The sequence below is a fragment of the Pseudomonas sp. BJa3 genome, from assembly GCF_026343815.1.
Classification (GTDB): Bacteria; Pseudomonadota; Gammaproteobacteria; order Pseudomonadales; family Pseudomonadaceae; genus Aquipseudomonas; species Aquipseudomonas soli.
The window spans coordinates 1-230686 of record NZ_JAOXMC010000002.1 but is presented as its reverse complement, the minus strand read 5'-3'; the positions used below and the strand labels follow the sequence as shown (position 1 = coordinate 230686).

The following is a 230686-nucleotide window of genomic DNA, read 5'->3' as shown; positions in this document are numbered from 1 at the left end:
GCTGATCAACCCCGACGAGCTGCACACCGGCGCCACCGCCCACGAGGCCGGCTGGCGCTACCGTGGTTTCTACCCCGAGCATGAACGGGTCACCGGCGTGCTCGACGAACTGGAGCTGGGCCGCCATGGCCTGCCCCGGTTCAAGGACAGCGTGATCCAGGACCCGGCCCTGGCCGCCACGTTCAGCCACCTGCACCGGCTTTCGGAGTCCTGCGCCAGCGCCCTGGAGCAACAGACCGCCTGGCGCCAGGCGGTGCTGGCCCTGGTACAGCGCCATGGCCATTGCGCCGAACCCGTCGCCCCCGGCAACGAACCGCTGGCCGTGGCCCGCGCCCGCGAGCTGCTGGAGAGCCAGCTGGCCGATCCGCCGTCGCTGGAAGCCTTGGCGGCCGCGGTGAACCTTTCGCCATTCCACTTCGCCCGGGTATTCCGCCAGGCCACCGGCCTGCCGCCCCATGCCTGGCTCAAGCAGCGCCGCCTGGCCCGCGCCCGGGAACTGCTCAAATACGGTCAATCAGTCCTCGAAGTCGCCTTTACCCTGGGTTTTGCCGACCAGAGCCACCTGAGCCGGCAGTTCAAGCAGGCCTATGGCGTGCCGCCGGGCGCCTATCGCCAGGCCTGTCTCAACCTGGCGTAGCGGCACGACTCCAGGCGCCCGGCGTCAGCCCGGTCATGCCGCGGAAAAACGCGATGAAGGCGCTGTCGCTGGCGAAGCCCAGCTCATCGGCGATCTCGCCCAGCGGCACGTTCAGCGCCAGGCGCTCGACCGCCCTCAGCAATCGCCACTGCTGGCGCCATTGCTGGTAACTCATCCCGGTGTCGCGACGCATCAGGCGGCCAATGGTCTTTTCACTGGCCCCGGCTTGCCGCGCCAACTCGCCCAGTGCTGGCGGCAAGCGATCGAGGCCGTCCACCAGGCGCGCCAGGCGTCGGTCGCGCGGCAGCGGCAGCAGCATTGGCTGGCGCTGCGCGCTCTGCAGTTCGGCACGACACAAGCCCAGCAGATGATGATTGGCCCCATGCCGCCAATCGCTGTCGAAGGGTGCCTGGGCAATCCGCTCGAGCAGCTCGCGCAGCAATGGATTGACGTCGAGGATGGTCACCTGCTCCGGTAGCCCCTGCGCCGCCGTCGCATCCAGGTACACCGAGCGGTAATCCACCGTCTCGCGCATCCGCGCACGATGCGCCAGGCCGCCCGGTATCCACGCCGCGCGGCTCGGCGGCAACAGGCACAGCAGCCCCGGCGAGTCGATACGCACGCAGCCCTGGCGGGTGAACAGCACCTGGCCTCGGACATGCCAGTGGTTGCCGGAATCATGGTCGCCCAAGGCCGAGCAGATGCCGATCACCGGTGCTGGGTGGGCGTCCGGGTCAAAGGCGCTATCGGGTGCGAGCCATGCCATTGCAGCTTGTCCTGTTTCATTGATTTCCTGGCTTGATCACGATAATGGATCATAGCTTGCCAACCCTACCATGGGCCTCCGATCAACTGCAGAGGACAAGCCCATGCAAAATCGTTATTGGCTGGCTTTCGCCACTGCCATGCTCATGTTCCCGCAAATAGCCGAAACCCTGTACAGCCCGGCTCTGGTATCGCTGGCCGAAGGCTTCGCGGTTTCCGCTGCGCACGCCTCGTTGACCCTGTCGTTGTACTTCGTCGCCTTCGCGGTCGGCGTGCTGTTCTGGGGGCGGTTGTGCGATATCAAGGGCCGGCGGCCGACCATGCTCGCGGGCCTTGCGCTGTATACCCTGGCAGCACTGGCGGCACTGCTGGCCAGCGATTTCAGCCAGTTGCTGGCGGCGCGGATGGTCGCCGCCTTCGCCGCCGCAGTCGGTTCGGTGGTCACCCAGACTGCACTGCGCGACCGCTACAACGGCGCGGAACTGGCCCGGGTGTTCTCGCTGATCGGCGCATGCCTGGCCATCAGCCCCGCACTGGGCATGCTCGGTGGCGGCTGGCTGGACCAGGCGTTCGGCTATCGCGGCGTGCTGGCCGCGCAATTGATCCTGGCATCGGCACTGCTGGCCTGGGGCTGGCAGGCGATGCCCGAGACCCAGGCCGCCGCGCCCGCGCTGACACCGTTGCGCCAGGTGCTGATGCGCCTGCTGGCGGACCGCCGGGTGCTGCTGGCCAGCGCGCTGGTGGCCTTGTTCAACATTGCCGTGTTCGCTTGGTACAGCCTGGCGCCGTTCGTCTTCGAACGCCTGGGACAGGCACAGTGGATGGGCTATTCGGGCGTGGGCCTGGCCCTCGGCTCGCTGGCTGGCGCCAGGCTCAATGCCCTGCTGCTGGGGCGCGCAGTCGCGGCCGCCACCCTGATGAAGGGTGCCGCGCTGCTGCTCGTGGTCGGCGCCCTGGGCATGACGGCAATCGGTGAATCACCGTGGATCGTCGCGCCAATTGCCTTGGTGATGATCGCGTTTGCCATGGCCATCCCCTTGCTGCTCGGCTCGGCACTGGTGGCCTACGCCGATTGCCGGGGTACGGCGGCAGCCTTGTTCGGCCTGCTGTATTACCTGCAGATCGGCGCGGGGCTGCTGCTGGTCGGCATGCTGCAGATGCTGGCGCCAGGGTTGCTGCTGATCGCGCTCGCCATCTGCGCGCTGAGCCTGGGCTATTTGCGCTATCTGCGCGGCTGACACCGTCGGCTGCAGCCGCTGCTACACTCACAAGGCTGAACGGAGGAACCCGCCATGTCCGAACGAGAAATCACCACGCTCCTGTCGCTGATGAGCCAGCGTCAGGCCTGCCTGAGCAGCGCCTGCAAGGAGATCGCCGACTGGATCGACCGCCAGGGCGACGTGCCCGCCGCCGGCAAGATCCGCGCCAGCCTCAAGGCACTCGAGGCCGAAGACGCCCAGGTGCGCAAGACGCTGACCTCGCTGAACATCGAACGGCCGCTGCCACGTTTTCGCAGCTGACCGCTGAAAACCATCGCGGGGGAGCAGGCTCGTCGGAGCGCCGCATCGCCCGCGATGGGTGCTGCATCAGTGGTTCATGTGCATATGGTCGTGGCCAGCGCCGGCCTCGGCGTTGAGCGCACGCACCGGAGCCTGCACCTGTAGGGTTTCCTTCGCGCCCTTGGCATCCTCGATGGTCAGGGTCAGCGGTACCTGCTCACCCTCCTTCACCTGCTGGTTCAGGCCCATCAGCATCACGTGGAAGCCGTTCGGGTCCAGCTTCACCGCCTTGCCAGCCGGCAACTCGACCGCCTTCACTTCACGCATGCCCATCACGTCGCCGTTCATGGTCATCTCGTGCACCTGCACGGTCTTGGCCACGGGCGAGGCGACGCTGACCAGCTTGCTGTCGCTGCTGGCGGTCAGGGTCATGAAGGCCCCGGTGGCGTGCTGGTGCGGCACGCTGGCGCGTACCCAGGCGTCGCTCACGGTGGTCTGGGCCAGGGCCGGCAGGGCCAGGCTCATCAGTGCCAGGGCGGCCAGGCCGCGCTTGATCGGTTGCATCGACATTCAGCAGATCTCCATCAGAGTGACCAGGTCTTCGGCGCATTCCTGGGCGTTCAGGGAATGGCCCAGGCTCAGGCGCAGGGTGCCACGGGTATCGTAGACGTAGCTGGTGGACGAGTGAGAGATGGTGTAGGTATCGCCGGCCGGGACCTTCTCGTAGAACACCTTGAACTCACGGGCCACCGCGTCGATTTCCTCGGGGGTGCCGGTCAGGGCGACGATCGACGGGTCGAAGGCCTTGACGTAGGCATCGAGCACCTCGGGGGTATCGCGTTCCGGGTCCAGGGTGATGAACACCGGCTGGAACAGGTCGCGGTCGCGGCCACGCAGGATCTTGCGGATCTGCGCCACCCGCGCCATGGCGGTCGGGCAGACGGCCGGGCACTGAGTGAACCCGAAGAAGATCATCGGCATCGAGCCGTAGAAGCTCGACAAGGTACGCTCGTTGCCTTGCGGGTCCTTGAGCTTGAACTTGCGACCGAGGATCTCGTTGCTCATGTTCTTGCCGTACTTGAAGTCCAGGCCACGGGCCGGGCTGCAGCCCGCCAGCAGGCCAAGCCCCAGTACGCCCATCCCGGCGACAACCGCGCGCCGGGTCAACAGATCATTCATGGAACCATCCTTTACAGGGAAGGTGCCGACCCCTGGGATGGGCCGGCCAGAAAACCGGGGCATTCTGTCACGCCCCCCCCGTACCATCCACCCGACATCCGGCTGATCGGGCTGCAGCCCTTTGTTTACGGGGCGCGACCGGTTGTCGCAGGGGTTGAATCCGTAACACTTTGTTGCTAGGGATCAATGCACAAAGCCTGAAAAGCATCGCGGGGCAAGCCCGCTCCCACAACCTGTGGAAGCGGGCTTGCCCCGCGATGGCGTCACCACTGCGATCAGTAGTACGCGTTTTCCTTCTGGCTGTGGTCGGTCACGTCACGCACGCCCTTGAGCTCGGGAATACGCTCGAGCAAGGTGCGCTCGATGCCTTCCTTGAGGGTCACGTCGGCCTGGCCGCAGCCCTGGCAACCACCGCCGAACTGCAGCACGGCGATGCCGTCGTCGACCACGTCCACCAGGCTCACGGCGCCGCCGTGGCTGGCCAGGCCCGGGTTGATCTCGGTCTGCAGGTAATAGTTGATCCGCTCGTTGATCGGGCTGTCTTCGTTGACCATCGGCACCTTGGCGTTCGGCGCCTTGATGGTCAGCTGGCCACCCATGCGGTCGGTGGCGTAGTCGACCAGCGCGTCCTCCAGGAACGGCACGCTGACCGCATCGAGGTAGGCGGTGAAGCTCTTCAGGCCCACCGGCTGGTCGTCGGGCTTCTCTTCGCCCGGCTTGCAGTACGCAATGCAGGTCTCGGCGTAGGTTGTGCCCGGCTGGGTAATGAAAATACGGATGCCGATGCCAGGCGTGTTCTGCTTGGAGAGCAGATCGGCCAGGTAATCATGGGCGGCGTCGGTAATGGTTATAGCGCTCATGGAAGTTCCTCACAGACTTGCCGGCAGTGTACGCCAACCCGGCGTGCGAACAAAGTCCTAGTATTTGACTCGGGAAAGCGCCAGCGCCGGTTCCTGCGCCGTTCGCGCCGTGAACACGGCCTTGAGCCGCCAGTACAGGCCGCGCTCCAGCCATTGGTAGCTGAGCCACGACATTAGTCCGATTGACGGCACGCACAGGGCAAATACCAGGTAAGGGTTCAGGCGCAGCCCCTCACTGATGAATAGACCGGCGTACAGCACCAGCACATGCACCAGATACACCGAGTAGGAACAGTCCCCCAGGGCCTTGAGAACCTGATTGCCCTTGAAGTAGCGCTCCAGGGCGATGAACGCCAGCACCACCAGGGCGCTCGGCAGGCCCCAGTGCAGCAGGCGCTGCGAAGCGTCGAGGTGATAGAGCGCCAACCCCGCCAGACCGAGCAATCCCAACGGCAACCACAGCCCTTCGCGGATCAACCCGCGTCGATACAGCACACCCAGGCCGATGCCCAACAGGAACTCGTAGACGATATCGTTGTTGTAGAAGCGGCTCAGCACACCCAGGCGCCCCAGCACTTCGCTCGCCAGCAGCAATGCTGCCGTCACCAGCAACAGGTGATGACGCTGGCGCACCAGGAAGGCCAGGCCGAACAGCAGGTAGAAGAACATCTCGAAGTTCAGCGTCCAGCCGACGTTGAGCGTTGGATACAGCCCATAGCCACCGGGGTTTTCCGCCGGGATGAACAACAGCGACAGCAGCAGGTGCTGCCATTCGAACACCTGGTGCGGCATCCAGCGGCTGGCCGCCAACATCAGCACGGCCATCAGCAGGGTGTAGAACCAATACGCGGGCACGATGCGCAAGGCACGGTTGAGCAGGAACTGTCCTGGGGCGATGGCCTTGTCGCGGGTCGACAGGTAGATCACCAGGCCACTGATGACAAAGAAGATGTCCACCCCCACCGCGCCGCGATCAGCGAGCAGTTGGCCGATGGGGCCGGTGGCGTGGAAGTCAAAGAAGATCTGCCGGAAGTGGTGGCAGACCACCAGCCAGGCGGCGAATGCCCGTAGAGCCTGAAGCGAATACAGCATGAAATACCCTGTGATCGGCGGTGCATTGAGGCCCGGCGAGCCGGCTCCCACAGGGTTCGCGCACTTCTGTGGGAGCCGGCTTGCCGGCGATGGGCTGCAGCGCAGCCCAGGGCCTACCTACCGATTCCGACCACAGGATGCCGGGAAAGTCCCGGCCAACCGATCAGAGGTTCTCGTAGCGGTTCATGTCCAGCACCCCGGCCTCCACCGGCTGGGTCTCCTTGATGTAGCTGTTCAGGTCATGGAAGTAGCGCCAGAACTCAGGATGGCTGCGGCGCACACCCCAGCGCATGACGATGCGCTCGAACTTGTCGGTGTCGTCACGCGCCGCCTCCATGTCCTCGACGAACTCCGGCACATCGGCCGTCGGGATGTTGAAGATGAAGTTGGGGTAGCTGCTGAGCACGCCCGGATACAAGGTCAAGGTGTCGAGCCCCGGCTGGTAGCGATAGGCCTCGCCAAGCAGGAACGCCACGTTGCTGTGCGCGCGGTTGCGCAGCAGGCTGTAGACCTGGCGCTGGCCGCCCTGCCCTTCGATGCGCAGCATGCTCGCCTCGGGCAGTTGGCCGATCACCTTGAGCCCCGCCGCCGGGCGCGACACCAGGCGGCTCAGCGATTGCTCGGCGTCACGAAACTCCGCAGACAGCCCGGGCCGCGAGCAATAGGCGCCCTGGCAGCGGTTGATCGGGTCCGGCGCGGCGTTCAGGCTGCCGGTGCGTTGCAGCAGCTTGAGGCCGAAGTCGCGCTTGGGGTCGTGCTTGTCCAGTTTCAGCGCGCTCGGAGTGCTGGTGTCGATGTCCTCGTAGTCCATCCACATCTTCACCTTGCCGCTGTTCTGGTACCAGTCGCCGAGGATCTCGCCGCGCTTGCCGGCCGGCATCAGGCGCAGGAAGTTGATCTCGGCGCCGTTGCGGATCAGGTCGAAGTACAGCCGCGTCTGCAACTGGTGCGAAACATTGCCAAACACGTCGAAGTTCACCGCCAGCTGGTAGTAGGTGCGCTCGAACAGCGGATAATCGAACAGCCACATGGTCAGCGGCACGTCACCGATCAGGCCCTTGGTCACCGAGGCGCTGTCGAAGTGGCGGAAGATGCTCAAAAGTGCGTTGTCGTTGCCCGCCCACAGCGTCGACCAGCTGGGCGCCGGCTGTTCGGCATAGGCCTCACGGCGCAGGGCTTCGTACTCGTTGCGCTTGTCACGGTAGGCGTGCCACAGGCTCAGCACGCTGCCCACGTCGTCGATCTGCCCCGGCATGGCCAGCAGCGGCGTGGCCTCGCCCCGGTACTGGGCGTCGGTGATGTACAGGTCGTGGGCCGGCTCCTGGAACAGCGCCCAGAAGTTGTCGCGGATCACGTCGGTGGCGATCTGCCCGCGGCACACCGGGCCACGGATGAAGGTACGGACGAAGTACTCGGCGTTGTCCAGCATGAACTGGTAGCGGGCCACCGCCGGGATCGCCTCGAAGGTCTCGAACGGGTTGGACCGGTGCCGCGGCCCATAGCCCGGCAGTGCGCTGGCGTGCCAGTCGCCGCTGTAGAACAGCTGCTTGACCCGCTTGAGCTTCTGCGGCCCCATCGGGTAGGTGATGTGGGTCTTGTGCACGATCACGCCCTGCACCGGGATCAACCGATAGTAGAAGTCGGTGCCCGGCGGGTCGTTGGGGCGGCGGGTGGCGATCAGGTCCACCGGCTGGCCGCTCGGGGTGCGCGAGCGCACCCACTGGAAGAAGTGACCCTGCTCGCCACCGACGAAATAGATGTGCGCCAGGAACAGGTGCTCGTACAGCCAACGGCCTACCAGCGCCTCGGTGGAGCCGGGGCGATTGAGCAGTTCTTCCCAGTCGGCGATCTGCTTCGCCTCTGCCGCGCTGGGCTGGATCGGGGTCTTTTCCACCGGTGCGCCAGCAGCCAGCCAGCGCTGCAGGGTCTGGTACTGCTGGTCGGTCAGCCCGGTGACCGCCAGCGGCATGCCCTCCTTGGGATGGGCGCCGGCATAGGCGTCGAATTCGTGGGGCAACGGGCACATGTTGTTGCGGTTGAGCCCCAGCACGATCTCTTCGGGCAGTTTGGCGTTGGGCGTGAGCGGGGTCTTGTGACCCAGTTCGAGCATGCGCGCCATCAGCGCCGCCTGGCTGCCCTGCTTGTCCAGCACCGAATAGAAGCCCTGCTTGCGCCAGCCCGCTTCGTCGCGGGCGTCGTAGAACAGCCGCGTGGTGGGCACCGCCTGGCTGCGCTCGCCCTGGTAGACCGGCACCTTCGAGGCTCCGCGCTCGGCGCCCTCGGCGCTGCCCAGGTTGAGCTGGCAGGCAGCGTCGTTACAGGCGTGGCAGGCCACGCACTTCTCGGTGAAGATCGGTTGGATATCCCGGGTGTATGAGATCGTCGGGCTCGATTGGGGGGCCTGCCCGAACGCCGCGCCACTGATGAGCAAGGCGAAGGCGCTGGCAAGTATGCGATGCAGCATGTGCCGAATGTCCTGGTTCTTGAAAGCCATCACGATGTGCCTGGCGGGTCCTGAGGTGTTGGAGGGTCGCACTAACATGAGGGAAATTCATGCGAATGGGCGATGCGCCTAAAATCCGTGCAGCTTTGTTATTATTCGGCACCTTCTGTTATTTGCCCGACCAGGTAGTCCTATGTCCGACCGCAGCGCTCGTTTACAAGCACTCCAGAACGCACTCAAAGAGCGCATCCTGATCCTCGACGGCGGCATGGGTACTATGATCCAGAGTTACCGCCTCGAGGAACACGACTATCGTGGCACGCGCTTTGCCGATTGGCCAAGCGATGTCAAAGGCAACAACGATCTTTTGCTGCTCAGCCGCCCCGATGTGATCGCCGCGATCGAGAAAGCCTACCTGGACGCCGGCGCCGATATCCTCGAGACCAACACGTTCAACGCCACGCAGATATCCCAGGCCGACTACGGCATGGAAGCGCTGGTTTACGAGCTCAACGTCGAGGGCGCGCGTATCGCCCGCCAGGTGGCCGACGCCAAGACCCTGGAAACCCCGGACAAGCCACGCTTCGTCGCCGGCGTGCTCGGCCCTACCAGCCGCACCTGTTCGATCTCCCCGGACGTCAACGACCCCGGCTACCGCAACGTCACCTTCGACGAGTTGGTGGAGAACTACACCGAGGCCACCCGCGGCCTGATCGAGGGCGGCGCCGACCTGATCCTGATCGAGACCATCTTCGACACCCTCAACGCCAAGGCGGCGATCTTCGCCGTGCAGCAAGTGTTCGAGGAAGACCAGGTGGAACTGCCGATCATGATCTCCGGCACCATCACCGACGCCTCCGGGCGCACCCTGTCGGGCCAGACCACCGAAGCGTTCTGGAACTCGGTTCGCCACGCCAACCCGATTTCCGTGGGCCTGAACTGCGCCCTCGGTGCCAAGGACCTGCGTCCGTACCTGGAAGAACTCTCGACCAAGGCCGACACCCACGTGTCCGCCCACCCCAACGCCGGCCTGCCCAACGCCTTCGGCGAATACGACGAGACCCCGGCCGAGATGGCTGCGGTTGTCGAGGAGTTTGCCGCCAGCGGTTTCCTCAACATTATCGGCGGCTGCTGCGGCACCACCCCGCCGCACATCCAGGCCATCGCCGAGGCCGTAGCCAAGTACAAGCCACGGACGATCCCGGACATCCCCAAGGCCTGCCGCCTGTCGGGCCTTGAGCCGTTCACCATCGATCGCCAGTCGCTGTTCGTCAACGTCGGCGAGCGCACCAACATCACCGGCTCCGCCAAGTTCGCCCGGCTGATCCGCGAGGAAAACTACACCGAGGCGCTGGAAGTCGCCCTGCAGCAGGTCGAAGCCGGCGCCCAGGTGATCGACATCAACATGGACGAAGGGATGCTCGACTCCCAGGCCGCCATGGTCCGCTTCCTCAACCTGATCGCCGGCGAGCCGGATATCTCCCGGGTGCCGATCATGATCGACTCCTCCAAGTGGGAGGTGATCGAGGCGGGCCTGAAGTGCATCCAGGGCAAGGGTATCGTCAACTCGATTTCGATGAAGGAAGGCGTCGAGCAGTTCAAGCACCACGCCCGCCTGTGCAAGCGCTACGGCGCCGCCGTGGTGGTGATGGCCTTCGACGAGGTCGGCCAGGCCGACACCGCCGCGCGCAAGCGCGAGATCTGCCAGCGCAGCTACGACATCCTGGTCAACGAAGTCGGCTTCCCGCCGGAAGACATCATCTTCGACCCGAACATCTTCGCCGTCGCCACCGGCATCGAGGAGCACAACAACTACGCCGTCGACTTCATCGAGGCCTGCGCCTACATCCGCGACCACCTGCCCTATGCCCTGACTTCGGGCGGCGTGTCCAACGTGTCGTTCTCGTTCCGCGGCAACAACCCGGTGCGCGAGGCCATCCACTCGGTGTTCCTCTACCACGCGATCAAGAACGGCCTGACCATGGGTATCGTCAACGCCGGCCAGCTGGAGATCTACGACGAGATCCCCGCCGCCCTGCGCGAAAAGGTCGAGGACGTGGTGCTCAACCGCACCGCGCATGGCACCGACGCCCTGCTGGCCATCGCCGATGACTACAAGGGCGGCGGCGCCACCAAGGAAGTCGAGAACGAAGAATGGCGCTCTATGCCGGTCGACAAGCGCCTGGAGCATGCGCTGGTCAAGGGCATCACCGCCTATATCGTCGAAGATACCGAAGAGTGCCGCCAGCAATCGGCGCGCCCCATCGAGGTCATCGAAGGCCCGCTGATGAGCGGCATGAACGTGGTCGGCGACCTGTTCGGCGCCGGCAAGATGTTCCTGCCCCAGGTGGTGAAGTCCGCCCGCGTGATGAAACAGGCCGTGGCCCACCTGATCCCGTTCATCGAAGCCGAGAAAGGCGACAAACCCGAAGCCAAGGGCAAGATCCTCATGGCCACGGTCAAAGGCGACGTGCACGACATCGGCAAGAACATCGTCGGCGTGGTGCTCGGTTGCAACGGCTATGACATCGTCGACATGGGCGTGATGGTCCCGGCCGAGAAGATCCTGCAGACCGCCCGCGAGCAGAAGTGCGACATCATCGGCCTGTCCGGGCTGATCACCCCGTCGTTGGACGAGATGGTCCATGTTGCCCGCGAAATGCAGCGCCAGGACTTCCACCTGCCGCTGATGATCGGCGGCGCGACCACCTCCAAGGCGCACACGGCGGTGAAGATCGAACCCAAGTACTCCAACGATGCGGTGATCTACGTCACCGACGCCTCGCGCGCGGTGGGCGTGGCCACGCAACTGCTGTCCAAGGAACTCAAGAGCGGTTTCGTCGAGAAGACCCGCCAGGAATACGTCGAGGTGCGCGAGCGCACCGCCAACCGCAGCGCCCGCACCGAGCGCCTGAGCTACGCCCAGGCCATCGCCGCCAAACCGCAGTACGATTGGGCCACCTACCAGGCCGCGGTGCCCAGCTTCACAGGCGTCAAGGTGCTGGAGAACATCGACCTGCGCACCCTGGCCGAGTACATCGACTGGACGCCGTTCTTCATCTCCTGGGACCTGGCCGGCAAGTTCCCGCGCATCCTCACCGACGAAGTGGTCGGCGAGGCCGCCACGGCGCTGTACAAGGACGCCCGCGAGATGCTCGACAAGCTGATCGACGAGCAACTGATCAGCGCCCGCGCGGTGTTCGGCTTCTGGCCGGCCAACCAGGTGGCCGATGACGATATCGAGGTGTACGGCGACGCCGGCGAGACCCTGGCCACCCTGCACCACCTGCGCCAGCAGACCATCAAGCCCGACGGCAAGCCGAACTGGTCGCTGGCCGACTTCGTCGCGCCCAAGGCCAGCGGCGTGACCGACTATGTCGGCGGCTTCATCACCACCGCCGGCATCGGCGCCGAGGAAGTGGCCAAGGCCTACCAGGACAAGGGCGACGACTACAGCTCGATCATGGTCAAGGCCCTGGCCGACCGCCTGGCCGAGGCCTGCGCCGAGTGGCTGCACGAGCAGGTGCGCAAGGAGCACTGGGGCTATGCCAAGGACGAACACCTGGACAACGAGGCGCTGATCAAGGAGCAGTACAGTGGTATCCGCCCGGCGCCTGGCTACCCGGCGTGCCCGGACCACACCGAGAAGGAAACCCTGTTCCGCCTGCTCGACGGCAGCGCGATTGGCGAGACCGGCCCCAGCGGCGTGTTCCTCACCGAGCACTTCGCCATGTTCCCGGCGGCGGCAGTCAGCGGCTGGTACTTCGCCCACCCGCAGGCGCAGTACTTCGCCGTGGGCAAGGTCGACAAGGACCAGATCGAACAGTACAGCGCGCGCAAGGGCCAGGACATTGCCGTGACCGAGCGCTGGCTGGCGCCGAACCTCGGCTACGACGCCTGACCCCTCCGGGGCTGCCTTGCCGGCGATGGGCCGCAGGGCGGCCCCGAGTTCCCCCGACACATGCACAAGGACCCCAGCATGTCTCCCCGAATCCTGGTGATCGGCGCCTACGGCAACTTCGGCCGTATCATCTGCCGCCACCTGAACCAGATGCCCGCCGTGCAACTGGTGATCGCCGGCCGCAATGCCGACAGCCTCTCGCAACTGGCTGCACAGTTGAACGGCAGCGAAAGCTGGTGCGGCGATGCGATGGCCCCCGGCTTTGCCGATGCCCTGCGCGCGCTGCGCATCGACTGGGTGATCCACACCGGCGGCCCGTTCCAGGGCCAGCCCTACCGCGTGGCCGAGGCCTGCATCGAGGCCGGTGCGCACTACTGCGACCTGTCCGACTGCCGGCTGTTCGTCAATGGCATCGCCCAACTGAACGATCGTGCCCGCCAAGCCCAGGTCACCCTGCTCAGTGGCTGCAGTTCGGTGCCGAGCCTGTCGTCCGCGATTCTCGACGAGCAGCGCCATCACTTCAGCCGTATCGACCGCATCGAGCACGGCATTTCTTCCTCGGCGAAGATGCCCGGCCTGTCTACCATCGAAGGCGTGCTGGCCTATGCCGGCAGGCCGATCCGCCAGTGGCGCGACGGCCGCCCGTGCAACGTGGACGGCTGGCTCGGCCTGCAGCTGCGCCATCTGCCCGGGCTCGGCTGGCGCCTGCTGAACGACGTCGACGTGCCGGACATGGACATCTTCGCCACACGCTACGGCGCCCGTGACCTGGCGTTCAAGGCCGGCTCCGGGCTGATGCTCGGCGGCCTGGCCAATGCCGCGCTGGCGTTGCTGGTCAAGTACGGCCTGGTGCGCGACCCGCTACCCTGGGCGCGACGCCTGCATCGGCTGGGCAGCCGTTTCGAACGCTGGGGCGATGGCAAGAGCGCGATGTACCTCGACGTTCGCGGCCTGGACCTGCAAGGCCAGCCACTGCGCCTGCAGGCCCAGGTCAGCGCCAGCGACGACAAGGGCCCGGAGATCCCCAGCTGCGCGGCAGTGGCGCTGATGGCCAGGGTCGTCGAAGGCTACCAGCCTGAACCGGGCGCCCGCCCCTGCGTCGGCGAGATCAGCGTCGAACGGTACCTGGCGGCCATCGGTGAGCCGGACAAGGTGCGCTACAGCGTCAGTTTCCAGCACGGACGAGGCTGAGATGAGCTACCTGCTGCTCAAGTACCTGCACATCATCGCCGCAGTGTTTCTCTTCGGCTTCGGCATGGGCTCGTACCTGTACCTGATCGCCGCCAACCGCAGCGGCGACCCGCGGGTGATCGCCGCGGTGGCGCGGATGGTGGTGCGCTTCGACGCCTGGATTACCACCCCGGCGGGCGTGCTGCAGCTGCTGACCGGCTACGCCATGGTCAGCATGACCGGCATGCCCTGGTCCGCCGACTGGCTGCGCGCCGCGCTGCTGATCTTCTTTGCGGTCGGCGCCTTGTGGCTGCCAGTGCTGCTGTTGCAGGCGCGCATGCAGCGCCTCGCCGCCCAGGCAGCCGGCAACGGCACGGCGCTGGGCGAGGACTACCAGCAGATGTACCGTCCGTGGCTGTGGATGGGGGTGGCGGGGTTCACCGGGATGTTCCTGATCGTGCTGGTGATGGTCACCAAGCAGGCGCCATGGCAGTGGCTTTGATACACAAAAAATTTTCTACCTCCAAGCAAAAATCTAGTAGAAGTTTTTCCCGAAATCCCCGCAAGTTGGCAAAATTGGAAAACATTCATATCACCATTTCCCTAGCATGAGTCCATGGATGCCGACAGGCGGCGTCCACCCACGGACCCGCCCACGATCATGCCCCGCACCCCGCTCTACTTCGATTACGCCGCCACCACACCGGTCGATGACCAGGTCATCGCCGCCATGCTCACCTGCCTGGGCCGTGAGGCGAACTTCGGTAACCCCGCCTCAAGCGGCCATTTCCACGGCCAGGCGGCCCGCGAAGCCGTCGAGCATGCCCGCCAGCAGGTGGCCGAGCAGGTTGGCGCGCAGCCCGACGAGCTGGTCTGGACCTCCGGCGCAACCGAATCCAACAACCTCGCGCTCAAGGGCATCGCCCAGGGCTGCGCGCAGCCGGGGCATGTGATCACCAGCCAGATCGAGCACAAGGCCATCCTCGACACCGCCGCCGAGCTGGAGCGCCTGGGCTGGGCAGTGACCCGCCTGGCCCCGGATGCTCGAGGGTTGATCCAGCCCGAAGCGGTCCAGGCCGCGCTGCGTCCGGACACACGCCTGGTGTCGCTGATGGCGGTGAACAACGAACTGGGCACGGTGACCGACTTTGCCGCCATCGGTGCAACCGTCCGCGAGCACGGTGCGCTTCTGCACGTGGACGCGGCGCAGGCAGTGGGCAAGGTTCGGATCGACCTGGCGCAGCACGCGGTCGACCTGATGTCGTTCTCGGCGCACAAGGTCTACGGCCCCAAGGGCATCGGTGCCCTCTACGTCGGCCCTCGCGCCCGCCCGGCGATGCGTGCGCAGATGCACGGCGGCGGCCATGAGCGCGGCTTGCGCTCTGGCACCCTGGCCACCCACCAGATCGTCGGCATGGGCAGTGCCTTCGCCCTGGCCGGCCAGCCCGGCGCGGCGGAGTACCAGCGCCTGGAGCAACTCGCCCGGCGCTTGCGCGACGGCCTGCTGGCAATGCCCGGGGTCACGCTCAACGGCTGCGCGGAGCATCGCATTCCCCATACCCTCAACCTGTGCATCGATGCCAAGGGTTTCAACAGCCTGGCCCTGGCGGGCGAGCTGGCGCTGTCGAGCACTTCGGCGTGCAACTCGGCGAGCAATGCGGCGTCCCACGTGCTGCTGGCCCTCGGCCTCGACGAGCGCCAGGCGCGCAACAGCGTGCGCCTGAGCGTCGGGCGCTACACCCGCGAAGAGGACGTGGACACGGCGCTGGCGGTGTTTGGCCGGGTGATTGGCGCGGCGGCAGTGGCCCTCTGGTAGGGCGCGCCGCAGGCCGGATTGGCGCCGCTAGCGCGCCGCTGCCGCTTGCTCCGCAATAATCCACAGGCATCCCTCTGACCAATTGCGGATCAGGCACCCGCCCCTGGCGGACGCACATTCGTTCTTGTCCCTCAGGTTCTCCACGTTGGCCCGTTGAGGCGGTGGCATCCAGCGTGATGGCGCCGTCTGTACCATACGCCTTGACGACAACGGAACAGCACAGTGCAAGGAGGGTCGACTGATACGGACAGGCACGTGCCACGGACCGCTCCCGGGCGATGGCCAAGGCCCGCCTGGAACGTCCGAGGTGACTGAGTAGTGTTTCTAGCCGATAGTGCGAATTATTACCAATGAACCGCACTTTATTGCCAACCAGCGGTCTATCCCCTCTTTTGCCGCCTGCAATGGTTTACCCAGGCTTGGTTTTTCACACCGCACAGGGCCGGGCCAAATGCCTTGCGCTTGTGTAGGATGGGCAGCGCAGATCCAGACGCTGCCAGTTACAGGGAGATCCACATGCGCGTCCCATCCGTTGCCTGCCTCGGCCTGACGCTGGGCCTGCTTGCCGCGACCGGCACACCGGCGTATGCCGGCGAAGAGGCGCAACTGATCGATACGATCAACGTCTACCGCAGCCAGGCCCAGCGCTGTGGCGGCGAGGCCTCGCTGGAGCTGCCGCCGCTCAACAGCGACACGCGCCTGGCCCTTTCGCCGGAGGGCACCCGCGACCTGCAGCAAGCCATGACCCGCGCGGCATACCCGATGGTCAACGTGCAAGCCATCAGTCTATCCGGCCCACGGGATGCCAAGGCGGCGATGAAAGCCATCGAGGAGAGCTTCTGCCAGGTGGTACTCGACCCGCAGTTCGTCGATATCGGGGTCAGCCAGGAGGGCCGCGACTGGCGCATCGTCCTGGCCCGCCCGCTGCTCAGCGGGCGCCTGGGCGACTGGCAGGCCGAAGGGCAGAAGCTGTTGCAGGAGATCAACGCCGCACGCAACCTGCCGCGCCAGTGCGGCGGCCAGCCCTACCCCGCCGCCCCCGCGCTTGCCTGGAACGCAACCCTGGCCGGCGTGGCCGCCAACCACACCCGGGCCATGGCCAACCAGAACTTCTTCGACCATATCGACCGCGACGGCCGCACCCCGGGCGACCGCGCGGAACTGGCCGGCTACCTGTACCGGCAGATCGGCGAGAACATCGCTGCTGGGCGCGATACCGCGCGCAAGGTGGTCGACGGCTGGCTGGCCAGCCCCGGGCACTGCGCCACGCTGATGAACGCGGACTTCAGCGAACTGGGGGCGGCATATGCGGTGGACCCGAAGAGCGACGCTGGGATCTACTGGACGGGATTGTTCGGTACGCCACAGTAAACCCACATCCCGAAGCCCACTCCCACACCACTGTGATCTGCGGGTCAGACCGTGGGAGCGGGCTTGCCCCGCGATGAGTCCAGTTCGGACTTGCGCAACACCAGTGCCGTACAACCGAAGCGCCGCCGCACCCACCTGCCCAGGTAACTGGCATCGCCCATGCCCACTTCATCGGCGATCTGCGCCAGGCTGTGGCTGGAGTTGAGCAACCGCCAGCGCGCCTGCTGCAGGCGCAGCTCCTGCCACCAGGCCTTGGCGCTCATGCCATGGCAGGCCTGGAACTGGCGGTCGAGCTGGCGCCGGCTGATCCCCAGCTCCGCCGCCAGCGCCTCCACCGGCAGCCGCGCCGCCAGGTGATGGCGCATCAGCGCCGTGGCCCGTTGCACCTGGCGCCGCTCCCCGGCGCCGGCCTCCAGCGAGCGCAAGGCATGGCGACTGTCGCGGCTTTCATCCACCAGCATGTCGGCCAGGCCCTTGAGCGCCCGGGCACGGCCGCTGGCGCGGGCGATCAGCTCCACCGCCAGGTCGATGGCCGCCGTGCCGCCAGCGCAGGTGATACGGCTGCCGTCGAAGCAATACAACTGCCCGGTCAGCAGTCGCACACGGGGAAACGCCACGCGAAACTCCGCCTCATGACGCCAGTGCACCACCACCTGATGACCGTCCAACAGGCCACAGGCCGCCAGCAGGAAGGCCGCGTTGTCGACGCAGACCAGCTTCACCCCCGCCTTGGCCGCCTGTTTCAGCAAGGCCCGGTAGCGCGGCGCCAAGGCTGCCGTGGCGCTGGCATTGCGCCCGCCGAACAGCACCAGATGGTCGTAGGCGCTCCAATCGACCTGCGCAGGCGTCGCCTCCACCTGCACCATGGCCCCGCTACTGCAAGGCACAGGCGCCAGGTCGAGGCCGATCACGGTCCAGCGGCAGTAGCGCTGGCGGCTGTAGTCCTCGTCGTCGGCGGAAAAGCGCAGCTTGTCGAGGAAGGCGCCGAAGGGCAGCAAGGCGAATTCCGGCAGCGGCAGGATCAGCAGGCGCAGGTCGGGTGCCATGGCAATGTCCGAATGTGACCATCAGTTGTCCGAATACTACCCTGGATTCGCGCAACCCTGTCCTACACTGGCGCCCTCACTACCGACAAGGCACACCCATGGCACTCGACACCTGGCTCATCTACCTGCTCGCCAGCATCGGCTTGTCACTGACCCCAGGCCCCAACAGCCTGTTGGCCCTGACCCATGGCGCGCTGTACGGCGCCCGGCGCACGCTGTTCACCATCTGCGGCGGGGTGTTCGGTTTCAGCGCCCTGATCGCCCTGACCATGTTCGGCCTGAGCGCCCTGCTGCAGGCCTCGGCCTCGGTGCTGACGGTGCTCAAGTGGGTGGGCGGGGCCTATCTGGTCTGGCTGGGGATCCAGCTGTGGCGCACCCCGGCGCTGCACCTCGAGTTGCCCCGCAGCAGTACCGCGCTGGGCAATGCCGGGCTGTTCCGCCAGGGCTGCCTGTCGGCGCTGGCCAACCCCAAGGTGCTGTTGTTCTATGGCGCGTTCCTGCCGCAATTCATCGACCCGCAGCGCGGCCTGCTGCTGCAGTTCGTAGTGATGACGGCGACCTTCGCCAGTGTCGAGTGCCTGGTGGAGTACCTGCTGGCGCGCCTGGCATTTCGCATCCGGCCATGGCTTGCCAAGGGTGGCCGGGGGTTCAACCGCGCTTGTGGCGGCCTGTTTGCGCTGATCGGCGTGGCCCTGCCGCTGGGACGATAAACCCCCCGGATCAGCGCCGGGAAACGATCAGGAACACCACCAGCGCCACCGCCGGCAATCCCGCCCCCAACAGCGCCACCCCCTGCCAGCCGAACTGCGCATACACCCCGCTGGCCAGCGCCGAGCCCACGGCGCCGCCGAGGAAGATGCTGGTCATGTACAGGGCATTCAAGCGGCCACGGCTGGCCGGATCCAGCGCGTACACCTCGCGCTGGCCGATGACCAGGTTCATCTGCACGGCAAAATCCAGCAGCACCCCGGTCAGCCCCAGGCCGATCACGCTCATGCCCGTGCTACTCAGGCCGCCGAGCATTGCCAGCGGCGCCAGGCTCATCGCCAGCAACGAAGCGCGCCGTCCATGTCCGGCATCGGCCAGCCGCCCGGCCAACGGCGCCGCCACCGCGCCCACCGCCCCGACCAGAGCGAACAGCGCGATCTGGCTCTGCGACAGGTCATGTTCAGCGGCCAGCGCCAGCGGCACCGCCGTCCAGTACAGGCTGAACGCCGCGAACATCAGCGCCTGGTACAACGCCCGCTGGCGCAACACCGGATAACGGCGCAACAGCACCAGCAATGAGGCCATCAACCCGGCATAGCTGGCCTTGTGCTCGGGGACTCGGCGCGGCAGGGTCGACGCCAGCAGCAGGATGATCGCCAGCATCAACCCGGCGGCACCGACGAACACAGCACGCCAGCCGAAATGATCCGCCACCAGGCTTGCCAGTGGACGCGCCAGGAGGATCCCCAGCAGCAACCCACCCATGATGTTGCCGACCACCCTGCCACGCTCGCGCTCCGGCGCCAGATGCGCCGCCAGCGGTATCAGCATCTGCACCGCCACCGAACTGAAGCCGATCAGCAGTGCGTACAGCAGGAACACCTCGCCCTGCCCATGGCCGCTGGTGCCGGCCAGCAACAGGCTACCGGCGGCCAGCACCGCCGTGGCGACCATCAGCCGGCGGTTCTCCAGCAGGTCGGCCAGCGGCACCAGGAACAACAGGCCCAGGGCGTAGCCGATCTGGGTCAGGGACACGATCAGGCCGGCCCGCTCGGTGGACAGGCCAACATCCGGGGCGATCAGGCCGACGATGGGTTGGGCGTAGTAGATGTTGGCGACGATGGCGCCGCAGCAGAAGGCCAGCAACGTCACCAGCGCCCGGCTCAGGCATGGGACCGCTGGCTGGGCAACGGCGAGGGAGGGATTCATTCGAGGGTACCTCGGCTTGCGAAAGGATGTGCGCGAAGGGTGACGGACATTCGCCCCGGCGAGAATCCATCGCCCGCGCAACAGGCCTTTGCGCGGCACGCAACGCCTCAGTCCGCCAGCAGCCCCTCACAGAAGGCAACGAACGCCATCACCCGTCGCGAACCACGGTGATTGGGCAAGTACAAGGCGTTGATGCTGGCGCTGGCATTGCCCGGACTCACCGTCCAGTCGGCGAACAGCCGTTGCAGGCGTCCGGCCTCGACATCCTCACGCACCAGCCAGTCGGCCAGCAGCGCCACCCCGCTGCCAGCGATCGCGGCCTCGCGCAGCAGGTCGGCATTGGCGCTGCGCAGCGGGCCGCTGGTGTCCAGTTCCAGGCATTGCTCGCCCTGGGTCAGGCGCCAGGGCCGCGCCGACTGGCCGTAACGAAAACGCAGGCAGGCGTGATCGGCCAGTTGTCGCGGTTCACCGAGCGGCGGGTGCTGGCGCAGGTACGCGGGGCTTGCCACCAGCCAACGCTCGAAGCGGCCCAGCGGCCGGCACACCAGTTCATCGCCGGGCGCCGGTTCGCCCAGGCGAATGGTCAGGTCGTAGCGCCCGTCGAGCAGGTCGTCGAAGCGGTCGCTGAGGTCGATGTCCAGCTCCAGGGCCGGGTGACGGGCGAGAAACGTCCCCAGGTGCGGAGCAATCACCCGCCGGCCGAACTCCACCGGCAGACACAGGCGCAGCACCCCCACCGGCTCCTCGCCACGGTCGGCGACGCTGGCGTCGGCTTCGGCCAACGCCTCGAGGATCTCGCGGGCGCGCTGGTAGTAGCTGGCGCCGGCCTCGGTCAGGCTGACCTGACGGGTGGAGCGGTTGAGCAGGCTGGCCCCGAGCGCCTGTTCGAGGGCATCGACCTGGCGGGTCACCGAAGACGTCGCCACCCCCAGTCGGCGCGCGGTGGCGGAAAAGCCCCCGGTCTCGGCGGTGGCCATGAACACCTTGATCGCCAGCAGCTTGTCCATCGTGGTTTTCCGTGGGGCAAAAGCCAAAACCTTCCTACAATTGCCCCTCTGCAATCAACCTCTCGCGAGCCGTCCCATGCCAGACAACCTGTTTACCGCCCTGCCGCCGCTGGCCCCCGAGGCCGATGAGCAGTTCACCGAGCTGCTGCGCCGCCCGGGCCTGCGCATCGAACGCATCGTCTCCAGCGGCCAGGCCAGCCCTGAGGGGTTCTGGTACGACCAGGCCGAAGGCGAATGGGTGCTGGTGCTCAGCGGCAGCGCCGGGCTGCGCCTGGAGCACGAGGCGCACACCCGCGTGCTGCGCGCAGGCGACCACCTGGACATCCCGCCCCGCTGCCGCCACCGCGTGGAGTGGACCGAGCCCGGCGTGGCCACGGTGTGGCTGGCGGTGTTCTATCAGGGCTGAACCAGCGCCGCGGTGAGCGGCCTGGCCTGCAGGCGATAGAAACGCCACGGCAGCAGCACCGCCGACACGGCCAGGCCACAGGCGAAGCCCACCCACACACCCACCGGGCCCAGCGCGGAATGGAAGGCCAGCCAGTAGCTCATCGGCAGCGCCAGCAACCAGTAGCTGACCAAGGTCACACCCACCGGCCAGCGGTAGTCCTGCAGGCCACGCAAGGCGCCCAGCGCGGTGGATTGCAGGCCGTCGGCCACCTGCATCGCCGCCACCACCACGAACATCGGCACGGCGATGGCGATTACCTGCGGGTCGTCGCTCATGGCTTCGGCGATGCGCCGCCCGAACAGCGCCAGCAGCACGGTGGCCACCAGCATCCAGGCGGTGACGCTGGCGAAGGTGGCGCTGCCGATGGCGCGGATGCGCGCCGTCTCGCCGCGGCCCTGGGCCTGGCTGATGCGAATGCTCACCGCCGCGGCCATGCCTAGCGGCAGCATGTACAGCAGCGCCCCGATCGACTGCACCACCTGGTTGGCGGCCAGTGCGGCATTGCCCAGCCAGCCGAGCATCCACGCCGCGATCACCACCGCGCCGGCCTCGGCCAGATAGCCCAGCCCCAGTGGCCAGCCCTCGCCAAGCAGCGTGCGCCAGGACAAGTGCGGCCCGTGCGGCGCCTGGCGGTAACGTGCCAATGACGGCGCCAGGTGCCAATAGGCAAAGGCCAGCAGCACCGCCAGCGACTCGGCGATCACCCCGGCGATGCCCGCACCCAGCAACCCCAGCGCCGGCAAGCCGAAATGCCCGTGGATCAGGCCATAGCTCAGCGGCAGGTTGAACAGCACCGCGCTCATCACCAGCAGTACGGCCACCCACGGCCGGCCGATGGCCTCCAGCACGTCCTTGAACACCACCGCCAGGCAGTACGGAATCAGGAACACCGCCATGGCCTGCCAGTACGGCGTCAGCAGGGCCACGTCCGGCAGTGGCACGCCCAGCCATTGCACCAGCGGCAACGTGACCAGCATGGCCAGGCAACCGAGGATGCCGACCAGCAACCCATAGCCGAGGCCGCCACGCAGCGTGCGCGCCACTTCGCCCGGATCATCGGCGCCGAAGGCGTGGCCGACGCGCACGCTGAGGGTGGCGAGCATGCCGTACAGCCCGGCATGGAAAATCAGCCCGGCACTGCTGGTCAGCGCGACACAGGCCAGCACCAGCGTGCCCAGCGAAGCCAGCAGCACGGTGTCGGTCAGGCTGATCAGCTCGGCCGCCGACAGGCCCAGCACCAGCGGCAGCGCCAGGCGCAGCAGGCCTGGCAGCTCGCCCAGCCAGGCAGTGGGTTTACGCGAAACGAGGGCAGACACGGTGACAATCTCCAATTGACATACGCCGCGTATGCTAATGCCATTTATTGACATACGCAACGTATGCTAATTTGCGCGCATCGCCTCTTGTCATCGGAGCCTCAATGCCCACCCCTCGCCGCAGCCGCGCCGCCATGAGCGCGGACACCACCGAACGGCTGATCGCCGTTGCCCGCCGCCAGTTCGCCGAAAAAGGCTTTGCCGCCGTGGTGATGGACGAACTGTGCGCTGAAGCCGACCTCACCCGAGGCGCCCTGCACCACCACTTCGGCGGCAAGGCCGGGCTGTTCACCGCGGTGGTGCAGCACCTGCTCGACGAGATCAACCAGGCCATCGATGCCCGCTACGCCACCCACGCCGATCCGTGGGAGGGCTATATCGACACCTGCCTGTACTACTACGACCTGCTGCATGAACCAGCGCTGCGGCGCATCCTGTTGCAGGATGCGCCCGGCGTGCTCGGCCCGCGCCTGCGCGAGATGGAAGAGGCCAGCTACATCGGCCCCATGGCCCAGGGCCTGGTCGAGCTGCAGCAGGCCGGCAGGTTGCGCGCCTTCGATGCCGTGGCCATGGCCCACCTGCTCAACGGCGCCATGGGCGACAGCGGTATCTGGGTGATCGCCCAGGACGATCCGCAGGCGGCCGCCGAGCGCGTGAAAGGGGCGTTGCGCTGCCTGATGGAAGGGTTGCAGGCCTGAGTTCATTTTGGCGCGTGGCTGCGAGGGAGCGGCTGATGAATCGGCTGCTCGACCTGCGACAATCGGTCCCGATTTAAAATGTACTAACTTGTTAATTAGCTTGCTAAGGGATTAAACTGCCGGTATTCCACCTGCGAGATCCCTGGCATGAAAGACTCACCCCGCGCCACTGGCGCCTCAACCTTCATCCTGGTCGGCCTGGGCGTTGTCATCGCCCTGCTCGGCCTGCTCCTGGCCGCCGGCGGCGTCAAGCTGGCCGGCCTGGGCGGTTCCTGGTACTTCCTGACCGGCGGCCTGGCCATGGCCCTCGCCGGCCTGCTCATCGCCCGAGGCAAGCCCGCCGGCGCCTGGCTGTACGCCCTGTTCCTCGCCGGCACCGCGATCTGGGCCGTGGCCGACAGCGGCCTGGTGTTCTGGCCGCTGTTCTCGCGCCTGTTCATGTTCGCCGCCATCGGCCTGGTGGTCGCGCTGGTTTACCCGCAACTGGTGCGCCGCCAGGCGCGTGGCGCCTATGGCATCGCCGGCGTGCTGGCCGTGGCCCTGGCCATCGCCGCCGGCAACATGTTCGTTGCCCACCCCAGTGTCGCCCCCACCGGCAACGGCCCGGGCCTGACCCCGGTCGAGCCTGGCCAGCAGCAGAAGGACTGGGCCCACTACGGCAACACCGAAGGCGGCAGCCGTTTCGCTGCCCTGGACCAGATCAACCGTGGCAACGTCGACAAGCTCAAGGTCGCCTGGACCTACCACACCGGCGATGTCGCCCAGAGCGACGGCAATGGCGCCGAAGACCAGTTCACCCCGCTGCAGGTCGGCGACAAGGTGTTCATCTGCACCCCGCACAACAACCTGATCGCGCTGGACGCCGACACCGGCAAGCAGCTGTGGAAGAACGCCATCAACGCCCAGTCCAAGGTCTGGCAGCGCTGCCGTGGCATGGCTTACTTCGACGCCACCGCGCCGATCGCCCAACCGAGCCAGCCGAACAGTTCACCGATCACCCTGGCCAGCGTGCCGGCCGGCGCCAACTGCCAGCGCCGCCTGCTGACCAACACCATCGATGGCCGCCTGATCGCCGTCGACGCCGACACCGGCGCGTTCTGCCAGGGCTTCGGCGACAACGGCCAGGTCGACCTCAAGGCCGGCCTGGGCGATGTGCCGGATTCCTACTACCAGCTGTCCTCGGCACCGCTGATGGCCGGTACCACCGTGGTGGTCGGCGGGCGCGTGGCCGACAACGTGCAAACCGACATGCCCGGCGGCGTCATCCGTGGCTTCGACGTGATCAGCGGGGCCCAGCGCTGGGCCTTCGACCCTGGTAACCCGGAAGATCGCGCCGCCCCCCAGGGCGATGGCACCTACGTGCGCAGCACTCCCAACAGCTGGGCGCCGATGTCGTACGATCCGGCGATGAACACCGTGTTCCTGCCGATGGGCTCCTCGTCCACCGATATCTACGGCGTGGAGCGCAACAAGCTCGACCACACCTACGGCGCCTCGGTGCTGGCCCTGGACGCCACCACCGGCAACCAGAAGTGGGTCTACCAGACCGTGCACAACGACCTCTGGGACTTCGACCTGCCGATGCAGCCGAGCCTGATCGACTTCACCAAGGATGACGGCAGCAGCGTGCCGGCCGTGGTGATCGGTACCAAGGCCGGGCAGATCTACGTGCTCGACCGCGCCACCGGCAAGCCACTCACACAAGTCGATGAAGTGCCGGTCAAGCCAAGCAACATCCCCAATGAGCCGTACTCGCCAACCCAGCCGAAGTCGGTGGGCATGCCACAGATCGGCGCGCAGACCCTGACCGAGTCGGACATGTGGGGCGCCACGCCCTATGACCAGTTGCTGTGCCGCATCGACTTCAAGAAGATGCGCTACGACGGCCTCTACACCGCGCCCGGCACCGACCTGTCGCTGAGCTTCCCGGGCTCGCTGGGCGGGATGAACTGGGGCAGCATTTCCACAGACCCGGTACATGGTTTCATCTTCGTCAACGACATGCGCCTGGGCCTGTGGATCCAGATGATCCCGTCGCAGAACAAGGGTGATGCCGCCGCCGGTGGCGAAGCGCTGAACACCGGCATGGGCGCGGTGCCGCTCAAGGGCACACCGTATGCGGTGAACAAGAACCGCTTCCTGTCGGTGGCCGGAATCCCGTGCCAGGCGCCGCCGTTCGGCACCCTGACCGCCATCGACATGAAGACCCGCCAGGTGGCCTGGCAGGTGCCGGTCGGCACCGTCGAGGACACCGGCCCCCTGGGCATCCGCATGCACCTGCCGATCAAGATCGGCCTGCCAACCCTCGGCGGCACCCTGTCCACCCAGGGCGGCCTGGTGTTCATCGCCGGCACCCAGGACTTCTACCTGCGCGCCTACGACAGCAGCAACGGCAGCGAGATCTGGAAAGCCCGTTTGCCGGTCGGCAGCCAGGGCGGCCCGATGACCTATGTGTCGCCCAGGACCGGCAAGCAGTACGTGGTGATCACCGCCGGCGGTGCGCGCCAGTCGACCGACCGCGGTGACTATGTGATGGCGTACGCACTGCCATAAATCGCGTCGCCTGTATCGCCGGCAAGCCGGCTCCCACAGGGTCCGCGCACTCACTGTGGGAGCCGGCTTGCCGGCGATGAGGCCCTTTCAGACCACCCGAGACCTTGCAATGTCATCCGTTTCACGCCTCACCCCCACCCTGCTTCTGGCCCTTGCCAGCACCCCTGCATTCGCCGCCGACAACACCCTGACCGGTGACTGGGGCGGCCTGCGCCAGCAACTCGCGGCAGACGGCATCACCTTCACCGGCGACTACAGCGGCGAGACCGCCTACAACGCCCACGGCGGCCTGCACCGTTCGGCCCGCTACTCGCAGAATCTCAAACTGGGCGCGCAGTTCGACCTGTCGAAACTGTATGGCCTGGACAACGGTGGCAAGGTCCAGCTGACCATCAACGACCGCCGCGGCAACAGCGCCTCGGAGGACCTGGTGGGCAACCGCCTGCCGATCCAGGAAAACTACGGCGGCCTCTACACCCGCCTCACCGAACTGAGCTATGAGCGTAACCTGTCGCCTGCGCTGAACCTCAAGCTCGGCTACATGGCCATGGGCAACGACCTCGGCGGGCTGGACAGCGGCATCCTGTGCAACTTCATGAACGCCGGCTTCTGCGGCCACCCGCTGAACATGTCCGGCGGCAGCGGCTGGACCAACTATCCCAACGCACACCTGGGTGCGCGGCTCAAGTACGACCTGGCGCCAGACTGGCAACTGCGCGTGGCGGCGTTCAACGTCGACCCCGAGAGCAACGGCAATTCCAGCCGTGCCTGGCACCTGGGGCCCAAGCACAGCACCGGCACCGTGCTCCCGCTGGAACTGGTGTACAAGCTGCGTGGCCAGCTGCCGGGCGAGTACAAGGTCGGTTACTACTACGACAGCTCGAACGTGCAACGCATCGGCAGCAGCGAGGAAGTCGCCGGTCGCGGTGGCCATTACCTGCTGGTCGACCAGGCCGTGTGGAACGACCCGGCATTGCCGGGGCGCAGCCTGCACGCCTTCGGCCAGTACTCGGCCTCGAGCAAGGCCGCCTCGCCATTCACCAAGTGGTACGGTGCCGGCGTGGTGCTGTACCAGCCGTTCGCGGGCCGGCCTCGGGATACCGTGGCGCTGGGTTACGGGCGCGCAGTGCCGAACCCGCGCAGCCGCGACGTGCTCGAGGCCGCCGCATTCAATGCCGGCCAGCCATTCCCCGACATCGACAGCGCCGAACAACTGATCGAGCTGAGCTACGGCTACCAGGCCACGCCGTGGCTGAACCTGCGCCCGGACGTGCAGTACATCGTCGAGCCGGGGGCGTTTTCCGGGAAGGACATCGACAACGCCCTGGTAGTCGGCTTGCAGGTCAAGGCGACGTTCTGAGCACCGGGGCCGCCCTGCGGCCCTTTCGCCGGCAAGCCCAGCTTTTTCCTCTGCACCAACCACATATTTACTAATTTCCCCGCTGCGTACCCTGTCCCAGTATCTGGCGCAACTACAACAACAAAGAGCGGGGAACTGTCATGAGTGCAAGTGCGTCCGTGCCTGCCAGCGTGCAGCACGATCAAGCCGGCTTTCGCCGGGTCCTGGGGCTGGGATCGCTGCTGGCGGTGGCGGTCGGCCTGGTGGTGTCGCAAGGGGTGATGGTGATGATGCTGCAGGGGGTCGGTGCCGCCGGCCTCGGCTTCATCGTGCCCCTGGGGCTGGCCTACCTGCTGGCCCTGAGCTATGCGTTCTCGTTCTCGGAGCTGGCCCTGCTGGTGCCGCGCGCCGGCAGCCTGTCGAGCTACACCGAGGTGGCGCTGGGGCACTTCCCGGCCATCCTCGCGACCTTCTCCGGCTACGTGGTGGTGGCCATGTTCGCGCTGTCGGCCGAGTTGCTGCTGCTCGACCTGATCGTCGGCAAGGTCTACCCCGGGGTGTTCCCGCAGTATTCGGTGGCCTTCGGCGTACTTGCCCTGTTTACCGGCCTCAACCTCATGGGCATCGACATCTTCGCCAAGCTGCAGAGCGCCATGGCCGTGGTCATGGTCATCGTGCTGCTGATCCTCGGCGTTGCCGCGATCAGCGAAGGGCATGCCGAGGGTGTCACCGCCACCCTGCTGCAGGGCGACTGGAACCCCATGGGCGCCGGGGTGCTGGCCCTGACCGCAATGGCCGTGTGGGGTTTCGTCGGCGCCGAGTTCGTCTGCTCGCTGGTGGAAGAAACCCGCAAGCCCGAGCGCAACATCCCGCGTTCGATGATCATCGGCCTGACCGTTATCTTCGCCACCATCGGCCTGTACGGTCTGGGCGCGCTGTTCCTGGTACCGCGCGAGGCGCTGGGCAGCGATGCCCTGCCCCATTACCTGTTCGCCACCACGGTGTTCGGCAAGACCGGCGAAGTGTTCCTGGTGATCGCCGCGGTCACCGCCACCTGCAGCACCCTCAACACCTCGCTGGCGGCCATCCCGCGCATGCTCTACGGCATGGCCTGCAATGGCCAGGCGTTCCCCCAGTTCAAGCAGCTCAGCCCGCGCGCCCGCACACCGTGGGTCGCGGTGCTGTTCGTGGCGGCGATCACCGGCCTGCCGATCCTGCTGATGGGCCAGGACGCGGCGGCGATCAACCTGTTGCTGCTGGCCGCCGCGCTGGCCTGGCTGCTGGCCTACATCATCGTGCACCTGGACGTGATCGCCCTGCGCCATCGCTACCCGCACCTGGCGCGACCGTTCCGCACACCGTTCTATCCGTTGCCGCAGCTGTTCGGCATCGGCGGCATGCTGTACGCGATCTGGAACGCATCGCCCAGTCCCGAGATGAACCTGAAGATCTACGGCACCGCCGGGCTGGTGCTGGCGTTGGTTTCACTGATCGCAATCGTGTGGATCAAAGCGGTGATGAAGAAGCCATTATTCAGGCCCGAGCCCTTGCGGCACTGACCGACCATCAAGCCGATGCGCCGCGCTTGGCCCGGTAACTGCCCGGGCTCTGTCCGGTCCACTTCTTGAATGCCCGGTGAAACGCGCTGGGTTCCTGGAAGCCGGTGTGCTCGGCGACCTCGGCGATGCTCAGGTGGCCTTCGCGCAGCAGCTCGAAGGCCATTGCCCGGCGCACCTCGTCCTTGATCTGCTGATAGGAACGCCCTTCGCGCTCCAGCTGGCGGCGAAAGCTGCTGGCGCTGAGCTTCTGCCGTGCGGCCATGGCGTCGAGCGTGGGCCACTGCCCGTAATGCAGGGCGCGCAAATGTCGATAGACCTCCGCCACCCGGCCATTCTGGTTACGAAAGCGGATCACCAGCCCCTGCGGCGCGCTGCGCAGGAAGCCCTTCAGCGCCGCCAGGTCCTGCACCACCGGCAGGCGCAGCCAGGCGCTGTCGAACTCCACCTCGGTGCGCCCGCTGCCCAGGCGCAGGTCCGGTCCCCAGAGCAGCGCGTCATCCTCCTGCGCCGGGCGCGCCAGGGCCAGCTCGGTGCGGTCGATGGCGATGCGCCGGCCGGCCAGCCAGCACAGCAGGCCGATCACCAGCACCAGGTAGGTTTCCTCGGCGTAGACCCGGGTCAGCGGATCGGCGATGGTCGATTGCACGCTGATCACGGTGCGCGCGCCACGCACCGTGACATGGCCGTTCAAATCGCGCAGGAACAGGGCAAAACTGCCCAGGCACTGGCGCAGCGCCTTGCCCAGGGTCGGCTCCTGGATCAACCCGCGGCAGATCAGGGCGAAGCTGCCCAGGGGCATGCCGTGGCTGTCGAGCTGGAAGAACTCATCGTGCAGCTCATCGATCAGCGCCAGCCACAGCTGGGCGAAGGCCTTGGCCGGCACCCGCGCCAATGGCTCGGCCAGCACCTGCGGGTCGATGCCCACCGCCCGCAGATGGGCGTCGCGCGCCTGGGGCCGGTCGCGCAGGGCGTGGACCATGGCATTGAGGAAGTACACCGCGACCGTGTCGCTATCGCGCATGGCAGAAGTCCGCTGTCTATGCTGAGTGGCAAAAAATGCCAGGTTGTCTGAACAGATCCGGCATAGGCCGCCCGCAGGCCTTTGCCTAGACTCGATCCACCCCCGCAGGGTGTGGGCGCCATTCTCGCAGAGCCTCCCGCGCCCCGCCACGCCTTCGCAAACGGAGCCCCCATGAGCAGCACAGAAATCTTCGTCGTCAGTGCGGTACGTTCGGCCATCGGCAGCTTCGGCGGTTCGCTCAAGGACCTGCCGCTGGCCGACCTCGCCACTCAGGTCACCCGCGCCGCCATCGAGCGCTCGGGCGTCGCCGCCGAGCAGATCGGCCATGTGGTGATGGGCAACGTGATCCCCACCGAACCACGCGATGCCTACCTGGGCCGGGTCGCGGCGATGAACGCCGGCATCCCCAAGGAAACCCCGGCGTTCAGCGTCAACCGCCTGTGTGGCTCGGGCCTGCAGGCCATCGTCTCGGCTGCCCAGGGCCTGCTGCTGGGTGACAGCGACATCGCCCTGGCCGCCGGCGCCGAAGCCATGAGCCGCGGTCCCTACCTGCTGCCGCAAGCGCGCTGGGGCGCACGCATGGGCGACCTGCAAGGCATCGACTACATGGTCGGCATCCTCCAGGACCCGTTCGAGCACTTCCACATGGGCATCACCGCCGAGAATGTCGCGGCGGCCCATGGCATCAGCCGCGAGATGCAGGATGAAGTGGCCCTGACCAGCCAGCATCGCGCTGCCCGCGCCATCGCCGAAGGCCGCTTCAACGGCCAGATCGTGCCGATCGAGATCAAGACCCGCAAAGGCAGCGTGCAATTCGCCGTGGACGAGAACGTGCGCGCCGATGCCAGCGCCGAACAACTGGCGGGCATGAAGCCGGTGTTCAAGAAGGACGGCACGGTCACCGCCGGCAACGCCAGCAGCATCAACGACGGCGCCGCCGGCCTGGTCCTGGCCACCGGCGACGCCGTGCGACGCCAGGGCCTCAAGCCGCTGGCGCGGATCGTCGCCTACGCCCACGCCGGCGTGGAGCCGGCGCTGATGGGCCTGGGCCCGATCCCGGCGACGCAGAAAGTGCTGGAGAAAGCCGGCCTGAAGGTCAGCGACCTGGACGTGATCGAGTCCAACGAAGCCTTCGCCTCGCAGGCATGCGCCGTGGCCCGCGCCCTGGGCTTCGACCCGGAAAAGGTCAACCCCAACGGCTCGGGCATTTCCCTCGGCCACCCGGTCGGTGCCACCGGCGCGATCATCGCCACCAAGGCCATCCATGAACTGCACCGCGTCCAGGGCCGCTACGCCCTGGCCACCATGTGCATCGGTGGCGGTCAAGGCATCGCCATCGTCTTCGAACGCGTTTGACAGGAGTCAGCAGCATGAACATCGAACAGATCGCCGTGATCGGCGCCGGCACCATGGGCAACGGCATCGCCCAAGTGTGCGCGCTGGCTGGCTACCAGGTCCTGCTGGTGGACGTTTCCGACGCCGCGCTGGAGCGTGGCGTGGCGACCCTGGGCAAGAACCTCGAGCGCCAGGTCGGCAAGGGCACCATCGACGCTGACAAGGCCGCCGCGGCCAAGGCGCGCATCCGCACCAGCACCGACTACGCCCAGCTGGCCAGCGCGCAACTGGTGATCGAGGCTGCCACCGAGAACCTCGCCCTCAAGCAGCGCATCCTGCAGCAGGTGGCGGCCAACGTCAGCGCCGAGTGCCTGATCGCCACCAACACCTCGTCGCTGTCGGTGACCCAGCTGGCCGCGAGCATCGAGCAGCCGCAGCGCTTCATCGGCGTGCACTTCTTCAACCCGGTGCCGATGATGGCGCTGGTCGAGATCATCCGTGGCCTGCAGACCAGCGACGCGACCTATGCCCAGGCATTGCTGGTGACAGAGCGACTCGGCAAGACCCCGATCACCGCCGGCAACCGCCCGGGCTTCGTGGTCAACCGCATCCTGGTGCCGATGATCAACGAAGCGATCTTCGTGTTCCAGGAAGGCCTGGCCAGCGCCGAGGACATCGACACCGGCATGCGCCTGGGCTGCAACCAGCCGATCGGCCCGCTGGCGCTGGCCGATCTGGTGGGCCTGGACACGCTGCTGGCGATCATGGAGGCCTTCCACGAAGGCTTCAACGACAGCAAGTACCGCCCCGCGCCGCTGCTCAAGGAAATGGTTGCCGCCGGCTACCTGGGGCGCAAGAGCGGCCGCGGCTTCTTCACCTACTAGAGGAACCGCGCCATGGCCCCGGTCACTGCGGCGCTGCGCTGCGCCAATTTCGAGGAGCGGCGCGACCGGGCCATGGCCCTGTTCGCCGAAAAAGGCTTCGGCCAGGTCAGCATGCGTGAGCTGGCGGCGCACGTGGGCTTGACCGCAGGTTCGCTGTACCACCACTTCCCCAGCAAGCAGGACCTTTTGTACGACCTTATCGAGGAGTTGTACGAGGAGCTGCAGGCGACCCTCGACCAAGGCCGCCGGGCGCGGACCCAGGGCAAGCCGGTGCTGGCCTGCCTGATCGCCGCGCATTGGCAGTTGCATGGCGAGCGGCCGTTGCAGTTTCGCCTGGCCGAGCGGGATTTCTGCTGCCTGAGCGAGGACCAGCAGGCACGCCTTGCGGGTTTGCGCGAACGCTACGAAACCGGGCTGCTGCGCCTGATTGCGCCGCAGGCGCGGCTGGCCGGGGAAACCCTGGCGGCCACCGGGCATGTGCTGGCGACGCTGCTTAACCAGTTGCCCGGAATGTTACGCGGCAAGGGCTTGGGTGAAGCCGAGGGGGTTGGGTTGATGGAGGGTCTGGTGGTGGGCGCCATGGAAAGGACGCTTGGGTAGTGTTGTGATCACCCGGTCGACCGCCGTCAAGCCGTCTACAGACTGACCCCCAGCGCCTGGCGTAGCTGCTCGCCACGGGTATCGTCCACCGCGCTGACCAGGGCAAAGTTGTAATCGCCATGGGACCAGTAGCGAGCCTCCAGCTGGCCATCGGTGCGCTGGCCGGTAGGCATACGCTCGAAATGCTCGCCGGGAGAACGCAGGAACAGGCTGATGCGCTGTCCCTGGCGATCCTCGAACACCAGCAACGCCGCTGGCCCCGCCTCGTTGCTCAACAGTCGCGCCCCCACTGGCTGGAAGCCATAGCCCGCCAGGTCCGGCAGGCGGCCGACGCGGTTGAAGTGAGTGCCCAGCCAGGCCTGCAGGCGTGCCGGGTCGCGAGCCTCGATGTCCAGCGTGCTGGCCTCGGCGAACAGCCTGTGGGCCTGCACCGCGTCGGCCATGGGCAGCATGCCGGCGAACAGCGTTACCTGGCGCGCCTGCCAGCCGCCAATCCCGCCCAGGCCTAGCGCCAGCATCAGCACCGCCGCTGCTGCCAGGCGACGCTGCCGGCGCTGGCGCAGGCGGCGACGCAGCGGCGCCAGGTCAAGGTGCGGATCGCTCGGCCGCTCGCCAAAGCCGGCCAGGGCCGCCCGCAGGCGCCGAGCATCGGCACGCCAGGCCTCGATGCGCACGGCCTCCTGCGGATTGGCGGCCAGCCAGGCCTCCACCTCGGCCCGGCGCGCCGGCTCCAGGCGCTCGTCGACATAGGCGTGCAACTCGTGCTCGGTGGGGATCAGGCGTGTCATTTGAGTCTCCGCAGGGCCGGGGGCGCAGGGTTGCCCTCGGTCAGTTCACGCAGGGCGGCACGGGCACGCGACAGGCGCGACATCACGGTGCCGATGGGGATGCCAAGCGTCTCGGCCGCCTCCTTGTAGCTCAAGCCCTCGACACTGACCAGCAACAGCAATGCCCGCTGCTCGGGCGACAAGCGGGCGAAGGCCTGCAGGTCGGCCTGGGCCAGCACGATGCTCTCGATCTCGCCGCCCGCCGGTTCCTCGGCCTGGCCCCGGCCGAACCAGGCCAGCCAGCGCGCGTGCAAGCGCTCGCGGCGCTTGCCGTCGAGGAACAGCCGGTAAAGGATGGTGAACAGCCAAGGCCGCAGGCTGTCGGCATCACGCTGCTGGCCGCGACGGCTCAGGGCGCGCTCGACCGTGGCCTGGACCAGGTCGTCGGCGGTACCGGGCTCGCGGGTCAGCCACAGGGCGAAGCGGCGCAGGCGCTGCAGCAGCTCACGCCATTGTTGGTCGTCCAGGTCGTGCATGTCGGGTTCCGGGGCCCTGCGGGCTGTCAGTGTACAAGGCAGACGCGCGGGCACGGAATCTATTCCCCCGCCGGGAATAAATCGTTTGCCCCTGCGTCGTACCGGTTCATTCCACCTGACCGGACCGTTCCCATGACTACTCCCTTGCACGGCCCCGCCAAGGCCCTGCGCCTGGCCGCCATCGCTGCCACGCTGGCCGCCCTGGGCGCAGGCTTCGCCTACGCCGCCGGCTGGATCGGCGCGCCAAGGCTGACCCCACAGCGCATCATCGACACCTTCGAAGCCCAGGCCGGCCACCACGCCGGCTACCGGAAGAACCATGCCAAGGGCCTGTGTGTCAGCGGTTACTTCCAGGCCAGCGGCCAGGCCACCTCGCTGTCCAGCGCCCGGGTGTTCAGCCAGCAGAAGGTGCCGGTGATCGGCCGCTTCGCCATCGGCGGCGCCAATCCGTTCGCGCCGGACACCGCCATACCAGTGCGCAGCCTGGCGCTGCAGTTGACCAGCGACGACGGCCAGGTCTGGCGCACCGGCATGAACAACCCGCCGGTGCTGGCCGTAAGCACGGTCGAAGGCTTCTATGAACAGGTCCTGGCCGGCGCCCCGGACCCGGCCACCGGCAAACCCGACCCGGCCAGGCTGCAAGCCTTCTTCGCCGCCCACCCGGAGAGTGCGGCGTTTCGCCAGTGGGCGGCCAGCTACAAGCCCAGCGACAGTTTCGCCAACACCGCCTACAACAGCATCAACGCCTTCCGCCTGATCGATGCCAACGGCCAGGCACATCCGGTGCGCTGGGCACTGGAGCCGCAGGCGCCCTACGCCGCCTTGCCCGCCCAGGTCGACGACAAGCAGTTCCTGCAGCACGACCTGCAGCAACGCCTGGCCCAGGGCCCGCTGCGCTGGACCCTGCGCCTGACCCTGGCCGAGCCCGGCGACCCGGTGGATGACCCTGCCCGGCCCTGGCCCGCCGAACGCCGCAGCCTTGATGCCGGCACCCTGGTCGTGGAGCAGGTCGACGGCCCCGAGCAAGGCGCCTGCCGCGACCTGAACTTCGACCCGCTGATCCTGCCCCACGGCATCGAACCCTCCGCCGACCCGATCCTCGCCGCCCGCTCGGCCGCCTATTCAGTGTCGTTCAACCGCCGCAGCCACGAGTCGCTGACCGAAGGAGCCCGCCCATGAGCGCCACAGCCTTTCACCCCCTGGCCCGGCTGCTGCACTGGCTGATGGCCGTGCTGATCCTGGCCATGCTGTTCATCGGCGTGAGCATGGTCGCCGACCTGTCGCCCCGCCACCCTTGGCTGGTCGAGCTGCACAAGGCCACCGGCCTGGCCCTGCTGGTGCTGGTGATCCTGCGCATTGTCCTGCGCCTGAGCCTGGCGCACCCGCCACTGCCTCGCGACCTGCCCGCCCTGCAGCGCCTGGCCGCCGGCGCCTCGCACCTGCTGCTGTATGGGCTGATGCTGGCCATGCCGCTGCTCGGCTGGGCGATGCTATCGGCAGGCGGCTACCCCCGCCCACTGCAATTGCCCGCCATCGCCCCCCACGACCTGCAGCTCTACGCCGTGCTGCGTCAGGCCCATGGCTGGGCCGGCTACCTGCTGTTCGCCACGGTGCTGGTGCATTTGGGCGCAGCCTTGGTGCATGGGCTGGTGCGTCGCGACGGCGTCTTGCGTAGCATGTGGCCAGGCCCGTTGCGTCGCGGTGAGTGAGCACCGCCAGGGCTCGACAAATGTAAATAATAATTACTAACATCGACGCTCATTTCGTCGAACTGCCCTGGACTGCCTTATGAACGTTGCAAAGGACCCTGCCACGCTTGCTCCGGTTAGCAGCCCGCCCAGCACCCTGGACCTGCGCCCGCTGATGCTGGCCAACATGGCCTGCACCATGTCGATGATGGCTTTCGTCGCCCTGATCGGCCCGATCGCCCGCTTGCTGGGCATGGCCACCTGGCAGGCTGGCGCGGCGGTGACCGTGGCCGGCGTGGTCTGGGTGCTGCTGGCCCGGCCCTGGGGGCGCCTGGCCGATCGGCTTGGCCGGCGCCGGGTACTGCTGCTGGGCAGCGGCGGCTTCACCCTGGCCTATTGGGTGCTGTGTCTGTTCATCGACGGCGCGTTGCGCTGGCTGCCGGGCGCGACCCTGGCCTTCTTCGGCCTGATGCTGGCGCGGGGCATGATCGGCGCCTTCTATGCCGCGCTGCCGGTGGGCGGCAACGCGCTGATCGCCGATCACGTCGAGCCGCAGCGCCGGGCGCGGGCCATGGCCTCGCTGGGTGCGGCCAACGCGGTCGGCCTGGTGCTGGGCCCGGCCCTGGCCGCGCTGCTGTCGCGCTACAGCCTGAGCATGCCGTTCTATGTGCTGTCGCTGCTGCCGGCCACGGCGTTCGTCGTGCTGCTGTTCAAGCTCAAGCCACAGCCGTTGGCCCAGCCCCATGCGCCCAACCCGGTGCGACTGTCCGACCCGCGCCTGCGCAGGCCTTTGCTGGTGGCCTTCAGCGCCATGCTGAGCATCACCGTGTCGCAGATCGCCGTCGGTTTCTTCGCCCTCGACCGCCTGCAGCTCGAGGCCGGCGCTGCCGCCCAGGCCGCGGGCATCGCCCTGACCAGCGTGGGCGTGGCGCTGATGCTGGCCCAGGTGTTCCTGCGCCAGTTGGAATGGCCACCTCTGAAGATGATCAAGGTCGGCGCCTGCGTATCCGGGCTCGGTTTCGCCGCCGCGGCCCTGGCCACCAGCGCGCCGTGGCTGTGGGGCGCATTCTTCGTCGCCGCGTTCGGCATGGGCTTCGTGTTCCCGGCCTTCTCGGCCCTGGCGGCCAATGCCATGCACGCCAGCGAACAGGGTGCGACGGCCGGCTCGATCGGCGCCGCCCAAGGCATGGGTGCGGTAATCGGACCGCTGGCCGGTGCCCTGGTCTATGCCCTCGATCCGCGCCTGCCGTTCCTGGCCGTGGGCGCCCTGCTGCTGCTGGTCGGGCTGTGGCCGGCAGCGTCTGACCAGCGCCACTGATGCGCACAGCGCGCAAGCGTGCAGAGTGTGTTTTAATGCCTCGCCCATTATTTTTGACACCTCTGCAAACAAGGCGGCTATGGACACGGGGACACGACTCAAACTGGTGCGTGAACGCAACAACCTCTCCCAACGGGAGCTGGCCCGCCGCAGCGGCCTGACCAACTCGACCATCTCGCAGATCGAGCAGAACCGGGTCAGCCCTTCGGTCAGCTCCCTGAAGAAACTGCTCGAAGGGATCCCCATGTCCCTGGCCGAGTTCTTCAGTTTCGACGAGCCGGTGCGCGAGGAGCGCTATGTGTTCCGTGGCGGCGAACAGCCCGACCTGGGCCGCAACGGCCTGCGCATGCTACTGGTCGGCGCCAGCGTCGAAGGTCGGCAGATGCGCATGCTGCGTGAGCTGTACGCACCGGGCGCCGACTCCGGCGAGCCGATCGTGCATGCCGAAGGCGAGGAATGCGGCCTGGTCACCCGTGGCACCCTGGAACTGTGGGTCGATGGCCAGGTGAGCATTCTCAATGCCGGCGACGGCTACTACATCCCCACCACCCTGCCCCACAGCTTCAAGAACATCGGCCCCGACGAGGCCGAGATCATCAGCGCCAACACCCCGGCGAACTTCTGACCCGAGCATGACCATCGTCGCCAGCCGCGAGGCGTACCAGTGCCTGCGTGATGCCGCCCTTGGCGTCCGCCCGCTGGTGACGGTCGCCCGCCTGGCCGGTGACCAAGTTGAGGTGCTGGTCGAAGGATGGCGCCTGACCCTGGTACTGGATAGCGAGGGGCTGACCCACTGCAGCCACTGCCAGTGCCCGGATGGGCGGCTGGGCTCGCTGGACGACTGGCACCGCTACGGCACCAATCCGGTCGATCACCTGAGCCTTTGGGAACGCACGCAGATAGAGCGACTGCTTTCAGTCATGCCTGCCTGACCAAGGCCTGCTCGACGAAATCCAGGCGGTCCTGGCCGAAGAACATCTGCCCGTCGACAAAGCACGTCGGCGCACCGAACAAACCGCGCTCGACCGCCTCCTCGGTGGCTTTGCGCAAGGCGTCCTTGACCTCGGGCCGGGCGGCCAGTTCATGGAACATCTCGGCCTCGAAGCCGCCGGCGGCCAGGGTTTCATCCAGTACCGCGGGATCTGCCAGATTGCGCCCGTGCACGAACAGCCCTTCGAACAATACCTTCAACAGCGCCTCGAAACGCTCTTCGGCAAACAACTGGACGCCGATCAGCCCGCGCATCAGGTTCAGGGTGTTGACCGGGAACCCCGGCGGCAGGGTCAGCGGCACGCCATAGCGATCGGCATAGCGCTTGAGGTCGATGCGCATATAGCGCCCCTTGGCCGGCACCAATACCGGCGAGGCATTGCCGGTGGCCTGGAACACCCCACCCAATAGAATCGGCTTGTACACCAACCGCGCCCCATGGCGCGCGCACAGCGCGGGTAGCTGGGTGAAAGCCAGGTAGGTGGCCGGGCTGCCCAGGTCCAGGAAGAACTCGACGGTCTTGCTCATGATTCAATCCTTGTATGAGGGTGGGATTTACCAGCGCTCCATCCACGGGCGCAGGTCCAGCTCAAAGGTCCAGGCATCACGCGGTTGCGCATGCAGGAACCAGTAACTGTCGGCGATGTGCGCAGGATCGAGGATGCCGTCCTGGTCCTTGAGCGCGTAGCGTTCAGGGAAGCTGTCGCGGATGAAGGCGGTGTCGATGGCACCATCGACCACCACGTGGCCGACATGGATGTTCCGTGTACCCAGTTCCCGCGCCATGCTCTGGGCCAGGGCGCGCAGGCCATGCTTGGCGCCGGCGAAGGCGGCGAAACCGGCCGCGCCACGGGTGCCAGCGGTGGCACCGGTGAAGAGGATGGTGCCGCGCTCTCGGGTGACCATGCGCCGGGCGACCGCCTGGGCAGTGAGAAAGCCGGCGAAGCAGGCCATTTCCCAGATCTTGAAGTACTTGCGCGGGGTTTCCTCGAGGATGCTGCACGGCACATTGGCACCGATGTTGAAGACGAACGCCTCGATCGGGCCGATATCGCGCTCGATGGTCTCCACCAGCTCGGCGACTTCCTCTTCCTTGCGCGCATCCGAGCCAAAGCCATGGGCCTGGCCGCCCTCGGCGCGAATTTCGGCGAGCAGCGGCTGCAGCTTCTGTGCCTCGCGCCGGGTCACGCAGGCGATGTAGCCCTCGCGGGCGAAACGCTTGGCAATCTCGCCGCCGGTGGCATCACCCGCCCCGATCACCAGCACGACTTTTTGTTGTTCTGCCATGGACCGCTCAATTGATGAATGATCGTTTAGTAAACGAACGCTATGCTACGATCAGCTCATCGTCAAGCCCACACCACGAGGTTGCGCGCATGCGCTATGCCACCGACCACAAGCAACAGACCCGTGAAAAACTGCTCTCCAGCAGCGGCGCCCTGGCCAAGCGCGGCGGTTTCGCCGCCACTGGCGTGGCCGGGCTGATGAAGGCCATCGGCCTGACCGGCGGCGCCTTCTACAACCACTTCCCGTCCAAGGATGACCTGTTCAGCGAGATCGTCCGCCGTGAACTGGCCAACAGCCCGCTGGCGCGCCTGGTCGAACGTGGCACCGACCGTGCGCGGCTCAAGCGCCTGCTCGACCAGTACCTGAGCCTGGCGCACCTGCACAATGCCGAAGGCGGCTGCCCGTTGCCGCCACTGGGGGTGGAGATCGCCCGCGCCGAACGGCCGGTGCGCGAACAGGCCGAACACTGGCTGCTGGAGTTGCACCAGGCCTGGAGCGAAACCCTGGATGACCCCGACCTGGCATGGGCCTTGCTCAGCCAGTGTGTCGGCGCGCTGGTGGTGGGGCGCATGCTGGCCAGCGAACCGGTGCAGGCACAGGTGCTGGACGCCAGCCGCAAGCTGGTCGAGCAGGTCTTCGATGAGGTTCGCTAGCACGCTGCTGGGGTTGCTGATGACCCTGCCCGCCTTCGCCCAGGACAGCTGTCCGGTCGGGCAGTACCAGGTCTGCCTTGTGGTGTGCTTCTGCGCGCCCATCGACCCCAACCAAGGAGGCCAGGTGCTGCAGGATGTCGAGCGCATGGCCACCGGCAGCCTGGTGTTCGCCCTGCGCCAGGCCCGCGAGGAAGCCACCGCCAATGGCACGCAGCCGATTCCCCTGCATATCCGCGCACAGCTCGAACCCTGGTACGACTTCGCCGTGCTCGACGCGGCACGTTACCGGGTCGGCAACGAACAGCAGATCAGCGCCGCCAACGCTCTACTGCAGAACCCGGACGTCAACGCCGTGACCCTGATCGACACGGTCATCTTCCGCCGCCCCGCCGATGCCGAGGACAACGTGGCGTTGTGGGCCCATGAGCTCAAGCACGTGCAGCAGTATCAGGAGCTGGGCGTCGAGGGCTTCGCCCAGCAATACACCCGTGACTACCAGGCGCTGGAGGGCCCCGCCTACGAGATCGAGGCCAAGGTGGCCAAGGCATTGCGTGAAAAAGCCGCTGGCGGGCCGCGCTGACTGCGCAATCCTGATGGGTGCCCATGCGTCATGATTGATGATGGCACCCGACATATCATTGCCCGTGATAATAACCTTCGCTCCATTTGATTCGTGCGTCACGCGCAAGACACTCAAACTCCGCCCACTACTAATATCTCGGCGGAGTTCTCCATGGATCACTCACTCAAACCCCTGCGCTTCCCCCTCGCTGCCCTGGCAGTGGTGGTGCTCAGCGCTTGCGGTCGCACCCCCGACGCCGTGCAGGCTCCCGCCGCGCCCAAAGTTAGCGTAGCCAAGGTGATCGAACAGCCGATCAACGAATGGGACGAGTTCACCGGCCGCCTCGAAGCACCGGAAACCGTCGAGGTACGCCCACGGGTGTCCGGCCAGGTCGACCTGGTGGCCTTCACCGAAGGCGCCCAGGTGAAGAAAGGCGACCTGCTGTTCCAGATCGACCCACGCCCGTTCCAGGCTGAAGTCCGCCGCCTCGAAGCCCAGCTGCAACAAGCCAAGGCTACCGCCATCCGCAGCGCCAACGAAGCCCGCCGTGGCGAGCGCCTGCGTGACAGCAACGCGATCTCCGCGGAACTGGCCGAGTCGCGCACCAGCGCTGCCGCCGAAGCCCGCGCCGGGGTCGACGCAATCCAGGCCCAGCTCGACCTGGCCCGCCTGAACCTGAGCTTCACCCGCGTCACCGCGCCGATCAGCGGCCGGGTCAGCCGCGCCCAGTTCACCGCCGGCAACATCGTCACGGCCGACGTCACCCCGCTGACCAGCGTGGTCTCCACCGACAAGGTCTACGCCTACTTCGATGCCGACGAGCGCGTGTACCTCAAGTACAGCCAGCTGGCCCGCGACGGCCAGCGCGGCCAGAGCACCCCGGTGTACCTGGGCCTGACCAACGAGACCGGCAACCCACACCTGGGCCAGATGAACTTCGTCGACAACCAGGTCAACCCGCGCACCGGCACCATCCGTGGCCGCGCCGTGTTCGACAACCGTGACGGCCAGTTCACCCCCGGCCTGTACGCGCGCCTGAAGCTGGTCGGCAGCGCCCAGTACGACGCCGTGCTGATCAACGACGAAGCGGTCGGCACCGACCTGGGCAAGAAGTTCGTGCTGGTCATGGACAAGGACAACAAGGCCGCCTACCGCGCCGTGGAACTGGGGCCCAAGCTCGAAGGCCTGCGTATTGTGCGCAGCGGCCTGGGCAAGGACGACCGCATCGTGGTCAAGGGCCTGCAGCGCGTGCGCCCTGGCTCGCCGGTCACCCCGGAGGAAACGCCGATGGCCAGTGAGCAGACCCTCGCCGCCCTCGCCCAGCAGCGTCAGGCCCTGGAAGCCAGCAACCCGGCACCGAAGGTTGCCGGCGCCAATGTCAAAGTCGCCAGCGCCCAAGCGCCGCGCGGTTAAGGGACAACACCGATGAACTTTTCGAAATTCTTCATTACCCGGCCGATCTTCGCCGCGGTACTGTCGCTGGTGCTGCTGATCGCGGGTTCGATCTCGCTGTTCCAGCTGCCGATCAGCGAATACCCCGAAGTGGTACCGCCCACCGTGGTGGTGCGCGCCAACTTCCCCGGCGCCAACCCCAAGGTGATCGGCGAGACCGTCGCCGCGCCGCTTGAGCAAGCCATCACCGGTGTCGAGAACATGCTGTACATGTCCTCGCAGTCCACCGCCGACGGCAAGCTGACCCTGACCATCACCTTCGCCCTGGGCACCGACCTGGACAACGCCCAGGTGCAGGTGCAGAACCGCGTCACCCGCACCCAGCCCAAGCTGCCGGAAGAAGTGACCCGTATCGGCATCACCGTCGACAAGGCCTCGCCCGACCTGACCATGGTCGTGCACCTGACCTCGCCGGACAACCGCTACGACATGCTCTACCTGTCCAACTACGCCATCCTCAACATCAAGGATGAGCTGGCGCGCCTGGGCGGCGTGGGCGACGTGCAGCTGTTCGGCATGGGCGACTACTCGCTGCGCGTGTGGCTCGACCCGAACAAGACCGCCTCGCGCAACCTGACTGCCAGCGACGTGGTGGCCGCCATTCGCGAGCAGAACCGCCAGGTCGCCGCCGGCCAGCTCGGCGCCCCGCCCGCCCCCGGTTCGACCAGCTTCCAGCTGTCGATCAACACCCAGGGCCGCCTGGTCAACGAGGAAGAGTTCGAGAACATCATCATCCGTGCTGGCGCCAACGGCGAGATCACCCGCCTGAAGGACATCGCCCGGGTCGAACTCGGCTCCAGCCAGTACGCCCTGCGCTCGCTGCTGAACAACCAGCCGGCGGTGGCCATCCCGATCTTCCAGCGCCCGGGCTCCAACGCCATCGAGATCTCCGACGAAGTGCGGGCGAAGATGGCCGAGCTGAAGAAGGACTTCCCCGAAGGCATGGACTACAGCATCGTCTATGACCCGACCGTGTTCGTCCGTGGTTCCATCGAGGCGGTGGTGCACACCCTGTTCGAAGCGCTGGTCCTGGTAGTGCTGGTCGTCATCCTGTTCCTGCAGACCTGGCGCGCCTCGATCATCCCGCTGCTGGCCGTGCCGGTGTCGCTGATCGGTACCTTTGCGGTGATGCACCTGTTTGGTTTCTCGCTCAACGCGCTATCGCTGTTCGGCCTGGTGCTGGCCATCGGTATCGTGGTGGACGACGCCATCGTCGTGGTGGAGAACGTCGAACGCAACATCGGACTGGGCCTGAAACCGCTCGAGGCCACGCAGAAGGCCATGAGCGAAGTGACCGGGCCGATCATCGCCACGGCACTGGTGCTGTGCGCCGTGTTCGTGCCGGCGGCGTTCATCTCGGGCCTTACCGGTCAGTTCTACAAACAGTTCGCCCTGACCATCGCCATCTCCACCGTGATCTCGGCGTTCAACTCGCTGACCCTGTCGCCGGCCCTGGCCGCCGTGCTGCTCAAGGACCACCACGCGCCCAAGGACCGTTTCTCGCGGTTCCTGGAAAAACTGCTGGGCAGCTGGCTGTTCGCCCCGTTCAACCGCTTCTTCGACCGCGCCAGCCATGGCTACGTCGGCGGCGTGCGCCGGGTCATCCGTTCCAGCGGAATTGCACTGTTCGTGTATGCCGGCCTGATGGGCCTGACCTACCTGGGCTTCTCGTCCACCCCGACCGGCTTCGTGCCGTCCCAGGACAAGCAGTACCTGGTGGCCTTCGCCCAATTGCCTGACGCCGCCAGCCTCGACCGCACCGAGGCGGTGATCAAGAAGATGAGCGAGATCGCCCTCAAGCAGCCAGGCGTGGCCGACTCGGTGGCCTTCCCGGGCCTGTCGATCAACGGTTTCACCAACAGCCCGAACAGCGGCATCGTGTTCACCCCGCTCAAGCCGTTCGACGAGCGCAAGGACCCGAGCCAGTCGGCGGCAGCCATCGCCGCCGCGCTGAACGCCCAGTTCGCCGATATCCAGGACGCCTACATCGCGATCTTCCCGCCTCCGCCGGTACAAGGCCTGGGCACCATCGGCGGCTTCCGCCTGCAGATCGAGGACCGCGGCAACCTGGGCTACGAAGCGCTGTACAAGGAAACCCAGAACATCATCGCCAAGAGCCACAACGTGCCGGAACTGGCGGGCCTGTTCACCAGCTACCAGGTCAACGTGCCGCAGGTCGATGCCGCCATCGACCGGGAAAAGGCCAAGACCCATGGCGTGGCGATCAACGACATCTTCGACACCCTGCAGGTCTACCTGGGCTCGCTGTACACCAACGACTTCAACCGCTTTGGCCGTACCTACCAGGTCAACGTCCAGGCCGAGCAGCAGTTCCGCCTCGACGCCGAACAGATCGGCCAGTTGAAGGTGCGCAACAACCTGGGCGAGATGATCCCGCTGGCGACCTTCCTCAAGGTCAGCGACACCTCGGGGCCTGACCGCGTGATGCACTACAACGGCTTCATCACCGCCGAGATCAACGGTGCCGCAGCCCCCGGCTACAGCTCCGGTCAGGCCGAGGCTGCGATCGAGAAGCTGCTCAAGGAGGAACTGCCCAACGGCATGACCTTCGAGTGGACCGACCTGACCTACCAGCAGATCCTCTCGGGCAACACCGCACTGTTCGTGTTCCCACTGTGCGTGCTGCTGGCCTTCCTGGTGCTGGCCGCCCAGTACGAAAGCTGGAGCCTGCCGCTGGCGGTGATCCTGATCGTGCCGATGACCCTGCTGTCGGCCATCACCGGGGTGATCATCTCCGGTGGCGACAACAACATCTTCACCCAGATCGGCCTGATCGTACTGGTGGGCCTGGCGTGCAAGAACGCGATCCTGATCGTCGAGTTCGCCAAGGATGAACAGGCCAAGGGCCTCGATCCGCTGGCTGCGGTACTGGAAGCCTGCCGCCTGCGTCTGCGGCCGATCCTGATGACCTCGATCGCCTTCATCATGGGTGTGGTGCCGCTGGTGTTCTCCTCCGGCGCCGGTGCCGAGATGCGTCACGCCATGGGTGTGGCGGTGTTCTCGGGGATGATCGGGGTGACCGTATTCGGCCTGTTCCTGACCCCGGTGTTCTTCTTCCTGATCCGCCGTTTCGTCGAGCGTCGCCAGGCCCGCAAGGCCGAGCACGCCGTGGCACTGGAGAACCATGCATGAAGTTGCTCAAACCCCTGACCCCGAGCCTGCTGGCACTGGCCCTGGCGGCCTGCGCGGTGGGCCCGGACTACCAGGCCCCGCTGACCGAACCGGCCAAGCTGGACGCCGGCCTTGAAGCCAAAGCCTATGACCGCAGCCGCTTCGAGAGCGTGTGGTGGAAACAGTTCGACGACCCGGTGCTGAACCAGCTGGTGCAGGCATCGCTGGACGGCAACCGCGACCTGCGCGTGGCCTTCGCCCGCCTGAAAGCGGCGCGGTCGATTCGCGAGGACGTGTCCAACGACCAGATCCCCGTGGTCACCAGCCGCGCCAGCAGCGACCTGGGCAAGGGCCAGGTCCCTGGCCAGACCGAGCGCCGGGTCAACAGCGAACGCTATGACCTGGGCCTGGACATGGCCTGGGAGCTTGACCTGTTCGGCCGCATCCAGCGCCAGATCGAGGCCAGCGAAGCCCAGGAAGCGGCGGCCGAGGCCGACCTGCAGCAACTGCAGGTCAGCCTGATCGCCGAGCTGGTCGACGCCTACGGTCAATTGCGCGGCGCGCAACTGCGCGAGCAGATCGCCGTGGCCAACCTGAAGACCCAGCAGCAGTCGCGGGACATCACCGTGACCCTGCGCGACACCGGGGTCGGCAACGAGCTCGACGTGGTGCGCGCTGACGCCCGCCTGGCGGGTGTCGAAGCCACCGTGCCGCAATTGCAGGCCGAACAGGTGCGGGCGAAGAACCGCATCGCCACCCTGCTCGGCCAGCGCCCGGACGCGATGGCCGTGGACCTGTCGCCCAAGGCCCTGCCGGCCATCGCCAAGGCCTTGCCGGTGGGCGACCCCGGCGAGCTGCTGCGCCGCCGCCCCGACATCCGCAGCGCCGAGCGCCAGCTGGCTGCGGCCACGGCCAACGTCGGCGTGGCCACCGCCGACCTGTTCCCGCGGGTCAGCCTCAGTGGTTTCCTCGGCTTCACCGCCGCCCGCGGTTCGCAGATCGGCTCCTCGGCGGCCAATGCCTGGGCGCTGGGCCCCAGCATCACCTGGGCGGCGTTCGACCTGGGCAGCGTGCGCGCCCGCCTGCGCGGCGCCAAGGCCGATGCCGAAGGGGCGCTGGCCAATTACGAACAGCAAGTGCTGCTGGCCCTGGAGGAGTCCTCCAACGCCTTCAGCGACTACGGCAAGCGCCAGCAGCGCCTGCTGGCGCTGATGCGCCAGAGCGACGCCAGCCGCAAGGCGGCGGACCTGGCCTCGGTGCGCTACCGCGAAGGCACGGTGGACTACCTGGTGCTGCTCGACGCCGAGCGCGAGCGCCTGAGCGCCGAAGACGCCCAGGCCCAGGGCGAGGTCGAGCTGTACAGCGGCATCGTCGCGATCTACAAGGCGCTTGGCGGCGGCTGGCAACCCGATGTGGTGGCCAGCTCGCGCTGACCGTCCCCTGATGTGAAGACTCCTTTGGTTGGTTCCTCCCCCAACCGTTTGCCCCGAAGACCTTGGTCTTCGGGGCTTTTTTATGCGCCGCTGGCGGGGCACGCGCCCTGCGAGACATGCTCCCTGGCCCGGGCAATCGCCGCCTGTATCGCCCCTCGCGCCTGGGGGCTGTTCTTCCAACAACTGCTGCCCAGCAGCCCGGCGGCCTCGCTGACGATCTGCAAGGCATCGGCTTCGGCCAGCCGTGCCAACGAGCCATACCCCAGTTGCTCAAGGCGCTGCACCACGGTCGGGCCCACGCCCTTGACCGCCAGCAGCACCGCCCGCTCATCCGCACTGAACGCCATCTTCACCTCCCTGTAACGTCGTGGCTTTGCAAACGCGGCGAATGATGGCATATATCGAAGCCCGCCTGCCCCCCCCAGGAGACTCCCCATGCTCGGCGTGACCGACTACGGCGCTTTCGTGATCGCGTTCCTCATCCTCCTGGCGATCCCCGGGCCCGGCAACTTCGCCCTGATCACCGCCACCGGCAAGGGCGGCATCAAGGGCGGGCTGGCCGCCACCTTCGGGGTGATCCTCGGCGACCAGGTGCTGATGTGGCTGGCGGTGGCCGGCGTGGCCACCTTGCTGGCCACCTACCCCACCGCCTTCCACGTGGTGCAGTGGGCCGGTGCCGCCTACCTGGCCTGGCTCGGCCTGCGCATGGTGCTGAGCAAGCCCGGCGGCGCCCCGCGCGAGAGCCGCATGGCCAGCGGCCGCTACCTGCGCCAGACCATGATGATCACCCTGCTCAACCCCAAGGCGATCATGTTCTACATGGCGTTCTTCCCGTTGTTCATCGACCCGGTGCGCCACCAGGGCTTGGTCACCTTCGCCTTCATGGCGCTGACCGTGGCCGGGCTTACCTTGCTCTACGGCCTGATCGCGGTGTTCCTTACCCACCGACTGGCCGAGCGCATGCGCGCCAGCCCGCGCATCGCCAACCTCCTCGAACGCCTGGCCGGCGCCTGCCTGGTCGGCTTCGGCATCAAGCTGGCGGCGATGCGCTGAGGCTCAGGCGTCGCGCAGCAGGTCGTGGGCGTCGAGCAGGCGAAAAGCCACTTGCGGGTTGCGCTCGAGCCCCCGGCGAATCGCCGCGGGGATGGCTTGGCGCGTCTTGCGGCACAGGCCCAACTGCGCCTCCAGTTCGATGACGATACCGCGCATGGTGCGTACTTCGTTGAAGCCTGGGGCGATGTGCACGCGGATGCCGAGCTGCTCGTAGAGGCGTGACTGCAGGCGCTTTAGGTCTTCAAGATCCCTGAGGTTCTCCAGGCGCTCGACCAGGCGCTTTTCCTCCTCGCGGGTGAGTAGCAGGATGCGCCGCTCGGGGCCGTCGGCCAGGCGTTCGCGGCCGCAGTCGCAGGCGCCCGGCGGGCATGGGTGACGTTGGGGGAGCGGGTTGGTCATGGCTGCAAGGATAGCCGCTGCATTTTCCTTGTGCCGCCTGGTCCGACTTCATCGCCGGCAAGCGGCCGATCGTTGCTGTTGCGCAAGCTCAGCCTCCCGCCAGCAGACTGCGGTCGAACATGAACGTCCCCGCCCCCTGCGGGGTATGCCGGTACAGCTGCTGCGGCCGCCCGAGCCTGGGCTGGACCTTCTCGCCGGTGTCCTGCACCCAGCCTTCGCTCTTCATGCGTTCAAGGCGTTTGCGCAGCGAGGTGTTGTTGACCACCTGCCCCAGGCACGCCTGCACCGCTGCCAGGGCGTCCAGCACGGTGAACCGCTCGGGCGCCAGGTACAACGGCAGATTGGTGTACACGGCCTTGGCCGCCAACCGCTCACAGGAGCGCTCGACCAGCAGGCCATGGTCGAACGGCAGCAACAGCTCACGCGACAGAACGCGTTGAAGGTCAAAGAAGGCAACCTGCGCGTTTTCTACCACGACCGCCGGGTCGAGCAGCGCCAGGTAGTAGGTGCTCAAGGTCCAGCCCCGAGGGTCGCGAACGCCATTGCCTTCAGTGCCTACCTGTTCCAGATGGCGGGGGACCACCTTGGCCTTTTCCGCCAGGACACGGGCGGCGGCGGCATCCAGACTGTTGTCCGAGGTGCTGCCATTGACGATCACACCTGGCAGGGCCCATTGCCCTTCGTAGGGCTCGCGTCCACGCCGGTGCAACAACACCTCCAGACGAAGGCTGTGCGGCGACAGGCGCAGGGCGATGATATCCACGCTGGCCAGGACTTGTGCTGTGCTCACGGTACGATTCCTTCTGGTAACCCGCTTATATTCCACCAGGGCTATTAAATCTATCAAGGGCTAATTCCGATTTGGGAATAGCCTTGACACACATAATGCACCAGGTGAATTATATGACCATCTCAGCCGAGGACCTCTGCCCATGATCATCGCCAGCTTCGACGTCGACGCGCAAAACGGCTTTACCGCCAACGCTCCCCAGGAGTTGCCGGTGCCCGGCGGCCACCTGATCGCGCCTGCGCTCAACACCATGGCCCAGCGCGCCATGCTGCGCCTGGGCAGCAAGGACGCCCACCCGGCAAACGCCGCCTGGGTAGTCGCCGAAGCCGCCCAGATGCTGCAACCCCTGGCTCTGGCCAACGCCGACCTGACCTGGGTCAGCCACTGCGTCCCCGGCACGTCCGGCTTCGAACTGCTCCCCGGCCTGCCCGCCCCCATCGACTACGACTACTTCGTCTGGAAAGGCGTCGAACCCGACCTGCACCCCTACGGCGCCTGCTACCACGACCTGGCGGAACGCCGCTCCACCGGTGTCATCGAGTTCCTCAAGGTGCAACAGGTACAGGCGATCATCGTTGGCGGCCTGGCGCTGGACTACTGCGTGCGCACCACCGCCCTGCAACTGCGCCGCGCCGGTTTCGAGGTGTTGTTGTACCTGCCGGCCTGCCGCGCACTGAGCGCTGAGGGCGCACAGGCTGCCCGCACTGCCATGGCCAATGCCGGCATCCACTTGTGCGGCGACGAACAGGCCCTCGACGACCAGCTCACCGCCCTCAAGGAGGCTCGCCCATGAGCGACAGCGTTTTCGGCCCACGGATCATCCAGAACCTGCTGGACACCGACTTCTACAAAATCACCATGATGCAGGCGGTGCTGCACAACTACCCCAACGCCGAGGTGGAATGGGAGTTCCGCTGCCGCAACAACGAGGACCTGGCGCCCTACCTCGCCGAGATCCGCTACCAAGTCGAGCAGTTGGCCGATGTGTCGATCACCCACGACCAGTTGGCCTACCTGGAAAAGATTCCGTTCATCAAGCCGGACTTCATTCGCTTCCTCAGCCTGTTCCGCTTCAACCTGCGTTATGTGCAGGTGGGCCTGGACGACGCCGGGCAGCTGGCGATCCGCCTGCGCGGCCCCTGGTTGCACGTGATCCTGTTCGAGATCCCGCTGCTGGCGATCATCAGTGAAGTACGCAACCGCTATCGCTACCGCGAGGTGGTGATCGAACAGGTCGGCGAGCGCCTCTACCAGAAGCTCGACTGGCTCAAGGCCGAAGCCAGCGGTGACGAGCTGGCCGGCCTGCAGTTGGCCGACTTCGGCACCCGCCGACGTTTCTCCTACCGGGTGCAGGAAGAGGTGGTGCACATCCTCAAGCGCGATTTCCCCGGGCGCTTCGTCGGCACCAGCAACGTGCACCTGGCCCGCGAGTACCAGGTCAAGCCCATCGGCACCATGGCCCACGAATGGTTCATGGCCCACCAGCAGCTCGGCCCGCGCCTGGTGGACAGCCAAGCCGCCGCCCTCGAGTGCTGGGTGCGCGAGTACCGCGGCCAGCTGGGCATCGCCCTGACCGACTGCATCGGCATGGACGCGTTCATGAAGGACTTCGACCTGTACTTCGCCAAACTCTTCGATGGCCTGCGCCATGACTCGGGCGAACCGCTGGCCTGGGCCGAGAAAGCCATCGCCCACTATGAGCGGCTGGGCATCGACCCACAGGGCAAGACCCTGATTTTCTCCGACGGGCTGGACTTCGAGAAGATGCTCACGCTCTACCGCGCCCTGCACGGGCGGATCAACGTCAGCTTCGGTATCGGCACCAACCTGACCTGCGACATCCCCGGCGTCACGCCGATGAACATCGTGATCAAGATGACCGCCTGCAACGGCGCGCCAGTGGCGAAGATTTCCGACAGCCCGGGCAAGACCCAGTGCCGGGACGAGAACTTCGTGGCGTACCTGCGGCATGTGTTCAACGTCCAATAACCCCGGGGCTGCCATGCAGCCCTTTCGCCGTCAAGCCGGCTCCCACAGGCTAGGCACTGCAGTCCAAGGTTTTTCACCAAGGCCCTCGTTGCCACGCACATTTGCTTGTATGGTGTTGTCAAAGAAGGATGTTTTACCCGCACAGGAAAGACCAGATGCCCCAACGCAATGTCATCAACGCCTCCGTCAGCCCCAAGGGCAGCCTGGAGACGCTGTCGCAACGTGAAGTCCAGCAACTGAGCGAAGTCGGTACCGGCAGCCTCTACACCCTGTTCCGCCAGTGCGCCCTGGCCATCCTCAACACCGGCGCCCATGTCGATAATGCCAAGACCATCCTCGAGGCCTACAAGGACTTCGAGGTACGTATCCACCAGCAGGACCGCGGCGTGCGCCTGGAACTGCTCAACGCCCCGGCCGACGCCTTCGTCGATGGCGAGATGATCGCCAGTACCCGCGAGATGTTGTTCAGCGCCCTGCGCGACATCGTCTACACCGAGAGCGAACTGGCCAGCCAGCGCATCGACCTGGAAAGCTCGCAAGGCATCACCGACTACGTCTTCCACCTGCTGCGCAACGCCCGCACCCTGCGCCCCGGTGTCGAGCCGAAGATAGTGGTGTGCTGGGGCGGTCACTCGATCAGCACCGAGGAATACCAGTACACCAAGAAGGTTGGCCACGAGCTGGGCCTGCGCAAGCTGGATGTCTGCACCGGCTGCGGCCCGGGCGTGATGAAAGGGCCGATGAAGGGCGCCACCATCGCCCATGCCAAGCAGCGCATGCACGGCAGCCGCTACCTGGGGCTGACCGAGCCGGGCATCATCGCCGCCGAGGCGCCCAACCCGATCGTCAACGAGCTGGTGATCCTGCCGGACATCGAGAAGCGTCTGGAAGCCTTCGTGCGTGTCGGCCACGGCATCATCATCTTCCCCGGCGGCGCCGGTACCGCCGAGGAGTTCCTCTACCTGCTCGGCATCCTCATGCACCCGGACAACCAGGGCCTGCCGTTCCCGGTGGTGCTCACCGGGCCGCGCAGCGCCGAGCCGTTCCTGCTGCAGTTGCATGCCTTCGTCGGCGCCACTCTCGGCGAGGCGGCGCAGCGCCACTACCAGATCATCATCGACGACCCGGCCGAAGTGGCGCGGCAGATGGTCGAGGGGCTCAAGGCAGTCAAGCAGTTCCGCCGCGAGCGCAACGACGCCTTCCACTTCAACTGGCTGCTGAAGATCGACGAAGGCTTCCAGCGCCCGTTCGACCCGACCCACGAGAACATGGCCAACCTGGCCCTGCGCCGCGACCTGCCGCCACACGAGCTGGCGGCCAACCTGCGCCGGGCGTTCTCGGGCGTCGTTGCCGGCAACGTCAAGGACAAGGGCATCCGCCTGATCGAGGAGCACGGGCCTTACCAGATCCGCGGCGATGCAGCGATCCTCGACCCGCTCGGGCGCCTGCTGCAGGCGTTCGTGGACCAGCACCGCATGAAGTTGCCCGGCGGGGCGGCGTATGTGCCGTGCTATGAAGTAGTGGCCTGAGGGCACTGGGGGCCGCTTTGCGGCCCTTTCGCCGGGGAATTGGCGCCCATGGCAGCCAATAATTCCTGATTTTTCGCAATATTTTGCAGATATTTCCTGCGCCAGGTGGTGAACCTGCCCACAAAAAAACGGTCTTTCGCTGACGGTCAATCCACCCGACCGGATCGCCGGCCCAGTCATCGGGCCTTCATTCGTCCTGTTTCAGCGAAGACCAGCATGCCAGACATCCAGCCCGCTTCCCCTGCCCTCACCGCCCTGCGCGGTGGCCTGATCGCCGCCCTGATCGCCCTCGCCGCCCCGGCCCACGCCGAAGAGCCGGCCACTGATGCGCGTTGGGTCAGTGACAGCCTGAACACTTACGTACGCAGCGGCCCTACCGATGGCCATCGCATCGTCGGCACGCTCAAGTCCGGGCAGAAGGTCACTTTGGTCACCAGCCAGGGCAACTACAGCCAGGTACGCGGGCAGAGCGGCGACCTGGTATGGATCCTCACCAGCGACCTGCAGGCGGTGCCCGGCCAGAGCGAGCGCCTGCCGCAGCTCGACGCCCAGGTGGCCGAACTGTCCGGCCAGCTCAAGACCATCGACGACAGCTGGAAAAACCGCGTGCAGGGCATGCAGGAGACCCTCGATTCGCGCAAGGCGCTGATCGACGAGCTGGAAACCCGTAACAAGGCACTCAACGAGCAGCTCGAGCAGAGCCAGTCGAGCCTGCGCGACACCCAGGCGCGCCTGGGGGACGAGAACAAGCAGGTGATGATGCGCTACATGGTGTATGGCGGCAGCATCGCCGGCGCCGGGCTGCTGGCGGGGCTGATCCTGCCGGCGCTGACCCGTGGGCGCAAACGCAACGATCGCTGGTTCTGACCAGCATGGCCGCTACATTTTCAAGAAAATGCTGAAACTGTTCCCGTGATTGCGATGTTTTTGCGATAAATCTTGCAGGCTAAGGTTGCCCTACCTACCACTCAGGGACCCTGATGCCATGAAAGCCATCGTTTTCACCCAACACGGCCTGCCACTGACCGATCCGGCCTCGCTCTACGACAGCGACCTGCCCGCGCCTGTACCCGGCCCACGCGATCTGCTGGTGGAAGTCCGCGCCATAGCAGTCAACCCGGTCGACACCAAGGTCCGCGCCGGCAGCGGCAGCACCGATCAACCCAAGGTGCTGGGCTGGGACGCGGTCGGCGTGGTGCGCGCCATCGGTGAACAGGTGACGCTGTTCCAGCCCGGCGACGAGGTCTTCTATGCCGGTGCCATCAACCGCCCTGGCAGCTACAGCGAACTGCACCTGGTCGATGAGCGCATCGTCGGCCACAAGCCGCGCAGCCTGGACAATGCCAGCGCCGCCGCCCTGCCGCTGACCTCGATCACCGCCTGGGAGTTGCTGTTCGACCGCCTGGGCGTGCGCGAAGGCGGCGGCGAAGGGCAAAGCCTGCTGATCGTCGGCGCCAGCGGTGGCGTGGGTTCGATCCTCACCCAGCTGGCGCGCCAACTCACCAACCTCACCGTGATCGGCACCGCCTCGCGCCCTGAAACCCAGGCCTGGGTACGCCAACTCGGCGCCCACCAGGTGATCGATCACAACCAGCCGCTGGCACCCCAGCTGGAGGCTGTGGGCATAGGCCAGGTGGACCTGGTGATCAGCCTGACCCACACCGACCGCCACTTCGCGCAGTTGGTCGAGGTGCTGCGCCCACAAGGCCGCCTGGCACTGATCGACGACCCGGCCAGCCTCGACGTGGTGCCGCTCAAGCGCAAGTCGCTGTCGTTGCACTGGGAGCTGATGTTCACCCGTTCGCTGTACCAGACCGCCGACATGATCAAGCAGCACGAACTGCTGGAGCGAATTGCCGGGCTGGTCGATGAAGGCGTGATCAAGACCACGCTGGGCGAGCATTTCGGTGCGATCAACGCGGCCAACCTGCGCCGCGCCCACGAGTTGATCGAAAGCGGCAAGGCAAAGGGCAAGGTTGTACTGGAAGGTTTCTAGATTTCCGAGGGGCCAGGCAGCGGCGCTACGCCGCTCCTGCAGATTACTCAGCTAACCCAACTCGGCAAACTTCTCCCCCAGGTAGCTCCGCAACCGCTGGATCGCCGGCGACACCGCCTGACGGTGCACGCACACCAGTTGCAGCGGCGCCGCCTGGCCGCATTCCGATGGGAACAGCTCCACCAGCCGCCCGGCCCGCACATCGGCCAGCACATCCAGCCGCGACTTGTAGACGATCCCCAGCCCCGCCACCGCCCAGCGGCGGACCACATCTGCATCGTCACTGGTGCGGTCGCCCGAAACGCTCACCGTCCTGACCCCGTCCGGCAGGTGAAACCCCCAACGCTCGTGGGTCTGTTCGCCCATCACATAGCGCAGGCAGTTGTGCCCGGCCAGTTCCTCCGGCGTGCGCGGCGCGCCATGGCGGGCGATGTAGCTCGGCGCGGCGCATAGCGTGCGGCGGTTGTCCGGGGCCAAGGGCAGCGCCACCAGGCCCGAATCGGCCAACTGGCCGTAGCGGATACTGGCATCCAGGCGATCCCCCACCATGTCCGCCACCTGGTCGCTCAGGCGCAGTTGCAGGCTGATGCCCGGGTGCTGCAACTGGAACTCGTCGAGCCAGGGCAGCAGCACATTGCGCCCCAGGTCCGAGGGCATCGACAGGCGCAGCACCCCACCGATCTCTTCGCGCCCTTGCTCCAGGGCCATTTCGCCCTCCACCAGTGCCTCGAGCACCTGGCGCGCATGGGGCAGGTAGCGTTGGCCTTCATCCGACAGGCGCAGGCGTCGGGTCGAACGCACCAGCAGGCGGAACCCCAGGCTGCGTTCCAGGCGCTGCACGGCGCCGCTGGCCAGGGCCGGCGAGATGTCCAGTTGGCGCGCCGCCGCGGAGAAACTGCCGGTTGCCACGGTACTGACGAACACCTGCAGGTCGTCCATGCGCACGAGTTTCTTCATGCCGGCACCTCGCTGTCCAGGCGCCGCGCATCGCGGCGAATGGCCTGCGGCGGGATGCCGAAGCCGCGCAGGAACGCCTCGCGCAGATGCCGACGATCGCGAAAACCGGTCTCGCGAGCTACCACATCAAGGCTGTGGCGGCTCTGTTCGATCAGCAGCCGCGCCGCCTCCAGGCGCAGGCGCTCGATGGCCTTGGCCGGCGATTCACCGGTCTCGGCGCTGAACACGCGACTGAACTGACGCGGGCTCAGGTGTGCCACCTCGGCCAGCGTTTCGACGGTCAGGGGCTGCCCGAGGTGCCCGCGCACATGCTCCAGCGCCGCCTGGATACGGTCCGAGCGTGGCGCCATGGCCAACAGCTGTGAATGTTGCGATTGCCCGCCCGAACGGCGCTGGTGCATCACCAGGCGATGAGCCACGCCCCGGGCGATCTCGGCGCCCAGGTCCTGCTCGACCATGCCCAGGGCCATGTCGATGCACGCGGTCATGCCGGCCGAGGTCCACAGGTTGCCATCGGCGATGAAGATGCGGTCTTCCTCCAGCTGGATGCGCGGGAACATCTCGCGGAACTCACGGGCAAAGGCCCAGTGGGTGGTGGCGCGGCGCCCGTCGAGCAGGCCGGCCTGCGCCAGTATGAAAGCCCCGGTGCAGATACCCGCCGTGCGCCGGGCCTGGCCGCCGAGTCGCCGCACCAGCGCAACCGACTCGGGTGCAGGCGGTAAGTCGACCGGCGACAAGGTGCCCGCCACCAGCCAGGTATCGGCATGGCTAGGCGACCCTACCGCCTGGGTGTCGAGCACCAGGCCCAGCGACGAACGCAGCGGGCCGCCTGCGACACTGAAGTTGCCCAAGGCGTAGACCGGCCGCCCGGCCAGCAGGTTGGCGAACTCGAACACCGACTGCGAGGCCAGCGCCATCACCTGGAAACCTTCGCACAACAGATAACCGACCCGATGCATGGGTACACTCCGGAGCATGTCTCGAATACGTACTATATGCGTCATTTGCGCCAACGGCAAAGCCTAGCATCATGGCCTCACCCCAACCCACGGAGTCACAACCATGAGCTCGAAAGGCACCGCACTCATCACTGGCGCATCCACCGGCATCGGTGCTGTGTACGCCGAACAGCTGGCCCGCCGTGGCCACGACCTGATCCTGGTGGCGCGCAACCGCGAACGTCTCAACGCGCAGGCTGAGCGCCTCACCACCCTGACCGGCCGCAGCGTCGAGGTACTGCCGGCGGACCTGGCCGATGCCCGGGACCTGGCATCCATCGAAGCGCGCCTGCGCGAGGATGCCAGCATCGACCTGCTGGTCAACAATGCCGGAGTCGGCACCCACACCCCGCTGCTGGACAGCGACGTGGAGCAGATGAGCCGGATGATCGCCCTCAACGTCACTGCCCTCACCCGCCTGACCTACGCGGCGGTACCCGGTTTCATCACCCGCGGGCGCGGCGCGGTGATCAACATCTCGTCGGTGGTGAGCCTGGCGCCCGAACTGCTGAATGGCGTGTATGGCGCGAGCAAGGCCTATGTCACCGCCTTCAGCCAGTCGCTGCACAAGGAACTGGCCGGCAGCGGCGTGCAGGTCCAGGCCGTGCTGCCCGGCGCCACCGCCACGGACTTCTGGGCCATCGGCGGGCTGCCGGTGGAAAACCTCGACCCAGCTATCGTGATGACGGCGCAGGATCTGGTCGAGGCGGCGCTGCAGGACTTCGATGCGCAGCGGTTGATCTCGATCCCGTCACTGCATGAGTTCGAGCGCTATGAAGCCTTTGAAGGTGCCCGCCTGGGCTTGGCCGGGCAGTTGTCAAACCAGCGTCTGGCGCATCGTTACGGTCTGTAGACACCACGGCTCGGGCGGCCATTCATCGGGTAGGGTCTACGCTGAAGGGTTCATGACAACGAGACCCTGCCCATGCATCTGCGACTTTGCACTCTGGCCCTCGCCCTTACCTGCGCCACCGCCCAGGCCGCCGAGCCCACACCCCAGGACCTGCTCCAGCAGGCCCAGGCCGAACAGCCGCACTACCTGGAAACCCTCAAGTCCCTGGTTTCGGTAGACACCGGCACCGGTACCGAGGCGGGCCTGAAACAGGTCGGTGCCGAGCTGGTGAAACGCCTCGAGGCCCTCGGCGCCAAGGTCACCACCCAACCAGCCACGCCGTCGGTGGGCGACAACATCGTCGGCACATTCAAGGGCACCGGCGACAAGGACTTCCTGCTGATGGTCCACTACGACACGGTGTTCGGCCCCGGTACCGTGGCCAAGCGCCCGTTCCGCATCGAAGGCGAGCGCGCCTATGGCCCTGGCGTGGCCGATGCCAAGGGCGGCGTGGCGATGATCCTGCATGCGCTGAAGCTGCTGCAGGACCAGCAGTACAAGGGCTATCGTACCCTCACCGTGCTGTTCAACCCGGATGAGGAAATGGGCTCGGCAGGCTCCAGGCAGCTAATCGCCGAGCTGGCGCGCCAGCATGACTTCGTCTTTTCCTACGAGCCGCCGGACAAGGACGCGGTGACCGTCGCCACCAACGGCATCAACCGCCTGAAACTCACGGTGAACGGCCGCGCCTCCCACGCCGGCTCCGCGCCGGAGGCCGGGCGCAACGCGCTGATCGAACTGGCGCACCAGTTGCTGCAATTGAATACCCTCGGCGACAAGGACAAGGGCACCACCGTCAACTGGACCCTGGCCAAGGCCGGAGAGAAGGCCAACATCATCCCTGCCCTGGCCAGCGCCGAGGCCGACATGCGTTATTCCGACCTGAGCGAGACCGAGCGGGTACAGGAGGATGCCTTGCGGATCATCAAGAAGCAGTTGGTCGCCGATACCCAGGTCGAGCTGGTCATGGAAAAAGGCCGTCCGCCTCTGGCGAAGAACGACGCCTCCACGCAGCTTGCACAAACTGCGCGGCAGCTCTACAGCAAGATCGACCGGCAACTGCAGCCGATCGCCATGCGCTTCGGCACCGACGCCGGCTACGCCTACTTGCCCGACAGCGACAAGCCCGCAGTGCTGGAGACCCTGGGTGTGGTCGGCGCCGGCCTGCATGGCGACGACGAGTACATGGAGATCGCCAGCGTGGCGCCACGCCTGTACCTGACGGTGGCAATGATCAGGCAACTGGCGCAATAGGCCACTGCGCAGGAGCGCCCATGAACATCCTCTACGACGAACGTGTCGACGGCCCGTTGCCAAGCGTGGACAAGCCGGCGCTGCTGGCCGCCCTGCGCGAGGCCCTGCCCGACCTGGACATCCTGCACCGCAGCGAAGACCTCAAGCCCTATGAATGCGACGGCCTCTCGGCCTACCGCACACTGCCCCTGCTGGTGGCACTGCCCGAGCGGCTGGAGCAGGTGCAGGCGCTGCTGCGGCTCTGCCACCAGCGCGGCGTGCCGGTGGTCGCGCGCGGTGCCGGCACCGGCCTGTCGGGCGGCGCGTTGCCGCTGAGCCAGGGCATCCTGCTGGTGATGGCGCGCTTCAACCGCATCCTCGAAGTCAACCCGCAGGGCCGCTTCGCCAGGGTCCAGCCTGGCGTGCGCAACCTGGCGATTTCCCAGGCGGCGGCGCCCCACGGTTTGTACTACGCGCCGGATCCCTCCTCGCAGATCGCCTGCTCGATTGGCGGCAATGTCGCCGAGAACGCCGGCGGCGTGCACTGCCTTAAGTACGGGCTGACCGTGCACAACCTGCTGAAAGTGGAGATCCTCACCGTCGAGGGCGAGCGCCTGACCCTCGGCAGCGATGCCCTGGACAGCCCCGGCTTCGACCTGCTGGCACTGTTCACCGGCTCCGAGGGCATGCTCGGCATCGTCACCGAGGTCACCGTCAAGCTGCTGCCCAGGCCACAGGTAGCGCGGGTGCTGCTGGCCAGCTTCGCCAACGTCGAGCACGCCGGGCGCGCGGTGGCCGATATCATCGCCGCCGGGATCATCCCGGCAGGCCTCGAGATGATGGACAACCTGGCGATCCGCGCCGCCGAGGCCTTCATCCACGCCGGCTACCCGGTGGACGCGGCGGCGATCCTGCTGTGCGAACTGGACGGGGTCGAGGCCGATGTGCACGACGACTGCGTCCGCGTCGATGCCGTGCTGCGCCAGGCCGGTGCCCGCGAGGTGCGCCTGGCCTGCGACGAAGCCGAACGCGTGCGCTTCTGGGCCGGGCGCAAGAACGCCTTCCCGGCGGTGGGGCGCATTTCGCCGGACTACTACTGCATGGACGGCACCATCCCGCGGCGCGAGCTGCCGCGAGTGCTCGCTGGCATCAGCCAACTGTCCGAGACATACGGCCTGCGGGTCGCCAACGTTTTCCATGCCGGCGACGGCAACATGCACCCGCTGATCCTGTTCGACGCCAACCTGCCCGGCGAGCTGGAACGCGCCGAAGCCCTCGGTGGCCGGATCCTCGAGTTGTGCGTGGCGGTGGGCGGCAGCATCACCGGCGAGCACGGCGTGGGCCGGGAGAAGATCAACCAGATGTGCGCCCAGTTCAACAGCGACGAGATCACCCTGTTCCACGCGGTCAAGGCCGCCTTCGACCCACGGGGCCTGCTCAACCCGGGCAAGAACATTCCCACCCTGCAGCGCTGCGCCGAGTTCGGCGCGCTGCATGTACACCATGGGCAGTTGCCCTTCCCCGACCTGGAGCGCTTCTGATGGGCACCGATCTCAGCCAGCAGTTGCTGGAGCAGGTCAGCCAGGCGTTGCGCCAGGGCACCGCGCTGCGCATCCAGGGCGGCAACAGCAAGGCCATGCTCGGCCGCCCGGTGGCCGGCGAGCTTGTCGACACCCGTGGGCACCGCGGTATCGTCAGCTACGACCCCACCGAACTGGTGCTCACCGCCCGTGCCGGCACGCCGCTGCGGGAGATCGAGGCGACGCTGCGCGAGGCCGGGCAGATGCTGCCTTGCGAGCCGCCGCACCTGGGGCCCGAGGCGACGCTGGGCGGCATGGTCGCCGCCGGGCTTTCGGGGCCGCGCCGGCCCTGGGCAGGCGCGGTGCGCGACTATGTCCTGGGCACACGACTGATCACCGGCCACGGCAAGCACCTGCGCTTTGGCGGCGAGGTAATGAAGAATGTCGCCGGCTACGACGTATCGCGGCTGATGACGGGCAGCTTCGGCTGCCTTGGCCTGCTCACCGAGGTTTCCTTGAAGGTGCTGCCCAGGCCGCGCCAGTGCCTGGGCCTGCGCCTGGAAATGGATGCCCGCCAGGCACTGGCCAGGTTGGCCGAATGGGGCCAGCAGCCATTGCCGATCAGCGCCGCCAGCCACGACGGCGAGGCGCTGCACCTGCGCCTGGAGGGCGGCGAAGGCTCGGTGCGCTCGGCCCGCGAGCGCTTGGGCGGCGAGGTCGTCGACCCGCGCTACTGGAGCGACCTGCGCGAGCAACGACTGGCGTTCTTCAGTGCGCCGGCCACGCTGTGGCGCCTGTCCCTGCCCATCACCTGCGGCGTGCTCGAGCTGCCCGGGCAGCAACTGATCGACTGGGGCGGCGCCCAGCGCTGGCTCAGGTCCGAGGCGCCGGCGGCCACCCTGCGCGCCCTGGTGGCCGAGGCCGGCGGCCATGCCACCGCCTACGCGCCCGGCGACGACAGCAGTGCGCCACTGGACCCGATGACGCTGCGCTACCACCAGGCGCTGAAGCGCCAACTCGACCCCCAGGGCATCTTCAACCCTGGTCGCCTGTATGCACACTTGTGAGGCCACGGCATGCAAACCCGACTGAGTGACTCCGCCCGCCACCTGGCCCGCGCCGACGAGGCCGAGCGCATCCTGCGGTCTTGCGTGCACTGCGGCTTTTGCACCGCCACCTGCCCCACCTACCAGCTGCTCGGCGACGAGCTGGACGGCCCACGTGGGCGCATCTACCTGATCAAGCAGGTGCTCGAAGGCGAACCGGTCAGCGCCAGCACCCAGACGCATCTGGACCGTTGCCTGAGCTGTCGCAATTGCGAGACCAGCTGCCCCTCCGGCGTGCAGTACCACAACCTGCTCGACATCGGCCGCGCCGTGGTCGACCGCCAGGTGCCGCGGCCTTTGGCCCAGCGCCTGCTGCGCAGTGGCTTGCGTGCGGTAGTGCCGAGGCCGGCGCTGTTCAGGGCCCTGCTGCACAGCGGCCTTGCCCTGCGCCCCCTGCTCCCGGTCAACCTCAAGGCCAAGCTGCCGCCGCAGATCGCCGCCGCCGGCCAGCGCCCGTCAGCAAGGCACGCTCGCCGCGTGTTGCTGCTTGAAGGTTGCGTGCAGCAGGCGCTCTCACCCAATACCAACGCCGCCACCGCCCGCCTGCTCGACCGCCTCGGCATCAGTGTCGAACCGATAGCCGAGGCCGGTTGCTGCGGCGCCGTGGACTATCACCTGGATGTCCAGGCACGCGGCCTGGAGCGTGCCCGACACAACATCGACGCCTGGTGGCCGGCCATCGAGGCCGGCGCCGAGGCCATCGTGCAGACCGCCAGCGGCTGCGGCGCATTCGTGCGTGACTATGGCCACCTGCTCGAAGGCGACCCGCGCTACGCCGCCAAGGCCGCCAGGGTCAGCGCGCTGTCCCGGGACCTGGTACAGGTGCTGCAGGCCGAGCCGCTGGAACACCTGGGGTTGTGCGCCGAGCAGCGCCTGGCCTTCCACTGCCCCTGCACCCTGCAGCACGCCCTCAAGCTCGGCGGTGCGGTGGAAGGCCTGCTGACGCGCCTGGGCTTTCACCTCACCCCGGTGCCCGATGGCCACCTGTGCTGCGGCTCGGCCGGCACCTACTCGCTGACCCAGCCGACGCTGGCGCGGCAATTGCGCGATGAGCGTATCAATGCCCTGGAGAGCGGCAGCCCACAGGTCATTGCCACGGCCAACATCGGTTGCCAGGTGCACCTTGCAAGTGCCGGGCGAACGCCGGTGCGGCACTGGGTCGAGATCGTCGAGGCGGCGCTCGATGCCACGCGCACTGCGACGCTGTAGCCTGTCTGACCGGGCATCCAAGACCGTGGCAACAGGTGCTGGAGCTGACGCGGATCAAGGCGATGTTCAACCTCCTGCCTGTATTTTCGGAACCCTCCTACCGAAAGCAAGGACGCTTCTTGATTGTTGCCACATCCGCGGCGAAACATCATCCGACCTGGAGACGTTACGGCCGCCCCGGCGCGGCCAACCCCATCCAGACGAGGCCATGCCATGCCCACACACGACCGCCCTACCCGCGAACTGCGCCATACCCTGCGCCAGTTGCTGGCCCATGAAGTCAGCAACCCCGATGACAACCCACACCTGTCCGGTGTGCGCTTCTTCTGCGCCACCGACGAGCACACCCGCCAACTGATCGAGCGCGTCGAGCTGCTCGCCAGCGAGGCCTTCTTCGACGCCAAGGGCCGCGCCATCCCCGCCCGCATGCGCGAGGCCACGGTGGATGGCGTATGCATCAAGCAGAAACGCAAGGCCTGCGACGACGAAACGGTGATCCGCATCGCGCTGCCCGCAAAAGGCTACATCACCATCAGTACCGCCCGCCTGTGAACACCCGCTGCCTGCAGGCGCGGGCCTGGCTCGCGCCTGCGGCCCTTGCGGCTTTGCCGATAAACCCCGAAGCTTCTACATCCCTGCGCTTCGGACCCTTCCCACGATGGAACTGCACATCCGCCTCGAAGGCCGCAAAGGCCTTGCCGAGCAGCTCTACCGGCAACTGCGCGCCGGCATCGACAGCGGCCACCTCGCCGCCGGCACGCAACTGCCGCCCACCCGCCTGCTGGCCGAACAGCTGGGGGTCTCGCGCAAGACCGTGGCCGAAGCCTATTCACGCCTGACCTACGACAACCTGCTTAGCGGCGTGGTTGGCCGCGGCACCTTCATCAGCCCACGCCACACCTTGCGCCAGGGCGACAGCGAGCACATCCCGCTGGCCGCCGCCGACACGCTCGAACGCTGGCGCCAGCGCGCCACGGTACTGGCCCAGCGGGCGCTGGACGCGCCTTCGCGCTATGACTTCATCGGCGGAGCCTCGAGCAAGTCGCAGTTTCCCTACGATCAATGGCGCAGTTGCATGAACTACGCCCTGCGCCGTAGCCAGCGGCACCCCGAGCGGCAGTTTTCCGCCCAGGGCCTGCCCGAACTGCGCGAAGCCATCACCCATCACATCGCCTTCACCCGCGGCATCCAGTGCGCGCCCAGCGATGTGCTGGTGTGCAACGGCGCCCAGCAGGCGCTGGACCTTATCGCCCGGGTGCTGGTCGAGCCCGGCTGCAAGGTGGCCATGGAAGACCCGGGCTACCCGCCGGCCCGGCAGTTGTTCCAGGCCTTGGGCGCGCGCATGCAGTCAGTGCCCGTGGACGACCAGGGATTGTGCGTGGAGCAGATCGAGGATGGCACCCGGCTGATCTACGTGACCCCCTCGCACCAGTTCCCGCTGGGCATGCCCATGGCCGCGCCACGGCGCGAGGCGCTGCTGGCGCGGGCCGCCGAACTTGGCGCGCTGATCATCGAGGATGACTACGACTGCGAGTTCCGCTACCAGGGGCCTGCCGCCGAGGCCCTGCAACGCATGGACCGGCATGGCCTGGTGGCCTATGTCGGGACGTTCTCCAAGACCCTGCTGCCCGAACTGCGCCTGGGCTACGCGGTGCTGCCGCCCGCCGTGCTGCAGGCCGCCTGCGTGGCCAAGCACCTGAGCGACTGGCACAGCCCGACCCTGCAGCAATGGGCGCTGGCGCGGTTCCTCGCCGAAGGCCACCTGAACAAGCACATCCGCCGTTGCCACGAGGTCTACAGCGCACGCCGCGAGCGGATCCTGGCGCGGCTTGACGGCGACCTGGCGCCGTGGTTCGACGCGGTGCCGGCCAGCGCGGGCTTTCACCTGAGCGCGCTGGCCAAGCCGGGGGTGGATGTCGAATTGCTGATCAGCCTGGCGCGCAAGGTGGAGGTGGGCCTCTATTCCCTGGCGCCGTTCTTCAGCGAGGCCCCGGTGCGGCCGGGGCTGCTGCTGGGCTTCGGCGCCATCGAGCTGCTGGATATCGACCCGGCGCTGGACCGCGTCGCCGACACCCTGCAGCGCCTCAGTTGACCAGCGCTTCAGCGGGCTGCCGGCAACGGGCAATCGCCCTGGCGTAGCCCTTCGGCGCGAAGCACGCAGTCACCAGCAACATCGCCAGCACGGTGCAGGCCAGCAACGTCCAGGAGGCCTGGAAGTCGCCGCTGACATCGCGCAGCCAGCCGGTGATGTACGGCACGATGCCGGTGACGATGAAGCCCACGCCCTGGACGAATGCCGCCAGGCTGCCGGCTTCGCCGGGGCAGCGCAGGTGCTCCAAGGTCAGCGTCAGACTGAGGCTGAAACAGGCCCCCAGGCCCAGGCCGATCATCGCCACCCACAGGCCCATGGCGCTGGCCGGCGCCAGCAGCAGGCCGAGGAAGCCACCGAGCTGGATCAGCAAGGCCAGCCACAGGCCGGGCCGGCGATCGACCAGGCGCCGCAGCAGCAATGGCAAGCCCAGGGCACCGCAGACCTGGAAGATGGTCATCAGGCCAACCAGCTCGCCGCCCCCCTGCGCCGTGCCGCCGTGCTCCAGGTGATAGGCCGGCAGCCACGCCACCATGCTGGTATAGCCGCCATTGATCAGCCCGAAGTACAACGCCAGCAGCCAGGCCCGGCGGTTGCCGAACCAGTGCCCGCCACTGCCGGCGGCCTGGCTGGGCGTATGTTGGCGCGGACGCAGCAGTACCCAGGCAGCCATTGCCAGCAGCGCCGGCAGCGCCCAGAGGCCCAGGCCGAACTGCCAATCGCCGAAGTGTGCGGCAATCCCAGGGCCGAGCACCGCAGCCAAACCACCACCGCTCATCAATGCCGCCGAATACAGCCCCATGCTCGCCGCCAGGCGGTTGGGGAACCAGCGATTGACCAGCCCCGGCATCATGCCCTGCACCACGGCAACGCCCAAGCCGGCGACCACGGCGCTGGCGATCAACGCCCAGGCGCTGTCCAGCTGCAGGCGCCACAGGCAAGCCAGGGTAATAGCCGCAAGCCCCGCTAGCATGCCGCCATGCTCGCTCAGCCAGCGTCGCAGCCAAGGTTGCAACAACGGGATCAGGCCCATGCACAGCACCGGCAACGCGGTCAGCAACGCCGCCTGCTGGTAACCCAGGCCGGTGCCCTGGCGCATGGGTTCGAGCAAAGGGCCGATGCTGGTGAGGATCGGTCGTAGGTTCAGGGCCAGCAGCACCACCAGCAACAGGTTCAGCGCGCCCCTCATCCTTGGCTGGCCTGCTGCCATTCACGGTACAGGCCACTCTCACCCGCGGGCTTCAGCGGGCGCAGGGGCAGGCTCTGCTGCTGCGGCGGGCGGGCCATCTGCGCATACACCGCGGCGGTGGACAGGCCATAGGGCTCGCCTTCGTCATTGTCGTAGGCGAACCAGGCACGCTCGATGCCACACAGGTGCATGGCTGCCAGGCACATCGGGCACGGGTGGCCGCTGGCATAGATCTCGGCGCCCTCCAGGCGTGGCCGGCCAAGGACCTGGGCAGCCTGACGGATGGCCTGCATCTCGGCGTGGCTGGTCGGGTCCTGGGTGCTGTGGATCTCGTTGACGGCGCGGGCGATCACCTGCCCCTGGTAGACCAGCACGGCGCCGAACGGGCGGCCGCCGGCCTGGATATTGCCGCGGGCCAGCTCGAGGGCCTCGCGCATGTAGCGATCTGCGGACATGAAACGGTTCTCCGGTATTGACCCGGCCATTATCCCGGCTGCGATGCGCCGACAGAAATGAAGAGATTGGATGCCTGTCAGTGGCCATCCAAATGCGCGATTGGCCTCCTGGCAAAGCGCGGGATTGGCTATTCGGCACGACACGGCCGGGCGCTAAGGTAGTGCCACTTGCCACCTGTACATCTTTGGAGCCTCACCATGCATGACCGTATCGAATGGGCCAAGCACTCGCCGGAAGCCTACAAGGCCATGATCGGCCTCGAACAGGCGCTGGTCGCCTCGGGCCTGGAACACTCGCTGCTGGAGCTGATCCGCCTGCGCGCCTCGCAGGTCAATGGCTGCGCCTACTGCGTCAACATGCACGCCAACGATGCGCGCAAGGCCGGTGAAACCGAGGCGCGCCTGCAGACCCTGAGCGTCTGGCGCGAGACCCGCTACTTCACCCCACGCGAACGTGCCGCCCTGGCCTGGGTCGAGAGCCTGACCCGCCTCCCGGAACGCGGCGCGCCGCAAGACGAGTACCAGGCATTGCTCGAGCACTTCAGCGCCAAGGAAATCGCCAACCTGACCTTGGCCATCGCCACCATCAATGCCTGGAACCGCTTCGGCGTGGGCTTCGCGATGGTGCCGGCGTAACAGTCAACTGGGTCCCCGCCCCGGCTGGGGGCGGGTGTGCATCGAGATCCATCATGCCTGCGCCAGGTACTCGACCAGGCGCCGCAGCATCGCGTCACAGCCATGCAACTGCTCGACGCTGACGAACTCATCGGGCTTGTGCCCCTGCTCCATGCTGCCCGGCCCGCAAACCACGGTGGGAATCCCCGCCTGGTCGAACAACCCGCCCTCGGTGCCGAACGCCACTGTGCCGAAGTCATCCGAGCCACTGAGCCGCGCCACCAGTTGCGCGGCCTCGCTGGCGGCAGGCGTGGCCAGCCCCGGGTAAGCGCTCAACGGCCGCAAGCGAATCGCGCTGGCCGCATTGACGGCGCGCATACGCGGCAACAGCTCGGCCTCGGCATAGGACTGCAGCTGGTCTGCCACCACCTGGGCCTCGAAGCCCGGCAAGGCGCGGACTTCGAAATCGAATTCGCATTCCTCGGGGACGATGTTCAACGCCCTCCCGCCCTTGATCACCCCGGTCTGCACCGTGGAGAACGGTGGGTCGAAGCGCCCGTCGTGATGCTCGGGATGCGCCAGCTCATCACCGATCTCGCCCAATTTGCCGATCAACCGCGCCGCGTACTCGATGGCGTTGACGCCATAGGGGGCATAGGCCGAATGGCAGGCGGCACCGTGCACCTCGCAGCGCATGGCCAGCTTGCCCTTGTGGCCGAGCACCGGCTTGAGCTCGGTGGGCTCGCCGATCAGACACAGGCGCGGTTTGTGCGGGCGCCGCGCCAACGCCGCCAACATCGAACGCACGCCCAGGCAGCCGACTTCCTCATCGTAGGAGAACGCCAGGTGCACCGGCATCTTCAGGGGTTGGGCGAGAAACGCGGGTACCGCCGCCAGCACCGAGGCGATGAAGCCCTTCATGTCGGCCGTGCCGCGGCCATACAGGCGCCCGTCGCGCTCGCTCAGGCGAAACGGCTCGACGCTCCAGGCCTGGCCGTCGACCGGCACCACGTCAGTGTGGCCGGACAGCACCACGCCGCCTCGGTCAAGTGGGCCTATCGTGGCGAACAGGTTGGCCTTGGTGCCTTCGTCGTTGTGGAACAGCTCGCTGTGAACGCCAAACCCGGCTAGATAATCGCGAATGAAGGCGATCAGCTCCAGGTTGGAATCACGGCTCACTGTGGCGAAGCCGACCAGCCGCTCCAACAGCGCACGGCTGCTGGCCTCACTCATCGCCGGGCACTCCGTAGCTGGGCGCGGCGGTCGGGTTCAGGGCGCGGGTCACATAGTCCTGCATCTGCGGGCGATAGGCTTGCCACAGGGTGTCCAGTTCAGCGATCGGGTCCTGCTCGGTCCAGTCCACCCGCAGGTCGACCAACGGCCAGGTCAGCTCGCCGGCAATCTTCAGCGCCGCCGAATGCACCGGCCCCGCCTCGCCCCCGGCCGCCATCGCCGCGTGCATGGCCGCCAGCAGGCGGTCGGCCAGATGGCCGCCGGCCTGCTCGAATGCCGTAACCATCGCCGCGATCACCGCCTGCGACGACAGCAGGTTGCCGGCCGCCGCGCATTGCTCACCGGCCACCGCGTTGTGCGTGCCCAGCGCTTCCTTGCCGGTGAACAGCGCCACCTGCCCGTGGCTGTCGATCACCGTGACCTGGCGGTACTCGCTCCACCCATTGGCACTCAGCACCCGCTCCAGCGCCGCGGCAGGCGGCAGCTGGCCTTGTTCCAGGGCATCGAGGATCTGCGGGCCGAGGGCCGGCAGGGTGATGTTCTGCGTGGCCACGGCACCGACCCCGGCGCGCACCCACGGGCAACGGGCGCCGACGGCGATGCTCGATGAACTGATGGCGATGCCGACCTGGCCGGTTTCCTGGCAGCGGCCGATGATGGAGAAGGTCATGGTGCAGCTCCTGTGGTGAGTTACCGGCATTCTCGGCGGGCCAAGGCAGCGGCGAAACCAACATTTTCCTCGGCACAGGGCAGGAAAAAACTATGGCGGCTCGGCGCGCGGCGGTGCCCATCCACCCTTCGCCAATTTATCGGCAAGCCCCAGCTAAATACTATTTTCGCGATTGCCCCCCCATCCCTAGTCTGGCCCCAGGCAAAGGCGGTCCCCACCGACCTGAACAAGAACGCCGCTGAAGAAGGGCTGGGACATGACACTGAACAACATCGAAATCGACACCCTCGTAGTCGGCGCCGGCCAGGCCGGCGTGGCCATGAGCGAACACCTGAGCAAGCTCGGCGTGCCGCACCTGGTGCTGGAGCGCAAGCGCATCGCCGAGGCCTGGCGCACCGGCCGCTGGGATTCGCTGGTGGCCAACGGGCCGGCCTGGCACGACCGCTTCCCGGGCCTGGAATTCGACCTCGACGCCGACGCCTTCGCCGGCAAGGACCAGGTCGCCGACTACTTCGAGCAGTACGTGCGCAAGTACAACCTGCCAGTGCGCACCGGTGTCGAGGTCAGGCAGGTGGTACGCAACGCCGACCGCCCGGGCTTCACCATCGAAACCAACCAGGGCGTGATCCGCGCCAACCGCGTGGTGGCCGCCACCGGCCCGTTCCAGCGCCCGGTGATCCCGGCCATCGCGCCAAAGGACGACGGCCTGCACCAGATCCACTCCGCCGCCTACTACAACCCCGAGCAACTGCCTGAAGGCGCGGTGCTGGTGGTGGGCGCCGGCTCCTCCGGCGTGCAGATCGCCGAGGAGCTGATGCGCGCCGGGCGCCAGGTGTACCTGTCGGTGGGCGCCCACGACCGCCCGCCACGCAGCTACCGCAACCGTGACTTCTGCTGGTGGCTCGGCGTGCTCGGCGAATGGGATGCCGAGATCGCCAAGCCTGGCCGCGAGCACGTGACCATCGCCGTGTCCGGTGCCCGTGGCGGCCATACCGTGGACTTCCGCGCCCTCGCCCACCAGGGCATGACCCTGGTCGGCCTGACCCAGTCGTTCGAGGGCGGCGTGGCGCGCTTCCAGGACAACCTGGCCGAGAACATCAACCGTGGCGACGAGAACTACCTGGCCCTGCTGGACGCCGCCGACGCCTATGTCGAACGCAACGGCCTGGACCTGCCACCAGAGCCTGAAGCGCGCAAGCGCCTGCCCGACCCGGCCTGCGTCAGCAACCCGCTGCGCGAGCTGGACCTGGCCCAGGCCAACGTCACCACCATCATCTGGGCCACCGGCTACGGTGTGGATTTCAGCTGGCTGCAGGTGGACGCCTTCGACGCCAACGGCAAGCCGCAACACCAGCGTGGCGTGTCGAAAGAACCAGGCGTGTACTTCCTCGGCCTGCCTTGGTTGTCACGCCGCGGCTCGTCGTTCATCTGGGGCGTGTGGCACGACGCCAAGCACGTCGCCGGTCACATCGCCACCCAGCGCACCTACCTGGCCTACCGCGACCGCGAACAGCGCACGGCGGATGAGCAGCAACCCTCGATCAGCAACGTCAGCACCTTCGGAGCCCACTGATGCCTACTCACACTCGCATCCGCATGTTCAACACCAAGGCCACCTACCCCAACCAGACCCTGGACAACGACCTGTGCCAGGCGGTGCGCGCCGGCAACACCATCTACGTGCGCGGGCAGGTCGGCACCGATTTCGAAGGCCGCCTGGTCGGCCTGGGCGACCCGCAGGCGCAGGCCGAACAGGCGATGAAGAACGTCAAGCAGTTGCTTGAGGAGGCAGGCTCGGACCTGTCGCATATCGTCAAGACTACCACCTACATCACCGACCCGCGCTTCCGCGAGCCGGTGTACAAGGAAGTGGGTAAGTGGCTCAAGGGCGTGTTCCCGATTTCCACCGGGTTGGTGGTGGCAGGGTTGGCGCAAGCCGAGTGGCTGATGGAGATCGATGTGATCGCGGTGGTGCCGGATCAGCTGTGACGCGCTAAAAAAATCGCGGAGCAAGCCCGTTCCCACTTCTGTGGGAGCGGGCTTGCTCCGCGATGCGTTTTCAGCGATTGGCGCCGAGTTCGGCCCCGCCCATTTGCCCAAACCGCCCGGCCTGGAAATCATCGAACGATTCGGCGATCTCGGCCTGGCTGTTCATCACGAACGGGCCATACCCGACGACGGGCTCGTCGATCGGCTCGCCGCTGAGCAGCAGCACGCTGACGTCCTCCAGTGCCTCGAGGCGCACACCGTCGCCGTCGCGCTCCAGTAATACCAGGCTGGCCGCACCGGCTTCGCGCTCATCGTTGACCCGCAGCGTACCACGCAGCACCACCAGCGCGGCATTGCGCCCGGCGGCCACCGGCAGTTGCAGCGTGGCCCCCGCCTTCAGGCGCAGGTCCCAGACGTCCATCTCGGTAAAGGTGCGGGCCGGCCCCTGCTGGTCAAGGTAACGCCCGGCGATCACCCGCAGGCTGCCCGCCTCGCCTTCCAGCGTCACCACCGGAATGTCACTGGCCAACAGCGTCTGGTAGCCGGCGGCGGCGCGCTTGTCCCTGGCCGGCAGGTTGACCCACAGTTGCACCATCTCCAGCGTGCCACCGCTACGGGCAAAGGCCGGAGAATGGAACTCCTCGTGGATGATGCCGCCCGCAGCGGTCATCCATTGCACGTCGCCCGGGCCGATCAGACCGCCCGCGCCGGTGGAGTCGCGGTGCTCCAGTTCGCCCTGGTAGACGATGGTGACGGTCTCGAAACCGCGGTGCGGGTGCTGGCCGACGCCACGCCGGGCAGTGGTCGGGGCGAAGTCATGCGGGCCGGCATAATCCAGCAGCAGGAACGGGCTGATATGCCGCGCCAGATGGTCGTAGGTGAACAGGCTGCGCACCGGGAAGCCGTCGCCCACCCAGTGGGCGTTGGGGCTGCGGTGGATACCCTGGATCTTTTTCATGAGAAGCCTCCTGTTGATGGGTTACACCTTACAGATGAGGCCAATACGGCGGTAGATAGCTGAAATGGCATGGATCGTTCCATCAGTGGAACAACCAAACGCATCGCGGGGCAAGCCCGCTGCCACGCCTGAACGAAGCAGGCAGTGGCAGCGGGCTTGCCCCGCGATGCGTATCAGGATCGATCAGGCGATCGCCGCGTCCACCAGCACTTGGGCTTCGGCCACCAGGCGCTTGAGGTGCGCCTCGTCGATGAAGCTTTCGGCGTAGATCTTGTAGATATCCTCGGTACCGGACGGCCGCGCTGCGAACCAGCCGTTCTCGGTCGTCACCTTCAGGCCGCCGATGGCCTGGTTGTTACCCGGCGCATGGCTGAGGATCTGCAGGATCGGCTCGCCGGCAAGTTCGGTGGACTTGACCTGCTCCGGCGCCAGCTTGCTCAGCAGCGCCTTCTGCCGTGCGTCGGCCTTGGCCTCGACGCGGGTGGCGTACGGCTTGCCCAGCTTGGCGGTCAGGTCGGCGTAGATCTGGCTCGGGTTGCGCCCGGTGCGGGCGGTCATCTCGGCCGCCAGCAGCGCCGGAATCAGGCCGTCCTTGTCGGTGGCCCAGACCGAGCCGTCCTTGCGCAGGAAGGAGGCGCCCGCGCTCTCTTCACCACCGAAGCCCAGCGAACCGTCGAACAGGCCTTGGGCGAAGAACTTGAAGCCCACCGGCACTTCATACAGCTCACGGCCCAGGCCCGCGGTGACGCGGTCGATCAGGCAGCTGGAAACCACGGTCTTGCCCACGGCGGCATCACTGCGCCATTGCGGGCGGTTGCGGTACAGGTAGTCGATGGCCACGGCCAGGTAGTTGTTCGGCTGCAGCAGGCCGTCGGCGGTGACGATGCCGTGGCGATCGTGGTCCGGGTCGCAGGCGAAGGCCACGTCGAACCGCTCGCGCAGGCCGATCAGGCCCTGCATGGCGTAAGGCGAGGACGGGTCCATGCGGATCTGCCCGTCCCAGTCGACGGTCATGAAGCGGAAGGTCGGATCGACCTCGGTATTCACCACTTCCAGGTTCAGCTGGTAGTGCTCGGCGATGGCCGACCAGTAGCGCACGCCGGCGCCACCCAATGGGTCGACGCCCAGGCGCAGGTTGGCGCTGCGGATCACGTCGAAGTCGATGACGTTTTCCAGGTCGGCGACATAGCTGCTCACGTAGTCGTGACGCTGGGTGGTCGGCGCGGCCAGCGCCTGCTGGTAGTCCATGCGCTTGACGCCAGCCAGGTTCGCCGCCAGCAGCTCGTTGGCCTTGGCCTCGATCCACTTGGTCACGTCGCTGTCGGCCGGGCCGCCGTTGGGCGGGTTGTACTTGAAGCCGCCGCTCTGCGGTGGGTTGTGCGACGGGGTGATGACGATGCCGTCGGCCAGGCCCTGCTGGCGGCCACGGTTATAGCAGAGGATGGCATGGGACACCGCCGGGGTCGGGGTGTACTCGTCGTCCTTGCTCAACATCACCTGCACGCCATTGGCGGCCAGCACTTCCAGGGCGCTGGCGGCGGCCGGGGCGGACAACGCGTGGGTGTCGGCACCAATGAACAACGGGCCGTCGATGCCTTTCTCCTGGCGATACAGGCAGATGGCCTGGGTGATCGCCAGCACGTGGTATTCGTTGAAGCTCAGTTCGAACGAAGTGCCGCGGTGGCCCGAGGTGCCGAAGGCCACGCGCTGGGCCGCCACCGCGGCGTCGGGACGGCCGGTGTAGTAAGCGGTCAACAGGCGGGGGATATCGACCAGCACGCTGGCCGGAGCCGGCTTGCCTGCCAAAGGACTGAGCGTCATGCGGAACCTCGAAATCAACGAATGTTGGTGTTTGAACGCGCAGTGTACTGGGAGTTTCAGCGCCAGGCGATGGCGGCGTTCACGCCAGTTGCCACCAGCCGGGGAACATCTGTCGCACCCGCGGTTCGGCAAAACGCTCGTCGATCAGCACCAGCACGCCGCGGTCGTGGTCGCCGCGGATCACCCGGCCTGCGGCCTGGATCACCTTGCGCACCCCAGGATAGAGATACGCATAGTCGAAACCGGCGCCGAACTGCCGACCCAGGCGCTGTTTGAACTGCTCGTTGACCGGATTGACCTGTGGCAGGCCAAGGGTGGCGACGAAGGCGCCAATCAGGCGAGTGCCCGGCAGGTCGACACCCTCGCCGAAGGCGCCGCCGAGCACGGCGAAGCCCACCCCCTGCCCGTGCTCCACGAACCGTGCCAGGAAGGCTTCGCGGCTGGCCTCGTCCATGCCGGGAGACTGTCGCCAGATGGGTAGCGCCGGGTAGCGTTCGGCCAGTAACCGCGCCACCTGCTCGAGGTACTCGAAGCTACTGAAGAAGGCCAGGTAGTTGCCCGGCTGGCCGGCAAACTGAGCGGCGATCAGTTCGACGATCGGCGCCAGTGACGCCTGGCGCTGCTGGTAGCGGGTGGACACCTCGCTGACGATGCGCACCTGCAACTGCTCGGCGCGAAACGGCGCGGCGACCTCCAGCCAGGCAGTGTCGGTCGGCATGCCCAGCAGGTCGCTGTAGAAGTGCCGGGGATTGAGCGTGGCGGAAAACAGCGTGACGCTACGCGCCGCGCTCATGCGCGGGCCCAGCAGCCGGGCAGGCACCACGTTGCGCAGGCACAACGTGGCCAGGCGCCGCCCACGGGGGCCGTTGCGCGGGCTGATATCGAACAGGAAGTGCTCGTCGAACAACTCGGCGATACGGCTGAACTGCAAGGCCTGGAAGTAGAACTCCAGCACCTTGGGCTCGACCTCGGCGGGCGCCTGGTTCATGCGTTCCTGGATCAGCCCGATGCATTGCTGCAGGGCACGCAGGAAGGCGTCGGGCAGCTGCTCGCTGGCCTGGTACGGCGCAACCTGCGCCTTGTACAGCGCGTTCCATTGCCGATTCAGGCGGTCCAGGGCACTGCCTAGGCCGGCCGGCTTGCCTTGGCGCAGCGCCAGCAACTGGCCCTGGTCGAGGCTGGCGCTGTACATCTGCCGTCCGCGCTCGACCAGGTTGTGCGCCTCGTCCACCAGCACCGCCGTGCGCCACTGGTTGGCCTGGGCCAGGCCGAACAGCAATGCATGGGCGTCGAAGTAGTAGTTGTAGTCGGCCACCAGCAGGTCGACCCAGCGCGCCATCTCCTGCCCCAGGTAATAGGGGCAGACCTGGTGCGCCAGGGCCACCTCGCGCAGGCTGGCGCGGTCAAGCAACGGCACCTGCGCGGCAGCTTCACGGGCGCCGGGCAGGCGGTCGTAGAAGCCCCGCGCCAAGGGGCAGGACTCGCCATGGCAGGCGTTTTGCGGGTACTCGCAGGCCTTGTCGCGGGCGATCAGCTCGAGGCTGCGCAGGGCGGGTTGTGGCGACGCTTGGATGATCTGGCGCAGCGCATCGAGGGCCAGGGCCCGGCCTGGTGTTTTCGCCGTGAGGAAGTAGAGCTTGTCCAACTGCTGCGGCACCACGGCCTTGAGCAGCGGAAACAGGGTACCGAGGGTCTTGCCGATGCCAGTACTCGCCTGGGCCATCAGGCAACGGCCGGTGCTCACCGCCTTGTAAAGGGTCTCGGCCAGTTGCCGCTGGCCTTGACGGAGCGCAGGGTAAGGAAAGCTCAGGGCCTGCAGGCCCCGGTCACGTTCGGCCAGGCGTAGTTCCTGCGCCTGCGCCCAAGCCAGGAAGCACTGGCACTGGTTCTCGAAAAAGCGCCTTAGGTCGTCGGCGCCATAATGCTCATTGATCACGGTCTGGCCATCGCTGTCGACGTCCAGATAGACCAGCGCCACGTCGATCGCCGGCAACTGCCGCGCCTGGCACAGCAGCCAGGCGTAGACCTTGGCCTGGGCCCAGTGCAGTTGGCGGTGATTGTCGGGCTGGCGGGCAAGGTCGCCGCGGTGGGTCTTGATCTCTTCCAACCGGTTGCGTGCAGGGTCATAGCCATCGGCCCGCCCGCGAACCCGCAGGCCTTGGTACTGGCCCTCCAGCGCCACTTCCGACTCATAGTCGGCGCCGCGCTTGGCCACTACTCGGCGGTGGCCGGCAATCCCTTCCTGGGCACTGGGCGACGGCGTGAAGCGCAGGTCGAGGTCGCCAACCTTGGCGCTGAATTCGCACAAGGCGCGCACGGCCACGGTGTAGCTCATGCCGGCGTGGCCTGCCAACGTACATGGCAGACCGCCACCGGCAGCCCGTGGACGTGGCAGAACTCGAGCCAGCGTAGTTGATTGTCCTGCAGGCGGTCGCCCGGGCCCTTGACCTCGACCATGCGATAGCCGCCCTGCCCCGGCCAGAACTGGATGAGGTCGGGCATGCCAGCACGGTTGGCGCGAATGTCCTGCAGCAAACGCAGGAAGCAGGCTTTCAAATGTTCGGGCGGCAAGTGCTCGAGCGCCTGTTCGAGCAGTTGCTCGTCGAGCATCTGCCAGAATACGAACGGCGACTGCAGGCCTTGCTTGGCCGCATGGCAGTCGCGGATGGCCTGACGGTAGCTACCGTCGTCCAGGCGCCCGAGACAGGTGTCGAACAACGCGCCGCGACGCTGCTGAAAATCGCTGTCGTGCAGGTCCTGCGGCCCGGCCTGGAATGGGTTGAAGAAAGCGCCGGGTATCGGTGCGAAAATCGCCTCCCAGCACAATAGGCCAAACAGGCTGTTGAACAGCGTGTTCTCGACGTAATGGGCGGCCCCGCCCTGCTGCTCCAGATGCAGGCGTACGGCCTCTTCCACCCCCACTGCCGCCATCGCGGCGGGCAAATCAAGCTCGATGAGCGTAACCGAGCTCGTGCGTCGACGCGGTTGTGGGGGGCCGCCGAGTTTGCGCGCCAGGCGTGGCAGCATGCGCTCCAGCGCCTGGCGCTCCAATGCGTTGGCAGGCGCCAGGGCCATGTCCTGAGCCAGCGCGAACGCTGACTGCCACTGTGCGCTGCGTTCGTACACCCGTACCCGGCGAATGCGCGCCTCAGGGTGGGTGCAATCAGAATAGATGTGCAAGGCAAGCTCCCAGTCGCCCAGGCGCTCGCAGTGCTGGCCAAGATTGAAGAGCAGACGCGACCGACGGCGGGCGAGCCAGGCGTTGCTGACATCCAGACCCGCGATAGCCGCGAGCAGTTCGGCGGGCGCTGCACCCTGCTCGAGGCGCTCGGCGCACTGGTGTAGCGCCATGGCCAGGTCGACTTCGGCACGCTGGCGCAATGCCCGCGAATCATCGCTGAACGCCACCTGTTCGTAACGGAACACGCCCAGGTCGGCCAGCACGAAATCGGACCAGCTCTGGTAAAGGTTGCCAAAGAACAACAGCCGCAGCCGGTCGCATAATGGCTGCCGGCTCCAGTGCAGGATCAGGGTCGGGAAATCGGCGCACCACTGTGCCAGGGGCCTGGGCACCAGTTCGAGTGCCTGCAACTGTTCCAGCAATTCGGCCTTGCTGGCCCGTGGGCGGGGAATTTTTCCGGCGAAAAGCCCGGCCAGCTCATCCTTGCGCAGCAAAGCCCACAATTGCTCGACGGCCAACGGTGCGTCGGTCGCTACCCAGCCCAAAGCCAGCAGCGGCACCAGGGCCACGTCGACATCGCCGATCTCGGCGTAGTCGAGTTTGTCCCGGCGAAACCACTCGCCCTTGCGCATGACCATGCGTACCAGCAAGGCCTGGGTCGGCACCGGCAACTCACCGAACATCTGGATGAAACCGTGCTCGTCGTGGTCCAACAGGTCGGCGTAGCGTTGCCCAACCCAGCTCAGGACCTGGCGGAAGTTATACAGGTAATACAAGGGATCATCGACGGAATGGGCGATCACGGCGCAGGTCAGATACGGGGAACACGCACTGGTTATACATACAGATCGCCTGCTGGGGCAAGCGCGCTGGATCAACGGTCACGCGCTGCTCAACGGACTGGTCGGCAGCGGCCGTAGCCACAGGTCGCGCCGCCCCAGCACGCGGAACAGGCGCAGTGCCTGGCTGCCGAGCGTGCCGGCGTACAGTGCCCGTAACTGAGCAAGCTGCAGGCCACTGGTGTCCACCAGCCACTGGCTGACCGGCTCCGGGCAAGGCCGGCCCTGCAGGGCACGGTGCAGATAGGGCAACGCCACGCGCATGCCAGGATGGCAGCGCAGCACGAAGGCTTCGAGGTTGTGCCCCTGCGCATCGAACGGGGTGAACAATTGGCAGACCAACTGCGCTTCATTGACGCCATAGGCCGCATGCAGCCGCGCTTGCGCCTCGTCACGCAATGCCCGCCCCTGGGGCCAGGCCATCGACGGCTGGCGCAAGCGCTGGTAGAACGCTTGCGCGCCCTCGCGGTAGCTACGCTGCTCCAGATACTGCGCCTTCAGGCCATGCAGGTGAGCCAGCGGCAAGGCATCGAACAATCCGGCAGGCCCCTGGGCCTGCCAGGGCTGCGCCTCCTCGCGCCCAAGCATGTGGTCAAGCTGATCGCTGTCATCGAGATGGCCCAGCAGATCCTCCACCGTCATCAGACGCGTATCGCCCCAGGGTTTATCGTGCATGGGCGCTGTCGGCGGCTGCCACGGGTCGGAAAGCACCTGGTGCAGTTGTTCAATGCCGGCTGCCAGGACGCTGTGGGGTGTCACGGTGTGCGCGACCTCCCCGCAATGGCGCAGGCAACGCCGCCCCCAGGCCAGCAAGCGGTGGCGCTGGGCAAGCGGCGCGGCGCTGACCAGGAGTTGCTCGCCGTCTTGCCCACCCAGCAGTTGCCCAAGGCTGCCTCCCAGATCCAGATACCCCCTGGCCCCGAGCAACGCCGCTGGCTGCCCGCCGGCTAGGTGTCCGAACAGCAGCCAAGCGTTACCTGCGGCGGCCAATTGTTCGGCCGAGCAGGCCTGCCGGGCACCAAACAGGCCAAGCCGCCCGCCATCGGCGCGTAATAACTCCACCCGCGGATCGTCGTACAGGAACAGTGCGCTGAAGCAACGGTCATGAAGGGCAAGGGCTGTGTCGTCGAGGGTTGGCAGGCGAGCCGCCAGCACCCGTAGGCGAAAGGTGTCGGCATGGCGAATCGCGATGCTCAGTTGCGCGGCACGTAGGCAAGCCAGCAGATGCGCACTGCGCCGGTCCACGCCGTGCAGGGCCAGTACTCGTACGTTGCCGATGCACTCCTGGCCACCGGCGATTACCAGAAGACGCTGGACCAGCAACTGCACCGAGGCGCGCTGGGCCTGGCTCATGTGCTCCAGCAGGCGCTGCAGGACTTGCTGGTAGATATAGTGCATGGCTTGGTTGTGGGTTTCGGTCATGCTATCGCTCCATCTCCCTGACGGCTTCGAATTGAAGTCCGATTCTGGCAGATGAATAACTGACCGGGATTGAAGGAAACTTCCCAAAACCAGGTAAGACAATTAGCTAAGTTCGGCGGTGAAGACACGACCCAAAGCCCGCCCCCGCTAGGCGGGCGTCATGCCATCGCGGTAGACGCGGGCTTGCCCGGCGCAGAAGTTGCCAGCGTCAACCCTGCCCGCCCATGTCCAGCACCACCCGTCCACCACATGGGCAGGCGTCCATATGCCTATGCGCCTCGACCACCTGCTCGAACGGATACACCTTGATGATCTGCGGCGTCAGCAACTGGTCGGCGGTGAACTGGTTGATATCGCGCAAGGCCCGCTGCAGGGCCACCTGGTCCTGGGCGATGCCCAGTTCCGGCTTGCCGGTGAAGTTGCCGATGCAGTGCACATGGAACTGAATGTTCTTCTGGAACGCCGCGCAGGCCGGGAACGGCGTCTGGTTGCCGCCTTGCAGGCCATACAGCACCAGGTTGCCGCGCGGCGCCAGGACATCACCGAGCAACGACATCTGCGGCCCGCCCAGGCCGTCAAGGACCATGTCCACGCCACGGCCATCGGTGTACTTGCCGATCTGCATCAGCAGGTCCTGCTCCTCGGTGACGATCACCTTGTCCGCGCCCAGGCCCAGCAGGTATTCACGCTGCTCGGGTTCCTTGGTGGCAGCGAACACCTTCAACCCCAGGGCCTTGCCCAGCTGCACGAAGGCCGGCCCGGCGCAGTGGCTGGCGTCGGTGACCAGCGCGGTCTGCCCGGCCTTGGCCCGGGCCAGGTCGACATAGGCGAAGTAGGCAATCAGCAGCGGGGTGTAGTGCACGCTGGCCTCGATCGGGGTCAGCACGTCAGGGTAACGGGTGATGGCGCTGCGCGGCAGCACGATCACGTCACCGTAGACCGGATGGTCGTTGGGGCTGGTGGCCGGGAAGCTGGCGACCCGGTCGCCCACCGCGATATCGTCCACGCCCTCGCCGACCGCGGTGACCACGCCGGCCATCTCATGGCCGATACCCGCCGGCAGCCGCGCCTGGGACGGCGCCAGATTCTGCCGCCAGAGCACGTCGTACCAGCTGATGCCGATCGCCTCGACGCGGATCTGCACCTCGCCGGTGGCCGGGGACGGCTCGGCCTGCTCCTCGCAACGGAGCACATCGGCCTGGCCGAACTTGTGGAAACGGATCATGCGGGACATCGCATACCTCGCCTTTGTGAATCTCGTATTACCACGGACTTTATCCGGGCTTTCACGGTTGGACCATCAGTGGCTGTTAATAGTCGACATGCCTGTCATTGATTGGGCCCCTGACAAATCTGTGCATTGGCACCCGGAAATCGGTGCAGGGTACCAGCCTTTGGCCTTAAGATTCACCCCTGCCCCACTTCAGGCGAGCCGCATCGAATGAATCGTAACGACTTGCGTCGCGTAGACCTCAACCTGCTGATTGTGTTCGAAACGCTGATGCACGAACGCAGCGTGACCCGCGCCGCCGAGAAACTGTTCCTCGGCCAGCCGGCGATCAGCGCCGCGCTGTCGCGCCTGCGCAACCTGTTCGACGACCCACTGTTCGTACGTACCGGACGCAGCATGGAGCCGTCGGCGCGCGCCCACGAAATCTTCGCCCTGCTGTCGCCGGCGCTGGACTCGATCTCCACCGCCGTCAGCCGCGCCGCCGAGTTCGACCCGGCCACCAGCAACGCAGTGTTCCGCATCGGCCTGTCGGATGACGCCGAATTCGCCCTGCTGCCCCAGTTGCTCAAGCGCATCCGCGCCGAGGCGCCCGGCATCGTGCTGGTGGTGCGCCGGGTCAACTACCTGCTGATGCCCACCCTGCTGGCCTCCGGCGAAATCTCGGTGGGCGTGAGCTACACCAGCGACCTGCCGGCCAACGCCAAGCGCAAGGTACTGCGCCGCAGCATGCCCAAGCTGCTGCGCGCCGACAGCATGCCCGGCAACATCACCCTGGACGACTTCTGCGCCCGGCCCCATGCACTGGTGTCGTTCGCCGGCGACCTGTCCGGGTTCATCGACGAGGCGCTGGAGGAGATCGGCCGCAAGCGCCACGTGGTGCTGGCCGTGCCGCAGTTCAACGGCTTGGGGAGCTTGCTGGCGGGGACCGATATCGTTGCCACGGTGCCGGACTACACCGCCGATGCCCTCACGGCAGCGGGCGGCCTGCGGGCCGAGGACCTGCCGCTGGAGGTGCGCAGCTTCGAGCTGCACATGGCCTGGCGCGGGGCGCAGGATAATGATCCGGCGGAGCGGTGGTTGAGGTCGCGGATACAGATGTTCTTCGGGGATCCGGACAGCCTCTAGGGATCTTGGAGCAATCAACCACCAACCGAAATTGACCGCGCAAAGATAATCCCTTACCGGGAAGAGCCCAAAGCATAAGCTGCGCGACTGGGTGAGCGATCGCACGTCAAAATCCGAACAGTCAACCAACACCCGGCAATGACCGACTTCTGGGCTCATGTATGGACCGGACACATGGTAGACACGTGTGCGGAGACATGGTTGACACTTCCGGCAAGCAATCTGCCGGTTTGCACCCGAGCGCTGCTGGACTGTTTGTCTCTACCAATAGCCGGCAAGGCTTGACTCTACCGTTAAGGGCAGACTTTACCCTTGGCACTCCATTATCTGGAGTTCGTCATGAAGAGCAAACGCATGCTTGTGATCCTCGGCCACCCTTCGAACGACAGCTTTTGCGGCGCAGTGACCGAACGTTACGTCGAAGCTGCCACGCAAGCAGGCCATCAGGTGCGTCTGCTGCGTCTGGGCACCCTGGATTTCGATCCGGTCTTGCACGCTGGCTATAACGAGATCCAGTTGCTCGAGCCCGATCTGCTCAACGCACAGAACGACATTAGCTGGGCCGAACACCTCACATTGGTGTACCCGATCTGGTGGGGCGGCATTCCGGCGTTGCTCAAGGGCTTCTTCGACCGCGTGTTTCTGCCCGGTTTTGCCTTCAAGTACCGCAAGGGCTCGCCCTTCCCGGACAAACTGCTCAAGGGCCGCACGGCTCACCTTTTGGTGACCATGGACACGCCGCCATGGTACTACCGCTGGGTGTATCGCATGCCGGGCTTGCAGCAAATGCGCAAGACCACCCTGGAGTTCTGCGGCATAAAACCCCTGAAAACCCTGACCTTCGGTCCGGTATTGGGCTCCACACCGGAACAGCGTGAAGCCTGGCTCAAACAAGTCCAGGCGATCGCCAGCCGCTGATCGGCCACGGTTGGGCCGTGCCCCTGCGCTGTCCAGCCGAGTCTCCCTGCTATGATCCCATGTCCAACCCGGCTTCATGCCCCCCGACGCTTATGCAAAGATGTCGCGCGCTTGTACCAGCGCGCGACATCCTTTCGCTTCTGATGCGCCCAAAAAAGGGATTTTCATGTACATCGGCAAAGCCGCCCAGCTGTCGGGCACCACCGTCAAAAGCATTCGACATTACGAAGAAATCGGCCTGTTGCCACCCCCGCAACGCAAAGGCAAATACCGCATCTACAGCCAGCAAAGCGTCGAGCTGCTGACCTTCATCAAATGCGCTCAGCAACTCGGTTTCAAACTCAAGGAAATGCAGGCCATCCTGCAGGATCATCGCGACCAGGAGCTGCCCTGGGATCTGGCCATACACGCCATCGATAACAAAAAACAGGAAGTGATGGGACAGATCCAGGCCTTGCAACAAGCGCATGACGGCTTGGTCGAGTTTGAGCTGAGTCTCAAGGATGCGCTGATGCAATGCCCGCTCAAGCGGCCTTGATGTGCAATGGAGATCTCATTGTGCTGCCCACGACTTACCGTTGATCAACCAACCCCACCTGCCCCGCATCGTCAACATGGGGAATCAGCGCACTGGCCTCCAGGTCGCGCATCAGTTCAGTCAGCATCTGCCGCTGGTTCTCGGTGATCGGCGGCGGCACATACCAGGCGCCCACGCTCATGCCCTCACGCTTATAGCTGAAGGTGCGCAGCAGCTCGCCGTCCTTGTAGACCTTGCCGGTCAGGTTGTGCACGTAGCTGTAGGGCACCGGGAAGGTCAGCAGCGTCAGGGCGTTGAGCGCGACCAGAAAACCAGCCCCTTCGCCTGGTGGTTGGCTGATGACCAGGGCGTAACCCTTGCGCGGCAGTCCGTGATCGACGAAAGAGAACGCGCCGGACGACCTGACTGCGCTGGTCAGCTCGTCACGCTCCTGGACGTCGAAGCGGGTGTAGCCATCGGGCAGCACCAACAGGCTCATCGGCACATAGGGCTTTTGCGCGTGATAACCCAGCGGTTTCATCGACGGGTTGCAGCCGCCGAGCAATGCCAGCCCGGCCGCCATCAGCGCCGCCTTGACCAGGTTGTTCATCGCTGCGCCTCCAGCGGCTTGCTGGCCTGGTTGGCGGCCTGCATGTCACGGGCGAAAGCACGGGCGACCCGACGGATGTTTTCCTCGCGCTCAGGAATACCGAGGTCGAGCAGCCAGGCGTACTTGGCCATGTAGTTTTCATAGTGGTAACGCTTGAGCACCTTGCCATCACGCATCACGGTGAAGTCGGCCTTGGTGTCCAGGTCACTCTGCAAGGGCAACAGGAACAGAGTGGCGGCACTGAGGAACAGCAACGGTGCAGGCGCAACCTTGCGCTGGGCATCCAGCTTGACCATCACCTGGGTCTGCCCTTCACCAGCGGCACCGTTCTCGACCTTGCTGAACACGCCGCTCTCGCGCAGGTAATTGCGCAGCTCGGTGCCGTGCTCGAGCGAATCGACCATTACCGCGATCGGCGGCAGGTAATCCTGGCCTGCCTCGATGCGCGGATCGGGCAAGGTCTGGGTACCTGCGCAGCCGGCCAGCAGCAGGCTGGCGCTGAGGAACAGAATCTTTTTCATTGCGGGTTTTCCTGGGTACGGGTCACTTCGCCGGCTGGGCGGCTTGGGGCAGTGGCATGACGAAGGGGAATGCCGGCGCCATGTTCAAGTTCAGGGCCTGCAGGGGCGGCAACCCGGGGGTGTAGCGCCGGGCGATCACTTCATCGCGCGGCTGTTGGTCGCCATGGAAGAACATGCACGCGGAAAGCCCGAGGCAACGCGAACGGAATTCGCCGATGTAGTACGCCTTGCCTGCTTCCAGGTGCATGGGCACAAGAAACTGTTCCCGTGCCTGGATGGAGCTGTAGCCACCGTTGTAGCCGTTCCAGAAGAACTGGAAGTCATAGAACTCGTAGTCGCCGGGCTTGAGGGGCATGACGAACACGCTGGCCTCGCCGGGCAGCGCCTGCTTGTCGGGGCCACGCACCTCTTCGATGTCCTTCGGGGTGTGGGCCACTTCGGCGAACCCCCACCATGCCGCCGCGCCGTCCTGCGCGCCACGTTTGCGCAGGAGGATGCGTTGGTTGGTGTAGGCACTATCGCGGCCAAGGGGGCCGATGCTGCCTACCAGGTACGTTACTGGACCACCAGCGGCCGGTTGCAGGGCCTCGCTGACCAGGGCGGGGGATTTGGCGGCGCAGCCGGTAAGCAGGGCAAGCGGTAACAGACGTGCGAACGCACGGAGCAATTCAGACATGAAAAATCCTTGGGGCGGGTCTCGGTCCATCGGCCGCTGCAATCAGCGAGCAAGCACCTCAGCTGCGGGGGCGCAATGATAAAGCGCGGCAACGGATCAGGCGAGCAGGAATACGGCCTTTTGCCATCACCCTTGCGCAGGCGCTATTGCCCTCCCTCAATCCGAGCAAAGACAACGCATTGAGCTGAACGCCCCATTGGTCAGGCGATCATGGTGGATCGCCTTCAGGGGGCTATCGTTGCTTGTCTGGGCGACCACGACCGACGAGGGCGGTGCCATGAATACCAGTGATCTACTCGAACAGCTGCTGCGGGCCGGACAAGCTTCGCAGACGCAACAAGGGAGCGGCGGCAGGTCATCGCAAGACAGCCGGGGTGGCTTGGGTGGATTGCTTGGCGGCCTGCTTGGCGGTGGCGGTTCGACGGCTGGGGGCGGCCTTGGTGGTTTGCTGGGCGGTCTGTTGGGCGGCGCTGGCAGCAACACTGGCGGCTCTACCCAGGGGCGTTCCGCAGGCGGTGTCAATTACGCGGCCCTGGCGTCGCTGGGGATGATGGCATTCAAGGCCTATCAGAGCTGGCAGCGCAGCCAGGCGGCAGCCCCGCAGCAGGCGGTCCGCACGGTGGATCAACTGTCAGGCCCCGAGGCCGAGGATCACAGCCATGCCATCCTGCGCGCGCTGATTGCGGCGGCCAAGGCCGATGGGCGCATCGACCCGCAGGAAGAACAGTTGATCTACGCCGAAATCAAACGCCAGACCAGCGACCCGCAACTGCAGCAATGGCTGGATGAAGAAGTCGGCAAGCCACTCGATGCTGCCGAGGTGGCGAAGTCGGCGCGGGACCCGGCCATGGCCGCGGAAATGTACCTGGCCAGCGTGATGCTGGTGGATGACCAGCAGGAAGCTGAGCGGGCCTACCTGGATGAGCTGGCCGGCGCACTGCAACTCGATCCGGCATTGCAGGTGCATCTGGAGCAACAGGCCAAGGGCGTCGCCTGACCGGCCGTAGGTGTCCGTGAAACATACCTTACCGCCAGGTCCATAGGGTTTATGCTGGTCGGCCTGAGTCATGCCCTCATGAGAAGCCTTTGCGGCTATTTTCAAAACTGCAGAGGTAACACTGGGCACAGGTCCGTTAACACCTACTGTGCCTTCTCTGACCCAAGTAGAGGAACGCCATGGTTAATGAAACAACCGATAATCGCCCTGTCTACCGAGCAGCCTGCCATTGTGGGACGGTGCAATTCTCCTTGCGCTTGACCGACGGCACGCGCACAGCGCGTAGGTGTAACTGCTCTCTCTGCCGTATGCGGGGTGCCGTGGCAGTATCAGCCAACCTGGGCGACATCACGGTTACCCAAGGAAAAGAGGCGCTCACGCTTTATCAATTCAACACCCGCGAAGCAAAACACTACTTCTGCTCGAAGTGTGGCATCTACACCTTCCACCAGCGGCGTTCTGCGCCTGATCAGTATGGAATCAATGTGGCCTGTATCGAGGGTATGAGCCCATTTGACTTCCCAGAGGTGCCTGTCAGTGAAGGTCGGATTCATCCCAAAGACCGTGTAGTCGCAGGCGCCGAAGTTGCAGGATGGATCCGATACGAAAGCACCGCAGAGTGACTGCGCAGCTTGCCTGGAGACAGCGCTGAGAGGGCAGCTGGCGCTCGCTGCAAGCAGTGCGTCTATCGTGCAACCGGCTAATTCAAGCGCATGAGTCATGACGTCTAGAGAAAGCCAATTCGAAGTTGAGACTGACAAACTTCTGGCTGTGCGCAAAGTGTCGCTAGCGCTCAGATACATCCGACAGTTTTCCCCATGGCAGCCCTGCGTGAAGAGCAGCCACGGTCGCAATCGGTCCCTCGAACAAGATGAAGCATTGCACGGCGAGCGCCATGGCATGGGCATGGTCCATGCCTATTGCCTGAGGGGTTGCCTCAATGAATCAAGTTGCCTTTGACGTAGCGCACTGTCCTCTCCAAAGCTCGCGCCATGTCGGGATGTGCCATCTGATACTTCAGTTCCAATTGCCTGCTAAGCCGCATATCAAAGCGTTGAGTCTGAATAAAGTTCAATGACTCGGCGCTGATCGCGAATCGGGCCGCCAGGCCGGGAATTGTCAAAAGCCATCTCAACAACCCTATCGCTACATGGCGACGGGGTGCCTTGATATTCAGCGTTTTGGCGATCTGCCCTAGCATCCCCTGCAAATTCGGTGTGTGTTCATAGAGCGCCAGGACCTGCTGGTTGGCCATCGAGGGGTCGAATGCCGCGCAAGTTATCATTGTCACCAGGTAATTGACGCTGACTAATGGCAACCAGTGCCTCGTGGAGCCGGGTACAGCTTTGAACCGCCCTTGTGCCAGATTTCGAATGAGTTCGGCCAAGGGTTGTCCTTCGACAATGTGGCCACTCTCGCTGTGGCCACACACCGTAGCAGGGTGAACGATTGTGTAATCCGCGCCCGTTTCCTGCATGTAACGAATGACCGCAAAATGGGCCTCGAGCTTGCTGCCTTCGTAGCCACCTGCACGGCCGTAGACGGCAGGCCAGTTCGTGTTCTCAGGGCACTCATTGTCAACCCCGATACTGGCAAGGTGGTCAAGGTTTTGCAGCATGAAGCCACCCACCATCAGCAAGCGAATGCGCTGGCTCGCCGCAAGCCTGGCGACTCTCAGCGCCCCTTGCACATTGACTTCGCGGGCGCGCTCCATTGTCAGCCCCCAGGAAAACTGCGCTGCTAGGTGGAAGGCCACAGAGGCCGACGACACGCGCTGCTTGTCTGCCTCGCTGAGCCCAAGCCCCTCTCTGCTGATATCGCCCTCAACGGCATGGACACAGGCAGGATTACCACCCAGTCGGCCTACCTGCTCCCGCAGACGCTCGAGGTTTGCAGGGGTGCGCATAAGCACCCAGACCTTGTGCCCTGTCGAAGTAAGACGGGCCAGTAAATGTTGGCCTACAAACCCACTACCGCCTGTGACGAAACACTCCACGCTCATGCCTGAATCCTTGTTTGGATGATGGGCGCAGGCTAAGGTGTAGAGCCTGCTCTACAGTCAAGGAATTTTTACTGTGAACATTGGAGAGTTGGAGCGCCGGAGTGGAATTGGCCGCCATGCACTGCGCTATTACGAACAACTCGGGCTTATCGTGGCCCATCGACAAGCCAACAACTATCGCAGCTACAGCGATCAGGCCGTTGTTGACCTGGCCTTCATTCAGAACGCCCAGGGCGTGGGCTTTTCGCTCGCCGAGATTGGCGACATTCTTGCTGCCAAGCGGGGTAATACGATCAATTGCGCGCAAGGCGCGGCCTTGGTCGCCAGCAAGATGGCCGAAATTCAGTCGAAGATCACCACCTTGCAAGCCACGTATGTTTTTCTGGAAGCAGAGCGTGTGAAGCTTGAGGCCAGCGCCATTGCGCTCGGGCAGACCATCGCTCATCTTCCTGGACATGGGCATGCCGCAACGCAATAGTTCCCGGCTTAACTGTTCAGCGTGGCCCCACACCCTGGCGTGCCTGCTCGGCGATGACTGCCGATGGACTGTCATGGGTCGATACCAGCCGCTGCTCACCGTCCTCGCGACTGACGGCTTTGGTCCCCGAGCAATCCATCACGCACCCGATCTGGGCCTGAGCCCGGGTCAGGGAAGATCGTCCGGGGCAATGTTGTACAGTCGAAGCGCCTGCGCCATGACCTTGCTGAAAACCGGTGCCGATACTAGCCCGCCGAAATAGCCGTGCCTGGACGGGTTATCGATCATCACGACCACCACAAATTTCGGCGCGGCGGCAGGTGCGAACCCGGCGAACATCGCCCTGTACGCCTTGTGCTGGTAGCCATTATGAATGGCGCTGGGCCGCCTGGCGGTACCGCTCTTGCCGCCCACGTGGTACCCCGGCACCTTGGCCCGATAAATGCCCCTGGGGGCTTCGACCACCTGTACCAGCATGTGCTTCAGCGCATTGGCCACCGATGCAGGCATCGCCTGACTTGCCTGCGCAGGTTCGCTGACACGTAACAGCGAGACAGGCACACTTCTGCCGCCATTGACCAGGGTCGCGTAGGCCTTGGCCAGCTGCACGGCAGTGACGGAAACTCCGTAGCCGTAGGAAATCGCCGCGGTTTCGGCGTCCCGCCACTGGTGTCGGGTGGGCAGCACGCCCGAACGTTCCCCAGGGAATGCCGTACCGGTCGTTTGCCCCAGGCCGACACGCTGCAGCAGGCCATGAATCTTCTCGCCGCCAATATCGAACGCCACTTGGCTGATCGCAACGTTGCTGGAACGTACCAGGATCCCTGTCATGTCCAGTCGCTCGCCTGCGGTGCGAGAGGCATCACGGATGGTGAACCTGCCAACCTTCAGGCTACCGGTTTTCACCAGCACCGTGTCGGACGGTTCCCAGCGCCCGCTTTCCAGTGCAGCGGCAACCGAGAACGGTTTCATCGTCGAGGCAGGCTCGAACACGTCCACCAGCGCCCGGTTTCTCATCGCTGATGAGCTGGCCTGTGAACGGTTGTTGGGGTTGTAGGTGGGATAGTTCACCAGCGCCAGCAGCTCCCCGGTCTCGACATCAAGGATCACGACACTTCCCGCGTCGGCACCATTGTCGGTCACGGCCTGCGCCAACTCGCGGCTCGCCATGTGCTGCAAGCGTATGTCCAAGGACAGCGCCAGGTCCTGCCCCTGTTTTGCAGGCCGGCTCACCCCCAGGTCCTGAATCACCTGCCCCTTGCGGTCCTTGACCACATGCTGCCTGCCGCTCACCCCACGCAGCGCCTGGTCGTAGGCCAGTTCCATGCCTTCGCTGCCGTTGTTGTCGATATCGGTAACGCCGACGACCTGCGCGGCGATGGCACCTGCAGGATAGAAGCGTCGCGACTCCTCCTGGCTGTAAATGCCCTTGATGTGCTGTTGCTGGACGACTTGCAACACCTGCCCGGCCAGTTCCGGGGGCAGTCGCCTGCGCAGGTAGAAAAACGCCTTGTGTCGGTTTTGCGCAAAGCGCTTTTCGAGCGTCGCAAGCGGCATCTCCAACGCCTGGGCAAGCGCCGGCCATTTGGTCTTTTCGGCGGACAGTTCACGCATGTCAGCCCAGAGGGTAACCACTGGGGTGCTGACAGCCAGAGGGTGTCCGGCCCGGTCCGTGATCATCCCTCGGGGCGCTGGATGGGTCAGATAACGCAGGCTCCGCGCATCACCCTGTTGACGGAGGAAGGCATTATCAACAATTTGTAGTTCGACAATGCGCCAGCACAGGGTAAACGCAAGGATAAGTACAAGGCCGACCACGAGCCTGAACCGCCATGGATAACTGGACAGCGCTCTAGCAGGGGCACGCATGAAGATACTCACTCACAGCCATTGATCAGGGCACCAGCCAGGCGGGCGGTTCCAAACCGACCCTTTCCAGCAGTTGCACGTTGACACTCCCGGTCAACGGCAACCCATGGTCTAATTGCAGCAAGTAGATGGCCTCTTGCGTTTCGCTGCCAAACAAACCATCGATATCGCCTTGATAATAATTTTTCTCCTGCAGCGCGACTTGAAGCTGAGTAATCAATTGCTTGCCAAGCGGTGTCACTACACTGCCGTGCGGCTCATCTTGTGGCGGGATCGACGCGGCATGCAATGTCCTGACCGCTGCAACCAGCAGTAGACCTGCAACAACTTTGCTTCCGTTCATACGTATACAATATACCGACTCAGCCAGATAACGGCCCAAGCACTTGTTAACTATTTGTCGAGGATTCTCCGCACCTTTATACTATTAATCAATCAACTATCAAGATATCTGATATGACTAGCATTGATATCGAAAGTGTCGACCTGAACCTGCTCAGGGTTTTTGTCGCGCTGATCGAAGAAGGCGGCGCCAGCCGGGCGGCCATACGCCTGGGCGTCACGCAGCCTGCGGTGAGTGCCGCACTTGGCCGCCTGCGTGAGATCTACGCCGACCCGTTGTTCGAGCGCACCGGCCGTGGCCTGCGCCCGACCATGCGCGCCAACGAGCTGGCACCGCTCATTGGCGAGGCCCTCAATTGTTGCCGGCAAGCCCTTGCCCTTTCGGGCGGTGGGCAAGACATCAAGGGGAGGACGATTACCCTCGGTTTGTCCGATGACAGTGAAATCGCTCTTGGCCAAAGCCTGGTATCGCAGATCGACGAGCACCTGCATGGCGTGCGGGTCATTTTTCGGCAGACACACAGTGGCCTGGTCCAGGACATGCTGATGCGTCACCAGATAGACATCGCCGTTTCGGCCGGCGGGCTGTCGTCGCCGCTGATCGTCCGTCAGCCCCTTGGCCGGGGCAATTACCTGGGCATTGCCGATGCCAACAACACGCCACCGACCACCGTAGAAGACTATGCCCTGCGGCCCCACCTGCTGGTCTCGTCGGCAGGTTACGTCGGCATCGTCGACGAAGGCTTGAACGCCGTCGGCTACAAACGCCGTATCCACGCCTCTACCTCGCATTTTGCCGCGGTGCCGTTTCTGCTGATGGGCTCGAAACTGATCACCACGGTGCCTACCCATGCGGCACGAGCCATGGAAAGGGTCAGCACACTGCAAACGTTCCATTGTCCGGTGCCCATGCCCTCCTACGACCTGGAAATCGGCACGCGAGTGGGCAGCAAGCACGACAGCGCGCTGCAAACGGTCAAGGCGATGATCATAGAACTGGTGGATAAAACCTTTTACCTGACCTGAGTCCACCCCCACCCGTTTTTATCCCCACTCGTTCGGATTAAGTCATTGGATCGCCTTTATGTGATATCGACCTGATTGATATCAGATAGCCTGATTGACGCATTGATGAATACTCAACGCCCGTTAGAATAAAAAATCCAAGAGCGTAAAACCTGCAAAAAGCGGTATGTATTTCCAGATGACACACCCCACCGAACTACAGGACAGGGAAGCCAGCCACAGGATTGTAAAAACAAGAATTATCGCCAGCGCCATACTGGTCCTGTCCCTGACCACCGCTCTGGTGTGTCGATTGTACTTCCTGCAAGTCACTCAACATGATCTACACGTTGCGGTAGCGGAAAAGAACCGCGTGCATGTCCGACCAATCGCTGCAACTCGAGGCGTTATCTACGACCGTAACAAGGTCGTACTGGCCGACAACTTACCTATCTTCAACCTGACTATCACCCGCGAACGAGCGGGCGATACCAAGGCCGTCATCAGCCAGTTGTACCAGGTGCTTGGCTTGACCGCTGCAGAACGCGACAAGATAGACCGGGTCATGCTCCGCAGGGGCAGAGCCTTCGAGCCCGTTGCCTTGATGACGGACCTCACCGAACAGCAGATCGCACGGGTGGCAGTGAATCAATTTCGACTACCGGGAATAGAGGTTCACGCACAGTTTTCACGGGTCTACCCGCTAGCCGAACACTTCGCCCATTCGGTGGGTTATGTCGGGCGCATCAATGAAAAAGAATACCGGCAACTCGATCACGCGAAGTACCTGAGCACGGAACAGATCGGAAAAACCGGCATCGAGCGCTTTTATGAAGACGCCCTGCATGGCCAGATGGGTTTCGAAGAAGTAGAAACCAATGCCCAAGGCAAGGTGATTCGCGTACTGGGTCGTCACAACCCGACCCCAGGCCAGGACATCGTGCTGACGATCGATGCGTCACTGCAAGATGCTGCCGAGCGGGCCCTGGGAGACAGGCGTGGCGCGGTGGTCGCACTGGACCCGGCAACGGGCGAAGTCCTTGCCATGGTCAGCCGGCCCAGCTTCGACCCCAACCCTTTCGTCAAGGGCATCACGGCCCGGGATTACTCGGCATTGCGCGATTCAGCCGACATGCCGCTGTTCAACCGTGTGCTACGTGGCCTCTATCCTCCGGCCTCAACCATCAAACCGATGGTGGTGGTTGCAGGGCTGGACAGTGGCGTCATCACCCCATACCAGCGGGTATTCGACCGTGGCTATTACGAGCTACCCAATTACCGGCACAAGTACCGTAACTGGAATCGGTCAGGCGACGGGTGGGTCGATATGTACGACGCGATCATGCGCTCCAATGACACCTACTTCTACGATCTGGCCCATAGGCTGGGTATCGAGCGGTTACACAGCTACCTCACCGCGTTCGGCCTGGGGCAGCGGGTCTCGATCGACCTGTTCGAGGAAGCGCCTGGGCTGATGCCCTCCCCGGCCTGGAAACGCGCCACCCGCCGCCAGCAGTGGTACCCCGGCGAAACACTGATCGCGGGTATCGGCCAGGGCTATGTGCAAATGACGCCCCTGCAAATGGCGCAGGCCACCAGCCTCATTGCCAGCAGAGGCATCTGGCATCGGCCGCACCTGGCGCTGTCGATTGACGGGCAAAAGACGGCCGACCCACTGCCGCGGCCAAACATCATCCTCAAGGATCCGGACACCTGGCGCGAGGTGGCAAAGGGCATGGAGATGGTCATGCACAACCCACGCGGTGCAGGGCGCCGGGCAGCCCAGGGCGCGCCATACCGGATAGCCGGCAAGAGCGGCACGGCACAGGTCATCGCGATCAGGCAGGGCGAACGCTACAACCGCAACAAAACCCGTGAACGCCACCGCGACAACGCACTGTTTGTCGGTTTTGCCCCCGCGCAACGCCCGGCCATCGTGGTCGCCGTGATGATCGAGAACGGTGAAGCCGGGGCGCGGGTCGCGGGGCCGGTGGTCAGGAAGGTCATGGACGCCTGGCTACTGGATGCACACGGGCAACTGAAGCCGGAATTCGACGTCCCGAATGCCCGGCAGAGCGCCTCGATTATCGAGCCGCCAACTACCGATACGCGCATTGGAGTTCTCTGAGTCGCTCATCGGTATCGAAATCCAACCAAAGGAGCGACGAATGCGGCTTATAAAAGCCCTGGGCTGGTGTGCCTTGTCACTTGCCAGTGTGCTGGTGCTTGGTGCAAGCGGCACTTATCTGTACCTCAACCCACAACTGCCCGATGTAGAAACCCTCAGGGCCGTGCAACTGCAAGAGCCTCTGCAGGTATTCAGCGCAGAAGGAAAGCTGATCGCCGAATTTGGTGAAGTACGCCGTATCCCCCTACCTTCCGCACTTATCCCCGGAGACTTCCTGGCCGCTTTCATGGCTGCGGAGGATGCCGACTTCTACCATCACCGTGGTGTCGACCCCACAGGCCTGCTGCGTGCGGCCATGGAGTTGATCAGGAATGGCCACGTCCGCTCCGGTGGCAGCACGATCACCATGCAGGTGGCCAAGAACTTCTTCTTGAGCAAAGAGAAGACGTTCTCACGCAAACTGACCGAAATACTGCTGGCCTTGCGCATTGAACGCACATTGACCAAGGACGAAATCTTCAACCTGTACGTCAACAAGATATACCTGGGCAAACGGGCCTATGGCATCGCAGCCGCCGCGCAGGTCTATTATGGGAAGCCGGTATCCCAACTGACCCTGGCGCAGACCGCAATGATCGCAGGCTTGCCCAAGGCGCCTTCACGGTTCAACCCTATCAATAACCCGGCAAGGGCCAAACAACGCCGCGACTGGATTCTGGGGCGGATGCACGCACTGGGAAGCATCGATCAGGCCCGCTACCGCGCCGCGTTGGAGGCTCCCGTGACCGCGCGATATCACGCGCCAGAACCTGAGGTCAGTGCCCCCTATATCGCCGAAATGGTCAGGGCCCAGATGGTCAGTCGCTTTGGGGATGACGCCTACACACAAGGCTTTCGCGTGGTGACGACCGTCTCCGGCACACTGCAGGAGGCTGCCAACGCTGCGATACGGAGCGGTTTGAAGACCTATGACAAGCGCCATGGCTATCGCGGCCCCGAAGGCCATCTCACGGGCAGCCTGAGTCCGGCATGGCTGGAAAGGTTGAAAGAATACCCGGTACTGGGCGGCCTGGAAGCCATGGCGGTGACGAAGGTCTTCGCCAACCGCATCACCGTGGTCGATCAGACTGGCCAGCAACACGACGTCGCCTGGCAGACGATGGAGTGGGCCCGCCCCTTCATCAACCACAGTGCACTCGGGCGCCAACCGGCACGGCCTGCAGATATCGTCACCCCAGGCGATGTGGTCCGCGTGGAGCTGGCAGGCTCCCAGCCTCTCGCTTTCAGCCAGGTGCCCGACGTTCAAGGAGCCCTGGTGTCGGTAGCGCCGGACAATGGAGCGATCAAGGCCCTTGTGGGTGGCTTCGATTTTAACCAGAGCGTTTTCAACCGCGTGGTTCAGGCCAAACGGCAACCGGGCTCAAGCTTCAAGCCCTTCATATACTGTGCGGCGCTCGACAACGGCTATACGCCGGCGAGCATCGTAAACGACGCGCCTATTGTGCTGGGCAACGACTACTCGGGGCCGACATGGCGTCCACAGAATGAAAACCGCACATTCCTCGGCCCCATCCGCCTGCGCGAAGCGCTGTATCGTTCTAGAAACATGATCTCGATACGCCTGCTGCAAGCCATGGGCATCGATCCGACCATCGACTACATTTCACGCTTTGGTTTCGACGTCAACGACATGCCGCGCAACCTTTCCCTTGCCCTGGGCACAGCGTCCGTTACTCCCATGGCGGTGGTCGGCGGCTGGAGCGTGCTCGCCAACGGCGGCTACAAGGTCACGCCTTTTCTCATCGACCGAATCGAGAACCGCTCAGGCCGAGTTGTCTTCAAGGCAGCCCCGCGTTCCGCGCCCAGCGCCCGCAACCCTGCACCCGAAGCGGTGGCTGAACAGGTCGTGGATAGCCGTACGACCTACCTGCTCACCAGCATGCTCCAGGATGTCATCAAACGGGGCACCGGTCGCGCCGCTTCCGCCCTGCATCGCCCCGATATCGCGGGCAAGACGGGGACCACCAATGAAGCCAAGGACTCCTGGTTCACGGGCTACAACGGCAACTACGTGACGAGCGTCTGGGCGGGTTTCGATAAACCGCAAAGCCTGGGCCGGAGGGAATGGGGGGTGACCATCGCACTGCCTATCTGGATGGACTACATGCAGGTGGCACTTGCCGGGACAGAACCTTACTCGCAGCCTGCGCCTGATGGTGTTGTAACCCGGCTGATCAACACGGCAGACGGGACGGCGACATCGGCACGCGGGCCGCAGACGGAAATGGAAGTGTTCAAGGCCGAGAGCGCGCCGGCGATGGGCACCCCGCAGGGTAATGTCCCATCGCTAAACGCCACGCAGCAAACCCTGCAGGACCTGTTCTGATACAGGTAGAAGAGGTCCAGCCGGAAGGTGTTGGCGCGGGGCCGGTGAAACACCATACGAGGGCCGCTAACGGCCCCTATCAAAAGGCTTCCAGGGTCGTACGCGGCCATTGGCCCCCTTCGCTTACGCCCCAAGCGGGCTATCCCCCAACGGTGAGCCCTTGGCCAGTAGCGGATATTCCACGCATCGCCTCAGATAGAGCGCTGGTTCACACGGGCAGAGAGTTGTTCGGCGTTTTCCTTGCGTTCCGAATAGCGATCCACCAAGAACGCCTGGCGGTCGCGCAACAGAACGGTGAACTTCACCAGTTCCTCCATGACGTCCACCACGCGATCGTAGTACGGCGAGGGTTTCATCCGCCCGACGTCATCAAACTCAAGGTAGGCTTTGGGCAGCGAAGACTGGTTGGGAATGGTGAACATGCGCATCCAGCGGCCAAGCACACGCAACTGGTTGACCACGTTGAATGACTGCGAACCGCCACACACCTGCATGACCGCCAGGGTCTTGCCTTGAGTGGGGCGAACCGCACCCAGTGCCAGAGGAATCCAGTCGATCTGCGCCTTGAATACGGCTGACATTGCACCGTGGCGCTCTGGCGAGCACCAGACCTGACCTTCCGACCACTGCACCAGATCACGCAGTTCCTGCACCTTGGGGTGCTCGACAGGCACATCGTCAGGTAACGGCAGGCCCGAAGGATTGAAGACCTTGGTCTCGGCACCGAAGTGCTCCAGCAGGCGTGCAGCTTCCTCCACCAGCAGGCGACTGAAGGAACGTTCGCGGGTCGATCCATACAGCAACAGGATACGTGGTTTGTGCTCGCTGGAGCGGGTTGCCGCTGGCGCTGGATCGAACAGCGAGAGATCGAGATTAGGCAGTTGCTCGGACATGTTTCCTCCTGCTCAAAGCGTAGCGATGCGATCCAGCTCATTCTTGAGCTGCTCACGGTCGAGATTTTCGAATGGCAGCGCGAAGAAGGCCTCGCAGCGAGACTGGATTCGGGCCAGCGTGGCGCGGAATGCAGCGTCGACCGACGCTTCGTCAGCCACGACAGCGGACGGATCCTCCAGCCCCCAGTGCGTCTTCAGCGCAGGGCCGAAATACACCGGGCAGGCTTCGCCGGCGGCGTTGTCGCAAACGGTGATGACGATGTCAGGAGGGCAATGCTCGAACGCGTCATTGCCCTTGCTGCTCAGCCCCTCGATCGGGATACCGGCATGCTGCAATGTGGTCAGGCTGCGCGGCAACACTTGGCCCTTTGGGAAACTGCCGGAACTGACGGCTTCAAATCCATGAGGGGCCAGGTGATTGAACACGGCCTCGGAAAGGATGCTGCGGCAGCTGTTGGCCGTGCACATGAATAGGACTCGCATGAGGGCTCCTGCGCTTGGTGGCGGGTTTCAGAGGCTGAGGCGCAATGCCAGAGCCGAAAGGGTGATCAGTAGAACTGGCAGCGTCAGCAGGATGCCGACTTTGAAGTAGTAACCCCAGGTAATGCGCATGCCTTTGCGCTCCAGCACGTGCAGCCAGAGCAGCGTGGCGAGGCTGCCGATGGGGGTAATTTTCGGGCCGAGGTCGCAGCCGATGATGTTGGCGTAGATCATCGCCTCGCGTACCAGCCCTTGCGCCTCGCTGGCCTGGATCGACAAAGCGCCGATCAGCACGCTGGGCATGTTGTTCATGACCGAGGACAGCAATGCAGCGATCAGCCCGGTGCCGATGGCGGCACTCCACAGCCCTTGCTGCGCAAGGCGGTCGAACAGGTGGGTGAGCATGTCGGTAAGGCCGGCGTTCTTCAGCCCGTATACCACCAGGTACATACCGAGGGAAAAGATCACCACCTGCCAGGGTGCCTCGCGCAGCACACGACGGGTCGAGATGCGGTGGCCACGGGCGGCGACGGCAAACAGGATCGCTGCACAAGTTGCTGCTACCGCACTGATCGGGATACCCAGTGGTTCCAGGGCGAACAAGCCGATCAGTAACACCAGCAGCACCCAGCCACCCACCTTGAAGGTTGCGCGGTCATGGATTGCCTCGTTTGGCATCTTCAGGGCCGCGACCTCGTACTGTCTCGGAATATCTCGGCGGAAGAACAGGAACAGCACCAGCAGGGTTGCCGACACGCTGGCGAAATTCACTGGCACCATCACCGAAGCGTATTCGCTGAAGCCCAACCTGAAGTAGTCGGCCGAGACGATGTTCACCAGGTTGGAGACCACCAACGGCAGGCTCGCGGTGTCGGCGATAAATCCGGCGGCCATGACGAAGGCCAGTGTCGCGGCGGGCGAGAAGCGCAGCGCGAGCAGCATCGACATGACGATAGGTGTGAGGATCAGTGCCGCACCATCGTTGGCGAACAGCGCCGACATGGCGGCGCCGAGCAGCACACAGAAGGCGAACAGGCGGTAGCCGCTGCCGTTTGCCCAGCGCGCCACGTGCAGCGCGGCCCACTCGAAGAACCCGGCCTCATCCAGCAGCAGGCTGATGATGATGACGGCGATGAAGGTGACGGTGGCGTTCCAGACGATGGCCCACACAGTCGGGATGTCGTGCAGCGAAACGGCGCCTGCCGCCAGGGCGATGAGGGCACCGAGCGCTGCGCTCCAGCCAACGCCAAGCCCCTTCGGCTGCCAGATGACCAGGATGAGGGTGAAAACGAAGACTGCAATCGCTACCAGCATGATGACCTCGTACAGTGATGATCAGCAGCAGGCAGCGTCACGAACGGGGCGACCGTCCATGTTCTGCAGGCGCAGGGTGTTCTCTGCCAACCATTGCGTGTTGGCCTGCAGTGTCGCCTGCAAGATCTCGTGTACCCAGGCAGGCAGATCCGGGTTGAGGCGGTAATACACCCATTGCCCTTGGCGGCGGTCCAGCAGCATGCCACTGCTGCGCAGCTGCGCCAGGTGGCGACTGATCTTCGGCTGGCTGTCGTTCAATGCGCACATCAGCTCGCAAACGCATAGCTCACCAAGGCTGGCGATCAGCAGGCTGGCGCGAGCACGGGTTTCGTCAGACAGGCTCTTGAACACATCGGGCGGGGTTATCATGGCTGCACCAATACATATGGAAATGCGAATATACGGATTTCCATATGTATAGTGCAAGCGCGTTCAGGCGTGCCAGGGGTGGTCAGTATTCGCGGTACAACAATCGATCAGGCTGATGATTACTATCGAGCGCCCCGCCTGTCTGCTCGGCAAAACCGTCTCTTATAATCGCCAGCCATTTTTCCCGCTCCCCGGTCCGCCCCAGGCGGCATCCCCCATGGAATCCAACACCATGTCCAGCGTCACTCCGCCGTCTCACGGCCGTCCCGAACACAGTCAACAAAGCGTCAGCCAACAGTGGCTGGCGATTCTCTCGGTCGCTGTGGGCGCCTTCGCCCTGGTCACCAGTGAGTTTCTCCCAGTGGGCGTACTCAACGATGTCGCCAGCGACCTGGGCATCAGCGCCGGCCAGGCCGGCCTGATGGTCACCCTGCCCGGCATCATGGCCGCCCTCGCCGCGCCCTTGCTGTCGGTGGGCATCGGCGCCCTGGACCGTCGCTACCTGCTGATCGGCCTGACGCTGATCATGATCCTCGCCAACGCCGTCGTGGCCTACGCCAGCGACTTCAGCCTGCTGCTGTTCGGCCGCGTACTGCTGGGCATCAGCATTGGCGGTTTCTGGGCCACCGCCATTGCCCTCAGTGGCCGCCTGGCACCCAAGGGCGTGGGCGTGGCCCAGGCCACCTCGATCATCATGGTCGGCGTGACCCTGGCCACCGTGCTGGGCGTGCCGGTCGGCACCTGGCTAAGCGGCCTGATGGGCTGGCGCATGACCTTCCTCGCCACCGCGCTGGTAGGTGTGCCGGTGCTGCTGGCGCAAGTCTTCCTGCTGCCGCGGCTCACCCCAGACAAAGCCATTCGCATCAGCGACCTGCCGGCGCTGTTCGTCAATCCACAGGCGCGGGTCGGGTTGATCGCGGTATTGCTGATCGGCCTGGCGCATTTTGCCGCCTATACCTATGTCGCACCGTTCTTCAAGCAGAGCGCCGGCTTCGATGGGCCGACCATTGGTTCGCTGCTGTTGCTGTATGGCGTGGCCGGGGTGATCGGCAACATCTTCGCCGGTTTCGCTGCCAACCGCAGTGTGCGTCACACCCTGTTGCTGGTCGCCCTGATGATCGGCATCAGCACCGCCCTGTTTCCCTACTTCGCCACCGGCTTGACCGGCGCCGCGATGCTGATCGCGCTGTGGGGCTTCGCCTTTGGCGCCTTCCCGGCCTGCGCCAGTATCTGGATGTTCGTGGTGGCGCCCAAGGATGTCGAACGCGGCATGCCGCTGTTCGTCGCCATGTTCCAGGTGATCATCGCGGTAGGCTCGTTCTTCGGCGGGCGCATTGTCGATCAGCTCGGTACCGCGGTGCTGCTGAGCCTGGCCACGGCCCTGGTGGGCTGCGGTTTTGTCGCGGTACTGGTGCTCGGGCGCAATGTCTCCAATCGGATGGCGGCGCAGCCTTGCTGACCGAACGCGGTAGATGACACCGGGCAGCAGCTGGCCTCAGGGGGGCACAAGCGGCAAGGCGAAAACCTCGATGTACGGTATGGTTGCACGATCGCTACGGCGTTGCCGATCAACGCCGCGCCCTTCTGGAGACCAGCATGCTGCGTGTTTTTGAACGATGGCTCGACCCCTTCCCGCCTGATGAGATTCCACCGCCACCGCTAGGCCTGCTGCGCTTCTTGTGGGCCTGCACGCGGGGGGCGCGCGGATACATCCTGGCCCTCGCGCTGTTCAGCGCCGGCGTGTCGATCTATGAAGCCTGGCTGTTTTCCTTCCTTGGCCAGGTGGTCGACCTGCTTCCCGCCTGGCAGGCAGGCGGCGCAAGCGAACAGGAAAGCCGCGTGCTCTGGAGCATCGGTATTGTCCTGCTGAGCAGTATCGTGCTGGTGGCCCTGCGCACCCTGATGCAACACCAGGTGCTGGCGATCAACCTGCCGCTGCGCCTGCGCTGGGATTTCCATCGGCTGATGCTGCGCCAGAGCCTGTCGTTCTTCTCCGACGAGTTTTCCGGCCGGGTCACCACCAAGGTGATGCAGACCGCGCTGGCCGTGCGCGAGGTGTTGTTCACCCTGATCGAGGTCCTGCCCGGCATCGGCGTGTACTTCATCGCCATCATCGCCCTGGCCGGCGGTTTCGCCCTGCAGCTGATGCTGCCGTTCCTGGCCTGGGGCACCCTGTTCGGGCTGGCCATGCTGTACTTCGTGCCGCGCCTGGGCAAGGTCGGCCAGGAGCAGGCCCATGCGCGGTCATCGATGACCGGGCGCATCTCCGATGCCTACACCAACATCACCACGGTGAAACTGTTCTCCCATTCCAAACGCGAAGCGCACTTTGCGCGGGCGGCGATGGAGGACTTCAAGCTCACCGGCTTTCGCCAGATGCGCCTGGTCAGTCAGTTCGAGATCGTCAACCAGGCGCTGGTGGTCGGCTTGATCCTGGGCGCTGGCGGCTATGCCCTGTGGCTCTGGCACCAGGGCCAGGTTGGCGCGGGCGCCGTGGCGGCGGTCACGGCCATGGCCCTGCGGATCAACGGCATGTCGCACTGGATCATGTGGCAGATGACCTCCCTGTTCGAAAACATCGGCACCGTGCAGGACGGCATGGCCACCCTGACCCGCGGCCCCAAGGTACAGGATGCGCCCGACGCCGGCACGCTGGTGACCCGCGGTGGCGCGGTGACCTTCGACAAGGTGAGCTTCAACTACAACGGCGAACGCCAGGTGCTCGATGACCTGAGCCTGCACATCCGCCCCGGCGAAAAGGTCGGCCTGGTGGGCCGCTCCGGCGCCGGCAAGTCCACCTTGATCAACCTGTTGCTACGGTTCTACGACGTCAACAGCGGCGAGATCCGCATCGACGGGCAGAACATCGCCCACGTCACCCAGGACAGCCTGCGCAGCGCCATCGGCATGGTCACCCAGGACACGTCGTTGCTGCACCGCTCCATCCGCGACAATATCGCCTATGGCCGCCCCGAAGCGACCGAAGCGCAGATCCGCAGCGCCGCGGCCAATGCCCAGGCCGATGGTTTCATCAGCCAGCTGAGTGATCGGCAAGGCCACAGCGGTTACGACACCCTGGTGGGCGAGCGTGGCATCAAGCTGTCCGGTGGCCAGCGCCAGCGCATTGCCATTGCCCGGGTGATGCTCAAGAACGCGCCGATCCTGCTGCTCGACGAAGCCACCAGCGCCCTGGACTCGGAGGTCGAAGTCGCGATCCAGGAAAGCCTCGACGACATGATGCAGGGCAAGACCGTCATCGCCATCGCCCATCGCTTGTCCACGATCGCCGCCATGGACCGGCTCATCGTCATGGATGAGGGGCGCATCATCGAGCAAGGCAGCCATGCTGAGCTGCTCGACAGGAACGGAACCTATGCACGGCTGTGGCGACATCAGAGCGGTGGGTTCCTGGGTGAGGACCAGGGGCTGGCGGAGACTGTGGAGTAGCACTCGAAGGAAAAGCACCTGCTGCGGTCTCCACTGCTCACATCACGGCAAACAGATCGAGGCAATTTAAATAACGATCGTTGCGTATTTTAAATTCGCTTGCTAGGCTCACGTTCACCTGCGCTCAACTCACCAGGAGAACGGTCATGCAAGACACACTGAGCAAGGCTTATCACGAAGACGGAGCGGTGTTGATCAAGGGGCTTCTGAACCCGGAGCAGTTGTCGCGTTGCCGCGAAGCCTACGACTGGGCCGTGCTCAACCATGGCCCGCATGCCACCCGCATGTTCGCCGGGACGATCCAGCAATCCCACGTCGACAACGCCAACCCGTTGGCCAAGGAGCGCCTTGAGGCGCTCGTGGCGGAGCTGCCACTGGGGTCATTGTTCGCAAATCTCTGGGGCTCGCGGAATGTCTGGTACTTCGCCGAGGAGGTTTTCCTCAAGGCCGGGGGCCAGGGCGCCCGCACGCTATGGCATCAGGACACCTCCTACCTGCCCTGGGCCGGCCACCACTGGGGCAACGCCTGGATCAGCTTCGATGCCGTACCCAAGCGCAACGCCCTGGAAATCATCCGTGGCTCCCATCGTGGGCCGCGCTATGACGGCACGACCTTCACCAACCCGGATGACCCGACCCAGCCACTGCACGGCAATGGCGCCCTGCCCCGCCTGCCGGATATCGAGGCGTTACGCCGGGAAGACCCGCAGGCCTACGACATCCTGTCCTGGGCCACGGAGCCTGGCGATGTGGTGCTGCTGCATCCGGGCTCCTTGCATGGCGGCGCCCCCGTGGACGAGGACTTCCCAAGCCGACGGACATTCGTGTTCCGTTTCTTCGGCGACGACGCCACCTTCAGCCCACTCCCGGCACACAGCGATGCCGGTTACCCCCCGCAAGGCGTGCTGTTCAGCACAGAGCTCGAACACCTGGTCGCGGGCGCCCCGTTCCGCCACCCCACCTTCCGCCAAGTGGTCTGACAGGAGTTCCTCGATGAATGCGAAACCGCTCAAGCGTCAGGCCATCAATCCAGCTGCGACCCAGGCTTACTACGACAATTTCCACTTTTCCCAGGCCACCCGCGTGGGTGACCTGATCTGGGTCTCGGGGCAAGTGGGCGTCGACGCGGCCATGCAACCTGCGCAGGGTATCGTCGAGCAGTCTCACCTGGCCTTCCAGTCGCTGAAGCTGGTCCTCGAGACAGCCGGTGCGAGCCTGGCGGACGTGGTCGAGCTGACGACCTTTCATACCCACCTGCAAGCCGACATGGCAGCGTTTGCCCAGGTGAAGGATGTGTACTTTCCGGCGCGCTATCCGTCATGGACGGCAGTGGGTATCAGCCAGCTGGCACTGGAGCCGCTGAGGGTCGAGATTCGCGCAGTGGCAGTCGCGGGGTGCGGCGACGCCTGAGCGGGGCGTGCGCAGGTTGGAACGCTGCGCCGGGGCGGGATGTTTTATTCACGCAAGTTCTCTATGCTGGGGCCTTTGCACCCGCATCGACACCCGTGACCGCCCCTTTAACCGACCTCGACAGTTCTGAGCGCCCATGCCTGAGACCAAAGCCCGCCCCACAGCCGCCCCTTCACGCGCAGACAGCAGCGCGCCGGAAACCGTTGCCCGTCGCGGCAGGCCTGTCGGTGACCGCGACGCAAAGCGTGCGGAACTGCTGGAGGCCGCGATCACGGTGATCGCGCAGGATGGCTATGCCGGGGCCTCGATGCGCAAGGTTGCCAAACAGGCCGGCTGTACCACGGGCGCGGTGACCTACTACTTCGCCAACAAGGAAGACATGATCGGCGAGGTCGCACAGAGCCTGTTCGACCAGGTCGACCTGCTGCTGGCCACCAACCAGGCCTCCCTCGACATCGCCTCACTGCTTCGACAATGGCTGCAATGGGTCAACTTCGACGAATCGACCATGTGGCTCTCGTGGCTGCAATTGCTCGCCCACGCCCGCCATGAACCGGTGTTCGCCGACATCATCAGGCAGCGCTACGCGAAGTTCCGCCAGGTGTTCACCGTGGTGATCGAACAAGGGCAGGCCCAGGGCAAGATCCGCGACGATATTCCGGCTGATGTGCTGGCCGACCAGATCAGCACCATCTGCGACGGCTGGCTGATGATGATGCCCATCGAGCCGGAGCGGTTCAGTGCCAAGCGTGGCCAGGCGCTGCTCGACGCGCTGATCCTGCTCATCTCCCCGCCCAAGGTCGCGAAAGCCACGGGCAAGAGCCGGGCCAAAGCCCAGTAACCCAGCGTGTTCTGGCAACAGACTGCCTGACGACAGCTTCGCAGCGCTCGATCTCAAGAGCGCTGCCCGCTCCCCGCGAACTTCCTTCCAGCGACTCCAGCCAACCTGACCAAGCGCCGTTCAGGGGGTATTCCCTTTGCCGAAAGAGCGCAGTAGTATTTTACATAACTAAGGTTATCTAAATACAAGAACAGGTTGGCCGAGGTGCAGATGGATCAGGAAAACACAGAACTGCCATTGTCGGCGCGGCAGCGGCGCTTGCTCGTGCAAGCACTTGCCAGCGCCACCTTGATCGGCGGTGCCACCCTCAGCGGACGGGCCATGGCGCAAGCCTTGCGAGCAGAACCCGAGCAGGTGCTGGACGTGGTGATCATTGGTGCCGGGCTGGCCGGGCTGACTGCGGCCCGTGACCTGCAACGCGCCGGGTGCATGTCCTTCGCCGTGCTGGAAGCGCGGGACCGCGTGGGCGGACGCACCTACAACCACCCGCTTGGCAATGGTGTGATCTCCGAAGCCGGCGGGGAATGGATCGGGCCAGGCCAGACCGCGATCTTCGACCTGGCACGCGAGCTCGATGTCGAAACCTTCCCCACCTACTACCAAGGGCGCAATGTCTACCTGGTCGGTGAAGCCCGCTACGAGGAAGACTTGAGCAGCGGCCAGGGCGCCCATCACCCGGCGACCGAAAAGCTCAACCAGCTGTCGCGCCGGGTACCTGGCAAAGAACCCTGGACCGCAGCGGACGCCGAGGCACTCGACAAGCTGTCGGTGGGCCAATGGCTGGCGAGTCAGGGTATCGACAACACCAGCCGGCTGACCTTCGACACTTCCATCGGCCTGACCACCGGCACGCCACCCTCCAGCCTGTCCCTGCTGCACTACCTCTCCCTCATCAACTCCGCCGACTGCAGCATGGCAAAGCTCGAGGGTTTCAAGGGCGGCGCCCAGGAGACCCGCTTCATAGGCGGCTCACAGGTGCTGTGCACACGCATGGCGCAGGCGCTGGGCGATCGGGTGAAACTGTCCAGCCCGGTGCGCCGGATCGTCGGCTGGGACCAGGACATCGTCGAGATCCACACCGACCAGGGGCTCATCCGCGCACGCCAGGTCATCGCCGCCCTGCATCCGGCGCTGTGCAACCAGATCGTCTTCGACCCGCCACTGCCCGATGGCCGTGCCCAGTTGCAACGCCTGTGGCCGTCCTCGGCGCCCATGCGCAAGACCGTGCATGTCTATGCGCGCCCCTTCTGGCGGGACAAAGGCCTCAACGGCCAAGTCATCCAGGCCGACGGGCCGCTGATTCTGTCCTGCGACAACTCACCGCCAGACGGCAGCGTCGGCATCTTGATGGGCTTCGTGCGCAGCGCGCAGCTCAGCGATGACCCTGGGCAGGCCGCACGCACTCTCGCGAGCATCTACGCCAAGGCCCTGGGCGAGGAAGCTCTCGACGTCACGCAGTTCCACGATCACGACTGGGCCAAGGTCGACCCCTGGACCTTGACCTGCGTCGGCTCCATTCCCCCCGGCTTCCTGACCCGCTGGGGGCGCTATCTCAAGCCTGCTGTCGGGCGCTTGATCTGGTCGGGCACCGAGACCGCGGACTTGTGGGCCAGCAGCATGGACGGCGCGGTACGCGCCGGTCACCGCGCGGCGCTCGAAGCCCTGCAGGCACTTGCCGGCACCCGGAGGCACGCATGAAAAGGCGCACCCTGCTGCTGGGCAGTGCAATGCTTGTCGCAGGCTTGCTTGGGGTCACGGCCTTCCAGGGCCCGGAGCTGCTCGCAGGCTACAGGTTCATGAACGCCCTCGATCAGCATTACGCCAGCTATGAGGCCAATGGCGGCGCCTGGCCGCAACCCCAGGATGCCTGCTCGCTTTGCCATGGCGCTCGCGGGCAACCGCATAACAGCCTCTACCCGGCACTCGCTGGGCAGCCGGCTGCGTATATCCAGGCGCAGCTTCAGGCGTTTGCCCAGGGCACGCGACACAGCGCGCAGATGCAGCCGCTGGCGGCCGCCCTGAGCGATGAACGGATCAAGGCCTTGGCCGAATACTTCGCCCGTCAGGTTCCGCGGGTGACCGACGCACCGGCCTCCGATGACGCCATGCGTGCCCGCGGCCACGCCAGTGCCACTACGCGGGGCTGCACCGCATGCCATGGCGAGACGCTGTCCGGCAGCCCGGTGGCGCCGCGTCTGGCCGGCCAAGGCCAGGCCTACCTGCTGGAGCAGCTCATGGCGTTCAAGCAAGGCCAGCGCAGCGATCCCAGCGGCGCCATGAACGCTACCGCCGCCGTCCTTTCCGAGGAAGAACTCGAGGCCCTGGCGCACTACATCGCAGGGCTCGCACCGAGCGTTCGCTGACTAGAGAGATGCCTGTTTTCAACCGGGCGGCGATCGTGAATCACTATCCGTAAGGAGTTGTGCCGCAGCGACCGGCGGACCTGAGCGGGGTTGATTCGACACTAAACATAACAGCTGTTGCGTAAATTTATTCCTCGTTCTACAGTCCGCCATAACAACAAGTACAAGCCTGGGCCGCCAGGCCCGGAGACCTCATGAACCATCAACATTTCGACACCTTGATCATCGGCGCTGGCCTGTCAGGCATTGGTACCGCCTGCCAGCTGGCGCAGGAGTTCCCTGAGCGCAGCATGGCGATCCTCGAGCGGCGCGCCTGCATGGGCGGCACCTGGGACCTGTTCCGTTACCCAGGCATCCGTTCCGATTCGGACATGCTCAGCTACGGCTACAAGTTCCGCTTGTGGCGAAGCCCCAAGGTGCTCGCCGACGGCGCCTCGATCCGGCGGTACATCCAGGACACGGCCAGGCAGCATGGCCTGGACAAGAAGATCCATTACGGCGTGAAGATCACCGGCGCCAACTGGTGCAGCCAGCAACGCCTGTGGCAGGTCAGCGCCGTGCATGAGGCCAGCGCAACGGTGCGGCAATACAGCTGCAAGTTCCTGCTGTGCTGCACCGGCTACTACAACCACGGCGCAGGTTTCCTGCCGAGTTTTCCCGGCGAGGAGGCGTTCAAAGGTGTGCGGGTCCACCCGCAGCACTGGCCTGAGGACCTGGACTACACCGGCAAGCACGTCGTGGTGATCGGCAGCGGTGCCACCGCGGCCACGCTGATACCGGCCATGGCCGACAAAACCGGGCATATCACCATGCTGCAGCGCTCCCCGTCGTATATCTACTCGCTGCCTTCCACCGACACATTGACGGCCACGCTCTCGCGCATCATGCCCGCCCGCTGGGCCTATGGCCTGGCCCGCAAGCGCAATATCGTGCTGTATCGGGCGGCCTATATCGCCTGCCGGCAATGGCCGCGGCTGATGCGCAAGATCATCCTTTCGCACGTCCGTCGCCAGGTCGGCCCCGACGCCGACATGCGCCACTTCACCCCCCACTACATGCCGTGGGACGAGCGCCTGTGCGCGGTGCCCGATGGCGACCTGTTCAAAGCCATCCGTAGTGGCCGCGCCTCGATCGAAACCGATCACATCGAGCGCTTCAGCGAAAGCGGCATTGTGCTCAAGTCCGGCAAGCACTTGCCGGCCGACATCATCATCACGGCGACCGGGCTCAGGCTCCAGGTATTGGGCGGGATGATCGTGTCGGTGGACGGCACCCCCTATCCGATCGGCGAGCAGATGACCTACAAGGGCGTGCTCCTGGAAAACCTGCCGAACATGGCCTGGATATTCGGCTACACCAACGTTTCCTGGACCCTCAAGGTCGGCCTGGCGGCCAAATACCTGTGCCGGCTTTTCCACTACATGGACGAGCACGACTTCGATGTCGTGACTCCCCGCGACGATGCCGGCAACGCATTGGACGACGGGATCATGAACTCGATGAAGTCCGGCTACATCCAGCGCGACCAGCAGTTTCTCCCGCGCCAGGGCAAGGCCTACCCGTGGTTCGTCTTCATGCACTACGGCCGCGACAAGAAGATGCTGCTCAAGGATCCCGTCGAAGATCCGCGCCTGGCCTTCCTCCAGAGCACACGGGAAATCCCTGCCCCACGACCTTCCCGCGTCACCGGTTGACCACACCCCGTTCCCGTCCACCTGGCTACGACCAGCGTGGCCGGGGCATGACAACAAGAAAGGTAGAACCCGATGCAAGGCCAAATGATGACGCTGCCGCTGACCACCCCTTCGCTGCTCGAACATGCCGAGCGCTATCACGGCGACACGGAAATAGTCTCCTGCACCCTTGAAGGTCCCGTTCATCGCTATACCTATGCCGACGCGCACCGACGGGCCAGGCAGGCCGCCCACGCGCTGTTACGCCTCGGCACCGGGCCCGGCAGTCGCGTGGGCACCCTGGCCTGGAATGGCTACCGGCATTTCGAGCTTTACTACGCAATATCGGGCACCGGCGCGATCACCCATACCATCAACCCCCGGCTGTTCCCCGAACAGGTGGCCTGGATCATCAATGACGCCAAGGACGAGGTCGTGTGCTTCGACCTTGGGTTCGCTGCGCTGGTCGAGGCCATCGCAGCGGATTGCCCGGGCGTCAGGCACTGGGTGGCTATGACCGACCTTGCGCACATGCCAGCCATGCAGATCGCCAACCTGCTGTGCTACGAACAGCTCCTGGAGGCGGAGTCGGCGGACTTCGCCTGGCCCGTGCTGGATGAGCATACGGCGGCGGCGCTGTGCTACACCTCGGGAACCACCGGCAACCCCAAAGGGGTGCTCTATTCACATCGCGCCACTTTGCTGCATGCACTGGCCAGCGCCCTTCCGGACGCGCTGGCATTGTCTGCCTGCGAGGTCGTCGCCCCGGTGGTCCCCATGTTCCACGTCAACGCCTGGGGCTTGCCCTATTCCGCACCACTGGTGGGCGCCAAGCTGGTGTTTCCAGGCGCCTGCCTGGACGGCGAGAGCCTGTTCGCACTCTTCGAGCGCGAGCGCGTCACTTTCTCCGCTGGCGTGCCCACCGTGTGGCTGAGCCTGCAGCAGCATATGCGCCAATACGGGAGCCGCCTTCCCCGCTTGCGCCGCATGATCGTCGGTGGCGCCGCCTGCCCACCGGCGATGATGCGCAGTTACCAAGAGGAGTTCGGCATCTGCCTGCAACACGCCTGGGGCATGACCGAGCTGTCGCCGATGGGCACGGTGAACACGCCCAAGGCCTCGCACCTCGACCTGGAAGACGAAGCTCGCTTCGCCATCGGCGTAAAGCAGGGGCGACCGCCTTTCGGCACGGACCTGAAAATCGTGGACGAGCATGGCAACGAGCTGCTGCGTGACGGCAAGACCACAGGCGCCTTGCTGGTACGTGGCCACTGGGTGATCGAGCGGTACTTCGGCATCGAGGCCAGCCCGTTGGTCGATGGCTGGTTCCCCACCGGGGATGTCGCCACCCTCGACCCTGACGGCTTCATGCAGATCACCGACCGCGCCAAGGATGTGATCAAGTCCGGTGGCGAGTGGATCAGCTCGATCGACCTGGAAAACATCGCCATGGCCCACCCTGCGGTCGCCGAAGCCGCCGTGCTGGGTATCGCCCACCCGAAGTGGGACGAGCGCCCATTGCTGGTTGTGGTGCTCAAACCCGGCCAGGCCGTGAGCCGGGAAGCGTTGCTGGCCCATTACGCCGGCAAGGTCGCGCGGTTCTGTTACCCCGACGATGTGGTGTTCATCGAGGCATTGCCGCACACCGCAACCGGCAAGGTCAGCAAGGTGCTGCTGCGCGAACAGTTGCACGATTACCACTGGCCTACCCCCAGCCAGCACGAGGTGGTGTCATGAACGCGCAGCTTCATACCCGCGAAATCGACCCAGCCGAGGGCCGCTGGAAGAACCGCCTGCTCAACCTGGCCTTGCGCCTGCTGGTGAAGTCCAGCCATGGCCTGCGCATCGACATCGGCAAGCTGCGCCGGCAGTTCGAACGGCTCGATGGCCAGGCGCCCAAGACATTCCCGACCGATGTACACCGCGCCGACGTGAACTGCAATGGCGTCGCCGCCCAATGGCTGACGCCGGCCCATTGCCGGCCTGAACGGGTATTGCTGTACATCCATGGCGGCGCCTTCGTTGCCTACACCCCGCAGGTCTACGCCGCGATGGTCGCGAGCTGGTGCCGGCCACTGAAGACCCGGGCACTGATGCTGGACTACCGCCTGGCCCCCGAGCACCCATTCCCAACCGCGCTTCACGAAGCGCTCGACGCCTACCGCTGGTTGCAGGGACAGGGCTTCAAGGCCAGCGACATCGTCGTCGCCGGCGACTCCGCCGGTGGCAACCTGGCGCTTGCGCTGCTGCAACGGCTACGGGACGAAGACACTCCGCTGCCGAGCTGCGCCGTGCTGCTCTCGCCGTTTCTCGACTTCACCCTCAGCGGCGCGAGTGCCTTGGACAATGCGCGCCATGATCCGATCTTCACCCCGGCCTTCGCCATCGGCATTCGCGGCTTCTATGCCCCGGCCGAATCCCACGGGCAGCCGGCAGTATCGCCGCTGTTCGGCCGCTTCGATGGCCTGCCGCCTCTGCTGTTCCAGGTAGGCAGCACCGAGATGTTGCTGGATGACTCGGTGCGCGCCGCCGCCAAGGCCTCGGCGGCCGGCGTGCCGGTTCACCTGGAGATCTGGAAGCGCCTGCCCCATGTGTTCCAGATGATCGCCGCCCTGCCTCAGGCCCAGGCGGCGCAACGCAACATTACCCGTTTCGTCAACCAGTACACCGCCTGGGACGGCTAGCCCGCCCGCTCGCCTCCTCTACCTTGCCACCCACTCGAGAACAACAAGATGGAATTCGACTACCTGATCGTAGGCGCAGGCTCCGCCGGCTGCGTCCTTGCCAATCGCCTGAGCGCCGACCCCGGCGTCACCGTGGGCCTGATCGAAGCGGGCCCGGAAGACCGCTCGCCGCTGATCCACACCCCCGTCGGCATGGCCGCGATCCTGCCGACACGGCATGTCAACTGGGCGTTCAAGACCACTGCGCAGCGAGGCCTGGGCGGTCGCCATGGCTACCAGCCTCGCGGCAAGGTGCTGGGCGGCAGCAGCTCGATCAATGGCATGATCTACATCCGCGGCCATCACGACGATTACAACGACTGGCACGCGCTGGGTAACGAAGGCTGGTCGTTCGACGATGTGCTGCCCTACTTTCGCAAGAGCGAGATGCACCATGGCGGTGACAACGACTACCACGGCGGCGAAGGCGAGCTTTACGTCGGCCCCGCGCATCGCCATGTCGTCACCGAAGCCTTCGTCGAGTCGGCCCTGCGTGCAGGACACGTTTTCAACGAAGACTTCAACGGTGCCCGGCAAGAGGGTGTCGGCTATTACGACGTGACCATCCGCGATGGCCGGCGCTGGAGCACGGCCACCGCATTCCTGAAACCGGTGCGCCAGCGCCGTAACCTCACGGTGCTGACCAACACCCATGTCGAAAGCATCGTGATCCAGGGCGAGCGCGCCACTGGCGTGCAGGCGCTGATCAAGGGAAGTCGGGTACACCTGAAGGCGCGCAAGGAAGTGCTGCTGGCCGCAGGGTCCTTCGGCAGCCCGCATCTGCTGATGCTCTCGGGCATCGGCCCGCGAGCCGAGCTCGAACCCCAGGGTATCGCCGTCAGGCATGAGCTGCCGGGGGTGGGCCAGAACCTGCGCGATCATCCCGATGTGGTGCTGTGCTACAAGAGCAGCGATACCTCGCTGCTTGGCGTGTCCCTGGCGGGCAGCCTGAAGATGGGCAAGGCGACCTATGAGTACCTGCGCCACCGTCGCGGCCCTTTGTCCAGCAACTGCGCCGAAGCCGGTGCATTCCTGAAGACCGACGCGACCCTCGCTCGACCGGATATCCAGCTGCACTCGGTGATCGGCACGGTCGATGACCACAACCGCAAGCTGCACTGGGGCCACGGCTTCAGCTGTCACGTCTGCGTGTTGCGCCCCAAGAGCATCGGCAGCGTGGGCCTGGCTTCACCGGACTCGCGTGTCGCCCCGCGCATCGACCCGAACCTGCTGGACCACGACGACGACGTCGAGACCCTGCTCAAGGGGTACCGCATGACCCGCGAGATCATCGCCCAGACACCGATGGCCAGCTTCGGCCTGCGCGACTTCTACAGCGCCGGCCTGCACAGCGATGAACAGCTGGTCGAGATCCTGCGCAAACGCACCGACACCATCTACCACCCGGTCGGTACCTGCAAGATGGGCCAGGACGACATGGCCGTGGTCGACAGCCAGCTGCGGGTTCACGGCATCGATGGCCTGCGTGTGATCGACGCCTCGATCATGCCAACGCTGGTCGGCGGCAACACCAATGCCGCCGCGATCATGATCGGCGAGCGCGGCGCCGAGTGGGTCGCCCAGGGCTGATATCGTTCAGGCCCCACGTCGCCACCGCCCAACGAGCAATCCGGCGGTGGCGTCCTGCGTGAAAGCTCCACCAGCCTACCCCTGAGGCAGCACCCTGGAAAAAAAAGGCGCCCCGAAGGGCGCCAAAAAGGGCATGACGAGCATGGGAGCAGCGTCAACGCGGAGCGACTTCGTCATGCCCGCCCAGCACACCGAGCCTCAGCGCAGCATCAGACGCAGCAGCGCCTGGGTGAGGCGACCGTAAGGCGGTTTGAGCAGGAAGCTGCCGTTGCGTTTGGCTTGATAGAAGATCGGCCGCATCTTGCTGAATGTCTGGAAACCCTCTTCGGCGTGATAGTGGCCCAGCCCCGAGTGGCCGACGCCACCGAATGGCAGGTTCTCCTGGAGCACGTGCAGCATCACGCTGTTGACCGAGACGCCGCCGGAGATCGTCTGCCTCAACAGCGTCTCGACACGCCCCTGGTCCTCATCGAACAGGTACAAGGCCAGCGGCCGTTCGTGGGCGTTGATGTAGTCCACCGCCTCTTCCAGCCGGCGATAACCGAGCACCGGCAGCACCGGCCCGAAGATCTCCTCCTGCATGATGAGCATGTCGTCGCGCACGTCGAACACCAGGTGCGGCGCCAGCTTGCCGACCCGGCGGGCGCCTTCGGCGTCGGCCAGGGCGACGACCCGCGCGCCCTTGTCGCGGGCATCGGCCAGCAGGGCTTCGACCCGTGCCATCTGGCGCGGGTTGATCATGCAGGTGTAGTCGGGGTTGTCGGCCAGCGGTACCGGGTAATGACGGCTGACCGCCGCACTCGCATGCTCGATGAACGCCTCTTCGCTGCCGGCTGGCAGGAACAGATAGTCCGGGGCGACGCAGGTCTGCCCGGCATTGAGGCACTTGCCCCAGAGGATGGTGTCGGCTGCTTTGCGCAAGGGGTAATCGGGGGCCACCAGTGTCGGGGACTTGCCACCGAGTTCGAGGGTCACGGGGGTGAGGTTCTCGCTGCAGTTGCGCATGACCTGCCGGCCTACCGCGGGCGAGCCGGTGAAGATCAGATGATCGAACGGCAAACGCGAGAAGCCGTCGTTGATACCGGGACCTGGCTGGATGACCGCCACCAGGTCCTCGGCAAAGCGCCTGCCCAGCAGCTCGGCCAGCAGCCGCCCGAAGTGGCTCGAATCGCTGGCGACCTTGATCATGGCGCGGTTGCCGGCGGCCAGGGCGCCGCACAGCGGCCCCAAGGTCAGGTAGAGGGGGTAGTTCCAGGGCGCGGCAATGCCGATCACGCCGAGCGGCTGGGCGAGCACGGCCGCACGCCCGGGCTGGAACCAGAGACCGACTCCGCGCTGGCGCGGTTTCATCCAGCGTTTCAGGCTTTTGATCGCATGATTGATTTCGCTGACCAGGCCAAAGACGTCCAGCAGTTTGGTCTCGTGCACGGAGCGGTGGCCGAAGTCGCTGGAAATGGCCGCCGCGATCGCATCTGCGTGCTCCAGTACCAGCGCCTTGAGCGCTTGAAGGTTGGCTCGACGTGATAGGTACGAGGGATAACGTGCTTCGGCAAACGCCTGGCGCTGGAGGGCAAATACCTCGCGCATGCGTTCGACCGCCGGCGCGACTTGTTCAATGGACATGGGATGTACTCCGGGGTGGATTGCAAGGCTGCGCAGAGCCCGCGAACGGCTGCATCAGCGCGCGCAGCCCTTGGCGCGCTCCAGGGCGAAGAAGGCGTAGTACAGCTGGATCAGCATGTACGACCAGGTGACCAGGGCGATGGACAGGAAGATCGCCTTGGTATCGTCGCCTGGGATCGGGTAGAAGTCGTAGATGCACGCCACGATCAATCCCGATATCGCCGCGACGGTCACGCCCAGCGCATGCAGGCGCTCACCCGCGCGGGCAAGCCTGGCGATGAAATACGCCAGGTAAGCCGAATAGGCGAACCACATGACGACATAGAAGTAAGGCAATGGCTTGGCCATGAAGTCGCTCTTGATCATGACCAGCGTGCTGGCGAAGGTGATCGCGAAGATCACCGCGTCCTTGAGCTTCGAAGGCTTGTAGTTGTGGGTCACCGCCATCAGGCCGAGCACCGTGACGATGGGGATGCCGAAGCCTCGGGAGAACGCATCGCAGAAGAACGAGATGCCATAGGAGATCTGCGATTGGGTCAGCAGGAAGATCAACAGGTTGCTGCCGGAAAACGCGACGATCAACCACTCCAGCCCCAGTAGGAAATTGCCCTTGCGCAGAAACTTGATGCCGTAGATACCCCCGGACGCGATCAAAAGCACACAGGTGAGCAAGGCGAAAACATCTTTGGTTTCCATAGCGAAATTCTCTTGTTATAGAAATCGGAACGTCATTTCGGCGCAGTGGCGAGCGAGGCGAGGTAATGGGCGAGCGCCTTGCGATCCGCTGGTGACAAGGTTGCGCTGATCGCCTGCATCGAACCGCTCGGATCGGTCCGCCGCCCCTCGGCAAAGGCATCCAGTTGTGCCAGGAGGTAGTCGGCGCCCTGCCCCGCCAAGCGGGGGAATGGCCCCTGCCCGAGCAGATGCTCGCCATGGCAGGCCATGCAAGCGCCCGCCGCCGCCAGCTTGCCGCCTTGCGCGCGCAGGGCCGGGTCGGGGTCGAACCCATGGTTGTCGAGCGCCGGCTGACGCGCGTAGTAATCGCTCAGTTCGACGATCTGTTTTTCAGTCAGGCTCATGGCCAGCGGCTGCATGTTCGGGTTCATGCGCTGGCCACTGGCAAAGGTGTGCAGCTGTGTCTTCAAGTAGTCCGCGGGTTGTCCCGCCAGGCTCGGATAACGTTGGTGCAGGGAGCTGCCTTGTTTGCCATGGCACGCCAGGCAGGCATCCGCCGTCTGTGGCCAGGGCCCCTCCGCCTCGTAGGCCTGGGTGGTGGTGTCGAGATAGTCCTGCAGCCGGTACAGCCCAAGCAGGTCGCGGCCGAACAGCGCCAGCAGTACCACCAGCACTACACCGGTAACCAACAACAGTTTCTTTTTCATGACCGCCCCTCAAGCCTGACGCAGCGAAGCGAGCGCCTGCAGCGCGCCCTGATGACCCGAACGCACCGCGCCATCCATGTAGCCCGCCCAGATTTCGGCGGTTTCGGTCCCCGACCAGATCAGGTTGCCGCATGCCGGACGCAAGGACTCCCCATGCTGGCTCCAGAAGCCGGGTGGGATTGCCGATACGCAGGTGATGCTCCAGGGGTCGGCCTGCCCCCAGTCATGGTCGTGATAGCCGATTGGGTTCAGCGCTTCGTCACCCAGGGATCGTGCGTAGATTTGCGCCAGCACACGCTGAGCCGCGGCAGGTTCGGACGGCACCATGGCGTTGACGATAAAAGCGTTGATTACGCCGATTTCGCCATTGGGCGGCGAGTTGTCCCACGCCCACAGCACCTGCCCCTTCACCTCTACGGTGTGGCCATTGAGCCCCTTGTCGCGCCAGAACGGCCGCTTGTAGACCATGGCGGTCTTGCGTGCCGGGCTGTGGGCGGGCCAGGCACGTTGCAGCGCGGCCCGGCCTTCGGGCAGTGCGGGCTGGAAGCGTACCTGGTTGCACAGCGCAGGATGGATCGCCACGATGACCCGGCGTGCGCGGACCTCGCCCTGGTCGGTGACCAGCCTCACCACCTCGCGGTCCCAGTCGGCGATCTCGCGCACCGGGCAGGCCAGGCGTAGCTTGTCACCCAGCGCCTCGGCCATGCGTGTGCACAACAGCTGCGAGCCGCCGACGAAACGTGTGCCCTGCGCACTGTCCTTGATCGAGTCGAGCTTCATGTAGTCGCAACTCGCCGAGTTGATCATCGACAGGAAATGCAACAACCCCATCCTGGCCGGTGGCACGCCACCGGTGAGGGTCAGACTGGTGTCCCACCCCGATCGATCTTCAGGCTTGATGCCTTGCCGGGCCAGCCACTCGCCCACCGAGAGTTTGTCCAGCTCCGCAACCCTTGACGAAGTCCAGGGGGCGCCAGAGGGCACGACCTTGGACAGTTCGCTGAGCTTGGCGCCGATGCGCTCGTCCGTGCCGAAGGTGCCGTGCAGGTCAACCTCGAGCCGCCCTTCCCCGCCAAGCACTACGGTCTTGCCCTGGTAGTAGGTCGGGAAAGTATCTATCTGGAGCTCACGCGCCAGGTCGGCCACCGCAGTTTGCCCAGGCCCGATCCACTGGCCGCCGGCTTCGGAGATCTGGCCCCCGCCCAGGTCATGGTTCAGCACCCGGCCGCCGACACGATTGCGTGCCTCCAGCACCACGAATGACTGGCAGCCTGCGTTGTGCAGGTCGCGTGCGGCGGTCAGCCCTGCCATGCCGGCACCGATGATCGCGACGTCGAGCACGCCATCATCGCTGTCGCGAACGCGGGCCGTGCCTTCGGCGGCGCTTGCCGGCAACGCGTGCAGGCCCAGGCCACCGACGGCCGCCGTGGCGCCGGCGAACTTCAGCAATTGCCGACGCTTGAGATCGAATGAATTGGAGGGGGGCTTTTCAGCCATTTCGCATACCTCGCACGGTTGTAGTTTGAGCACGCGCCTTCGGGCAGCGCGTGGTACGGCTGGCGAACCTGCGGGTCACGCGCCAAGCGCAAGGCGCAGCGAGCGTCGGCGCAACTGCACGCCGAACAGCATCATCCAGAACGGGAAGATCAGCACCACGATGACCAGCAGGACATTGGTCAGGGCATCGAGCTGCGGGAAAAACCCCGCGATGAAGTACAGGCCGAAGCACCAGCCGACGATCTTCAGCGGCAACAGGATCGAAGCCCCCCATCCGGCATGCTTCAACTGGCTGCCGACCACCAGCCCCCAGAACAGCACGACCGGCCCCTCGCACCACCACAGCCCGCGTTGGCTGCCCACCGCAATGCTGGTCCAGGTGACTTCGGCGGCGGCCTGCACCGCCGGTGAGCCGCTCTGGTGAAGAGCCGCGAGGGTATTGAGCACCGACAGTTGCAAGCCGGCGCCCACCACGCCCAGGACCACGTACGTGGCAATGGCCAGGGCGGCCACGTCACCCAATGCGCCGGCCTGGTCACGGAACGCCCGCCAGAGGTAGCCGCCGATCACCAGCAACGGCAGGTAGAAACCCAGCAGGTCGGCGAACATCGACAGCCTGAAGTACTGCCGCAGCTGCTCCGGCAAACTCAGCATTTGCGCGCCATCCAGGGTCACCGTCATGTCGCCGTGCGTCACCATCAGCATGAAGCCGACGTTCAGGTAGGCAAACAGACCGCCCAGGATCGCAGCCCAGGCCGTCACTCGGACGGCCTCGTTGGAATTGCTGTTCATGCGTGCTCCAAGGTTGCGAGCGCGGGCCGGCCTCAGGCGGGCTGGCCTGCGCAGTAGAGAAAGTTACTGGGCCTGGAAGGCCCGGGCTTTGCGGTTCAGTTGGCGGTCGAGCACGTTCACACCCGCCAGAGCGGCCTGCATGGCGCACCACTGCAGCGGTTCGGGCAGGGTCGAAGGTGTCTTGTGGCGTAGCGCCGCCAGCAGCGGGTGCTCGATACCGCCGATGCGTTCGGCCAATAGGTGGCCAATTAGCGACTGGGTACCGACGCCATGGCCGGAACAACCGGCGCTATAGAGAATGTTGTCGCGGGCACCTGTGGCGCCGACCACGGGTAAGGCGTCGTAGGCCAGGCTGATATAACCGCTCCAGCAAGCATGGATGGGGGTGCCACGAAGCGTTGGGAAACGTTCGCCCAAAGCCTGCTGCAAGGCTTTGTAGGCGGACACATCCGGCTGGTTGGGCGTGGCCGAGCCGTAGGCATAGCCAAGTTGCTTGGTGGTGACCAACAAGGTGTCACGCGCCGTCAGGCGATGACTCTCCATAGTCCAGTGCGGGGTGACGATCCCTTCTCTGCCCTGCCATCCCAGGGTCTGTAGCTGCGCCTTGGACAACGGCGCGGTCTCGATCGCCGAAACCCGCAGCGGCACCACCTTGTCGCGTAGCAGCCCCAACTGCGGCGTGTAGGCATTGGTGGCCAAAACCATGAATGGCGCGCTGGCACTGCCGCGTTCGCTGCGGCAGATGACGGTTGCGCCTTCCTGATAGGACAACAGCCGGGTCTGCTCGAACAGTCGCACCCCGGCCCGCAGGGCGGCGCGGCGCAGCCCCATGACGTACTTGCCGGGATCGAGCGTGCCGCCGTGCTGCGTGCAGCCGAACAGGAACGCTGGCGGGATCCCGCGGGCGCGCATTTCATCGGGTTCGACGAAGCGCGTGACAGAGCCCAACTGCTGCCCCAGTGCCATGCCATGGCGCAGCTTCTTCTCCTGGGACGGGTGCACCGCGGCGCGGATGATGCCGGAGGGGTTGTAGTCGCAGTCGATGGCCAGTTCACCCAGGCGCCGTTCCACGTAGCTGACACCTTCATCGTAGAACGCGACTATTTTCCGCGCCTGCTCCACGCCCACCCGTTTGTGGAACAGCTCGAACTCCACGCCCATGCTGCCGGCCAGGTATCCAGCGTTGCGGCCACTGGCGCCGAAGCCTGCAAAATCCTGTTCCAGGACCACCACGCTGGCACCCAGCGCAGTCAGCTCCAGTGCCGTGGACAGGCCGGCGAAACCGGCGCCGATGATGACCACATCGGCACTGACATCGCCCTCCAGCGCTGGCTGCAGATCGTCCGGGCGCTCGACCCAGCCGCCCAGCAGGCGGAACCGCTGTGAACCGGGGTTGGGCTGCGATGTATCGCTGAAAGTATTCATGCACGCTCTCCAGGCAGCGGTAAAACCGCTGTGCGGCAGGCGCTCGAGAAGCGGCTGGCACACATGACGATCCTCCTGCGGCTTGTTGTTGTGTTTTTTCGACTCTACTGCGCTGATTGATTTAACGCAACTAGTGTTATGTATTTTAATAAAGAGCATCCTTGCCCAGGATCGCCAGGGGTGTGCACAGGTTCAGGACGATGCGCTTGTGCCGCTTGATGCCACAGGCGGCACACACTTCAGGGCAAAGCTTTCCCCGGTCCACGCCGGGAAAACAGCAACGGCCCATCCTCGCCACCGGCCAGCGCGGCGGTCAGCGACACGCCGTCCTTGCGGCGTGACAGCGTGAACGTGCGCCCAACATCCTCGCTGCGCGCCTGCAGGCCATCCAGCCCCACCGCGACCACTTGCTGGCCGTCCACCACGATCGAGGTGATCGAACTGCGACTGTCCAGCGCAATGCGCTGCCACGACGCGCCGTCAGGCGTCCCGCGCAACAAGGTGCCACGCTGCCCACCCACCAGCAGCCCGCCATCGGGCAACACAGCGCCCGTCCAGAGCGTGCCGTCGTAGCCGGTGTCCAGGTATCGCCAGGTCTGCCCTCGGTCGTCGGAGCGCAACAGCTGCCCGCGTTCGGCCGTGGCATAGAGCCTGTGATGACGATCATCGACGAACAGGCTCATCAGGTTGAGGTCCGCGCGGCCGGCGCCCGCAGGTGCCGGCAAGTTGCGCTCGGTCCAGGTCGCCCCGCCATCGTCGGTGGTCAGCACCAGCGACCACAGCCCCACCGCCACGCCCCGCAGGTTGTCGAAGAAATGCACGGCGAACAGCGGCCTGTCCTGGTCAGGGGTCAGGCGCTGGAGCTGCCAATGCTCGCCGCCATCGTCGCTGGCAAGAATCGCCCCCCAATGGCCCACCGCCCAGCCATGCCTGGCATCGGCGAAACTGACGCCGGTCAGGCTGCTGGAGACCGGTACGGAGCGGGCCTGGTGATAGTTGCGCCCGCTGTCATCGGAGAGCAGCACGACGCCGTGATCGCCCACCGCGACCACCCGCTTCTGCGCCCAGGCCGCCCCCAGCAACATGGCCTGGGTAGCGTGCGCGACAGGTGCCGCCGGCACCGCTTCGAGGGCGCTTGCCAAACAGGAGGCGGTCGCCAGGGTGACGCCCAACAGTGTTTTCAGGTATCCCATACCGCTCTCCTCAATGCGCCAGCGCGCCGATCCTGCGCACCGGGCGCTTGCGTGGGAAGATCCGTTCCAGCCAGACCGCGAACGCCGGCAATACGGTCATGGCCATCACCATGTTGACCATGAACATGAAGGCCAGCAGCTTGCCCATGTCCGCCTGGAACTTGAGCGCGGAAAACGCCCAGGTGGCCACGCCGACCGCCAGGGTGATTGCAGTGAAGATGGTCGCCATGCCCACCTCGCGCAGCGACAGCGCCACCGCGACCCCCACCGGCTGGCCATCGGCCTGGTGCAGCTGGATGCGGTTGTAGATGTAGAAGGCGTAATCCACCCCGATACCTACCGCGAGCACCATCACCGGCAGCGTGGCGATGGTCAGGCCTATCTGCAGCGTCTTCATGAACCAGTAGCCAATGAAGGTGCCGATGGTCAACGGCAAGCAGCACACCAGCACGGCGCGCCAGTCGCGATACACCACCAGCACCAGCAAGGCGATGGCGGCATAGACATACAGCAGCATCGGCGTCTCACTCTTCTCCACCTCCTCGTTGATGGCGGCGATCACCCCGGCATTGCCGGCAGCCAGGCGTACGGCAACGCCGGGCAACGGCTGCTCGGCGCGAAACGTCTTGGCCGCCTCGATCACCCGGCCGATGGTGGTGGCCTTGTGGTCCGCCAGGTACAGGTGCACCGCGGTCATGCTGCAATCGTTGCGCATCAGGCCTGGGCTGCGTGCCACTTCAGCGGCCAACGACGAATAGTTCATCGCATCGATCGGCACCGCGCTCATCTTCGGGTTGCCCTCGTTGTAGCCTTCGTTGAACTGACGCATGGCCGAGGAGAACGACGCCACCGACAGCACCCCCGGCACCCCTTCCATCGCCCACGCGAAGCGGTCCTGGTATTGCCCAAGCTCGACGTCCTCGCAGGCGTTGCCACCTGCCTCACCCAGCCGCCCGGGCTGCACTTCGAAGACCACGCTGAGCCAGTCGAGGCCGATGTCGTAGTGGCTGGCGATGGCCAGCGCATCGCGGTTGAAGCGCGCGTCTTCGCGCAGCTCCGGTGCCCCGGCCTGCAGCGAACCAACCACGCGGTCGTGGCTCTGCCAGACGGCCGTGGCGAACACCAGCAAGGCCACCAGCATGACCCAGCGCGCATTGCGCCATTCGGCCAGCGCGGCCAGCCACGCCAGGCGTGCGGCGCGACGCTCGCGGGCGGACTCCTCGCGGGCCGCGTAACGGCCATCGACCTTCAGCATCGAGGCCACCAGCGGCAACATGACCAGGTTGGTGACGATCTTGAAGGCCACACCGAGCGCCGCGGTGATCGCCAGCTCGCGCACCATGGGGATGGGGATCAGCAACAAGGTGATGAACGACACGAAGGCCGTCACCAACGCCAAGGTGCCCGGCACCAGCAACCCGCGGAAGCTCGAGCGCGCCGCCACCGCGACCGTGCTGCCGGCGGCGATCTCGCGGACGATGTAGTTGATCTGCTGCACCCCGTGGGAGACACCGATGGCGAACACCAGGAACGGCACCAAAACCGCCAGTGGGTCTAGTCCGTAGCCCAACAGGCGCAAGCTGCCAAACTGCCAGACCAGCGATGTCAGCGAACAGCCCAGCGCCAGCAAGGTGAAGCGCAGCGAATGGCAGTACCAGTACACCGCCATCGCAGTCAGCAACAGGGCCAGCAGGCAGAACTCCAGCACCGCCGCCGCGCCATCGGCGATATCGCCAATCTGCTTGGCGAAGCCGATGATCTGCACCTCGAACTGCGCATCCTCGAACCGTTGGCGGATCTGCTCCTCCAGCACCCGGTTATAGGCCACGTAATCCAGGCGCTCGCCCTTGGCGTCACGCTCGTTGAGTTCGGCGGTAATCATCGCGCTGCGCTGGTCACGGGAAACCAGGGTACCGATGAAGCCGCCCTGGGCGGTCGAGTCGGCGATCCGGGCGATGGTGGCGCTGTCCAACCGCTCGGGCGTCACCGTCCCGGGTACCAGCGGGTCGGCCCGAAACCCCTCCTCGGTGATCTCGTTGACGAACGCGTTGGGCGTCCACAGCGAGCGCACGCTGCTGCGAGAGATGCCTGGCAGGAACGTCACCGCCTGGGTCACATCGTACAGACGACGCAGGCCCGCCTCGCTCCAGATACTGCCTTCGCGGGCCCTGACCACCAGGGTCAGACGGTTCGCACCGAGCAAGTCGCCACGATACTGCCTGAAGGTTTCCACGTACTCGTGGCCGATCGGCAGCTGTTTCTCGAACCCGGCATCCATGCGCAAATGCACCGCGAACCAGGCCATCACCGTGGTGAACAAGGCCAGGATAAGCAGCACCACACGCCGGTGCCCGAACAGACCGGCCTCGATGCGCGGCAGGACGCCGCGCAGCGATTGCTTCGATACATCGATAGACATGTTCACGGCAGGCCTCACAGAGTGCGCGACAGAACCACGCCGACATAGTCGCGGTCACGCAGCAGTTGGTCGTAGGCCGTGTCGCCCCCCATGAACTTGGCATAGTTGAACGACAGCTGCCAGCTGGCGGGGTTGCGCACGAAGTTGAGGTACAGGTTCAGGCTGCTGGCGTCTTCGGTGAAGGTTGCCGCCAGGTTGGGCGTGCGCCCGCCCAGCGAGCGCGCATAGAAGATGCCCGGGGTCACCTGCCAACCGGGCAGCAGGGTGCCGTCGTAGGTCAGGCTGAAGTCCAGGTTGATCCCCGAAGAAGTCTTGTCGCCGTGGGCCTTGGGTGTGCTGGTCGGGTCTAGCTGCCAGGTGTTGGCCCCGGCGGCGATCACCTCGCCGTCGTAGCTGTCGTGCAGCCCCGGGTACTTGATGACCACCAGCTCGGTCAGCAGGGTGCCGGTGCTTGCCCCTGTCAGGTCCAGCAGCCGCGGCGAGTTGGAGGGCGTCATGCTGTACAGCCCGGTGAGGTGCCACTGGAACTTCTTCTCGTCCTTCCAGCACTTGCCCCCGTTGTTCGCGCACAGGTCGAGCACCGGGTTCAGGGCAACGGCATCCTTCGGTCGGTAGGACAGCTCGGTGCCCACCGCCCAGTCGCCGAGCGGCAGGTTGGCACTGATGCCATACATCATCCGGTCTTCGGGATAGACCCAGTTCTGCGACACGGCGAAGGTGTCCGGATCAAGCAACCGAGTGGTCAGCGAAGGCAGCTTGTCGTGGTAGCGCATCACGTACACGCCCACGTTGAGGTCGCTGTCCTGCGGCTGCCAGCGCAGCGAAAGCCCCCACTGGCCGCTGTCGCGGGCGTTCTTGTCGTCGAAACCGTACGACTTCATGCCCTTGCCGAGCGCGGTGGTGTACGACCAGTAGCTGCCCACCGGCGGCAGTTCGCTCTTGTTCCAGGCGAACTGGTAATAGGCCTCGACGTTGATCCCGGCCCCCAGCCCAGAGGCGACGCTGAGCATCGGCGCCGGCAGCACGGCTTCCTTGAGCTGCACGCCCGGGCGCGACAAGGCCTGCACATCGTAGGCGTTGGTATTGTTGATACCACCCTGCACGAACAGGCTTTCGCCCCAGTTGATCACCTGGTTGCCCAGCCGGGCGCGTACGCGCTGATCGCCCACGTCGAAGCCCTTGCTCACCCACAGGTCGAGCAGGCGCGCCTTGAACTCGAGGTCATCACGTGCCGAACGGGTCAGGCCGTCGCTACCCACGTCCGCCGGTGTGTTGAAGGACAGCGCACCCGTCGTGTCGCTGGCGGCGAAGTCGCGAATCCAGCTGCCCCGGGCCATGAAGGTGAAATCCTCGGGCATCTTGAGCAGCAGCTCGTGAGTGCCCTTCAGGTAGTGGGTGAACAGGTCGCCCTTGTCGTAGTTGAGATCGCCCTGGTCGCCGATACCTGAAGTCTGGGCCAAGCACCCCGCAGGAGGGTGATGGCCCGTCGCCCCCTGATTGATCAGGTTGCAACCCCGGGACTCGGTGCGTACGCCCATGCCATAGGAAATCGTCGAGTCGAAAGCCCCCCTGACGGATTCGGTTTCAAAGGTGAACCCCATTGCCAAGGGGGTCATGCACGCAATAGCAAGGCCTGAAACTTTTGTGATTGTTTTTTTCATGACGGCGCTCTAGAGGTGAAGGTTCAACGTTCGCTGATGGCCCGCAGGTTGTCGGAGGTGTAGAAATCGCGCTTCAGGCGCGGGTTACCGGCATCCTCGGTGAGCCAGCGATGATCCTTGTTGCCAACGCCGATGGAGGTCATGTCGTAGAGATAGCGGCCATCGACCAGGTTGTACTGGGCCTGGGCCTCCATGTCGCAGGTGCCGGTCTCGTAGACCGGGATGGTGTAGCCCTCGCGAACCTTCCAGATCTGCCCCTGTTTGTCGTAGTCGACCGCCATCAGGCCGTTCCAGCTGTCCTCGTCGATGTAGAACACCCGCTTGGGCGCCTGGTGACGCATGCCTTGGCGCACGTTGGCCTCCACCACCCAGACCCGGTGCAGCTCGTAGCGGCGTGCCTGGGGCGCGATGGCGCTCTGCTGCGCGACATCCTCGATGCGCGCCGAACCGTCATAGGCACCGAACGCGTTGTACGGCACCAGCAGCTCCTGCTTGCCGACCAGCTTCCAGTCGAAGCGATCCATGGGGCCGAAGAAGATGTTCGACTCGTCGATGGTGTACTGGTTGTCCAGGCCGATCTGCGGTGCATCGTAGGAGTACGACGGCATGCGCCGTACCCGTCGCTGCCCGGGGAAGTAGTAGAAGGTGCTGGCCTGCTCCCCGGCCTTGGTGGTGACCACCCCCGCCTGGCCCGCCAGGGCGGCCGGCTCGTAGTAGTTGAAGTAGGTGGCCACTTCCAGGCGGTCGAACGAGGAGAACAGCGCACTGCCCTTCTGCCCCCAAGGGGTATACATGAACCAGTCGGTGGAAGTGCGCAGCCAGCTTCCGCCCGCCTCGCGCGGCGACAATCCGGAGACCGTCTTGGACATGTCGAAGCCGACCCCGCGGTAGCGCATCTTCATGTTCCACATGACCTCGGCCCCCGTCGTGGGCAGAGGGAACGGAATGCCGGGAACATGGGCCTCTTGCAACGCCAGGCCTTCGCGGTCGAGAGTGGCGAAGCCGACGTTCTTGCGCGTGTTGTCGACCACGAAGTCCGGCGCGCCGCAGCTGCGCCGCGTCGGGTAGACGTCCATGCGATAACCCGGGATCTTCTTGAACAGCTCGAGCTGGCCGGGCGACAGTTGCTGGGCATGTTGCGCCACATTGCCGGCGTCGATGCTGAACAACGGCTTGTCGTCCTTGAACTTCCAGTGCTGGCCGCGTACCTGGCCATAGCTCCATCCCGAGTCCTGTTTGCCGGGGACCACCCAGGCCGGGATCGAGCCGTCTGCGTTGGCCGCCACCTCGCCGCCCAGGGGGGTCAGCTTGCCGCCCAACTGCCCGGCGTCAGTCCCGGCAGCCTGGGCCGAGCCGAAGACGGCCAGGGCCGCGAGCGCCACCACCAACGGCCGGGCTACTGCGCAGCAGGCATGGCCGCCATAAAGGTGCTGAATCACGTCTTTCATTGGAAGGTCCTCATAGGCTTTGAGCTGCCGCCGGTCATTCCTGATGCCAGGAGTGGAGACGACAGGGTCAGTTCGACACCCCGGGCGCGTACCCGGGCAGAAAGCCTTGAGCAAACCACATGCCAATTTCGTAACAAGTGTTTTCTACATATTTATCATTTAGTTATCATTTTTATAACGATTGATATGTGATACTTGAAAACTCATCAGTGCACGTTGTTGGGACTACGTCTGCACCAAAAGCGTGAATTTACGAAACATGTGTTACCTAAATATGTTGTCGCTCCGGACAGGCAATAAGGTGAGTGGTGGGGTTTGGCGCACCTATCAAAACGAGTCCCCTGCGCTCTGGTCTCCGACAAGCTCACTTCCCAGCCAATCGATGAACGCTTGCACTGGCGGACGCTCGTGCTTTTGGCTCACCTACCCGCACGCCACCCACGACAGGCACGGGCCGCTGCGCCTGGCGGCAAAGGTCCACGCCTGGCGTGAAGCGATACCGGGTGACGGTTTCCGCCCGCACATGACCAATGAATGGATCGACCTGGACGACGACCCACACTTTCCCCAAACGCCCCTGCAGGGTGGTTACGTGCTGCGCACAGGGCGCCATGGGCTGGTCGAACTGCTGGAGGAATGGCGCGAGGCCGGGGTGAACCACGCCGCGCTGGGACTGCAGATGGCCAGGCGTCCAGCACAGGAGATCATCCAGGAGCTGGCCGAGGAGGTGTTGCCATTGTTTCCGACGCTGCCTGGGCCGCAGCCTCATTCACAAAGCTGGTAGCGCCAGGCAGCCGCAGAGACTGTCCATCGCGGTATGTCGGGTAGCCCCAGCCATGTGCGCCACCCGACCTGCCCGACGTGGATCAGAATGCGTAGACCAACGTCGCCGTGGCACTGCGCGGGGTGCCGTACCACCCGCGCCCACCGATCGCGGAGTAGTACTTCTCATCCAGCACGTTGTTGAGGTTCAAGGCGACGCTGGTCTGCGGCGTGAACGCGTACTGCGCCATCAGGTCGACCACACTGTAGGCGCCTTGGTTGAACGTCTCCTGGTTCGGGCCGGCGTTCTTCTTGTACTCCATCCCCTGCCAGCGCACACCGCCGCCAATCTTCAACTGTGGCAAGGACTGCAGTTGGTAACTGGTGAACAGCTTGAAGGTATCGCGCGGCACCTCAGTGAGCAGACGCTTGCCATCGGAATCTTCGGCCTGGGCATAGGTGTAGCTGGCGGAAACCTGCCAGTCAGGCAGGATCTGCCCCGCCATTTCCATCTCGAAACCACGGGTCTTGGTGCCGGATTCGGCGCGGTAGGCCTGGTCGCCGTTCGGTGCCAGCTTGTCGCCATCAGCCACGGCCAGGTTGTCCTGCTGCACCTCGAAGACACTGAAGGCGGTGTTCAGGCGCTTGTCCCAGAACTCGCTCTTGATACCCAACTCGTAGTTCACACCTTCCAGCGGCTCGATGTAGCCGCCACTGGCATCCTGTCTGCTCTGCGGCTTGAAGATCGCGGTATAGCTGGCGTAGGCCGACCAGTTCTCGGCGAAGTCGTAGACCAGCCCCACGTAGGGCGTGACAACCCCGGTTTCGCTGCGCGAGGTGCGCGTGGTCGCGCCGCTTGACAGGGTGGTCCCGGTTTCGTCGCGTTTCCAATCGATCACCCGCGCGCCGGTGATCAGCGACAAGTCATCGGCCAGGCTCCAACGCACCGACGCCACCAGGCCGTCCTGGGTTTCGTCCAGCGCATCTTGCGAATACTTGTTGTGGATGGCGTCCGGAATCGCCAGCGAACCGTCCCAGGTATGAATGTTGTCGATCGGCTGGCTCGTCCATAGCTGGTAACCGGGATTACGGTAGTAGGCCCGGTAGTGGCTGGCGCCGAGGTACGCTTGATGCTCGCGAGAAAGCAGCTCGAACGGGCCGCTGGCGGACAGGTCGAACGACGTCTGCCGGGGCTCACCCGCCCAACGCCCGGTCCAGGTGCTGATACCGCTGCCATCGGGCTTGACGCTACCGGCGGCGGCAGTGGCGAAGGTGTCGTCATAGCTGCGGCGACTGTGCTCGGCATTCAGTTTCAACTGCCAGCCGTTGTCCAGCTGGTGTTCCAGCGTGGTGAACAGCGTTTTCGTGCGGCGCTTGTGGTAGCTCCAGTCCGAAGCCGAGTTGAACGATCGCGACGGTTTGAAGTGACTGCCATCGGAATTGAACATCGGGAAGCCGTGGTTGCCTGCGCCGTCGTTGTCCATCTCCTGGTACTCGGCGCCCACGGTCAACATCGTGTTGTCGGTGACGTCCCACTCCACCACGCCGTAGGCTACCTGGCGCTCCAGCGACTGCCGGTCGACATGGCTCTGGCTGTCGGTGGTCGAGGCGACGAGACGCCCGCGCACGTGGCCGCTCTCCGACAGTTTGCCGGACAGGTCCAGCTCGGTACGGTAGCTGTCCCAGGAGCCCGCCTTGAGGGTCAGCTTGCGCTGCGTCTCGAGGGTCGGCTTCTTGCGCACCAGGTTGATGGTGGCACCGGGATCGCCAGTCCCCGACATCAGGCCGGTCGCTCCGCGCACCACCTCGACCCGGTCGTACGACACCATGTCGGCCAGGTCGTCGCGAAAACCGAAGGTATCGGGGCGGTTGACGCCATCGACCTGGATGCTGCCGACCTGGAAGCCGCGCACATAGATATGGTTGGCGTCGCTGCCGGCCGGCCCCATGCTGTCGACGACCACGCCCGGCGTCTGCTCGAGCACCTGGGTGACGTCCGTCAGGTTCTGGTCCTCGATCTGCTGACGGGTGACCACGCTGACCGACTGCGGCGTCTCGCGTGCCGACAGGCGCAGGCCGGTCGCGGTGCTGGCAGAACCTGTGGTGTAGCTGCCGGTGCCTTCGCTGGTGCTGCCCAGGCCCAAGGCATCGACGCTGGTAGCGCCAAGCTCGACGGCGCCGTCGTTCTGCACCTTGCTCAGCACATAGCGCTTGTCGCCCACCTGCTGCACGCGCAGCCCCGATCCCTGCAGCAACGCGGAGAAACCTTGCTCCAGCTCGAAGCTGCCGTGCAGCCCCGAGGAATGCAGCCCGCTGGTTTCGTCATTGCTGAAGCTGATGGTCACGCCGCTGGCGGCGGCGAACTGGCTGATCGCGGAAGCCAGGCTGCCGGCCGGGATATCGTAGCGCTGCGTGGCGGCCCAGGCGGTCGAGGTCGCCAGCGCGGCGCCGCAAAGGCTCAGTGCGAGGGTCGCCTGGCGAATACTGCAGGCTAGCGAGGTACGGCGTGCGGACATGAAAAAGGGTTCCTGTTTCGGGTTGGCTTGGGCACGCTTGATGCGCGCGCCCTCAAGAGCCGAAGCAGCGAAGGAAATCTGCTACCCCAAATGCGAAAAATTCTCGAATGTTTGAGAGCGGATGAGATTTCACCCACGGTTCCCGGCTCGGGCCTCCACGATCGTGGGCCCCCTACCCCTTGCCGATTGGCTCCATGCGCACCCAGTAGCGCGTCATGCGCCGTGCGCGAACCGGCAACGCGTCTTCCAGGCTGGCCAGGGCGACGTCGGTGTCGTCCAGGTTGAATGCGCCAGACAGGCGCAAGCCCGCGACCTCACCGGCGCAGCCGAGATAACCGGGGCGGTAGCGCGCCAGCTCGTGGACCACCTCGTCCAGGCGCCAGTCGACACTGACCAGCATGCCCTCGGCCCAGGCCTGGCCGCCGGGGGCCAAGGGTTGCAGGGGGCCGATGTGGTCGGCGGCAAAACTCAGGCTGTACCCACTGTCGATACGCACCACCTGCGACGCCCGGCTGGGCCGCACCTCCACGGCATGGGCGGCCACCGCCACATGGCTCACGTCGTTGTCCTGACGCACGCTGAAGCGGGTACCCAGGGCCAGGATGTCGCCTGCCACGGTGCGCACGCTGAGTGGCCGCGCATCCTTGGCGGTTTCCACCAGGATCTCGCCGCGCTGCAGCTGGATCAGGCGCTGGCCCGCGTCGTAGCGAACATCGACACGGCTGTCGGTGTTGAGGTCCAGGCGCGTGCCATCGGCCAGGGTCAGTCGGCGGCGCTCGCCGATCCGTGTCGCATAGTCGGCACTCCAGGGCGAAGCCCGGTACCCCTGCCAACCAACGGCCCCGACGCCGAGCAACAGCGCCAGTGCCTTCACGGCATGGCGCCGGTCGCGCCGGGCGATTTCCAGAGTCTGTGCGGCACCGCGGGGGGCGCTGCCCAGGCGGCCTTGCAGTTGCTCCAGGCGCGCCCAGGCTGCGGCGTGGCGAGGGTCGGCCGTGCACCAGGCTTGCCATGCGGCGCGGGTGGCGTCATCGACATTGCTGTCATGCAGGCGCACGTACCAGTCCACCGCCGCGCTGAGAATGGCCTTCATGCGTCCTCGACCAGCAGGCAATGCATCAGCGCGCGGGCCAGGTGCTTGCGCACGGTGCTCACCGAAACACCCAGGCGTTCGCCAGTCTTCTCGTAGCTCAGGCCATCCAGTTGCACGGCAAGAAACACAGCCCGCGTGCGCGGGCCCAGCCCATCGAGCATACGGTCGATGGCCATCAGGGTATCGAGGATCGCGGCGTGGGTTTCGGCCGAGGGCGCATAACGCTCCGGCTGCTGCGCCAAGGCTTCAAGGTAGGCGCTTTCAAGGCTGCGGCGGCGGTACAGGTCGATGGTCAGCCCGCGCGCGATGGTCGCCAGGTAGTGCCGCGGCTCCTTGAGGGTGCCGGCGGTGCGCGCCAACAGCACCCGGATGAAGGTGTCCTGGGCCAGATCCGCGGCATCGGCGGAGTTGTTCAGACGCTGGCGCAACCAGCCGTGCAGCCAGCCGCTGTGCTCACGGTATAGTGTTTCCAGGCCGGTGTGCGCAGTGCCATCGGGAACAACGGTGGACATCACGCCTCCCTAAAAAAGATTACCAGGTGCAAATAAGAACTTGTCTCAAGTGTACTCAGTGAGGAAGGGATTGGGAATGCTGGCATGTGAAAGGGTTCGCAGGGATTGAGGTCCGGCAGAAAAACTCCTCATGAAGCCAAACTCACGACGCCAATGCTGCCCCTGGCAGCGGAGCGTTCTAATCTCAGGCTAGGCATGGGTTCGTGGCTGCCCTGTCAGTGCAAGCTTTGCCAGGCGCGCAGCACTGCATAACCGCGCCAGGGTCGCCAGCCCTGCGCGGCTTGCGTTGCCGCCTGTGCGCTGCTCACACCCAGGGCTTTTTGCAGCGCAACATCGCCCGCCGGGAAGGCATCGGGCCAGCGCAACGCACGCAAGGCGATGTATTGCGCGGTCCAGTCGCCGATCCCCGGCAGTGCGCGCAAGCGGGCACAGGTGGCCGCGATGTCCACACCCGGGCTCAGGACCAGGCCACCCTCCAGCACCGCCTCGGCCAGTGCCTTGAGCGCCGCCTGGCGTTGGCGCGTGATGCCCAGCCGGCCCAGTTCATCCCCGCTGGAAGCAATCAGCGCGGCGGGCGTGGGGAACAGACGGTCCATGCCAGCCAGCGGCGTTGTGATGGGTTGCCCGAAAGCCGCGGCCAGGCGTGCGCCCAATGTGCGCGCAGCGGCCACGGTGATCTGTTGGCCCAGCACGGCGCGCACGGCCAGCTCGAAACCGTCAACCGTTCCCGGAACGCGCAGGCCCGCGCCCGAAGGAAACGCACTGTGCAGCACGGCGTCGATGGCGAGCGGGTCGGCATCCAGGTCGAGCGCGGCGCGCACGCGGTTGATCACCGTGGGCACGACGCCCGTCAGGGAATCGCTGATCCTTACTCGCACCTGGGTGCCCGCCTCGTCAAAGGCCACGCTCAACCAGCCGCAATGTTCCTGACCGTCCTGCATGAGATGCAGCGTACGGGTGTATATCCCCTCCTCCACACGCTCCACGCCGGGTATCGCCCGCAGGCGCAGAAAGCCGAGCATTGCGGCAGTGTCATAGGGCGGACGCCAGCCCAGGGCAACACAGCCGTTCGAGCGCGCATCGTGCGCTTTCAGTGCCAGGTAACAGGCGTCGTTTTCGGTAGTGTCGTTGATATTGGCCATGGGTGACATGGTAGCCCCTGTGGATAGCAGTGACTCGCCATTTTCGTACCGGCGCCCTAGTGTGGTGTTTTGCAAATACGACCAATAAATCGCGAGCGATTTTTGCGCTCAGGCAAGGCGTCGCGACCAGTCGTAGCCCAGCTACGGCGAGGAGCGACAACACCGCATGAGCGCAAAAAGCGCCGCGAGTTATGGTCGTTATTTGTGAAACACCACACTAGCGACCAGGCACAAAAAATCCGATGCCTTGCGGCATCGGATCTTCATGCGGTGATCAAGCCGACAGGCCTCGACTGTCGGGCATCAGGCACGTCTGCCGGATGCTAGCTCGATCAGGCGTCGGTGGACGCCGTGGCCTTGTTGCCACTGTTGATCAGCGGCCCGTAGCGCCGGCTGAACTCCTGGTTGTAAGGCACGTGGTTCTTGTTGACCCCGCTGTCCCAGTTGACCGACCAGGTCATCAGGCCCTTGATCGACACGCCCTTGGCGTAGAGACGCTTGAACGCGTTGGTCACTGCCGTCGGGTTGATCACATAGCCGGTGGCGGCGGCGTCGACGTTGGCCGGCAGGCCGATGACGAACTTGTCGGCCGGGATCCGGGTGAAGCCGCGGGTGCCACTGACCAGGCTCTCGGTCAGGTAGAACAGGAAGTCCTCCTTCATGGCATCGTTGTTCTGCGCGATCCAGGCGCCGTTGCCATTATTGGCCTCCTGCACCCAGAGTCCGTCGCCCCCCTGGTTGTAGAACTGCGGGGCGATGAAGTCGTAGTACCCCTCCAGTGCCTTGAGGTAGTCGACGTAGCGCCCCGCGCTGGTCAGGTAGGGGAACTCCGGTGCCATGCTGATGATGAAATGCTTGCCCTCGGCGGCGTAGTGATCCTTCACCAGTTTCAGAGCGGCAGGCAGGACCGTCTTGTTGGCGGCGAAATCGATCGCGCTCTGTTCAAGGTCGATGTCCAGCCCGTCGAAACCGTAGGTCTCCACCAAGCGGATGATTTCATTGGCCAGCGGCTGTTCATGGCCCGGGTTCAAGGCGATATGCGCATCGGCGCCGCCCAGGGACATCAGCACCGCCCTGCCCTGGCTGTTGAGCACGCCAACCTGGCGCCGGAACTCGGCATCGGACAGGTTGTAAGGCTTGAAGGTCGGTATGCCGCTGCCCTTCATGAAGGCCACCGCCACCACGTTGTAGTCGCGCGGCACCTCCTCCAGGCTCATGTTGGCGAACTGCCCGCGTTGGTAACCATCCGCCGGGCCGGCCGGCCAGTTGTGCCAGTAGCCCATGAGGATCTTCTTGCCCGCCAGGCTGGGAATCCGCGATGCAGCGTCATCCTGCGCTGCCTTGAGTTGGGTAAAGTCAATCGTTGCCATGTTCTAATCCTTCAGAACGTGTGTAGATCCCGCGGACTTACTGGAAGTCGACGTCGAATGCCTGGTAGAAGGCGTTGCCGGTATTGGCGACGATCCACATCAGCACGATCACGTGACGGCCCTTTTTGTTGGCCGGCAGCTTCACTTCGTGATCGACCTTGGCCTTCAACTCGCCGGCGTGGCTGTAGTACGGCACCTGCGGGTAGAAGTCCTCGGCGAACGGCTTGTCTTCCAGTTGCGCACGGGTGATGCGTTGTTTCGGGTCCCAGCCGTCCTTGGTGATCAGCCAGCGATAGCCGCGGGTGGTATGCGGCGCGGTGTAGCGCCAGGTCACCTTGAACACTTGCCCGGCGTCGACATTGATCAGCGGCCAGGTGAAGGCGCGGTTGAGCTTCTTGCCCATCTCCTCGTCGGTGAAGTTGACGCAGTCACGGGCGTCGGTCTTGCCACCGCTGAGGATGTAGCCATCGGCGGGCGGGGCGACGCTCGGGTTGTCCGACTGGAACGGCGCCGGGAACGGACCGGCGGCCAGGGCCGGGAAGTTCTTGCCGCCTTCCATTTCATCGACCTGCCAGCCACTCAGCACGCCGAGGTCGATGGCGACCGCGCCACGCGAGGCTGGGGAGGTGACACGACCGTGACGAAGCGGGTTCTGGTTTTCTGGTTGGTTCATCGTTGTAACTCCATGTGGTTTGTGAACTCTCCCTTTCCGAAGGAGAGGCCTTCAAACTAACGGAGCTGGATTTATTGTCCACGCAGCCATTTTGGGCCCTGGCGTACCCGAAGCATGGAATCTCCAATAAATACTGGATGAATATACAGTTCACCCTAAAAGGTACTACCTACCTTGAAGGAAAACACCTACACACCAGCGCGACATTTGGCCAGTGTCCGCGCCTCCGGGCCAATGAAGCACTGCCCAGACCAACACCACGACATGGGTGCCGGCGATGGCGCGAACGCGCAGGTAGTCGCCAGTAGCGGGTACTCGCCTGGGTGCGCTCCGTGCAGGAAAGCTACTTGAAGGGTGCACGAACCTTGATCTGCTGGTTGTCTGGAGTGCCGCCGGCTGGGCACGGCGTCGGCCCGAGCTGCTTGTCCAGGCAGACCCAGAGCTCTTTCAAACGGTTGCCCGAACCCACCGATACCCGCAGGCTCTGCGCAGGCAGCGCCGGGTTATGGGCCAGGAACGCCTGCTTGATGTCGCTCACCTTGGCGTCCACCAATTGGTTGGGGCCCGCTTCGCTGCCGAGCATTTCCTGCAGGGAGGGCCGCTGCAGCGAGTCGTAGACCCGCTGGATATCGGCAAAGTAGCGCTCCGGCGACGACCAGCCGCAGGTACCGTGGGCCTGCCATTTTTTCTGCATCAGGTCCGGCCCGGGCATCATGCACAGGTGCTGCCTGACCAAGGGTGCCGGTAGCGAACCGACTGTCTGGCAGTTGCGCGGATGGTCCTGGTTGGACCTGGCGTAGCCATTCTGCGGCCACAGGCCGTGCACCACCCATTCGAAACGATTGCCCGAGAAGCACTGGAAGGCATGCTTTTCGCGTTGCGCCTTGGGCTTGTTGCGCTGCGCTTCACAGTGCTCCGGCGACCAGGACAGCACCAGGGCCAGGTAATCGGTGGGCAGGTCCTTGTTGACGTAGTCCACCGGGCGGGCCGGCGCAGGCTCGACGCTGTCGGGCAACGCGCAGATTTGCTCGGCGAAGGTAGGCGAGGCGGCGGCTGCCAGGCAGCCAAAGAGCAGCGCTTTCAGGCAGGTTGCAGATTGTGGCGTCCATTGCATGATGACCTCCTTGTCGGGTGCGACAGGCTCCGTGCCTGTCGCTCGGTTAAACCCGTCAGCTGATGGTGTAGCGCGAATATGACGATTCGTCAGTGGCGGTTTGCTGTATCGTTCGCCCTGCGGCAGCACCCAGCGTCAATGAAGTGGAATAACATGAACCGTCGTAAAAAGATCAACCAGCTGTTGAAAGCCCACGCCAAGAAGGCCAGTGCCAAGTTGGCGCCGAAAAACAGGAACCCCTACATTTCCAAGGCCGACCGGTTGAAACTGGCGGCCGAGGCCGGCCAGCCCGAAGCAGACTCGGTGAGCGACGTCGCGCCGGCACAGCCCTGAACCTTCTGCATGAGCGAGCAATGCGATGGACCTCAAGTTCAGCCACGTGGATGTACTGGTCGCCGATCTGGACGCCGCCTGTAGCTATTACGCACAAGTGCTGGGCGCCGACATTTCCCGCCCGCTGGTCTGGGAACGCGGCGGCCTGCACGTCCACTATGCGATCGCCCGGGTCGGCCAGGAGCGTTTCATGCTGGTCCAGCCGCTGGCGGGCAACCTCAAGGACCTGCTCGATACCCACGGCGAAGGGATGATCTACCGCCACTGCTACTCCACGCCGGACATCGAGCAAGCCTATGACCAACTGACGGCCAATGGCATCCAGCCCGAGGACGAGAACGGCAAGCCACTGGCTCGCGAGCACCTGCAGTCGCCTGCCGGAGCCCGCATCATCTGGTTGCCCAAGCGTTTCGGGCATTTCTCGATCGAGATCATCGAGGCACAGGCCCTCGAAGCCTTCATCGCAGACGCGTTCAGCCCTTTGGCCGTTGCAGGCTGACTGCGGCGCCCGTCACTCGCCTGGCCCGGCAAACGCCCGCACCAACTGGTCGATCACCGCGCGCACCCGCGCCGTGTGGCGCAGGTCCTGGTGGGTGACCATCCACACCTCGTAGGGCTGGCTGCGCGTACGCTGGGGCCAGACTCGCCGCAAGCCGTCACGCTGCCCCAGCTCCACCGGGATCTCCCCCAGGCCCAGGCCTTCGGCGATGCCGCGGCGCAGCATCATGCTGGCGTTGGCCGCCATCACCACCCGCCCTTCGCCCATGGGCACGTCCACCAGGGTCGGTTCGGCACGGTCGCGCCAATACGGCTCATACACCACCAGGTCGTGGCCGGCAAAGCTGCCCTCTTCCGGCACGCCCCGGCGCGCCAGGTAATCCGCCGAGGCGAACAGGCCCATCTGCCAGCTGGCCAGCTTGCGCAGCACCAGGTCGGGGCTGTCCGGGCGCTGATTGCGGATGGCGATGTCGGTTTCGCGTTGCGACAGGTTGACGATCTCCGAGCTGCCGCTGAGCACCACGCGCACCTCGGGATGGGTCTCGTGCACCTGCCGCAGTGCCGGGATGACGAATTCCAGGGCCAGGGAGTCGGTAGTGGCGATGCGCACTTCGCCGGCCTCCTCGTTATCCGCGCCTCGGGTTCGGCGGGCCAGTTCCAGGGCCGCCTGTTCCATCTTCTGCGCCATTTCCACGGCCACTTCACCGATGGCGGTCAACTGGTAGCCGGCCGGCGTGCGCAGGAACAGGGTCGAGCCCAGGTCCGCCTCCAGCGCCGCCACTCGCCGGCCCACCGTGGCCTGGTCGACCCGCAGCACGCGGGCGGCGCGGCGCAGGGTCTGTTCGCGGCTCAAGGCCAGCAGCATGCGCGCATCATCCCAGTTCATTGGTCTACTCCTGATTCAGCGCAGCCACTGCCGGCTGAAGAAAATCTGCAAAGGTGCGTCGCAAAATCGCCGCGCGACCGGGCAACCCGGCTTGCATACCCTGTGATGCAACGGGCCGACACGGCCTTTCTTCAGAATGACAGAGGTCTTCATGCGTCACATCATCCCCAGCCAAATGAGCGCCATCGACATCACCCGGCCAGGCGGCCCCGAGGTCCTGCAGGTTGCCAGCCATGCCACGCCCCAGCCAGGCCCGCGCGAGGTGCTGGTGCAGGTGCATGCCGCCGGCGTCAACGGCCCCGACCTGCTGCAGCGCAAGGGCCTGTACGATCCACCCGCCGGCGCGCCGGCCATCCCGGGCCTGGAGATCGCCGGCAAGGTGGTGGCCATCGGCGAGCAGGTCCGTCACTTTGCCCTCGGCGATGCCGTGATCGCGCTGGTTCAGGGCGGTGGTTATGCCGAGTACGCCGTGGCCGACGAACGCACCACCGCGCACCTGCCGGAAAGCCTGTCGATGGTCGAGGGCGCGGCGCTGCCGGAAACCTTCATGACCGTGTGGGTCAACCTGTTCCAGCGCGGCGGCTTCAAGGCCGGTGAAAGCGTGCTGATCCATGGCGGCGCGTCGGGCATCGGCACTACCGCGACGCAGCTGGCCCGGGCCTTCGGCGCGGCGAAGATCTTCACCACGGTCAATGGCGCCGGGCAACAGGCCGCAAGCCTCGAACTTGGCGCCGACGTGGCCATCGACTACACCCGCGAGGACTTCGTCGAGCAAGTCATGGCGCACACCGACGGCAAGGGCGTGGATGTGATCGTCGACATCATCGCCGGCGACTACGTGGCGCGGAACTTCAGGGCCGCCGCCATGGACGGGCGCATAGTGCAGATCGGCGTGGTCAAGGGCCCGGCCACCGAGGTCGACCTGTTCTCACTGCTGACCAAGCGCCTGACCCATATCGGCTCGACCCTGCGCGCGCGCAGCGCCGACGACAAGGCGGCGATTCTCGGCGAGTTGCAAGCCAAGGCCTGGCCCCATGTACGCAGCGGCGCGGTCAAGCCGCTGATCCACGCCACCTTCCCACTGGCCGCGGCCAGCCAGGCCCATGAACTGATGGAGTCGGGCCGGCATATCGGCAAGGTGGTGCTGAACGTCGCGCACAAGGGCTGAGTCAGTCGAGCGCACCGCTGCCCAGGGCGATCCTGATCGCCTGGGCGGTGGTGCTCACCCCCAGGCGCCGGCGGGCGGCGCGCAGGTGGTTTTCCACCGTGCGCAGTGATAGTCCGAGGGTGGCGGCGATATCGGCCTGGCGCTGCCCGGCGGCGGTCCAGGCCAGGACCTGGCGCTCACGCTCGGACAAACGCCCCTGGCCGCTGGGCGCTTCCAGCAGCCGCCGAGCGCCCGCGAACGCGGCCTGGGCCAGCAGCGTCAGGGCCAGGCGTGCGGCAGGTGTCGCCACGACCTGCGCACCACCGATACTCATGGCGCCCTCCAGGCCTGCGGGACCGAACACCGGCACCTGCAAGCCGTGGATACCCGGCCCGCTCGGCGTCCGCACCACGCGATAACGCTCGTTGCCATCGTCCAGCCGCTTGCTCCAGAAGAACGGCTCGCGTGCCGCCAGCAGGTGACGGGTCACCGGACAGTGGCGCACGTAGGTCTGGGCGTCGACCGCCTGGCCATCGCCGAACCAGTCACCCTCCACCCAATGGATACGCTCGACCACCTCGTCCCGCGCAGCGCTGGCGCTGAACAGCACGAAGCGGTCATAGCCCAGCGGCCGGGCGACATCGCGCACGGCCGACTGGATATCCGCGAGGTCAGTGGCCTGCGCGATCCGCTGGACGGCTTGCACCACCTGGTCGAACGGCAGGTCCCTCATCCGCCGTTGACTGCCTTGAGCAGCGCCGAGGCGGCCAGCTTGCCCAGGGCATTGCCGGCCAATGGACTGTCGCCGGTGAGCAGCTTGCGGTCCTGGTGGACGGCACCGGAGATACCCTCGTTGATGATCTCGACGCCCTGGCCCTGCAGGCGTTCGCCGAACTTCCAGGTCAGGTGGCCGGGCATGTAGCCGATGTCCGGGGTCTTGGCATCCAGATCGTCAGGGAAGGCGCAGATCTTGTAGCCGTCGTAGAGCTTGCCGCCGGCCAGCAGCGCCGCCGGTCCGTGGCACAGGGTGATGACGAACTTGTCGTGGTCCGCAGCCCATTTCAGCACTCGCCCGACTTCCTCGCTTTCCGGCAGGCCGATCAGCGCGCCGTGGCCGCCCGGGATGAACACACCGATATAGTCCGAGTCCTCACCCAGGGCCTGTTCCAGCACATCGGCGAGCTTGCGCGGCTGCTTGAACGCTGGCTTGTAGCGGTCGAACAGGCCCAACACCTCGGTGTCCTCGCCGGGCATGGCCCAGTATTCGAACTTGACCGGGTTGCCCGACAAGGTCGCGACGTCGAAGGCGAAACCGGCCTTGTCCAGGTGGTACATCGGCAGCAGGGTTTCCACCGGGTGGTTGCCGGTGGAGAACAGCGTGCCGTTGTCGGTGAGCAGGTAGCGCTCGTCGGCGCCGATCAGCAGGACCTTCCAGCGTCCGCCGCGGTAGGCGTCGGGATAGTCGGCGCCGCTGAGGTCGGACTTGCGCGAAGTGAACTGGCTGAGGGAATACGGCGAAGGGAAGAAGGCGTTGTCCTCGGCCGGGTCGGGGGTTGGGCGTTTGTCGTCGTTGGGGCTGGTCATGGTAGTGCTCCTGTGGCCTGGGGTAGGTAACCGGATCCATGCTAGGAGGCCGCCGGATGAGCGGCAATGAGGGTTTTCCCTCAATGGTGGCGTCGGTGACGCAGCGGCCCCCGGGCAGTCTAGCCGAGCGCCGAGGGCGTATCGACGTCGCGCAGCACACCGCTGTCCTGCAATTCCAGGAGCAAAACGCTGCTCGCATGCCGCCGCAGCACCGAGCGCGCCCCTTCATCACCAGCCAACAGCGTCAGCTCGGCCCAGTAATCCCGGCCGAACACCACCGGGTGGCCGTTCTGCCCCTGATGACGCGGCACCACGATGACCGAGGGCGCCGCCGAGGCGAGCAGACGACGGAAGGTCTCCGCCGCGATCCACGGCATGTCCCCGAGCAGGATCGCCACTGCCTGCCCCTCGCTGTCACCCAGCGACGCCGCGCCGGCCGCCAGGCTATGACCCATGCCCAGGCCCGCCTCGGGGCTGTGGACGACCCGGCAGGCTGGCGGCAGCCCAAGATCCTCGGCCCGCTCGCCTGCGCGCAGCACCACGCGCACCTCGTCGAACACCGCCAGGGCGCGCTCGACGCTGTGCTGCAGCAGGCTGCGCCCATCGGCCAGCAGGGCCTGGCGCTTGTCCGCGCCGAAGCGCGCGCCCTGCCCGGCCGCGAGCACCAGGGCGACGACCTTCACAAGGCCTCGCGGGCGATGCCGCTGCGGGTCCGCAAGATATCGGCGAGTACCGCCAGGGCGATCTCCGCCGGCGTCTTGCTGCCCAGGTTCAGGCCGATCGGCGCATGAATGCGCGCCATGTCGGCATCATCCAGCTCACCGATACGGCGCAGGCGCTCACGACGCTTGGCCGAGGTGGCCTGTGAACCCATCACCCCGATGTAGAACGCTTCGGTACGCACTGCTTCGAGCATGGCCAGGTCGTCGATCTTGGGGTCGTGGGTGAGCGCCACCACCGCGGTGTCGCGATGGCAGCCGCCGTTGGCGATGAACAGCGAAGGCAGTTCACGACGGATTTCTATCCCGTCCAGCGCCACGTTGTCCATCACCTCGTCGCGAGGGTCGCACAGCACCACCTCGAAGCCCAGGCCCTTGCCGAATTCGGCGCAGAAATGCGCGACGCTCGAATACCCCGCCAGCAACAGGCGCTGGGCGGCGCCGATGCGCAGGCGCACGCAGTGCTCGCCACGCTCCACCCGTGGCCCCTGGCCGAGGTCATCGCTCAGCCGCCGTTCACCGCTGCGCAGGTCGACCTCGCGCAACAGCCGCCGACGACCGAGCAAGGCGCTCTCCAGCTCGGCAAGATGCGCCTGGGTGGCGCAGTCGCCGGGCAGGTTCTCCACCAGCACGTCGAGAATGCCGCCGCACGGCAAGCGAATGTTGCCGCGGGTGTCGCTGCCGTCGCCATAGCGCACCACGGCAACCGCCGTGGCGAATTCGCCGGCGGCGACCCGCTCGAGGAAGTCATCCTCGACGCAGCCGCCCGACAGCGATCCCACCCAGTGCCCGCCCTCGCTTACCGCCAGCAGCGAGCCCGGCGCGCGCGGCGCCGAGCCATAGGTGCACAGCACGCTGCACAACCATACGCGCAGGCCGTCGCGCGACCATTGCGCCGCCTGGCGCACCACCTGCAGGTCGAGATGCTGCACGGGTCAATCCGCCTTCAGCTGGGCCAGCTGCTGGGTGGTCAGGTCGCCCGGCAGGCCGCCCCAGGCTTCGCGCAGGTAGTTGACCATGTCGGTCAACTGCTGGTCGTCGAGCTTGTCGGCAAAGCCCGGCATCGGCTGCATGCGCTCGAAGCCGGTGAACTGCTGTTCGCGGATGCCGTCGACGATGGCCTTGACCAGGTTGCGCGAGTCGGCCTGGCGCAACACGGTGTTGCCCTGCATGGCCACGGCAATGTGCGGCTTGCCCTCGCCATCGCCGCCGTGGCAGCCGGCGCAGACATTGAGGTACTGCTGGCGGCCACGCTTGGCGCTCTCGCCCAGGGTTTCATGGGCCACCGCCTGCACCACCTTGGCCGCCGGCGGCTGGTCGCCCAGCAGGTAGGTGGCCATGGCCGACAGGTCGCTGTCTTCAAGGTGCTGGGTGCTGTGGTGCACCACCGGGTACATCTCGTTGAACATGCTGCCCTGGGCACTGATACCGTGCTTGAGGAAGGTCGCCAGGTCGGCCTGGTTCCAGCCGCGGTCGGCCAGGTCCTGGGCCAGCAGGCTCGGCGCCAGGTAGCCCAGCAGCAGGCCGCCGGTCAGGCGCTTGTCCTGCTGCAGCGCGCCGATGGGATTGCGCGGAGTGTGGCACTCGCCGCAATGGCCGAGCACTTCGACCATGTACTGGCCGCGCTTCCATGCCTCGCTGTTGCCCTTGCCTTCCTCCAGCTGCACGCTCTTGCCGTACAGCAGGTTCCAGCCCATCAGGCCGGTGCGCACGTTGAACGGGAAGCTCAGGCTGGTTTCCGGCGCCGGCCGGTTGATTGGCGCCACGCTCATCAGGTAGGCGTGGATCGCATCGGAGTCCTCGCGCTTGATCAGGTGGTACGAGGTGTAGGGCATGGCCGGGTAGAGGTTGGCGCCGTCCTTGCTCTTGCCCTCGGTGAGTGCGGCGAAGAACTCGTCGCTGCTGTAGTTGCCGATGCCGTGCTGCTTGTCCGGGGTGATGTTGGTGCCGTAGATGGTGCCGAACGGCGAATGGATCGGCAGACCGCCGGCGTAGGGCGCGCCGCCTTCGGCGGTGTGGCAGGCCATGCAGTCGGCGGCGCGGGCGAGGTATTCGCCGCGCTTGATCAATGCCTCGTCGGCCGCCTGGACATTGCAGGCGACCAGCGCGCCAATGGCCAGGGCCAGGCTGCTCAGAACTCGCGTCATGCTCAACCCTCCTTGACCAGGCCGAGGTCGCCCAGCACGTCGCGGGTCGCCTCGTAGTAGCGCACATAGCCGGTGCAGCGGCACACATGGTGGCCGAGGCTGGCTTCGATGGCCTGCTCCAGCTCGCTCTTTTTCAGCGGCTTGCGCTGGGCCTTCTCCACCAGCACCGTGGCGGCGTTGACGAAGCCCGGGGCGCAGTAGCTGCACTGGAAGGCGAAGCGGTCGACGAACTTCTGCTGGATCGGGTTCAACTCGGTGGGGTTGCCCGCTTCGTCGCGCTTGGCGTGGCCTTCGATGGTGCGCACTTGCTTGCCCTCGAAATAGTGCGCGCCGGTGATGCAGGTGCGCACTTCCTCGCTGGTGCCGTCGGGGTTGTCGACGATCACCACGCAGGCATGGCAGATGCCCTGCCCACAGCCCAGGCGCGAGCCGGTGAGGTTCTGGTACTCGTGCAGGTAGTCGATCATCGCCAGGTCATCAGGGACCACCTCGGTGACGACAGATTGACCGTTGAGGGTCAGTTGCAGCTTGCGGTCAGCCATTGAGGGCCTCCTTGACGCGGGCGGGGGTGATGGGCAGGTCGCGGACACGCTTGCCGATGGCATGGGCCACGGCGTTGCCGATGGCGCCGACCACCGGGATCATCACCACCTCGGCGATGCCCTTGGACGGGTCGGTCGGCGACAGCGGCGGCAGGATCTCGGACGTCTGTTTCCACACCGCCACATGCCGGGCCATCGGCAGGCGGTAACGGTTGAAGTTCCAGTCGCCCTCGCCCGGGCCACCCTCGTACAGCGGCATCTCCTCCAGCAGCGCATGGCCGATGCCCATGGCGATACCGCCCTCGAGCTGGCCCTTGACCAGCTCGGGCACCAGCACCCGGCCGCACTCGACCCAGCTGTGGTGGTTGAGCACGCTGACCTCGCCGCTGCCCTTGTTCACCTTGACCTCGACGATGGTCGCCACCGGGCTGTAGTAGGTGACCATGGCGTTGTTCAGCTGGGTGGCCGGGTACTCGACGTTCTGCCGGTCGAGCAGGTGGAAGCCGGCGCTGTTCATCTGCGCCTTCTTCGCGTTCAGCGCACCGTCGCCGTACTTCACCGCCAGGGCATCGAGCGGCAGGCGCTCGCGCACGCCGTCGATGACGAAGTCGGCCTCGGCCCAGCTCCAGCGGTTGAAGCCATGTACGCTGACGCCGGTAATCAGGCCCATCTCGTGGGCCTTCTTGGCAAGCTCCGCGAACGGGATCGGCTCCAGGCCATTGCCGGTCAGCGCGCCGTTGACCCACACCGCGTTCTCGCGGCGCACCACCAACGGATTGGCCTGGCCGCCGAACGGGCCCTGGCTCCACAAGGCCATGGCCGCCGGCCACAGGCCGTGGTTGAACAGCACTCGGGCCGCCTCGCGGGTGGCGTGGCTGAAGTAGAACGCCGAGTTGGTCGCCGACGACGGCGAAGCCAGCTTGGCGACCCAGCGCGGGTTGCGCAGCGCGGCGTTCTGCTCGGCCTGGCTGATCAGGTAGGGGTTGCCGCTGGTGCTCAGTTGCAGCTCAGGCCATTCGGTCTGGGCGGTCTGCACGTGATCGGCGACGCGGCCGAGGAAGTCGCTGACCACCAGGGCCTGGGAGGTCGACATGCCGGTGCCCAGCTCGGTGCCGATATGGCGCAGAGTAATCTGGCCATCGGCAGTGAACTCGACCGCCGCCATCGGCGCTTCGGCGCCGGTGCCGAAGTCCTTCTGGGTGATGGCGAAGCCCACGCCGTACCAGTTGTCGTGGTCCTTGGCGTCTTCGGCCTGCTTGCGCGCATGGCGGTTCTTCCACCAGTCGTGTTCCGCGGCCTTGTCGAGGATCTCGTGCAGGCGCAGGGCACCGGCGGGTACCGCGCCCTGGGTGTTCTTCATGCCCGACTTGAGCGCGTTCTTGCGGCGCAGCTCGATGGCATCCACGCCCAGGCGATCGGCAATCTCGTCGACCATCATCTCGGTGGCGGCCATGCTCTGCAGAGTGCCGTAGCCGCGCATGGAGCCGGCCTCGACGCCGCGCGAGTGGTAGGCGGTGACCGACAGGTCGTTCTGCGGCATGTAGTAGATCGACTGCGCGGCGGTAGCGCCCACCGAGGCCACTGACGGGCTGTAGTTGATGCGCCCGCCGCCGTCGACGGTCATGTCGGCGCGGAAGATCTTGAAGCTCATGTCCTTCTTGTCGACGGCCAGCTGGTAGCGGATGTCGAACGGGTGGCGCTTGATGCCGCTCTGGAACTGCTCGTAGCGGTCGTTGGCCAGGCGGATCGGCACGCCCGCGCCGTACAGGGCGGCGACGGCGGCGTAGAACACGAAGATGTTGTTGTCCTTGGAGCCGTAGCCGACGGTGTAGCCCGGGTGGATGTTCAGGTGCTTCAGGCCGAAACGCGATGGCTTGATCATGTGCACGCATTCCTGCGCCACTTCGAACGGACACTGGGTGGCGACGACGAAATGCAGGGTGCCGGTGGCCGGGTCGAACCAGCCGTTGCCGTTGTCCGGCTCGAGGGCTGCGGGCTCGATCGACGGGGTCTTGTAACGCTCGTCGAACAGCAGCCAGTCTTCCGGCGGCTGCTTGAGCTGCTCGTCGATGCGCTGGGCGTAGAACATCCCCTGCTCGGTGAGGGTGCCATGCTGCTTGGGCTCGGCGGTCCATACCGGCTTGCGCGCCAGGATGGTGGGGAACAGCATGGTGTTCTTCAGGCTCGAGTATTCGTCCTCGTCGAACGGCGTCTTGCCGGCCACGCGCACGAAACGGAAGCTGCCGTAAGGATCGCGCTGGTACAGCGGGGCCTGGGCGCCGTAGCGGATCGCCTGGTCGTTGAACTGCAGCTTGAGCTTGGCCTTGCGGAAGCGCTCGAAGTCGTTCCAGATCAGGATCGCCACCGGGTGGCCGATGAACATCGGTACCTGGCCGGGCGGCAGCAAGGGGTCTGGCGAGTGGGCCTCGGGCCAGGCGATGCCGTCCTTCTTCAGGTCATCGGCGCTGACGACGCGGTCCGGCTGCAGCTCGGCGCCCAGCAGCGACAGGTCGTAGCCCGCGTAGATACGGTCGGCCTTGGTCGCCTTGAGCAGCATGGCGTGGCCTTGCTGCTGTGGCCAGCCAGGCATGTCCTTGGCACGGATGTCGCGGGCGAACACCTTGTTGCCGCAGACCTTGGACAGCGCGTCGTTTCGCAAACGCACCTTGCCGTCGTGGTTCATCCACTTCTGCGGCGAGGTGGTGACCTTGCTCTCCATCAGGGCGGCGAACGCCTGGCTGCCGAGCGGCGCCATGGTCACGCCGACACCGGCGATCAGCCCGCCTTGCAGGAACGAACGCCGGGAAATATCACGGTTGGACATGGTTGATCCTCTGGGCAGCTCTTGGGTTGCCCATGCTTTTTCTGGTGCTTGAGAAACTGAAAGGGCGCGCACGATCACAAAATCTGACCATGAAGTCAAGTTAACGATCGTAGGGTACCCTGCAAGTCAAGCAGACAACTTGTCGCGGGGCGCCGCGAAGGTTTAATCGGGCAAGCGATAGCGCTCGGCGAAGTACTGGCGGAAGAACTCCACCGCCACCCGCACCTTGGCCGAACCTGCCAACGGCGCGGTATAAACCGCCCAGATATCCGCCGCCTGCTGGTAATCGGGCAGCACTTGCACCAGGCGCCCGTCGGCAATGCTGTCATGCACGTCCCACCAGGAGCGCAACAGGATCCCCTGCCCGTCCAGGCACCATTGGTGCGCCACCTCGCCGTGGTTGCTGGAAAGCCCGCCGGTGACGCGCACGCTTTCCTCGCCCTGGGGGCCTTCCAGGTGCCACAGGCCGAACGGGTGGTCGCGCTCCTTGATCACCAGGCAGTCATGGCTGGCCAGGTCGGCCAGCACCCGCGGCGTGCCATGCGCGGCCAGGTAGCCAGGGGCGGCGCACAGCACCCGACGGTTGCGTGCCAGGGGCTTGGCGATCAGGTGCGGGGCGATGACGTTGCCCACGCGGATGTCCAGGTCCACCCCTTCGGCGATCAGGTCCACCAGGCGGTCATGCACATCCAGGCGGATGTCCAGCCCAGGGTAGCGCGCCGCCAGCTCCGACAGCGCCGGCGCCACGAAGCGCCGCCCCAGCCCAAGGCTGCTGGCGATGCGCAGCTGCCCCGCCGGCTCGCGCTGGCCGGCGTTGAGGTCGTCGTCCATGCGCCGCAGGGTCTCGAAGATCTGCTGCGCCCACTGGTACACGCGCTCGCCCTCCTCGCTCACAGTGACCCGCCGGGTGGTGCGGTGCAGCAGGCGCACGCCGAGGCTTTCCTCCAGCAGGCGAATACGCTTGCTGATGAACGCCGCCGACATGCCGCGCTCGTCCGCCACTGCGGCGAAGCTGGCGCGGCGGGCCACCTGCAGGAAGATGTCGAGGTCATCCAGGTTCGGCAGATTATTCACGTTTCGTGTACCAAGAATTGATGGATTGCCGGATTATCTCCGAAGCACAGCCTTATAGCATGGCGTGCATCTTCCCTGGACACGAGATGCGCCCCATGACCAAGACCTTCAAGATCGCCGCCATCCCTGGTGACGGCATCGGCAACGAAGTCCTCCCCGAAGGCCTGCGCGTGGTCGAGGCCGCCGCCCGCAAGCACGGCCTGGACCTGCAGTTCGAGTTCTTCGAATGGGCCAGCTGCGACTACTACCTGGCCCACGGCAAGATGATGCCCGACGACTGGTTCGACCAGCTCAAGGGCTTCGACGCCCTGTACTTCGGCGCCGTCGGCTGGCCCGACAAGGTCCCGGACCACATCTCGCTGTGGGGCTCCCTGCTCAAGTTCCGCCGCGACTTCGACCAGTACGTGAACATCCGCCCGGTGCGCCTGTTCCCCGGCGTGCCCTGCCCGCTGGCGAACAAGCAGCCCGGCGACATCGACTTCGTGGTGATCCGCGAGAACACCGAGGGCGAATATTCCTCCCTGGGCGGGCGCATGTTCGAAGGCACCGACAACGAGTTCGTGCTGCAGGAATCGGTGTTCACCCGCCGCGGCGTCGACCGCATCCTCAAGTACGCCTTCGACGTGGCGCAGACCCGCGAGCGCAAGCACGTGACCTCGGCGACCAAGTCCAACGGCATGGCCGTGAGCATGCCCTACTGGGACGAGCGCACCGCCGCCATGGCCGCCCACTATCCCGAGATCAGCTGGGACAAGCAGCACATCGACATCCTCTGCGCCCGTTTCGTGCTGCAGCCGGAGCGTTTCGACGTGGTGGTGGCCTCCAACCTGTTCGGTGACATCCTCTCCGACCTTGGCCCGGCGTGCGCCGGCACCATCGGCATCGCGCCGTCGGCCAACCTCAACCCCGAACGCAAGTTCCCCTCGCTGTTCGAGCCGGTGCATGGCTCGGCGCCGGACATCTACGGCAAGAACATCGCCAACCCGATCGCGATGATCTGGTCCGGCGCGCTGATGCTCGAGTTCCTCGGCCAGGAAAACAACGATGCTCGCTACCAGGCGGCCCACGACGACATCCTCAAGGCCATCGAGACGGTGATCGCCAACGGCGACACCACCCGTGACATGGGCGGCAGCCGCTCGACCCAGGAAGTGGGCAAGGCCATTGCCGAGCTGCTCGGCGCCTGATTCGGCATCAGGTTATCGCGGGGCCGATGCGACTTGCCCCGCGATATCGCCAACCCAGCCCAATCATCCGGATTGTCCGACGATCCTATTGCCACCCACTTCGATTCAATGCAGAATCTGTCAACCAAAAGATACTTGTTATCCATTAGTTAACAGAAAGGAAACACAGAACCTCGATACGGACTTCCCAACGCCTGACGCCTACTACAAAAAAAATGCTCCAGGAGACAATTGATGTCCCCCAATAACAAAAAGATCGACGTGTTCCTGATCGCCGTGAGCCTGTTGGCCGTGCTGCTCACCGTGATCGGCCTTGCCGCCTTCCCTGCCCAGGCCGAAACCCTCGCCAACCAGCTGTTCGAAGTGGCCACCCGCACCTTCGGCACCAGCGTCCAGGTACTGGTGTTCGGCAGCTCCCTGGCCGTGCTGTACCTGGCCTTCAGCAAATACGGCAACATCCGCCTGGGTGCCGGCAAGCCCGAGTATTCCACCGCTACCTGGGTGTTCATGTTCATCTGCGCCGGCATGGGTTCCTCGACCCTGTACTGGGGCGTGATGGAATGGGCCTACTACTACCAGACCCCAGGCCTGAACATCGCGCCGATGTCGGCCAAGGCCCTGGAATACAGCGTCAGCTACTCGTTCTTCCACTGGGGCATCAGCGCCTGGTCGATCTACGCCCTGGCCTCGCTGGCCATGGCCTATCACTTCCATGTGCGCAAGAAGAGCGGCCTCAACCTGGCCTCGATCATCGAGGCAGTCACCGGTTTCAAGGCCACCGGCCCGGTCGGCCGCGCCGTCGACCTGATCTTCCTGCTGACCATGATGGGCGCGCTGACCGTGTCGCTGGCACTCACCGCATCGACCCTGACCCGCGGCCTTGCCGACCTGGCCGGCACCCCCAACACCTTCACCGTGCAGTTGCTGGTGATCGGCGCGGTGGCGCTGCTGTTCTCGCTGAGCTCGTACATCGGTATCGACGGCGGCCTGCAGCGCCTTTCGAAGATGGTCTGCATCGGCGCCCTGGTGTTCGCCGCCATCGTCCTGCTGGTCGGGCCGACCCAGTTCACCCTGAACAACACCGCCAATTCCATCGGCCTGATGCTGCAGCACTACGTGCAGATGAGCCTGTTCACCGACCCCGCCGGAGACGGCGCCTTCACCCGCAACTGGACGGTGTTCTACTGGCTGTGGTGGGTGTCCTACGCCCCGGGCGTGGCGATGTTCGTCGCCCGCGTGTCCCGTGGCCGACTGATCAAGGAAGTGGTGTTCGCCCTGCTGCTGGGCGGTAGCTTCGGTTGCTGGTTCTTCTTCGGCGCGCTGGAAAGCTACAGCATGCACCAGTTCATCAACGGCCAGATCGACGTACCCAAGCTGCTCGGTACGCTGGGCGGCGAAGCCGCGGTGACCGACCTGTTGCTGGCCCTGCCCTGGGGCACGCTGTTCCTCGCCGCGTACCTGTTCATCATGGCGGTGTTCTGCGCCTCGCACATGGACGCCGCCGCCTACGCCGTGGCCGCCACCAGCACCCGCAACCTGCGCGAAGGTGAAGACCCAAGCCCCACCCTGCGCCTGTTCTGGTGCGTGGTGCTGACCCTGGTGCCACTGGCCATGCTCTTCGCCAAGGCCTCGCTGTCGACCATGAAGACCGCCGTGGTGCTCACCGCGATCCCGTTCATGGTGATCCTGCTGGTAAAGATCTACGGGTTCTTCAAGTGGCTGGCGGCCGACTACGGCCAGGTGCCGGCGTACCGCATCGAGGAAGAGGCCACCCGCCTGGCGGGTGAGGAACCGCAGCCGCAGGCACCGCGTAGCGCTGCCGTGGTGCACTGAAATACAACCTGGGAGCGGGCTCGCCCGCCCCGTTCTGGCAAATTTTTTTGCCCAGCTTGTTAACCATCAGATACGCGTTAACCAATAAGAACCGAGATAGAGCCATGAACGATTTCAAACGCCTGCCCGCCGACTTCTGCGCCAACCCCGAGGAGGCCTTCACCCTCCCCGCCAAGTTCTACACCCAGGCCGCCGTCTTCGAACACGAGAAGGAAGCGATCTTCGCCCGCAGCTGGATCTGCGTCGGCCACCGCAGCGAAGTCGCCGAGAAGAATGCCTACATCACCCGCCAGGTGATCGGCGAGAGCATCATCGTCGTGCGGGGCCGCGACGACGTGCTGCGGGCCTTCTACAACGTCTGCCCGCACCGCGGCCACCAACTGCTCGAAGGCAGCGGCAAGGCCAAGAACGTGATCACCTGCCCGTACCACGCCTGGACCTTCAAGCTCGACGGCGAGCTGGCCCATGCGCGCAACTGCGAGAACGTGGCCAACTTCGACAAGGACAATTCAACCCTGGTGCAGCTGCGCGTGGAGGAATACGCCGGCTTCATCTTCATCAACATGGACAACGACGCAGGCTCCGTCGAAGACCAACTGCCGGGCATGCAGAAGCGCATGCGCGAAGCCTGCGCGGTGATCGACGACCTGCATCTGGCCGCGCGCTTCGTCAGCGACACTCCGGCCAACTGGAAATCCATCGTCGACAACTACCTGGAGTGCTACCACTGCGCCCCGGCCCACCCCGGCTTCTCCGATTCGGTGGACGTCGGCCAGTACAGCCACAGCCTGCACGGCAACTGGACCCTGCAATACGGCCTGGCCAAACCGTCGGAGCAGTCATTCACCTTCGACGAGTCGGTGAAAGACCCGTCCTTCGCCGGCTTCTGGGCCTGGCCGTGCACCATGTTCAACGTACCGCCAGGGGCCAACTTCATGACCGTGATCTACGAGTTCCCGGTCGATGCCGAGACCACCCTGCAGCACTACGACATCTACTTCCTCAACAAGGAACTCAGCGAAGAGCAGCACAAGCTGATCGACTGGTACCGTGAAGTATTCCGCCCCGAGGACCTGCGCCTGGTCGAGAGCGTGCAGAAAGGCCTGAAGTCCCGCGGCTACCGTGGCCAGGGCCGAATCATGGTCGACGCCCAGCGCAGCGGCGTCAGCGAGCACGGCATCGCCCACTTCCACAACCTGATCGCGGTCGCCCATCTGGACGACTGAACACACCCCAGCTCCCCCGCCCCGCGCCAGGGCCTGGCGCGGGGCTTTGTTGTCGAGGTACGCCATGGCCAAGCAATACGAGATGTTCAAGGTGCGCGTGACCGGTGTGGAACAGGCCACGCCGCAGATCAAGCGCTTCACCCTGGCCCGCGCCGACGGCGGCCCCCTGCCCGCCTTCAGCGGCGGCAGCCACGTGATCGTGCAGATGCAGTCGCCCTGCGGCAGCCAGTTCAGCAATGCCTATTCGCTGATGAGCGACCCGCGTCAATTGCACAGCTACCAGATCGGCGTGCGGCTCGAGGAGCAGTCCAAGGGCGGTTCGGCGTTCATGCACAACCAGGTCGCGGTGGGCAGCGAGCTGACCATCTCCACCCCCAACAACCTGTTCGCCCTGGACGCCGATGCCGGGCGCCATGTGCTGATCGCCGGCGGCATCGGCATTACCCCGTTCCTGGCGCAGTTGCACGAGCTGGAAGATGGCGCCACCCCCTACGAGCTGCACTACGCCTTCCGCGCCCCGGAACACGGCGCCTTCCAGGGCGATCTGGAACAAGGCCCGCATGCCGGCAACACACGGTTCTACATCGACAGCCTGGACCGCAAGCTCGACCTCGCCGCGCTGTGCGCGGGCCTGGCCGATGACGCCCACCTCTATGTGTGCGGGCCCAAGCCGCTGATCGACGCGGTGATCGCCACCGCCGCCGCCGCTGGCATCGCCGAATCGCGGGTGCACTGGGAACAGTTCGCCGCCGCCGCGCCGGCCACAGGTGCGGCCTTCACCGTGGTCCTGGCCCGGTCGGGCACCGAACTGCAAGTCGAGGAAGGCATGACCATCCTCCAGGCCATCGAGAAGTCCAAGGCCGCGAAGGTCGAGTGCCTGTGCCGCGAAGGCGTGTGCGGCACCTGCGAAACGGCGATCCTCGAAGGCGAGGCCGAGCATTTCGACCAATACCTCAGCGACGAGGAAAAGGCCGCGCAGCAGAGCATGATGCTGTGCGTGTCGCGGGCGCGCTCGGCGCGGTTGGTGCTGGATCTCTGAGGGGCAGAGTCAGAGCGTGTCCCAATGGGCCGAACGATGCCAACTCGGGGCAAGCCCGCGCCTGCAGGAATAGCGCGTGACCTGCAGGAACGGGCTTGCCCCGCGATAGCTTCGGGGGCGTCGATGCAAATGCGGGCCAGTGGATCAATAAATTGTTATGAGATAACATCTCAAATCCTCCGTTTGCGACTTTTCCAATGACCCGCCTCCAACTCCCCCAACGCCTGCAAAGCATCGACGCCCTGCGCGGCCTGGTGATCCTGTTCATGCTGCTGGACCACGTGCGCGAAACGTTCTTCCTGCACCGCCAGGTCAGTGACCCGATGAACATCGACGCCACCGAACCCAGCCTGTTCGCCAGCCGCACCCTGGCGCACCTGTGCGCGCCGGTGTTCGTGCTGCTTACCGGGCTATCGGCCTGGTTGTATGGCGAGAAGCACCAGGGCTGTGGCGATGTCTCGGTGTTCCTGTTCAAGCGCGGTCTGTTCCTGGTAGTGCTGGAATTCACCCTGGTCAACTTCGCCTGGACCTTCCAGTTGCCACCGAGCGTGATCTATCTGCAGGTGATCTGGGCCATCGGCCTGAGCATGCTCGCCCTGTCGCTGCTGGTGTGGCTGCCGCGCCCGGCGCTGCTCGCCCTCGGCGCGCTGATCGTCGCCGGTCACAACCTGCTCGATGGCCTGCACTTCGGGCCGGAATCGGCGCTGCATGTGCCATGGGCGATCCTGCATGAACGCAGTTGGCTGGAGGTGGGCGAACATCTGCGCCTGCGCACGTCCTACCCGCTGTTACCGTGGATCGGCGTGATCGCCCTGGGTTATGGGCTCGGGCCGTGGTTTGCCCGGGGCAGCGACGCCGGCAAGCGCCAGCAGCGCCTGCTATGGGCCGGCGTGGCGTTGCTGCTGGGGTTCGGTGCGCTGCGCCTGCTCAATGGCTACGGCGAAGCCCCCTGGAGCCTCTACGCCAGCGTAGGGCAGACGCTGATGAGCTTCTTCAATATCACCAAGTATCCACCATCGTTGCTGTTCCTGGCCCTGACCCTAGGCGTCGGCCTGCTCCTGCTGCGCGGCTTCGAGCGTGCCGGCGACGCCCGCTGGATCGGCCCGCTTGCGGTGTTTGGCGCAGCGCCAATGTTCTTCTACCTGCTGCACCTGTATGTGCTCAAGCTGCTGTATGTGGCGTGCGTGGCGCTGTTTGGCCTGAACCAGGGCGGCTATTTCGGTTTCGATGGCATGGGCGCGGTATGGCTGACCGCCGTGCTGCTGCCACTTGCGCTGTACCTGCCGGTGCGCTGGTTCGCCCGGCTGAAAGCGCGCCGGCGCGATATCGCCTGGCTCAAGTACCTGTAAAAGCGTTTTCACCCGACAGCCCGATGGTCTACCATGCCGCCCGCCGGTTTCCACACGGAATCAAAAGGGAATCCCGGGCTCGCCACTGGCGATCCAAAGGGAACTGCCCCCGCAACTGTAGGTGCCGAGCCTGCGCCATCGATGCCACTGGGTCTGCCGACCCGGGAAGGCTGGCGCCGGCCTGGACGCACCAGTCAGGAGACCTGCCGGCACGCATTCACCAACCGGCGGGGTGTCCGGGATGGTCATCCGCCCTGGCCGCGTGCTTGCGCAGGCTGCCGGGCGATGCCTGTCCGTGGGCCATTCCGTGCACCACCCAGGAGATCGCCCCACCATGCCGTACCGCCTCGCCGCCCTCCTCGCCGGCCTGTCCCTGTCCCTGTCATGCCTGGCCCATGCCAGCGCCACCCAATACCCGCTGACCGTCGACAACTGCGGCTTGCCGCAGACCTTCACACAGGCCCCGCAACGGGCGGTGACCGTCGGCCAGGCCGGCACCGAGCTGCTCTATGCCCTGGGCCTGGGTGAGCGGCTGGCCGGCACCTCGCTGTGGTTCAACAACGTGCTGCCGGAATTCAAGGCGCAGAACGACAAGGTCCCGCGCCTGGCCGACAACGAACCGAGCTTCGAAGCGGTGGTCGGCAAACGTCCGCAACTGGTGACGGCGCAGTTCGAATGGATGATCGGCGCCCAGGGCGCGGTCGGCACCCGCGAGCAGTTCCAGGAGCTGGGCATCCCCACCTACCTGCTGCCCTCGGACTGCGAGGGCAAGGACAACCTGGTGGGCGCCGACGGCACCCGCCTGCAGCCGTTCAAGGTGCAGAGCATCTACAAGAGCGTCAGCCAGCTGGCCGAGATCTTCGACGTGCAGGAGCGTGGCGCGCGCCTGAATGCCGAGCTCCAGGGCCAGCTGGAACAGGCCAGGCAGCGCCTGTCCGGCCAGGACCTGGCGCACACCAGCGCGCTGTTCTGGTTCTCCAGCGCCGACCTCAAGACCGACCCCTATGTCGCCGGCAGGCAGGGCGTGGCCGACTACATGCTGCAGACCCTCGGCGTGCGCAACGTGGTCGAATCCAGCGAAGAATGGCCTACCGTGGGCTGGGAGACCCTGGCCAGGGCCAACCCCACCTGGCTGATCGTCGCGCGCATGGACCGCCGTCGCTACCCGGCCGACGACTACCAGAAAAAACTCGACTTCCTGCGCAGTGACCCGGTCACGCGCACTATGGACGCCGTCAAACACGACCGGATCATCGTCCTCGATGCCGACGCCATGCAGGCCGGCATCCGCCTGTTCCGCGGCCTGGACGTGCTGTCCAGCGCTTTCGCCAGCGGTAAAGCACCCCAGCCATGAGCCGCCTGCTGCCCATCAGCCTTTTTGCTTTGCTCGCTCTGTGCCTGGCCATGCTTGCCGGGATTGCCATCGGCGAGACCCGTGTCGGCGCCGAGGCGATCTGGCAGGTGCTGGCCAACCAGTTGTGGCAGGCCGGCCATGCCGTCGACCCGATCGACGCCGGCATCGTCTGGAACTACCGCCTGCCGCGCACCCTGGTCGCCGCCGCCTGCGGTGCGGGGCTGGCGACCTGTGGGGTGATCCTCCAGGCGCTGCTGCGCAACCCGTTGGCCGAGCCGTACCTGCTGGGTCTGTCTGCCGGCGCCTCGACCGGCGCCGTGGCGGTGGGGCTGTTCGGCCTGGGCGGCGCGGTGCTGTCGCTGTCGGCCGGCGCCTTCATCGGCGCGTTGGCGGCGTTCGCCCTGGTGTTGCTGCTGTCGCGCGCCAGTGGCAGCCGCCATGACAACGCCCAGGTGATCCTCGCCGGCATCGCCGGATCGCAGCTGTTCAACGCCCTCACCGCCTTCCTCATCACCAAGTCGGCCACCGCCGAGCAGGCCCGCGGCATCCTGTTCTGGCTGCTGGGCAACCTCAGCGGCGTGCGCTGGCCGTCGGTGTGGCTGGCGGTGCCGGTCGCCCTGTTCGGCCTCGCGATATGCCTGTGGCAGCGCCGGGCACTGGACGCCTTTACCTTCGGCGCCGACTCGGCGGCCTCGCTGGGCGTACCGGTGCGCCGCACTCAGCTGCTGCTGATCAGTTGCGCGGCGCTGGTCACCGCGGTGATGGTGTCCATCGTCGGCGCCATCGGCTTCGTCGGCCTGGTCATCCCCCATGCCCTGCGCCTGCTGCTCGGCCCCGGGCACAGCCGCCTGCTGCCGGCCAGCGCCCTGGGCGGCGCGCTGTTCCTGATCGTTGCCGATATCCTCTCGCGCACCCTGATCACCGGCCAGGTGATCCCGGTGGGCGTGGTCACGGCCTTGATCGGCGCGCCGGTGTTCGCGCTGATCCTGATCAGCCGTCGGGGGCGCCCATGAGCGTGATGACCACCATCGCCGACGCGCCGCTCACCTGCCAAGGCCTTGGCCTGCGCCTGGGTGGGCGCGACGTGCTGCAGGGTATCGACCTGAGCGTGCTGCCCGGCGAAACCCTCGGCGTGGTCGGCCCCAACGGCTCGGGCAAGTCCACCCTGCTCAAGCTGCTCGCCGGCCTGCGCACGCCTAGCAGTGGCCGCGTGCGCCTGCTCGGCGAAGCGCTGGAGCGCATGCCGCGCCGGCATGTCGCCCAGCGCCTGGCCCTGGTCGAGCAACAGGCCGACACCCTGGACGCCATCAGCGTGTACGACGCCGTCGCCCTGGGCCGCACGCCCTGGCTCTCGGCCCTGGCACCGTTCGGAAAGGAAGACCGCGCCATCGTCGAACAGGCGCTGGCCGACGCCGACGCCAGCCACTTGCGCCGACGGCTATGGGGCGAACTGTCCGGCGGCGAGCGCCAGCGCGTGCATATCGCCCGGGCCCTGGCGCAACGGCCGCAGGTGCTGTTGCTGGACGAGCCGACCAATCATCTCGATATCCAGCACCAACTCGGTTTGCTGCGCCAGGTGCAGGCGCTGCCGGTGACGACGCTGGTGGCGCTGCATGATCTGAACCAGGCATTGACTTGCGATCGACTGGCCGTGCTCGATCAAGGGCGGTTGGTTGCCCTAGGCAAGCCGGAGGCGGTGTTGACGCCGGAGCGGTTGCTGGGGACGTTTGGGGTGCGGGGGCACTATCTGGTCGATCCGTATGATGGGGCGCGGGTTTTGCGGTTTCGTGCCTGAGTCGGCATGGAAAACGCCGCTTACGCGGCACATCGCCGGCAAGCCGGCTCCCACACCGACCGCGCCAGCCTGAAACCATGCGCCATCCTGTGGGAATCGACTTGGCGGCGATCAGGTCGACTGGTTTACCTGCGGCAGTTGCCAGTCCTTCATCTCCTGCGGCGTCAGGCTGGCCAGCACCTGCATGAAGGTTTCGGTCAGCTCGCTGCTGACATTACCGTGGGCGCGGTAGTTGCTCAGCAGATAGCGCTTTACCGTATTCGGCCAGTTGTTCGCCAGATGGGCAGCCTTGATGATGCCCTTGGCGTCCTGATAGTTGGCGGCGGGCTTGACCTGGGTCAGCCGGCGCTCGAAGTGGCCGAAGCTCCAGTCGTCCTCGCGAGCCTCGAATTCGTCCAGCAGTTTCACCTTGTACAACGCAAGCTCGGGCATGCGTGATCTCCTTGTGATGGGGTGGAAGGAGACGGTAGGCGAATACGCCGGGAATGGAAATGAACACGGTGTTGAGCATGGCGGGTGTCGGTCGGGATGGCCTGTCAGACGCCGGCTGCAGGGGCCGCTAGCAAGGGCTAACGCGCGGGTAACGCAACCGGGCGCTCGCCCAGTTTCTGCGCCAGCCGCAACAGGTAGCCATCCGGGTCCTGGACCAGGAACTGGCGCAACCCCACTTCGCGGCATCTGCGCGATACCAGACCTCCTCGCACGCCTGGAACAACGGCCAGCGATGGCGCTCCAGCCGTTCGAGCAGCGGCGCGACCGCAGCGACATCAATCTGCAGGTTGATTCCCCGCCCGAAGGGCTTTTCCAGAGGCCCGGTGAGCCAGTGATCATCGGCATCGAGCTGCTCGAGCATCAACTGCGCGCAGTGCAGGTCAAGGTAGGCGAAACGCCGCTCCGGGCGTTGATAGGCAATCTCGAAGCCCAGCAGCGATACCTGAAACGGATGCGGCCGCACAGGCAGCCGCCTTTGTAGGTAGTCATCGGGTCGCCTTCCTTGGGGGCCAGGATTGCCGCACAATAGCCAACTTCGCGCGCATGAACCGCCGTAAAAGTGTTACGCCGTATGGCATCCTGGCCTGCGCGCCCGCGCCACTGCTAAAGTGCGCGCCGCGGCCCTCCCGGCCCCAGCAATGATGGAAACCTGCCGATGGAAAGAATGATCCAGTTCGTGGCGGTGGTGGTGGTCTGTACCAGCATCGGCATCGCCTGCGAGCACTACGAAGTGAACCGCTACCTGAAATGGCTGCTGATGGCCCTGCCGGCGATTGTCTGGGTACGTCTGCGCAATCCGTTGCAACGCTGAACTTGCGCATGGGTTTGCAGTAAACTCGCAAGCCTTACCGTGCCCAAGGCTGCCCCATGTCCCGCCTGACCCGATTGCTGTTGCCCGTGCTCCTGCTCGGCGCCCTCGCCGCCTGTGACCAGAAGCCCAGCCGCGAGGAACAGATCCTCGCCAACCTGCCCTTGCAGGAAGCCTACGACCACAACATCGAGCGCATGGCCGGACTGTTGGCGATGACTCACACCAAGGTGCCGCAGGAGCAGATCAAGGAGGTGCTGCGCAAGCACCTCACCGTCGAGGATCAGCGCCAGGACTTGTTCAAGCTGTACAGCGAGGAACACTTCAACGACGCCGAGTTCGCCAATATCGTCCAGGCGACCCGCGACCCCGCCAAGGCCAAGGAACTGGGCCAGAGTGACCAGGGCAAGCGCCTGAGCGAAAAGCTCACCCGGCTGATGCGCGAGAGCGCCAGCGACCCTCAGGTTCAGGCCCTGGCGCAAGCGCGCATGCAGGAGGTCGAGGATGACCTGAGCGCACTGGAGCAGGCCCTGCCCTGATACAAGGAAAGAACTGGAAACAACTGCGGCTGAGGCGGGTGCTGTGATTCTTGTGAGAAGCCGGAGTGCTCCCCATCATCCAATCCTGCAATTTCCCACCTGCATGGTGCAACGCGCGCCTAGCGCGTAAGGTGAGGCATCTGCTGCATCCCATGAGGCCAAGGATTGCGATTCATGTTCCCCTACGCTCGGCGCCCTGACCTGCGCTCACTCATACTCATGCTATGCGCCGTCACCGCGCTGGTGATGCTGCTGGCCAGCTACTTCGCCAGCTACCGGGTGCAACGCCAACTGCTGATCGACAACGCCCTGGAAGCCAACCGGGCGTACGCCGCGAAAGTGGCCGCCGTGACCGAGAACACCCTCGTCAACGCCCTGCAGCAACTGGCCTATAGTGCCAACCAATGTGCCCGGCACCCCGATGACGACAGCCTGGTACAGGCGGAAATCGACCGCCTGCAAGCGCAAAGCAACCTGTTCAACTCGACCTTGCGGGTCAACGCCCAAGGCGTATTGCGTACGCTTGCGCCTGCGCCGCTGCAACACCTGGCCGGCACCCTGACCCGCTCGGATGCCGCCCAGCAAGCCTTGCGCGAGCGCCGCACGCTGGTGTCCACGCCGTTCTTGTCGGCAGCCGGCAACCTGCTGGTGATCATGTCGCAACCGATCTTCGACGCCAACGGTCATTACCAGGGCTATATCGGCGGCAGCCTGTACCTGCGCGAACGCAACATGCTCAACAGCCTGCTGGGCACGCACTTCTACCAGAACGGCGCGTACCTCTACGTGGTCGATCGTAACCGTCGGCTGCTTTTCCACCCCGACAGCCAGCGGGTCGGCAGCCTGGTAGGCGACAACCCGCTGGTCGACGAACTGCCTCGCCTGGATCAAGGCACCCGGCGACTGATCAACAGCCAGGGCGTGGAGATGCTTGCCGGTTTTGCCACGGTGCCCAGCACCGGCTGGGCCATCGTTTCCCAGCAACCCCTGCAATCGACCGTGGCACCGCTGCGCCACCTGATCCTCAATGTCATCGCCATTTCCGCACCGCTGGCCCTGCTCGGCTGGCTGCTGCTGTGCTGGCTGACCCAAGTCATCGCTCACCCGCTCAGGCAACTGGCCACGGTCGCCCGGGGTACGAGCGAGCAGCAGACCACCGAGCGCATCCACCAGGTCCGCGCCTGGTATGCCGAGGCCGCGGAGCTCAAGCGCGCCCTGTTGTTCGGCCTCAACCTGCTGCAGGAGCGTATTGGCCGACTCAACCACGATGTCCAGACCGACCCGCTCACGGGGCTGTTAAATCGCCGTGGGCTGCAGCAGGCACTGCGCTTGCTGCAGGCTGAAAAACGCGGCTTCGCCGTTGTAGTGCTGGACATCGACCATTTCAAACGGATCAACGACAACCACGGCCATGACATCGGCGACCTGGTCCTGCATCGGCTGGCCGGCCTGATGCGTGGTACCTGCCGTGAGGGCGACCTGCTGTGCCGCACTGGCGGCGAAGAGTTCCTGATGCTCCTGCCGGGTGCAGGGCTGGAGGTGGCGAGCGCCATCGCCGGCCACCTGCGCCTGACCGTCGAGCACACCCCTATCGAACCTGTCGGCGGGATTACCCTGTCGCTGGGCGTGGCCAACTGGCAGCCCCTGACGGGTGACGAGCCTGGCGATACCCTGCGCAAAGCTGACCAGGCGCTGTACCGGGCCAAGCAGAAGGGGCGCAACCGCGTGTGCATCGAACACCCGGTCTGACCTCTAGACAGCGCTGGCCGTCCACACCGCCAGCTCATAGCCATCCGGGTCGATGAAGTGGAAACGGCGCCCGCCGGGAAACGCGAACACTGCACGGCTGATGCGAGCGCCAAGTGCCTCGATACGCTGCTGGGTCTGTTCGAGATCATCGGCATACAGGATGACCAGCGGCCCGCCAGGGCAGACCGGCTCGCCCGTGGTGAATCCCCCGGTGATACGTCCGTCCCTGAATTCGGTGTAGGTAGGCCCATAGTCAGTGAAGGTCCAGCCGAACAATTGGCCATAAAACGCCTTGCTGCGGGCGATATCGGCCACATTGAACTCGATGTTGTCGATTTGCCGATCGTTGCTTCGTTCTGCCATGTACAGCTTCCTTGCGGGTGGGTGAGTGATGAACCCGATCCTAGTGGGATATTTCACAAATAACGACCCTAACTCGCGCCGCCACTACTGTCGTGTATCCGCCATGCCCTGGAAAAAGCCATGCACCGGCAGACTGCTGTAACATCCCGGGCTTCTGTTCAAGGAAGACGCGACATGCGCCGTTTGCTGTTCCTCTTGCTGGTGCTGAGCCTGACCTCGTGCGCCCCCCGCCTGCCCTCCCCAATACCTGCCGAGCCTGCCGCCACGCCACTGACCCTGCTCGACCACGGGCGCTTCCAGCTTTGGTACGACTGCCTGCGCGGCGAGCCGCACCGCTTCAGCTTCACCCTCGACAAGGACCAGGGGCATCTGCCTCGGGTCGATAACTTCCGTATCGACCGTAGCCTGCCCGAGGGCTGTAAAGGCCAGTTCTCGGCCAAGGCTTACTCGACACCCAAGGGCTACCATCGCGGCCATCTGGCGGCCAACAATCATTTCGACGACGATCGGACGGCGATGGACGCCTCCAACCTGATGAGCAATATCGTCCCGCAGTTGGCCTCGCACAATAGCCGCACCTGGTACCAGACCGAACTGCTGACCGAGTGCTATCGCGACCTGCGCCCGGTGACGGTAATCGGTGGCGTGATGTTCGGCCATGCCGGCGCGGCCCTGGACAACGATGCCTTCATCCAGTCCCACGGCATCGCCACGCCCGAGGCGTTCTGGAAAGTGCTGCTGACCGAGGATGAACACGGACAGCCCCAGGTCATCGCCTGGTGGATCCCGCACCAGGTGGATCTGGGCACAGACCTCGACCCGTACTTGCGCAGTGTCCGCCAGATCGAGACTGCGCTTGGCCCGGACGAGCCGCCGATCGAGGTGCCTGAGCACCTCAAAGATCGGCGCGCGCCCCACACCTGGCCGCTGCCTGCGCGTTGCGACCGTGAGTGAGAGAAAGCTTTCCCCCTGAAGTATAAGGCGCAGCCACGTTAATCTACGGCCCCTTTTCAAACCGGTATACGCAGGTACCGGTGTTTGCTTCCAAGGACGTTCCCGTGTCGAAGATCCCGCTGTTCACTCTCCTCCCGCTGGCAGCGCTTGGCCTGCTCACGCTCTTGGCCTGCAGCGCCAACCCCGAAGCCAACGCGAAAGTCGACGCCGCCGCCCTGGCCGGTTTCACGGCGGCCATGCAGAGTGCCCTCGTCAACCGAATCAATGCCGCCAACCAGGGCACCCTGGTCGGCGTGGTCACGCTCAAGCTCACTCTGGACCGCAGCAACCGCCCCGTCGCCTGCAAGGCCGTACGCAGCTCGCCCGCCCATGAACGCCTGCTGCCCGTCTGGGTCAATGCCTCACCCTTGAGCCAATTGAAGCAACTGGTCGAGCACGAATGCTGGAGAACCACTTACCCACCCGTTCCCGGCAGCCTGTTCGAAGACGGTCATGTCGATGTGATCGCGCCCCTGGTACTCATGCCTCGTCTGCCAACCCCCATGCCACTGCACTGAACCTGCTTTCCGGTGCTAACAGGCATCCTGATGTCGCCCCCGACAAAGCACCCTCGCCTTGCCGCTTGTCTACTGGCCCGAGAACAACGACGCCGCGCCCCGAGCGCGGCGCATCCGTCCAGGCTGCCAAGACCCCCGGAGAGCACCCCATGTCCATCGCCCACGAGGTCCCACCCGCCACCTTGCGGCGGGTGATTGCCGCCTCGGCCATCGGCAACTTCGTCGAATGGTTCGACTTCGCCGTCTACGGTTTCCTCGCCACCCTGATCGCCAGCCAGTTCTTCGCCAGTGAGGACGCCAGCGTCGCCCTGCTCAAGACCTTCGCCGTATTTGCCGTGGCCTTCGCCCTGCGCCCTCTGGGCGGCATCGTGTTCGGTGCGCTGGGCGACCGTCTCGGGCGCAAGCGCATCCTGTCGCTGACCATCCTGCTGATGGCCGGCTCCACCACGCTGATCGGCCTGCTGCCGACCTATGCCAGCATCGGCGTGCTGGCCCCGGCGCTGCTCACCCTCGCCCGCTGCCTGCAGGGGTTTTCCGCAGGGGGTGAATATGCCGGCGCTTGCGCCTACCTGATGGAGCACGCGCCACGGGGCAGGCGCGCGTTCTACGGCAGCTTCGTGCCGGTCTCGACCTTCTCCGCCTTCGCCTGCGCGGCGGTCATCGCCTATGGCCTGGAGGCGAGCCTCACACCCGAGGCGATGAACGCCTGGGGTTGGCGTATTCCGTTCCTGGTCGCCGCGCCCCTGGGCCTGGTCGGCCTTTACCTGCGCTGGCGCATGGAGGAAACCCCGGCGTTTCGCCAGGCAATCGCCGAAGGCAAGGCGCACAGCCATTCGCCGCTCGGCGACACTCTGCGCCACCATGGCCGCACCATCGGCAACCTTGGCGCGTTCATCTCGCTGACGGCGCTGTCGTTCTACATGTTCACCACCTACTTCGCCACCTACCTGCAGACGGTCGGCCACCTGAGCCGCGCCCAGGCGCTACTGGTCTCGACCGTGGCGCTGCTGTTCGCCGCGGCCGGCTGCCCGCTGGCGGGCGCCTTTTCAGATCGTGTCGGACGGCGCCGGACCATCGGCTTCACTTGCCTCTGGGTGATGGTCGCGGTGTTCCCGGCCTACTGGCTGGCCAGCTCGGGGTCACTGGCGGGGGCATTGCTGGGAGTGATCCTGCTGGCCATCGGCGCGCTGATGAGTGGCGTGGTCACCGCCGCGCTGCTGTCGGAATGCTTCCCCACCCGCAGCCGCTACACCGCCTCGGCGATCACCTACAACGTCGCCTATACCCTGTTCGGCGGCACCGCGCCGCTGGTGGCGACCTGGTTGATCGAACAAAGTGGCAGCCGCCTGGCCCCGGCGCTCTACCTGGTGGTGATTGCCTTGCTGGCATTGATCGGCGGGCTGGCGTTGCCGGAGACCGCGCAGGTTTCGTTGCATGAGGAAAACCCTGGCACCGACCCGTTGCAGGGATCCCAGGGGCTTTAAGCCTGGGTTAGCAAACATCGCGGGGCATGCCGCATCGAAGCGCCGATGCGACATGCCCCGCGATCGGCGTTATGCCAGGTCGAAACGGTCCAGCTCCATCACTTTCACCCAGGCCGCGACGAAGTCCTTGACGAACTTCTCCCTGGCATCGCTGCTGCCGTATACCTCGCTCAAGGCACGCAGCTGCGCATGGGAGCCGAACACCAGGTCGACCCGGCTGGCGGTCCATTTCACCTGGCCGGTCTTGCGGTCACGGCCCTCGAACGCTTCGTTGTCCGCCGAAGTCGGTTTCCATTCCACGCCCATGTCCAGCAGGTTGCGGAAGAAGTCATTGCTGAGCACGCCGACCTTGTCGGTGAACACCCCCTCCTTGCTGCCGCCATGGTTGGCGCCCAGCACCCGCAGGCCACCGATCAGCACGGTCAGTTCCGGTGCGGTGAGCGTCAGCAACTGGGCCTTGTCCAGCAGCAATTTCTCGGCCTTGACGCTGTAGCGCGCCTTGCTGAAGTTGCGGAAACCGTCGGCCAGGGGCTCGAGCACGGCGAACGACTCGACATCGGTCTGCTCCTGCGAGGCGTCCACACGCCCCGGGTGGAACGGCACGCTGATGCTGTGCCCGGCATCCTGGGCGGCTTTTTCCACCGCTGCATTGCCGGCCAGGACGATCAGGTCGGCCAGGGAGACCTGGTTCCCGCCCTCGCTGCGGATCTTCTCCAGCGCCATCAGCACCTTGTCCAGCCCCTGGTTTGCCGTCCAACCGTTCTGCGGTGCCAAGCGCAGGCGACCGCCGTTGGCACCGCCGCGCTTGTCGGAGCCGCGGAAGGTCGAGGCCGAGGCCCAGGCGGCGGACACCAGTTCACCGACACTCAGCCCCGAAGCCAGCACCTTGGCCTTGAGCGCGGCGATATCGGCGTCGCTGGGTTGAGGCCCGGCCTTGGGCAACGGATCCTGCCACAGCAGCTCCTCGTTGGGCATTTCCGGCCCGAGATAGCGCGCCAGCGGGCCCATGTCGCGGTGGATCAGCTTGTACCAGGCACGGGCGAAAGCATCGGCGAGCTGGTCGGGGTTGTCCTTGAAACGCCGGGCGATCGGCTCGTAGATCGGGTCGAAGCGCAGCGCCAGGTCAGAGGTGAGCATCGACGGCGCGTGCTTCTTGCCGGGATCATGGGCATCAGGCACGGTGCCGGCGCCCTTGCCATCCTTCGGCCGCCACTGATGGGCGCCGGCCGGACTCTTGGTCAGCTCCCATTCAAAGTTGAACAGGTTGTTCAAGTACTCGTTGCTCCATCGAGTCGGGGTCGAGGTCCAGGTCACTTCCAGGCCGCTGGTGATGGTGTCGCCGCCCTTGCCGGTCCCGAACTTGTTGCTCCAGCCCAGGCCCTGCAGCTCGAGGCCCGCCGCTTCCGGCTCGGCGCCGACGTTGTCGGCGGGGCCGGCGCCGTGGGTCTTGCCGAAGGCATGGCCGCCGGCGATCAGCGCCACGGTCTCCTCATCGTTCATGGCCATTCGGCCAAAGGTCTCACGGATGTCCTTGCCGGACTTCACCGGGTCCGGCTCGCCCTCCGGTCCTTCCGGGTTGACGTAGATCAGGCCCATCTGCACCGCCGCTAGCGGGTTTTCCAGGTTGCGTTCGGCCGACAGGTCGCGGTTCTGCTCCTCGCCATGCTTGGCAGGCTCGGCTACCAGGTCACCCTGGCCGGGTGGCTGGGCCTTGACCTGTTCCTTGCCGTAGCGGGTGTCGCCACCCAGCCAGACCTTTTCCGAGCCCCAGTACACGTCTTCGTCCGGCTCCCATACGTCGGCGCGGCCACCGGAAAAGCCGAAGGTCTTGAAGCCCATGGACTCCAGGGCCACGTTGCCGGTAAGCACGATCAGGTCGGCCCAGGAAATCTTGTTGCCGTACTTCTGCTTGATCGGCCACAGCAGGCGCCGGGCCTTGTCCAGGCTGACGTTGTCCGGCCAGCTGTTGAGCGGGGCGAAACGCTGCTGGCCAGAGCCAGCACCACCTCGGCCATCACCAATGCGATAAGTGCCCGCGCTGTGCCAGGCCATGCGGATGAACAGCGGGCCATAGTGGCCGAAATCCGCCGGCCACCAGTCCTGGGAGTCGGTCATCAAGGCTGTCAGGTCTGCTTTGAGTGCCTGGAAGTCGAGGCTCTTGAACGCCTTGGCGTAGTCAAAGTCCGGGTCCATCGGGTCGGACTTGCTCGAATGCTGGTGGAGGATCTTCAGGTTGAGTTGGTCAGGCCACCAGTCACGGTTGCTGGTGCCGCCACCGGCGGTCTGGTGAAACGGGCATTTCGATTCGTTCGCCATCTGCTGCTACCTTTTGGGTCGGTTCAATTCAGATTTCCGGGCGTTGTTGTCATTGCGCTGCCAGGTGTTGAATCAGGCGTTCGCCAAACGCGCCTGCCCCTCGTCGGTTATGGCCGGGCACGCCTGTGCGCCGGCTTTTCACGGAACCAGCAGAAAGACTAGCCGAGCCTGGGCAGAGGTCTAATAGAGCCGATGTTGCCCTGTGATAGTCTGCGCCTTTCAAGCACCAGCGGCAGAACCGGCCAGGATCAAGGGAACAGAAAACAATGAGACGGATGTGCGCGAATCTGCTTAGGGCCTTGATTGCGTGGTGCAGTCGGCATCGCGCCGCCGCCGTTGGCGGAATCGTCTTGAGCGTCTCTGCACTGAGCTTATGGGCCGGCCTTTTCCAGGACCTGTTCAAACCCATGATGGAACACTGGCAACAGGTCGCCGAACTCAGGCAACCCCTTGCAGTGGAGATCAAGACAGGCCGCACAACAGGCGCTCAATGGGAAGCGCAGGACAAGATGTTCGTGGGGGAACCTGACCTGGTCACGCTCCTGTTGAACCGCGTGCCGGTGAAAACCCTGGAGGTTGCACATACCGCAAAGGATCAGCGTTTCCGGGACTATCCACCCACCGCCCCATTGACCTACCACCAGATCCCCACCAACGTCCGATACCAAGTCCTGGACCTGGATGACGATGACATCCCCGAGGTGGTACTGACACTCACCAATCAGCTTTACTCCCTTCACGATGACCGGCTGATCAATGTCCTGATCGTCGACCCGCGGGGCCGGCTGCTCAGTGGCACGCCCGTTCCCCCTGAGGTTGAGGGGCTGCGCACGGGCGCGCTGTCACCCTACAGTGCCTACCGCAGCACCGGTGTCATGAAAGACCTGATCAGCGGAGACACCACGCCCGTCACGTTCGCCAACGGCTTTGCCGTACAGATCGAAGGCAAGCGCAAGTTACTGCGATTTTCCTGGGTCGTGGACAGCGCGAGCTTTGTCAGCGAACACCTGCATGTCACGCAGTCATTCGTCTTCAGCGATGGCCGCCTTCAGCCTTCAGGGGCCCCACAACTCTACATTTCCGGCCTCTGGGAACAGCCATGGGTAGATGAAACACCGGTAACGCTGGCTGAGGCGCAGAAGTTTCTGGACGATAACAACATGCCCACCTTTTCCACCATGATGGGTCGTCCTGATCAGCAAGCTACTCCACCAGCGCCCCTGCTGCCCGCCAGTCAGCCCTGAACCGGCGTGTGCGAGCCAGCCCCTGGACCGACGTCGGTAGACCGTTTGCACAACATGTCGCGTCCATCGGATTCTTCCTGGTATGCCTCGTCGCCAACCAGCATGGTCATCTTGATCTGGTCAACTTGGTCACGACCCGCGGCAAGTACAGCTCGCACCGAGGACCGGACAATGGAACCGGTGGGGTTCCCCTTGCAAAACGCGGCACGACTCTGACGAAATGCGCCTCGCGCCCTTTCGTACCGCGGCAAGTGAAGGCACAATGCGTGTCCTTTTTTTGGCCGGCCTGGCCGGGGGCCTTTAAATGATCAAGACGCCGTACTACCTCATCGACAAAACCAAGCTGCTGAGCAACATGGAGAAGATCGCCTACGTGCGCGAACACTCCGGTGCCAAGGCACTGCTTGCCCTCAAGTGCTTCGCTACCTGGTCGGTATTCGACCTGATGCAGCAGTACATGGACGGCACCACCTCGTCTTCGCTGTTCGAGCTCAAGCTCGGCCGCCAGAAGTTCGCCGGCGAAACCCATGCCTACAGCGTGGCCTGGGCCGACGACGAAGTCGAAGAGATGCTCGAAAACTGCGACAAGATCATCTTCAACTCCATCGGCCAGCTCGAGCGCTTCGCCGAGCAGTCCGAAGGCAAGGTGCGCGGCCTGCGCGTCAACCCGCAGGTGAGTAGCTCCGACTACCTGCTGGCCGACCCGGCGCGCCCGTTCAGCCGCCTCGGCGAGTGGGATCCAGAAAAGATCGAGAAGGTGATCGAGAAGATCTCCGGTTTCATGTTCCACAACAACTGCGAGAACGGCGACTTCGGCCTGTTCGACAAGATGCTCACGCACATCGAGGAACGTTTCGGCCACCTGCTGCACAAGGTCGAGTGGGTCAGCCTCGGCGGCGGCATCCACTTCACTGGCGAGGACTACGCGGTGGACGCCTTCTGCGCGCGCCTGAAGCAGTTCGCCGAAACCTACGGTGTGCAGGTCTACCTGGAGCCGGGCGAAGCGGCCATCACCAACAGCGCCTCGCTGGAAGTGACCGTGCTCGACACCCTGTACAACGGCAAGCACCTGGCCGTGGTCGACAGCTCGATCGAAGCGCACCTGCTCGACCTGCTGATCTACCGCCTCAACGCCAAGATGGCCCCCAACGACGGCGCGCACACCTACATGGTCTGCGGCAAGTCGTGCCTGGCCGGCGACATCTTCGGCGAGTACCAATTCGACAAGCCACTGGCCATCGGTGACCGGCTGTCGTTCATCGACACGGCGGGCTACACCATGGTCAAGAAAAATTGGTTCAACGGTCTGAAAATGCCCTCCATCGCGGTCAAGCAACTCGACGGCAGCGTCGAAGTGGTGCGCGAGTTCGGTTTCGAAGACTACGTTTCGAGCCTGTCGTAAGACAGGCTTTCATGAAGGAGAGCAGCTGAATTGAAGAAGAACGTTCTTATCATTGGTGCAGGAGGTGTCGCCAAGGTGGTGGCCCACAAGTGCGCACAGCATAACGACGAACTGGGTCGTATTGCGATTGCGTCACGGAACATCTCCAAATGCCAGGCCATCATCGACAGCGTCAAGGCCAAGGGTAGCCTCAAGGTTCCCGCCGACATCCAGGCCTTCTCGCTCAACGCCCTCGATGTCGAGGCGACCAAGACACTGATCCGCGAGACCGAATCGCAGATCGTGATCAACGTTGGCTCCGCCTTCCTCAACATGTCGGTGCTGCGCGCCTGCATCGATACCGGTGTCGCTTATCTTGACACCGCCATCCACGAAGAGCCGGGCAAGATCTGCGAGACCCCGCCGTGGTACGGCAACTACGAGTGGAAACACCTCGAAGAGTGCCAACAAAAGAACATTACCGCCATTCTCGGCGTCGGCTTCGACCCGGGTGTGGTGAACAGCTACGCGAAACTCGCGCAGCAGCAGTACTTCGACCAGATCGATTCGATCGACATCCTGGACGTGAATGCCGGTTCCCACGGCAAGTACTTCGCCACCAACTTCGACCCGGAAATCAACTTCCGTGAGTTCACCGGGCAAGTCTGGAGCTGGCAGAACAGCCAGTGGACCAGCAACACCATGTTCGAGGTCAAGCGCACCGACGATCTGCCGGTAGTGGGTTCGCAGAACCTGTACCTGACCGGCCACGACGAAGTGCACTCGATCTCGAAGAACCTGAACGTGCCGAACGTGCGTTTCTGGATGAGCTTCGGCGAACACTACATCAATGTGTTCACAGTGCTGAAGAACCTCGGCTTGCTCAGCGAGCAGCCGGTGAAGACCGCCGAAGGCCTGGAAGTGGTACCGCTGAAAGTGGTCAAGGCCGTGCTGCCGGATCCGGCCTCGCTGGCCCCGGGCTATACCGGCAAGACCTGCATCGGTGACCTGGTCAAGGGCACCAAGGACGGCCAGCCGCGCGAGGTGTTCATCTACAACGTGGCCGACCACGAGGAAGCCTACGCCGAGACCGACAGCCAAGGTATTTCCTACACCGCAGGCGTGCCTCCGGTAGCCGCCGCGCTGCTGGTTGCCCGTGGCCAGTGGGATGCCGGGCGCATGGTCAACGTCGAGGAGCTCCCGGCCGAGCCGTTCCTCAAGGCGCTGGACGTGATGGGCCTGCCGACCCGCGTCAAGGATGAAAAAGGCGATCGTCCGTGGGACGCTGAAGCCTAAGCTGCACGACGAAGGGGCGCCAGATGGCGCCCCTTCTGTTTAGGAGCTGTCTGTGGCAGCGGGCTTGCCCCGCACCGGCAGATCGTTACCCGCATTCGCGATGCCCAAAGGAACTGTCAGCATGTTTTCCAGCCGTACCCTCGTCCTCACCCTGGGCGTTGCCTTCATCATTCTCGACCAGTGGGTAAAACTGATCGCCCTGGTCGCCCTGAACGATCACAGCTATGTCTATGGCAACCAGAGCGTCTGGCTGGACCTGGCCCTGAGCCTCAACCCCGGAGCGTTCCTCAGCCTCGGCGCCGGGCTGGCTCCGTGGCTCAAGCAACTGGTGTTCGTGGTCGCCGTCGGCGTGGTGTGCGCCTGGGCCATGGTCTGGGCCTGGCGCCACTGGCAATCGGCACCGGTCAAGGCCAGCGCGGCCTGGTTCATCGCCGTGGGCGGGCTGTCCAACTTGATCGACCGGGTCTTTCGCGACGGCCACGTGGTCGATTACCTGGTCCTCAATATCGGCACCCTGCACACCGGCGTGTTCAACCTGGCCGACATCGCCATCATGGCCGGCGCCACGGTGCTGGTGGTGGACGGCATTACCCGGCCGAGCAAACGCTGATCCCGCCTCGCCAATGGGCCGTACCGCGGGCCGCCCCAAGCGAGACAAAGCCTGCGCACCTGAATGACCGAGGCCCTGCCAGCATCCGCAAGGCCTCAATCAGCTGCACTCGATCAGTTCTTGCGGCTACCGACACTCTCCAACTGCTCAAGCAACGCCTTGGCCAACGCCTTGTCGGAAAACGGATTCTGCCCGGTGATCAACTCGCGATCGACCACTACATGGGGCTGCCAGGCCTGGGCATAACTCATGTCGCCTCCTGCACCGGCCATGGCCTTGGCGGGATAGAACTGCAGACGCTGCTCCTTGAGTGAGCCCTCGAACACCTGCTCCTCAGGGTCGGAGAAAATGGTCATGCGATAGCCCCGGTACGTCCAGTCGCTGGCCGCCGGGGTTTCGCCACGGGCGAGCGCGGCGCGGTAAGCGACCGGGTCCTGCTGCGCCGACAGCAACGTGATCGGGCCGTGGCAAATGGCGGCCGTGGGCTTGCCGGCCTGGTGGAAATGACGCAACAGGGCACCGACGTCGGGGTTGTTGGCCAGGTCGATCAGCGGCGCATGGCCACCCGGGATGAAGATCCCGGCATAGCGGCCCATATCGCCAGCCAATACCTCCTTCACCGACAGCGTGTCGTCGATATCCGGCAGGCTATCGACCACCTGGCGGATACGCTGCATTTCGCGGGCATCGCCGCCGAAGTACATCGGATCGATCGAGCGCTCATCGACACTCGGCGCATTGCCCTTGGGCGTCACCAGCACCAGCTTGTAGCCGGCCTTGAGCAACTGGTCGGCAGGCACGCCGAATTCGTTGAGGTAGTAACCGGTGGGGTACGGTTTGCCGTCCTTGAGCTGCAGCTGGTTCTCGCTGGACAACAGCACCAGTACCTCACCCTTCGCAGCGGCGGCGGCCTGGCCGGCCAGCAAAGTACCAGCCAGTGCCAGCGCGACGGGAGCAATCATGTTCATGGTGTCTTCCTGATCAGTTGAATGGCGCGATATCCAGCCCGTGGGCAAGCTGGACTTGAGTCGGTGCGGCCAACCAGCCGGCGCTGGCGGCGCGATAGGCCTGGTAATGGGCACTGTTGCGATGGGCCTCGACGGCGGCGGCATCGACATACAACTCGAACAGCTCGAACGCCAGCACCTCGCCCTCGCGGACGAACAGGTCATAGCGCAGGTTGCCGGGCTCGGCGCGGGTCTGCCCCACCATCAGGCGCAAGGCCTGTTCTGTGACCTCACGGTGTTCAGGATGCGGCTGGATAGTGGCGAAGATGGCAATGGTCACGGGGCGTCTCCTTCAACAAGTTGGGCCCATCCTAACCATCGCGTTATGATTCGATAATTCGAAAGCACTTATTCCTGTGATTCGTTTTATGAATATCAGCAACAAGGACCTCAACCTGCTGCACCTGTTCCAGGTGCTCTATGAAGAGCGCAATGCCTCCCATGCAGCGCAACGGCTGGCCCTCAGCCAGCCCGCCCTGAGCCACAAGCTCAACAAGCTGCGCCAGCAGTTCGGCGACCCCTTGTTCGTGCGTGCGCCGCGTGGTCTCACGCCAACGCCCAGGGCCCATGAGCTGGCGCCCCGGATACAGCAGCTGGTTGCACAGCTACAGGACTTCTACAGGGATTGCGACGGCGATGATTTCCTCTCCCGCCCGACCCAGGTGCACCTTTACAGCACCGACTACCTGGAGCAGACCCTGCTGCCCAGGCTGCTGCCGATCCTGCGCACCCAGGCACCGAACCTGACCCTGATCACCCACAACACCCAGGGCAACCTGCCACGCGAGGCGCTGGAAAAAGGCACCTGCGACCTGGCCATCGCCGGTTTCTACAACGGTTTGCCGGACACCTTCCATCAACAGCGCCTGCTCAGTGAGGACTTCGTGGTACTGGCCGCCGCCGACAACCCACACCTGACCGAGGGCATGAGCCTGGAGGCGTTCCTGGCCTGCGAGCACCTGCTGACCACACTCACCGGCGACCTCGATGGCCGGGTCGATCACGCCCTGCGGGCTGTTGGTCGGCAACGTCGGGTGGTGGCCGGCCTGTCCAGCTTCATTGCCCCTACGCGTCTGGTGCGCGGCACCGACCTGCTGCTGACCTGCCTGCGCTCGCTGGCCATCGAAGCGGTCGAGCGCGACCCCGGCCTGCGCCTGCACACCCTGCCCCTGGCGCTGCCCCGGGTCGAAGTGATGCAGATCTGGCACGCGCGCACCCACGCCGACCCCTTGCGTCGCTGGTTCCGCCAACAGGTGTGGGAGGTGGCGCAGCAGGTCACTGCACCAGCTGGTTGATCTCGATGATCAGCATCAGCACCGCCAGCCACCGTCGGCGTGCACATGTCCACTGAAACTCTCGGACGGCCCGACAGGTCACAGCCAGTGCATGCAACAAGGATCACACCTTCAAGGAGACTGGACATGCCCTACCCCATGACATTCACACCCCCCTTCCGCCTGCTGGCCCTGGCCGGTGCCCTGCTGGCCTGCGCCACCTTGGCTAATGCCGACGACGTGCTGCTGGTCGGCAACAAGGCCGACGCCAGCGTGTCGGCCCTGGACACTGGCAGTGGCCAGGAAATGATCCGCCTGCCGGTAGGCACCGGCCCTCACGAGGTGGTGGTCAGTGGCAATGGCCTGCTCGCCGTGGTTGGCAACTACGGCGCGCAAGGCACGGCGAACAACAGCCTGAGCGTGATCGACTGGCCGACCCGGACGGTCGTGCGCACCATCGACCTGGGCGAAGACGCCCGCCCCCATGGCATTCGTTTCCTGCCCGACAGCCAGCGTGTGGTGGTCACCACCGAAGCCAGCGAACGTCTGCTGGTGGTCGACCTGGCCCAAGGTAAAGTGCTCGACCGCATCGACGTCGGTGGCGGCAAACCGCACATGGTCGCGCTGTCCCCCGGTGCCGACCGCGCCTACGTCAGCCATGTCGAGAGCGGCACGCTGTCGGTGGTCGACCTGCTGCACAAGAAGAAAATCGCCGAGATCCCCACGGGCGCCGGCAGCGAAGGCGTGGCGGTGACCCCCAGCGGCACCCAGGTATGGGTCAGCAACCGCGACGGCAACGAAGTGGTCATCGTCGATAGCAAGCGCCTGGAAGTCACCGACCGTATCCGCACCGGCCTGTTCCCGATCCGCGTCGCGATGACCCCGGATGGCAAGTATGCGCTTGTCACCTGCGCCAAGTCGGCGGAACTGGCGGTGATCGATGTGGTGGCCAAGAAAGAGATCAAGCGCATCGGCCTGGCGCGCGAAGGCGCCGAATACCGCCGCACGATGCTCGGCGAAGAGGCGCTGCCGATTGGCGCGGTGGTCTCGCCGGATGGCAAGCGGGTCTATGTGGCGATCAGCGGCGGCGATGAGGTCGCGGTGATCAGCACCGCCAACTGGACCGAGAAGGCCCGCTGGAAAGCCGGCCCCGAGCCGGACGCCCTGGCGATCGTGGTGCAGCCGAAGGAAGAGAGCTGAGCACCGCAAAGGCGCCTCGCGGGAGGCGCCTTTACACCACTGGCCTTGGCTGAATGGAAGAACCCGGCCAAGATCCGCCCCCTCTTGCGTTCACAGCTCAACCCTCCTTCTTGATACTGGTTTCGCCAACAAGGTGTGGGAAGTGGTGCAGCAGGTCACTGCACCAGCTGGTTGATCTCGATGATCGGCATCAGCACCGCCATGACGATCAGCAGCACCACCGCCCCCATGATCACGATCATCAGCGGCTCGAGCAGCGCGGTCATGCCCATGGCGCGGCGCTCGATGTCCTTGGCCAGGCTGTCGGCGGCGCGGTCGAGCATCGGCGGCAGGTTGCCGGTCTTCTCGCCGCTGGCGATCAGGTGGATGAGCAGCGGCGGGAAGACCTTTTCCACCGCCAGCGCCGAGGCCAGCCCGGCGCCCTCGCGCACCCGTGCGGTGGCCTCGCTGACACACTGGTCGAGGCGATCGTTGCCCAAGGTCTGGCGCGCCGCCTCCAGCGCACGCAGCAGCGGTACCCCGGCGCTGCCGAGGATCGCAAGCGTGGAAGCAAAGCGCGCCGTGTTCAGGCCCAACACGAAACGGCCGAACAATGGCAGCCGCAGGATCCGGGCGTGCCAGGCCAGGCGCGCCGCCGGGGCGCGCAGGTAGACCCGCCAGGCCCAGAACGCCCCGGCCATCAGGGCGAAGCACAGCACGCCCCATTCACGCACGAAGTCACTGGCCGCCAGCATCGCCAGGGTCAGCCCGGGCAGGTCCTGACGTGCCTGGGTGAAGGCGCTGACCACCTGCGGCACCACGTAGCTGAGCAGGAAGATGACGATGCCCACCGACACCAGCCCGACCACGCCGGGATAGATGAAAGCGGTGAGTATCTTGCCGCGCAAGGTGTTGCGCTCCTCGATGTAGTCGGCCAGGCGCTCCATTACCTGGGCCAGGTCGCCGGACTCCTCGCCCGCCGCCACCAGCGCCCGGTAGATTTCGGGGAAGTCCCGCGGCCGTTCGGCCAGTGCGTCGGCCAGGCGCATGCCACTGCGCACATCGCCGCGCACTGCCGCCAGCAACTGCGCCACAGGCTTGCGCTCGGCCTGTTCCAGGGTCGCGCCCAGCGCCGCCTCCAGCGGCAGGCCGGCGGCCAGCAGGCTGGCCAGCTGACGCGTGGCCCAGGCCAGGTCGCCATCACTCAGCCGGGCGCTGAACAGGCCCGCGCCCTGCATGGCAGCGGCCTGGGCCTCGACCTCCAGCGCAGTCAGCCCCAGGCCGCGCAATTGCGCCATCGCGGCGCCCGGACTGTCGGCTTCGAGCAGCCCTTTGATGATATGCCCCTGGGCGTCGGCGGCTTCATAGCGGTAACGGTTCATCAGGTATCCCGTGTCACGCGCAGGATTTCTTCCAGGCAGGTGCTGCCGCTGTCGACCCAGCGCTGGCCGTCCTCGCGCATGCTGCGCATGCCGTTACCCCGGGCGGCGGCGCGCAGGGCCTGTTCATCGGCGCCCTGGTGCACCAGGGCGCGCACTGCGTCGTCCACGCAGAACAGCTCGTGGATGCCGGTGCGCCCGCTGTAGCCTGAGTGATTGCAATGCGCGCAGCCCACCGCCCGGTACTGCCCGGGCGTGGCCGGATCGGGCTCGCGGCAGTGCGGGCACAGACGCCGCACCAGGCGCTGGGCCAGCACGCCGAGCAGCGCCGAGGCCAGCAGGAACGGCTCGACGCCCATGTCGACCAGGCGGTTGACCGCCGACACCGCATCGTTGGTGTGCAGCGTGGCCAGCACCAGGTGCCCGGTCAGCGAGGCCTGCACGGCGATCTGCGCGGTCTCCAGGTCGCGGATCTCGCCGATCATGATCACGTCCGGGTCCTGGCGCAGGATGGCGCGCAGGGCCACGGCGAAGCTCATGTCGATACGCGCGTTGACCTGGATCTGGCTGATCCCCGGCAGGTCGTATTCCACCGGATCCTCGACGGTGAGGATGTTGCTGACACTGGCATCCAGCCGCGCCAACGCCGCGTATAGGCTGGTGGTCTTGCCCGAGCCGGTGGGGCCGGTGACCAGCACGATGCCATGCGGCTGGCGGATCAACTGGTCCAGCCGTGCCAGCACCGCGGCGTCCATGCCCAGCGCCTCCAGGCGCAGGCGCCCGGCCTGTTTGTCCAGCAGGCGCATGACCACGCGCTCGCCATGGCCGGTGGGCACGGTGGACACGCGGATATCGATGGGCCGCCCGGCCACGCGCAGGGCGATGCGGCCGTCCTGGGGCAGGCGCTTCTCGGCGATGTCCAGCTGCGCCATGATCTTAATCCGCGACACCAGCGCTCCGTGCAACGCCTTGCGCGGCGAGACCACGTCGCGCAGGGTGCCGTCGACCCGGTAGCGCACCAGGCAGTGGCTCTCGAACGGCTCGATATGAATGTCGCTGGCCTGGTCGCGGGCCGCCTGGGTGAGCAAGGCGTTGATCATGCGGATCACCGGCGCGTCGTCCTGGGCCTCGAGCAGGTCGGTGACTTCCGGGATGTCCTGCAGCAGGCGGTCGAGGTCCACCTCGTTCTCCGCCGCGCCCACCACCGCCGCGGCGCTGCCGGTATCGGCGTAGGCGCTGACCAGCAACGCGTCCATGTTCGCGTCGGTAACCGCTTCGACAGCCACCGCGCCAAAGCGCCGACGCACCTCTGCCACCGCCCAGCCCGGGCTCGAAGGGCAACACGAGAGTACCGCCCTCGCCTCGTCATCGGCCTGCAGCACCACCCGCTGGGCCTTGGCCCAGGCATAAGGCAGGCGGCTCAACGGGCCACCTCGTCCACCGGCACGGCACGGATCGAGGCCCGTGGCGCCTGCGATGACACCGGCCGCGCGCGGCCCTGGTCGGGCACGCCCTGCTCCACCGGCGGCAGCAGCGGCATGTCCATGTCCGGCAGTGCCCAGGAGTGCTCGGGCTTGAGGTTGCCCTGGGTACGCCGGATGAAGTCGTAGCGGTTCAGGGTGATGCTGCGCCCGGCCGCGGCATCGCGCACGATGTACGGGCGCAGGAACACCATCAGGTTGGTCTTGGTGCTGGCCCGGCGCTCGCTGCGAAACAGCGCGCCTACCCCCGGCAGCCCGGACAGCCACGGGATGCCCTCGTTGCTCTGGGTGTAGCCGTCCTGCAACAACCCACCGAGGACCATGATCTGGCCATCGTCGAGCAGGATGCTGGTGTCGATGGCGCGCTTGTTGGTCACCGTGCCGGCGGCACTGGAGGCACGCTGGTCGACGCTGCTGACCTCTTGGTAGACGTCGAGCTTGACCGTGCCGCCCTCGGAGATCTGCGGCCGCACGTTCAGGCGCAGGCCCACTTCCTCGCGCTGGATGGTCTGGAACGGGTTGTTGCTGTTGCCGCCGCCATCGGTTACGTACTGGCCGCTGACGAAGGGGATGGTCTGGCCGACGAAGATGCTCGCCGCCTCGTTGTCCAGGGTCAGCAGGTTGGGTGTAGACAAAACGTTGCTGCCCCCCTTGCTGGTCAACGCACGGGCCAGCACCTTGAGGTCGAGCACCTCGCCGATGCCGGGGATCTTCACCGTGCCATCGACCACGCCCACCGACAGCCCCTTGGGCAGCACATCGATGCTGCTCGGCCCCTTGACCAACCCGCTGCCACCGAGGTTGGCACCGCCGAACACGCCATTCTTGCCTAGGTTGCCGGCCTGCCACTGAATGCCGAACTCATTGGCGTCGTCCTCGCCGACCTCGACGATCAGGCTTTCCACCACCACCTGGGCGCGGCGTTGATCAAGCTGGTCGATGACCTCGCGCAGGCTGCGATACAGCGGCTCCGGGGCGGAAATCAGCAGGGTGTTGGTGGTCTTGTCGGCCTGGATGGTCGCGCCGCCGGCGGAGAACGCGGTGCCCTGGTCGTTCTGCTGCGCGCTGGCGCCGTAACCGTTCGGCGTGCTGCCGGCGCCCAGGCTGTTGCCGCGGTTCTGGCTGCCAGTTGTACTGCTGTTCTGCGTGGCGCTGTTGTTGCCGGTGCTGGCGCCGTTGCCGTTGCCACTGCCGGCGGTGAGCATGCCGCCACCGCTGAGCAGCGCACGCGTGCCGTCGGCAGTGGCACTGTCGCTCTCGCCGGTCAGCAGCCCGCGCAGGCTCTGCGCCAGCTTGTCGGCCTGAGCATTGCGCAGGTACACCACGTGCAGGTTGCCGGCGCTGTTCTGCGCATTGTCGAGCTTGTAGACCAGGTCACGGGCCAGCTGGGTACGCTCGGGGCTGCCGGAGCGGATCACCACGCTGTTCGAGCGCGGATCGCCCAGCACGCTGATCTTCTGGGTCGGGTCGCTACCCTGGCTGTCGAGCAGTTCGTTGACCATGCTGGCGATGTCGCTGGCGATACCGTTGTTGATCGCCACCACATCGGTGTCGATGGCGCTGGGGATGTCGACCCGGTCAAGGATCTGCGCGACCCGCTCGAGGTTTTCGGCGTAATCGGTGACGACCAGGGTGTTGTTACCCGGGTAGGCGTTGATCGGGTTGTCCGGCGAGACGATCGGGCGCAGCACCGGGATGAGGTTGACGGCATTTTCATACTGCAGGCGGAAGGTCCGGGTGACCATGCCGTTGCCGGCGTCGCGGTCACCGCTCACCAGCGCGCCGCCAAGCAGCTTGGCGTCGGCCTGGGGTACCACCTGGGCCACGCCGCCGACATCGACCACGCTGAAGCCCTGCATGCGCAGGGCCGACAGCAGCATGGAATAAGCCTTGGCGGCAGGCACCTCGCCTTCGGAAACCAGGGTCAGCTGGCCCTTGACCCGTGGATCCACCAGGAACTGGCGACCGGTGGCGCGGGACAGGCCGCGCACCACTGCCTGGATATCGGCATCGACGAAGTTCAGCTGTACCGGCTGGTCGCCCAGTGGATTGGCCGGCGCGGGTGCGGCCACCGCGCGGCTGTGGCGCTGGCCGACCCGGGGCGGCGACTGGCGCTGCAGCGGGCGGCTCTGCGGTTCGCGGTGATCCAGGGTGCCCGCCGTGGCACCGGCTTCGGCCAGCGGGCGGCCCAGCTCGCTGCTGGCCAGGGGGCGTTGCACGCTCGGCGCGCTGGCGCAGGCGCTGAGTGCCAGGGCCAGGAGCAAGGGCGCGAACGGCAGTCGCGGTGAACGGAGGCACGTCATGAAGGGTCCTTAGCGCCATGCGCCTGAGTCATGCGAAGGGTTCCGGAAAAGGTCACCGGGCTGCCGGGCTCGCCGGGGTCCCGGCGCAATGTCAGCTGGCCAACACCGAGCCCAAGGCGCAGCGGCACAGACTGCAACCAGGCCATGGCCGCCTCTGCGGGGGCCCGCTGCCAGCCCAGGTGCCAGGTATCGCCCTCGCTGTCGAGCTGTGACTGCGCCAGCAGGCCAGCCTGCTCCAGGCTCTGGCGCAAAGCCTGGGCGGTATCCGCAGGCCGTTGTGCCAGGTGCTCCCCTAGCAGTGCATCGAGCGCCTGCGCCTGGCTGCGCAGCTTGGGTGTTTCGGCCCGCCAGTGGTCGATCCGGGCCAGGGCTGGCTGCACCAGTACCTGCCAGCAGAACAGCGCGCCGAGCAAGCCGCCTGCCAGGGCGACCGCACGACGCTCCCTCGCGGCCAGGGCTTGCCAGCGTTGCCGGGCCTGACCGCGCAGCAGGCCCAGGCGGGTCTTAATCGACATGGGCCAGCTCCTCGCCGGATGGGTTGGCCGCACGCAGGGTCCAGCCTTGCCCACTGGCCTGGCCTTCGATGCCGCGTGCGGCGAGGTCGGCCTGCCAGGCACTGTCCGCCGGGGCCTTGCCGCCATCGTCCAGGGGAGTGAGGCGCAGCACGCCATCCTGATAATCCAGCGCCTCGACATTGCCTGCCAAAAACGGCATGACCTGGCCGGCGCCGTCGAGCAAGACCGCCAGCCCCGAGCCAGCGCCACCCTGCCCGGCCTGCAGTTGCTGACGTGCCTGCTGCAGGGGGTTGAGCACTACCGGCAACTGCGGGAAGGCCATGCGCACCTGGGCGACCATGTGCGCACGCAACTGCTCACCCTCGTCGGCCAGGTGCGCGGCATAGAGGTTCAAGCCCAGGCACCAGATCACTGCCGCCGCGCCCCAGATCGCCAAGGTGCGTCCCAACGCTGGCGATTTCACAGGCCCGGCAAGCCCGCCGGCCAAATCGACTGACGACGCGGTATCCTCCTGCCGGGCGAACAGCCCGGCCACGCGGATACCATCGGCCTGCAGCCATGCCTGCAAGCGCGCCATCTGCGCAAGGCCCAGCCAGGCCACGGCGACGTTCCCATCTGCCTGGCGCGGCCCGTGCGCCACGTGGACCTGCCCGGCATCGCCGAGCACCAGCCCCTGGACCGCGCAACCCACCGCCGCGCTCAAGCGCTTGCCCGTCAGCGGTGGCAAGGCCAGGACCAGGGCCAGGCTGTCGTGCGCATGCAAGTGCAGGCGCCAGGATCCACCCTTGATCTCGCGCTGCAATTGCCCGCGTGTGGCCTGGCCGCCACGCTCGGCCTGGCGGTAGTCCAACAGCGAGGCATCCTCCAGCTCCGCCAACGGCGGCAGCTGCACATCAACCAGCGTACTCATGCGCCCACCCGGCTCCAGATGACATCCGGCAACTGCCCCTCGCGCTGGCGCAGCAGCGCCTGCAGGGGTAGTTCGCGGCTGCCCAGGCGCGCCTGGCCGCGCAGGCGGAACCAGTCGCTGTTGATCCCCACCCGCACATTGGCCATGGCCAGCTGCGGCATGCGCAAACGGTTGACGAAATCGCCCCGGTTGATGAACCAGCGCCCACTGTCGCGCTCGGCCACCAGCGCCATGGCCTGCTGCAGCGGCAGGCCCGGCACCTGCGCGGCGAGCACTTCGGCACTGGCGGTGTTGCCATTGATCCAGGTCATCGCCGGCAGCACCGTGACGAATCGGCGCAGGCGCTGCAGGGCCTCGGCGTCCATGCCCTTGAGCCCGACCAGGGCATCGACGCTGCGCAGCATCGGGCGCCTGGCCGGCAACGCCTCGGCGGCAACGGCCGGCGAGGTCGCACGGCCGCCTTGCAGGCCTTGACCGGCACTGCCGGGGGATACCGGCGGACGCTGTGGGTAGCTGTCGATCACCTGCCCGGCGATGGCCGTGGCCAGCCGCTCGCCGATGCCGATCAGCGCGCACAGACGCTGGAAGGTCGCCAGAGCCTCGCTGTCCACCTGGCCATCGACCACCAGGTTGCGCAGGTTGAACTTGCCCTGCTCATCCTCCAGTTGCCCATCGAAGCGCACGCTGCCGGACGGCACATCGCGCAACGGTCGCGTCCAGGGTTGGCCGCCACGTACCAGCGGATCGCGCAGGCGTTGTTCGAACAACACCCTGCGGCTAAGTTGCAGGCCGCCCTCCAGGGCCCATTGCCCCTGCAGCGCCATCTGGCGGTTCTCCACCTGCCGGGTCTGCAGCCCCTGGCGTTCGATCATGCCTGCGGCGATCACCGCCACCACCGCGGCAATCAACAGCGCACTGATCACGGCCATGCCGTCCTGGCGCGCCATGGCCGGTCACAACTGCCAGGAGCCGAGGTCGGCGTTCACCCCATCGCCCCCGGCCTGGCCGTCGGCGCCCAGGGAAAACACATCGATCTCGCCGTTGGCGCCCGGGTTCAGGTACTGGTAAGGGCGGCCCCAGGGGTCGTTGGGCAGGCGGTCGAGGTAGGCACGCCATTGGCCATCCTTGGCTTGCGCCGGCTTCTCCACCAACACCTTCAGGCCCTGGTTCTGGTTCGGGTAGGCGCCGTTGTCCAGGCGGTACAGCTTCAGTGCCTGCATCAACCCGCCGATGTCCTGGCGCGCCGCCGTGGCGCGGGCCTGGTCGGGGCGGTCGAGCACCTTGGGCACCACCATCGCCGCGAGGATCCCGAGGATCACCACCACCACCATGATCTCGATCAGGGTGAAGCCCTGCTGGCGCAAACGGCAGGCGGGAAGGTTGCGGCGGGCGATCTGCATCTCGGCATTCCTTGCGTGAGTTCGAATCGGGGGCCGATTGTGGCAAGGCGGTATGTCACGGATATTGAAAAAGCTCGGGAGTCGGCGTCGTCAAAGCGTCATCGGGCCGCTCTACAGTGCCGCTTTGCCCTGCGCGAAAGGTGCCCTGTGCGTGCCACCGAGGATGGTTTCACCCTGATCGAAGTGCTGGTGGCGTTGACCATCGTGGCGGTGGCCATGGCCGCCGCCGTGCGCGCCAGCGGCTTGATGACCCAAGGGAACGGGCTGTTGCGCGACAAGGCGCTGGCCTTGCTCGCCGCCCAGGGACGCCTGGCCGAACTGCGCCTGGAAGGCAGCGCCAGGCCGGGCGTCAGGCAGTTCGAATGCGACCAGGGCCGCCTGCGCTTGCGCTGCGAGCAGCGTGTATCGCGCTCGCCCCACGGGCTGCTGGAGGTGTCGCTGCAGGTGTTCGACAGCCAACATGAAGGACCGGCGCTGGCGCGTTTGCAGACCCTGCTCGTTGCCGCCGAAGCAGCGCCCGCTACCTAGTGTGGTTCATGCAAAAAAATGTAACAGCCTGCCATTCGGCAAGCCCGGCGTCCGCGTCTAGGCTCAACCGTATGTGATGCCGGGCCCCTCTGACGGTTTGCGCCGCCATGTCGGAATCACTGTTGCCATGCAACGTCGACAATCAAGGAGGGGCTCATGACGGCTCTGCACACATTCCTTTTCACGCCTTTTCTCGGCACCAGCGCCTGGTTGTGGCTGGTCTTCATCACCATCGTCATCGCCTTGCTGGTCCTCGACCTCGGTGTGCTGCACCGCCAGGACCGCGAGATCGAGATGCGCGAAAGCCTGTTGCTGTATTCGGGCTACTTCAGCGTCGGCGTGCTGTTCGGCGTATGGGTCTGGTATGAACTCGGGGCACAGCCGGCGCTGGAGTTCTATACGGGCTTCCTGGTCGAGCAGTCGTTGTCGATGGATAACGTGTTCGTCATGGCGATGATCTTCAGCTTCTTCGCCATCCCCCGCCGCTATCAACACCGCGTGCTGTTCTGGGGCATCCTCGGGGTAGTGGTGCTGCGGGCGATCATGATCGGCGTGGGCGCCGCACTGGTGCAGCACTTTGCCTGGGTGCTGTATATCTTCGGCGCCTTCCTGCTGTTCACCGGGGTGAAGATGGCCCTGTCCAAGGATGACGCCCACCCGGACCTGGCCATCAACCCGGTGCTGCGCTTCGTGCGTCGGCACATGCGGGTAACCGACCAGCTGCATGGCCGGCACTTCTTCGTCCATCTCACGCCGCCCGGAACCGACCGCGCCATCCGCTATGCCACACCGCTGTTCCTGGCCCTGGTGCTGATCGAGCTGGCCGACCTGGTGTTCGCCGTCGACAGCGTGCCGGCGATCTTCGCCATCACCCAGGACCCGTTCATCGTCTACACCTCGAACATCTTCGCCATCCTTGGCCTGCGCTCGCTGTACTTCGCCCTGGCGGCGCTGATGCACCGCTTCGTCTACCTCAAATACGCGCTGGCGCTGGTGCTGATCTTCATCGGCTGCAAGATCTTCTGGCACGGGCTGGTGGGCAAGGTACCGGCCGGGATTTCGCTGGGGGTCACGTTCGGGCTGTTGCTCGGCGGCGTACTGCTGTCGTTGCTGCGCACGCGCAATCAGCAGCAACCGGCCGAACAACAACCCGTGCAGGACGAACCACTGGCCGCAGTGGACAAGCCGCCAACCACTCCCAGCGACAGCAATCCCGAGAAGAAAGGCCCGCACCTGCGGGTCTGATCAGGGCGCGAGCCCCTCGACGATGATCACCTGCGCCATCGCCGCACCTTGGCGATGGCGGCAGGCCTCCTGGTACAGGTCCGAGCGATAGCAGGCCACGGCCTGCTCATAGGAATCGAACTCGATCACCACGCTGCGCTGCGGCGTCGCCCGCCCCTCCAGCGCGTCGCTACGCCCGCCCCGGGCCAGGAAGCGCCCGCCGAAGGCGACGAATGCCGCCGGGGCGCGCTGGGTGTATTGCAGGTATTGCTCGGGGTCGGTGACGTCCACGTGGGCGATCCAGTAGGCCTTCATTCGTCGCGCTCCTGTTGCACGGTCATTTTCGTATTATGGTATACCATAAAACTTTCTTGACCAGCATGAGCGTGCAACATGGCCTTCAACAGCATCGAAGAACTCCTCGAGGACTATCGCCAGGGCCGGATGGTCCTGCTTGTGGACGACGAGGACCGGGAAAACGAAGGCGACCTGCTGATCGCCGCCGAGCGCTGCGACGCCCAGGCCATCAACTTCATGGCCCGCGAGGCGCGTGGCCTGATCTGCCTGACGCTGACCGACGAACACTGCCAGCGCCTGGGCCTGGAACAGATGGTGCCAAGCAACGCCAGCGTGTTCGGCACCGCCTTCACCGTGTCGATCGAGGCCGCCAGCGGCGTGACCACCGGTATTTCCGCCGCCGACCGGGCGCGCACCGTCGCTGCGGCCATGGCCGCCGATGCCCGCCCCGAAGACCTGGTACAACCAGGCCACATCTTCCCCCTGCGCGCCCGCGAAGGCGGCGTGCTGACCCGCGCCGGGCACACCGAGGCCGGTTGCGACCTGGCCCGCCTGGCAGGCTTCGGCCCCGCTTCGGTGATCGTCGAGGTACTCAATGACGACGGCAGCATGGCCCGCCGGCCGGACCTGGAAGTGTTCGCTGCCCGCCACGGCATCAAGATCGGCACCATCGCCGACCTGATCCACTACCGGCTGAGTACCGAGCAGACCATCAAGCGCATCGGGGAACGTGCATTGCCCACGGTGCACGGCACGTTCCGCCTGGTGACCTACGAAGACCGCATCGAAGGCGGCGTGCACATGGCCATGGTCATGGGCGAGATCCACCGCGAGCAGCCCACCCTGGTGCGCGTGCATGTGATCGACCCGCTGCGCGATCTGGTCGGCGCCGAGTATGCAGGCCCAGCCAACTGGACGCTGTGGGCGGCGCTGCAGAAGGTCGCCGAAGAAGGTGCCGGGGTGGTGGTGATCCTGGCCAACCATGAATCCTCCCAAGCCTTGCTCGAACGCGTGCCGCAATTGACTCAGCCAGTACGGCCCTACCAGCGCGGCCAGTCGAAGGTCTACTCGGAGGTCGGCACCGGCGCGCAGATTCTCCAGGACCTGGGCGTGGGCAAGCTGCGTCACTTGGGGCCGCCACTCAAGTACGCGGGGCTGGCCGGGTACGAGCTGGAGGTGGTGCAGAGCATTCCGTTCGAGGGCAATTGATTTCACGGGCTGCAAGCACTGCCTGTCAGCTGGCTCCCACAGGGACCTCGCAATTCCTGAGACCCGCGCCGTATCTGTGGGAGCCGGCTTGCCGGCGATGGGCCGCAAAACGGTCCTGTCGCCACGCGGAGTGATGGCCGGTCAGCGCCGACCTCTTGCGAAAAGTTTGGAATACCATAATATGACATTCCGTAGACCTTGAATTCTGCCGGCCGCACCTACACTGACATGACGGCCATGCTCCACCCGTTTGACGCTGCTCCCCGAACATGATTGGCGGGCGACAGAAGCCCGCCTCGAATAACAAAAGCAACGAGGGCGTAACCATGCTGTTGAGCAAACGAGTAACCGCAGTGCTGTCCGCCAGCCTGCTGACCCTGGCCTGCCAGGCCACCCAGGCGGCCGACAGCCTGAACTTCGTCAGCTGGGGTGGGACCACCCAGGATGCGCAGAAGGCCGCATGGGCCGAACCCTTCAGCAAGGCGTCGGGCATCAAGGTGGTGCAGGACGGCCCCACCGACTACGGCAAGCTCAAGGCCATGGTCGAGAGCGGCAACGTGCAGTGGGACGTGGTCGATGTCGAAGCCGACTTCGCCCTGCGCGCCGCCAGCGAAGGCCTGCTCGAACCCCTCGATTTCAAACAGATCCAGCGCGACAAGATCGACCCGCGCTTCGTCTCCGACCATGGCGTCGGCTCGTTCTTCTTCTCCTTCGTGCTCGGCTACAACGAGGGCAAGCTCGGCGCCAACAAGCCGGTGGACTGGTCCGCCCTGTTCGACACCAAGACCTACCCCGGCAAGCGCGCCTTGTACAAGTGGCCCAGCCCCGGCGTGCTCGAACTGGCCCTGCTGGCCGACGGCGTGGCGCCCGACAAGCTCTACCCGCTGGACCTGGACCGCGCCTTCAAGAAGCTCGACACCATCAAGAAAGACATCGTCTGGTGGGGCGGCGGCGCCCAGTCGCAGCAACTGCTGGCCTCGGGTGAAGCCTCGCTCGGGCAGTTCTGGAACGGCCGCGTGTATGCCTTGCAGCAGGACGGCGCGCCGGTCGGCGTGAGCTGGAAGCAGAACCTGGTCATGGCCGATTTCCTGGTCATCCCCAAAGGCGCGAAGAACAAGGACGCAGCCATGAAGTTCCTGGCCAACGCCAGCAGCGCCGAAGGCCAGGCCGAGTTCGCCAACAAGACCGCCTATGCCCCGGTCAACGTCGACAGCGTGGCCAAGCTCGACAAAGACCTTGCGCCGAACCTGCCGACCGCCTACGCCCAGGACCAGGTGACCCTGGACTTCGCCTACTGGGCGAAGAACGGCCAGGCCATCGCCGCCCGCTGGAATGAGTGGCTGGTCAAATGAAAGTCGCCATCAATGCCCTGCACAACGCGCAAGGTGCCCCCAGCGGCACCGGCGCTCCCGGGGCGGCCGAGCGTCGCCCGCCCATCAGCCAACGCTGGCGCGGCAGCCGCAACCTGCTGCCGGCGCTGCTGTTCCTCGGCCTGTTCTTCTTCGCCCCGCTGGTCGGCCTGCTGCTGCGCGGGGTGCTGGAGCCCGAGCCGGGCCTTGGCAACTATGCGCAGCTGTTCGCCAACTCGGCCTATGCCCGGGTGCTGTTCAACACCTTCTCGGTGGCCGGCCTGGTCACCCTGATCAGCGTGCTGCTGGGCTTCCCGCTGGCCTGGGCAATCACCCTGGTGCCCAAGGGCTGGGGGCGCTGGCTGCTGAACATCGTGCTGCTGTCGATGTGGACCAGCCTGCTGGCGCGCACCTACTCGTGGCTGGTGTTGCTGCAGAGCTCGGGGGTGATCAACAAGGCGTTGATGGCCATGGGCATCATCGACGCCCCGCTGGAGATGGTGCACAACCTCACCGGCGTGGTGATCGGCATGAGCTACATCATGATCCCGTTCATCGTCCTGCCGTTGCAGGCGACCATGCACGCCATCGACCCGATGGTGCTGCAGGCCGGTTCCATATGCGGCGCCAGCCCCTGGACCAACTTCTGGAAGGTGTTCCTGCCGCTGTGCCGCTCGGGGCTGTTCTCCGGCGCGCTGATGGTGTTCGTCATGTCGCTCGGTTACTACGTCACACCGGCCCTGCTCGGCGGCGCGCAGAACATGATGCTGCCCGAGTTCATCATCCAGCAGGTGCAGTCGTTCCTCAACTGGGGCCTGGCCAGCGCCGCCGCCGCGCTGCTGGTGGTGATCACCCTGGTGCTCTTCTACCTGTACCTGAAGCTGCAGCCGGAGTCTCCGGTCGGCAACGCGAGGTAAACCGCCATGCTGCTTTCCCCCAATGCCATGGGTCGCCCGCTGCGCACCGGGCTGTACCTGACCACCGGGCTGATCGCCGCCTTCCTGCTGCTGCCGGTGGTGTTCATCATCCTGCTGTCGTTCGGCTCGTCACAGTGGCTGGTGTTCCCGCCACCGGGCTGGACCTTCAAGTGGTACGCGCAGTTCTTCGCCAACCCCGAGTGGATGGACGCGGCGCTGGCCAGCCTCAAGGTGGCGCTGCTCACCACCTTCGCCGCCGTGGCGCTCGGCCTGCCCACCGCCTTTGCCCTGGTGCGCGGTCGGTTCCCGGGCCGCGAGCTGCTGTACGGGCTTTTCACCATGCCGATGATCGTGCCCCTGGTGATCATCGCCGTGGCGGTGTACGCGCTGTTCCTCAAGCTGGGCTACACCGGCACCTTGTTCGCCTTCGTGGTGAGCCATGTGATCGTCGCCCTGCCCTTCACCATCATCTCGATCATCAACTCGCTCAAGCTGTTCGACCAGTCCATCGAGGACGCCGCGGTGATCTGCGGCGCCTCGCGCCTGCAGGCGATCTTCAAGGTGACCTTCCCGGCGATTCGCCCGGGGATGATCGCCGGCGGCCTGTTCGCCTTCCTGGTGTCGTGGGACGAGGTGGTGCTGAGCGTGATGATGGCCAGCCCCGACTTGCAGACCCTGCCGGTGAAGATGTGGACCACCCTGCGCCAGGACCTGAGCCCGGTGATCGCGGTGGCCTCGACGCTGCTGATTGGCCTGTCCCTGCTTGTGATGTTCATTGCCGCCGCCCTGCGCCGGCGCGCCGAAAACGCCTGACTGCCCGGAGACAATGACAATGAGTGCAGTGATCAAAGACGATACCCGCAACCAGACCCTGGTCAGTCTGCGCGGCCTGAACAAGCACTACGGCGACTTCACCGCCGTGGACAACCTGGACCTGGAGATCCAGGACGGCGAGTTCCTCACCTTCCTCGGCTCCAGCGGCTCGGGCAAGTCCACTACCCTGTCGATGCTGGCCGGCTTCGAAACGCCCAGCAGCGGCGAGATCCTCGTCGACGGCCAGTCGCTGGTCAGCGTGCCGCCGCACAAGCGCGACATCGGCATGGTGTTCCAGCGCTACTCGCTGTTCCCGCACCTGAACGTGCGCGACAACATCGGCTTCCCCCTGGCCATCCGCAAGCTCGGCGCCGACGAGACCCGCAAGCGCGTGGAGGCGATGCTCAAGCTGGTACGCCTGGAACCCTTCGCCCACCGCAAGCCCTCGCAGATGTCCGGCGGCCAGCAGCAGCGCGTGGCGATCGCCCGCGCGCTGGTGTACGAGCCGCGCATCCTGCTGATGGACGAACCGCTCGGCGCACTGGACAAGAAGCTGCGCGAAGACCTGCAGGACGAACTGCGCCAACTGCACCGGCGCCTGGGCATCACCATCGTCTACGTGACCCACGACCAGGAGGAGGCAATGCGCCTGTCCCAGCGCATCGCCATCTTCAGCCATGGCCGCATCGTCGGCCTGGGCACCGGCTACGACCTCTACCAGAACCCGCCGAATGCCTTCGTCGCCTCGTTTCTGGGCAACTCCAACTTCCTGCGCTTCACTGCCAGCGGCAACGGCGCCGGGCACTTCGAGGGCCAGCCGGTAACGGTGCGCCTGACCCCGGGCCTGGCCAACGGCCAGGAAGCGCTGATCATGGTGCGCCCGGAAAAAGCCCTGGCGCTGACCGTCGAACAGGCGGCGCGTGAACCCTTGCCGGCAGGTTGGAACGAAGTCACCGCCACGGTCGCAGAGCTGCTGTTCCTCGGCGAAAGCCAGACCTGCCATGTGGTCACCCAGGGCGGCACGGCGCTGACGGTCAAGGCGCTGTCCGCCGCGGGCATGCCCATGCAGCCGGGCGACCAGGTCAGGGTGCGCTGGGCCGTGGCGGATGCATGCATCTACACCGACTGGGCCGAGAGCGACCTGAGCAAGGGCGCCGGGGCGCATTGAGCCAACCAGGGGCCGTGGCGCGGCCCCTCACAGCAACAGGTTGCCCCGCTCCTCCTCGGTCAATTGCGCCTTGGCCCGCTCATCCAGCGCCCCCGCGCCCAGCACCTGCACCGGGCTCTGGCGGTTGTACTGCGGGTTGAGGCTCGCCCCGTCCTGCCCCGGCACCAGCCGCTCGCCACCGAAGCCCAGCACCTGCACGGTGATCACCGACGGCAGGCGCTGGCGCGACGCGGCCTGTTGCTGGCGGCCCGCCTCCTCGGCCGCCTGGCTCGCCGACGACGCCGCGGCGCTGGCCGAAGCTATCGCCCCGGTATTCACCGCGGCCACCACCGGCATGCCCTTGGCATCGCCCTGGACCTGGATGTTGGCAGCGTTGACCACCTGCAGCGCGGCGATGTTGACGTTGCCCGACACGCGGATCCCCGCCTCGCCGGCATCGATGGTGCCCAACGGTGCGATCAGGTCGATATCCCCCGGCGCCACCTCGGCAATCGGGTTGAGCGTGGCGATACCGGCACCGGTGCTCGGCACGCTCGGCGCCAGGCCGACGTTGCCCCAAAGGTCGTAGGTGCGCTTGGGCGGCGTGTACACCACGGTGGTCTTCGAGCCGCGACCGGCGTTGATGTCGCCCTGGGCCGACCAGCCGAGGATCGAGCCGCCGAAGGTGGTCATGATCCGGCTCTGGCCGAGCAGGATACTGCCCTGCGAGTACAGCTGGATATCGCCGCTGCCCTGGGTGATCACCCCGGCGGTGGACGGCGGCGCTTCGCCCTCGATGCCGAACACCTGCTGGCCACCCGGGGTCAGCACCTGGATGCCACCGCCGAAATCGGTGTGGATACCCGCGCCGCCATAGAAGGTGGCGCTGCCGTCGTAGCGGATCGAATTGCCAGCCACGTCCTTGTCGGGGAACAACGCGGCGATCGCCTGGCGACCGCGCAGGTAGCTGCCGGTACGCGGGCCGTTGAGGTCGTTGTACTCGCGCCCGCCTTCACGCAGCTCGCTGAAGTAGACCTGCCGGGCAAAGATGCGCTGCTGCTCGGCGGGCAAGGCGGCGAAATAGGCACGGCTTGCGGCGTTGTCGCCGATGAAGCCGAAGCGTTCGCGCAGCCAGGCCTGCAGCTCCTGGTCGTAGACCTTGAACGGCTGGTCCGTCGGGGTCTGCTCCGTGCCCAGGTAACGCCCGAGCAGGCGGGTATAGTTCGGCCCGGTCTTGCCGGCGCCGACAACGATGGCGATGGCCGCGCCGTCGTTACCGCCACCGCTGCCATCGACCCGACCGACACTGTTGATCGCCGCCTCCTGATAAGCCGAGCCCACGCCCTGGCCGGACTGGAACAGGTTGCGCCCGGCGACCACTTCCAGCAGGCCAGGGCCGGCGACATTGAAGGTGCTCAGGCGAATGTCGCGCCCGGCACTGATCAGCGAGACATCCAGGGCATCGCCATGGATGACCAGGTTGCCCGAGGAATAGACGTTGCCCTGGTCCCCCGCCACCATGCCTGGCGCGCCGAAGCGCTCGACACCCAGCGCCTTGCCGGCGTTGACGATGTCGCGCCCCGCCATCACCCGCACCGGCCCCGCGCCCTGGTACAGCTTGAGCCCGGTCTGCTGGTACTCGATGATCTCGCCGCTGTTCAAGCCGACGATATCCCCGGCCAGGGCATAGAAGCGCGCCGGTGTCTGCGGCCGCGACCCGGCCTTGTAGGTGTTCAGGCCGTAGGTGAACAGTGGCGACGCATCCAGGCTCGCGGCGATATCCGCGCTCAGGTTGCTGGCCCGGTACACGTACGAGAAGTCCTGGCCAAGCATTGCCGGCCGTTGCGGCGTGGCGATGGCCGAGGTGTCGGTGCCCGCCTGGCTGATCACATAGCCGCCGGCATAGATCGACTCACCAGCGATCAACTGCAGGTCGCTGCGCGCCGAGGGCGCGGTCATCAGCGAATAGGCGGAGGTGGCGATGCCGCGCTCGCTGGCCGAACCGCCGTAGTACAGGCTGCCGTTGGCCGCCGTCACCCGCAGCGCCGTCGGGTAGAACAGACGGCCACCGTAGAGCGGCAGGTTGCGGCCCGGACGCAGCTCATCGAAGCTCACCGGCGTGACATTGCCGCCCAGGGCGAGCATGTCCACGGCGGTGGTTTCGCGCCACAACGAGAACCAGCTGTTGCCCTGCCCGGTGTAGCGCACACCGTTGTCGCCGAGGAAGCCGGTCATGTTGAACTGCGGCACCCGGCCCGGGTCACCGACACCCTGTACCACCAGGTCGCCGCGGCTGTCCAGGCGCACCGCGGCATCACCGGGCATGAGCGTCAGGCCACCCAGTGCCGCGGCCTTGGTCGAGGTATACGGGTCGTAGGCGCGCGACTCGCTGCTGTCATTGAAGGCAAAGCTGCTGCCATACACCTGCCTGACCACCCCGACGCTGCCCGCCTGGACATTCAGGGCACCGCGAAGGTTGACCAGCGTGCCGCCCAGGTCGGGGGTGACCCGCGCCATCTCCAGGGCCGCGGACGCCGGGTTGATGCCACCGGCCACCCGCAGGTTCAGGTCGCCGCCGCCGGTCTGCACCAGGCGACCATCCTCGGCGATCCGGCCGCTGCCGCCGACCACCAGGTTCAGGCCCTGACTGCGCTCGGCCTCGACGCCCGCGGTGTTGCTGGCCTGCAACAGGCCGGCCGAGCCACCCACGCCGACGTCCAGGTTGCCACCACCCAGGGTGCCGATGCCGGTGAAGCCCACCAGCCAAGGTTCGGCCACCGAGGCCTGGGGCTGCTGGGCGAAGGTACCGAAGTTGACCCACCACGCCGCCGGGGTATCGGCACTGGTCTGGCCCTGGCGCCACAGCCAGTTGCCCACCGCGGCCGATGCTACTTGCGGCCTGGAGAGGGCGCCGCCGGTCTTGCTCGCCACCAGGTTGCCGGTAAGATCGCCCCCGGCCGTGATCCGCAGGTTGCCGCCCTGCTCCGGATACCAGGCGCGGTACAGGCTTTCGGTCAACGCCTCATAGGGCGCGCCGGCGCTGCCGAGCAAGCTGCCATCGGCCAGCCGGCCACGGGCCAGCTGATGCGGATCGACGCCGTCGCGCCACAGCGACGGCGCCTGGGTGCCGGCGGTGTAGACGCCGAACAGCGAGTCCATGCGCCAGTCACCGGCGCTGAGCAGGTCAAGGTCGCCGGTACCCGTGCGCAACACGCTGAACATCAGGGTCTGCGGCGTGACCTCGATACGCTCGGGCTCGGTCGGCGCGTCGATCTCCACGCACCAGCCAGGGATCGAGCACAGCTCCATGTCGGCGTCGGCCACCGGGGTGCCGGGCTCCATGCCATAGGTGTTGTCCGGCCCCCAGACCCAGATTTTCTTGCCCCCCGGCGCCTGGTCCACGCACCAGCCGGCAATGTCGCACAACACCAGGTCCTCGGGCGCCACCGGCGTGCCCGGTTCCATGCCGTAGGTGTTGTCGGGGCCCCACACCTTGATGCTCTTCACCGCCGGCTCGCACCAACCGGCGATGTCGCACAACGCCAGGTCCTCGGGGGCGACCGGGGTACCGGGTTCCATGCCGTAGGTGTTGTCCGGCCCCCAGACCATGCCGGTACCGCCAGCCCCGCCCCCGCTGCGCTTCTGCTGCGCGATGTAGTGCAGGTCGGCCAGGCGTAGCACGCCGGCATCGATGTCGGGACGCGTGATGCGGCTGTCGGCGGCGTCCAGGTCGGCGCCGGCGACCAGGCGCATCGACCACGACTGCGAGCCTGCCGGCAACATCTGCGCCAGCGCCCAGTTACGCCCCTGCTGGCCATTGCTTGCGGGGCGCAGCTCGATCAGGTCGACCCCTGCGGCGAGCTTGACATCGGTGCCCGCCGGCAGCCGCGAGCCCACGGCCAGGGTAAGCGCGCTGCCTTGGGTGAGGCCACCACTGGGCAGGGCAATGCCCTTGCTCCAGATACCACCCTGCACAGCCACGCTGACTGGCAGGCGGCTGCCGGCGTCCAGGTGCGTGCCCGAACCCAGGGTGACCGCCTCGCGCAGCAGCGTGCCGGCGGCGTACAACAAGTTGCCGCCAGCGTCACGTACCGCGGCCTCGAGTACCGTGCCCGCGGGCAGGGTCAGCGGCGCCGACAGGCTCATGGCGCTGGGCAGGCGCAGGTTGGCCGGCAAGGTGGTGGCGGCGAACGGCAGGTCGAAGTTGAGCAGGCTGCCTTCGGGGAACTGCGTGCCCTCGGCAAGCTCCACGCCGCTGCGCGGGATCACCAGGTCGCTGTCGAACGGCTGCTTGCCGGGCAGCAGCAACCAGCCCTTGCCGTCCATGCGCGCTTCGTCGCTGGCCAGGTCCAGCGGCATGAAGCCGTCACTGATGCTGCCATACACCTCCAGGTTGCCGCCGGCGCGCAGCACCAGGTTGCCTACCTCGCCCGAACCGTAAACGCCAGTCTTCGGCGTCAGCGGGTTGAGGCTGGCGTAGCGGTGGCCGGACAGGTCCAGGTCACCCTGCACCACCAGGTCGGTGCCGGCATCGACCGTGGCGATCTCCACACCCGGGCGCAGGTGCAGGGCCTGGGCGTAGCGGGCATTGTTCAGCCCGGCCAGGCGCACGTCGAGCAGCTCGCGGTTGCGCAGCAGGTTGTCGATGAACAGCACACTCAGGTCGTGCTTGCGGGTCAAGTAGTCCTGGTCGATGACCTGGATCGGCCGGCCACTGGCCGAGGTGCCGCCCGGCGCCGCGTCGGTGTAGCGCTGGTTGCCGATCACGGCGATGGAGCGCGCGCCGAGAATGTCCACCGGACCACGCACGTCGATGGCGATGTCGCCCGCCGTATCGCCGCCCAGGCGTGGGGCGATCAGCTCCAGGGTGCCGCGCTGGCGGCCATCGCCCTGCCCGGAGGCGATGCCGTGGCGCAGGTCGATGCGTGCGCCGCTGGCCAGGGTCAACTGGCCCTGGCCGCTGTTGAGCTCGACCACGGCACGGTTCGGCGCATCGATAATTGCGCCGTAGCTGTCGACCCGCAGCACACTGCCATGGGCGTCAAGCAAGGCTCCGGCGCCCAGGGTCAGGCCTCGATTGGCGGCCAGGCGGATGCTGCCGACCTGCTCGCCGCTGGCATCGACGTGGCCGTTGACCGTGAGCTGCCCGTTGTCCAGCGACACGTTGATCTGCTGGGCCTTGAGCTCATCGCCGATCACCAGGTCGCCGTGCTTGATCTGGAAGCTGCGCGCACCGAACACCTGGTCGCGGTTCAGGCGCTGGTTGAGGCCGGCAAAGTCGTCCAGCTGCCGGGCGCGGATATCGACCACCCCGCCCGCGTACGGGACCTGCGTGCCAGCAGCGTCGTAACGGCCACTGGCCGCGCCGAGGATCTGGCCGAGCAGCTCGATGCGCCCGCCCTGCTCGCCCAGGGCGATGGCCGTCAGGCGCCCGGCGCGGTTGCCGCGGACACTGAGATCGATCAACGCGCCAGCGGCCTGGTGAATATTGCCGAACTGGCTGCCCAGCACCAGCTCGCCGCCCCAGCTGTGCTGGGTCACGTCATTGAGGGTCAAGGTACGCCCGGCCAGGTCCAGCCGCGCGGCGTCGCCCAGGCGCAGGTCGTCCAGCGCCTGCAGGGTCAGGCGGCCGCTGGGCAGGCTGAAGGTGCCATCGACCAGCAGTTGCCGCGCCTTCAGGCTCAGCTCGGCACCCAGGGCCTGACGGCCGCTGGCAAGCAAGCCACCGCCGCCCTGCACGCGCAGGGTGCCACCGGCCTCGATACGATTGAGCGAGCCGGCGCTGCCGGTCCACAGCGGTGTGTCCACCAGCAGGTCACCACCGCTATAGGCGAAGCTGCCGTTGGCCTGGTAGTCGCCACGGCGGTGGTGGACAAGCAGGCTGCCCTTGTGGTTGGCGCTCACCTGATGGCTGGCGTGCAGTTCCACGCGGCTGAAGCCCAGGGTCTGGCGCGCCATGTCGGCGCTGCCATCGGGCTGGCTGTTGGTGCCGTAACCGAACTCCAGGTCCTTGACACGGATTGCCAGCAGGCCATCGCCACTGCCGGCCCCGCCCGCGATCGGCGCTCCCGCGGCGTTACGCGTGCCGCTCCAGATCAGCCGTTCGGTGCGAATGGTCGCCCGGTCGCCGGCCTGGCCATGGCCATAGATGGCCGGCACGCCGAGCACCAGCGCCTGCAGGCGGTTCTTGCCGGTGACCGGGTCGTAGGTGTCGAGCGCCGTGGTGCCGAAGAAGTTCAGCGAGTCGGACGCCGCCAGGGTCAGGGTCTCCAGTGCCGGCACAGCCTCGGCCGGGCTGCCCTGCAGCAGGCGGTCGAGCACCTGCTGGTTGAGGGTCAGGCCCTGGCCCAGCACGCCGTCCGCCAGGGCGCGAGCCAGCGCGTCGGCACTGCCGACGTTGATCCGCCCGACCGCCAGGCCCAGGTGCCGGGTCCCGAAGGCCACCCCGTCATCGAGGCTGAAGGTCTTGTCGGTGGCGGCGAACAACGAGCCGTCCGAATACAGCCGGGTGGTGCCCTGGCAACCGCCGGCGCTGCAACCGCCAATCAGGATGGAGCCCGGCGACCAGCTGCTGGTGAACTGCGACGACACCACATCCAGCCGCCCATTGGACACCGCCAGCAAGGCACGGCCGTTGCTGTTGATGAAGTAGCCGTCATTGGCATCGAACGGCACCGCGCCTCGGCCAAGGGTGACGATCCCGGCCCCCTGCTCGACGACGATGCCGCCACGCGGGTCGTTGTTGGTCAGGAACACTTCACCGGCCTGCAGCACCGCCCCCGAACGCAACCAGATATCACTGGTGCCTTCGAGGAAGGTCATCTGGTTGCCGCCCTGGCCGTAGAGCACATTGGCGCGGCCGCCCAAGGTCAGCCGGGGTGCCTGCAGGGCATTGAGCTCGCGGGCCGACAACACCGCGATGTTCTCGCCACTGGCCTGGCCGGCGCCACCATCGGCCACCACTTCGAAACCACGGGCGCCGAACACCGCCGCGCTGCCGGCATGACCGCCTTCGGCGGCGGCGAAGTTCACCCGACCAGCGACGCGCAAGGTACTGCCGGCCTCGTTGTTGCCCTGCACCCGCAGGTTCAGCCACTTGCCATCGGCCTCGATCGCCGCGCGCGGCACGCCTTTGGCCACGGCATCGGCACGGGCGAACGCAGCGTAGGAGGTTTCGTTGTACTGCGAATAGCGCCGCAGCACGTCGCCCGAGGTCAGGATCACCTGGCTCGACAGCGGCTGGCGGATACCGGTGTTGGCCACCGACAGGCTGCCCGTGGTAGTCCAGGAGCCGTTGCGCATCGCCAGGCTGGCAGCGCTGCCCCCGGCCATGGCCAGGCCATTGAGCTCGACCCTGAACGCCCCCGGCAGCAGCGCAAAGCTGGCCGGCAGCAAGGTGTAGGTGCCCGCCGCCAGGCCTGGAACGCTGCCATCCAGGGTGATCTGCTGGCCGATCCCCGGCGCCGTCACGCCGGCCTCGCCGGTCACCGGCGCATAAGGGCCGGTGAAGCTCGGCACAATGGCGTAGACCGGGTTGCTGCCCAGCGTGGGCAGGACCAGGCGCCCCTCGCCATCGAGTTGCATCAGCGGGTGGTAGCGGGCGTCGGTGGAGCCGCCACGCCCGGAGACGAAGCCGGCGCCGGTCAACGTGCCGCCTCCGGACAGGTCGATCAGCGCGTCCTGGCGGATGTCGATGGACTTGCCGTTGAGCGATACCCCATACAGGCTGTCACCCGCCGCGCCCAGCAGCTTCACCGCCTGGCCTGCGAACAGGTAGCTCAGGCCATCCACCGTCCCGCCGTAGGGCATGACCAGCCCTGCCGCGCTGACCGAGGTGATGCTGCCCGGCAGCAGGGTGACGGACTTGGTGCCCCCCGTTTCCTGCCCCAGCGACAACCCGCCCAGGGGCGCGCGCAGCACACCGCCCTGCTCGACCCTGCCGGCGACCAGCGCCAGCCGGCCGAACACCGAGAACGGCTGGTCGGGTGTGCCTTGCCCGGCCCTGCCGATGCGCAAGGTGGCGTCGCTGCCCGTCTCGATCTGGCCGAAGGCGCCGGTGGTCGGGTAGATCTGCGCAGCGAGCAGTTCCAGGTCGGCATTGCTGCGCAGCAAGGTCCTGTCGGTGCCTTCGCCAACCTTGCCCAGTACCCGCAGGTCGCCCTGGCTGCGCAGGCTGCCAAGGGCAAAACCACGGCGGTCGAAGTCCAATACGCCACCGGCGGCCAGCGCCAGGCTGCCATGGGCGCCGAGGGTCACGGCGTCACGCAGGTCCAGCAGGTGGGCGTCGACCTGCAACAGCGCCGCGCTGCCTTGCGTGGACAGCCCACCCTTGAGGGTCGGCCGGGTCGCCTGGTCGGCGCTGCGATGGTTACTGCCGGCAAGCCGCACATAGGGCGCCTGCAGGTGGACGCGGGCGTCGCCGGCGCTCCCTTGGGCCAGCACCAGCGAGCCGGTGTACAGCTGCAGGCCGCGGGCCATGCGCAGGTCGAGGTCGCCGTCGAACGCCACCACGCCGTCGCTGAGCAGCGAGAGGCTGTCGAAGCCCCCTGCGTTGATCCTGGCGACGTCGAGCCGTCCCTGGCCATAGCGCAGCGGGCCGTCCTCGACGTTGGCCGCGCCCTGGGCAAGGACCAGCTCGCGGGGAGCCTTGACTCCGTCGACCAGGCTACCGTTGAGGTAGAGACCACTATCCAGCGCCACCTCCAGGCTGCCGCCTGCGGCGCCAAGGCCACCGGAAGCAGCGCTGAAGCTGCCGTTCAGGCGCAGCCCGTGGCTCGACGCCAGGCTGATGCGCCCGCCGTTGCTGGCCATGGCCAGCGGCCCCTGGCCACGGATATCCAGCGTGGCCTGGGCACCATCGGCGCGCAGGCGAGCGCCCTCGGCCATGTCCAGGAACAGGTAGGCGCCGTTGCTGGTACCTTGGTCATGGTCGATCTGCCCGCCGATGACGATGCTGCCGCCAGCGTCGACCCGCCCATAACGGCGACCTTGCGCATCCAGGGCGCTGAACGCCCGCCCGGACACATCGATCAGGGCTTGGTCACCCAGGCGGATCGAGCGTTGGTGCGCCCCTTCCGTCACCCCGGAGTCCATGGTCGGCAACCATTGCTGCAGCAGGCTGACACTGCCGCCCCAGGCATTGAGGGTACCGTTCAGGCTCAACTGCGCGGTGCTGGTCAGGCTGATGGACTGCAAGGGGTCGACGCTGATCGTCGCGCCGCGCCCGACCTCAAGCACCGCCGCTTCACGGCTCGCCTGGTCGAAGCGGCTGTCTCCCGCCGCCAAGGCCAGGCTCGCGCCGGCGCGCGGCTCCAGCTTGCCGGCCACCGCGTTCTGCGCCAACGGCGGCGCCAACACGATCAGCGCCGGATCGCCGAGCGGCCGGCTGGCGTCGAGCTGCTCCACCGGCCGGGTGACGTCGATACGGCTGCCGGCGGCCACACTCAGGCCATGGTTGCCGGTGATGGCGTAATGCGCGAAACCACGGTTGAAGAAGTCCTCGGCCAGGTGCACGCCGGTCTCGCCCTGCGCGCTCCCCCCCACGCTCACCCGCTCGGCGGCCACGGTCAGGGTGCCCGCACCGCTGCTGCCGTAACCGCGCAGCTCACCGTCGAGGCGCATCCGCCCGGTCCCGGCGCTGTTCAACGCGCTGCTGTGCAAGGTCAGGCTGCCGCCACTGCCACCGAGCAGGCGGTTGGCTTCGCCGCGTACCACGCCGCCGGACACGTCCATCACGCTGCCGCTGTCCAGCAGCACATCGCCGCTGCTGCGCAGGCTCAGGCTGCCACCGTTGCGCCAGGCGCGCTCGCCTGAGTCCATGCCCTCGCTGCGCAGACCGCTGACATCCAGGCGCACCCCGGCGCCCACGCCGACCTGCGCGCGCAGCCCTGCCGGGGTGGCCAGCGCCTGGTCCTGCAGGCTGGCGAGAACACGCTGGCGGAGCACATCGCCCAAGGCCATCTGCCCGCCCCTGGCGGTCAGGTCGGCATTGACCTGGACTTGCGGGGCATAGAGGGTCAGGCTGCCGCCATCGGCCAGACGCACGGCATCATCGACCTCGATGCGCCGCTGGGCGGCAACACTCAAACCACCTAGCTCCAATCCGTTGAGCCAGTCGCTGTCGATTGCCAGCTGGCCACGGCGCCGCTCAGCCAACGGTGCCTGCAGGCCGACGTCGGCGCTCTGCCCCCCGGCGCCCTGGCGTATCAGCACCTGCTGCATGACCGGGGTCAGGCTGAAGCCGAGCTCCTTGGCGTCGCTGAGGTAGCCGGGCAGCTGTTGGCCGATCACCAGTTGCGCGCCCTGGGCCCGGGCAGTGTGTACCTGGCGATAGCCGTCGCGCCCGCGTACCGGCGCCTGCACCTGGCGCTCATCCTGCCAGGTCTGGCCGATCAGTTGGCCATCGAGCAGCGCGCTCTGGGTCGCCACCACCAGGCTGCCGGCGTCGCGGCCCACGGTATAACCCTGCTCGTAACGCTGACCGGGGGCAATCAGCGGGTTGTAGAAGGTGCGGGTCTGGTCCCAGCGCGCGCTGTGCGCCTCGTAGCCGTTGTAGAGGCCGTTGTAGAGCAGGTCGCCCGGGGCCCTCGACAGTTCGTAAAGGCGGCCGTCCTCACCGCGCAGCCAGCTCTGGCGGATGTAGCCGTCCTGCACCGCCAGGGTGCCGCCGGACAGGTTGATCTCGGCACCGGCGCGAGTCACCAGGTCCTGGCCGGTAAAGGTCACCGTGCCGCCCTGGGCCATCCACTCGCCGACGCTGTGGTTGCGCGTGCCCAGGTAACCGCCCACCTCGAGCAGGCCACCGGCGGTGTACCAGCGCTCGCTGGCATAGCCGTTGATGCCCTTCTCGACATGCACCAGCTCACGCACGTCCACCCACACATCGCGGTTGATCAGGCCGCCCTTGTCACGGTTGCCGGCCGCATCGCGCTGTTCGTTGCCCTGCACATTGATCTTGATGACATTGCTTTCCATCGCCACCTTGACCCCGAGGGCCCCGGCCACGTCGATGCGCGCGCCATCGTCCACCAGGCTGCGCAGCCCGGCACTGACGGCCACCTGGCCGCCGGTGGCCAGGGTCAGGGCGCCCTCCTGGAAATGCACGGTGCCGCCGCTGACCACCTCCACCCGCGACTGCTCGGGGCGGTCGATGACCTTGCTCAGGTTGTCGAAGCGGCCCGTGGCATTGTTGCCGCTGACCCCATCCACACCCTGCCGCGAGGCCTCGCGCTGGCTGTCCAGGGCCTGGCTGTCGTCGAGCAGCACGGCGGTGACGCTGCCCTTGCCGAAACTGACCGAGCCGCTGGTGTCGCTGGCCGGGTTGAGCAGGTGGATGCTGCCGCGCCTGTCCACCGCAGTGCTGGCAAGGGCCACGCCATCCTGGCGCACGGCATGGCCAGTCAGGGTGATATCACCGCCTGCCGCCTGGATCAGTCCGTTGTTGACCACGCTGCCGCTGCTGCTGCCGGGCTTCAGGCTGCTGGCGACCTCGTTGCCACGGGTGGTGGAGAAGGCGTTGGCCTGGGTGCCCCTGCCCCGGCGGATGTAGAAGTCGTCACCGGCGGCAAGCGTTGCCTGGCCCTGGGGTGTGATGATCTGGCCTTCGTTGTTCACCTCGCTGCCCAACAGCAGCACATAGCCGCCGCCCTCGGTGGAGGTGGCTGGCGTGCGGGTCTGCAGTTGCGCGCCACGTTGCACCACGACCTTGCCGCCGGCCTGGGTGAAGGTGGCCTGGCTGCCATTGCTGTCGACATACAGCCCGCGTTCGCGGAACTGCTCGTCGCTGACCTGCGCCGCCGCCGCCACCAGGTTGCGCACGTTGACCTGGCTGCTGCCGTCGAATACCACGCCATTGCGGTTGACCAGCATCACCGTGCCCTGGGCCTCGATCTGGCCGTGGATCTGGCTCGGCCGGGCGTTCGGGTCGTTGACCCGGTTGAGCACCGCCCACTGCGCCTGCTGGTCGAACTTGACCGTGGTGTCGCGGCCGACGTTGAAGGTCTCCCAGTTGAGAATCGCCTTGTCGGCGGTCTGTTCGATCAGCACCTGGGTCTTGCCGCCCACCTGGCTCTGCTGCGGCGCCTTGGCGTTCTGCCAACCCTTGGTCAACGGGTTCTCGTCGACCTTCAGGCCGCCCTCGCCCAGGCCGTTGGGCACGGTCTGCGGCTGCACCTGCGCCAAGGTGCGGCCGGCGGCCTGAGCCGCCTGCTGCGCGGCGATGGCGGCCACGGTGTTGTCGAGGTTGCCCAGGGAGCGCTGGAACCGTTGCTGCAGGCGCTGCTGCTGGGCCAGCGGTGGCGGCGCGCCGGGCACCTGCACTTGGCCACCTGCAGCGCCACCACCGGCTGCGGGCGCCGCGCCCTTGGCCGCGAACCAGGCCGAGCTGAACGGCTGCGCGGCCTGGGCCGTGCCTGACAGCAACAGCAGCGCGATGGCCTGGGCCAGGGGCTTGAGCAGCATCGGCGCGTGGCCTGCAGGCTGGCGACGCCGGTGGGCGACGGTGGCTGGTAGGTCTGGCTGGTGCTGGCCGCGCGACATTGCAGGGTTCCTTGTGCAGGGTCATGGAAGGCAGGTCGGTGCGGCGGTGATGCCGCTTTGCCATAAGGCAGTCGGCCTGGCCGCAGACCGAAGCTTTGTCATGCAAAGTTCATCTGCCTGGGGTACGCGCACACGCGAAAACCGACGGTGCCGTGCCGGCCACCGTCGGTTGTCAGCCCGTTGCGGGCCTGGCGCTTCGCGTGACGCTTACAGACGGCCGATACCGTTGCAGACCGAAGCGTTGGCGATGTTGGTGCCTTCGTTGTAGCCGTTGTCCAGGAACACCTTCTTGATCTCGGCGGCGTAGGCGGCCGGCAGGCTGACGAAGGAGTGCTGGGCGATGGTGGCGGCCTTGGCACCGGTGTACAGATCGGTCAGGAAGCTGCGGATGGCGGTGGCATCGGCGGCGGTCTGGTAGCACTGGCCGACCAGCAGGTTGGTGTAGCCGACGATCGGGTAGCCCGAAGTCGGTACCACGCCACCGGCGTTGAAGATCGGCACCCACTTGCTTGGGTCGGCGCGGTCGGCGGCGGTGCTCGGGGCGACAGCGGTACCCAGGGCGGTGCGGGCGTTGGCGGCGGTTGGCAGCGGCGCGGTGCCGGCGGCCATGGCGTTCTTGCTGACGCGGGCGACCACGGCGTTGTTGCTGGTGGCGACATAGTCAGGGCTGACGTAGCCGATGGTGCCATCGGTGGCGTTGACCGCGTTGACCACGTCGGCGCTGCCGGCGACGGCTTGCCAGGTGGCCGGTTCGCTGCCCACGTTGGCGGTGGTGAAGGTGCTGCTGACCACGAAGGACGATGGGCAGGAGTCAGCCAGGAAGCGCGACAGCAGCTCGGTGGTGCCGCTGCTGCCGGAACGGTAGATGACCTTGATCGGCGTGGTATCGGCGGTGCCCAGCAGTTGGCCCCAGGTAGTGGTGGTGCCGGAGAACACGCCGCACAGTTGAGCGCCGGTCAGTTGCAGGTTGGTCACGCCCGACTTCTTGTAGGGGATGGCAACGGAGGTGCCCACCGATGGGATCTGCACCAGCTTGCCCCAGGTGGCGGCCTTGCTGCTGTTGTAGGTCGACAGTTCCGAAGCGCTCAGCACCGAGTCGCTGCCGGCGAAGTCGACGTTGGTGCCGGCTGGCTGGTTGATCGAGGCCGCTGCGTTGGTCAGGAACGCCGTCTTGCCGCCACCGCTGCCGACACCGGTGTAGCTGAAGTCGGCCGGCAGCAGGCGCGGCAGGCTCGAGGTGCCGTTGTAGAGGTTTTCCGGCAGGGTGGCGCCGCCACCGACAACAGCAGCCATGGATTGGGCCGAAGCCAGGGTAGCAGCCACCAGGGAGGCGGCGATCACAGTACGCTTAAACATGAAGCAATCTCCTATCGTCGTGTTCATACGTTGAGTGGGTCGCGCATTGCCGTGGCCACAGGCCGTATACCCTGATCCAGAGGGGCTGAGGCCTGTCCACGGGGCCAACATTCGCAGCTTGTGGTGACAGGCAAAGGAAAAAACATCGGGAGTTCGGCGGGGAAAGACTCGGGTGTCTGAGGGCGCTTTTCGGGCTTGTGGCGGGCTGGCCATGAGCCGGCGCAGGCGGTACGGGAGGGGACGGTCCGGAGGATGGCGGATCAGGCACTCGGGAGTTTGGCCAAGGGGAGAAAAAACAGTGTGGCAGTGCCGGCCACTTCACAGTGGCCGGTTGGTCATGGCCGGGTCTTCAGGGCGCGGCCACCTCGCTGGGCGATGCCAGTTGCAGGAGTTCGCTGGTATAGCTCCACTCTTCCTGGACCTTGTCCGGATGCTCGTTCAGGCGGATGCCGTAGGACGGGATGATCTGCTTGATCTTCGCCTGCCACTCAGGCGTGGCCACCTTGTCCTTGAACACCTTGTTCAGCAGATCGAGCATGATCGGCGGCGCGGTCGAGGCGCCCGGCGAGGCGCCGAGCAACCCGGCGATGCTGCCGTCCTTGGCGGTGACCACCTCGGTGCCCAGCTTCAGCACCCCGCCCAGGTTGTCGTCTTTCTTGATGATCTGCACCCGCTGCCCGGCCTGCCACAGGCGCCAGTCTTCCTTCTTCGCTTCGGGGAAGTAGGTCTGCAAGGCGGCGAAGCGGTCATCATCGGACTGCATCAACTGGCCGATCAGGTATTGCACCAAGTCGAACTCGCGCACCCCCACCCGCACCATCGGCCAGGTGTTGTGCAGCGACATGCTGGCGAACAGGTCAAGCAGCGAACCTTCCTTGAGGAACTTGGTGGAGAAGGTGGCGAACGGCCCGAACAGGATCATGCGCTTGCCGTCGAGCACCCGGGTGTCCAGGTGCGGCACCGACATGGGCGGCGCGCCGGTGGCGGCGATGCCGTAGGCCTTGGCCATGTGGCGCTGGGCGATGGCTGGGTTGTCGGTGACCAGGAACGAGCCGCCCACCGGGAAGCCGGCGTAGTCCTTGGCCTCGTCGATGCCCGACTTCTGCAGCAGGTGCAACGCGGCGCCGCCGGCACCGATGAACAGGAACTTGGCGTCGGTGGTCGCGGTGCCACCGTCCTTGAGGTTCTTGTACTCGACGTGCCAGCTGCCGTCGTCGTTGCGACTGATGTCCTGCACCTCGCTGGACAGCTTGAGGTCGAAGTTCGGCCGGGTCTGCAAGTAGCCCACGTACTGGCGGGTGATCTCGCCGAAATTGACATCGGTGCCGATCGGCGTCCAGGTGACGGCGAGCTTCTGGTTGGGGTCGCGCCCTTGCATCATCAGCGGCACCCACTTGGCGATCTGCGCGTGGTCCTCGGAATACTGCATCGGCTTGAACAGCGGGCTGGCCTGCAACGCCTCGTAGCGCTTCTTGAGGAAGCGGATGTTGTCGTCGCCCCAGACGAAACTCATGTGCGGGGTGGTATTGATGAACGAACGCGGGTTCTTCAGCACCCCCTGCTTGACCTGCCAGGCGAGGAACTGACGGGTGACCTGGAACGACTCATTGATCTCCACCGCCTTGCTGATGTCGATCTTGCCGTCCTTCTCCGGCGTGTAGTTGAGCTCGGCCAGCGCCGAGTGGCCAGTGCCGGCGTTGTTCCAGCCGTTGGAGCTCTCCTCGGCCACCTTGTCCAGGCGCTCGACCATCTGCATCGACCAACCCGGCTCCAGCTCGTTGAGCCACACCGCCAGGGTGGAACTCATGATGCCGCCGCCCACCAGCAGCACATCGACGCGCTTGCTGTCGGCGGCCTGGGCATGCAGCCCCAGGGCCAGGGTGAGGGCCGCCAATGCCCATCTGGGCGTTTTCTGGATGTTCATGTGCTCTCCCGTATTGGTCATTCCGTGCGCCTGGAGGACAAGCTTAGCCGAGTGTTTTGCTCGGGCATGGTCGCTGTGTTTTCTGGCCCCTTGCCCCGCGACAAGGCCAGCAGCGCGAGTTCGATAATCGCCCGTTTTCAACGCTCCGGGATTTGACGAAACTAACCAGATAGTACAAATATCGATCTACTCAAAAACAACAAAGCGATACCCGCCATGACACCCCGAATCCTCGTGCTCAACGGCCCCAACCTCAACCTGCTGGGCACCCGCGAACCCGCCCAGTACGGCCATGAAACCCTCGCCGACCTGGCCAGCCTGTGCGCCGGCAGCGCTCGCGAGCTGGGCCTGGAACTGGAGTTCCGCCAGACCAACCACGAAGGCGAGCTGCTCGACTGGATTCACGCCGCCCGTGGCCGCTGCCACGGCATCGTGATCAACCCCGCCGCCTGGACCCACACCTCGGTGGCCATCCGCGATGCCCTGGTGGCCTGCGAGCTGCCGGTGATCGAGGTTCACCTGTCCAACGTGCACAAGCGCGAGCCGTTCCGCCACCTGTCGTTCGTCTCCAGCATCGCCGTGGGGGTGATCTGCGGCCTTGGCAGCCAGGGCTACCGCATGGCCCTGGGCTATTTCAGCGAACAGCTGCGCGAGCACGCGGCATGAGCGCCCAAGGTATCCTTGCCGGCCTCATCGGCCGTGGCATCCAGGCTTCGCGCACACCGGCGCTGCACGAACACGAAGGCGATGCCCAGGCGTTGCGCTACCTGTACCGGCTGATCGACGCCGACCAACTGGGCCTGGACGACAGCGCCCTGCCGGCGTTGCTCGACGCGGCCCAGCGCACCGGATTCAGCGGGCTCAACATCACCTACCCGTTCAAGCAGGCGATCCTGCCGTTGCTCGACGAACTGTCGGACGAGGCCCGTGGTATCGGCGCGGTGAACACCGTGGTGCTGCGCGATGGCAGGCGGGTCGGCCACAACACCGACTGCCTGGGCTTCGCCGAAGGTCTGCGCCGGGGCCTGCCCGGCGTGGCCAGACGGCGCGTAGTGCAGTTGGGCGCGGGAGGCGCAGGCGCGGCGGTGGCTCATGCGCTGTTGGCCGAAGGCGTCGAACAATTGCACGTGTTCGAGGTGGACCCGGCCCGCGCCCAGGCACTGGTGGACAATCTCACGCAGCGCTTCGGCGCTGGCCGTGCCATGCTCGGCAGCGATCTGGGCGAGACCCTGGCCGGCGCCGATGGTCTGGTCAACACCACGCCGGTGGGCATGGCCAAGCTGCCGGGCACTCCCTTGCCGCCGGCGTTGCTGCACGCACGGCTATGGGTGGCGGAGATCATCTATTTCCCGCTGGAGACCGAGCTGTTGCGCCAGGCCCGGGCCCTGGGCTGCCGCACTCTCGATGGCGGCACCATGGCGGTGTTCCAGGCGGTCAAGGCGTTCGAGCTGTTCAGTGGACGCCCGGCGGATGCCGCGCGAATGCAGGCGCATTTCGCCAGGTTCTAGTCGCCAGGCAGCTCATCGCGGAGCATGCCCGCTCCCATGGAAGAGCGAGCGGGCATGCCCCGCGCCTGCATTCAGGCCTTGATGTAACGCATCACCGCCTCGCAGATCACCTGCTTGTGGCGTTGCTTGATCTGCTCGTCGGACAGGTCGATCTGGAAGATGTCGCCAAAGGTATGGCGGTTGGACACCCGGTAGAAGCAGAACGAGCTCATCAGCATATGCAGGTCGATCACTTCGATGCCGGGGCGGAACACGCCCTGGGCAACGCCACGGGCGAGGATCTTGCCCAGCGCGTCGAGCACCATGCTGCTCATCTCGCGGATCACCGGCGACTGCTTGACGTACTCGCCGTAGTGGATGTTCTCGGTGCAGACGATGCGCACGAAATCGACGTTGTTGGCATGGTGGTCGAAGGTGAACTCCACCAGGCGCTGGATCGCCTGCTCGGGCGCCAGCGAGTCGAGGTCCAGGCTGTGCTCGGTCTTGCGGATGTCGCCGTAGAGCTTGACCAGGCACTCGACGTACAACTGCTCCTTGCTGCCGAAGTAGTAGTAGATCATGCGCTTGGAGGTGGCGGTGCGCTCGGCGATGGCATCGACCCGGGCACCCGCCAGGCCTTGCTGGACGAACTCGGTGATGGCGGCCTGGAGAATGTTCTCGCGGGTCTTTTCCGGATTGTTCTTGCGCGTCTTGCGCAGGCCTTCGACTTCAGGCTTGACGACCGAATCACTCATACCGACTCACAGGCTCGTTGTAGTAATCCGGGCAATTATCCGTGAGCCGGGCGATGCTGGGAAGCGCAGTGTTGGTCGGCTGGTCAGGTTTGGCCTAGAGCCCCGTCGCCGGCCAAGGGCCTGGCTCACAACACAACCTTGCGCCCTGCCCCGCTGCGCGCCTTGGCCATCGCTGCCAGACGCACCGCCACGTTGGCCGCGCCATAGCCGGCATAGCCGCCCTTGCGCTGCAGGACCTCGAAGAAGAAGCGCCCTTCGAACGGCTCGGTGTACACATGGAACAGCTCGCCGCCCTGGACATCACGGTCGTACAGCACGTTGTAGTACGCCAGCTCGCTGAGGAACTCGTCGTCGAAATCGAAGCGCGCCGCCAGGTCGTCGTAGTAGTTCAGCGGGATCTCCAGCAACGGCACGCCGGCCTCCTTGGCCCTGGCCACCTCGCGGAAGATGTCGTCGCAGTCGAAGGCGACGTGGTGCACGCCGGAGCCGCGATAGCTGTCCAGGGCATGGGCGATGGCGGTGTTGCGGTTCTCCGAGATGTTCAGTGGCAACCGCAGGGTGCCGCAGTGGCTACGCAGGGCACGGCTCTTGACCAGGCCATAGGGGTCGGGCAACACCACCTCGTCGTCGGCGGTGAAGTCGAACAGGCTCTTGTAGAACAGCACCCAACTGTCCAGGGCCTCGGCCGGCAACGCCAGGGCCATGTGGTCGATACGTTTGAGGCCACCGCTGGCGCGGGCTGTCGGGTCCAGGCGGAAATCGGTGTCGTAGAGGGCCTGGCCGTTGCCGTCGGGCTGCACCAGGTACAACAGGCTGCCGTCCGGCGCGCGCACCGCCGGGATCTCGCGCTCGTTGGGGCCGACCAGGCCGCGGAACGGCTGGCCACGGTAGGCCATGGCGCGCTGCAGGGCGTCCTGGCAAGCGTTGACCCGCAACGCCGTGGCGCACAACGACGGGCCATGGGCTTCGAAGAAGTTGTGGGCGAACGAATAAGGTTCGCCATTGAGGACGATGTTGATATCGCCCTGGCGCAGCAGACGCACGGCTTTGCTGCGGTGCTCGCCCGCTTCGGCGAAGCCCAGGCGCTTGAGCCATGCGCCCAGGCGTGCGCCGACCGCCTCGTCGACGGCGAACTCGAGGAACTCCACGCCGTCGTAGCGGCTGGCGGCCGGCGGCGCGAACAGCACGCCCGGTTCGACCGCCCGCGCCTCGCGCTCGAGCTGGCGGCGGGTCTTTTCCTCCAGGTACAGCAGCGAGCGCAGGCCATCGGCGGCGTTCTGCCGGGGTGGCGCTGCGCGGAAACCGTCATTGAAGATCTCCAGCGACAGCGGGCCGCGATAGCCGCTGGCCAGGACCGGCGCGAGGAAGCCCGCCAGGTCCATTTCCCCCTGCCCGGGGAAGCAGCGGAAGTGCCGGCTCCATTCCAGCACGTCCATGGCCAGGATCGGCGCATCAGCCATCTGCACGAAGAAGATCTTCTCGCCGGGGATATCGCGGATGCCGCTGGGGTCGCCGTTGAGCGACAGCGTATGGAAGCTGTCGAGGATCACCCCCAGCGCCGGGTGGTCGGCCTGGCGCACCAGGTTCCACACCTGTTGCCAGGTATTGATATGGCGACCCCAGGCCAGGGCCTCGTAGCCGATGCGCAGGCCCCGCGCGCCGGCATGCTCGGCGAGCAGGCGCAGGTCGTCCACCAGCAGCTGTTCGTCGCCCAGGGCGTCGGGCTGGACATTGCTGCACACCAGCACCAGGTCGGTGCCCAGTTCCTGCATCAGGTCGAACTTGCGCTCGGCGCGGTCGAGATTCTTGCGCAGGCGGTCACGGCGGCAGCCCTCGAAATCGCGGAACGGCTGGAACAGGGTGATGGCCAGCCCCAGGTCGGCGCACAACTGGCGCACCTCGCGGGGGCTGCCGGCGTAGTACAGCAGGTCGTTCTCGAAGATCTCGACGCCGTCGAAACCGGCGGCGGCGATGGCTTCGAGTTTTTCCGGCAGGGTGCCGCTCAAGGAAACGGTGGCGATCGAACGGTGCATGGCGGGTGTTCCTTGTTATTGAGTGAGGCCTGGCACGATCGATTATTCGCAGGTAAAGTCGCCCCGGCAACGAACTTTGTACGGAACAGTTAGTTTTTGTTCGATTACCGAACAAAACCCGTTCCAGCGAATTGCTTCACCCACCCCCGTGAACAACCATGAACACCAGTCGCAGGCCCGCCAGCCCTTCTCGCCGCCACGCCGGTCGTTCGGCGGAACCTGCGCTGCATTACCCAACGTCACCACATAATAAGTTCAAGAAAACGGGTACCGAACTATGCACACCTTGCTCGCCCTGCGATCCGCGCCGCCTCGTTCGTCTTCTCCACACAGCCCCTGCCCGCGCCTCAAGCGCTGACCAACCCGGCCCCTGACAAGAACAACGGAGACAACATGGCCCGCTCAAGCTCCCAAGCCAAGAAAGCCACCGCCAGCGGATGGATCGGCTCTGCCCTCGAGTATTACGACTTCTTCATCTACGCCCAGGCCGCGGCGCTGATCTTCCCGCAGATCTTCTTCCCGTCCGCCGACCCGAAGATGGCCATCATCGCCTCGCTGGCCACCTACGGCGTGGGTTACCTGGCGCGCCCGGTCGGCGCCTTCGTGCTTGGCCACTGGGGCGACACCCGCGGGCGCAAGAACGTGCTGCTGCTGTGCATGTTCCTGATGGGCCTGTCGACCATGGCCGTGGGCCTGCTGCCGACCTACCACGATGTCGGCCTGCTGGCCCCGGCGCTGCTGGTACTGCTGCGCCTGGTCCAAGGCTTCGCCGTGGCCGGCGAGATCTCCGGCGCCAGCTCGATGATCATGGAGCACGCGCCGTTCGGCCGCCGTGGCTACTACGCCAGCTACACCCTGCAAGGGGTGCAGGCCGGCCAGGTGATGGCCGCCGCGGTGTTCCTGCCGCTGGCCTACTTCATGCCCAGCGAGGCCTTCAACGACTGGGGCTGGCGCATTCCGTTCCTGATGAGCGCGCTGGTGCTGGTGGCTGGCTTCATCATTCGCAAGGAGGTCCACGAGACCCCGGCCTTCGTTAGGGAAGAGAAACAGGACAAGGTGGCCAAGTCGCCGATCAGCGAGGCCTTCCGCCACAGCTGGAAGCACATGGTGCTGGTTATGTTCATGGCGCTGATGAACGTGATCCCGGTGGTCGCCACCATCTTCGGCGCGGCCTACGCGGTGCAGCCGGCCTACGGCATCGGCTTCGACAAGAGCGTGTACCTGTGGATCCCGGTGGTGGGCAACATCGTCGCGGTGCTGGTGATCCCCTTCGTCGGCAACCTTAGCGACAGGATCGGCCGGCGCCCGACCATGATCGCCGGTTGCCTGGGCTCGGGCCTGCTGGCGTTCGTCTACCTGTATGCGATCAGCATCCAGAACGTGCCACTGGCCTTCGCCGCCTCGATCGTCATGTGGGGCATGGTCTACCAGGGCTACAACGCGGTGTTCCCGAGCTTCTATCCAGAGCTGTTCCACACCCGCTACCGGGTCTCGGCCATGGCCATCGCGCAGAACCTCGGCACCATGATCACCGCCATGCTGCCGGCGTTGTTCGCCGCAGTCGCGCCGCCGGGTTCGGACAATATCCCGCTGGTGGTCGGCGGGCTGGCGTTTCTCATCACCTGCGTGTGCGCGCTGGCCGCCTACCTGGCACCGGAAACCCACCGGCTGGCAATGGAAGACCTGGGCAACCCGCAGGCACAACCCATGGCGCGGGAAGCCTATGAAGCGAGCCGCAAGGGCAGCCTGAAAGCGTTCGGCCACTGACATCGGCGGTGCCGAAAAAAAGACGCCTCGTCAGAGGCGTCAAGACATTCACCAGCAACCAAAGGAGCACGGGGCTTCTCAAGGTGAATCCGGGTGGTTCAGAGAATCGACAACGGGTACTCGACGATCACCCGCACCTCGTCCAGGTCCGACTCGAAGGCCGTCGCCCGGGTGGTGGCCTGGCGCACGCGCAGTGCCAGGTCCTTGGCCGCGCCGGTCTGTACCACGTACTTGACCTCGATGTCGCGCTCCCAGCGCTTCTGGTCGGTGAGCGGGTCGCCGTTGCCATCCCGGCGCATGTAGTAGGCGTTGGCATGGCTGTAGTCGGCATCGCTGCCACGGCCATAGCGGGTCATGAACGACAGCCCCGGTACACCGTAGGCGGCCATGTTCAAGTCATAGCGCAGCATCCATGAGCGCTCTTTCGGTGAGTTGAAGTCGCTGTACTGGATGGAGTTGTCGAGGAAGATCGAATCGGACTGGCGCAGGTAGTCGAAGTCGTCGTCGCCGTTGTTGCGCTGGTGGGTCAGGGCCAGGGTATGGGCGCCGTAGCGCACGCCGAGCTTGGCGCTCCAGATGTCGTTGTCGAACTGGCCCAGGCGCTGACGTCCTTCGTCCCTGGCGTTGTAGAAATTGAACCCGCCGATCAGCGCCAGCTCGTCGGACAACGGCCAGGTCACGCTGGTGCCGGCGTAGTACTGGTTCCACACATCCTTCAAGCGACTGCCGAACAGGCTGACGCTGACGTTTTCGTTGATCGCGTAGTCGCCACCGCCGTAGGCGATCCACGGCGAATCCACCGGGCCACCGTAGAACGTCACGAAGTTGTCGCGCAAGTTGCTGGACACCGGCTGGCTCATGGCGTGCAGGCGCCCGCCCTGCAACGTCAGGCCTTGCACACTGGTGTTCTCCAGGGTCACGCCGCGAAAGCTTTCCGGCAACAGCCGCGAGTCGCCGGCCGCCACCACCGGGTTGACCGGGAACACATCGCCCACCCGCAGCACGGTGTCGAACAGGCGCACCTTGGCCGCGCCGCCGAGCTTGCTGTATTCGTCGCGGGCCTGGCCATCGCGGTCCACCGGCAGCACGTCGAACGAGCTGCGCCCACCGTTGCGCCCGCCACCAGTGTCGAGCTTGAGCCCAAGCATGGCGAAGGCGTCCACCCCGACGCCCACCGTGCCTTGGGTGAAACCGGACTCGAAGCGGGTGATCACGGCATGGGCCCAGGCCTCGGAGTAGCCGTTGCCGCTGTCCTTGCCACTGTTGTAGGTGGGGGCCGGGCCATCGCGATGGTCGCGATTGAAATAGTAATTGCGGTTGAGCACGCTCAGGCGGCTGCCCTCGATGAACCCTTCCTTCTGCTCTTCTGCGGCCCAGGCCGCCGGGCCGAAGCCGGCCAGCGCCACCAGGGCGGCCAGGGAAAGTGTCGGATTGCTCTTCATCCACTGCTCCTTCGATTGCGGCTGTTCTTGTTGTCAGGCCCTGGCGCTGGAGCATCCCTGGTCTGGCCAGATGCGCACGCACCCAGCCCCATTGGCCAAGCCTGATGCTCGCCGCTGGCGGATAACGGGAAGGTGATGGGGGCATTACAATCGTGTCATGCGCAGCCGGGGGACCTGCGTACACGCCCAGCTTTCATATCTGTAACCCGGCCGTCATGCCCCTGTTGGCCGGGCATCGCTAGCGTGGTCTGCGAAACGAACCTTTCGGAGGCACGACCATGCTACGACCGACCCTGACCGCCGCCCTGCTGGCGCTTTCCCTCTCGACCCAGGCCAGCGGCTTTTCCAGGCTGGACAGCGAACAGCTGCTGGCGGACCACCAGCAGGCCGTGGCGGCCTATGCGGCCAAACGGGCGAAGCCCATGCCGGAGATCGTCGACTACCGCTACGGCATGAAGCTCGACGTTGCCCGCCTCGTGCGCCAATCGGGCGACCCGCGCACCTGCGAGGTGGTGCCGCGGCTGATGACCTTCGAAGACAGCCAGGGCACCTTGCGCACCGTGCGCTACGCGGTGCAGTCGCAGTGCATCAACAACAAGTAGTTCAGCCGCGCAGCCCGTCGACCAGTTGCAGGCTGTTGCGCCCGCCGCGCTTGGAGGCGTACAGCAGCACGTCGCCTTGCTCGATCAAGGCGGCCAGGCTGGCTGGGGGGCGGTCGAACAGATTGGCGCCGATGCTCAGGGTCACCGCCACGGGGGTGCGGAACGCCTGTTCGGCGGTGGCCTGGAACTGCTGGCGCAGGGCCTCGGCCAGGCGCTGTATACCTTCGCGCGACGCCCCGGCCAGGAGAATGACGAACTCGTCGCCGCCCAGCCGTGCGGCGATCGCCCGCTCCGGCAGCATGGTCCGGATCATCTCACTCAAGGCCACCAGCAGACGGTCGCCAGCGGCATGCCCATGCAGGTCGTTGACCAGTTTGAAGTGGTCGATATCGATCAGCAGCAAAGCCCCGGGGTTTGCCGGAGAAACCTCGTTGAACAGGCTCGCCGCGCGTACTTCCAGGGCGCGGCGGTTGTACAGCGCGGTCAGCGGATCGCGCGCGGCCAGGCGCTCGATGCGCTCCTCGCGGCGGTAGCGCACGGTGCCAGTCATCGACAGGGCGATCAGCATGATCGCCATGGCCCCCTCCACCAGCGATACCTGGATGATCTGCCCGCGAAACGCGCTCAGGTCGATCAGCGTTCCCGGCAGCAGCGCCGGCAGCGTCTTGGCCAGGTAGAACAGCCCGTGCAGCAGCAGGATGCAGCGCAACTGCACCGCGCCGACGCTGAACGACTTGCCGTGCGGGCGCAGCAACGCGCTGGCGTACAGGGTGAACGCGGCGACCAGCAGCGAGTTGGCCACCAGGAAGGTCTTCGACCAGGTGGGCCACTGCGGCAGCAGCAACAGGCTCAGCCAGGCCAGCGGGGCGAGGTAGCAGAGCCGTGACAGACGGGTTTCGGTAAAGCGTGACACCCCCAGCAGGAACAGCCAGTGGGCGGCCACCAGCATGCCGTTGGCGAACCAGATGCCGATGAACAGGTAGCCGCTGCCACGCAGCAAGGCGAGCGAGGAACCGACACTGATGGTGGCGAAGCTGGCGCTCCAGCACAGCAGCGAAGACTCGCGCACGCTGCGCCACTCCACGGCCAGATAAAGCGCGGCGGCCGCGGCCAGGGCGATGGTGAGGGTCAGCATGGTGGAAGCGTCGAACGCCATGGGTGGAAGTGGCCTGTATCTGGGTTACCGTTCAGAACGGTGATTGTATGCGTTCAAGGGTCAATGCACAGGCATAAATGATATCCAAATGATGGCATTCGGACGGACAGCCCATTCATTCGCCTACCAGACGACAGTCACCTGTCATTGCCCGGAGAGGAAGCTCACCAGCTGTCGCCCATGCGAGCTGAGCGCTTCCCAACTGCGAAAACAGATACGCAACTCCAGGGTCGCCCAACGCTCCTCCAGCGCCACCCGGCGCACCGCCAGTTCCTGTTCGGCGCGCACGGCCGCCGTTTCCGGAAGCATGGCGATACCCGCGTGCTGGGCCACCAGCTGGGCGATGGCTTCGAAGCTCGGTGCCCGCACCCGCACCTTCAGCGGCATGGCCAGGTTCATCGCCAGTTCCTCGACGAAGCGCTGCATGGCGCGCTCGGCGGGCAGGCAGACGAAGGGAAAACCCAGTGCGTCCGCCAGGCGCAGCTGGCCGCGCCCGGCCAACGGGTGATCGAGCGGCACCAGCAGCACCAGGCGCTCGGTACGAAACGGCAGCGACACCACGCCCTCGTTGACCAGGTTGCCGTCGTACACGCCGATCTCGCACTCCCCGGCCAGCACCACCCGCAGTACATCGATGCTCTTGTGCTCGACCAGTTGCAGGTCGACCTCCGGGTAGTCGGCCAGGAACGGCCCCAGCACGGCCGGCAACAGCGTGCTGTTGGTCACGGTGGACGCCGCCAGGTGCAGGGTGATGCGCCGCTGGCCGGCGAGTTCGCGCAGCGTGTCCTGCAGTTTCTGCGCCTCGCCCAGCACGCCCCGCGCCGACTCCAGCACCAGGCGCCCGGCCGGGGTCAGTTGCATGCCGTCGGCCTTGCGCAGGAACAGGGTCAACCCGCTGCGCGCCTCGAACAGGCGCAGGCGGGTGCTGGCGGCCGATACCGCCACCGGGAAGGTGGCCGCCGCCTTGCTCAGGCTGCCGGTGGCGGCAATGGCGGCGAGCAGCCGCAGGTCAGCCAGGTCGAAGTGCATCAAGGCTTCTCCAAATCAGAACGCTATGTTCGAGAAAAAGCGATTCTAGCGCGGTTGCGTTCTGCGCAGAATAAACCGTACTTCTTCTGTGCCACGGACCCGCCATGACCCGCCTGCCCGCCCCGCTCCAGCGCGCCCTTGCCAACGGCAGCCTGTACGCCGTACTCGCCGCCCTGGGCTTCAGTTTCAAGGCCATCTTCGTCAAGCTCGCCTATGCCGCAGGCCCGTTGGACGCCATCAGCCTGCTGGCACTGCGCATGGCCCTGTCGCTGCCGTTGTTCGCCTGGCTGGTGTGGGCCAGCCGTGGCCAGGGTGGCGCGCCGCTGAGCGTCGGCGACGGCCTGCGCGTGGCCTTGCTCGGCCTGTTCGGCTACTACCTGGCCAGCCTGTTCGACTTCTACGGCCTGCAATACATCAGTGCCGGGCTCGAGCGGCTGATCCTGTTCACCTACCCGACCCTGGTGCTGGTGATCCAGGCCATCGTCCAGCGCGAACGCCCGACCCTGCGCACCCTGGCGGCCATGGGCCTGTGCTACCTGGGGCTGGGCATCGCCTTCGTCCACGACATCGGCGCCGCGGGTGGCGGCAATGCGGTATTGGTCGGTTCGCTGTGGGTGTTCGCCAGCGCAGTCACCTATGCCCTGTACTACTCGGGCACCGGCATGATGCTCAAGCGCATGAACTCGATGCGCCTGGCCGGATTGTGCGGCACCGCCTCCTCGCTGATGGTGCTGGCCCACTACCTGCTGGTGGCCGATGTCGCGCCGCTGTTGCAGCTGCCCGGCACGGTGTGGCTCAACGCGGCATTGATGGCGCTGTTCTCCACGGTGCTGCCGATCTACTGGGTGGCGCTGGCGATCCAGCGCCTCGGGCCCACGCACACGGCGGCGGTGGGTAACCTGGGGCCGGTGCTGACGATGCTGGCCTCATGGCTGATCCTCAGCGAGGCGATCAGCGTGTACCAGGTAGCCGGGTTGGTCCTGGTGCTGTTCGGGGTATCGCGGCTGAAACCGGCGAAAAAGCCAGAGGCGCCAACCGCGCCGACCCCGGCCTCGGCGCGGCCCCTGTAACGACAGCGGTGCGCCTGCAAGGCGCCATGCATGCGCTGCGGGCACGCATTGCATTTGCCCTGCACGGCGAACCCATGGCATAGAGAGGCTGTCCACGTCCTTACCCGGCCGCATCGCGCCCTCCAGGAGATTCCCATGAGCAAGCCCCCTTATGTTCCGCCCAAGGTCTGGACCTTCGAGGCCCCTTCCGGCGGCCAGTTCGCCAGCATCAACCGCCCGGTGGCCGGCCCCACTCACGACAAGCCGCTGCCCACCGGCAAGCATCCGCTGCAACTCTACTCGCTGGCCACGCCCAACGGGGTCAAGGTCACCATCCTCCTCGAGGAGCTGCTGGCCCTCGGTCACGGCGCCGCCGAGTACGACGCATGGCTGATCCGTATCGGTGAAGGCGACCAGTTCGGCAGCGGCTTCGTGCAGGTCAACCCCAACTCGAAGATCCCCGCCCTGCTCGACCGCAGCGTCGAACCGCCGGTGCGGGTATTCGAGTCCGGCGCGATCCTGCTGTACCTGGCGGAAAAATTCGGCGCCTTCCTGCCCCGGGACCTGGCCGCGCGCACCGAGACCCTCAACTGGCTGTTCTGGCAGATGGGCTCTGCACCTTACCTGGGCGGTGGCTTCGGCCATTTCTATGTCTACGCGCCGGAAAAGTTCGAATACGCGATCAACCGCTTCACCATGGAAGCCAAGCGCCAGCTCGACGTGCTCGACCGGCGCCTGGGCGAAAGCGCCTACCTGGGCGGCGATACGTACAGCATCGCCGACATCGCCGTATGGCCCTGGTATGGCCAGCTGGTGCGCGGCAACCTGTATGGCGCGGCCGAGTTCCTGGCGGTACACGAGTACGCCAATGTGCAGCGCTGGGCAGAGGCCATCGCCCAGCGCCCGGCGGTACAGCGCGGCACCCGGGTCAACCGCACCTGGGGCGAGGAAGCCAGCCAGGTGGCGGAGCGCCACGCAGCCAGCGACCTGGCCTGAAGGGTTCAGGTTCGCGCGGCCGAGCATGGCCGGCATAAATAGTGGCATTTTGCCCTAAAGCTGCCGGCCCCTCGGCCGTAAACCTTGATCAGGTTCAACTCCGATCAAGGATGACATCACTTGAAGAAACTGTTCCAGGCCAGCGCCGTCGTTGCCTTGCTGACGATGAGCGGCTGCGTCTCCTACAACGTCATCGGCCCGGTGGGCACGCCGCCCCACGCCTCCACCGTCGCCAGCCCACGCAGCGCCCAGGTCGCCGATGTGCAGGTCAACGCCCCCGGCATTGACAACGCCACCGGCCAGGCCATCAGCCGCGCCCTGACTCCGCAGCTCAGCCAGTACGTGCAGCGCGCCGGCTACTTCAAGGCCGTCACCGAATACCCCACGCGCCTGGACGAACAGGACGTGCTGCTCAAGTTCGACATGACTTCGCTCAAGGGCCATCGCGCCCCGCACCCGGCGTACTTCCCCGGCGCCCTGCTGACCCTGACGTTCTGGATCTGGTTCAACGGCCCGATCTACGTCGACAGCTTCGACGTGGCCGGCAACCTGGTGATCGTCGACCGCGACGGCGTCGAGTTGGCCAGGGCCAAGGAACAACTGCGCTTCGAACACAACGTCGGCCTGTACGGCGGCGAGTACTGGGCGCCTTCGATGGGCGGCAAGCAACTGACCAAGCTGGTCGGCGAACTGCTCGACGACGCCACCGTGAAACTGGCAAAACGCTGATAACAGGAACACTTCGATGAACATCTGCAAACACGCCCTGCTGCTCGGCGCCCTGCTGCTTGGGGGCTGCGTCTCGTATTCCACCGGCGACCTGGCACCGGTCGGCACCTGGCCGCCGGCGGCGAGCACCGCCGCGGCCAAGCCCAACGCCTACCTGCGCAGCACCGCGCTGTACCAGGTCAACGACGGCGCGGCCGTGGCCGCCGCCGGCGCCCACGCCGACATGTGGGAGAAGACCATCAGCGAGACCTACCAGCAATCCGGCCGCTTCACCCAGGTCAGCACGCAGAAGGGCGAAGCGGACCTGTACGCCGAATCGACCCTGACCAACCACGAGGAGTTCGTGACCGCGTCGGCGTTCATCACCGGCTTCACCCTGTTCCTCATCCCCTCTACCGCCAAGAACACCTTCACCCTGCAGACCGTGTTCAAGGACAAGGACGGCAAGGAGATCGGCCGTGTCAGCAAGAGCGAGTCGATCCGTACCTGGATGCAACTGGTGCTGATCGTCGGCCTGCCATTCCAGGCCGACACCCGCGACGTGGTGCGCGAGCTGGCCCGCAGCACCCTGGACGAGGCGGTACAGCGCAAGCTGCTCTGATCGTCACCACCGTTCGAATCGGCGGGCTTGGCCCGCGATCGGCGCCAACCGGTCGCGGGCCAAGCCCGCAGCCGTTTCAGCCCCGCCATCCGGCGCTCAGCGTGCCGCGCTGCAACGAACCATTTCCCCGCTGCATGCCTGCGCCCACCAAGACCTTCTTGCTACACTCGCCGCCATGATTTTCCACCTGCACAACTGTGGTGACAGCATGATCGAGGTAACCGAGGTTTCCATTGCCGAGCTGCGCGACGCGCTCGAGTCCGGCCGCACGACGGCCGTCGAGCTGGTCAAGGCGTACCTGGCCCGCATCGACGCCTACGACGGCGCCGACACCGCCACGCGGCTCAATGCCGTGGTGGTGCGCAACCCCGAGGCCCTGAAAGAGGCCGAAGCCTCCGATGCCCGCCGTGCCCGTGGCGAAACCCTCGGTCCGCTGGATGGCATCCCCTACACCGCCAAGGACAGCTACCTGGTCAAGGGCCTGACCGCCGCCTCCGGCAGCCCGGCGTTCAAGGACCTGGTCGCCCAGCGCGACGCCTTCACCGTCGAGCGCCTGCGCGCCGGCGGCGCGATCTGCCTGGGCAAGACCAACATGCCGCCGATGGCCAATGGCGGCATGCAGCGTGGCGTGTATGGCCGCGCCGAAAGCCCGTACAACGCCGCCTACCTCACCGCGCCCTTCGCCTCCGGCTCCTCCAACGGTGCCGGCACCGCCACCGCCGCCAGCTTCAGCGCCTTCGGCCTGGCCGAGGAAACCTGGTCCAGTGGCCGCGGCCCGGCCTCGAACAACGGCCTGTGCGCCTACACCCCGTCGCGCGGGGTGATCTCGGTGCGCGGCAACTGGCCGCTGACGCCGACCATGGACGTGGTCGTGCCATATGCGCGGACCATGGCCGACCTGCTGGAGATCCTCGACGTGGTGGTGGCCGACGACGCCGACAAGCGCGGCGACCTGTGGCGCCTGCAACCCTGGGTACCAATCCCGGCCGCCTCGAGCGTGCGCCCCGCCTCGTACCTGGACCTGGCCGTGGGCGCCGAGACGCTCAAGGGCAAGCGCTTCGCCGTGCCACGCATGTACATCAATGCCGACGCCGAAGCCGGCACTGCCGAGAAACCCGGCATCGGCGGCCCGACCGGCCAACGCATCAATACCCGCGCCAGCGTGATCGAACTGTGGCAGCAAGCCCGCCAGGCCTTGGAAGCGGCCGGCGCCGAAGTGGTCGAGACCGACTTCCCGCTGGTCTCCAACTGCGAAGGCGACCGCCCCGGCGCGCCGACCGTGTTCACCCGCGGCATCGTCAGCAAGGAGTTCCTCCACGACGAACTGTGGGAACTGTCCGGCTGGGCCTTCGACGACTTCCTGCGCGCCAACGACGATCCCAAGCTCAACCGCCTGGCCGATGTCGATGGCCCGCAGATCTTCCCCCACGACCCCGGCACCCTGCCCAACCGTGAAGACGACCTCGCCGCCGGCATGGACGAGTACGTCAACATGGCCAAGCGCGGCCTGAAGACCTGGGACCAGATCGCCACCGTGCCCGACGGCCTGCGCGGTCTGGAAGCCACCCGCAAGCTCGACCTGGAAGACTGGATGGACGCCCAGGGCCTGGACGCGGTGCTGTTCCCCACCGTGGCCGATGTCGGCCCGGCGGACGCCGATGTGAACCCCGAATCGGCGGACATCGCCTGGAGCAACGGCATCTGGGTGGCCAACGGCAACCTGGCGATCCGTCACCTGGGCGTGCCGACCGTGACCGTGCCGATGGGCGTGATGGCCGACATCGGCATGCCAGTGGGCCTGACCTTCGCGGGCAAGGCGTACAGCGACAACAATCTGTTGAAATTCGCCGCCGCCTTCGAGTCCACCGGCTCGCGCCGTATCGTCCCGCCACGCACGCCGAAACTGGGCTGACGCACTTGATCGCGGGCCCTCCCGTTCCTGCCTTGGGCAGGAGCGGGAGGGCCCGTGATTGCTTTTGAGGGTTCGACACCTTCGCCAAGTTCAACTTTTTGTGTAAAATTCAACACAATATTGAATCTGGTGCCGATCATGCTCACCCTCGCCCACGAACGCCAGCTCACCCTGAACGTGCTCAAGACCGCCCTGCAGGCCTTGGGCAGCGTCGTCCCGCGTAATGTGGAAATCCTTCTGCACGACCTCGAACACCCGGAACGCTCGGTGGTGGCGATCGTCAATGGCGAGCTCTCCGGCCGTCAGGTCGGCAGCCCGATACTCGCCGCTCCCGAACAGGACCAAGGGTTCAAGGCGCTGATGCAGGCCGCCGCCGACCAGCAGGGCTGCGACCCTGTGGTGCTGCCCGACTACCCCACCACCCTCAAGGGCCGCAGCCTGCGCAGCGCCACGGCGATCTTCCGTGACAGCACCGGCCAGCCCTTCGCCAGCCTGTGCGTGAACACCGACGTCACCGGCCTGGACGCCGCCATGGCGTTCCTGCGGCACTTGCAGCCGCTGGGCGCCGCGCCAGCCACGGTATCCGGCGACGAGCCCGCCGACATGACTGCATTGATGGCCGGGATCATCCAGGACGCGCTGCAACGCAGCGGCCAGGGGCGAATGAGTAAACACGCCAAGGTCGAGGCCGTGCGCGTGATGCAGGAGCGCGGCCTGTTCATCGTCAAGGGCGGCGTCGAGAAAGCCGCCGAGGCCCTCGGCGTGACCCGCTACACCGTCTACAACTACCTGGAGCAGCTGCGCGGCGAGCCCGCCGCGGCTGCCCGCGACTGAGCCACGGAGCCCACATGCCCTTGCATATCCCAACCCCGCTGATCGAATCCCGTCCGCTGTCGCTGAGCGCCGGCCGCCCGGTGTGGCTCAAGCTCGAAGCCCTGCAACCCTGTGGCTCGTTCAAGCTGCGCGGCGTCGGCCACGCTTGCGAGACGCACCATGCTCGCGGCGCCCGTCACTTCGTCTCCTCGTCCGGCGGCAATGCCGGGCTGGCGGTGGCCTACGCCGGCCGCAAGCTCGGCGTGCCGGTGACCGTGGTGGTGCCCGAGACCACCACCGAACGAGCCAAGGAACTGCTGCGCCTGGAAGACGCCAGCGTGGTGGTGCGTGGCAGCTCCTGGCAGGAAGCCAACGAGCACGCGCAGACCCTGCTGGGGGCCGGCGACGCCTTCATCCACCCGTTCGACGACCCGCTGTTGTGGACCGGCCACGCCAGCATGATCGATGAAGTGGCCCAGGCCGGCTGCAAGCCGGATGCCGTGGTGCTGTCGGTCGGCGGCGGCGGCCTGCTGCGCGGCGTGGTCGAAGGCTTGCAGCGCAATGGCTGGCAGGACGTGCCGGTACTGGCAGTGGAAACCGCAGGCGCCGCGTCGCTGCACGCGGCCATGACCGCAGGGCGCACCGTGGAACTGCCGGGGATCACCTCGGTAGCCACTTCACTGGGGGCCAAGCGGGTGGCCGAACAGGCGCTGGCCTGCACCCGCCAGCACCCGGTGGTCAGCCACCTGGTGAGTGATCGCGAGGCGCTCGACGCCTGCGAACGCCTGCTGCGCGATCACCGCCTGCTGGTGGAGCCGGCCTGCGGCGCGGCGCTGGCCTTGCTCGAACATCCCGAGGCAGTGGCGGCCTTCGGCAATGTCCTGGTGATCGTCTGTGGTGGCGCCACCGCAACGCTGGAGCAGATCCGCGCCTGGCGCGAAGCCTGCTGATTGCAGGCCCCTGAAGCAGTGACAGGCCTCTTGGCTACTCGGCCACCACCGCCTGCAACCGCGCCCACAGCCGCTCGACATGCTCGCGCTCGGTGGGCAGCGCCCCCACCGAGACCCGCACCATCCAGCGCCCGTCCAGGGTCGCCGGGGTCACGTAGGCATCACCCGAGGCGTTGAGGCGCTCGGCCCAGGCGCGGGTGTGGGCATCCAGCGCCTCGCCCTCGAGACCCGTCGGGCGATGGCGGATGCACAAGGTCTGCAACTGCACCGGCGCCAATACCTCCCACGCGGCAGCGGCCTCTACCTGCGCGGCCAGCCACTGCGCGTTTTCCAGGTCGCGGCGCAGGCGTTGCTGCAGGGCCTCGACACCTTCGCTGCGCAGCATGAACCACAGTTTCAAGGCGCGGAACCGGCGCCCCAGGGGGATGCCCCAGTCGCGCAGGTTCTTCACCTCGCCATCGACCGCCGACTGCAGGTAGCTGGGGTTGGTGCTCATCACCCGGATCAGGTGCTGCGGGTCGCGCACATAGTAGATCGAGCAGTCGAAGGCCACGCCCAGCCACTTGTGGGCATTGACCACCACCGAGTCGGCCAGCTCGATGCCGTCCCACATCCAGCGGCATTCCGGGAGGATCATCGCCGAACCGGCCATGGCCGAGTCTACGTGCAGCCACAGCTGGTTGGCCTGGGCGATCTCGCCGATCGGGCGCAGCGGGTCCAGCGCGGTGGTGGTGGTTGTGCCGGTGGTGGCGACCACGGCGCAGGGCTGGTTGCCGGCGGCGAGGTCCTGGGCGATGGCTTCGCGCAGCGCCTCCGGGCGCATGGCGTAGTGTGCGTCGGTGGGGATCAGGCGAATGTTTTCACGGCCGAACCCGGCCAGCAGCGCGGCCTTGTCCACCGAACTGTGGGCATGGGCGCTGACGTAGACCACCAGGGGCTTGCCCTGGGCCTGCAGGCCGCCGCGCACCTGGGCATGGTCGGTGGCACGCTCGCGGGCGCAGATCAGCGCCACCAGGGTGCTGGTCGAGGCGGTGTCCTGGATCACTCCGCTCCATTGCCCGCTAAGGCCGAGCAGCTGGCGCAGCCAGTCGAGGGTGGTTTCCTCGAGTTCGCTGAGGGCCGGGCTGGACTGCCACGACAGTCCGAGCACGCCAAGGCCGGTGCTGAGGAAGTCACCGAGTACCGATGACAGAGTGCCGTTGGAGGGGAAGTAGCCGTAGAAGTCCGGGTGCTGCCAGTGGGACAGGCCGGGCATCACCAGCTTGTCGACGTCGGCGAGGATGGCCTCGAACGGCTCGCCTTGCTGCGGTGCGCCCTGGGGCAGCGCGGCCTTGAGGTAGCCGGGTTCGACCTGGGCCATGACCGGGCGTTCGCCGACGGTCTGGCGGTAATCGGCGATCAGGTCGATCAGTTGGTGGCCGTATTGGCGGAATTGTTCGGGGGTCATGAGTGGTCTCCTGGCAGCACAATGCCTCGCAGTCTAGGCCTCCATCACCCGCCGAATAACCCCGCTTCGCGCATAGCTGCTATGGCAAAGGCGCATGCCCACCCTGTACGCCGAACTGCGACTGGCGCCACACCTCGAACACCCGGTTGCGCAACCAGCGATGTTCGGCCGAGGCCTGCAGACGCTGATGCCATACCACCCAGTAACGCTGGGTGTGCTCGACAAAGCCCATGGGCCGCCAGCTCAACCCATGCAACCGCGCCAGTTGCCGGGCGATATGCTCGGGCACCGTGGCCAGCGCCTGGCCGTTGCCGACCACCTGGACCATGGCGCTGAAGAACGGCACCTCCAGGCTGACGCGTCGTTGCAGCCCCTGGGCGCGCAGATGGCGGTCGATGAAGCTGTCCTTGTCGCCGCCACCGGACACCCGCACATGCTTGAAGGCCAGGTAGTCGTCCTGGCTCAGTTCGGCGCGAGCGCTCAGCGGATGGTCATGGCGCATCAGGCACACCGCCCGGTCCTCACCCAGCAGCCGGCCATGCAGGTTGGGTGGCGACTCGTCGAACAGCGTGGTGGCCAGGTCGATCTCGCCGCTGGCGAGCAAGGCGTACTGCCCGGCCTGCCAGGTGCGGTACTCCAGCGACACCCCCGGCGCCTCCTGCTCCAATGCTTTCACCAGCTGCGGCAGCATATGTTCGGCCACATAGTCCGAGGCCGCCAGGCAGAAGCGCCGCTCGCAGCGTGCCGGGTCGAACGCTGCGGGCTGACGCAAGGCGTTGAGCTCGTCCAGTACCTGGCGCAATGGCTCGACCAGCGTTTCGGCGTGTTCGCTGAGCACATAGCCACGCCCCTGGCGCACCAGCAGCGCATCGTCGAAGGCCTCGCGCAGGCTGGCCAGCTGGCGGCTCAGCGCCGATTGGCTGCAGCCCAGACGCTCGGCGGCATGGCTGAGGTTCTTCAGCTGCAGGAGGCAGTCGAGGGTGCGCAGATGGGCGAGGCTGAGGGAGGCGAAGGTGGGGTGCATGGCACAGGTCCGGAAATGATCGCGGGGCAAGCCCGCTCCCACAGACACACTGGGAGAGGGCTTGCCCCGCGAGGATAACGCGCGGCTCAGTCAGTCAGGCCGACATAGACGTTCTGCACGTCTTCGTTCTCGTCGATAGCCTCGAGGAAGGCCTCGACCTCGGCCAGGGCTTCGGCACTCAGGCTGGCAGCACTCACCGGGTTCTTCGGGGTATAGCCGATCTTCGCCGAAGTCACGGTGAAACCATGCTCCGGCAGGGCTTTCTGCACGGCATCGAGGTCGGTGGTGTCGGTGATGAACAGGGTCGAACCTTCTTCCTCGCCGTCCTCGAAGTCCTGGGCACCGGCTTCGATGGCTGCCATTTCCGGGTCGGCGTCGCCTTCCGGGGTCGCCTCGATCAGGCCGACGTGGTTGAAGTCCCAGGCCACTGAGCCGCTGGCACCCAGCTGGCCCTTGCGGAACAGCACGCGGATCTGCGCCACGGTGCGGTTGACGTTGTCGGTCAGGCACTCGACGATCAACGGCACCTGGTGCGGGGCGAAGCCTTCGTAGCTGACCGCATGATATTGCACGGCCTCGCCGTCAAGGCCGGCGCCTTTCTTGATCGCGCGCTCCAGGGTCTCACGGGTCATCGAGGCTTTCTTGGCCTGGACGATGGCCAGGCGCAGGCGCGGGTTCATGTCCGGGTCGGCGCCGGACTTGGCGGCGATCTGGATCTCCTTGGCCAGCTTGCCCATGATCTTGCCCTTGGCGTTGGCCGCCGTTTCTCTATGCTTGGCTTTCCACTGTGCGCCCATATCGACTCTCTTTGTTTCAACGGCCGGTTCAGGAAGCGACCGGCCAAAAAGTGGGGAGAGTTTATACGCCCTGCGCACCGGGTTCGACAAGAAATCGCATCAGCTTCAGCCCTTGTCGGCCTTCCCCGCCGCCGCCGCGAACTTCGCCAGGCGCACATCCAGCCCGCGCGGACGCACGCCGCGGTCTTCGGCGCGCTCCTTGCGGCGAATGGCGTTGCGCACCAACAGCGACCCCAGGTAGCGCACCGGCTCCGGCGGGAAACGCCCCAGCGGGCCCTTGACCAGCGGCGAGCGGGTCCAGGGGTTGTCCAGCCCCAAGGCCAGCGACGAGAGGATCTGCCCGCCCATATGGCACGGCCCCACCCCGCTGCCCGAATAGCCGAAGCCGTAGAACACGTTGCCCCGCCCATCGAGCCGGCCAAAGAACGGCAGACCGGTCACCGAGCGGTCCGACGGCCCGTTCCAGCTCGCCGCCAGCGGCACCTCGGCCAGCGCCGGGAAAAACTCGGCCAGGCTGTCACGCAGCAACGGCTGGTACGGCGACGGCTGGTCGAACACCGGCAGCATGCGCCCGCCGTAGGCGAAGGTATTGCCGCCCTTGCCGAGCATCAGCCGGCCATCGGAGGTGTTGTGGTAGTAGTGCACGAAGATCCGCGAATCGAGCACGCTGACACCGCTGTCCAGGCCGATCTGGCGCAGCAGTTCGGGGCATGGCTCGGTGATCACCATGTCGCTGGAGACGATCGCCACGCTGCGCTCGAACTGCGGGAAGGCCCGCGCCATCCAGGCATTGAGGCCGAGGACGACGCGGTCGGCGCGGATGGTGCCGGTAGCGGTGCGCACCTGCGCCGGCGCGCCATGTTCCAGGCCGGTCATCGCCGTGCCTTCGTGGATGCGCACGCCACGTTGCAAGGCCACCCGGCGCAAGCCGCGCACCAGCCGCCCCGGCTGCACCGTGGCCGCGGCCGGCGAGTACCAGCCCTCCAGGTGCCGCTGGGAGCCGGCCAGGCGCTGCACCTGCTCCAGCGCCAGGCGCTGGAACGAGTTGATGCCGCGGCGCTCCAGCGCGGCGATCACCGCATCGGTGCCGCCGAGCTGGGCCTGGTTGGTGGCGGTGTAAAGCGTGCCGTCCATGCGGAAATCGCAGCGGATGCCATTGGCCGCGCAGAACTCGCCGATGGCGCCGATGCTGCGTTCGGACTCGTCCACCAGGCGTATCGCCTCGGCCACCCCGAACAACCGTTCGAGGGTGAAGTACTTGGCCGACCAGGACAGTGCACAGCCTCCATTGCGCCCGCTGGCCCCGGCGCCACAGATGTCGGCCTCGATCAGCAGCACCTCCAGCTGCGGCGCCTGTTCCTTGATCATCAAGGCAGTCCACAACCCGGTGTAGCCACCGCCGACGATGCACACGTCGCAGCGCGCATCGCCAGCGAGCGGCGGGCACAGGGCCTCGTCTTCCTGGTCCAGGGCCTGTTGCAGCCAGAAGGGTCTCATCTGCTCGCTTTCCTCTAGGTACGCAGTGGCTTGATCGCCATGCCGGTATTGGGGGCCACGTCGGTGGCCTGGGGTGCCGTTGCCGGACGGCTGTTCCAGTGCGGCAGCAGCACCAGGGCGGAGAACAGCGCGGTGCCGGCGAAGACGATGAATACCGTGACGCTGTCGAAGTAGCCCGGCAGCAAGCCGCCAAGCACCGCGCCCACCGAGCCGCAGCCGTTGACGAAACCGGCCGCGGTGGCGCCGGCCTTGGCGGTGCCGAAATCAATGGCTGCGGCGCCGCTGATCATCGAGTCCGGGCCATACAGGGTCAGGCCCATGACGAACAGCAGGGTCACCACCAGCACCACGCTGCCGGTGTGCATCGCCGCCATGAAGCCGGCCAGGGTCAGGGTCAGCAGCACCAGGCTGATCACACAGGCCGGCATGCGCCGGGCGCCGAACAGCTTGTCCGAAGCCAGGCCGATGAGGATCGGGCCAAGCAACCCGGCCAGCTCGAAGGCCGTGGGGATGATCGCCGCGCCGACCTTGCCCACCGAGGGCATCTGCTCGAAGACGATCACCGGCCCCCACAGCAGGATGGCGTAGCGCGCCGGCTTGAGCATGAAGTAGGCCAGGCCCAGGGTCAGCACCGTGCGGTTGCGCAGGATCTCGCGCAGCGGTGCCCAGACGCTGCACAGGTTCGCTCCCGGGGCCATGCTCTGTGGTTCGGGCTCCACCGCCGGCAGGCCAACGTCCTCGGGTTTGTTGCGCTGGAAGATGAAGAACAGCACCGCCACCGCGGCCACCACCACGGCACTGGAAAAGAATGCCGCGTGCCAGGTGCCGACCAGGGTGTAGGCCCACCAGCCGGCGAACGGCGAGGCCACCAGGCCGCCGAAGGCATAGCACGAGCTCCACAGCCCCAGTACCCGTCCGCGCTGCGACGCCGGGAAGAAACTGCCGATGTTCTTGCACAGCCCGGCCCAGCCGGTGGACTGTGCCAGCCCCTGGACCAGCATGCAGGTGGCGAAGATCGGGAAGGTCGCGTAACTGCCCATTACCACCGCCGCCGCCGCCGAGATCAGCAGCCCACCAAGCACCACCACGCGCGGCCCGAAGCGGTCGGCGAGCATGCCCCAGGTGAACTGGCCCACGGCATAGGCGGCCAGGTAGATGGCGTCGAGGTTGGCCATGGCGGCCTTGTCGAGCATGAACGAGGGGTCTTCGCCGATGCCGAGCTTGGCCACCGAGAAGGCTTTGCGGGTGAAATAGAAGGCGGCGTATGCCAGCCAGGTGATTGCGAAGATCTGCACGCGCCAGCGCTTGATGGCGCCCAGGGAGTGGTTCATTTGACTCTGACCTCTTGTTTGAGTGTGCCGGCAGAATGTGAAGAAACGCCTGTCTTGTTGTTGTGTTGCGCACTGCGTGACGGAGGGACGTCACTTGGTCAGATGGCGGTGGTGCCGCCATGGCCGACATGCCGCTGCTCGTGGCAGAGGCGCCGGGTTGAAACACATGGAAACAGCTGCTGACTGATAAATAAAATCGATTTATCGTATTTCACACATAAGCCCAGCTTTTAAGTGGAGTGTTCGATGTCGGTCTCCCATGCTCAACTCAAGGCGTTCCACGCGGTTGCCGAACAGGGCAGCTTCACCCGCGCGGCGCAGAAGCTGTTTCTCACCCAGCCGGCGGTGTCCGACCAGGTGCGCAAGCTCGAGGAGCGCTTCGGCGTGCTGCTTTTTCACCGCAACAAGCGCTCGGTGCAGTTGACCGACCTGGGCGAGCGCCTGTTGGGCGTCACCCAGCGTCTGTTCGCCTGCGAGGCCGAGGCCCTGGAGCTGTTGCAGGACTCACGCGCCCTGCACACCGGCAGCCTGACCCTGGCGGTGGACGCGCCAGTGCATGTGCTGCCGCAGATTGCCCGGTTCTGCCAGCGCTATCCGGGGATCCAGGTGAAGATCGAGACCGGCAACACCGATGAGTCGCTGGCGCGGCTGTTCAGCTACCAGGCCGACCTGGCCCTGCTCGGGCGCGATGTCGATGACGAGCGGCTGTTCTGCGTGCCAATGCGGCGTGACCCGATGGTGGCGTTCGTCTCGCACCAGCATCCTTGGGCCAGCCGTGGGCAGATCAGCCTGGCGGATCTGGACGATACGCCGCTGGTGCTGCGCGAGCCGGGGTCGGTGACGCGGCAGACGCTGGAGGAGGAAATGCAGCGGGCGGGGTTGCGGATTCGGTCGGCGATCCAGGTCGAAGGGCGGGAGGCGGCGCGGGAGGCGGTGGTGGTGGGGATTGGTGTGGGGGTGGTGTCCGCGGCGGAGTTCGGGGCCGATGCTCGGGTTTGTGCTTTGCCGATTGTGGATTGTCAGCGGCATTTGACGGAGACGTTGGTGTGTTTGCAGGAACAGCGGATGCGGCGGGTGGTGGCTACGTTTTTGGAGATGGTCTTGGAGGGGGGTTAGGGTCTGGGTCTGGGTCTGGGTCTGGGTCTGGGTCTGGGTGATTGTTTTTGGTTTTGTGTGCACATTCGTAGACGATGACGACATTTAGTCACCTTTCCGCCCTTACGGCGGCCTACTTTGGTCTTGGCCAAAGTAGGCAAAACCGTTCGGCTCCGTTCATACGGCCCCTGCGCTTCGCTCCGGGGTTCCCTCGCTCCGTTCTTGCTCCCGGGAGTACCGCGCTGAACGCCCCATCCTGGGGCGCAGCGCTTGACGGCCATCCATGGCCGTCACCTCCCTTCGCAAGAACTCCGCTCGGCCTCCTGAAGTCGCAATTTGTGGCGCCTGAACTATCGCGCGCTTAGAAGCAAGATCAAGAGCAGATGAAGAGCAGATATTTTGGTTTATTAGTGGATGAAGTGTTGTTCTTCATTACGCCATCGCGTGTCAAGCCCGCTCCCACGTTAAATGAAATAGTTAAACTATCGTGGGAGCGGGCTTGCCCCGCGGTGTTGATCTAGAGTTCCCACGATGGCAACTAGCGACTAGCTGCGTTAGTGCAGGCGCCGCCCGTAACTTCGCGACTTCAGGAGGCCGAACGGAGGTCTTGCGGAGGGAGGTGACGGGCATGGATGCCCGTCAAGCGCTGCGCCCCAGGATGGGGCGTTCAGCGCGGTCCTCCCGGGAGCAAGGCCGGAGTGAGGGAACCCGGAGCGAAGCGGAGGGCCGGATGAATGGAGCGCAACGGCTTTGCTTACTTTGGCCAAGACCAAAGTAAGCCGCCGTAAGGGCGGAAAGGTGACTATGCGTCGACATCGCAAATGAATTCGCTTACAACTGTAAAAACCCACACCAACTGCATTTGACTTTGACTTTGACTTTGACTTTGACTTTGACTTACACAGCGTGTGTTTTGAAAGCTATATGCGCATTCATTTTCCATGTCGACCCACAGTCACCCTTTCGCCTTTACGGCGACCTCCTTTTCTCTTGGGAAAAGGAGGCAAAACCGTTCGGCTCCGTTCATCCGGCCCCTGCGCTTCGCTCCGGGGTTCCCTCGCTCCGGGCTCGCTCCGGGAGGACGCGCCGACGGGCCATCCATGGCCTGATCGGCGCTTGACGGGCATCCATGCCCGTCACCTCCCTGCGCAAGCCCTCC

At 65.8% G+C, this 230686-nt stretch carries 196 protein-coding genes, 3 pseudogenes and 1 riboswitch (1 of these 200 cut by a window edge); of the genes and pseudogenes, 106 read left to right on the top strand and 93 right to left on the bottom strand.

The genetic code is table 11. The annotated features are described in order from the left end of the window. Window positions 1-637, top strand: the 3' portion of a protein-coding gene (locus OH705_RS02820) for an AraC family transcriptional regulator (protein WP_267300892.1). 200 nt of this gene lie to the left of the window's left edge; the window shows 637 of its 837 coding nt (coding positions 201-837); the start codon falls outside the window, past its left edge; it ends in the stop codon at window positions 635-637. Here the strand turns inward: OH705_RS02820 and OH705_RS02815 are convergent. After that, window positions 624-1403: an AraC family transcriptional regulator gene (locus OH705_RS02815; RefSeq protein WP_104443984.1), complete on the bottom strand. Its 780-nt coding sequence runs from the start codon at window positions 1401-1403 to the stop codon at window positions 624-626. The two genes, OH705_RS02820 and OH705_RS02815, sit on opposite strands and share 14 nt — an antisense overlap. Window positions 1404-1506: 103 nt before the next feature. Between OH705_RS02815 and OH705_RS02810 the strand changes: the two genes are divergently transcribed. Both OH705_RS02810 and OH705_RS02805 read left to right on the top strand, forming a co-directional pair. Beyond that, a complete protein-coding gene (locus tag OH705_RS02810; RefSeq protein WP_267300890.1) occupies window positions 1507-2640 on the top strand; it encodes an MFS transporter in 1134 nt (377 codons plus the stop codon). A 54-nt stretch (window positions 2641-2694) separates the two neighbouring features. Next, window positions 2695-2922 (top strand): hypothetical protein, encoded by a 228-nt coding sequence (locus OH705_RS02805; RefSeq protein WP_023630605.1) that lies wholly within the window; start codon window positions 2695-2697, stop codon window positions 2920-2922. 66 nt (window positions 2923-2988) lie between these two features. On the opposite strand, the gene OH705_RS02800 is transcribed toward OH705_RS02805, so the two are convergent. The 5 genes from OH705_RS02800 to OH705_RS02780 all read right to left on the bottom strand — a co-directional run bounded on the left by OH705_RS02800 (window position 2989) and on the right by OH705_RS02780 (window position 8496). After that, window positions 2989-3471 carry a copper chaperone PCu(A)C gene (locus OH705_RS02800; RefSeq protein ID WP_038705971.1) on the bottom strand — a complete coding sequence of 161 codons (483 nt, stop codon included), beginning with the start codon at window positions 3469-3471 and terminating at the stop codon, window positions 2989-2991. Beyond that, a complete protein-coding gene (locus OH705_RS02795) occupies window positions 3472-4080 on the bottom strand; it encodes an SCO family protein (protein ID WP_031315095.1) in 609 nt (202 codons plus the stop codon). It abuts the gene before it with no gap. Between the two features lie 275 nt (window positions 4081-4355). Next, the gene (gene nfuA, locus OH705_RS02790; RefSeq protein ID WP_023630602.1) at window positions 4356-4940 is read right to left on the bottom strand and encodes a Fe-S biogenesis protein NfuA; all 585 of its coding nucleotides are present in this window, start codon (window positions 4938-4940) and stop codon (window positions 4356-4358) included. A gap of 57 nt (window positions 4941-4997) precedes the next feature. Continuing rightward, a complete protein-coding gene (locus OH705_RS02785; RefSeq protein WP_023630601.1) occupies window positions 4998-6032 on the bottom strand; it encodes an acyltransferase family protein in 1035 nt (344 codons plus the stop codon). A 163-nt stretch (window positions 6033-6195) separates the two neighbouring features. Then, window positions 6196-8496 carry a fatty acid cis/trans isomerase gene (locus OH705_RS02780; RefSeq protein ID WP_094011252.1) on the bottom strand — a complete coding sequence of 767 codons (2301 nt, stop codon included), beginning with the start codon at window positions 8494-8496 and terminating at the stop codon, window positions 6196-6198. Window positions 8497-8668: 172 nt separating this feature from the next. Between OH705_RS02780 and metH the strand changes: the two genes are divergently transcribed. From metH to OH705_RS02755, 5 genes are all read left to right on the top strand, one after another. Next, the gene (metH, locus tag OH705_RS02775; protein ID WP_267300888.1) at window positions 8669-12376 is read left to right on the top strand and encodes a methionine synthase; all 3708 of its coding nucleotides are present in this window, start codon (window positions 8669-8671) and stop codon (window positions 12374-12376) included. Between the two features lie 78 nt (window positions 12377-12454). Next, window positions 12455-13567, top strand: coding sequence for a saccharopine dehydrogenase family protein (locus tag OH705_RS02770; RefSeq protein ID WP_263158331.1), 1113 nt, complete (start codon window positions 12455-12457; stop codon window positions 13565-13567). Window position 13568: 1 nt separating this feature from the next. Continuing rightward, window positions 13569-14048: a DUF2269 family protein gene (locus tag OH705_RS02765; protein ID WP_038705968.1), complete on the top strand. Its 480-nt coding sequence runs from the start codon at window positions 13569-13571 to the stop codon at window positions 14046-14048. A 159-nt stretch (window positions 14049-14207) separates the two neighbouring features. Next, window positions 14208-15362, top strand: a complete 1155-nt coding sequence (locus OH705_RS02760; protein ID WP_038705967.1) for a cysteine desulfurase family protein — start codon at window positions 14208-14210, stop codon at window positions 15360-15362. A 516-nt stretch (window positions 15363-15878) separates the two neighbouring features. Continuing rightward, window positions 15879-16733 (top strand): CAP domain-containing protein, encoded by an 855-nt coding sequence (locus tag OH705_RS02755; protein ID WP_038705966.1) that lies wholly within the window; start codon window positions 15879-15881, stop codon window positions 16731-16733. Window positions 16734-16777: 44 nt separating this feature from the next. Here the strand turns inward: OH705_RS02755 and OH705_RS02750 are convergent, their stop codons facing one another. Then, window positions 16778-17779, bottom strand: a complete 1002-nt coding sequence (locus OH705_RS02750; protein WP_267300887.1) for a GlxA family transcriptional regulator — start codon at window positions 17777-17779, stop codon at window positions 16778-16780. A 98-nt stretch (window positions 17780-17877) separates the two neighbouring features. On the opposite strand from OH705_RS02750, the gene OH705_RS02745 reads away from it, so the two are divergent. After that, window positions 17878-18489 (top strand): LysE family translocator, encoded by a 612-nt coding sequence (locus tag OH705_RS02745; protein ID WP_267300886.1) that lies wholly within the window; start codon window positions 17878-17880, stop codon window positions 18487-18489. Window positions 18490-18499: 10 nt separating this feature from the next. Here OH705_RS02745 and OH705_RS02740 read toward each other — a convergent pair whose 3' ends face one another. After that, entirely contained in the window at window positions 18500-19696 is a 1197-nt protein-coding gene (locus tag OH705_RS02740) for an MFS transporter (RefSeq protein WP_267300884.1), read from the bottom strand. A 107-nt stretch (window positions 19697-19803) separates the two neighbouring features. Then, on the bottom strand, window positions 19804-20703 hold the full coding sequence (locus OH705_RS02735; protein WP_267300882.1) for a LysR family transcriptional regulator: 900 nt from the start codon (window positions 20701-20703) through the stop codon (window positions 19804-19806). 76 nt (window positions 20704-20779) lie between these two features. Between OH705_RS02735 and OH705_RS02730 the strand changes: the two genes are divergently transcribed. Further along, window positions 20780-21109, top strand: a complete 330-nt coding sequence (locus OH705_RS02730; protein WP_038705962.1) for a cupin domain-containing protein — start codon at window positions 20780-20782, stop codon at window positions 21107-21109. Here OH705_RS02730 and OH705_RS02725 read toward each other — a convergent pair. After that, window positions 21100-22467, bottom strand: coding sequence for an MATE family efflux transporter (locus tag OH705_RS02725; RefSeq protein ID WP_263158338.1), 1368 nt, complete (start codon window positions 22465-22467; stop codon window positions 21100-21102). The two genes, OH705_RS02730 and OH705_RS02725, sit on opposite strands and share 10 nt — an antisense overlap. Window positions 22468-22571: 104 nt before the next feature. Between OH705_RS02725 and OH705_RS02720 the strand changes: the two genes are divergently transcribed. The 4 genes from OH705_RS02720 to OH705_RS02705 all read left to right on the top strand — a co-directional run bounded on the left by OH705_RS02720 (window position 22572) and on the right by OH705_RS02705 (window position 28616). Beyond that, on the top strand, window positions 22572-23165 hold the full coding sequence (locus tag OH705_RS02720) for a TetR/AcrR family transcriptional regulator (RefSeq protein ID WP_046855878.1): 594 nt from the start codon (window positions 22572-22574) through the stop codon (window positions 23163-23165). 147 nt (window positions 23166-23312) lie between these two features. After that, on the top strand, window positions 23313-25718 hold the full coding sequence (locus OH705_RS02715) for a glucose/quinate/shikimate family membrane-bound PQQ-dependent dehydrogenase (RefSeq protein WP_267300880.1): 2406 nt from the start codon (window positions 23313-23315) through the stop codon (window positions 25716-25718). A gap of 109 nt (window positions 25719-25827) precedes the next feature. Further along, window positions 25828-27078: a carbohydrate porin gene (locus OH705_RS02710; RefSeq protein WP_038705959.1), complete on the top strand. Its 1251-nt coding sequence runs from the start codon at window positions 25828-25830 to the stop codon at window positions 27076-27078. A gap of 140 nt (window positions 27079-27218) precedes the next feature. Further along, window positions 27219-28616, top strand: coding sequence for an APC family permease (locus OH705_RS02705; protein ID WP_267300879.1), 1398 nt, complete (start codon window positions 27219-27221; stop codon window positions 28614-28616). Window positions 28617-28623: 7 nt separating this feature from the next. Here the strand turns inward: OH705_RS02705 and OH705_RS02700 are convergent, their stop codons facing one another. Beyond that, complete coding sequence (locus OH705_RS02700) at window positions 28624-29637, bottom strand: AraC family transcriptional regulator (protein ID WP_094011173.1); 1014 nt, start codon at window positions 29635-29637, stop codon at window positions 28624-28626. 171 nt (window positions 29638-29808) lie between these two features. Between OH705_RS02700 and OH705_RS02695 the strand changes: the two genes are divergently transcribed. Genes OH705_RS02695 through OH705_RS02685 form a run of 3 tightly spaced genes read left to right on the top strand, consistent with a single transcriptional unit; the run spans window position 29809 to window position 32456 of the window. Continuing rightward, the gene (locus OH705_RS02695) at window positions 29809-30993 is read left to right on the top strand and encodes an acetyl-CoA C-acyltransferase family protein (protein ID WP_104443991.1); all 1185 of its coding nucleotides are present in this window, start codon (window positions 29809-29811) and stop codon (window positions 30991-30993) included. A gap of 14 nt (window positions 30994-31007) precedes the next feature. Continuing rightward, window positions 31008-31856, top strand: coding sequence for a 3-hydroxybutyryl-CoA dehydrogenase (locus OH705_RS02690; protein WP_038705956.1), 849 nt, complete (start codon window positions 31008-31010; stop codon window positions 31854-31856). A gap of 12 nt (window positions 31857-31868) precedes the next feature. Continuing rightward, the gene (locus OH705_RS02685) at window positions 31869-32456 is read left to right on the top strand and encodes a TetR/AcrR family transcriptional regulator (RefSeq protein WP_094011171.1); all 588 of its coding nucleotides are present in this window, start codon (window positions 31869-31871) and stop codon (window positions 32454-32456) included. A gap of 35 nt (window positions 32457-32491) precedes the next feature. Here the strand turns inward: OH705_RS02685 and OH705_RS02680 are convergent, their stop codons facing one another. Both OH705_RS02680 and OH705_RS02675 read right to left on the bottom strand, forming a co-directional pair. After that, window positions 32492-33244 (bottom strand): anti-sigma factor family protein, encoded by a 753-nt coding sequence (locus OH705_RS02680; protein WP_104443992.1) that lies wholly within the window; start codon window positions 33242-33244, stop codon window positions 32492-32494. Beyond that, window positions 33241-33759 carry a sigma-70 family RNA polymerase sigma factor gene (locus OH705_RS02675; protein WP_038705954.1) on the bottom strand — a complete coding sequence of 173 codons (519 nt, stop codon included), beginning with the start codon at window positions 33757-33759 and terminating at the stop codon, window positions 33241-33243. Before OH705_RS02675 ends, OH705_RS02680 begins: the two co-directional genes overlap by 4 nt. 132 nt (window positions 33760-33891) lie before the next feature. Here OH705_RS02675 and OH705_RS02670 point away from each other — a divergent pair, with 132 nt between their 5' ends. From OH705_RS02670 to OH705_RS02650, 5 genes are all read left to right on the top strand, one after another. Further along, a complete protein-coding gene (locus OH705_RS02670) occupies window positions 33892-34938 on the top strand; it encodes a catalase family peroxidase (protein ID WP_110605078.1) in 1047 nt (348 codons plus the stop codon). After that, the gene (locus OH705_RS02665) at window positions 34935-35468 is read left to right on the top strand and encodes a cytochrome b (protein ID WP_267300875.1); all 534 of its coding nucleotides are present in this window, start codon (window positions 34935-34937) and stop codon (window positions 35466-35468) included. The genes OH705_RS02670 and OH705_RS02665 overlap by 4 nt, the downstream gene beginning before the upstream one ends. A 79-nt stretch (window positions 35469-35547) precedes the next feature. Then, entirely contained in the window at window positions 35548-36765 is a 1218-nt protein-coding gene (locus tag OH705_RS02660; RefSeq protein WP_263158348.1) for an MFS transporter, read from the top strand. Window positions 36766-36844: 79 nt separating this feature from the next. Then, complete coding sequence (locus OH705_RS02655) at window positions 36845-37390, top strand: cupin domain-containing protein (RefSeq protein ID WP_023631327.1); 546 nt, start codon at window positions 36845-36847, stop codon at window positions 37388-37390. A 7-nt stretch (window positions 37391-37397) separates the two neighbouring features. Beyond that, complete coding sequence (locus tag OH705_RS02650; protein ID WP_267300874.1) at window positions 37398-37697, top strand: DUF7693 family protein; 300 nt, start codon at window positions 37398-37400, stop codon at window positions 37695-37697. Here the strand turns inward: OH705_RS02650 and OH705_RS02645 are convergent. Both OH705_RS02645 and OH705_RS02640 read right to left on the bottom strand, forming a co-directional pair. After that, entirely contained in the window at window positions 37684-38283 is a 600-nt protein-coding gene (locus OH705_RS02645) for a 2-hydroxychromene-2-carboxylate isomerase (protein WP_104443995.1), read from the bottom strand. The genes OH705_RS02650 and OH705_RS02645 overlap by 14 nt on opposite strands. Before the next feature lie 27 nt (window positions 38284-38310). Then, a complete protein-coding gene (locus OH705_RS02640; RefSeq protein ID WP_267300873.1) occupies window positions 38311-39042 on the bottom strand; it encodes an SDR family oxidoreductase in 732 nt (243 codons plus the stop codon). Window positions 39043-39131: 89 nt separating this feature from the next. Between OH705_RS02640 and OH705_RS02635 the strand changes: the two genes are divergently transcribed. From OH705_RS02635 to OH705_RS02615, 5 genes are all read left to right on the top strand, one after another. After that, window positions 39132-39695 (top strand): TetR/AcrR family transcriptional regulator, encoded by a 564-nt coding sequence (locus OH705_RS02635; RefSeq protein ID WP_038705950.1) that lies wholly within the window; start codon window positions 39132-39134, stop codon window positions 39693-39695. Further along, a complete protein-coding gene (locus tag OH705_RS02630; protein WP_023631952.1) occupies window positions 39682-40275 on the top strand; it encodes a DUF4157 domain-containing protein in 594 nt (197 codons plus the stop codon). The genes OH705_RS02635 and OH705_RS02630 overlap by 14 nt, the downstream gene beginning before the upstream one ends. A gap of 153 nt (window positions 40276-40428) precedes the next feature. Beyond that, complete coding sequence (gene mexE, locus OH705_RS02625) at window positions 40429-41670, top strand: multidrug efflux RND transporter periplasmic adaptor subunit MexE (RefSeq protein WP_038705949.1); 1242 nt, start codon at window positions 40429-40431, stop codon at window positions 41668-41670. A gap of 12 nt (window positions 41671-41682) precedes the next feature. After that, a complete protein-coding gene (locus tag OH705_RS02620; protein WP_038705948.1) occupies window positions 41683-44862 on the top strand; it encodes an efflux RND transporter permease subunit in 3180 nt (1059 codons plus the stop codon). Further along, a complete protein-coding gene (locus tag OH705_RS02615; RefSeq protein WP_094011162.1) occupies window positions 44859-46274 on the top strand; it encodes an efflux transporter outer membrane subunit in 1416 nt (471 codons plus the stop codon). Before OH705_RS02620 ends, OH705_RS02615 begins: the two co-directional genes overlap by 4 nt. Window positions 46275-46354: 80 nt before the next feature. Here OH705_RS02615 and OH705_RS02610 read toward each other — a convergent pair whose 3' ends face one another. Continuing rightward, window positions 46355-46621: a Pathogenicity locus gene (locus tag OH705_RS02610; RefSeq protein WP_104443997.1), complete on the bottom strand. Its 267-nt coding sequence runs from the start codon at window positions 46619-46621 to the stop codon at window positions 46355-46357. Window positions 46622-46709: 88 nt separating this feature from the next. Between OH705_RS02610 and OH705_RS02605 the strand changes: the two genes are divergently transcribed. Beyond that, complete coding sequence (locus OH705_RS02605) at window positions 46710-47327, top strand: LysE family transporter (protein ID WP_267300870.1); 618 nt, start codon at window positions 46710-46712, stop codon at window positions 47325-47327. Between the two features lie 3 nt (window positions 47328-47330). Here OH705_RS02605 and OH705_RS02600 read toward each other — a convergent pair whose 3' ends face one another. Continuing rightward, on the bottom strand, window positions 47331-47726 hold the full coding sequence (locus tag OH705_RS02600) for a hypothetical protein (RefSeq protein WP_104443998.1): 396 nt from the start codon (window positions 47724-47726) through the stop codon (window positions 47331-47333). Between the two features lie 88 nt (window positions 47727-47814). Further along, complete coding sequence (locus OH705_RS02595) at window positions 47815-48516, bottom strand: NUDIX hydrolase (protein WP_104443999.1); 702 nt, start codon at window positions 48514-48516, stop codon at window positions 47815-47817. Window positions 48517-48658: 142 nt separating this feature from the next. Between OH705_RS02595 and OH705_RS02590 the strand changes: the two genes are divergently transcribed. The 5 genes from OH705_RS02590 (at window position 48659) to OH705_RS02570 (ending at window position 54030) form a co-directional block, all read left to right on the top strand. Next, window positions 48659-49309, top strand: a complete 651-nt coding sequence (locus tag OH705_RS02590) for a nicotinamidase (RefSeq protein ID WP_023631535.1) — start codon at window positions 48659-48661, stop codon at window positions 49307-49309. Beyond that, window positions 49306-50505 (top strand): nicotinate phosphoribosyltransferase, encoded by a 1200-nt coding sequence (gene pncB / locus OH705_RS02585; RefSeq protein WP_104444000.1) that lies wholly within the window; start codon window positions 49306-49308, stop codon window positions 50503-50505. The genes OH705_RS02590 and pncB overlap by 4 nt, the downstream gene beginning before the upstream one ends. A gap of 155 nt (window positions 50506-50660) precedes the next feature. Then, window positions 50661-52034, top strand: a complete 1374-nt coding sequence (gene ppnN, locus OH705_RS02580; RefSeq protein ID WP_023631533.1) for a nucleotide 5'-monophosphate nucleosidase PpnN — start codon at window positions 50661-50663, stop codon at window positions 52032-52034. Between the two features lie 216 nt (window positions 52035-52250). Further along, the gene (locus tag OH705_RS02575) at window positions 52251-52901 is read left to right on the top strand and encodes a TIGR04211 family SH3 domain-containing protein (RefSeq protein ID WP_094011156.1); all 651 of its coding nucleotides are present in this window, start codon (window positions 52251-52253) and stop codon (window positions 52899-52901) included. A gap of 118 nt (window positions 52902-53019) precedes the next feature. Beyond that, window positions 53020-54030: a zinc-binding alcohol dehydrogenase family protein gene (locus OH705_RS02570; RefSeq protein ID WP_267300867.1), complete on the top strand. Its 1011-nt coding sequence runs from the start codon at window positions 53020-53022 to the stop codon at window positions 54028-54030. Window positions 54031-54081: 51 nt separating this feature from the next. Here the strand turns inward: OH705_RS02570 and OH705_RS02565 are convergent, their stop codons facing one another. Both OH705_RS02565 and OH705_RS02560 read right to left on the bottom strand, forming a co-directional pair. Then, entirely contained in the window at window positions 54082-54987 is a 906-nt protein-coding gene (locus OH705_RS02565; protein WP_094011155.1) for a LysR family transcriptional regulator, read from the bottom strand. Then, window positions 54984-55946, bottom strand: a complete 963-nt coding sequence (locus tag OH705_RS02560) for a GlxA family transcriptional regulator (protein WP_267300865.1) — start codon at window positions 55944-55946, stop codon at window positions 54984-54986. The genes OH705_RS02565 and OH705_RS02560 overlap by 4 nt, the downstream gene beginning before the upstream one ends. Before the next feature lie 103 nt (window positions 55947-56049). Between OH705_RS02560 and OH705_RS02555 the strand changes: the two genes are divergently transcribed. The 7 genes from OH705_RS02555 to OH705_RS02525 all read left to right on the top strand — a co-directional run bounded on the left by OH705_RS02555 (window position 56050) and on the right by OH705_RS02525 (window position 64037). Further along, window positions 56050-56838, top strand: a complete 789-nt coding sequence (locus OH705_RS02555) for an SDR family NAD(P)-dependent oxidoreductase (RefSeq protein ID WP_267300864.1) — start codon at window positions 56050-56052, stop codon at window positions 56836-56838. 72 nt (window positions 56839-56910) lie between these two features. Beyond that, window positions 56911-58131: a M20/M25/M40 family metallo-hydrolase gene (locus OH705_RS02550; RefSeq protein ID WP_267300863.1), complete on the top strand. Its 1221-nt coding sequence runs from the start codon at window positions 56911-56913 to the stop codon at window positions 58129-58131. 20 nt (window positions 58132-58151) lie between these two features. Continuing rightward, window positions 58152-59651, top strand: coding sequence for a glycolate oxidase subunit GlcD (gene glcD, locus OH705_RS02545; RefSeq protein WP_104444004.1), 1500 nt, complete (start codon window positions 58152-58154; stop codon window positions 59649-59651). Next, window positions 59651-60697 (top strand): glycolate oxidase subunit GlcE, encoded by a 1047-nt coding sequence (gene glcE, locus OH705_RS02540; RefSeq protein WP_104444005.1) that lies wholly within the window; start codon window positions 59651-59653, stop codon window positions 60695-60697. The genes glcD and glcE overlap by 1 nt, the downstream gene beginning before the upstream one ends. A 9-nt stretch (window positions 60698-60706) precedes the next feature. Beyond that, complete coding sequence (gene glcF, locus OH705_RS02535) at window positions 60707-61945, top strand: glycolate oxidase subunit GlcF (protein WP_094011151.1); 1239 nt, start codon at window positions 60707-60709, stop codon at window positions 61943-61945. A gap of 213 nt (window positions 61946-62158) precedes the next feature. Then, entirely contained in the window at window positions 62159-62497 is a 339-nt protein-coding gene (locus tag OH705_RS02530; protein WP_046855914.1) for a hypothetical protein, read from the top strand. A 106-nt stretch (window positions 62498-62603) separates the two neighbouring features. After that, window positions 62604-64037, top strand: coding sequence for a PLP-dependent aminotransferase family protein (locus tag OH705_RS02525; protein WP_267300859.1), 1434 nt, complete (start codon window positions 62604-62606; stop codon window positions 64035-64037). On the opposite strand, the gene OH705_RS02520 is transcribed toward OH705_RS02525, so the two are convergent. Together OH705_RS02520 and OH705_RS02515 are read right to left on the bottom strand one after the other, a co-directional pair. After that, window positions 64030-65223 (bottom strand): cyanate transporter, encoded by a 1194-nt coding sequence (locus OH705_RS02520; RefSeq protein WP_110605087.1) that lies wholly within the window; start codon window positions 65221-65223, stop codon window positions 64030-64032. The genes OH705_RS02525 and OH705_RS02520 overlap by 8 nt on opposite strands. Continuing rightward, window positions 65220-65678: a nucleoside deaminase gene (locus tag OH705_RS02515; RefSeq protein WP_104444008.1), complete on the bottom strand. Its 459-nt coding sequence runs from the start codon at window positions 65676-65678 to the stop codon at window positions 65220-65222. Before OH705_RS02515 ends, OH705_RS02520 begins: the two co-directional genes overlap by 4 nt. Before the next feature lie 198 nt (window positions 65679-65876). Between OH705_RS02515 and OH705_RS02510 the strand changes: the two genes are divergently transcribed. Further along, window positions 65877-66314, top strand: coding sequence for a carboxymuconolactone decarboxylase family protein (locus tag OH705_RS02510; RefSeq protein ID WP_038705936.1), 438 nt, complete (start codon window positions 65877-65879; stop codon window positions 66312-66314). 51 nt (window positions 66315-66365) lie between these two features. Here the strand turns inward: OH705_RS02510 and argE are convergent, their stop codons facing one another. Together argE and OH705_RS02500 are read right to left on the bottom strand one after the other, a co-directional pair. Further along, window positions 66366-67526 carry an acetylornithine deacetylase gene (argE, locus tag OH705_RS02505; protein ID WP_104444009.1) on the bottom strand — a complete coding sequence of 387 codons (1161 nt, stop codon included), beginning with the start codon at window positions 67524-67526 and terminating at the stop codon, window positions 66366-66368. Beyond that, the gene (locus OH705_RS02500) at window positions 67519-68196 is read right to left on the bottom strand and encodes a DUF1028 domain-containing protein (RefSeq protein ID WP_094011147.1); all 678 of its coding nucleotides are present in this window, start codon (window positions 68194-68196) and stop codon (window positions 67519-67521) included. The genes argE and OH705_RS02500 overlap by 8 nt, the downstream gene beginning before the upstream one ends. A 256-nt stretch (window positions 68197-68452) precedes the next feature. Between OH705_RS02500 and OH705_RS02495 the strand changes: the two genes are divergently transcribed. Further along, window positions 68453-69769, top strand: coding sequence for a flavin-containing monooxygenase (locus tag OH705_RS02495; RefSeq protein ID WP_038705934.1), 1317 nt, complete (start codon window positions 68453-68455; stop codon window positions 69767-69769). Next, complete coding sequence (locus OH705_RS02490) at window positions 69769-70185, top strand: RidA family protein (protein ID WP_023632135.1); 417 nt, start codon at window positions 69769-69771, stop codon at window positions 70183-70185. Before OH705_RS02495 ends, OH705_RS02490 begins: the two co-directional genes overlap by 1 nt. Window positions 70186-70255: 70 nt before the next feature. Here the strand turns inward: OH705_RS02490 and OH705_RS02485 are convergent, their stop codons facing one another. The 6 genes from OH705_RS02485 to OH705_RS02460 all read right to left on the bottom strand — a co-directional run bounded on the left by OH705_RS02485 (window position 70256) and on the right by OH705_RS02460 (window position 79640). After that, complete coding sequence (locus OH705_RS02485; protein ID WP_267300849.1) at window positions 70256-71143, bottom strand: pirin family protein; 888 nt, start codon at window positions 71141-71143, stop codon at window positions 70256-70258. 183 nt (window positions 71144-71326) lie between these two features. After that, window positions 71327-72964, bottom strand: a complete 1638-nt coding sequence (gene pgm, locus OH705_RS02480) for a phosphoglucomutase (alpha-D-glucose-1,6-bisphosphate-dependent) (RefSeq protein WP_267300848.1) — start codon at window positions 72962-72964, stop codon at window positions 71327-71329. 79 nt (window positions 72965-73043) lie between these two features. Then, window positions 73044-75299: a helicase C-terminal domain-containing protein gene (locus OH705_RS02475; protein WP_267300847.1), complete on the bottom strand. Its 2256-nt coding sequence runs from the start codon at window positions 75297-75299 to the stop codon at window positions 73044-73046. Continuing rightward, window positions 75296-76948, bottom strand: coding sequence for a VRR-NUC domain-containing protein (locus tag OH705_RS02470; protein WP_267300845.1), 1653 nt, complete (start codon window positions 76946-76948; stop codon window positions 75296-75298). The genes OH705_RS02475 and OH705_RS02470 overlap by 4 nt, the downstream gene beginning before the upstream one ends. 78 nt (window positions 76949-77026) lie before the next feature. Then, on the bottom strand, window positions 77027-78406 hold the full coding sequence (locus OH705_RS02465) for a hypothetical protein (protein WP_038705930.1): 1380 nt from the start codon (window positions 78404-78406) through the stop codon (window positions 77027-77029). 208 nt (window positions 78407-78614) lie between these two features. Further along, window positions 78615-79640 (bottom strand): zinc-dependent alcohol dehydrogenase family protein, encoded by a 1026-nt coding sequence (locus OH705_RS02460; protein WP_094011140.1) that lies wholly within the window; start codon window positions 79638-79640, stop codon window positions 78615-78617. A gap of 207 nt (window positions 79641-79847) precedes the next feature. Between OH705_RS02460 and OH705_RS02455 the strand changes: the two genes are divergently transcribed. The 3 genes from OH705_RS02455 to OH705_RS02445 all read left to right on the top strand — a co-directional run bounded on the left by OH705_RS02455 (window position 79848) and on the right by OH705_RS02445 (window position 82218). Continuing rightward, window positions 79848-80762: a LysR family transcriptional regulator gene (locus OH705_RS02455; protein ID WP_046855927.1), complete on the top strand. Its 915-nt coding sequence runs from the start codon at window positions 79848-79850 to the stop codon at window positions 80760-80762. A 339-nt stretch (window positions 80763-81101) separates the two neighbouring features. Continuing rightward, window positions 81102-81680 carry an NAD(P)H-dependent oxidoreductase gene (locus OH705_RS02450; RefSeq protein ID WP_094011139.1) on the top strand — a complete coding sequence of 193 codons (579 nt, stop codon included), beginning with the start codon at window positions 81102-81104 and terminating at the stop codon, window positions 81678-81680. Between the two features lie 166 nt (window positions 81681-81846). Then, window positions 81847-82218: a MerR family transcriptional regulator gene (locus OH705_RS02445; RefSeq protein WP_267300840.1), complete on the top strand. Its 372-nt coding sequence runs from the start codon at window positions 81847-81849 to the stop codon at window positions 82216-82218. 34 nt (window positions 82219-82252) lie between these two features. Here the strand turns inward: OH705_RS02445 and OH705_RS02440 are convergent, their stop codons facing one another. From OH705_RS02440 to OH705_RS02430, 3 genes are read right to left on the bottom strand one after another with little or no spacing between them, the layout of a single operon-like run. Continuing rightward, on the bottom strand, window positions 82253-82807 hold the full coding sequence (locus OH705_RS02440) for a hypothetical protein (RefSeq protein ID WP_094011137.1): 555 nt from the start codon (window positions 82805-82807) through the stop codon (window positions 82253-82255). Continuing rightward, complete coding sequence (locus tag OH705_RS02435; RefSeq protein WP_023628920.1) at window positions 82804-83328, bottom strand: hypothetical protein; 525 nt, start codon at window positions 83326-83328, stop codon at window positions 82804-82806. The genes OH705_RS02440 and OH705_RS02435 overlap by 4 nt, the downstream gene beginning before the upstream one ends. 22 nt (window positions 83329-83350) lie before the next feature. Next, entirely contained in the window at window positions 83351-84004 is a 654-nt protein-coding gene (locus OH705_RS02430) for a hypothetical protein (protein ID WP_267300838.1), read from the bottom strand. A 277-nt stretch (window positions 84005-84281) separates the two neighbouring features. Here OH705_RS02430 and OH705_RS02425 point away from each other — a divergent pair, with 277 nt between their 5' ends. Together OH705_RS02425 and OH705_RS02420 are read left to right on the top strand one after the other, a co-directional pair. Then, entirely contained in the window at window positions 84282-85001 is a 720-nt protein-coding gene (locus OH705_RS02425) for a tellurite resistance TerB family protein (protein WP_267300836.1), read from the top strand. Between the two features lie 179 nt (window positions 85002-85180). Further along, window positions 85181-85624, top strand: coding sequence for a GFA family protein (locus OH705_RS02420; RefSeq protein ID WP_267300835.1), 444 nt, complete (start codon window positions 85181-85183; stop codon window positions 85622-85624). Between the two features lie 314 nt (window positions 85625-85938). Here OH705_RS02420 and OH705_RS02415 read toward each other — a convergent pair whose 3' ends face one another. Continuing rightward, complete coding sequence (locus OH705_RS02415) at window positions 85939-87003, bottom strand: SDR family oxidoreductase (RefSeq protein WP_267300834.1); 1065 nt, start codon at window positions 87001-87003, stop codon at window positions 85939-85941. A gap of 73 nt (window positions 87004-87076) precedes the next feature. On the opposite strand from OH705_RS02415, the gene OH705_RS02410 reads away from it, so the two are divergent. Continuing rightward, the gene (locus OH705_RS02410; RefSeq protein WP_023630041.1) at window positions 87077-87481 is read left to right on the top strand and encodes a MerR family transcriptional regulator; all 405 of its coding nucleotides are present in this window, start codon (window positions 87077-87079) and stop codon (window positions 87479-87481) included. Window positions 87482-87649: 168 nt separating this feature from the next. Here the strand turns inward: OH705_RS02410 and OH705_RS02405 are convergent, their stop codons facing one another. Beyond that, entirely contained in the window at window positions 87650-89350 is a 1701-nt protein-coding gene (locus OH705_RS02405; RefSeq protein ID WP_267300833.1) for a peptidoglycan D,D-transpeptidase FtsI family protein, read from the bottom strand. A 25-nt stretch (window positions 89351-89375) separates the two neighbouring features. After that, on the bottom strand, window positions 89376-89693 hold the full coding sequence (locus OH705_RS02400; RefSeq protein WP_267300832.1) for a peptidoglycan-binding domain-containing protein: 318 nt from the start codon (window positions 89691-89693) through the stop codon (window positions 89376-89378). 113 nt (window positions 89694-89806) lie between these two features. On the opposite strand from OH705_RS02400, the gene OH705_RS02395 reads away from it, so the two are divergent. From OH705_RS02395 to OH705_RS02385, 3 genes are all read left to right on the top strand, one after another. Then, window positions 89807-90718, top strand: coding sequence for a LysR family transcriptional regulator (locus tag OH705_RS02395; protein ID WP_267300831.1), 912 nt, complete (start codon window positions 89807-89809; stop codon window positions 90716-90718). Between the two features lie 178 nt (window positions 90719-90896). Continuing rightward, window positions 90897-92825: a penicillin-binding protein 2 gene (mrdA, locus tag OH705_RS02390; protein WP_267300830.1), complete on the top strand. Its 1929-nt coding sequence runs from the start codon at window positions 90897-90899 to the stop codon at window positions 92823-92825. 40 nt (window positions 92826-92865) lie between these two features. Beyond that, a complete protein-coding gene (locus tag OH705_RS02385; protein ID WP_267300828.1) occupies window positions 92866-95211 on the top strand; it encodes a penicillin-binding protein 1A in 2346 nt (781 codons plus the stop codon). Between the two features lie 191 nt (window positions 95212-95402). Here OH705_RS02385 and arsH read toward each other — a convergent pair whose 3' ends face one another. From arsH to OH705_RS02365, 4 genes are read right to left on the bottom strand one after another with little or no spacing between them, the layout of a single operon-like run. After that, window positions 95403-96104 carry an arsenical resistance protein ArsH gene (arsH, locus tag OH705_RS02380; protein ID WP_094011132.1) on the bottom strand — a complete coding sequence of 234 codons (702 nt, stop codon included), beginning with the start codon at window positions 96102-96104 and terminating at the stop codon, window positions 95403-95405. A gap of 12 nt (window positions 96105-96116) precedes the next feature. Continuing rightward, on the bottom strand, window positions 96117-96587 hold the full coding sequence (locus OH705_RS02375) for an arsenate reductase ArsC (protein ID WP_023630038.1): 471 nt from the start codon (window positions 96585-96587) through the stop codon (window positions 96117-96119). Between the two features lie 27 nt (window positions 96588-96614). Next, a complete protein-coding gene (locus tag OH705_RS02370) occupies window positions 96615-97898 on the bottom strand; it encodes an arsenic transporter (protein WP_023630037.1) in 1284 nt (427 codons plus the stop codon). Window positions 97899-97919: 21 nt separating this feature from the next. Then, window positions 97920-98267, bottom strand: a complete 348-nt coding sequence (locus tag OH705_RS02365) for a metalloregulator ArsR/SmtB family transcription factor (protein ID WP_094011131.1) — start codon at window positions 98265-98267, stop codon at window positions 97920-97922. 217 nt (window positions 98268-98484) lie between these two features. Between OH705_RS02365 and OH705_RS02360 the strand changes: the two genes are divergently transcribed. The 11 genes from OH705_RS02360 to OH705_RS02310 all read left to right on the top strand — a co-directional run bounded on the left by OH705_RS02360 (window position 98485) and on the right by OH705_RS02310 (window position 112314). Next, window positions 98485-99726 (top strand): MFS transporter, encoded by a 1242-nt coding sequence (locus OH705_RS02360; protein ID WP_371041465.1) that lies wholly within the window; start codon window positions 98485-98487, stop codon window positions 99724-99726. Between the two features lie 137 nt (window positions 99727-99863). Continuing rightward, window positions 99864-101714 carry an ABC transporter ATP-binding protein gene (locus tag OH705_RS02355; protein WP_267300827.1) on the top strand — a complete coding sequence of 617 codons (1851 nt, stop codon included), beginning with the start codon at window positions 99864-99866 and terminating at the stop codon, window positions 101712-101714. A 146-nt stretch (window positions 101715-101860) separates the two neighbouring features. Further along, the gene (locus OH705_RS02350) at window positions 101861-102694 is read left to right on the top strand and encodes a phytanoyl-CoA dioxygenase family protein (protein WP_094011129.1); all 834 of its coding nucleotides are present in this window, start codon (window positions 101861-101863) and stop codon (window positions 102692-102694) included. Window positions 102695-102707: 13 nt separating this feature from the next. Next, window positions 102708-103124 carry a RidA family protein gene (locus OH705_RS02345; protein ID WP_094011128.1) on the top strand — a complete coding sequence of 139 codons (417 nt, stop codon included), beginning with the start codon at window positions 102708-102710 and terminating at the stop codon, window positions 103122-103124. A 136-nt stretch (window positions 103125-103260) separates the two neighbouring features. Then, a complete protein-coding gene (locus tag OH705_RS02340; RefSeq protein WP_094011127.1) occupies window positions 103261-103965 on the top strand; it encodes a TetR/AcrR family transcriptional regulator in 705 nt (234 codons plus the stop codon). Window positions 103966-104175: 210 nt separating this feature from the next. Beyond that, window positions 104176-105663, top strand: a complete 1488-nt coding sequence (locus tag OH705_RS02335) for a flavin monoamine oxidase family protein (RefSeq protein ID WP_267300826.1) — start codon at window positions 104176-104178, stop codon at window positions 105661-105663. Then, complete coding sequence (locus OH705_RS02330) at window positions 105660-106328, top strand: c-type cytochrome (RefSeq protein WP_267300824.1); 669 nt, start codon at window positions 105660-105662, stop codon at window positions 106326-106328. The genes OH705_RS02335 and OH705_RS02330 overlap by 4 nt, the downstream gene beginning before the upstream one ends. 194 nt (window positions 106329-106522) lie before the next feature. Next, complete coding sequence (locus OH705_RS02325) at window positions 106523-108022, top strand: flavin-containing monooxygenase (protein ID WP_267300823.1); 1500 nt, start codon at window positions 106523-106525, stop codon at window positions 108020-108022. A 72-nt stretch (window positions 108023-108094) separates the two neighbouring features. Then, window positions 108095-109738 (top strand): 3-(methylthio)propionyl-CoA ligase, encoded by a 1644-nt coding sequence (locus OH705_RS02320; protein WP_201755098.1) that lies wholly within the window; start codon window positions 108095-108097, stop codon window positions 109736-109738. Next, window positions 109735-110685: an alpha/beta hydrolase gene (locus tag OH705_RS02315; RefSeq protein ID WP_094011124.1), complete on the top strand. Its 951-nt coding sequence runs from the start codon at window positions 109735-109737 to the stop codon at window positions 110683-110685. The genes OH705_RS02320 and OH705_RS02315 overlap by 4 nt, the downstream gene beginning before the upstream one ends. Before the next feature lie 48 nt (window positions 110686-110733). Next, window positions 110734-112314: a GMC family oxidoreductase gene (locus OH705_RS02310; protein ID WP_267300821.1), complete on the top strand. Its 1581-nt coding sequence runs from the start codon at window positions 110734-110736 to the stop codon at window positions 112312-112314. 198 nt (window positions 112315-112512) lie between these two features. Here the strand turns inward: OH705_RS02310 and OH705_RS02305 are convergent, their stop codons facing one another. The 10 genes from OH705_RS02305 to OH705_RS02260 all read right to left on the bottom strand — a co-directional run bounded on the left by OH705_RS02305 (window position 112513) and on the right by OH705_RS02260 (window position 125754). After that, window positions 112513-113937, bottom strand: coding sequence for a coniferyl aldehyde dehydrogenase (locus OH705_RS02305; RefSeq protein ID WP_267300820.1), 1425 nt, complete (start codon window positions 113935-113937; stop codon window positions 112513-112515). Between the two features lie 54 nt (window positions 113938-113991). Then, the gene (locus OH705_RS02300; RefSeq protein WP_267300819.1) at window positions 113992-114633 is read right to left on the bottom strand and encodes a hypothetical protein; all 642 of its coding nucleotides are present in this window, start codon (window positions 114631-114633) and stop codon (window positions 113992-113994) included. 32 nt (window positions 114634-114665) lie between these two features. Further along, a complete protein-coding gene (locus tag OH705_RS02295) occupies window positions 114666-115319 on the bottom strand; it encodes a c-type cytochrome (RefSeq protein WP_267300818.1) in 654 nt (217 codons plus the stop codon). A gap of 9 nt (window positions 115320-115328) precedes the next feature. Then, entirely contained in the window at window positions 115329-116816 is a 1488-nt protein-coding gene (locus OH705_RS02290) for a flavin monoamine oxidase family protein (protein ID WP_104444019.1), read from the bottom strand. Window positions 116817-116891: 75 nt separating this feature from the next. After that, window positions 116892-117608, bottom strand: a complete 717-nt coding sequence (locus OH705_RS02285; protein ID WP_094011118.1) for a hypothetical protein — start codon at window positions 117606-117608, stop codon at window positions 116892-116894. Window positions 117609-117671: 63 nt separating this feature from the next. Beyond that, the gene (locus OH705_RS02280) at window positions 117672-119033 is read right to left on the bottom strand and encodes an NAD(P)/FAD-dependent oxidoreductase (protein ID WP_094011117.1); all 1362 of its coding nucleotides are present in this window, start codon (window positions 119031-119033) and stop codon (window positions 117672-117674) included. Window positions 119034-119272: 239 nt separating this feature from the next. Then, on the bottom strand, window positions 119273-120226 hold the full coding sequence (locus OH705_RS02275; RefSeq protein ID WP_104444021.1) for a WD40/YVTN/BNR-like repeat-containing protein: 954 nt from the start codon (window positions 120224-120226) through the stop codon (window positions 119273-119275). Window positions 120227-120236: 10 nt separating this feature from the next. Beyond that, window positions 120237-122645, bottom strand: a complete 2409-nt coding sequence (locus OH705_RS02270) for an efflux RND transporter permease subunit (protein WP_267300815.1) — start codon at window positions 122643-122645, stop codon at window positions 120237-120239. 14 nt (window positions 122646-122659) lie between these two features. After that, on the bottom strand, window positions 122660-124306 hold the full coding sequence (locus tag OH705_RS02265) for a DUF1302 domain-containing protein (RefSeq protein ID WP_323873483.1): 1647 nt from the start codon (window positions 124304-124306) through the stop codon (window positions 122660-122662). Between the two features lie 23 nt (window positions 124307-124329). Next, on the bottom strand, window positions 124330-125754 hold the full coding sequence (locus OH705_RS02260) for a DUF1329 domain-containing protein (protein ID WP_094011113.1): 1425 nt from the start codon (window positions 125752-125754) through the stop codon (window positions 124330-124332). A 415-nt stretch (window positions 125755-126169) separates the two neighbouring features. On the opposite strand from OH705_RS02260, the pseudogene OH705_RS02255 reads away from it, so the two are divergent. Further along, window positions 126170-126538 (top strand): annotated as a pseudogene (locus OH705_RS02255) (LLM class flavin-dependent oxidoreductase); the annotation flags it as partial. 82 nt (window positions 126539-126620) lie between these two features. Here OH705_RS02255 and OH705_RS02250 read toward each other — a convergent pair. The 7 genes and pseudogenes from OH705_RS02250 to OH705_RS02220 all read right to left on the bottom strand — a co-directional run bounded on the left by OH705_RS02250 (window position 126621) and on the right by OH705_RS02220 (window position 134936). After that, a complete protein-coding gene (locus tag OH705_RS02250) occupies window positions 126621-129032 on the bottom strand; it encodes a TonB-dependent siderophore receptor (RefSeq protein WP_267300813.1) in 2412 nt (803 codons plus the stop codon). A gap of 172 nt (window positions 129033-129204) precedes the next feature. Beyond that, window positions 129205-130125, bottom strand: a complete 921-nt coding sequence (locus tag OH705_RS02245; RefSeq protein ID WP_094011111.1) for a FecR domain-containing protein — start codon at window positions 130123-130125, stop codon at window positions 129205-129207. Next, window positions 130122-130637 (bottom strand): sigma-70 family RNA polymerase sigma factor, encoded by a 516-nt coding sequence (locus OH705_RS02240; protein WP_023630684.1) that lies wholly within the window; start codon window positions 130635-130637, stop codon window positions 130122-130124. Before OH705_RS02240 ends, OH705_RS02245 begins: the two co-directional genes overlap by 4 nt. A gap of 215 nt (window positions 130638-130852) precedes the next feature. After that, window positions 130853-131788 carry a DNA-3-methyladenine glycosylase family protein gene (locus OH705_RS02235; RefSeq protein WP_267300812.1) on the bottom strand — a complete coding sequence of 312 codons (936 nt, stop codon included), beginning with the start codon at window positions 131786-131788 and terminating at the stop codon, window positions 130853-130855. Between the two features lie 353 nt (window positions 131789-132141). Beyond that, window positions 132142-133149 (bottom strand): annotated as a pseudogene (locus tag OH705_RS02230) (chitinase); the annotation flags it as partial. Between the two features lie 37 nt (window positions 133150-133186). Then, a complete protein-coding gene (locus OH705_RS02225; protein WP_023630096.1) occupies window positions 133187-133822 on the bottom strand; it encodes a lytic polysaccharide monooxygenase auxiliary activity family 9 protein in 636 nt (211 codons plus the stop codon). Between the two features lie 343 nt (window positions 133823-134165). Then, window positions 134166-134936 carry a ribonuclease T2 family protein gene (locus tag OH705_RS02220; RefSeq protein ID WP_267300811.1) on the bottom strand — a complete coding sequence of 257 codons (771 nt, stop codon included), beginning with the start codon at window positions 134934-134936 and terminating at the stop codon, window positions 134166-134168. A gap of 153 nt (window positions 134937-135089) precedes the next feature. Between OH705_RS02220 and OH705_RS02215 the strand changes: the two genes are divergently transcribed. Together OH705_RS02215 and OH705_RS02210 are read left to right on the top strand one after the other, a co-directional pair. Further along, the gene (locus OH705_RS02215) at window positions 135090-135269 is read left to right on the top strand and encodes a DUF2986 domain-containing protein (protein ID WP_046855970.1); all 180 of its coding nucleotides are present in this window, start codon (window positions 135090-135092) and stop codon (window positions 135267-135269) included. A gap of 25 nt (window positions 135270-135294) precedes the next feature. Continuing rightward, window positions 135295-135768: a VOC family protein gene (locus tag OH705_RS02210; protein WP_094011108.1), complete on the top strand. Its 474-nt coding sequence runs from the start codon at window positions 135295-135297 to the stop codon at window positions 135766-135768. Between the two features lie 12 nt (window positions 135769-135780). Here the strand turns inward: OH705_RS02210 and OH705_RS02205 are convergent, their stop codons facing one another. Next, the gene (locus tag OH705_RS02205) at window positions 135781-136653 is read right to left on the bottom strand and encodes a LysR family transcriptional regulator (RefSeq protein ID WP_038705920.1); all 873 of its coding nucleotides are present in this window, start codon (window positions 136651-136653) and stop codon (window positions 135781-135783) included. Window positions 136654-136828: 175 nt separating this feature from the next. On the opposite strand from OH705_RS02205, the gene OH705_RS02200 reads away from it, so the two are divergent. Continuing rightward, window positions 136829-137821 (top strand): NAD(P)H-quinone oxidoreductase, encoded by a 993-nt coding sequence (locus OH705_RS02200; RefSeq protein WP_267300992.1) that lies wholly within the window; start codon window positions 136829-136831, stop codon window positions 137819-137821. Window position 137822: 1 nt separating this feature from the next. Here the strand turns inward: OH705_RS02200 and OH705_RS02195 are convergent, their stop codons facing one another. From OH705_RS02195 to OH705_RS02160, 8 genes are all read right to left on the bottom strand, one after another. Continuing rightward, window positions 137823-138533: a PA1136 family autoinducer-binding transcriptional regulator gene (locus tag OH705_RS02195; protein WP_267300809.1), complete on the bottom strand. Its 711-nt coding sequence runs from the start codon at window positions 138531-138533 to the stop codon at window positions 137823-137825. After that, window positions 138530-139384 (bottom strand): glyoxalase III HchA, encoded by an 855-nt coding sequence (gene hchA, locus OH705_RS02190; protein WP_023632594.1) that lies wholly within the window; start codon window positions 139382-139384, stop codon window positions 138530-138532. Before hchA ends, OH705_RS02195 begins: the two co-directional genes overlap by 4 nt. A 119-nt stretch (window positions 139385-139503) precedes the next feature. After that, window positions 139504-140067 (bottom strand): nucleotidyltransferase family protein, encoded by a 564-nt coding sequence (locus tag OH705_RS02185; RefSeq protein ID WP_267300808.1) that lies wholly within the window; start codon window positions 140065-140067, stop codon window positions 139504-139506. Then, complete coding sequence (locus OH705_RS02180; RefSeq protein ID WP_104444026.1) at window positions 140064-141035, bottom strand: XdhC family protein; 972 nt, start codon at window positions 141033-141035, stop codon at window positions 140064-140066. The genes OH705_RS02185 and OH705_RS02180 overlap by 4 nt, the downstream gene beginning before the upstream one ends. Window positions 141036-141038: 3 nt before the next feature. After that, the gene (locus OH705_RS02175; protein ID WP_267300806.1) at window positions 141039-142250 is read right to left on the bottom strand and encodes a c-type cytochrome; all 1212 of its coding nucleotides are present in this window, start codon (window positions 142248-142250) and stop codon (window positions 141039-141041) included. 2 nt (window positions 142251-142252) lie between these two features. Beyond that, window positions 142253-142792 carry a (2Fe-2S)-binding protein gene (locus OH705_RS02170; protein WP_023632847.1) on the bottom strand — a complete coding sequence of 180 codons (540 nt, stop codon included), beginning with the start codon at window positions 142790-142792 and terminating at the stop codon, window positions 142253-142255. Beyond that, entirely contained in the window at window positions 142785-145616 is a 2832-nt protein-coding gene (locus OH705_RS02165; protein ID WP_267300803.1) for a xanthine dehydrogenase family protein molybdopterin-binding subunit, read from the bottom strand. Before OH705_RS02165 ends, OH705_RS02170 begins: the two co-directional genes overlap by 8 nt. A gap of 162 nt (window positions 145617-145778) precedes the next feature. Next, complete coding sequence (locus tag OH705_RS02160) at window positions 145779-146690, bottom strand: LysR substrate-binding domain-containing protein (RefSeq protein WP_267300801.1); 912 nt, start codon at window positions 146688-146690, stop codon at window positions 145779-145781. Between the two features lie 95 nt (window positions 146691-146785). On the opposite strand from OH705_RS02160, the gene OH705_RS02155 reads away from it, so the two are divergent. The 8 genes from OH705_RS02155 to OH705_RS02120 all read left to right on the top strand — a co-directional run bounded on the left by OH705_RS02155 (window position 146786) and on the right by OH705_RS02120 (window position 156473). Beyond that, entirely contained in the window at window positions 146786-147877 is a 1092-nt protein-coding gene (locus tag OH705_RS02155; protein WP_038705913.1) for a tartrate dehydrogenase, read from the top strand. A 234-nt stretch (window positions 147878-148111) separates the two neighbouring features. Next, window positions 148112-149710, top strand: a complete 1599-nt coding sequence (locus tag OH705_RS02150) for a BCCT family transporter (RefSeq protein ID WP_094011100.1) — start codon at window positions 148112-148114, stop codon at window positions 149708-149710. 104 nt (window positions 149711-149814) lie between these two features. Continuing rightward, a complete protein-coding gene (locus OH705_RS02145; protein ID WP_038705911.1) occupies window positions 149815-150936 on the top strand; it encodes an aromatic ring-hydroxylating oxygenase subunit alpha in 1122 nt (373 codons plus the stop codon). Between the two features lie 64 nt (window positions 150937-151000). Continuing rightward, a complete protein-coding gene (locus tag OH705_RS02140) occupies window positions 151001-151975 on the top strand; it encodes a PDR/VanB family oxidoreductase (RefSeq protein ID WP_094011098.1) in 975 nt (324 codons plus the stop codon). Window positions 151976-152172: 197 nt separating this feature from the next. Continuing rightward, window positions 152173-153324 (top strand): DUF1624 domain-containing protein, encoded by a 1152-nt coding sequence (locus tag OH705_RS02135; RefSeq protein WP_267300796.1) that lies wholly within the window; start codon window positions 152173-152175, stop codon window positions 153322-153324. Between the two features lie 27 nt (window positions 153325-153351). Then, window positions 153352-153550: riboswitch (cobalamin riboswitch) on the top strand. 108 nt (window positions 153551-153658) lie between these two features. Continuing rightward, window positions 153659-154678 (top strand): ABC transporter substrate-binding protein, encoded by a 1020-nt coding sequence (locus OH705_RS02130; protein WP_267300794.1) that lies wholly within the window; start codon window positions 153659-153661, stop codon window positions 154676-154678. Beyond that, entirely contained in the window at window positions 154675-155691 is a 1017-nt protein-coding gene (locus tag OH705_RS02125; protein ID WP_038705908.1) for a FecCD family ABC transporter permease, read from the top strand. The genes OH705_RS02130 and OH705_RS02125 overlap by 4 nt, the downstream gene beginning before the upstream one ends. Further along, window positions 155688-156473 carry an ABC transporter ATP-binding protein gene (locus OH705_RS02120; RefSeq protein ID WP_267300793.1) on the top strand — a complete coding sequence of 262 codons (786 nt, stop codon included), beginning with the start codon at window positions 155688-155690 and terminating at the stop codon, window positions 156471-156473. The genes OH705_RS02125 and OH705_RS02120 overlap by 4 nt, the downstream gene beginning before the upstream one ends. Before the next feature lie 111 nt (window positions 156474-156584). Here the strand turns inward: OH705_RS02120 and OH705_RS02115 are convergent, their stop codons facing one another. Further along, window positions 156585-156905, bottom strand: a complete 321-nt coding sequence (locus OH705_RS02115) for a hypothetical protein (RefSeq protein ID WP_267300792.1) — start codon at window positions 156903-156905, stop codon at window positions 156585-156587. A gap of 137 nt (window positions 156906-157042) precedes the next feature. Further along, window positions 157043-157434: pseudogene (locus tag OH705_RS02110) on the bottom strand (VOC family protein). A 186-nt stretch (window positions 157435-157620) separates the two neighbouring features. Here OH705_RS02110 and OH705_RS02105 point away from each other — a divergent pair. The 3 genes from OH705_RS02105 (at window position 157621) to OH705_RS02095 (ending at window position 160061) form a co-directional block, all read left to right on the top strand. Continuing rightward, on the top strand, window positions 157621-157776 hold the full coding sequence (locus OH705_RS02105) for a hypothetical protein (RefSeq protein ID WP_156177603.1): 156 nt from the start codon (window positions 157621-157623) through the stop codon (window positions 157774-157776). 56 nt (window positions 157777-157832) lie between these two features. Further along, a complete protein-coding gene (locus tag OH705_RS02100; RefSeq protein ID WP_023631225.1) occupies window positions 157833-158312 on the top strand; it encodes a hypothetical protein in 480 nt (159 codons plus the stop codon). A 174-nt stretch (window positions 158313-158486) separates the two neighbouring features. Then, window positions 158487-160061 (top strand): sensor domain-containing diguanylate cyclase, encoded by a 1575-nt coding sequence (locus OH705_RS02095; RefSeq protein WP_023631224.1) that lies wholly within the window; start codon window positions 158487-158489, stop codon window positions 160059-160061. A 3-nt stretch (window positions 160062-160064) separates the two neighbouring features. Here the strand turns inward: OH705_RS02095 and OH705_RS02090 are convergent, their stop codons facing one another. Next, entirely contained in the window at window positions 160065-160424 is a 360-nt protein-coding gene (locus OH705_RS02090) for a VOC family protein (protein WP_094011093.1), read from the bottom strand. Between the two features lie 174 nt (window positions 160425-160598). Here OH705_RS02090 and OH705_RS02085 point away from each other — a divergent pair, with 174 nt between their 5' ends. The 3 genes from OH705_RS02085 to OH705_RS02075 all read left to right on the top strand — a co-directional run bounded on the left by OH705_RS02085 (window position 160599) and on the right by OH705_RS02075 (window position 163419). Then, window positions 160599-161378: a DNA/RNA non-specific endonuclease gene (locus tag OH705_RS02085; RefSeq protein ID WP_158659519.1), complete on the top strand. Its 780-nt coding sequence runs from the start codon at window positions 160599-160601 to the stop codon at window positions 161376-161378. 104 nt (window positions 161379-161482) lie between these two features. Next, entirely contained in the window at window positions 161483-161935 is a 453-nt protein-coding gene (locus OH705_RS02080; protein WP_023631222.1) for a hypothetical protein, read from the top strand. Window positions 161936-162084: 149 nt separating this feature from the next. Continuing rightward, on the top strand, window positions 162085-163419 hold the full coding sequence (locus OH705_RS02075; protein WP_267300787.1) for an MFS transporter: 1335 nt from the start codon (window positions 162085-162087) through the stop codon (window positions 163417-163419). 69 nt (window positions 163420-163488) lie between these two features. Here OH705_RS02075 and katG read toward each other — a convergent pair whose 3' ends face one another. After that, entirely contained in the window at window positions 163489-165735 is a 2247-nt protein-coding gene (katG, locus tag OH705_RS02070) for a catalase/peroxidase HPI (protein ID WP_104444036.1), read from the bottom strand. A 350-nt stretch (window positions 165736-166085) separates the two neighbouring features. Between katG and OH705_RS02065 the strand changes: the two genes are divergently transcribed. From OH705_RS02065 to OH705_RS02050, 4 genes are all read left to right on the top strand, one after another. After that, complete coding sequence (locus OH705_RS02065; protein WP_146229523.1) at window positions 166086-166979, top strand: hypothetical protein; 894 nt, start codon at window positions 166086-166088, stop codon at window positions 166977-166979. 304 nt (window positions 166980-167283) lie between these two features. After that, entirely contained in the window at window positions 167284-168381 is a 1098-nt protein-coding gene (locus tag OH705_RS02060) for a carboxynorspermidine decarboxylase (RefSeq protein WP_094011089.1), read from the top strand. A 30-nt stretch (window positions 168382-168411) separates the two neighbouring features. Beyond that, window positions 168412-169656: a saccharopine dehydrogenase family protein gene (locus OH705_RS02055; protein ID WP_110605383.1), complete on the top strand. Its 1245-nt coding sequence runs from the start codon at window positions 168412-168414 to the stop codon at window positions 169654-169656. A gap of 121 nt (window positions 169657-169777) precedes the next feature. Continuing rightward, window positions 169778-170266 carry a signal peptidase II gene (locus tag OH705_RS02050; protein WP_094011088.1) on the top strand — a complete coding sequence of 163 codons (489 nt, stop codon included), beginning with the start codon at window positions 169778-169780 and terminating at the stop codon, window positions 170264-170266. A 113-nt stretch (window positions 170267-170379) separates the two neighbouring features. Here OH705_RS02050 and OH705_RS02045 read toward each other — a convergent pair whose 3' ends face one another. Together OH705_RS02045 and OH705_RS02040 are read right to left on the bottom strand one after the other, a co-directional pair. Next, on the bottom strand, window positions 170380-171234 hold the full coding sequence (locus OH705_RS02045) for a type 1 glutamine amidotransferase domain-containing protein (protein ID WP_094011087.1): 855 nt from the start codon (window positions 171232-171234) through the stop codon (window positions 170380-170382). Between the two features lie 13 nt (window positions 171235-171247). Further along, window positions 171248-171553, bottom strand: coding sequence for a putative quinol monooxygenase (locus OH705_RS02040; protein WP_094011086.1), 306 nt, complete (start codon window positions 171551-171553; stop codon window positions 171248-171250). 88 nt (window positions 171554-171641) lie between these two features. On the opposite strand from OH705_RS02040, the gene OH705_RS02035 reads away from it, so the two are divergent. Continuing rightward, complete coding sequence (locus OH705_RS02035; RefSeq protein ID WP_038705901.1) at window positions 171642-172568, top strand: LysR family transcriptional regulator; 927 nt, start codon at window positions 171642-171644, stop codon at window positions 172566-172568. 126 nt (window positions 172569-172694) lie between these two features. Further along, window positions 172695-173747 (top strand): cytochrome D1 domain-containing protein, encoded by a 1053-nt coding sequence (locus tag OH705_RS02030; protein WP_181425905.1) that lies wholly within the window; start codon window positions 172695-172697, stop codon window positions 173745-173747. Window positions 173748-173902: 155 nt separating this feature from the next. Here the strand turns inward: OH705_RS02030 and gspF are convergent, their stop codons facing one another. The 7 genes from gspF to gspG are packed head-to-tail and all read right to left on the bottom strand — an operon-like array spanning window position 173903 to window position 181714. Further along, window positions 173903-175108 carry a type II secretion system inner membrane protein GspF gene (gene gspF / locus OH705_RS02025; RefSeq protein WP_267300783.1) on the bottom strand — a complete coding sequence of 402 codons (1206 nt, stop codon included), beginning with the start codon at window positions 175106-175108 and terminating at the stop codon, window positions 173903-173905. Next, entirely contained in the window at window positions 175108-176529 is a 1422-nt protein-coding gene (gene gspE / locus OH705_RS02020; protein ID WP_038705899.1) for a type II secretion system ATPase GspE, read from the bottom strand. Before gspE ends, gspF begins: the two co-directional genes overlap by 1 nt. Further along, complete coding sequence (gene gspD / locus OH705_RS02015) at window positions 176526-178889, bottom strand: type II secretion system secretin GspD (protein ID WP_104444041.1); 2364 nt, start codon at window positions 178887-178889, stop codon at window positions 176526-176528. The genes gspE and gspD overlap by 4 nt, the downstream gene beginning before the upstream one ends. Then, complete coding sequence (gene gspM, locus OH705_RS02010) at window positions 178886-179404, bottom strand: type II secretion system protein GspM (protein ID WP_267300779.1); 519 nt, start codon at window positions 179402-179404, stop codon at window positions 178886-178888. The genes gspD and gspM overlap by 4 nt, the downstream gene beginning before the upstream one ends. Next, window positions 179394-180314 carry a type II secretion system protein GspL gene (gene gspL, locus OH705_RS02005; protein WP_094011081.1) on the bottom strand — a complete coding sequence of 307 codons (921 nt, stop codon included), beginning with the start codon at window positions 180312-180314 and terminating at the stop codon, window positions 179394-179396. Before gspL ends, gspM begins: the two co-directional genes overlap by 11 nt. Then, window positions 180311-181261, bottom strand: a complete 951-nt coding sequence (gene gspK / locus OH705_RS02000) for a type II secretion system minor pseudopilin GspK (protein WP_038705896.1) — start codon at window positions 181259-181261, stop codon at window positions 180311-180313. The genes gspL and gspK overlap by 4 nt, the downstream gene beginning before the upstream one ends. Before the next feature lie 6 nt (window positions 181262-181267). Next, a complete protein-coding gene (gene gspG / locus OH705_RS01995) occupies window positions 181268-181714 on the bottom strand; it encodes a type II secretion system major pseudopilin GspG (RefSeq protein ID WP_094011080.1) in 447 nt (148 codons plus the stop codon). Window positions 181715-181861: 147 nt separating this feature from the next. On the opposite strand from gspG, the gene gspI reads away from it, so the two are divergent. Together gspI and OH705_RS01985 are read left to right on the top strand one after the other, a co-directional pair. Beyond that, the gene (gene gspI, locus OH705_RS01990; protein WP_038705894.1) at window positions 181862-182242 is read left to right on the top strand and encodes a type II secretion system minor pseudopilin GspI; all 381 of its coding nucleotides are present in this window, start codon (window positions 181862-181864) and stop codon (window positions 182240-182242) included. Between the two features lie 156 nt (window positions 182243-182398). After that, on the top strand, window positions 182399-183487 hold the full coding sequence (locus tag OH705_RS01985) for a TerC family protein (protein WP_267300777.1): 1089 nt from the start codon (window positions 182399-182401) through the stop codon (window positions 183485-183487). Here the strand turns inward: OH705_RS01985 and OH705_RS01980 are convergent, their stop codons facing one another. Further along, window positions 183488-183781, bottom strand: a complete 294-nt coding sequence (locus OH705_RS01980; RefSeq protein ID WP_267300776.1) for a DUF1330 domain-containing protein — start codon at window positions 183779-183781, stop codon at window positions 183488-183490. 78 nt (window positions 183782-183859) lie between these two features. On the opposite strand from OH705_RS01980, the gene ribBA reads away from it, so the two are divergent. The 5 genes from ribBA (at window position 183860) to OH705_RS01955 (ending at window position 189219) form a co-directional block, all read left to right on the top strand. Further along, complete coding sequence (ribBA, locus tag OH705_RS01975; protein WP_110605394.1) at window positions 183860-184972, top strand: bifunctional 3,4-dihydroxy-2-butanone-4-phosphate synthase/GTP cyclohydrolase II; 1113 nt, start codon at window positions 183860-183862, stop codon at window positions 184970-184972. A gap of 326 nt (window positions 184973-185298) precedes the next feature. After that, the gene (locus OH705_RS01970) at window positions 185299-186324 is read left to right on the top strand and encodes an ABC transporter substrate-binding protein (RefSeq protein ID WP_094011077.1); all 1026 of its coding nucleotides are present in this window, start codon (window positions 185299-185301) and stop codon (window positions 186322-186324) included. Continuing rightward, the gene (locus tag OH705_RS01965; RefSeq protein WP_038705891.1) at window positions 186321-187238 is read left to right on the top strand and encodes an ABC transporter permease; all 918 of its coding nucleotides are present in this window, start codon (window positions 186321-186323) and stop codon (window positions 187236-187238) included. Before OH705_RS01970 ends, OH705_RS01965 begins: the two co-directional genes overlap by 4 nt. 6 nt (window positions 187239-187244) lie before the next feature. Next, the gene (locus tag OH705_RS01960) at window positions 187245-188051 is read left to right on the top strand and encodes an ABC transporter permease (RefSeq protein WP_038705890.1); all 807 of its coding nucleotides are present in this window, start codon (window positions 187245-187247) and stop codon (window positions 188049-188051) included. A 19-nt stretch (window positions 188052-188070) separates the two neighbouring features. Further along, a complete protein-coding gene (locus tag OH705_RS01955) occupies window positions 188071-189219 on the top strand; it encodes an ABC transporter ATP-binding protein (protein ID WP_038705889.1) in 1149 nt (382 codons plus the stop codon). Between the two features lie 27 nt (window positions 189220-189246). Here the strand turns inward: OH705_RS01955 and OH705_RS01950 are convergent, their stop codons facing one another. The 3 genes from OH705_RS01950 to mqo form a co-directional block, all read right to left on the bottom strand. Further along, window positions 189247-201735 (bottom strand): filamentous hemagglutinin family protein, encoded by a 12489-nt coding sequence (locus tag OH705_RS01950; protein ID WP_267300770.1) that lies wholly within the window; start codon window positions 201733-201735, stop codon window positions 189247-189249. Window positions 201736-201942: 207 nt separating this feature from the next. Further along, the gene (locus tag OH705_RS01945) at window positions 201943-203091 is read right to left on the bottom strand and encodes a substrate-binding domain-containing protein (protein WP_023632777.1); all 1149 of its coding nucleotides are present in this window, start codon (window positions 203089-203091) and stop codon (window positions 201943-201945) included. A gap of 349 nt (window positions 203092-203440) precedes the next feature. Further along, window positions 203441-205015 carry a malate dehydrogenase (quinone) gene (gene mqo, locus OH705_RS01940; protein WP_031316761.1) on the bottom strand — a complete coding sequence of 525 codons (1575 nt, stop codon included), beginning with the start codon at window positions 205013-205015 and terminating at the stop codon, window positions 203441-203443. A gap of 216 nt (window positions 205016-205231) precedes the next feature. Here mqo and aroQ point away from each other — a divergent pair, with 216 nt between their 5' ends. Both aroQ and OH705_RS01930 read left to right on the top strand, forming a co-directional pair. Beyond that, entirely contained in the window at window positions 205232-205681 is a 450-nt protein-coding gene (aroQ, locus tag OH705_RS01935; protein WP_094011074.1) for a type II 3-dehydroquinate dehydratase, read from the top strand. Further along, window positions 205678-206523 carry a shikimate dehydrogenase gene (locus tag OH705_RS01930; RefSeq protein WP_046856017.1) on the top strand — a complete coding sequence of 282 codons (846 nt, stop codon included), beginning with the start codon at window positions 205678-205680 and terminating at the stop codon, window positions 206521-206523. The genes aroQ and OH705_RS01930 overlap by 4 nt, the downstream gene beginning before the upstream one ends. Window positions 206524-206594: 71 nt before the next feature. On the opposite strand, the gene OH705_RS01925 is transcribed toward OH705_RS01930, so the two are convergent. Continuing rightward, window positions 206595-207257: a TetR/AcrR family transcriptional regulator gene (locus OH705_RS01925; protein ID WP_038705885.1), complete on the bottom strand. Its 663-nt coding sequence runs from the start codon at window positions 207255-207257 to the stop codon at window positions 206595-206597. Window positions 207258-207382: 125 nt separating this feature from the next. Continuing rightward, on the bottom strand, window positions 207383-209290 hold the full coding sequence (quiC, locus tag OH705_RS01920) for a 3-dehydroshikimate dehydratase QuiC (protein ID WP_267300765.1): 1908 nt from the start codon (window positions 209288-209290) through the stop codon (window positions 207383-207385). A 393-nt stretch (window positions 209291-209683) separates the two neighbouring features. Between quiC and OH705_RS01915 the strand changes: the two genes are divergently transcribed. Continuing rightward, window positions 209684-211057: an MFS transporter gene (locus OH705_RS01915; RefSeq protein WP_094011072.1), complete on the top strand. Its 1374-nt coding sequence runs from the start codon at window positions 209684-209686 to the stop codon at window positions 211055-211057. 98 nt (window positions 211058-211155) lie between these two features. On the opposite strand, the gene OH705_RS01910 is transcribed toward OH705_RS01915, so the two are convergent. Beyond that, the gene (locus tag OH705_RS01910; RefSeq protein ID WP_023631817.1) at window positions 211156-212499 is read right to left on the bottom strand and encodes an OprD family porin; all 1344 of its coding nucleotides are present in this window, start codon (window positions 212497-212499) and stop codon (window positions 211156-211158) included. A 278-nt stretch (window positions 212500-212777) separates the two neighbouring features. Here OH705_RS01910 and OH705_RS01905 point away from each other — a divergent pair, with 278 nt between their 5' ends. Next, window positions 212778-213101, top strand: coding sequence for a DUF2790 domain-containing protein (locus OH705_RS01905; protein WP_046856021.1), 324 nt, complete (start codon window positions 212778-212780; stop codon window positions 213099-213101). A 1-nt stretch (window position 213102) separates the two neighbouring features. Here the strand turns inward: OH705_RS01905 and OH705_RS01900 are convergent, their stop codons facing one another. Both OH705_RS01900 and OH705_RS01895 read right to left on the bottom strand, forming a co-directional pair. Continuing rightward, entirely contained in the window at window positions 213103-214257 is a 1155-nt protein-coding gene (locus OH705_RS01900; RefSeq protein ID WP_267300758.1) for a GGDEF domain-containing protein, read from the bottom strand. A gap of 144 nt (window positions 214258-214401) precedes the next feature. Next, complete coding sequence (locus tag OH705_RS01895) at window positions 214402-215286, bottom strand: LysR substrate-binding domain-containing protein (RefSeq protein WP_038705881.1); 885 nt, start codon at window positions 215284-215286, stop codon at window positions 214402-214404. A gap of 104 nt (window positions 215287-215390) precedes the next feature. Between OH705_RS01895 and OH705_RS01890 the strand changes: the two genes are divergently transcribed. The 7 genes from OH705_RS01890 to OH705_RS01860 all read left to right on the top strand — a co-directional run bounded on the left by OH705_RS01890 (window position 215391) and on the right by OH705_RS01860 (window position 222336). Continuing rightward, window positions 215391-216356, top strand: coding sequence for a DMT family transporter (locus OH705_RS01890; protein WP_267300755.1), 966 nt, complete (start codon window positions 215391-215393; stop codon window positions 216354-216356). Window positions 216357-216491: 135 nt separating this feature from the next. Beyond that, window positions 216492-217331 (top strand): glutathione-dependent disulfide-bond oxidoreductase, encoded by an 840-nt coding sequence (yghU, locus tag OH705_RS01885; protein ID WP_267300752.1) that lies wholly within the window; start codon window positions 216492-216494, stop codon window positions 217329-217331. 165 nt (window positions 217332-217496) lie between these two features. Next, a complete protein-coding gene (locus OH705_RS01880; RefSeq protein WP_052062253.1) occupies window positions 217497-218060 on the top strand; it encodes a hypothetical protein in 564 nt (187 codons plus the stop codon). Window positions 218061-218076: 16 nt separating this feature from the next. After that, the gene (locus OH705_RS01875; RefSeq protein WP_038705879.1) at window positions 218077-218661 is read left to right on the top strand and encodes a hypothetical protein; all 585 of its coding nucleotides are present in this window, start codon (window positions 218077-218079) and stop codon (window positions 218659-218661) included. Window positions 218662-218869: 208 nt separating this feature from the next. Further along, window positions 218870-220573 (top strand): amidase, encoded by a 1704-nt coding sequence (locus OH705_RS01870; RefSeq protein WP_104445277.1) that lies wholly within the window; start codon window positions 218870-218872, stop codon window positions 220571-220573. Between the two features lie 138 nt (window positions 220574-220711). Next, complete coding sequence (locus OH705_RS01865; protein WP_371920583.1) at window positions 220712-221407, top strand: helix-turn-helix transcriptional regulator; 696 nt, start codon at window positions 220712-220714, stop codon at window positions 221405-221407. A 14-nt stretch (window positions 221408-221421) separates the two neighbouring features. Beyond that, on the top strand, window positions 221422-222336 hold the full coding sequence (locus OH705_RS01860; RefSeq protein ID WP_267300748.1) for a pyridoxal-phosphate dependent enzyme: 915 nt from the start codon (window positions 221422-221424) through the stop codon (window positions 222334-222336). Window positions 222337-222370: 34 nt separating this feature from the next. Here the strand turns inward: OH705_RS01860 and OH705_RS01855 are convergent, their stop codons facing one another. From OH705_RS01855 to OH705_RS01835, 5 genes are all read right to left on the bottom strand, one after another. Beyond that, complete coding sequence (locus OH705_RS01855) at window positions 222371-223783, bottom strand: DOPA decarboxylase (protein ID WP_038705876.1); 1413 nt, start codon at window positions 223781-223783, stop codon at window positions 222371-222373. A 79-nt stretch (window positions 223784-223862) separates the two neighbouring features. Beyond that, window positions 223863-224807, bottom strand: a complete 945-nt coding sequence (locus OH705_RS01850) for a LysR family transcriptional regulator (protein WP_023631853.1) — start codon at window positions 224805-224807, stop codon at window positions 223863-223865. Between the two features lie 86 nt (window positions 224808-224893). Continuing rightward, the gene (locus OH705_RS01845) at window positions 224894-225604 is read right to left on the bottom strand and encodes a YebC/PmpR family DNA-binding transcriptional regulator (RefSeq protein WP_023631852.1); all 711 of its coding nucleotides are present in this window, start codon (window positions 225602-225604) and stop codon (window positions 224894-224896) included. A 105-nt stretch (window positions 225605-225709) separates the two neighbouring features. After that, window positions 225710-227101 (bottom strand): FAD-dependent oxidoreductase, encoded by a 1392-nt coding sequence (locus tag OH705_RS01840; protein ID WP_267300744.1) that lies wholly within the window; start codon window positions 227099-227101, stop codon window positions 225710-225712. 14 nt (window positions 227102-227115) lie between these two features. Then, on the bottom strand, window positions 227116-228432 hold the full coding sequence (locus OH705_RS01835) for an MFS transporter (protein WP_267300742.1): 1317 nt from the start codon (window positions 228430-228432) through the stop codon (window positions 227116-227118). 246 nt (window positions 228433-228678) lie between these two features. Here OH705_RS01835 and OH705_RS01830 point away from each other — a divergent pair, with 246 nt between their 5' ends. After that, window positions 228679-229548 carry a LysR substrate-binding domain-containing protein gene (locus tag OH705_RS01830; RefSeq protein ID WP_038705873.1) on the top strand — a complete coding sequence of 290 codons (870 nt, stop codon included), beginning with the start codon at window positions 228679-228681 and terminating at the stop codon, window positions 229546-229548. Window positions 229549-230686 lie beyond the last annotated feature (1138 nt).

Bases quoted from the DNA above. Each gene is read 5' to 3' on its own strand.
- OH705_RS02815 (WP_104443984.1), bottom strand. From the start codon at position 1,403: ATGGCATGGCTCGCACCCGATAGCGCCTTTGACCCGGACGCCCACCCA.
- OH705_RS02810 (WP_267300890.1), top strand. From the start codon at position 1,507: ATGCAAAATCGTTATTGGCTGGCTTTCGCCACTGCCATGCTCATGTTC.
- OH705_RS02805 (WP_023630605.1), top strand. From the start codon at position 2,695: ATGTCCGAACGAGAAATCACCACGCTCCTGTCGCTGATGAGCCAGCGT.
- OH705_RS02800 (WP_038705971.1), bottom strand. From the start codon at position 3,471: ATGTCGATGCAACCGATCAAGCGCGGCCTGGCCGCCCTGGCACTGATG.
- OH705_RS02795 (WP_031315095.1), bottom strand. From the start codon at position 4,080: ATGAATGATCTGTTGACCCGGCGCGCGGTTGTCGCCGGGATGGGCGTA.
- nfuA (WP_023630602.1), bottom strand. From the start codon at position 4,940: ATGAGCGCTATAACCATTACCGACGCCGCCCATGATTACCTGGCCGAT.
- OH705_RS02785 (WP_023630601.1), bottom strand. From the start codon at position 6,032: ATGCTGTATTCGCTTCAGGCTCTACGGGCATTCGCCGCCTGGCTGGTG.
- OH705_RS02780 (WP_094011252.1), bottom strand. From the start codon at position 8,496: ATGCTGCATCGCATACTTGCCAGCGCCTTCGCCTTGCTCATCAGTGGC.
- metH (WP_267300888.1), top strand. From the start codon at position 8,669: ATGTCCGACCGCAGCGCTCGTTTACAAGCACTCCAGAACGCACTCAAA.
- OH705_RS02770 (WP_263158331.1), top strand. From the start codon at position 12,455: ATGTCTCCCCGAATCCTGGTGATCGGCGCCTACGGCAACTTCGGCCGT.
- OH705_RS02765 (WP_038705968.1), top strand. From the start codon at position 13,569: ATGAGCTACCTGCTGCTCAAGTACCTGCACATCATCGCCGCAGTGTTT.
- OH705_RS02760 (WP_038705967.1), top strand. From the start codon at position 14,208: ATGCCCCGCACCCCGCTCTACTTCGATTACGCCGCCACCACACCGGTC.
- OH705_RS02755 (WP_038705966.1), top strand. From the start codon at position 15,879: ATGCGCGTCCCATCCGTTGCCTGCCTCGGCCTGACGCTGGGCCTGCTT.
- OH705_RS02750 (WP_267300887.1), bottom strand. From the start codon at position 17,779: ATGGCACCCGACCTGCGCCTGCTGATCCTGCCGCTGCCGGAATTCGCC.
- OH705_RS02745 (WP_267300886.1), top strand. From the start codon at position 17,878: ATGGCACTCGACACCTGGCTCATCTACCTGCTCGCCAGCATCGGCTTG.
- OH705_RS02740 (WP_267300884.1), bottom strand. From the start codon at position 19,696: ATGAATCCCTCCCTCGCCGTTGCCCAGCCAGCGGTCCCATGCCTGAGC.
- OH705_RS02735 (WP_267300882.1), bottom strand. From the start codon at position 20,703: ATGGACAAGCTGCTGGCGATCAAGGTGTTCATGGCCACCGCCGAGACC.
- OH705_RS02730 (WP_038705962.1), top strand. From the start codon at position 20,780: ATGCCAGACAACCTGTTTACCGCCCTGCCGCCGCTGGCCCCCGAGGCC.
- OH705_RS02720 (WP_046855878.1), top strand. From the start codon at position 22,572: ATGCCCACCCCTCGCCGCAGCCGCGCCGCCATGAGCGCGGACACCACC.
- OH705_RS02715 (WP_267300880.1), top strand. From the start codon at position 23,313: ATGAAAGACTCACCCCGCGCCACTGGCGCCTCAACCTTCATCCTGGTC.
- OH705_RS02710 (WP_038705959.1), top strand. From the start codon at position 25,828: ATGTCATCCGTTTCACGCCTCACCCCCACCCTGCTTCTGGCCCTTGCC.
- OH705_RS02705 (WP_267300879.1), top strand. From the start codon at position 27,219: ATGAGTGCAAGTGCGTCCGTGCCTGCCAGCGTGCAGCACGATCAAGCC.
- OH705_RS02700 (WP_094011173.1), bottom strand. From the start codon at position 29,637: ATGCGCGATAGCGACACGGTCGCGGTGTACTTCCTCAATGCCATGGTC.
- OH705_RS02695 (WP_104443991.1), top strand. From the start codon at position 29,809: ATGAGCAGCACAGAAATCTTCGTCGTCAGTGCGGTACGTTCGGCCATC.
- OH705_RS02690 (WP_038705956.1), top strand. From the start codon at position 31,008: ATGAACATCGAACAGATCGCCGTGATCGGCGCCGGCACCATGGGCAAC.
- OH705_RS02685 (WP_094011171.1), top strand. From the start codon at position 31,869: ATGGCCCCGGTCACTGCGGCGCTGCGCTGCGCCAATTTCGAGGAGCGG.
- OH705_RS02680 (WP_104443992.1), bottom strand. From the start codon at position 33,244: ATGACACGCCTGATCCCCACCGAGCACGAGTTGCACGCCTATGTCGAC.
- OH705_RS02675 (WP_038705954.1), bottom strand. From the start codon at position 33,759: ATGCACGACCTGGACGACCAACAATGGCGTGAGCTGCTGCAGCGCCTG.
- OH705_RS02670 (WP_110605078.1), top strand. From the start codon at position 33,892: ATGACTACTCCCTTGCACGGCCCCGCCAAGGCCCTGCGCCTGGCCGCC.
- OH705_RS02665 (WP_267300875.1), top strand. From the start codon at position 34,935: ATGAGCGCCACAGCCTTTCACCCCCTGGCCCGGCTGCTGCACTGGCTG.
- OH705_RS02660 (WP_263158348.1), top strand. From the start codon at position 35,548: ATGAACGTTGCAAAGGACCCTGCCACGCTTGCTCCGGTTAGCAGCCCG.
- OH705_RS02655 (WP_023631327.1), top strand. From the start codon at position 36,845: ATGGACACGGGGACACGACTCAAACTGGTGCGTGAACGCAACAACCTC.
- OH705_RS02650 (WP_267300874.1), top strand. From the start codon at position 37,398: ATGACCATCGTCGCCAGCCGCGAGGCGTACCAGTGCCTGCGTGATGCC.
- OH705_RS02645 (WP_104443995.1), bottom strand. From the start codon at position 38,283: ATGAGCAAGACCGTCGAGTTCTTCCTGGACCTGGGCAGCCCGGCCACC.
- OH705_RS02640 (WP_267300873.1), bottom strand. From the start codon at position 39,042: ATGGCAGAACAACAAAAAGTCGTGCTGGTGATCGGGGCGGGTGATGCC.
- OH705_RS02635 (WP_038705950.1), top strand. From the start codon at position 39,132: ATGCGCTATGCCACCGACCACAAGCAACAGACCCGTGAAAAACTGCTC.
- OH705_RS02630 (WP_023631952.1), top strand. From the start codon at position 39,682: ATGAGGTTCGCTAGCACGCTGCTGGGGTTGCTGATGACCCTGCCCGCC.
- mexE (WP_038705949.1), top strand. From the start codon at position 40,429: ATGGATCACTCACTCAAACCCCTGCGCTTCCCCCTCGCTGCCCTGGCA.
- OH705_RS02620 (WP_038705948.1), top strand. From the start codon at position 41,683: ATGAACTTTTCGAAATTCTTCATTACCCGGCCGATCTTCGCCGCGGTA.
- OH705_RS02615 (WP_094011162.1), top strand. From the start codon at position 44,859: ATGAAGTTGCTCAAACCCCTGACCCCGAGCCTGCTGGCACTGGCCCTG.
- OH705_RS02610 (WP_104443997.1), bottom strand. From the start codon at position 46,621: ATGGCGTTCAGTGCGGATGAGCGGGCGGTGCTGCTGGCGGTCAAGGGC.
- OH705_RS02605 (WP_267300870.1), top strand. From the start codon at position 46,710: ATGCTCGGCGTGACCGACTACGGCGCTTTCGTGATCGCGTTCCTCATC.
- OH705_RS02600 (WP_104443998.1), bottom strand. From the start codon at position 47,726: ATGACCAACCCGCTCCCCCAACGTCACCCATGCCCGCCGGGCGCCTGC.
- OH705_RS02590 (WP_023631535.1), top strand. From the start codon at position 48,659: ATGATCATCGCCAGCTTCGACGTCGACGCGCAAAACGGCTTTACCGCC.
- pncB (WP_104444000.1), top strand. From the start codon at position 49,306: ATGAGCGACAGCGTTTTCGGCCCACGGATCATCCAGAACCTGCTGGAC.
- ppnN (WP_023631533.1), top strand. From the start codon at position 50,661: ATGCCCCAACGCAATGTCATCAACGCCTCCGTCAGCCCCAAGGGCAGC.
- OH705_RS02575 (WP_094011156.1), top strand. From the start codon at position 52,251: ATGCCAGACATCCAGCCCGCTTCCCCTGCCCTCACCGCCCTGCGCGGT.
- OH705_RS02570 (WP_267300867.1), top strand. From the start codon at position 53,020: ATGAAAGCCATCGTTTTCACCCAACACGGCCTGCCACTGACCGATCCG.
- OH705_RS02565 (WP_094011155.1), bottom strand. From the start codon at position 54,987: ATGAAGAAACTCGTGCGCATGGACGACCTGCAGGTGTTCGTCAGTACC.
- OH705_RS02560 (WP_267300865.1), bottom strand. From the start codon at position 55,946: ATGCATCGGGTCGGTTATCTGTTGTGCGAAGGTTTCCAGGTGATGGCG.
- OH705_RS02555 (WP_267300864.1), top strand. From the start codon at position 56,050: ATGAGCTCGAAAGGCACCGCACTCATCACTGGCGCATCCACCGGCATC.
- OH705_RS02550 (WP_267300863.1), top strand. From the start codon at position 56,911: ATGCATCTGCGACTTTGCACTCTGGCCCTCGCCCTTACCTGCGCCACC.
- glcD (WP_104444004.1), top strand. From the start codon at position 58,152: ATGAACATCCTCTACGACGAACGTGTCGACGGCCCGTTGCCAAGCGTG.
- glcE (WP_104444005.1), top strand. From the start codon at position 59,651: ATGGGCACCGATCTCAGCCAGCAGTTGCTGGAGCAGGTCAGCCAGGCG.
- glcF (WP_094011151.1), top strand. From the start codon at position 60,707: ATGCAAACCCGACTGAGTGACTCCGCCCGCCACCTGGCCCGCGCCGAC.
- OH705_RS02530 (WP_046855914.1), top strand. From the start codon at position 62,159: ATGCCCACACACGACCGCCCTACCCGCGAACTGCGCCATACCCTGCGC.
- OH705_RS02525 (WP_267300859.1), top strand. From the start codon at position 62,604: ATGGAACTGCACATCCGCCTCGAAGGCCGCAAAGGCCTTGCCGAGCAG.
- OH705_RS02520 (WP_110605087.1), bottom strand. From the start codon at position 65,223: ATGAGGGGCGCGCTGAACCTGTTGCTGGTGGTGCTGCTGGCCCTGAAC.
- OH705_RS02515 (WP_104444008.1), bottom strand. From the start codon at position 65,678: ATGTCCGCAGATCGCTACATGCGCGAGGCCCTCGAGCTGGCCCGCGGC.
- OH705_RS02510 (WP_038705936.1), top strand. From the start codon at position 65,877: ATGCATGACCGTATCGAATGGGCCAAGCACTCGCCGGAAGCCTACAAG.
- argE (WP_104444009.1), bottom strand. From the start codon at position 67,526: ATGAGTGAGGCCAGCAGCCGTGCGCTGTTGGAGCGGCTGGTCGGCTTC.
- OH705_RS02500 (WP_094011147.1), bottom strand. From the start codon at position 68,196: ATGACCTTCTCCATCATCGGCCGCTGCCAGGAAACCGGCCAGGTCGGC.
- OH705_RS02495 (WP_038705934.1), top strand. From the start codon at position 68,453: ATGACACTGAACAACATCGAAATCGACACCCTCGTAGTCGGCGCCGGC.
- OH705_RS02490 (WP_023632135.1), top strand. From the start codon at position 69,769: ATGCCTACTCACACTCGCATCCGCATGTTCAACACCAAGGCCACCTAC.
- OH705_RS02485 (WP_267300849.1), bottom strand. From the start codon at position 71,143: ATGAAAAAGATCCAGGGTATCCACCGCAGCCCCAACGCCCACTGGGTG.
- pgm (WP_267300848.1), bottom strand. From the start codon at position 72,964: ATGACGCTCAGTCCTTTGGCAGGCAAGCCGGCTCCGGCCAGCGTGCTG.
- OH705_RS02475 (WP_267300847.1), bottom strand. From the start codon at position 75,299: ATGAGCTACACCGTGGCCGTGCGCGCCTTGTGCGAATTCAGCGCCAAG.
- OH705_RS02465 (WP_038705930.1), bottom strand. From the start codon at position 78,406: ATGACCGAAACCCACAACCAAGCCATGCACTATATCTACCAGCAAGTC.
- OH705_RS02460 (WP_094011140.1), bottom strand. From the start codon at position 79,640: ATGTCCCGCATGATCCGTTTCCACAAGTTCGGCCAGGCCGATGTGCTC.
- OH705_RS02455 (WP_046855927.1), top strand. From the start codon at position 79,848: ATGAATCGTAACGACTTGCGTCGCGTAGACCTCAACCTGCTGATTGTG.
- OH705_RS02450 (WP_094011139.1), top strand. From the start codon at position 81,102: ATGAAGAGCAAACGCATGCTTGTGATCCTCGGCCACCCTTCGAACGAC.
- OH705_RS02445 (WP_267300840.1), top strand. From the start codon at position 81,847: ATGTACATCGGCAAAGCCGCCCAGCTGTCGGGCACCACCGTCAAAAGC.
- OH705_RS02440 (WP_094011137.1), bottom strand. From the start codon at position 82,807: ATGAACAACCTGGTCAAGGCGGCGCTGATGGCGGCCGGGCTGGCATTG.
- OH705_RS02435 (WP_023628920.1), bottom strand. From the start codon at position 83,328: ATGAAAAAGATTCTGTTCCTCAGCGCCAGCCTGCTGCTGGCCGGCTGC.
- OH705_RS02430 (WP_267300838.1), bottom strand. From the start codon at position 84,004: ATGTCTGAATTGCTCCGTGCGTTCGCACGTCTGTTACCGCTTGCCCTG.
- OH705_RS02425 (WP_267300836.1), top strand. From the start codon at position 84,282: ATGAATACCAGTGATCTACTCGAACAGCTGCTGCGGGCCGGACAAGCT.
- OH705_RS02420 (WP_267300835.1), top strand. From the start codon at position 85,181: ATGGTTAATGAAACAACCGATAATCGCCCTGTCTACCGAGCAGCCTGC.
- OH705_RS02415 (WP_267300834.1), bottom strand. From the start codon at position 87,003: ATGAGCGTGGAGTGTTTCGTCACAGGCGGTAGTGGGTTTGTAGGCCAA.
- OH705_RS02405 (WP_267300833.1), bottom strand. From the start codon at position 89,350: ATGCGTGCCCCTGCTAGAGCGCTGTCCAGTTATCCATGGCGGTTCAGG.
- OH705_RS02400 (WP_267300832.1), bottom strand. From the start codon at position 89,693: ATGAACGGAAGCAAAGTTGTTGCAGGTCTACTGCTGGTTGCAGCGGTC.
- OH705_RS02395 (WP_267300831.1), top strand. From the start codon at position 89,807: ATGACTAGCATTGATATCGAAAGTGTCGACCTGAACCTGCTCAGGGTT.
- mrdA (WP_267300830.1), top strand. From the start codon at position 90,897: ATGACACACCCCACCGAACTACAGGACAGGGAAGCCAGCCACAGGATT.
- OH705_RS02385 (WP_267300828.1), top strand. From the start codon at position 92,866: ATGCGGCTTATAAAAGCCCTGGGCTGGTGTGCCTTGTCACTTGCCAGT.
- arsH (WP_094011132.1), bottom strand. From the start codon at position 96,104: ATGTCCGAGCAACTGCCTAATCTCGATCTCTCGCTGTTCGATCCAGCG.
- OH705_RS02375 (WP_023630038.1), bottom strand. From the start codon at position 96,587: ATGCGAGTCCTATTCATGTGCACGGCCAACAGCTGCCGCAGCATCCTT.
- OH705_RS02370 (WP_023630037.1), bottom strand. From the start codon at position 97,898: ATGCTGGTAGCGATTGCAGTCTTCGTTTTCACCCTCATCCTGGTCATC.
- OH705_RS02365 (WP_094011131.1), bottom strand. From the start codon at position 98,267: ATGATAACCCCGCCCGATGTGTTCAAGAGCCTGTCTGACGAAACCCGT.
- OH705_RS02360 (WP_371041465.1), top strand. From the start codon at position 98,485: ATGGAATCCAACACCATGTCCAGCGTCACTCCGCCGTCTCACGGCCGT.
- OH705_RS02355 (WP_267300827.1), top strand. From the start codon at position 99,864: ATGCTGCGTGTTTTTGAACGATGGCTCGACCCCTTCCCGCCTGATGAG.
- OH705_RS02350 (WP_094011129.1), top strand. From the start codon at position 101,861: ATGCAAGACACACTGAGCAAGGCTTATCACGAAGACGGAGCGGTGTTG.
- OH705_RS02345 (WP_094011128.1), top strand. From the start codon at position 102,708: ATGAATGCGAAACCGCTCAAGCGTCAGGCCATCAATCCAGCTGCGACC.
- OH705_RS02340 (WP_094011127.1), top strand. From the start codon at position 103,261: ATGCCTGAGACCAAAGCCCGCCCCACAGCCGCCCCTTCACGCGCAGAC.
- OH705_RS02335 (WP_267300826.1), top strand. From the start codon at position 104,176: ATGGATCAGGAAAACACAGAACTGCCATTGTCGGCGCGGCAGCGGCGC.
- OH705_RS02330 (WP_267300824.1), top strand. From the start codon at position 105,660: ATGAAAAGGCGCACCCTGCTGCTGGGCAGTGCAATGCTTGTCGCAGGC.
- OH705_RS02325 (WP_267300823.1), top strand. From the start codon at position 106,523: ATGAACCATCAACATTTCGACACCTTGATCATCGGCGCTGGCCTGTCA.
- OH705_RS02320 (WP_201755098.1), top strand. From the start codon at position 108,095: ATGCAAGGCCAAATGATGACGCTGCCGCTGACCACCCCTTCGCTGCTC.
- OH705_RS02315 (WP_094011124.1), top strand. From the start codon at position 109,735: ATGAACGCGCAGCTTCATACCCGCGAAATCGACCCAGCCGAGGGCCGC.
- OH705_RS02310 (WP_267300821.1), top strand. From the start codon at position 110,734: ATGGAATTCGACTACCTGATCGTAGGCGCAGGCTCCGCCGGCTGCGTC.
- OH705_RS02305 (WP_267300820.1), bottom strand. From the start codon at position 113,937: ATGTCCATTGAACAAGTCGCGCCGGCGGTCGAACGCATGCGCGAGGTA.
- OH705_RS02300 (WP_267300819.1), bottom strand. From the start codon at position 114,633: ATGGAAACCAAAGATGTTTTCGCCTTGCTCACCTGTGTGCTTTTGATC.
- OH705_RS02295 (WP_267300818.1), bottom strand. From the start codon at position 115,319: ATGAAAAAGAAACTGTTGTTGGTTACCGGTGTAGTGCTGGTGGTACTG.
- OH705_RS02290 (WP_104444019.1), bottom strand. From the start codon at position 116,816: ATGGCTGAAAAGCCCCCCTCCAATTCATTCGATCTCAAGCGTCGGCAA.
- OH705_RS02285 (WP_094011118.1), bottom strand. From the start codon at position 117,608: ATGAACAGCAATTCCAACGAGGCCGTCCGAGTGACGGCCTGGGCTGCG.
- OH705_RS02280 (WP_094011117.1), bottom strand. From the start codon at position 119,033: ATGAATACTTTCAGCGATACATCGCAGCCCAACCCCGGTTCACAGCGG.
- OH705_RS02275 (WP_104444021.1), bottom strand. From the start codon at position 120,226: ATGGGATACCTGAAAACACTGTTGGGCGTCACCCTGGCGACCGCCTCC.
- OH705_RS02270 (WP_267300815.1), bottom strand. From the start codon at position 122,645: ATGTCTATCGATGTATCGAAGCAATCGCTGCGCGGCGTCCTGCCGCGC.
- OH705_RS02265 (WP_323873483.1), bottom strand. From the start codon at position 124,306: ATGAAAAAAACAATCACAAAAGTTTCAGGCCTTGCTATTGCGTGCATG.
- OH705_RS02260 (WP_094011113.1), bottom strand. From the start codon at position 125,754: ATGAAAGACGTGATTCAGCACCTTTATGGCGGCCATGCCTGCTGCGCA.
- OH705_RS02250 (WP_267300813.1), bottom strand. From the start codon at position 129,032: ATGTCCGCACGCCGTACCTCGCTAGCCTGCAGTATTCGCCAGGCGACC.
- OH705_RS02245 (WP_094011111.1), bottom strand. From the start codon at position 130,125: ATGAAGGCCATTCTCAGCGCGGCGGTGGACTGGTACGTGCGCCTGCAT.
- OH705_RS02240 (WP_023630684.1), bottom strand. From the start codon at position 130,637: ATGTCCACCGTTGTTCCCGATGGCACTGCGCACACCGGCCTGGAAACA.
- OH705_RS02235 (WP_267300812.1), bottom strand. From the start codon at position 131,788: ATGTCACCCATGGCCAATATCAACGACACTACCGAAAACGACGCCTGT.
- OH705_RS02225 (WP_023630096.1), bottom strand. From the start codon at position 133,822: ATGAACCAACCAGAAAACCAGAACCCGCTTCGTCACGGTCGTGTCACC.
- OH705_RS02220 (WP_267300811.1), bottom strand. From the start codon at position 134,936: ATGCAATGGACGCCACAATCTGCAACCTGCCTGAAAGCGCTGCTCTTT.
- OH705_RS02215 (WP_046855970.1), top strand. From the start codon at position 135,090: ATGAACCGTCGTAAAAAGATCAACCAGCTGTTGAAAGCCCACGCCAAG.
- OH705_RS02210 (WP_094011108.1), top strand. From the start codon at position 135,295: ATGGACCTCAAGTTCAGCCACGTGGATGTACTGGTCGCCGATCTGGAC.
- OH705_RS02205 (WP_038705920.1), bottom strand. From the start codon at position 136,653: ATGAACTGGGATGATGCGCGCATGCTGCTGGCCTTGAGCCGCGAACAG.
- OH705_RS02200 (WP_267300992.1), top strand. From the start codon at position 136,829: ATGAGCGCCATCGACATCACCCGGCCAGGCGGCCCCGAGGTCCTGCAG.
- OH705_RS02195 (WP_267300809.1), bottom strand. From the start codon at position 138,533: ATGAGGGACCTGCCGTTCGACCAGGTGGTGCAAGCCGTCCAGCGGATC.
- hchA (WP_023632594.1), bottom strand. From the start codon at position 139,384: ATGACCAGCCCCAACGACGACAAACGCCCAACCCCCGACCCGGCCGAG.
- OH705_RS02175 (WP_267300806.1), bottom strand. From the start codon at position 142,250: ATGACGCGAGTTCTGAGCAGCCTGGCCCTGGCCATTGGCGCGCTGGTC.
- OH705_RS02170 (WP_023632847.1), bottom strand. From the start codon at position 142,792: ATGGCTGACCGCAAGCTGCAACTGACCCTCAACGGTCAATCTGTCGTC.
- OH705_RS02165 (WP_267300803.1), bottom strand. From the start codon at position 145,616: ATGTCCAACCGTGATATTTCCCGGCGTTCGTTCCTGCAAGGCGGGCTG.
- OH705_RS02155 (WP_038705913.1), top strand. From the start codon at position 146,786: ATGACCAAGACCTTCAAGATCGCCGCCATCCCTGGTGACGGCATCGGC.
- OH705_RS02150 (WP_094011100.1), top strand. From the start codon at position 148,112: ATGTCCCCCAATAACAAAAAGATCGACGTGTTCCTGATCGCCGTGAGC.
- OH705_RS02145 (WP_038705911.1), top strand. From the start codon at position 149,815: ATGAACGATTTCAAACGCCTGCCCGCCGACTTCTGCGCCAACCCCGAG.
- OH705_RS02140 (WP_094011098.1), top strand. From the start codon at position 151,001: ATGGCCAAGCAATACGAGATGTTCAAGGTGCGCGTGACCGGTGTGGAA.
- OH705_RS02135 (WP_267300796.1), top strand. From the start codon at position 152,173: ATGACCCGCCTCCAACTCCCCCAACGCCTGCAAAGCATCGACGCCCTG.
- OH705_RS02130 (WP_267300794.1), top strand. From the start codon at position 153,659: ATGCCGTACCGCCTCGCCGCCCTCCTCGCCGGCCTGTCCCTGTCCCTG.
- OH705_RS02125 (WP_038705908.1), top strand. From the start codon at position 154,675: ATGAGCCGCCTGCTGCCCATCAGCCTTTTTGCTTTGCTCGCTCTGTGC.
- OH705_RS02120 (WP_267300793.1), top strand. From the start codon at position 155,688: ATGAGCGTGATGACCACCATCGCCGACGCGCCGCTCACCTGCCAAGGC.
- OH705_RS02115 (WP_267300792.1), bottom strand. From the start codon at position 156,905: ATGCCCGAGCTTGCGTTGTACAAGGTGAAACTGCTGGACGAATTCGAG.
- OH705_RS02105 (WP_156177603.1), top strand. From the start codon at position 157,621: ATGGAAAGAATGATCCAGTTCGTGGCGGTGGTGGTGGTCTGTACCAGC.
- OH705_RS02100 (WP_023631225.1), top strand. From the start codon at position 157,833: ATGTCCCGCCTGACCCGATTGCTGTTGCCCGTGCTCCTGCTCGGCGCC.
- OH705_RS02095 (WP_023631224.1), top strand. From the start codon at position 158,487: ATGTTCCCCTACGCTCGGCGCCCTGACCTGCGCTCACTCATACTCATG.
- OH705_RS02090 (WP_094011093.1), bottom strand. From the start codon at position 160,424: ATGGCAGAACGAAGCAACGATCGGCAAATCGACAACATCGAGTTCAAT.
- OH705_RS02085 (WP_158659519.1), top strand. From the start codon at position 160,599: ATGCGCCGTTTGCTGTTCCTCTTGCTGGTGCTGAGCCTGACCTCGTGC.
- OH705_RS02075 (WP_267300787.1), top strand. From the start codon at position 162,085: ATGTCCATCGCCCACGAGGTCCCACCCGCCACCTTGCGGCGGGTGATT.
- katG (WP_104444036.1), bottom strand. From the start codon at position 165,735: ATGGCGAACGAATCGAAATGCCCGTTTCACCAGACCGCCGGTGGCGGC.
- OH705_RS02060 (WP_094011089.1), top strand. From the start codon at position 167,284: ATGATCAAGACGCCGTACTACCTCATCGACAAAACCAAGCTGCTGAGC.
- OH705_RS02050 (WP_094011088.1), top strand. From the start codon at position 169,778: ATGTTTTCCAGCCGTACCCTCGTCCTCACCCTGGGCGTTGCCTTCATC.
- OH705_RS02045 (WP_094011087.1), bottom strand. From the start codon at position 171,234: ATGAACATGATTGCTCCCGTCGCGCTGGCACTGGCTGGTACTTTGCTG.
- OH705_RS02035 (WP_038705901.1), top strand. From the start codon at position 171,642: ATGAATATCAGCAACAAGGACCTCAACCTGCTGCACCTGTTCCAGGTG.
- OH705_RS02030 (WP_181425905.1), top strand. From the start codon at position 172,695: ATGCCCTACCCCATGACATTCACACCCCCCTTCCGCCTGCTGGCCCTG.
- gspF (WP_267300783.1), bottom strand. From the start codon at position 175,108: ATGAACCGTTACCGCTATGAAGCCGCCGACGCCCAGGGGCATATCATC.
- gspD (WP_104444041.1), bottom strand. From the start codon at position 178,889: ATGACGTGCCTCCGTTCACCGCGACTGCCGTTCGCGCCCTTGCTCCTG.
- gspM (WP_267300779.1), bottom strand. From the start codon at position 179,404: ATGTCGATTAAGACCCGCCTGGGCCTGCTGCGCGGTCAGGCCCGGCAA.
- gspL (WP_094011081.1), bottom strand. From the start codon at position 180,314: ATGAGTACGCTGGTTGATGTGCAGCTGCCGCCGTTGGCGGAGCTGGAG.
- gspK (WP_038705896.1), bottom strand. From the start codon at position 181,261: ATGGCGCGCCAGGACGGCATGGCCGTGATCAGTGCGCTGTTGATTGCC.
- gspG (WP_094011080.1), bottom strand. From the start codon at position 181,714: ATGCAGATCGCCCGCCGCAACCTTCCCGCCTGCCGTTTGCGCCAGCAG.
- OH705_RS01985 (WP_267300777.1), top strand. From the start codon at position 182,399: ATGACGGCTCTGCACACATTCCTTTTCACGCCTTTTCTCGGCACCAGC.
- OH705_RS01980 (WP_267300776.1), bottom strand. From the start codon at position 183,781: ATGAAGGCCTACTGGATCGCCCACGTGGACGTCACCGACCCCGAGCAA.
- ribBA (WP_110605394.1), top strand. From the start codon at position 183,860: ATGGCCTTCAACAGCATCGAAGAACTCCTCGAGGACTATCGCCAGGGC.
- OH705_RS01970 (WP_094011077.1), top strand. From the start codon at position 185,299: ATGCTGTTGAGCAAACGAGTAACCGCAGTGCTGTCCGCCAGCCTGCTG.
- OH705_RS01965 (WP_038705891.1), top strand. From the start codon at position 186,321: ATGAAAGTCGCCATCAATGCCCTGCACAACGCGCAAGGTGCCCCCAGC.
- OH705_RS01960 (WP_038705890.1), top strand. From the start codon at position 187,245: ATGCTGCTTTCCCCCAATGCCATGGGTCGCCCGCTGCGCACCGGGCTG.
- OH705_RS01955 (WP_038705889.1), top strand. From the start codon at position 188,071: ATGAGTGCAGTGATCAAAGACGATACCCGCAACCAGACCCTGGTCAGT.
- OH705_RS01950 (WP_267300770.1), bottom strand. From the start codon at position 201,735: ATGTCGCGCGGCCAGCACCAGCCAGACCTACCAGCCACCGTCGCCCAC.
- OH705_RS01945 (WP_023632777.1), bottom strand. From the start codon at position 203,091: ATGTTTAAGCGTACTGTGATCGCCGCCTCCCTGGTGGCTGCTACCCTG.
- mqo (WP_031316761.1), bottom strand. From the start codon at position 205,015: ATGAACATCCAGAAAACGCCCAGATGGGCATTGGCGGCCCTCACCCTG.
- aroQ (WP_094011074.1), top strand. From the start codon at position 205,232: ATGACACCCCGAATCCTCGTGCTCAACGGCCCCAACCTCAACCTGCTG.
- OH705_RS01930 (WP_046856017.1), top strand. From the start codon at position 205,678: ATGAGCGCCCAAGGTATCCTTGCCGGCCTCATCGGCCGTGGCATCCAG.
- OH705_RS01925 (WP_038705885.1), bottom strand. From the start codon at position 207,257: ATGAGTGATTCGGTCGTCAAGCCTGAAGTCGAAGGCCTGCGCAAGACG.
- quiC (WP_267300765.1), bottom strand. From the start codon at position 209,290: ATGCACCGTTCGATCGCCACCGTTTCCTTGAGCGGCACCCTGCCGGAA.
- OH705_RS01915 (WP_094011072.1), top strand. From the start codon at position 209,684: ATGGCCCGCTCAAGCTCCCAAGCCAAGAAAGCCACCGCCAGCGGATGG.
- OH705_RS01910 (WP_023631817.1), bottom strand. From the start codon at position 212,499: ATGAAGAGCAATCCGACACTTTCCCTGGCCGCCCTGGTGGCGCTGGCC.
- OH705_RS01905 (WP_046856021.1), top strand. From the start codon at position 212,778: ATGCTACGACCGACCCTGACCGCCGCCCTGCTGGCGCTTTCCCTCTCG.
- OH705_RS01900 (WP_267300758.1), bottom strand. From the start codon at position 214,257: ATGGCGTTCGACGCTTCCACCATGCTGACCCTCACCATCGCCCTGGCC.
- OH705_RS01895 (WP_038705881.1), bottom strand. From the start codon at position 215,286: ATGCACTTCGACCTGGCTGACCTGCGGCTGCTCGCCGCCATTGCCGCC.
- OH705_RS01890 (WP_267300755.1), top strand. From the start codon at position 215,391: ATGACCCGCCTGCCCGCCCCGCTCCAGCGCGCCCTTGCCAACGGCAGC.
- yghU (WP_267300752.1), top strand. From the start codon at position 216,492: ATGAGCAAGCCCCCTTATGTTCCGCCCAAGGTCTGGACCTTCGAGGCC.
- OH705_RS01880 (WP_052062253.1), top strand. From the start codon at position 217,497: ATGAGCGGCTGCGTCTCCTACAACGTCATCGGCCCGGTGGGCACGCCG.
- OH705_RS01875 (WP_038705879.1), top strand. From the start codon at position 218,077: ATGAACATCTGCAAACACGCCCTGCTGCTCGGCGCCCTGCTGCTTGGG.
- OH705_RS01870 (WP_104445277.1), top strand. From the start codon at position 218,870: ATGATCGAGGTAACCGAGGTTTCCATTGCCGAGCTGCGCGACGCGCTC.
- OH705_RS01865 (WP_371920583.1), top strand. From the start codon at position 220,712: ATGCTCACCCTCGCCCACGAACGCCAGCTCACCCTGAACGTGCTCAAG.
- OH705_RS01860 (WP_267300748.1), top strand. From the start codon at position 221,422: ATGCCCTTGCATATCCCAACCCCGCTGATCGAATCCCGTCCGCTGTCG.
- OH705_RS01855 (WP_038705876.1), bottom strand. From the start codon at position 223,783: ATGACCCCCGAACAATTCCGCCAATACGGCCACCAACTGATCGACCTG.
- OH705_RS01850 (WP_023631853.1), bottom strand. From the start codon at position 224,807: ATGCACCCCACCTTCGCCTCCCTCAGCCTCGCCCATCTGCGCACCCTC.
- OH705_RS01845 (WP_023631852.1), bottom strand. From the start codon at position 225,604: ATGGGCGCACAGTGGAAAGCCAAGCATAGAGAAACGGCGGCCAACGCC.
- OH705_RS01840 (WP_267300744.1), bottom strand. From the start codon at position 227,101: ATGAGACCCTTCTGGCTGCAACAGGCCCTGGACCAGGAAGACGAGGCC.
- OH705_RS01835 (WP_267300742.1), bottom strand. From the start codon at position 228,432: ATGAACCACTCCCTGGGCGCCATCAAGCGCTGGCGCGTGCAGATCTTC.
- OH705_RS01830 (WP_038705873.1), top strand. From the start codon at position 228,679: ATGTCGGTCTCCCATGCTCAACTCAAGGCGTTCCACGCGGTTGCCGAA.